At 68.8% G+C, this 199,027-nt stretch carries 199 protein-coding genes, 1 tRNA gene and 1 pseudogene (1 of these 201 only partly in view); 107 read left to right on the top strand and 94 right to left on the bottom strand.

The window, feature by feature from the left end; translation table 11 throughout:
* Positions 1–554, top strand: the 3' portion of a protein-coding gene (locus OUA97_RS03355; RefSeq protein ID WP_267230398.1) for a NosD domain-containing protein. It extends 214 nt beyond the left edge of the window; 554 of the gene's 768 nt are visible here — the last part of the coding sequence; the start codon falls outside the window, past its left edge; the stop codon is at positions 552–554.
* A gap of 159 nt (positions 555–713) precedes the next feature.
* Here the strand turns inward: OUA97_RS03355 and OUA97_RS03360 are convergent.
* Both OUA97_RS03360 and OUA97_RS03365 read right to left on the bottom strand, forming a co-directional pair.
* A pseudogene (locus tag OUA97_RS03360) lies at positions 714–1,114 on the bottom strand (IS481 family transposase); the annotation flags it as partial.
* Positions 1,115–1,174: 60 nt separating this feature from the next.
* The gene (locus OUA97_RS03365) at positions 1,175–2,755 is read right to left on the bottom strand and encodes an O-antigen ligase family protein (RefSeq protein WP_267230399.1); all 1,581 of its coding nucleotides are present in this window, start codon (positions 2,753–2,755) and stop codon (positions 1,175–1,177) included.
* A gap of 511 nt (positions 2,756–3,266) precedes the next feature.
* On the opposite strand from OUA97_RS03365, the gene OUA97_RS03370 reads away from it, so the two are divergent.
* A complete protein-coding gene (locus OUA97_RS03370) occupies positions 3,267–4,694 on the top strand; it encodes a right-handed parallel beta-helix repeat-containing protein (RefSeq protein ID WP_267230400.1) in 1,428 nt (475 codons plus the stop codon).
* A 57-nt stretch (positions 4,695–4,751) separates the two neighbouring features.
* Positions 4,752–5,774 (top strand): right-handed parallel beta-helix repeat-containing protein, encoded by a 1,023-nt coding sequence (locus OUA97_RS03375; protein ID WP_267230401.1) that lies wholly within the window; start codon positions 4,752–4,754, stop codon positions 5,772–5,774.
* Here OUA97_RS03375 and rfbA read toward each other — a convergent pair.
* From rfbA to OUA97_RS03410, 7 genes are all read right to left on the bottom strand, one after another.
* Entirely contained in the window at positions 5,771–6,664 is an 894-nt protein-coding gene (gene rfbA, locus OUA97_RS03380) for a glucose-1-phosphate thymidylyltransferase RfbA (RefSeq protein ID WP_267230402.1), read from the bottom strand. The genes OUA97_RS03375 and rfbA overlap by 4 nt on opposite strands.
* Positions 6,665–7,579 (bottom strand): dTDP-4-dehydrorhamnose reductase, encoded by a 915-nt coding sequence (rfbD, locus tag OUA97_RS03385; RefSeq protein ID WP_267230403.1) that lies wholly within the window; start codon positions 7,577–7,579, stop codon positions 6,665–6,667.
* Positions 7,576–8,640, bottom strand: coding sequence for a dTDP-glucose 4,6-dehydratase (rfbB, locus tag OUA97_RS03390; RefSeq protein ID WP_267230404.1), 1,065 nt, complete (start codon positions 8,638–8,640; stop codon positions 7,576–7,578). Before rfbB ends, rfbD begins: the two co-directional genes overlap by 4 nt.
* Before the next feature lie 94 nt (positions 8,641–8,734).
* Positions 8,735–10,219 (bottom strand): ATP-binding protein, encoded by a 1,485-nt coding sequence (locus OUA97_RS03395; RefSeq protein ID WP_267230405.1) that lies wholly within the window; start codon positions 10,217–10,219, stop codon positions 8,735–8,737.
* Positions 10,220–10,374: 155 nt separating this feature from the next.
* Positions 10,375–12,999, bottom strand: coding sequence for an AMP-binding protein (locus OUA97_RS03400; RefSeq protein ID WP_267230406.1), 2,625 nt, complete (start codon positions 12,997–12,999; stop codon positions 10,375–10,377).
* Between the two features lie 89 nt (positions 13,000–13,088).
* Positions 13,089–13,334, bottom strand: coding sequence for an XrtV sorting system accessory protein (locus OUA97_RS03405; RefSeq protein ID WP_267230407.1), 246 nt, complete (start codon positions 13,332–13,334; stop codon positions 13,089–13,091).
* Between the two features lie 207 nt (positions 13,335–13,541).
* On the bottom strand, positions 13,542–14,042 hold the full coding sequence (locus OUA97_RS03410; RefSeq protein WP_267230408.1) for a GtrA family protein: 501 nt from the start codon (positions 14,040–14,042) through the stop codon (positions 13,542–13,544).
* A gap of 96 nt (positions 14,043–14,138) precedes the next feature.
* Here OUA97_RS03410 and OUA97_RS03415 point away from each other — a divergent pair, with 96 nt between their 5' ends.
* Entirely contained in the window at positions 14,139–15,677 is a 1,539-nt protein-coding gene (locus OUA97_RS03415) for a hypothetical protein (RefSeq protein WP_267230409.1), read from the top strand.
* Positions 15,678–15,776: 99 nt separating this feature from the next.
* Positions 15,777–16,835, top strand: a complete 1,059-nt coding sequence (locus OUA97_RS03420) for a glycosyltransferase family 2 protein (protein ID WP_267230410.1) — start codon at positions 15,777–15,779, stop codon at positions 16,833–16,835.
* Here OUA97_RS03420 and OUA97_RS03425 read toward each other — a convergent pair.
* Together OUA97_RS03425 and OUA97_RS03430 are read right to left on the bottom strand one after the other, a co-directional pair.
* Entirely contained in the window at positions 16,832–17,581 is a 750-nt protein-coding gene (locus OUA97_RS03425; RefSeq protein WP_267230411.1) for a hypothetical protein, read from the bottom strand. The genes OUA97_RS03420 and OUA97_RS03425 overlap by 4 nt on opposite strands.
* A complete protein-coding gene (locus tag OUA97_RS03430) occupies positions 17,581–18,348 on the bottom strand; it encodes a competence/damage-inducible protein A (protein ID WP_267230412.1) in 768 nt (255 codons plus the stop codon). The genes OUA97_RS03425 and OUA97_RS03430 overlap by 1 nt, the downstream gene beginning before the upstream one ends.
* 145 nt (positions 18,349–18,493) lie before the next feature.
* Between OUA97_RS03430 and sfsA the strand changes: the two genes are divergently transcribed.
* From sfsA to OUA97_RS03450, 4 genes are all read left to right on the top strand, one after another.
* Positions 18,494–19,228, top strand: a complete 735-nt coding sequence (sfsA, locus tag OUA97_RS03435) for a DNA/RNA nuclease SfsA (protein ID WP_267230413.1) — start codon at positions 18,494–18,496, stop codon at positions 19,226–19,228.
* Complete coding sequence (gene map, locus OUA97_RS03440; RefSeq protein WP_267230414.1) at positions 19,225–20,043, top strand: type I methionyl aminopeptidase; 819 nt, start codon at positions 19,225–19,227, stop codon at positions 20,041–20,043. Before sfsA ends, map begins: the two co-directional genes overlap by 4 nt.
* A 79-nt stretch (positions 20,044–20,122) precedes the next feature.
* Positions 20,123–20,872, top strand: a complete 750-nt coding sequence (radC, locus tag OUA97_RS03445) for a RadC family protein (RefSeq protein ID WP_267230415.1) — start codon at positions 20,123–20,125, stop codon at positions 20,870–20,872.
* 49 nt (positions 20,873–20,921) lie between these two features.
* Positions 20,922–22,373, top strand: a complete 1,452-nt coding sequence (locus tag OUA97_RS03450) for a tetratricopeptide repeat protein (RefSeq protein WP_267230416.1) — start codon at positions 20,922–20,924, stop codon at positions 22,371–22,373.
* Position 22,374: 1 nt separating this feature from the next.
* Here the strand turns inward: OUA97_RS03450 and OUA97_RS03455 are convergent.
* Positions 22,375–22,458: transfer RNA gene (locus OUA97_RS03455), tRNA-Leu, on the bottom strand.
* Between the two features lie 125 nt (positions 22,459–22,583).
* Between OUA97_RS03455 and OUA97_RS03460 the strand changes: the two genes are divergently transcribed.
* Positions 22,584–22,754 carry a hypothetical protein gene (locus OUA97_RS03460; protein ID WP_267230417.1) on the top strand — a complete coding sequence of 57 codons (171 nt, stop codon included), beginning with the start codon at positions 22,584–22,586 and terminating at the stop codon, positions 22,752–22,754.
* A 7-nt stretch (positions 22,755–22,761) separates the two neighbouring features.
* Here OUA97_RS03460 and OUA97_RS03465 read toward each other — a convergent pair whose 3' ends face one another.
* A complete protein-coding gene (locus OUA97_RS03465; RefSeq protein ID WP_267230418.1) occupies positions 22,762–23,541 on the bottom strand; it encodes a M48 family metallopeptidase in 780 nt (259 codons plus the stop codon).
* On the bottom strand, positions 23,538–24,173 hold the full coding sequence (locus tag OUA97_RS03470; protein ID WP_267230419.1) for a glutathione S-transferase family protein: 636 nt from the start codon (positions 24,171–24,173) through the stop codon (positions 23,538–23,540). The genes OUA97_RS03465 and OUA97_RS03470 overlap by 4 nt, the downstream gene beginning before the upstream one ends.
* A 111-nt stretch (positions 24,174–24,284) precedes the next feature.
* On the opposite strand from OUA97_RS03470, the gene OUA97_RS03475 reads away from it, so the two are divergent.
* Positions 24,285–25,652, top strand: coding sequence for a spinster family MFS transporter (locus OUA97_RS03475; RefSeq protein WP_267230420.1), 1,368 nt, complete (start codon positions 24,285–24,287; stop codon positions 25,650–25,652).
* A 63-nt stretch (positions 25,653–25,715) separates the two neighbouring features.
* Here the strand turns inward: OUA97_RS03475 and OUA97_RS03480 are convergent, their stop codons facing one another.
* Positions 25,716–25,979 carry a hypothetical protein gene (locus OUA97_RS03480; RefSeq protein ID WP_267230421.1) on the bottom strand — a complete coding sequence of 88 codons (264 nt, stop codon included), beginning with the start codon at positions 25,977–25,979 and terminating at the stop codon, positions 25,716–25,718.
* Positions 25,980–26,188: 209 nt separating this feature from the next.
* On the opposite strand from OUA97_RS03480, the gene OUA97_RS03485 reads away from it, so the two are divergent.
* The 4 genes from OUA97_RS03485 (at position 26,189) to OUA97_RS03500 (ending at position 31,940) form a co-directional block, all read left to right on the top strand.
* A complete protein-coding gene (locus tag OUA97_RS03485; protein WP_267230422.1) occupies positions 26,189–29,149 on the top strand; it encodes a TonB-dependent receptor domain-containing protein in 2,961 nt (986 codons plus the stop codon).
* Between the two features lie 90 nt (positions 29,150–29,239).
* On the top strand, positions 29,240–30,172 hold the full coding sequence (locus OUA97_RS03490) for a nucleoside hydrolase (protein WP_267230423.1): 933 nt from the start codon (positions 29,240–29,242) through the stop codon (positions 30,170–30,172).
* Positions 30,169–31,023: a PfkB family carbohydrate kinase gene (locus tag OUA97_RS03495; protein WP_267230424.1), complete on the top strand. Its 855-nt coding sequence runs from the start codon at positions 30,169–30,171 to the stop codon at positions 31,021–31,023. The genes OUA97_RS03490 and OUA97_RS03495 overlap by 4 nt, the downstream gene beginning before the upstream one ends.
* On the top strand, positions 31,020–31,940 hold the full coding sequence (locus OUA97_RS03500) for an isopenicillin N synthase family dioxygenase (protein ID WP_267230425.1): 921 nt from the start codon (positions 31,020–31,022) through the stop codon (positions 31,938–31,940). The genes OUA97_RS03495 and OUA97_RS03500 overlap by 4 nt, the downstream gene beginning before the upstream one ends.
* 2 nt (positions 31,941–31,942) lie before the next feature.
* Here OUA97_RS03500 and OUA97_RS03505 read toward each other — a convergent pair whose 3' ends face one another.
* The 3 genes from OUA97_RS03505 to OUA97_RS03515 all read right to left on the bottom strand — a co-directional run bounded on the left by OUA97_RS03505 (position 31,943) and on the right by OUA97_RS03515 (position 33,741).
* A complete protein-coding gene (locus OUA97_RS03505) occupies positions 31,943–32,458 on the bottom strand; it encodes a DUF1993 domain-containing protein (protein ID WP_267230426.1) in 516 nt (171 codons plus the stop codon).
* Positions 32,459–32,482: 24 nt separating this feature from the next.
* Positions 32,483–33,403, bottom strand: coding sequence for a LysR substrate-binding domain-containing protein (locus OUA97_RS03510; RefSeq protein WP_267230427.1), 921 nt, complete (start codon positions 33,401–33,403; stop codon positions 32,483–32,485).
* 62 nt (positions 33,404–33,465) lie between these two features.
* Positions 33,466–33,741 carry a hypothetical protein gene (locus OUA97_RS03515; RefSeq protein ID WP_267230428.1) on the bottom strand — a complete coding sequence of 92 codons (276 nt, stop codon included), beginning with the start codon at positions 33,739–33,741 and terminating at the stop codon, positions 33,466–33,468.
* Positions 33,742–33,825: 84 nt separating this feature from the next.
* Between OUA97_RS03515 and OUA97_RS03520 the strand changes: the two genes are divergently transcribed.
* The 4 genes from OUA97_RS03520 to OUA97_RS03535 all read left to right on the top strand — a co-directional run bounded on the left by OUA97_RS03520 (position 33,826) and on the right by OUA97_RS03535 (position 35,854).
* On the top strand, positions 33,826–34,191 hold the full coding sequence (locus OUA97_RS03520; protein WP_267230429.1) for a DUF4180 domain-containing protein: 366 nt from the start codon (positions 33,826–33,828) through the stop codon (positions 34,189–34,191).
* Between the two features lie 111 nt (positions 34,192–34,302).
* Entirely contained in the window at positions 34,303–34,623 is a 321-nt protein-coding gene (locus OUA97_RS03525; RefSeq protein WP_267230430.1) for a UrcA family protein, read from the top strand.
* Between the two features lie 64 nt (positions 34,624–34,687).
* Positions 34,688–35,374: a Crp/Fnr family transcriptional regulator gene (locus OUA97_RS03530; RefSeq protein ID WP_267230431.1), complete on the top strand. Its 687-nt coding sequence runs from the start codon at positions 34,688–34,690 to the stop codon at positions 35,372–35,374.
* A 99-nt stretch (positions 35,375–35,473) separates the two neighbouring features.
* Positions 35,474–35,854, top strand: coding sequence for a hypothetical protein (locus OUA97_RS03535; protein ID WP_267230432.1), 381 nt, complete (start codon positions 35,474–35,476; stop codon positions 35,852–35,854).
* A gap of 4 nt (positions 35,855–35,858) precedes the next feature.
* On the opposite strand, the gene OUA97_RS03540 is transcribed toward OUA97_RS03535, so the two are convergent.
* Positions 35,859–37,598 carry an adenylate/guanylate cyclase domain-containing protein gene (locus tag OUA97_RS03540; RefSeq protein ID WP_267230433.1) on the bottom strand — a complete coding sequence of 580 codons (1,740 nt, stop codon included), beginning with the start codon at positions 37,596–37,598 and terminating at the stop codon, positions 35,859–35,861.
* 208 nt (positions 37,599–37,806) lie between these two features.
* On the opposite strand from OUA97_RS03540, the gene OUA97_RS03545 reads away from it, so the two are divergent.
* Positions 37,807–38,919 carry a sensor histidine kinase gene (locus OUA97_RS03545; RefSeq protein WP_267230434.1) on the top strand — a complete coding sequence of 371 codons (1,113 nt, stop codon included), beginning with the start codon at positions 37,807–37,809 and terminating at the stop codon, positions 38,917–38,919.
* Positions 38,919–39,668: a LytR/AlgR family response regulator transcription factor gene (locus tag OUA97_RS03550; protein WP_267230435.1), complete on the top strand. Its 750-nt coding sequence runs from the start codon at positions 38,919–38,921 to the stop codon at positions 39,666–39,668. Before OUA97_RS03545 ends, OUA97_RS03550 begins: the two co-directional genes overlap by 1 nt.
* Before the next feature lie 64 nt (positions 39,669–39,732).
* Here the strand turns inward: OUA97_RS03550 and OUA97_RS03555 are convergent, their stop codons facing one another.
* Positions 39,733–40,386 carry a PEPxxWA-CTERM sorting domain-containing protein gene (locus tag OUA97_RS03555; protein ID WP_267230436.1) on the bottom strand — a complete coding sequence of 218 codons (654 nt, stop codon included), beginning with the start codon at positions 40,384–40,386 and terminating at the stop codon, positions 39,733–39,735.
* 236 nt (positions 40,387–40,622) lie between these two features.
* Between OUA97_RS03555 and OUA97_RS03560 the strand changes: the two genes are divergently transcribed.
* The 6 genes from OUA97_RS03560 to OUA97_RS03585 all read left to right on the top strand — a co-directional run bounded on the left by OUA97_RS03560 (position 40,623) and on the right by OUA97_RS03585 (position 44,162).
* The gene (locus OUA97_RS03560; protein WP_267230437.1) at positions 40,623–40,988 is read left to right on the top strand and encodes a YciI family protein; all 366 of its coding nucleotides are present in this window, start codon (positions 40,623–40,625) and stop codon (positions 40,986–40,988) included.
* Positions 40,985–42,235: an RNA polymerase sigma factor gene (locus OUA97_RS03565; protein ID WP_267230438.1), complete on the top strand. Its 1,251-nt coding sequence runs from the start codon at positions 40,985–40,987 to the stop codon at positions 42,233–42,235. Before OUA97_RS03560 ends, OUA97_RS03565 begins: the two co-directional genes overlap by 4 nt.
* A 98-nt stretch (positions 42,236–42,333) precedes the next feature.
* On the top strand, positions 42,334–42,783 hold the full coding sequence (locus OUA97_RS03570; RefSeq protein WP_267230439.1) for a VOC family protein: 450 nt from the start codon (positions 42,334–42,336) through the stop codon (positions 42,781–42,783).
* Positions 42,784–42,801: 18 nt separating this feature from the next.
* Positions 42,802–43,329, top strand: a complete 528-nt coding sequence (locus OUA97_RS03575; RefSeq protein ID WP_267230440.1) for an SRPBCC family protein — start codon at positions 42,802–42,804, stop codon at positions 43,327–43,329.
* 24 nt (positions 43,330–43,353) lie between these two features.
* Positions 43,354–43,776 (top strand): DoxX family protein, encoded by a 423-nt coding sequence (locus OUA97_RS03580; RefSeq protein ID WP_267230441.1) that lies wholly within the window; start codon positions 43,354–43,356, stop codon positions 43,774–43,776.
* A 14-nt stretch (positions 43,777–43,790) separates the two neighbouring features.
* The gene (locus OUA97_RS03585) at positions 43,791–44,162 is read left to right on the top strand and encodes a DUF1801 domain-containing protein (RefSeq protein ID WP_267230442.1); all 372 of its coding nucleotides are present in this window, start codon (positions 43,791–43,793) and stop codon (positions 44,160–44,162) included.
* Between the two features lie 36 nt (positions 44,163–44,198).
* On the opposite strand, the gene OUA97_RS03590 is transcribed toward OUA97_RS03585, so the two are convergent.
* Positions 44,199–45,686 carry a PAS domain-containing methyl-accepting chemotaxis protein gene (locus tag OUA97_RS03590; RefSeq protein WP_323690518.1) on the bottom strand — a complete coding sequence of 496 codons (1,488 nt, stop codon included), beginning with the start codon at positions 45,684–45,686 and terminating at the stop codon, positions 44,199–44,201.
* A 284-nt stretch (positions 45,687–45,970) separates the two neighbouring features.
* Here OUA97_RS03590 and OUA97_RS03595 point away from each other — a divergent pair, with 284 nt between their 5' ends.
* Positions 45,971–47,458 (top strand): spinster family MFS transporter, encoded by a 1,488-nt coding sequence (locus OUA97_RS03595; protein ID WP_267230443.1) that lies wholly within the window; start codon positions 45,971–45,973, stop codon positions 47,456–47,458.
* 11 nt (positions 47,459–47,469) lie between these two features.
* On the top strand, positions 47,470–48,057 hold the full coding sequence (locus OUA97_RS03600) for a GNAT family N-acetyltransferase (RefSeq protein ID WP_267230444.1): 588 nt from the start codon (positions 47,470–47,472) through the stop codon (positions 48,055–48,057).
* On the opposite strand, the gene OUA97_RS03605 is transcribed toward OUA97_RS03600, so the two are convergent.
* The gene (locus OUA97_RS03605; RefSeq protein WP_267230445.1) at positions 48,024–49,457 is read right to left on the bottom strand and encodes a sulfatase-like hydrolase/transferase; all 1,434 of its coding nucleotides are present in this window, start codon (positions 49,455–49,457) and stop codon (positions 48,024–48,026) included. The genes OUA97_RS03600 and OUA97_RS03605 overlap by 34 nt on opposite strands.
* Before the next feature lie 81 nt (positions 49,458–49,538).
* On the opposite strand from OUA97_RS03605, the gene OUA97_RS03610 reads away from it, so the two are divergent.
* The 3 genes from OUA97_RS03610 (at position 49,539) to OUA97_RS03620 (ending at position 53,038) form a co-directional block, all read left to right on the top strand.
* Positions 49,539–50,231, top strand: coding sequence for a MarC family protein (locus tag OUA97_RS03610; protein ID WP_267230446.1), 693 nt, complete (start codon positions 49,539–49,541; stop codon positions 50,229–50,231).
* A gap of 62 nt (positions 50,232–50,293) precedes the next feature.
* The gene (purB, locus tag OUA97_RS03615) at positions 50,294–51,616 is read left to right on the top strand and encodes an adenylosuccinate lyase (RefSeq protein ID WP_267230447.1); all 1,323 of its coding nucleotides are present in this window, start codon (positions 50,294–50,296) and stop codon (positions 51,614–51,616) included.
* A 195-nt stretch (positions 51,617–51,811) separates the two neighbouring features.
* A complete protein-coding gene (locus OUA97_RS03620; RefSeq protein WP_267230448.1) occupies positions 51,812–53,038 on the top strand; it encodes a PLP-dependent aminotransferase family protein in 1,227 nt (408 codons plus the stop codon).
* A 42-nt stretch (positions 53,039–53,080) separates the two neighbouring features.
* Here the strand turns inward: OUA97_RS03620 and OUA97_RS03625 are convergent, their stop codons facing one another.
* Together OUA97_RS03625 and OUA97_RS03630 are read right to left on the bottom strand one after the other, a co-directional pair.
* Entirely contained in the window at positions 53,081–54,319 is a 1,239-nt protein-coding gene (locus tag OUA97_RS03625) for an acetyl-CoA C-acetyltransferase (RefSeq protein WP_267230449.1), read from the bottom strand.
* Positions 54,320–54,419: 100 nt separating this feature from the next.
* On the bottom strand, positions 54,420–55,430 hold the full coding sequence (locus tag OUA97_RS03630; protein ID WP_267230450.1) for a calcium-binding protein: 1,011 nt from the start codon (positions 55,428–55,430) through the stop codon (positions 54,420–54,422).
* A gap of 159 nt (positions 55,431–55,589) precedes the next feature.
* Here OUA97_RS03630 and OUA97_RS03635 point away from each other — a divergent pair, with 159 nt between their 5' ends.
* Positions 55,590–57,038, top strand: a complete 1,449-nt coding sequence (locus OUA97_RS03635) for a coniferyl aldehyde dehydrogenase (protein WP_267230451.1) — start codon at positions 55,590–55,592, stop codon at positions 57,036–57,038.
* A gap of 375 nt (positions 57,039–57,413) precedes the next feature.
* Here OUA97_RS03635 and OUA97_RS03640 read toward each other — a convergent pair whose 3' ends face one another.
* On the bottom strand, positions 57,414–57,737 hold the full coding sequence (locus OUA97_RS03640) for a DUF1476 domain-containing protein (RefSeq protein WP_267230452.1): 324 nt from the start codon (positions 57,735–57,737) through the stop codon (positions 57,414–57,416).
* A gap of 245 nt (positions 57,738–57,982) precedes the next feature.
* On the opposite strand from OUA97_RS03640, the gene purC reads away from it, so the two are divergent.
* The 4 genes from purC to purQ all read left to right on the top strand — a co-directional run bounded on the left by purC (position 57,983) and on the right by purQ (position 60,114).
* Positions 57,983–58,741, top strand: coding sequence for a phosphoribosylaminoimidazolesuccinocarboxamide synthase (gene purC, locus OUA97_RS03645; protein ID WP_267230453.1), 759 nt, complete (start codon positions 57,983–57,985; stop codon positions 58,739–58,741).
* Positions 58,741–58,983: a phosphoribosylformylglycinamidine synthase subunit PurS gene (gene purS, locus OUA97_RS03650; RefSeq protein WP_183773609.1), complete on the top strand. Its 243-nt coding sequence runs from the start codon at positions 58,741–58,743 to the stop codon at positions 58,981–58,983. The genes purC and purS overlap by 1 nt, the downstream gene beginning before the upstream one ends.
* The gene (locus OUA97_RS03655; protein WP_267230454.1) at positions 58,980–59,360 is read left to right on the top strand and encodes a hypothetical protein; all 381 of its coding nucleotides are present in this window, start codon (positions 58,980–58,982) and stop codon (positions 59,358–59,360) included. Before purS ends, OUA97_RS03655 begins: the two co-directional genes overlap by 4 nt.
* 91 nt (positions 59,361–59,451) lie before the next feature.
* Positions 59,452–60,114, top strand: coding sequence for a phosphoribosylformylglycinamidine synthase subunit PurQ (purQ, locus tag OUA97_RS03660; protein WP_267230455.1), 663 nt, complete (start codon positions 59,452–59,454; stop codon positions 60,112–60,114).
* Here purQ and OUA97_RS03665 read toward each other — a convergent pair.
* Together OUA97_RS03665 and OUA97_RS03670 are read right to left on the bottom strand one after the other, a co-directional pair.
* Positions 60,111–60,524 carry a hypothetical protein gene (locus OUA97_RS03665; protein WP_267230456.1) on the bottom strand — a complete coding sequence of 138 codons (414 nt, stop codon included), beginning with the start codon at positions 60,522–60,524 and terminating at the stop codon, positions 60,111–60,113. The genes purQ and OUA97_RS03665 overlap by 4 nt on opposite strands.
* Before the next feature lie 45 nt (positions 60,525–60,569).
* Complete coding sequence (locus OUA97_RS03670; protein ID WP_267230457.1) at positions 60,570–61,040, bottom strand: hypothetical protein; 471 nt, start codon at positions 61,038–61,040, stop codon at positions 60,570–60,572.
* Between the two features lie 306 nt (positions 61,041–61,346).
* Here OUA97_RS03670 and OUA97_RS03675 point away from each other — a divergent pair, with 306 nt between their 5' ends.
* Positions 61,347–62,372, top strand: a complete 1,026-nt coding sequence (locus OUA97_RS03675; RefSeq protein ID WP_267230458.1) for a DUF2804 domain-containing protein — start codon at positions 61,347–61,349, stop codon at positions 62,370–62,372.
* Positions 62,373–62,428: 56 nt separating this feature from the next.
* Here OUA97_RS03675 and OUA97_RS03680 read toward each other — a convergent pair whose 3' ends face one another.
* Positions 62,429–63,697: an MFS transporter gene (locus OUA97_RS03680; protein ID WP_267230459.1), complete on the bottom strand. Its 1,269-nt coding sequence runs from the start codon at positions 63,695–63,697 to the stop codon at positions 62,429–62,431.
* Positions 63,698–63,841: 144 nt separating this feature from the next.
* On the opposite strand from OUA97_RS03680, the gene OUA97_RS03685 reads away from it, so the two are divergent.
* Positions 63,842–64,348, top strand: coding sequence for a response regulator (locus tag OUA97_RS03685; protein ID WP_267230460.1), 507 nt, complete (start codon positions 63,842–63,844; stop codon positions 64,346–64,348).
* Positions 64,349–64,462: 114 nt separating this feature from the next.
* Here OUA97_RS03685 and OUA97_RS03690 read toward each other — a convergent pair whose 3' ends face one another.
* From OUA97_RS03690 to hdhA, 4 genes are all read right to left on the bottom strand, one after another.
* Positions 64,463–65,977: a hypothetical protein gene (locus tag OUA97_RS03690; protein WP_267230461.1), complete on the bottom strand. Its 1,515-nt coding sequence runs from the start codon at positions 65,975–65,977 to the stop codon at positions 64,463–64,465.
* 120 nt (positions 65,978–66,097) lie between these two features.
* Entirely contained in the window at positions 66,098–66,646 is a 549-nt protein-coding gene (locus tag OUA97_RS03695; RefSeq protein ID WP_267230462.1) for a sugar O-acetyltransferase, read from the bottom strand.
* A 2-nt stretch (positions 66,647–66,648) separates the two neighbouring features.
* The gene (locus tag OUA97_RS03700) at positions 66,649–68,358 is read right to left on the bottom strand and encodes an amidohydrolase (RefSeq protein WP_267230463.1); all 1,710 of its coding nucleotides are present in this window, start codon (positions 68,356–68,358) and stop codon (positions 66,649–66,651) included.
* Between the two features lie 38 nt (positions 68,359–68,396).
* Positions 68,397–69,170 (bottom strand): 7-alpha-hydroxysteroid dehydrogenase, encoded by a 774-nt coding sequence (hdhA, locus tag OUA97_RS03705; RefSeq protein WP_267230464.1) that lies wholly within the window; start codon positions 69,168–69,170, stop codon positions 68,397–68,399.
* A 90-nt stretch (positions 69,171–69,260) separates the two neighbouring features.
* Between hdhA and OUA97_RS03710 the strand changes: the two genes are divergently transcribed.
* The 5 genes from OUA97_RS03710 to OUA97_RS03730 all read left to right on the top strand — a co-directional run bounded on the left by OUA97_RS03710 (position 69,261) and on the right by OUA97_RS03730 (position 72,712).
* Positions 69,261–70,406, top strand: a complete 1,146-nt coding sequence (locus tag OUA97_RS03710; protein WP_267230465.1) for a pyridoxal phosphate-dependent aminotransferase — start codon at positions 69,261–69,263, stop codon at positions 70,404–70,406.
* A 66-nt stretch (positions 70,407–70,472) separates the two neighbouring features.
* A complete protein-coding gene (locus tag OUA97_RS03715) occupies positions 70,473–70,943 on the top strand; it encodes an SRPBCC family protein (protein WP_267230466.1) in 471 nt (156 codons plus the stop codon).
* A gap of 50 nt (positions 70,944–70,993) precedes the next feature.
* On the top strand, positions 70,994–71,437 hold the full coding sequence (locus OUA97_RS03720) for a GNAT family N-acetyltransferase (protein WP_267230467.1): 444 nt from the start codon (positions 70,994–70,996) through the stop codon (positions 71,435–71,437).
* A gap of 193 nt (positions 71,438–71,630) precedes the next feature.
* Complete coding sequence (locus tag OUA97_RS03725) at positions 71,631–71,819, top strand: hypothetical protein (protein WP_267230468.1); 189 nt, start codon at positions 71,631–71,633, stop codon at positions 71,817–71,819.
* Between the two features lie 68 nt (positions 71,820–71,887).
* Entirely contained in the window at positions 71,888–72,712 is an 825-nt protein-coding gene (locus OUA97_RS03730) for an enoyl-CoA hydratase/isomerase family protein (protein WP_267230469.1), read from the top strand.
* Positions 72,713–72,769: 57 nt separating this feature from the next.
* On the opposite strand, the gene OUA97_RS03735 is transcribed toward OUA97_RS03730, so the two are convergent.
* A complete protein-coding gene (locus tag OUA97_RS03735) occupies positions 72,770–73,045 on the bottom strand; it encodes an acylphosphatase (RefSeq protein WP_267230470.1) in 276 nt (91 codons plus the stop codon).
* A 114-nt stretch (positions 73,046–73,159) separates the two neighbouring features.
* Between OUA97_RS03735 and OUA97_RS03740 the strand changes: the two genes are divergently transcribed.
* Positions 73,160–73,993 (top strand): acid phosphatase, encoded by an 834-nt coding sequence (locus tag OUA97_RS03740; RefSeq protein WP_267230471.1) that lies wholly within the window; start codon positions 73,160–73,162, stop codon positions 73,991–73,993.
* A gap of 80 nt (positions 73,994–74,073) precedes the next feature.
* Here the strand turns inward: OUA97_RS03740 and OUA97_RS03745 are convergent, their stop codons facing one another.
* Positions 74,074–74,550, bottom strand: coding sequence for a VOC family protein (locus OUA97_RS03745; RefSeq protein ID WP_267230472.1), 477 nt, complete (start codon positions 74,548–74,550; stop codon positions 74,074–74,076).
* Positions 74,551–74,714: 164 nt separating this feature from the next.
* Here OUA97_RS03745 and OUA97_RS03750 point away from each other — a divergent pair, with 164 nt between their 5' ends.
* On the top strand, positions 74,715–75,896 hold the full coding sequence (locus tag OUA97_RS03750) for a hypothetical protein (RefSeq protein WP_267230473.1): 1,182 nt from the start codon (positions 74,715–74,717) through the stop codon (positions 75,894–75,896).
* A gap of 1 nt (position 75,897) precedes the next feature.
* Here OUA97_RS03750 and OUA97_RS03755 read toward each other — a convergent pair whose 3' ends face one another.
* Entirely contained in the window at positions 75,898–76,710 is an 813-nt protein-coding gene (locus tag OUA97_RS03755) for a hypothetical protein (protein WP_267230474.1), read from the bottom strand.
* 247 nt (positions 76,711–76,957) lie between these two features.
* Between OUA97_RS03755 and OUA97_RS03760 the strand changes: the two genes are divergently transcribed.
* On the top strand, positions 76,958–79,273 hold the full coding sequence (locus OUA97_RS03760; RefSeq protein WP_267230475.1) for a TonB-dependent receptor: 2,316 nt from the start codon (positions 76,958–76,960) through the stop codon (positions 79,271–79,273).
* Between the two features lie 78 nt (positions 79,274–79,351).
* Here OUA97_RS03760 and OUA97_RS03765 read toward each other — a convergent pair whose 3' ends face one another.
* Positions 79,352–81,058, bottom strand: coding sequence for an arylsulfatase (locus OUA97_RS03765; protein ID WP_267230476.1), 1,707 nt, complete (start codon positions 81,056–81,058; stop codon positions 79,352–79,354).
* A 69-nt stretch (positions 81,059–81,127) separates the two neighbouring features.
* Positions 81,128–81,736, bottom strand: a complete 609-nt coding sequence (locus OUA97_RS03770; RefSeq protein ID WP_267230477.1) for a TetR/AcrR family transcriptional regulator — start codon at positions 81,734–81,736, stop codon at positions 81,128–81,130.
* Positions 81,737–81,948: 212 nt separating this feature from the next.
* Between OUA97_RS03770 and OUA97_RS03775 the strand changes: the two genes are divergently transcribed.
* From OUA97_RS03775 to OUA97_RS03790, 4 genes are all read left to right on the top strand, one after another.
* A complete protein-coding gene (locus OUA97_RS03775) occupies positions 81,949–82,263 on the top strand; it encodes a DMT family transporter (RefSeq protein WP_267230478.1) in 315 nt (104 codons plus the stop codon).
* Between the two features lie 78 nt (positions 82,264–82,341).
* Positions 82,342–82,926 carry a TetR/AcrR family transcriptional regulator gene (locus OUA97_RS03780; protein WP_267230479.1) on the top strand — a complete coding sequence of 195 codons (585 nt, stop codon included), beginning with the start codon at positions 82,342–82,344 and terminating at the stop codon, positions 82,924–82,926.
* A 67-nt stretch (positions 82,927–82,993) separates the two neighbouring features.
* Positions 82,994–83,380 (top strand): hypothetical protein, encoded by a 387-nt coding sequence (locus tag OUA97_RS03785; RefSeq protein ID WP_267230480.1) that lies wholly within the window; start codon positions 82,994–82,996, stop codon positions 83,378–83,380.
* Positions 83,377–84,015, top strand: coding sequence for a histidine phosphatase family protein (locus OUA97_RS03790; RefSeq protein ID WP_267230481.1), 639 nt, complete (start codon positions 83,377–83,379; stop codon positions 84,013–84,015). The genes OUA97_RS03785 and OUA97_RS03790 overlap by 4 nt, the downstream gene beginning before the upstream one ends.
* Here OUA97_RS03790 and OUA97_RS03795 read toward each other — a convergent pair.
* Positions 84,012–84,596 carry a TetR/AcrR family transcriptional regulator gene (locus tag OUA97_RS03795; RefSeq protein WP_267230482.1) on the bottom strand — a complete coding sequence of 195 codons (585 nt, stop codon included), beginning with the start codon at positions 84,594–84,596 and terminating at the stop codon, positions 84,012–84,014. The genes OUA97_RS03790 and OUA97_RS03795 overlap by 4 nt on opposite strands.
* A 111-nt stretch (positions 84,597–84,707) precedes the next feature.
* On the opposite strand from OUA97_RS03795, the gene OUA97_RS03800 reads away from it, so the two are divergent.
* Complete coding sequence (locus OUA97_RS03800; protein ID WP_267230483.1) at positions 84,708–85,574, top strand: acyl-CoA thioesterase; 867 nt, start codon at positions 84,708–84,710, stop codon at positions 85,572–85,574.
* A gap of 27 nt (positions 85,575–85,601) precedes the next feature.
* Positions 85,602–87,746, top strand: a complete 2,145-nt coding sequence (locus OUA97_RS03805; RefSeq protein ID WP_267230484.1) for a TonB-dependent receptor plug domain-containing protein — start codon at positions 85,602–85,604, stop codon at positions 87,744–87,746.
* Here OUA97_RS03805 and OUA97_RS03810 read toward each other — a convergent pair.
* The 4 genes from OUA97_RS03810 to OUA97_RS03825 all read right to left on the bottom strand — a co-directional run bounded on the left by OUA97_RS03810 (position 87,743) and on the right by OUA97_RS03825 (position 92,179).
* Positions 87,743–89,185 (bottom strand): metal-dependent hydrolase family protein, encoded by a 1,443-nt coding sequence (locus tag OUA97_RS03810; protein ID WP_267230485.1) that lies wholly within the window; start codon positions 89,183–89,185, stop codon positions 87,743–87,745. The genes OUA97_RS03805 and OUA97_RS03810 overlap by 4 nt on opposite strands.
* A gap of 143 nt (positions 89,186–89,328) precedes the next feature.
* Positions 89,329–89,619: a DUF6958 family protein gene (locus OUA97_RS03815; RefSeq protein WP_267230486.1), complete on the bottom strand. Its 291-nt coding sequence runs from the start codon at positions 89,617–89,619 to the stop codon at positions 89,329–89,331.
* 22 nt (positions 89,620–89,641) lie between these two features.
* Entirely contained in the window at positions 89,642–91,243 is a 1,602-nt protein-coding gene (locus OUA97_RS03820) for an AbgT family transporter (RefSeq protein WP_267230487.1), read from the bottom strand.
* Between the two features lie 105 nt (positions 91,244–91,348).
* Positions 91,349–92,179 (bottom strand): thioesterase family protein, encoded by an 831-nt coding sequence (locus tag OUA97_RS03825; RefSeq protein ID WP_267230488.1) that lies wholly within the window; start codon positions 92,177–92,179, stop codon positions 91,349–91,351.
* 121 nt (positions 92,180–92,300) lie between these two features.
* Between OUA97_RS03825 and purL the strand changes: the two genes are divergently transcribed.
* Genes purL through OUA97_RS03840 form a run of 3 tightly spaced genes read left to right on the top strand, consistent with a single transcriptional unit; the run spans position 92,301 to position 95,740 of the window.
* Positions 92,301–94,502 carry a phosphoribosylformylglycinamidine synthase subunit PurL gene (gene purL / locus OUA97_RS03830; RefSeq protein ID WP_267230489.1) on the top strand — a complete coding sequence of 734 codons (2,202 nt, stop codon included), beginning with the start codon at positions 92,301–92,303 and terminating at the stop codon, positions 94,500–94,502.
* Positions 94,502–94,927 (top strand): hypothetical protein, encoded by a 426-nt coding sequence (locus tag OUA97_RS03835; protein WP_267230490.1) that lies wholly within the window; start codon positions 94,502–94,504, stop codon positions 94,925–94,927. The genes purL and OUA97_RS03835 overlap by 1 nt, the downstream gene beginning before the upstream one ends.
* A gap of 54 nt (positions 94,928–94,981) precedes the next feature.
* Positions 94,982–95,740: a DUF3313 domain-containing protein gene (locus OUA97_RS03840; protein ID WP_267230491.1), complete on the top strand. Its 759-nt coding sequence runs from the start codon at positions 94,982–94,984 to the stop codon at positions 95,738–95,740.
* Here the strand turns inward: OUA97_RS03840 and OUA97_RS03845 are convergent.
* Together OUA97_RS03845 and OUA97_RS03850 are read right to left on the bottom strand one after the other, a co-directional pair.
* Positions 95,737–96,216 carry a CinA family protein gene (locus OUA97_RS03845; RefSeq protein WP_267230492.1) on the bottom strand — a complete coding sequence of 160 codons (480 nt, stop codon included), beginning with the start codon at positions 96,214–96,216 and terminating at the stop codon, positions 95,737–95,739. The two genes, OUA97_RS03840 and OUA97_RS03845, sit on opposite strands and share 4 nt — an antisense overlap.
* Positions 96,217–96,220: 4 nt before the next feature.
* The gene (locus OUA97_RS03850) at positions 96,221–97,198 is read right to left on the bottom strand and encodes an amidohydrolase family protein (protein WP_267230493.1); all 978 of its coding nucleotides are present in this window, start codon (positions 97,196–97,198) and stop codon (positions 96,221–96,223) included.
* A gap of 97 nt (positions 97,199–97,295) precedes the next feature.
* On the opposite strand from OUA97_RS03850, the gene OUA97_RS03855 reads away from it, so the two are divergent.
* From OUA97_RS03855 to OUA97_RS03880, 6 genes are all read left to right on the top strand, one after another.
* Positions 97,296–98,528: a serine hydrolase domain-containing protein gene (locus OUA97_RS03855; protein WP_267230494.1), complete on the top strand. Its 1,233-nt coding sequence runs from the start codon at positions 97,296–97,298 to the stop codon at positions 98,526–98,528.
* Positions 98,529–98,669: 141 nt separating this feature from the next.
* The gene (locus OUA97_RS03860; protein WP_267230495.1) at positions 98,670–98,903 is read left to right on the top strand and encodes a BolA family protein; all 234 of its coding nucleotides are present in this window, start codon (positions 98,670–98,672) and stop codon (positions 98,901–98,903) included.
* 88 nt (positions 98,904–98,991) lie between these two features.
* Positions 98,992–99,822 carry an aldo/keto reductase gene (locus tag OUA97_RS03865; protein ID WP_267230496.1) on the top strand — a complete coding sequence of 277 codons (831 nt, stop codon included), beginning with the start codon at positions 98,992–98,994 and terminating at the stop codon, positions 99,820–99,822.
* A gap of 74 nt (positions 99,823–99,896) precedes the next feature.
* Positions 99,897–100,241, top strand: a complete 345-nt coding sequence (gene grxD, locus OUA97_RS03870; RefSeq protein WP_267230497.1) for a Grx4 family monothiol glutaredoxin — start codon at positions 99,897–99,899, stop codon at positions 100,239–100,241.
* A complete protein-coding gene (locus OUA97_RS03875; protein WP_267230498.1) occupies positions 100,238–100,657 on the top strand; it encodes an acyl-CoA thioesterase in 420 nt (139 codons plus the stop codon). Before grxD ends, OUA97_RS03875 begins: the two co-directional genes overlap by 4 nt.
* Before the next feature lie 23 nt (positions 100,658–100,680).
* Positions 100,681–101,409: an N-acyl homoserine lactonase family protein gene (locus OUA97_RS03880; protein WP_267230499.1), complete on the top strand. Its 729-nt coding sequence runs from the start codon at positions 100,681–100,683 to the stop codon at positions 101,407–101,409.
* Here OUA97_RS03880 and OUA97_RS03885 read toward each other — a convergent pair.
* The 5 genes from OUA97_RS03885 to OUA97_RS03905 form a co-directional block, all read right to left on the bottom strand.
* On the bottom strand, positions 101,406–101,780 hold the full coding sequence (locus OUA97_RS03885; protein ID WP_267230500.1) for a hypothetical protein: 375 nt from the start codon (positions 101,778–101,780) through the stop codon (positions 101,406–101,408). The two genes, OUA97_RS03880 and OUA97_RS03885, sit on opposite strands and share 4 nt — an antisense overlap.
* Before the next feature lie 88 nt (positions 101,781–101,868).
* Complete coding sequence (gene rpsD, locus OUA97_RS03890; protein WP_267230501.1) at positions 101,869–102,486, bottom strand: 30S ribosomal protein S4; 618 nt, start codon at positions 102,484–102,486, stop codon at positions 101,869–101,871.
* A 168-nt stretch (positions 102,487–102,654) separates the two neighbouring features.
* Positions 102,655–102,999, bottom strand: a complete 345-nt coding sequence (locus OUA97_RS03895) for a hypothetical protein (protein ID WP_267230502.1) — start codon at positions 102,997–102,999, stop codon at positions 102,655–102,657.
* 68 nt (positions 103,000–103,067) lie between these two features.
* On the bottom strand, positions 103,068–104,141 hold the full coding sequence (locus tag OUA97_RS03900) for an NAD(P)H-dependent flavin oxidoreductase (RefSeq protein WP_267230503.1): 1,074 nt from the start codon (positions 104,139–104,141) through the stop codon (positions 103,068–103,070).
* Entirely contained in the window at positions 104,141–104,917 is a 777-nt protein-coding gene (locus OUA97_RS03905) for an RNA methyltransferase (RefSeq protein ID WP_267230504.1), read from the bottom strand. Before OUA97_RS03905 ends, OUA97_RS03900 begins: the two co-directional genes overlap by 1 nt.
* A 172-nt stretch (positions 104,918–105,089) precedes the next feature.
* Here OUA97_RS03905 and OUA97_RS03910 point away from each other — a divergent pair, with 172 nt between their 5' ends.
* The 3 genes from OUA97_RS03910 (at position 105,090) to OUA97_RS03920 (ending at position 107,369) form a co-directional block, all read left to right on the top strand.
* Complete coding sequence (locus tag OUA97_RS03910) at positions 105,090–106,313, top strand: NADP-dependent isocitrate dehydrogenase (RefSeq protein ID WP_267230505.1); 1,224 nt, start codon at positions 105,090–105,092, stop codon at positions 106,311–106,313.
* 55 nt (positions 106,314–106,368) lie between these two features.
* Complete coding sequence (locus tag OUA97_RS03915; protein WP_267230506.1) at positions 106,369–106,878, top strand: DUF2939 domain-containing protein; 510 nt, start codon at positions 106,369–106,371, stop codon at positions 106,876–106,878.
* 113 nt (positions 106,879–106,991) lie between these two features.
* The gene (locus tag OUA97_RS03920) at positions 106,992–107,369 is read left to right on the top strand and encodes a VOC family protein (RefSeq protein ID WP_267230507.1); all 378 of its coding nucleotides are present in this window, start codon (positions 106,992–106,994) and stop codon (positions 107,367–107,369) included.
* Positions 107,370–107,448: 79 nt separating this feature from the next.
* Here OUA97_RS03920 and OUA97_RS03925 read toward each other — a convergent pair whose 3' ends face one another.
* From OUA97_RS03925 to OUA97_RS03940, 4 genes are all read right to left on the bottom strand, one after another.
* The gene (locus tag OUA97_RS03925; RefSeq protein ID WP_267230508.1) at positions 107,449–108,090 is read right to left on the bottom strand and encodes a PEPxxWA-CTERM sorting domain-containing protein; all 642 of its coding nucleotides are present in this window, start codon (positions 108,088–108,090) and stop codon (positions 107,449–107,451) included.
* Positions 108,091–108,314: 224 nt separating this feature from the next.
* Entirely contained in the window at positions 108,315–110,954 is a 2,640-nt protein-coding gene (alaS, locus tag OUA97_RS03930) for an alanine--tRNA ligase (protein WP_267230509.1), read from the bottom strand.
* Positions 110,955–111,204: 250 nt separating this feature from the next.
* On the bottom strand, positions 111,205–112,275 hold the full coding sequence (gene recA / locus OUA97_RS03935; protein ID WP_267230510.1) for a recombinase RecA: 1,071 nt from the start codon (positions 112,273–112,275) through the stop codon (positions 111,205–111,207).
* A gap of 164 nt (positions 112,276–112,439) precedes the next feature.
* Positions 112,440–114,932, bottom strand: coding sequence for a TonB-dependent receptor domain-containing protein (locus tag OUA97_RS03940; protein WP_267230511.1), 2,493 nt, complete (start codon positions 114,930–114,932; stop codon positions 112,440–112,442).
* Between the two features lie 248 nt (positions 114,933–115,180).
* Here OUA97_RS03940 and OUA97_RS03945 point away from each other — a divergent pair, with 248 nt between their 5' ends.
* The 4 genes from OUA97_RS03945 to OUA97_RS03960 all read left to right on the top strand — a co-directional run bounded on the left by OUA97_RS03945 (position 115,181) and on the right by OUA97_RS03960 (position 121,250).
* The gene (locus OUA97_RS03945) at positions 115,181–115,744 is read left to right on the top strand and encodes an RNA polymerase sigma factor (protein WP_267230512.1); all 564 of its coding nucleotides are present in this window, start codon (positions 115,181–115,183) and stop codon (positions 115,742–115,744) included.
* Positions 115,707–116,735 (top strand): FecR family protein, encoded by a 1,029-nt coding sequence (locus OUA97_RS03950; RefSeq protein WP_267230513.1) that lies wholly within the window; start codon positions 115,707–115,709, stop codon positions 116,733–116,735. Before OUA97_RS03945 ends, OUA97_RS03950 begins: the two co-directional genes overlap by 38 nt.
* A gap of 70 nt (positions 116,736–116,805) precedes the next feature.
* Positions 116,806–118,296, top strand: coding sequence for an amidohydrolase (locus OUA97_RS03955; RefSeq protein ID WP_267230514.1), 1,491 nt, complete (start codon positions 116,806–116,808; stop codon positions 118,294–118,296).
* 194 nt (positions 118,297–118,490) lie between these two features.
* Entirely contained in the window at positions 118,491–121,250 is a 2,760-nt protein-coding gene (locus tag OUA97_RS03960) for a M14 family metallopeptidase (protein ID WP_267230515.1), read from the top strand.
* 211 nt (positions 121,251–121,461) lie between these two features.
* On the opposite strand, the gene OUA97_RS03965 is transcribed toward OUA97_RS03960, so the two are convergent.
* A complete protein-coding gene (locus OUA97_RS03965; RefSeq protein ID WP_267230516.1) occupies positions 121,462–124,449 on the bottom strand; it encodes a TonB-dependent receptor domain-containing protein in 2,988 nt (995 codons plus the stop codon).
* Between the two features lie 248 nt (positions 124,450–124,697).
* Here OUA97_RS03965 and OUA97_RS03970 point away from each other — a divergent pair, with 248 nt between their 5' ends.
* On the top strand, positions 124,698–126,329 hold the full coding sequence (locus OUA97_RS03970; protein WP_267230517.1) for a putative 2OG-Fe(II) oxygenase: 1,632 nt from the start codon (positions 124,698–124,700) through the stop codon (positions 126,327–126,329).
* Positions 126,330–126,473: 144 nt separating this feature from the next.
* Positions 126,474–127,748: a dicarboxylate/amino acid:cation symporter gene (locus OUA97_RS03975; protein ID WP_267230518.1), complete on the top strand. Its 1,275-nt coding sequence runs from the start codon at positions 126,474–126,476 to the stop codon at positions 127,746–127,748.
* On the opposite strand, the gene OUA97_RS03980 is transcribed toward OUA97_RS03975, so the two are convergent.
* From OUA97_RS03980 to OUA97_RS03990, 3 genes are all read right to left on the bottom strand, one after another.
* Entirely contained in the window at positions 127,745–128,803 is a 1,059-nt protein-coding gene (locus OUA97_RS03980; protein WP_267230519.1) for an alpha/beta fold hydrolase, read from the bottom strand. The two genes, OUA97_RS03975 and OUA97_RS03980, sit on opposite strands and share 4 nt — an antisense overlap.
* A 78-nt stretch (positions 128,804–128,881) precedes the next feature.
* Positions 128,882–129,034: a hypothetical protein gene (locus OUA97_RS03985; RefSeq protein ID WP_267230520.1), complete on the bottom strand. Its 153-nt coding sequence runs from the start codon at positions 129,032–129,034 to the stop codon at positions 128,882–128,884.
* Positions 129,035–129,099: 65 nt separating this feature from the next.
* Entirely contained in the window at positions 129,100–129,240 is a 141-nt protein-coding gene (locus OUA97_RS03990) for a hypothetical protein (protein ID WP_267230521.1), read from the bottom strand.
* 104 nt (positions 129,241–129,344) lie between these two features.
* Between OUA97_RS03990 and OUA97_RS03995 the strand changes: the two genes are divergently transcribed.
* Positions 129,345–129,743 (top strand): GFA family protein, encoded by a 399-nt coding sequence (locus OUA97_RS03995; protein WP_267230522.1) that lies wholly within the window; start codon positions 129,345–129,347, stop codon positions 129,741–129,743.
* Positions 129,744–129,830: 87 nt separating this feature from the next.
* On the opposite strand, the gene OUA97_RS04000 is transcribed toward OUA97_RS03995, so the two are convergent.
* Together OUA97_RS04000 and OUA97_RS04005 are read right to left on the bottom strand one after the other, a co-directional pair.
* Complete coding sequence (locus OUA97_RS04000) at positions 129,831–130,916, bottom strand: phosphatidylinositol-specific phospholipase C1-like protein (RefSeq protein WP_267230523.1); 1,086 nt, start codon at positions 130,914–130,916, stop codon at positions 129,831–129,833.
* Between the two features lie 24 nt (positions 130,917–130,940).
* On the bottom strand, positions 130,941–131,435 hold the full coding sequence (locus OUA97_RS04005; protein WP_267230524.1) for an NUDIX hydrolase: 495 nt from the start codon (positions 131,433–131,435) through the stop codon (positions 130,941–130,943).
* A 130-nt stretch (positions 131,436–131,565) separates the two neighbouring features.
* On the opposite strand from OUA97_RS04005, the gene OUA97_RS04010 reads away from it, so the two are divergent.
* The 4 genes from OUA97_RS04010 (at position 131,566) to OUA97_RS04025 (ending at position 136,591) form a co-directional block, all read left to right on the top strand.
* A complete protein-coding gene (locus OUA97_RS04010) occupies positions 131,566–133,197 on the top strand; it encodes an EAL domain-containing protein (RefSeq protein WP_267230525.1) in 1,632 nt (543 codons plus the stop codon).
* Positions 133,197–133,700, top strand: a complete 504-nt coding sequence (locus tag OUA97_RS04015; RefSeq protein ID WP_267230526.1) for a GNAT family N-acetyltransferase — start codon at positions 133,197–133,199, stop codon at positions 133,698–133,700. Before OUA97_RS04010 ends, OUA97_RS04015 begins: the two co-directional genes overlap by 1 nt.
* Before the next feature lie 158 nt (positions 133,701–133,858).
* A complete protein-coding gene (locus OUA97_RS04020) occupies positions 133,859–134,872 on the top strand; it encodes a fatty acid desaturase (RefSeq protein WP_267230527.1) in 1,014 nt (337 codons plus the stop codon).
* An 87-nt stretch (positions 134,873–134,959) separates the two neighbouring features.
* Positions 134,960–136,591, top strand: a complete 1,632-nt coding sequence (locus OUA97_RS04025) for an AMP-binding protein (RefSeq protein WP_267230528.1) — start codon at positions 134,960–134,962, stop codon at positions 136,589–136,591.
* 9 nt (positions 136,592–136,600) lie between these two features.
* Here OUA97_RS04025 and OUA97_RS04030 read toward each other — a convergent pair whose 3' ends face one another.
* The 3 genes from OUA97_RS04030 to OUA97_RS04040 all read right to left on the bottom strand — a co-directional run bounded on the left by OUA97_RS04030 (position 136,601) and on the right by OUA97_RS04040 (position 140,420).
* Positions 136,601–137,626 carry an NADP-dependent oxidoreductase gene (locus OUA97_RS04030; protein ID WP_267230529.1) on the bottom strand — a complete coding sequence of 342 codons (1,026 nt, stop codon included), beginning with the start codon at positions 137,624–137,626 and terminating at the stop codon, positions 136,601–136,603.
* Between the two features lie 61 nt (positions 137,627–137,687).
* Positions 137,688–138,419 carry a TVP38/TMEM64 family protein gene (locus tag OUA97_RS04035; protein ID WP_267230530.1) on the bottom strand — a complete coding sequence of 244 codons (732 nt, stop codon included), beginning with the start codon at positions 138,417–138,419 and terminating at the stop codon, positions 137,688–137,690.
* Positions 138,420–138,506: 87 nt separating this feature from the next.
* The gene (locus tag OUA97_RS04040; protein WP_267230531.1) at positions 138,507–140,420 is read right to left on the bottom strand and encodes a DEAD/DEAH box helicase; all 1,914 of its coding nucleotides are present in this window, start codon (positions 140,418–140,420) and stop codon (positions 138,507–138,509) included.
* Positions 140,421–140,580: 160 nt separating this feature from the next.
* Here OUA97_RS04040 and OUA97_RS04045 point away from each other — a divergent pair, with 160 nt between their 5' ends.
* Both OUA97_RS04045 and OUA97_RS04050 read left to right on the top strand, forming a co-directional pair.
* Positions 140,581–140,964 (top strand): hypothetical protein, encoded by a 384-nt coding sequence (locus tag OUA97_RS04045; protein WP_267230532.1) that lies wholly within the window; start codon positions 140,581–140,583, stop codon positions 140,962–140,964.
* Positions 140,965–141,003: 39 nt separating this feature from the next.
* Positions 141,004–142,215, top strand: a complete 1,212-nt coding sequence (locus OUA97_RS04050) for an NAD(P)/FAD-dependent oxidoreductase (protein ID WP_267230533.1) — start codon at positions 141,004–141,006, stop codon at positions 142,213–142,215.
* On the opposite strand, the gene OUA97_RS04055 is transcribed toward OUA97_RS04050, so the two are convergent.
* The 10 genes from OUA97_RS04055 to flgB all read right to left on the bottom strand — a co-directional run bounded on the left by OUA97_RS04055 (position 142,205) and on the right by flgB (position 151,075).
* Positions 142,205–143,125 (bottom strand): mechanosensitive ion channel family protein, encoded by a 921-nt coding sequence (locus OUA97_RS04055; RefSeq protein WP_267230534.1) that lies wholly within the window; start codon positions 143,123–143,125, stop codon positions 142,205–142,207. The two genes, OUA97_RS04050 and OUA97_RS04055, sit on opposite strands and share 11 nt — an antisense overlap.
* Positions 143,126–143,177: 52 nt before the next feature.
* A complete protein-coding gene (gene cckA / locus OUA97_RS04060; protein ID WP_267230594.1) occupies positions 143,178–145,247 on the bottom strand; it encodes a cell cycle histidine kinase CckA in 2,070 nt (689 codons plus the stop codon).
* A gap of 75 nt (positions 145,248–145,322) precedes the next feature.
* Positions 145,323–146,411: a flagellar biosynthesis protein FlhB gene (flhB, locus tag OUA97_RS04065; protein ID WP_267230535.1), complete on the bottom strand. Its 1,089-nt coding sequence runs from the start codon at positions 146,409–146,411 to the stop codon at positions 145,323–145,325.
* Between the two features lie 3 nt (positions 146,412–146,414).
* Positions 146,415–147,170: a flagellar biosynthetic protein FliR gene (gene fliR, locus OUA97_RS04070; RefSeq protein WP_267230536.1), complete on the bottom strand. Its 756-nt coding sequence runs from the start codon at positions 147,168–147,170 to the stop codon at positions 146,415–146,417.
* 19 nt (positions 147,171–147,189) lie between these two features.
* Positions 147,190–147,453, bottom strand: coding sequence for a flagellar biosynthesis protein FliQ (fliQ, locus tag OUA97_RS04075; protein WP_183773444.1), 264 nt, complete (start codon positions 147,451–147,453; stop codon positions 147,190–147,192).
* A gap of 76 nt (positions 147,454–147,529) precedes the next feature.
* The gene (locus tag OUA97_RS04080) at positions 147,530–149,074 is read right to left on the bottom strand and encodes a glycine betaine ABC transporter substrate-binding protein (protein ID WP_267230537.1); all 1,545 of its coding nucleotides are present in this window, start codon (positions 149,072–149,074) and stop codon (positions 147,530–147,532) included.
* Positions 149,071–149,838, bottom strand: a complete 768-nt coding sequence (locus OUA97_RS04085) for an ABC transporter ATP-binding protein (protein ID WP_267230538.1) — start codon at positions 149,836–149,838, stop codon at positions 149,071–149,073. The genes OUA97_RS04080 and OUA97_RS04085 overlap by 4 nt, the downstream gene beginning before the upstream one ends.
* A 49-nt stretch (positions 149,839–149,887) precedes the next feature.
* Positions 149,888–150,196, bottom strand: coding sequence for a flagellar hook-basal body complex protein FliE (gene fliE, locus OUA97_RS04090; RefSeq protein ID WP_267230539.1), 309 nt, complete (start codon positions 150,194–150,196; stop codon positions 149,888–149,890).
* 13 nt (positions 150,197–150,209) lie between these two features.
* Complete coding sequence (flgC, locus tag OUA97_RS04095; protein ID WP_267230540.1) at positions 150,210–150,629, bottom strand: flagellar basal body rod protein FlgC; 420 nt, start codon at positions 150,627–150,629, stop codon at positions 150,210–150,212.
* 11 nt (positions 150,630–150,640) lie between these two features.
* A complete protein-coding gene (gene flgB, locus OUA97_RS04100) occupies positions 150,641–151,075 on the bottom strand; it encodes a flagellar basal body rod protein FlgB (protein ID WP_267230541.1) in 435 nt (144 codons plus the stop codon).
* 105 nt (positions 151,076–151,180) lie between these two features.
* Here flgB and OUA97_RS04105 point away from each other — a divergent pair, with 105 nt between their 5' ends.
* Positions 151,181–151,474, top strand: coding sequence for a flagellar biosynthetic protein FliO (locus OUA97_RS04105; protein WP_267230542.1), 294 nt, complete (start codon positions 151,181–151,183; stop codon positions 151,472–151,474).
* On the top strand, positions 151,467–152,264 hold the full coding sequence (fliP, locus tag OUA97_RS04110; protein WP_267230543.1) for a flagellar type III secretion system pore protein FliP: 798 nt from the start codon (positions 151,467–151,469) through the stop codon (positions 152,262–152,264). Before OUA97_RS04105 ends, fliP begins: the two co-directional genes overlap by 8 nt.
* Here fliP and OUA97_RS04115 read toward each other — a convergent pair.
* The 5 genes from OUA97_RS04115 to OUA97_RS04135 all read right to left on the bottom strand — a co-directional run bounded on the left by OUA97_RS04115 (position 152,261) and on the right by OUA97_RS04135 (position 158,171).
* Complete coding sequence (locus OUA97_RS04115) at positions 152,261–155,173, bottom strand: endoglucanase (RefSeq protein WP_267230544.1); 2,913 nt, start codon at positions 155,171–155,173, stop codon at positions 152,261–152,263. The genes fliP and OUA97_RS04115 overlap by 4 nt on opposite strands.
* Before the next feature lie 3 nt (positions 155,174–155,176).
* Positions 155,177–155,956: a MotE family protein gene (locus OUA97_RS04120; RefSeq protein WP_267230545.1), complete on the bottom strand. Its 780-nt coding sequence runs from the start codon at positions 155,954–155,956 to the stop codon at positions 155,177–155,179.
* Positions 155,953–156,471 (bottom strand): DUF6468 domain-containing protein, encoded by a 519-nt coding sequence (locus OUA97_RS04125; RefSeq protein WP_267230546.1) that lies wholly within the window; start codon positions 156,469–156,471, stop codon positions 155,953–155,955. Before OUA97_RS04125 ends, OUA97_RS04120 begins: the two co-directional genes overlap by 4 nt.
* Positions 156,468–157,460 (bottom strand): flagellar motor switch protein FliM, encoded by a 993-nt coding sequence (gene fliM / locus OUA97_RS04130; protein ID WP_323690520.1) that lies wholly within the window; start codon positions 157,458–157,460, stop codon positions 156,468–156,470. Before fliM ends, OUA97_RS04125 begins: the two co-directional genes overlap by 4 nt.
* Before the next feature lie 126 nt (positions 157,461–157,586).
* Positions 157,587–158,171 carry a flagellar basal body-associated FliL family protein gene (locus OUA97_RS04135; RefSeq protein ID WP_267230547.1) on the bottom strand — a complete coding sequence of 195 codons (585 nt, stop codon included), beginning with the start codon at positions 158,169–158,171 and terminating at the stop codon, positions 157,587–157,589.
* Positions 158,172–158,388: 217 nt separating this feature from the next.
* On the opposite strand from OUA97_RS04135, the gene flgF reads away from it, so the two are divergent.
* From flgF to OUA97_RS04160, 5 genes are all read left to right on the top strand, one after another.
* Positions 158,389–159,126, top strand: coding sequence for a flagellar basal-body rod protein FlgF (flgF, locus tag OUA97_RS04140; protein WP_267230548.1), 738 nt, complete (start codon positions 158,389–158,391; stop codon positions 159,124–159,126).
* Between the two features lie 13 nt (positions 159,127–159,139).
* Entirely contained in the window at positions 159,140–159,928 is a 789-nt protein-coding gene (gene flgG, locus OUA97_RS04145; RefSeq protein ID WP_267230549.1) for a flagellar basal-body rod protein FlgG, read from the top strand.
* A 5-nt stretch (positions 159,929–159,933) separates the two neighbouring features.
* Positions 159,934–160,683: a flagellar basal body P-ring formation chaperone FlgA gene (gene flgA, locus OUA97_RS04150; RefSeq protein ID WP_267230595.1), complete on the top strand. Its 750-nt coding sequence runs from the start codon at positions 159,934–159,936 to the stop codon at positions 160,681–160,683.
* 12 nt (positions 160,684–160,695) lie between these two features.
* Entirely contained in the window at positions 160,696–161,427 is a 732-nt protein-coding gene (gene flgH / locus OUA97_RS04155; RefSeq protein ID WP_267230550.1) for a flagellar basal body L-ring protein FlgH, read from the top strand.
* A 140-nt stretch (positions 161,428–161,567) separates the two neighbouring features.
* On the top strand, positions 161,568–162,071 hold the full coding sequence (locus OUA97_RS04160; RefSeq protein WP_267230551.1) for a hypothetical protein: 504 nt from the start codon (positions 161,568–161,570) through the stop codon (positions 162,069–162,071).
* 4 nt (positions 162,072–162,075) lie between these two features.
* On the opposite strand, the gene dxs is transcribed toward OUA97_RS04160, so the two are convergent.
* From dxs to OUA97_RS04185, 5 genes are all read right to left on the bottom strand, one after another.
* A complete protein-coding gene (gene dxs / locus OUA97_RS04165) occupies positions 162,076–163,995 on the bottom strand; it encodes a 1-deoxy-D-xylulose-5-phosphate synthase (protein WP_267230552.1) in 1,920 nt (639 codons plus the stop codon).
* A gap of 18 nt (positions 163,996–164,013) precedes the next feature.
* A complete protein-coding gene (locus OUA97_RS04170; RefSeq protein WP_267230553.1) occupies positions 164,014–164,892 on the bottom strand; it encodes a polyprenyl synthetase family protein in 879 nt (292 codons plus the stop codon).
* Between the two features lies 1 nt (position 164,893).
* A complete protein-coding gene (locus OUA97_RS04175) occupies positions 164,894–165,136 on the bottom strand; it encodes an exodeoxyribonuclease VII small subunit (RefSeq protein ID WP_267230554.1) in 243 nt (80 codons plus the stop codon).
* Positions 165,137–165,202: 66 nt separating this feature from the next.
* Positions 165,203–165,820, bottom strand: a complete 618-nt coding sequence (locus OUA97_RS04180; protein WP_267230555.1) for a phosphoglycerate mutase family protein — start codon at positions 165,818–165,820, stop codon at positions 165,203–165,205.
* Positions 165,821–165,861: 41 nt separating this feature from the next.
* Positions 165,862–166,785 carry a histone deacetylase family protein gene (locus OUA97_RS04185; protein WP_267230556.1) on the bottom strand — a complete coding sequence of 308 codons (924 nt, stop codon included), beginning with the start codon at positions 166,783–166,785 and terminating at the stop codon, positions 165,862–165,864.
* A 37-nt stretch (positions 166,786–166,822) separates the two neighbouring features.
* Here OUA97_RS04185 and OUA97_RS04190 point away from each other — a divergent pair, with 37 nt between their 5' ends.
* The 3 genes from OUA97_RS04190 to OUA97_RS04200 all read left to right on the top strand — a co-directional run bounded on the left by OUA97_RS04190 (position 166,823) and on the right by OUA97_RS04200 (position 168,482).
* On the top strand, positions 166,823–167,356 hold the full coding sequence (locus OUA97_RS04190; RefSeq protein ID WP_267230557.1) for a GNAT family N-acetyltransferase: 534 nt from the start codon (positions 166,823–166,825) through the stop codon (positions 167,354–167,356).
* A 151-nt stretch (positions 167,357–167,507) separates the two neighbouring features.
* Positions 167,508–167,999 (top strand): recombinase family protein, encoded by a 492-nt coding sequence (locus OUA97_RS04195; protein WP_267230558.1) that lies wholly within the window; start codon positions 167,508–167,510, stop codon positions 167,997–167,999.
* A 105-nt stretch (positions 168,000–168,104) separates the two neighbouring features.
* Complete coding sequence (locus tag OUA97_RS04200) at positions 168,105–168,482, top strand: MerC domain-containing protein (RefSeq protein WP_267230559.1); 378 nt, start codon at positions 168,105–168,107, stop codon at positions 168,480–168,482.
* Position 168,483: 1 nt separating this feature from the next.
* Here OUA97_RS04200 and OUA97_RS04205 read toward each other — a convergent pair whose 3' ends face one another.
* On the bottom strand, positions 168,484–169,266 hold the full coding sequence (locus tag OUA97_RS04205) for an ABC transporter ATP-binding protein (protein WP_267230560.1): 783 nt from the start codon (positions 169,264–169,266) through the stop codon (positions 168,484–168,486).
* A 294-nt stretch (positions 169,267–169,560) separates the two neighbouring features.
* On the opposite strand from OUA97_RS04205, the gene OUA97_RS04210 reads away from it, so the two are divergent.
* The 9 genes from OUA97_RS04210 to OUA97_RS04250 all read left to right on the top strand — a co-directional run bounded on the left by OUA97_RS04210 (position 169,561) and on the right by OUA97_RS04250 (position 179,690).
* Positions 169,561–170,736, top strand: coding sequence for a vWA domain-containing protein (locus OUA97_RS04210; RefSeq protein ID WP_267230561.1), 1,176 nt, complete (start codon positions 169,561–169,563; stop codon positions 170,734–170,736).
* A 44-nt stretch (positions 170,737–170,780) separates the two neighbouring features.
* Positions 170,781–171,449: a TetR/AcrR family transcriptional regulator gene (locus OUA97_RS04215; protein WP_267230562.1), complete on the top strand. Its 669-nt coding sequence runs from the start codon at positions 170,781–170,783 to the stop codon at positions 171,447–171,449.
* Between the two features lie 52 nt (positions 171,450–171,501).
* Positions 171,502–172,236, top strand: a complete 735-nt coding sequence (locus OUA97_RS04220) for a hypothetical protein (protein WP_267230563.1) — start codon at positions 171,502–171,504, stop codon at positions 172,234–172,236.
* A gap of 82 nt (positions 172,237–172,318) precedes the next feature.
* Positions 172,319–172,789: a (2Fe-2S)-binding protein gene (locus OUA97_RS04225; RefSeq protein WP_267230564.1), complete on the top strand. Its 471-nt coding sequence runs from the start codon at positions 172,319–172,321 to the stop codon at positions 172,787–172,789.
* Entirely contained in the window at positions 172,786–175,041 is a 2,256-nt protein-coding gene (locus tag OUA97_RS04230; RefSeq protein ID WP_267230565.1) for a xanthine dehydrogenase family protein molybdopterin-binding subunit, read from the top strand. The genes OUA97_RS04225 and OUA97_RS04230 overlap by 4 nt, the downstream gene beginning before the upstream one ends.
* Before the next feature lie 70 nt (positions 175,042–175,111).
* Positions 175,112–177,376, top strand: coding sequence for a TonB-dependent receptor (locus OUA97_RS04235; RefSeq protein WP_267230566.1), 2,265 nt, complete (start codon positions 175,112–175,114; stop codon positions 177,374–177,376).
* 227 nt (positions 177,377–177,603) lie between these two features.
* On the top strand, positions 177,604–178,911 hold the full coding sequence (locus tag OUA97_RS04240; protein ID WP_267230567.1) for an MFS transporter: 1,308 nt from the start codon (positions 177,604–177,606) through the stop codon (positions 178,909–178,911).
* A 20-nt stretch (positions 178,912–178,931) separates the two neighbouring features.
* Positions 178,932–179,147, top strand: coding sequence for a hypothetical protein (locus tag OUA97_RS04245; RefSeq protein ID WP_267230568.1), 216 nt, complete (start codon positions 178,932–178,934; stop codon positions 179,145–179,147).
* Between the two features lie 78 nt (positions 179,148–179,225).
* On the top strand, positions 179,226–179,690 hold the full coding sequence (locus tag OUA97_RS04250; RefSeq protein WP_267230569.1) for a carboxymuconolactone decarboxylase family protein: 465 nt from the start codon (positions 179,226–179,228) through the stop codon (positions 179,688–179,690).
* Here OUA97_RS04250 and OUA97_RS04255 read toward each other — a convergent pair.
* From OUA97_RS04255 to OUA97_RS04280, 6 genes are all read right to left on the bottom strand, one after another.
* Entirely contained in the window at positions 179,687–180,763 is a 1,077-nt protein-coding gene (locus OUA97_RS04255; RefSeq protein ID WP_267230570.1) for a Glu/Leu/Phe/Val family dehydrogenase, read from the bottom strand. The two genes, OUA97_RS04250 and OUA97_RS04255, sit on opposite strands and share 4 nt — an antisense overlap.
* Before the next feature lie 61 nt (positions 180,764–180,824).
* Positions 180,825–181,862: an alpha/beta hydrolase gene (locus OUA97_RS04260; RefSeq protein ID WP_267230571.1), complete on the bottom strand. Its 1,038-nt coding sequence runs from the start codon at positions 181,860–181,862 to the stop codon at positions 180,825–180,827.
* Positions 181,859–182,443: a uracil-DNA glycosylase family protein gene (locus tag OUA97_RS04265; protein WP_267230572.1), complete on the bottom strand. Its 585-nt coding sequence runs from the start codon at positions 182,441–182,443 to the stop codon at positions 181,859–181,861. Before OUA97_RS04265 ends, OUA97_RS04260 begins: the two co-directional genes overlap by 4 nt.
* 24 nt (positions 182,444–182,467) lie before the next feature.
* Positions 182,468–182,758 (bottom strand): DUF3253 domain-containing protein, encoded by a 291-nt coding sequence (locus tag OUA97_RS04270; RefSeq protein WP_267230573.1) that lies wholly within the window; start codon positions 182,756–182,758, stop codon positions 182,468–182,470.
* 2 nt (positions 182,759–182,760) lie between these two features.
* Positions 182,761–183,909 (bottom strand): acyl-CoA dehydrogenase family protein, encoded by a 1,149-nt coding sequence (locus OUA97_RS04275; RefSeq protein ID WP_267230574.1) that lies wholly within the window; start codon positions 183,907–183,909, stop codon positions 182,761–182,763.
* 9 nt (positions 183,910–183,918) lie between these two features.
* Complete coding sequence (locus OUA97_RS04280; RefSeq protein WP_267230575.1) at positions 183,919–184,446, bottom strand: hypothetical protein; 528 nt, start codon at positions 184,444–184,446, stop codon at positions 183,919–183,921.
* Positions 184,447–184,593: 147 nt separating this feature from the next.
* On the opposite strand from OUA97_RS04280, the gene OUA97_RS04285 reads away from it, so the two are divergent.
* Together OUA97_RS04285 and OUA97_RS04290 are read left to right on the top strand one after the other, a co-directional pair.
* Positions 184,594–185,055 (top strand): PaaI family thioesterase, encoded by a 462-nt coding sequence (locus tag OUA97_RS04285; RefSeq protein ID WP_267230576.1) that lies wholly within the window; start codon positions 184,594–184,596, stop codon positions 185,053–185,055.
* A gap of 2 nt (positions 185,056–185,057) precedes the next feature.
* A complete protein-coding gene (locus OUA97_RS04290; RefSeq protein WP_267230577.1) occupies positions 185,058–185,303 on the top strand; it encodes a hypothetical protein in 246 nt (81 codons plus the stop codon).
* Positions 185,304–185,332: 29 nt separating this feature from the next.
* Here OUA97_RS04290 and OUA97_RS04295 read toward each other — a convergent pair whose 3' ends face one another.
* Positions 185,333–185,950 carry a glutathione S-transferase family protein gene (locus OUA97_RS04295; RefSeq protein WP_267230578.1) on the bottom strand — a complete coding sequence of 206 codons (618 nt, stop codon included), beginning with the start codon at positions 185,948–185,950 and terminating at the stop codon, positions 185,333–185,335.
* A 34-nt stretch (positions 185,951–185,984) separates the two neighbouring features.
* Entirely contained in the window at positions 185,985–187,262 is a 1,278-nt protein-coding gene (locus OUA97_RS04300; RefSeq protein ID WP_267230579.1) for a NupC/NupG family nucleoside CNT transporter, read from the bottom strand.
* Between the two features lie 199 nt (positions 187,263–187,461).
* Between OUA97_RS04300 and OUA97_RS04305 the strand changes: the two genes are divergently transcribed.
* Together OUA97_RS04305 and OUA97_RS04310 are read left to right on the top strand one after the other, a co-directional pair.
* Positions 187,462–187,881 (top strand): organic hydroperoxide resistance protein, encoded by a 420-nt coding sequence (locus tag OUA97_RS04305; RefSeq protein WP_267230580.1) that lies wholly within the window; start codon positions 187,462–187,464, stop codon positions 187,879–187,881.
* Positions 187,878–188,354, top strand: a complete 477-nt coding sequence (locus OUA97_RS04310; RefSeq protein ID WP_267230581.1) for a MarR family winged helix-turn-helix transcriptional regulator — start codon at positions 187,878–187,880, stop codon at positions 188,352–188,354. Before OUA97_RS04305 ends, OUA97_RS04310 begins: the two co-directional genes overlap by 4 nt.
* On the opposite strand, the gene OUA97_RS04315 is transcribed toward OUA97_RS04310, so the two are convergent.
* Both OUA97_RS04315 and OUA97_RS04320 read right to left on the bottom strand, forming a co-directional pair.
* On the bottom strand, positions 188,351–188,665 hold the full coding sequence (locus tag OUA97_RS04315) for a DUF6665 family protein (protein ID WP_267230582.1): 315 nt from the start codon (positions 188,663–188,665) through the stop codon (positions 188,351–188,353). The two genes, OUA97_RS04310 and OUA97_RS04315, sit on opposite strands and share 4 nt — an antisense overlap.
* Before the next feature lie 100 nt (positions 188,666–188,765).
* Complete coding sequence (locus OUA97_RS04320; RefSeq protein ID WP_267230583.1) at positions 188,766–190,838, bottom strand: S46 family peptidase; 2,073 nt, start codon at positions 190,836–190,838, stop codon at positions 188,766–188,768.
* Positions 190,839–190,989: 151 nt separating this feature from the next.
* Between OUA97_RS04320 and OUA97_RS04325 the strand changes: the two genes are divergently transcribed.
* The 6 genes from OUA97_RS04325 (at position 190,990) to OUA97_RS04350 (ending at position 198,152) form a co-directional block, all read left to right on the top strand.
* Complete coding sequence (locus OUA97_RS04325) at positions 190,990–192,132, top strand: ABC transporter permease (protein WP_267230584.1); 1,143 nt, start codon at positions 190,990–190,992, stop codon at positions 192,130–192,132.
* Positions 192,129–192,878, top strand: a complete 750-nt coding sequence (locus OUA97_RS04330; RefSeq protein ID WP_267230585.1) for an ABC transporter ATP-binding protein — start codon at positions 192,129–192,131, stop codon at positions 192,876–192,878. Before OUA97_RS04325 ends, OUA97_RS04330 begins: the two co-directional genes overlap by 4 nt.
* 3 nt (positions 192,879–192,881) lie before the next feature.
* Positions 192,882–193,847 carry an HlyD family secretion protein gene (locus OUA97_RS04335; RefSeq protein ID WP_267230586.1) on the top strand — a complete coding sequence of 322 codons (966 nt, stop codon included), beginning with the start codon at positions 192,882–192,884 and terminating at the stop codon, positions 193,845–193,847.
* 249 nt (positions 193,848–194,096) lie between these two features.
* Positions 194,097–195,002 carry an SDR family NAD(P)-dependent oxidoreductase gene (locus tag OUA97_RS04340; RefSeq protein ID WP_267230587.1) on the top strand — a complete coding sequence of 302 codons (906 nt, stop codon included), beginning with the start codon at positions 194,097–194,099 and terminating at the stop codon, positions 195,000–195,002.
* A gap of 181 nt (positions 195,003–195,183) precedes the next feature.
* The gene (locus OUA97_RS04345) at positions 195,184–196,644 is read left to right on the top strand and encodes an MFS transporter (RefSeq protein ID WP_267230588.1); all 1,461 of its coding nucleotides are present in this window, start codon (positions 195,184–195,186) and stop codon (positions 196,642–196,644) included.
* A gap of 92 nt (positions 196,645–196,736) precedes the next feature.
* A complete protein-coding gene (locus OUA97_RS04350) occupies positions 196,737–198,152 on the top strand; it encodes an MFS transporter (RefSeq protein ID WP_267230589.1) in 1,416 nt (471 codons plus the stop codon).
* A 70-nt stretch (positions 198,153–198,222) separates the two neighbouring features.
* Here OUA97_RS04350 and OUA97_RS04355 read toward each other — a convergent pair.
* Positions 198,223–199,027: Mrp/NBP35 family ATP-binding protein (locus OUA97_RS04355; RefSeq protein WP_267230590.1), on the bottom strand; the 805-nt coding region annotated here is incomplete at its 5' end.

The following is a 199,027-nucleotide window of genomic DNA, read 5'->3' on the forward strand; positions in this document are numbered from 1 at the left end:
GGGAGGTGACGCTCAACGACAATCGCTTCCAGCACTACGGCGAGGACGGGGTCATCGCGTCCAACACCAAGGGTCTGACGATCCTGCGCAACACCTTTGCCGATCAGATCGGCAAGCCCACCCAGTGCAATGTGGCCGGCAAGATCACCCTCGGGGTCAAACGGCGCGACTGCGTCGCGCTCGGCGGCGCCTGGGTGGACGGCTACCACAACGACGCCGTGCAGATGCGCAACGGCGTCGCCGACGCCGTGATCGCCTACAATCGGGTCGAGGGCGAGACCCAGGGCCTCACCCAGATGGACAAGGACGGCGATGCGCCGCTTGAGAACATCCGGATCGAGTTCAACACCATACAAACCGACGGCTATCATCAGATCACCCTGGGCGACTGTAGGTCTTGTTCCATCCGCATGAACACCGTTCAGCGCGCCAAGGGCTCAACGAAGAAGGCGGTGATCCGCGCCCAGGCGGGCGTCTCGGTCTGCGGCAACACCGTGCCAGACATGCCATCGACCGCAGGCCCGCGCTGCAAAGACGCGCCAGCGGTCAAGTAAGCCCGGCGCCAATTGGCGGCGAATCCATTCGGAAATCTTCGGCATCGTCACGGGCGCCCACGCGGCCGTGGACGTTGGCTGGCCCGCAGCCTTTTACTGCCGCTCTCGGCGCTAGGTGTTTAGTCCCGAGGTCAAATGGACCGGGTCGAGTCTGAAGCGCTCCGGCGTCTCGACCCAGACTTGGCAGAGCGGGTAGCGCTTGAACGTCTTCTTGGCAGCCTTATCGCCCAGGGTCTCGGGCAGCCGGCTGATGCGGTGCCGCTGGAAGCAGCGGTGCAGGGCTGAGCGGGTGAGGTGCGGGATCGTCGCCCAGCGGCAGCAGCGTGTGCTTGCGGAAGGCGACCGCCACCGCCTCCTCCTCTGCGCTCATCACCGTCGAGCGAGGCGCCTTCGGTCCCATCGGCGCGTCGTGGACGAAGCTCCGCTTCCTCCACTTTGGCTACGGTCTTGCGGTTGAGGCCGTACTTGGCGGCTAGCTCTTTGAGCGGAGCCTTCGATCGCTGTATCGCCGCTCGGATGGCGTACGTGGTCGTGGCGCTGCCGTGGAGTATCTGGCCCATAGCTCCTCCCGGTGTGAGCACTCAGCTAAGCTGAGTCCCCCACACACCGGGACTAAACACCTAGGCTCCGGTCCGAGCCGCTACGTCGGGATTCTCGCGGGTCGCGCGGTAGACCATCGCCGTGACAATACCCATCAGCATGAAGATCAGCGGGTGATTGTCCTGCTGGCTGAACACCGACTTGATGACAATGAAGTTCACCAACGCGATGGCGGCGGGCATAAAGTAGCTAAGTTCGCCCTTGGGGGATCGGACCGCGTATTTCGCGGCATAGTAGGTCGAGGCGACCAACATCCCGTAATAGACGACAAAACCGATCACGCCGTACTCTAGGCCGATAGTCAGATAGTAGGTGTCGATGGTCTGGATGCCGATCGGACTCAAGAAACCCAAAGTGTCCCCGCCCGTCCCCGCGCCATGCCCCCAAGGCGCCTTGAGGATCTTGGGGATGCCCATTTCCCACTGCGTCCCGCGCGCTTCGGTGCTCGCCGCGCTGTCGCCGCCGCCCCAGACCATGTTGCGCAGCCGCCTGACGACCAGCGTCGCGGCGATGAACAGGACGAAGATCGCCGGATACGCCAGCACGATGGCGGGCGCGAGCAGGCTGGCCTTGTCGGCCCGCCAGCGCAGCCAGCTCCACAGCAGCAGATAGAGCATGAACGACAGCAGGAAGCCGACCATCCCCAGCCGTGAATCGGTGACGATCACGATGTAGAGCATCAACGGCAGGGTCGCCCCCGCCGCGATACGCGTGGCGAGGTTCTTCCCGAACATCACGAAGTGGAGGATGAACGGGGCGGTCAACGCCAGGAATTCCGCCAGGCCGAGCGGCGTGGAGAAGGTGCTTTGTACGCGGTACTGACCGGTCGCCGAGCGGGTGCTCCCGGTCAGCGAACGGATCACGCTTTCGTCTTCGATCTTCAGGAAGTTGGGCACATACGCGCCCCAGGACGGGCGGCCGATCTTGAACTCAAGAAGCCCCATCAGACAGACGATGATCGTCACCGCCCAGAGGATCACGGCCCAGCGATGCACGCGCCCCGGCTTGAGGAACACGAAGGCGCTGGCGAAGTAGATCGCCGTCCAGGTCAGTTGGGAGTTCAGGACCCGCTGGATCGAAAGGTCCTTCGAACTGGAGAAGGCGATCGTGACGACCTGGATCAGCACAAAGCCAGCCAGCAGCTTGTAGACCTGCGGTGTCGCGTTCAGCGAGTCCTTCATCTGCGCTCGGAAATCCGGCGACATCGAGTAGCTGATGATGAGCACCAGCGTCATCGGGACGCCGACCAGCCGCATCAACGTGATCCAAGGCAGGCCCGGCAGCGCCACCGCCAGGTAATTCGGCCATAGGAACAGCACGATGAGGAAGGCGAAGCTGAGCCCGTACAGCGCTCCCGTCGGCGCAGTCTTGACGTCGGGCAGAGCCCAGACAGCGATCAGCGCAAGCAGAATGATCGGGATGACCAGTTGCTTGATCAGGAACGGCGTCGTCAGCCCGTAGAAGAAGCCGAAGAACAGGCAAAAGCCCATGAAGGCGAGCAGTAGCGCGGCCTGGACCAGACGCCCCGGGCCCGGACGGGTGTAGGGCCTCAGGATTATCGGCCGCGAACCCCGGCCGTCATTGTCGCTGCGCGCCCACATCGGGCCTCTCCCAGTCGTTTTCAATCGCCGGCTCGCAGGTGCGCCGAAGCTAGGCATTCACAACCTGACGTCCATGAATTAACATTCCTATCAGCGCTCGCTAAGTCGCGGCGGTGCGCGACGGCGGATTTCCGGCGCAGGTATGAGGGCGAGTTGCGCCCCGAATTTAAGCATTTCTTAGGTATGCCAGGGCCCCATCAGGTCCGGACGGAGGCGATACGCCTCCTGCGTCAATTTAGCCTCAGTGACCGTCGAACTTCACACGCTATGGTCGGATGAGTTCAGCGGGGGCTGCGACCAGAATAGAGAAGACGCGAACCTCATGGCCGATATCCTGTGCGCCAGCGCCGCCGAACTTACCGCTGCACTTGGCGTGGCGAAGTCCGGAGACAGAATCCTCCTAGAGGCGGGAAACTACTCTAACGTTCAACTGAGGAACCTCGTATTCGATGGCGAGGTGACGATCGCGTCAAGAGATCCCGGCAATCCAGCGACCCTAACCGGACTTACCGTGACCAGCAGTCAGGGGCTGAACTTCAGCAACCTGCACATGGACTTTAGTTCGCCGTGGACAGTCTGGAATGCGCAGATCGTTGATTCCAAGAACATCACGCTGACAGGGCTCAATTTCCACGGCTCGCTGAACAACAACCCCGCGGACGACCAGAACGCGCTGCTGATCCGCAACAGCACCGGCGTCAAGGTGAGCGGTTCCGAATTCCAGGAGTTCGCCCACGCCGTCAGCATGATGGGCGGCAGCGACGTACGCGTCGAGAGCAACAGCTTCCACGACCTGCGCTCCGACGGGGTGATGAGCGCCGGGACCTCGCGGGTCCAGGTCATCGGCAACGCCTTCACCGACTTCTTCCCGTCGAATGGCGATCATCCGGACGCCATCCAGTTCCTGACCCGAGGCACGACCGCCAAGGCCCAGGACATCCTTGTCAGCGGCAACCTGATCACCCGCGGTGAGGGCGGCATCATCCAAGGGGTGTTCATCACCGACCAGATCGGCATCGGCTACGATCGGGTCACCGTCTCCGACAACGTCATCGTCGGCGGAATGTACAACGGCATCATGGTCGCAGGCGCCAACAGCGTGGTCATTGATGGCAACTTGGTGGCCTCGTACGGCGACCAGAAATCTTGGATCCGCGTCACCGAGTCGACCAACACCCAGCTCAGCAACAATCAGGCGCAGACCTACGTCCTCGAGGCCAACACCAACCTGACGCAGTCGGGGAACGCGATCATTGCGGCGCTGACCGACAACGGCGCCAACGCGCTCGCCCACTGGATCAAGGGCGGCGACGGTGATGACCACCTCAGCGCGCGCAGCGACGGCGGCAGCCGGATCGAGGGCGGGGCCGGCAACGACATCATCACCGGCCGCGAACACGCCGACTACCTGCGCGGCGGCGACGGCGCAGACAGCATCTCGGGCGGCGGCGGCTTCGACGACATCAACGGCAACACCGGCGACGACACGCTCCATGGCGGCGGCGGCGACGACTGGGTGGCGGGCGGCCAGCACAACGACCTGCTGCTCGGCGGCGCGGGCTCCGACCTGGTGCTCGGCAATCTCGGCAACGACACGATTTACGGCGAAATCGGCGCCGACACCCTGCGCGGCGGCCAGAACAATGACGTCGTCATCGGCGGCGACGGCGACGACTGGCTGTCGGGGGACCTCGGCGACGACACCGTCACCGGTGGCGCCGGAGCCGATACCTTCCACACCTTCGGCCAGGCCGGCCTCGACCTGGTCACCGACTTCAACCGCGCCGAAGGCGACCGCGTCTTCGTCGGCGACGGGGCCCGCTACACGGAGAGCCAGGTTGGCGGCGACGTCGTCATCGACCTCGCGGGCGGTGCACGCATGGTCCTCGCCAATGTCCAGATGTCGTCGTTGTCCGACGGGTGGATCGTCTCGGCCTGACGTTCAGGCCGCAACGTCTGATAGGGTGGCGCTCCGTCGCAGCGAACGGAGCGCACCATGCTGGAAATCCTGCTCTGGGCCCTGAGCGCGGACGCCGCCCCTCGACAAGCGCAGCCCGCCGCGCCGCCGCTTGAGCGCGTTGCTCAGCGCGGGCCGATCACGGTCCGCGACGCCCCTGCCCTGACCTTGGCGATGAGGACGGCCGCTCCCGGCGCGACCATCCTACTCGCCCCGGGCGACTACGCTCAGATCGCGCTCAGCGACCTCAGCTTCGACACGCCCGTCACCCTGATCGCCCGGGATGCGCAGACCACCGGCTTCCTGCTGACCAACGCCGCAGGCCTGCGGATCGTCGGCCTGACCGTGGCGCTCGACCAGCCAGGCGCCGGCCGGCTCGCCGTCAACGACAGCCAGGACATCCAGTTTAGCGAGCTGACGGCGCGCGGGCTGCGGACCGGCCAGGGCCTCGTCTTCACCAACTCCCGCAACGTGCGCGTAGAGAAGTCGTCCTTTTCAGGCTTCCGGAACGGGATCGTCCTCTCCGGCGGATCCGACGTGGCGATCGAGGGCAACACCTTCCGAGGGCTCGGGGCCGACGGCGTCACCAGCAATGGCGCCTCGCGGTTGCTGATCAAGGGTAACGACTTCGCCGACTTCGACCCGACGCCGGGCGCGCACCCAGACGCCATCCAGCTGTTCAGCCGCAACGCCACGGCCTCGGCCGAAGACATCACTATCGTCGACAACCGCATTCGCCGCGGGTCGGGCGCCATCATGCAGGGCATCTTCATAACCGACCAGACCGGAGCCCTGCCCTATCGCCGGGTGGTGATCCGCGACAATCTCATCGAGGGTTCGATGTACAACGGCATCGCCGTGGCGCATGCCGAGGACGTCGAGGTCTCGGGCAACACCGTCCAGCCCTACGAGGGCATGAACGCGCGCATCAGCCTCACCTACGTCACCCGCGGCCAGGTGTTCAAGAACCGCTACTGGAAGCTGCTCCAGAGCGACAACAAGGACCTCGCCATCAAGGACCGACCGAGCCTCAACCCGATCCGGCCGCCGACCGCGCCCTAGATCAGCCGCCGGCTCGGCGGGGCTTCCTGCTCGGCGATGTCGAGCAGGTATTTCCCATAGGCGGTCTTCTCGAACAGCTTGCCGCGCACGCGCAGCTGGTCGCGGTCGATGAAGCCGTTGATGTAAGCGATCTCTTCCAGGCAGGCGATGTGCACGCCTTGGCGCTTCTGGACCGCGCGGACGAACTCCGAAGCCTCGACCAGGCTCTCGTGGGTGCCGGTGTCGAGCCAGGCGTAGCCGCGCGACAGCTGCTCGACGAACAGGTCGCCGGCTTCCATGTACATGCGGTTGAGGTCGGTGATCTCCAGCTCGCCCCGGGCCGACGGGCGCACCCGCTTGGCGAATTCGACGACACGGTTGTCGTAGAAATAGAGGCCGGTGACCGCCTGGCGCGACTTCGGCTCGGAGGGCTTTTCCTCCAGGCTGATCGCCCGGCCGGTGTCGTCCAGCTCGACCACGCCGTAGGCCTGGGGTTGGTCGACCTCGTACGAAAAGATCGTCGCCCCGTCCTCGCGGTCCGCCGCGTTCTTCAGCAGCCGGCTCATGCCCGCGCCGAAGAAGATGTTGTCGCCCAGCACCAGGGCGGCGCGGTCATCGCCAACGAAGCTCTCGCCGATCAGGAAGGCCTGGGCCAGCCCCTCGGGCTTCGGCTGGATCGCGTACTCGATATTGAGCCCGAAATTCGAGCCGTCCTCGAACAGCCGCCGGTAGTTGTCGATGTACTCGGGCGACGAGATGATCAGGATGTCCCGGATGCCGGCCAGCATGAGCACCGACAGCGGATAATAGATCATCGGCTTGTCGTAGATCGGCAGCAGTTGCTTGTTCACCGCCAGCGTCGCCGGATGCAGCCGGGTGCCCGAGCCGCCGGCCAGGATGATGCCCTTCATCTAAAGTCCTTGTTCCTGCGTGGCGGGAAGCAGCGCCTCGACAATGTCTTCCACCGCCGCCCGCCAGGGGCGCGGTACGATCCCGTAGTCCGCCTGCAACTTGGCCGTATCCAGGCGTGAATTGGCCGGCCGACGGGCCGGGGTCGGAAACTCAGCCGTGGTGATGGCTTCGAGCCGCGGCGCCGGGGCCCCGCGCGCCTGCGCCATTTCGAACACCGCCCGGGCCAGTTCGCACCAGGTCGCCTCGCCGGCGTTGACGAAGTGATAGGTGCCGGTCGGCGCCGACGGCTCGGCGATCATCCGGCCGGTGATCTTGAGCAGGGTCGCGGCGATGTCGGCGGCGCTGGTCGGACAGCCGCGCTGGTCATCGACCACCCGCACCTCGGGCCGCGTCTGCGCCAGCCGCAGCATCGTCTTGATAAAGTTCGATCCATGCGGACTGACCACCCAGGCCGTACGCAGGATGAGATGGCGGCGATTGCCGGTTCGGACGGCCTGCTCGCCGGCCTCCTTGGAACCACCATAGACGCCCAGCGGCGCCACCGGGTCGGATTCGCGATAGGCGCCGGGCCTGGAGCCGTCGAACACATAGTCGGTCGAGACGTGGATCAGCGGGATCTGCGCGGCGGCGGTCGCCTGCGCCAGGGCCGCTGGGCCAAGGGCGTTGGCCCGCCAGGCCTCGACCACCTCGCTCTCGGCGCGGTCGACCGCGGTATATGCGCCGCAGTTGATCACCGCCGCCCAGGGCCGCGAGGCGACCATCGCCAGGATCGCATCGGGATCGCCCAGGCTCATCGCCGCGCTCGAGGGCGCGACAATGTTCATCGTCGCCGGAGCCTGACGGCGAATCTCGGTTCCGACCTGACCGCTGCCGCCAGTCAGCAGCACGTCCGCCGTGGCGGTCGAAGAAGTCATGCGCCGACGGTCTTCAGGCCCAGCCGTTGGCCCACGTCGCTGCTCGCCAGGATCGGGCCCCACCAGGCGTCGTTCTCGAGATACCAACGAACTGTCTTCTCGATGCCGGTGTCGAAGCTCTCGGCCGCCCGCCAGCCGAGCTCCCGGTCGAGCTTGGTCGGGTCGATGGCGTAGCGGTGATCGTGGCCCGGCCGGTCGGCGACGAAACTGACCTGCTCCTTGTAGGACTTGCCGTCCCCGCGGGGCCGCAGGCGGTCGAGCGTCTCGCAGATCGCGTGCACCACCTGCAGGTTGGTGCGCTCGGCACGCCCGCCGATGATGTAGCTTTCGCCCGGCGTCCCGGCCTCGAACACCCGGGTCAGGGCCCGCGCGTGGTCGTCGACATAGAGCCAGTCGCGGACATTGGCGCCGGCGCCGTAGACCGGCAGCGGCTCGCCCGCCAGGCACTTGACGATCATCAGCGGGATCAGCTTCTCGGGGAAGTGATACGGGCCGTAGTTGTTCGAGCAGTTGGTGATCAGCACCGGCAGGCCGTAGGTGTGGTGCCAGGCTCGCACCAAGTGGTCCGACGAGGCCTTCGACGCCGAATAGGGCGAGCGAGGGTCGTAGGCCGTCGTCTCGGTGAAGAAGCCGGTGTCGCCCAGCGAGCCGAACACCTCATCGGTCGAGATATGGTGGAAGCGGAAGGCGTCCTGGGCCGACTCGTCCAGGCCGCGCCAATAGGCCAGCACCTCGGACAGCATCACGAAGGTGCCGACGATGTTGGTCTGGATGAACTCCGCCGGGCCGTCGATCGAACGGTCGACATGAGACTCAGCGGCCAGATGGGTCACCACATGCGGGCGGAAATCGCGCAGGGCCGCGCGCACGGCGCCGCCGTCGGCGACATCGACCTTACGGAACGAATAGCGGTTGTTCCCCGCCACGCCGTCCAGCGACCGCTCGTCCCCGGCATAGGTCAGCTTGTCGAGGTTCAGCACCTCGTGCTCGGTTTCGGCGATCAGGTGCCGGATCAGGGCCGAGCCGATGAAGCCGGCGCCGCCGGTGACAAGAATGCGCAAAACCTACTCCCCCAGAGATCGCTGGCGTCGAAGGCTACTCCATACCGCCTGACCCGCCCTTGGCGAAAGGGCCAGCGGCCCTTTCGGTTCCCGATCAGGGCCGACCGGCGGCCCTGGGGGTGACGATGGCGGCCGACGTCGCCTTCTCGGCCGGCTTGTCCGCAGCCGGCGCCTTGTCGGTGGTCGGGACCACGGGCCTGTCAGCCGGCGCGCCCGCCTTGCGGTTTTCCAGAAAGCGCTGCTGCGCGGCCAGGATCCACAGATAGGGCAGCACGGCCTCTTCGGCGAAGCGATAGCCACGGCCGAACTCGTCGTCGTGAGCTTCCAGCAGCACGTGCTTGGCGGCCAAGTCTTCGAGCGTCGCCTTGAAGCTCGAGGCGTTGGCCACGCTCGGATAGAGCGCGTCGACGTCACGGTCGTCGAAACGGCCGTTGTTGAAGATCGCCGCGCCGGCCATCACGCCCAGCACATGGCGCACGCCGCTCTTGGCCGCCTGGTCGATCTGCACCAGAGAATGCTTGGAGATCCGGCCGCGGAATTCGGTCAGCGCCTGGTCCACGGCCTGCGACACATCCTCGACCGTGACGTTGGTGCGCCCCTTGTCGATCGCGGCCAGCCCCGAATGGTGGCTCAGCAGGCTGGCGAAGTAGGGCGAGCCATTGGCCACGAAGACAATGAAGTCCGTGGCCGACTTGTCATAGGTCAGGCCGCTCAGTTCCTCGCCGTTCTCGACCAGGTGATTGACTTCGGTGGCGCTCATCTTCGGCACCTGCAGGGCGAAGATGTTGCGGCGGATCGACGGAATGTGTTCGACCAGCTCGGTCAGGTCGGCGGCCACGCCGGCGATCACCAGCTGGGTGCGGATCGAGCGGTCCGACAGGTTCTTGATCAGCTCGGCGATGTTGCGGCGGAACTCGGGCGAGTCGCAGACGTCGAACTCGTCCAGCACCACCAGCACGCGGGTGCCGGTCAGCTTGGCGAACAGGTCGGCGACCAGGCGCGGCGTCAAGGTGGTGGCCGGAAGCAGGTCGGCCAGGGTGCCCCCGCGCTCGGCCTCGTTGGTGGTCGGCGCAAAGCCGCTGTGGAACAGCAGCGGGATGTCGGCCGCAACGGCGCGGAAAATCTCGTCGAAGGTCGAGCCGGCCCCGCAGGAGCAATAGACCACGATGTAGCGAGCCTCTTCGGCCGCCTGGGTCAGGACGTGCACCAGCGAGGTCTTACCGATGCCGCGCTCGCCATACATGATCACGTGGACGCGCTGGTCCTCGATCGAACGGATGAGCGTCGTCAGCACGTCCAGGCGGCCGGCGAACATCCGGCGGTCGGTGATCGGCTGCGATGGCGTGAACGCACTGCGCAGTTTGATCCGCGCACTGGCGAAACGGTCGTTGAGGCGTGGGCTCAGCTGGTCGCCGGCCATGGACTGGAAGCGCGGGAACGCCGAGTCAGTCTGCCTTTTGACCGGCGCGCCCTCGCGCGGCGTCGGCGGCGCGGCGAAGACGAGGTTCGGCTGGGGGTTCGTGGCGGCTTTCGGCTTACGCCCGAAAGAGCGCGCCATCACGCTATTGATCCAACTCACGGCGCCTCCAAGCACGCATGCTGCGGTGCATCTGCGATATCGACGGTCTACGACCGCAGGTTCGAACCCGCCACCCGTAAACACGCCGATTGTGGCGAAATCTTAAACCGATCCGAGTTGAGTCAACGTTAATCGCCGGCTCTGCTCGGCAAGCTCTACGGAACAACTTCTCGCCGCCGCCCCTCCTGGCCGCGGGCGAGCCGCTCCGACACCTTCTCCGAAACCTTGTAGGCCCCAATCCCCAGCGCCACCGACACGGCCACGATCAGCGGCACGTTCTGCACGTGCAGGACGTGCAGGAAGCCGTGCACCGGCACGCCGTGGGTCAGGTAGATGTAGAAGCTCGCCGCCGCGATCAGACCAACGACGCCGTGCAGCAGGTTGGGCAGGAAAACCCGCGGCGCCCACAGGATCAGGCCGGCCGCGGACACCAACCACAGGGCGTGGGTCACGTTGGCCGGATACTGGAAGTGCTCCCAGATCTCCTGCGGGCCCGCGACCTGCAGCGCTGCGATCAACAGGCACACAAGGGTCAGCAGCAGCTTGCGCGGGACGGTCGTGGCCCGGTGCAGGCACCACCCGAACGCCAGCAGATAGAACACGGCGTCGGGCGTGCGTTCCAGCAGGTACTCGTGCGGCATCATCAGGGAGGCGATCACCCGGACGGCCAGCGCCGCGGCCAGCAGCGCAAGGCCAAAATCCCAAGGTCGTCGCACCGCGAACCGACGCACCGGCCCGACGGCGAACAAAGCCGCGAAGATCAGCATGCATTGGAGCAGCGCCTCCAGGAACCAATACGGCTCCAAGAAGCTGCCGAAGCGGCCGAAAAAGTTGCTCACCAACAGCAACGACGGAACGTCGAAGGTCTTTTCGGAGACCAGGTAGAGACAGAGGATCACGTAGTAGGGCGCGATGATCCTCTGGAAGAAGGTAGCCAGCATCGAGCGCCCCCCGCCGTCGTTGAGGCGTGAGCCCTGGTAGCGGGACAAATTGTAGCCTGACAGCAGCAGCAGCACATGCGCGCTGCCGCCGATCGGCCAGGCCGAGGCGTGCGAGATCACCACGCTGATGATCGCAGCCGCCCGAATGGCGACCTCCGACTCCACGCCGCGCAGGCTGAAGACCCCGCGGTTGTGGGTGACAGCTTTGTCGGCCAGCGCCTGCAGGTCGGCGATGCTCGTCTCTTCCCACCGCTCCGGCAGGAAGCCCAGACGCCCCTCGATGTCGAGCGACAGCGCCACATAGCCCAGGGAGTCGCCGCCCAGGCTGACGAAACTGTCCGCCGGGGTGATGGCCGCCCGCGGGAAGGCGCGGCGAAACGCGCTCTCGATGGCCCTGCCCCCGCCGCCCCGTGTCGGCGGTCGGCGCGACGGCGCGGCCCGCGCCGCGGCCAGCAGCGCCTGATAGTCCATCTTGCCCGAACTCAGGGTCGGCAGTTCGTCATAGCCGATCGCTACGATGCCGGAGACGGGTAGCGACAACGCCTGTGACAGACCTTCGGCCACGACCTGCGGCTCGGCGGCGACCACGCCCACCGCCAGCAGTTCGTCGTCACCGGTGACGATCGCGCTCACGCCCTGCCGCCGCAGTTGGTCTTCGACCTCATCGAAGCTGATGCGCAGCCCGAACAGCTTGGAGAACCGGGTCTTGCGTCCCACGATCCGATAGAGGCCCTGCGCGTCGCGCATCGCCAGGTCGCCGGTCGGAAGCTCAGACAGCTCGCGTCCCTTGGCTAGGTCCGCCTCGACCAGCGCATAGCCCGACATCACGTTGGCGCCGCGGTACACCAGCTCGCCCCGGGCATCCGGGCCTTCCACGACCCCGCCAGCCTCGTCGACAAGATGAAAGGCGCCCCCCGGGATCGCCATCCCGATGCAGCCCGGATTGTCCAACAGCAACTCGGGCGGCACATAGGCCATCCGGGCCGTCGCCTCGGTCTGCCCATACATGACGAAGAAGCGCACGCCCGCGCCTCGTGCCCACACGGCGTAGGTCCGCGCTGTCTCGGGCGGCAGGCGCCCGCCCGCCTGGGTCATCGTCCGCAGCGAGGGCAGCCGACGGAGCCGCAAGCCGATACGCTCGAAAAGCTCGTAGGTATAGGGAACCCCAGCCAGGGAGGTCGCCTCCTCGGCCGCGAAGAAATCCCAGAACGCGTCATCGACCACGGAGCGAGCGGTCAGCAGGATCGCGCCGCCCGCCGCCAGGTGCGAATTCACGACCGACAGACCATAGCTATAGTGGATCGGCAGGGTGGTGATCGCCCGGTCGTCCGACGTCAGGCCCAGATACTCGCCGATCGACTTCGCATTGGCGTCGACCGCGCTGCGATCCAGGCGCACCAGTTTGGCCGCAGCGGTCGAGCCCGAGGTCGAGAGCAGCACCGCCAGGTCGGGATGCAAGTTCCGCGCGCCGGGCGGGCCGGGCTCGGCGACCCAGCGCGCGCCATCCTTGCGGAAACGGACGCTTGGCCGATAGGTCTCGATAGTCCGCTGCAACTGTCCGGCCCCGCCGTCGCCGGCCATGATCACCGGATGCCCGTGACGCAGCGCCGCGATGTAGGCGATCAACGGGGCCAGTTCATTGGCCGCCTCGATCAGCAGCAGGTGCCGCCCCGGCGGCAGGCTGGCGGCGAACTCGTCGGCGCGGGCGGCGAGCTCGATGTAACTGAGACGCTCGCCGGCGTCGGTGGCCACCGCCAACGCGTGGCCATGCGCCTCAAGGCGTCCGGCGAACGTGGCCGTGAGCGGGATGGACGGAGCGGCGATATCGGACGCAGTCAACGGTTCGGCCCCCGCCTGTCTGGTCTGGCCGCGTCGTCAGCCCCATGCCTTGCGCGACCGAAGGGGATATGCCGGACCGCGAGGTCCGGTCAGAACTTCAAGTTGAACGGCTTCAGGACATAAGCAACATAGGCCAGAACCGCGACGATAATCGCGAAGGCCGCAGCCCCATATCCTTCGTTGCCGACATAGTTGGCCAGCGCGCAGCCAATGCACGCCGGCAGATACTGATAGATGTTATCCCTCGGCTCTTCCTGAGCTGTCGACCTGTGCAGAAATAGGACGATCAAAGCGCCGAAGATCGCGACCGTGACCCAATCGTAGATAGTCTGCAAGACACCAGCCCCTAAGCAATACTGTTAATTTCGAGCAGCCACGCCCCTGCACAATTCGGGCCAGACCGAAGTTCGCTACGGCAGGATAGCCGAATCCGGAACGTCGCTACGCGAAAATAACTTGCAGATGATGAACCCGGACGACGCCCCGATCCAGCTCTGAGATGATCACCGGCGGCGGGACGTCACAGACACCGGATGGACGGGCTAGCGGAAAATCAGCCGCTTCGAGGCGGCGAAATTCAGGAACAGCCCGGCCGCCGAGCCCGCTGCAACGCCGACATAGGGAAGGTAGGCCAGCAACTCGGCGCGCCCCGCGAGCATCACCGCGCCCTGATGCAGAACGGCGACATAGACGGCGAAATTGACCAGGCCGCCAACCGCATTGACGCTCAGGAACTTCAGCCATTGGCCAAGCAGGCCGCCGCCGCGCGCCTCTCGAAACGTGTAGAGGCGATTGCAACCCCAAGTGAACGTGGCGGCGACCAGAAACGAGAAGATGCGGCCGCCATAGAGGTTGAGCGACAACGCGTTCAGCGCAAACCATAGCGCGCCCATATCGACGAACAGGCCGAAGAAGCCGATCGTCGTGAACCTCACAAACTCGCCGACTACAACGGCGTATCCACCACTGGCCTTAATTGCACACCCCCTCGCCCGCCGTATCGACGCACAAACAGCAGCAACGCTTGACGTTCCTGCTGACAATCGTCATGGCGCTACCAGAAATTGAAGCTAGACTGTTAAGAAGATCGCGCTAAGCGCCTAGTCGTTACATTTTTCAAGCTGCCGCGGACTCCCTGCATGATCGATACCAACGCCACGCGGAACCAGGCCGCCTTGAGCCTCGATGTGACGGACGCCGGATCCTGGGGCCCGGCGAAGGCGATCATCTACCTCGGCTTGGCGGGCCTCCTGCTCTCGGTCGTGGCGCTGATCAACCATTTTCCGGTGATCTTCTTCGACACGAGCAACTACATCGACCGCGCCAGCGCCGTGATGAAGCTGCTGCTGGGAAGCTCCACCGCCGCCCAGGAGATCGGGGTCGCCATGTCGGGCGCCGGAAAGGCGACCACGGGTGAGACCTATAGCAACCCCTTCTTCCTGCGCCCCTTCACCTACAGCGCCTTCCTGATCCCGTTCGCCACCCCGCTGACCTTCTTGTTGACCCCGTTCGCGCACGGCGTGCTGTCGGCCTATGTGATCCGGCGCTTGCTGGTCGCCGTGGGCCTCGCCTCGACCGCCGCCTTCGCCGCCTGCATCCTGCTGCTGACCGGCTTCTCAAGCTTGCCGGTCACCGCGGCCTACGTGATGCCGGACATCTTCACCGGCCTGCTCATCGCGTTCTCGTTCGCCGTGGTCCAGGGCTGGGAGCGCCGTTCGGCCTGGGGACGGCTATTCGACACCGGCCTCATGACCTTCCTGGTCGCAGTGCATCTGAGCCACATCCCCATCACTCTGGCGATCTCGGTGATGTTCTTGCTGTCGCTCGCGGTGTTCCGCGGGGCCTTCCGCGCACCCTACATTCTCGGCGGCGTCGTCGTCCCGCTGATCGTCGCGCCGCTGATCCTGATCGCCTCGAACGTCGCGGTGGCCGGAAAGCCGGTGATCTCGGAGAGTTCCTCCCTCTTCCTGCTCGCGCGGTTCGTCGGCGACGGCGTCACCGAGCAGTACCTGCGCACCGCTTGCCCGCAGAAGGACTACGTCCTCTGCTCCGAACTCGGCCGCCTGAAAGACGCCGACCGCCACGGCTCGGTCTCCGACTACTTCCTCTGGGACAAGGACGGGACGGTCTCGCGCCTGTCGAACCCCCGCCTCGTCGACGAGGCTCCGGAACTGAACCGCGAAACGCTCCGCGCCTATCCTGGCCAGATCACGATGAACGCGATCGGCAACGCCATCGACCAGTTGCTGACCTTCCAGATCGACGACGACATCAACAATCCGCCCGCCCCGTTCGTCACCCAATCCATCGCCGGCGTCTCGCCCGCCCTGGCCGATCAGTACCTGAACTCGCTGCAGTCGCGCGGCGTCTTCCCGTTGGAGATCGCCCGCGGCCTCGCCAACGCCGGCCTCATCGCCTCGCTGGCGGTGATCGGCTACATCGCCGCGTTCCAGCGCCAGCTGATCGACCGTCGGCTGTGGCTTCTGGGACTGTTCGCCCTGGCCGGGATCGCCGAGAACGCCCTGGCGGTCGGCGCGCTGTCCGAGGTGCACAACCGCTATCAGAGCCGCGTCATGTGGCTGGTTCCCCTGGTCGCCATCATCTTTGCGGCCAGCGTGATCTCAAAGCTCCGTCAGGGAAGCGCAGCGCGCGCCGCGCCGGCCCACGCCTTGAGCTGACCCGCCGCCGTTGGCCCGCGCCTTGCAGCCGAACGGATCGGCCGCTCCCAGCGCGTCGCCACCGTCCCGTCACCCACTTGCGTTGCATAGAGCTTTTTCATGTTCCACGGCGACACGCTTGAGAAACAGGCCCGTAACGCTGTCCTTTATGCGGCCTCCAATTTCGACCTCAGTAACGGCAAGGTCTGGATCGTAATCCCCTGCTACAAGGTCAAGGCGCACATCGCGCGCGTGATCGATGCTGTGCCGGAATGGGTCGAGGGCGTGGTGTGCGTCGACGACAAGTGCCCGGACGGCAGCGCCGACTTCATCGAAAGCACGATCGCCGATCCCCGCGTGGTCGTGCTGCGTCTGCCTCAGAACCGCGGCGTCGGCGGCGCGGTGATGGCCGGCTACCTTGAGGCCGAGCGCCGCGGCGCCCGCACGGTGGTGAAGGTCGACGGCGACGACCAGATGGACCTGGCCTATCTGCCGCAACTGGTGGCTCCGATCCTTCTCGGCGAGGCCGACTACACCAAGGGCAACCGCTTCACCTCGATCAGCCACATTTCCGAGATGCCGCGCATCCGCATCTTCGGCAACGCCGCGCTGAGCTTCCTCGCCAAGCTCTCGACCGGCTACTGGAACATCTTCGACCCGACCAACGGCTACACCGCGATCGACGCCAGCCTGATCCCGCGGCTGGCGACCCGGCGCGTGGCCCAGCGGTTCTTCTTCGAAACCGACGTCCTGTACCATCTTGGGACGCTGCGGGCGGTCGCCCGCGACATCCCCATCCCGGCCAAGTACGGCGACGAAGTCAGCAACCTGAAGATCACCTCGATCATCGGGCCGTTCGCGCTCAAGCACCTGAAGAACCTGGTGAAACGGATCATCGGCCAGTATTTCGTGCGCGACTTCAACGTGGCCACGCTGGAGTTCCTGTTCGGCCTGGCCTTCCTCGGCTTCGGCAGCACCTATGCGCTGCGCTGGTTCCTGATCCGCGTGCCGGGCGAAGATGCGTCCGCCGGGGTCGTCATGGCCGCGGCCCTGCCGATCATCGTGGGGGCCCAACTGCTGCTTCAGGCGATGAACTTCGACGTGCTTAACGTCCCCAACCGCGCCATCCACCCCTATCTGCGGGCGATCGCGGCCATCACCAAGCAGGGCAAATCCTAGGAGGGCGCGCCGAGCACCCGATCGCGACAGTCCTGCAGCGCCGCATAGGAAACCCCGAACTGGCGCTCATACAGCAGCGCCCCCTCGTGCGGGCGCTCGCCGACCCGCCCGGCCGCCAGCTGCTGGCTGCCGAACCCGCGCAGCAGGTAGGTCAGGAACATCGTCGGCCAGAGACCCAGCCAGGTCTTCCACTGCGAGGGATAGAACCGCACGCCCAGCGCAAAGCGCGCCCAGTCGGCGAGCGGCATGCGGACGCGCCGGATAGGCCCGTTCTCGGGCAGGGGACTGCCGGCCCGGAACAGGCGCCCGCGCAGGCCGCGGCCGCTGTAGAGGGCGAACTGGTCGACTCGCACCGCGCCGAGTTCCTGCGCCAGCCGCACGGCGATCAACGCGCAAGCGTCGTGATCGGGATGCCCGCCTTCCCAGGCGGTGACCACCAGACGCTCCACCCCTGGGATCGCAGCCAGAGCCGCGCGGGTGGCGGCCAGCGCCGCCGCCGCGCCGGCCCGCACGTCGCCGTCCAGGACGCCCGTCCCTGCGCCGACATGCACGATGTCGGCCTCCGCCACGCCCAGGCTCAGGAGAAAAGCGCGCGTCTCGCCCAGCCGCCGCTGCGCCAGGTCCGCCGACGCGTAGTCGGCGACATAGAGGAACTTCTGGGCCACGCCGGCGCGGCGCTCTTCCAGGATCATCGGCAGCGCGAAATATTCGTCGTCGAAATGCGCCAGGACGTACGCCGTCGTCATCAGGCGTTCTCGACCTCGCGCACATCGGTGACGCCGGCCTCGCGCAACGCCGCCACCAGTTCGTCCAGCGCCCGCGCCAGTTCTTCCGGGTCGCGGCTGCGCAGCACCAGGTTCGACCCATAGCCGCCGCCCCCGAAGAACGGATAGCTGCCCAGCGACATGTCCGGATGGGCCTTGGCCACCGCCTCCAGCGGCGCGGCGATCACCCCCTCGCCCGAGCCCTCGACCCGCACCGTGCGCGCCACGGTGACCGCACCGCCGCGCAGGCGCCAGCCCACGTCCTCCAGCATGCCGCGCATGATCGTCGGCACCCCGGCCAGTACGAAGACGTTGCCGATGGTGAAGCCCGGCGGGCCCTGCACCGGGTTCTTGACCAGCTCGCCGCCGACCGGCACCCGCGCCATCCGGCGGCGCGCGGCGTTCAGCTCCACGCCCCAGCGCGCAGTCATCATGGCGATGATCTCGGGATGTTCGATCAGCTCGACGCCGAAGGCCGCGGCCACCGCGTCGGCGGTGATGTCGTCATGGGTCGGGCCGATGCCGCCGGTCGTCACCACATAGTCGTAGCGCTCGCGCAGGGCGTTCAGCGCCGCAACGATCTCGTCCTGCACGTCGGGCACGGTCCGCGCCTCGGCCAGGTCGACGCCCAGCACGCCCAGATACCGGGCGATGTCGCGCAGGTTGGTGTCCTGCGTGCGCCCCGACAGTATCTCGTCGCCGATGATCAGCACCGCGGCGGTCACCCGGCCGTCCGTCGAACCCGCCATACGCACCTCCGCAACGCCCGCCATTGTGTCGCACCTGACTAGAGGCCCGCGCAGGCGCGCACAACCTGTCATGCGCCCGCCGCTTTGCGCAGCACCCCGCCCCGATGCTAGCCACCGCCTGCCCGCTTCGTTCAAGGAACGCCCATTGGAATTCGCCCAGCCCCTGGTCCGCGGCCAGCTCGTCAGCCGCTACAAGCGCTTCTTCGCCGACGTGCTGCTCGACGATGGAACCCCAGTGACCGCCCATTGCCCCAATCCGGGGGCGATGCTCGGGCTGAACGTCCCGGGTCTGCCGGTCTGGCTCTCGAAGTCGGACGATCCGAAGCGCAAGCTCGCCCACACCCTGGAGTTGGTCGAGGCCGACGGCGGCCTGGTCGGGGTCAACACCATGCATCCCAACCGGCTGGTCGCCGAGGCCCTCGCCGCCGACGCGATCCCGGAGGTCGCCGGCTACGCCGTCCATCGGCGCGAAGTGAAGTACGGCGCGGCCTCGCGCGTCGACTTCCTGCTTGAGCATGACGCCCGTCCGCCCTGCTGGCTGGAGGTCAAGAACGTCCACCTGCGCCGGGCCGGAACCCTGGCCGAGTTTCCCGACTGTGTCGCCGCCCGCTCGCTCAAGCACCTGGCCGAGCTGACGGCCATGGTCGACCAGGGCCATCGGGCGGTGATGCTGTTCGTCGTCCAGCGCACCGACTGCGACGGCTTCGCCGCCTGCGCCGACCTCGACCCCAAGTACGCCGCCGGCCTGATCGACGCGGCGCGGGCCGGGGTGGAAGTCCTGTGCTATGATTGCGATATAAGCCCCAGCGCCATCGCCATCGCCCGCCCGCTTCGCTGGCGAGACGCGGCGCTCACGGAAGCCGAAAGAGTACTGCCATGACCGACGTCCTCGAAGCAGCGCATCGCACAGGCCAGATCCGCATCCATGGGCCTGAAGGCTTCGAGGGCATGCGCGCCGCCGGCAAGCTGGCCGCCGAGTGCCTCGACATGCTGACCCCGCACGTGGTTCCCGGCGCGGTGACTGAAAAGCTCGACGACCTGGCGCGCGAGTTCATCCTCGATCACGGCGCTATCCCGGCCTGCCTGTTCTATCGCGGCTATGGCAAGACCACCTGCATCTCGCCCAACCACATCGTCTGCCACGGCATCCCGGGCGAGCGGGTCCTGCGCGACGGCGACATCGTCAACATCGACGTCACGGTCATCGTCGACGGCTGGCACGGCGACACCAGCCGCATGTACGGTGTCGGCCCAATCGCCCCCCGCTCCAAGCGCCTGATCGACATCACCTACGAGGCGCTGCAGCGCGGCCTCGATCAGGTCAAGCCGGGCGCCCGCACCGGCGACATCGGCTACGCCATCCAGCAGTATGTGGAATCGATGCGCTGCTCGGTGGTCCGCGACTTCTGCGGCCACGGCCTGGGCAAGGTGTTCCACGACGCCCCGAACATCCTGCACTTCGGCCAGAAGGGTACGGGCGAGGTCCTCGAGCCCGGCATGTTCTTCACGATCGAGCCGATGGTGAACCTCGGCAAGTACCAGGTGAAGCTGCTCGCCGACGGCTGGACGGCGGTCACCCGCGACAAGTCGCTCTCGGCCCAGTGCGAACACTCGATCGGGGTCACGCAGGACGGCTACGAGATCTTCACGGCCTCGCCGGCCGGCCTCTTCAAGCCGCCGGTCCAGGCGGACTGACGAGCGCGCGGCAGGGTTGCGAAGACCCGCCGCCGCACGCCTCTTGCCAAGCTCGAACAAATGACGAACAGTGTTCGGCATGGACGGATCGCGCCACCTTGCCGAGGCCCCGCAGCCTGACCTCTGGTCGGCCGCGCCGACGCGCCCGGTCAAAGCGCCGCGGCCGCATTTCCACGGCCACCGCGAGCGGCTGCGCAAGCGCGCCGGCCGCGAGCTCGCCGCCCTGCCCGACTACGAACTGCTCGAGCTGCAGCTGTTCCGCTCGATCCCGCGCGGCGACGTCAAGCCGCTGGCCAAGGCGCTGCTGACCCGGTTCGGCTCGCTCGCCGGGGTGCTGTCCGCCTCGCCGGCCGAGCTGCGCAGCGTGCCCGGCGTCGGCGAGGCCGTCGCCTTCGACCTCAAGCTGCTGGCCGAGGTCGGCCTGCGCGTCGGACGCGCGGCGGTCGGCAAGCGGCCGGTGATCTCCTCGTGGAGCCAACTGCTCGACTACGTGAAGCTCGGCCTCGCCCATGCCCCGCGCGAGCAGTTCCGCGTCCTGTTCCTCGACAAGAAGAACCAGCTCATCGCCGACGAGGTGATGAACCACGGCACCGTCGACCATGCCCCGGTCTATCCGCGCGAAGTCGTGCGCCGGGCGCTGGAGCTGTCGGCCAGCGCCGTGATCCTGGTGCACAACCATCCATCCGGCGACCCGACGCCGTCCCAGGCCGACATCGCCATGACCAAGGAAGTCGTCGAAGCCGCCCGCGCCCTGCGCATCGCCGTCCACGACCACCTGGTGGTCGGCCGCGACGGGACCGCCAGCTTCCGGGCGCTGGGCCTCTTCTGAAATTTCGCTAAAGCAGAGCTCTAAAGAACATCGCCTTGGGGGGCCCGCCATGATCCGTAAGTCTCTTCTCCTTGCCGGCGTCGTGGCCCTGGCCCTGACCGGCGCAGCCGCGGCGCAGACCCCTGCAGCCGAATCCGAGGTGGACCCGACCGCCCTCGCCTGCTTGGGACAGGGCGGCGAGGCGCCTGAGGCGCGTCTGGCCGCCTGCACCGAAGTCGCCGACACGTTCGAGGAGCCGGCCGATAGGGCCTGGGGGCTCCAGATGCGCGCCGCGATCCAGAACGACATGGGACTGCCTGACCGCGCGCTCGCCGACGCCAGCAAGGCCATCCGCTTGGATCCCGGAGCGGCGTTCGGCTACTACACCCGGGCCGACATCCTGGCAGATAGCGGCGACTACAAGCTCGGCCTCGCCGACATCGAGCGCGCCGTGAAGCTCGATCCGAAGGAAGCCCTTTATCTCGCCTTGCGGGCGCAGCTGCGCGGCGAGACCGGCGACCGCGCCGGGGCCCTCGCCGACTACAACCGCGCCATCGAGCTCGAGCCGACCACCTGGCTGTATCTGGCGTCTCGGGCCCACCTGCGTGAGGACGGCCAGGATCGCGCCGGAGCCCTCGCGGACCTCGACCAGGCGGTCAAGGTATCGAAGGACGATCCGGCCGTTCTGGTGATGAGGGCCGACTTCCTGCTCTACGCCGGCCGCCATGACGAGGCCAAGGCCGGTTACGATCAGGCGCTCGCCAAACAACCGGACTACGACAAGGCGCTCACCGGCCTGGCCCGCCTCTTCCAGGAGCAGGGCGACTACGCCGCCGCCAAGGCTGAGCTCGATCGCGCCATCGCCGTGAAGTCCGACGACGTCGACACCTTTAGGGCCCGCGCCTGGGTACGATATCGCCTGGGCGACGCCGTGGGCGCCCGGAGCGACATGGATCGGGCGGTCGAACTCGACGCCGATGACGCCTTGCTCGGCCGCGCCCGGTTGTTCTCGGACCTGAAACAATACGACCTGGCGTTGGCCGATATCGCACGCGCCGAAGCTGCGGCGCCGAACTCGGTCATGCCGGCCATCCTGCGGGCCGACGTTTTCGCCCTGCAGCAGGACTGGCCGCGCGCGATCGCAGAAGCCGACAGGGCCGTGAAGCTGGAGCCTGAGGACGTCTACGCCCTGAACGCCGCCTGTTGGGTCAGAGGTCAAGCCAAGCGCGATCTCGATCGCGCCCTTGGCATCTGCACCAAGGCGATCAAGCTGGCGCCGGATGAATTCGCGCCGCTCGACAGCCGCGCCTTCGTCCATCTGCGGCGGGGCGATCTCCCGAAGGCGCTGGCCGACGCCGAGGCCGCCCTGGCCCTGCACCCGACCTCGGCCGAGACCCTCTACCTGCGCGGCGCGATCAGGCTGCGCCTGGGTCAGAAGCAGGAATCCGAGGCTGATCTGGCCGCAGCGCGGAAGCTGGATCCGAAGATCGAGGAGCAGTACGCCAGCTACGGCCTGCTCTAGTTGGTGCCCCCTCCCGGACTCGAACCGGGACGCCTTACGGCAAAGGATTTTAAGTCCTCTGCGTCTACCATTCCGCCAAGGGGGCGCCGATCGCTCGGTACACGTGATCGCGCGCGGTCGGCAAGCGCGCCGCTCAGGCCGTGGAACCTTTGGCGTCCGACTTGCTTATCTCCGTCCTGTGGTCCCGATCCGGGACGCCAGGAGGAACGCATGGGCGAACTGGCTTACGCGATCGATCCGGCCGACGACGGCTGGCGCTGGCGGGTGTTCGACGTCGAGGGCGAACTGGTCGCCGGCGGCGTGGAACCCAGCCAGGCCGCGGCCGAATCCGCCGCCGTCGCCCTGTTTCACGACGACGTCAGCGCCGCGTCCGCCATCTAGCCCGTCGCTAGCCCTCCGGCAGGGCGGCGACCGCCTCGCGCAGCGCCGCCAGCCGCGGTCCGTCGGCCGGATGGGTAGATAGCACCTCCGGCGGCTGCGGACGCGTCCCGCTCTCGGCCGCCATCCGCTCGAAGAAGCGCACCGCGCCGGCCGGATCCATGCCGGCCCGCTGCGCCAGCTCGACCCCGACGCGGTCGGCCTCCAGCTCGTGATTGCGCGAGTAGGGCAGGATCACCCCGTACATCGCCCCCATCCCCAAGGCGCCCGCGACCTCGCCGGCGTGTTCGGCGTACTCGCCGTTGGCCAGGATCGCCTGGAGCACGTTGACCCCCACCTCGACCGCCATCTGCTGGCTGACCCGCTCGGACGGATGGCGGGCCAGCACATGGCCGACCTCATGACCCAGCACCCCGGCCAGCTCGTCGTCGTCCTGCACGAAGTCCAGCAGCCCCTTGAACGCACCCACCTTGCCGTTGGGCAGGACGAAGGCGTTGATCTCGGGCCGGTCGAAGACCACGAACTCCCAGGCCAGGTCGGTGCGGCCGCTGGCCTCGACGATCTTCCAGCCGATCTTCTCCAGCCGCGCCTGCGCGGCGGGGTCGGCGGCGACCGGGGTCTGGGCCCGCAGATCGCTCCACGCCTGGTCGGCCATCTGAGTCAGGGCCTCGTCGGGCACGACGGCGAACTGGCTGCGGCCGGTCTGCGTGTTCTGCGAACAGCTCGCCAGCAGCACGCCCGCCGCCAGCAACGCCAGCAGATTGCGCGCCCGGCCGCGGGTCACGCTCACGTCTCCGCCCGCGCCGCCGCTTCCCATTCGCGGAATTCAGGCGTCGCCAGCAGCCGCGTCGCATAGGCGCCGCACGTCCCGTCGTCGCCATAGTCGGACAGGTGCACGCCATAGGTTCGGAACCGCGTCGCCACGGGGGTGTAGAACGCGTCGGCGATCGACCATTCGCCCGCCAGGAACGGTCCGCCCGAACGGCCCAGCAGGTCCGACCACAGCGCGACGATACGGCGCACGTTCTTCTGAGTGGCCTCCGACAGGCTCGTCACCTTCGGTTCGGCCTCCAGCGCCATCGGGCATTCACCGCGCAGCGACTGGAAGCCGGAGTGCATTTCCGCCGCCGCCGCTCGGGCCATGGCGCGCATCGCCGGGTCGTCCGGCCACAGCTTCGCCGCAGGAAATTTTTCGGCCAGGTATTCGCAGATCGCCAGGGAATCCCAGACGGTCAGGCCCCCGTCCTTCAGCACCGGCACCAGGCCCGACGGCGAGTGGGGCAGGATCGCCGCCTCGGTCCGTCCCTCGTCCTGGCGCAGGCCGACCAGCGTCTCGGTGAAGGTCGCGCCGGTGTGCTTGAGGGCCAGCCAGGGGCGCAGCGACCACGTCGACCAGCGTTTTGTTCCGACAACCAGTTCCATAGGCCGCTCCATTTCGTTACGTCAGCCTATTGCCCAAGCCCCGGGCTCCTCGTCTAGAGTGGCCCCAACAATAAGATTTCAGTTCCCAATTTTTTGCAGGAAACGCCTTTCATGACCGAGACCGTCGCGCCGTCGGTTGACTCGACCGCTCCGCCGGCCGCGCCCGCGGCCAGCGCCCAGCCATATTCCGCCTCTTATACCCGGTATGCGATGTTCCTCCTTCTGGGGATCTACATCGTCAACTTCCTGGATCGCGCGGTGGTCAACATCCTGGCCGAGCCGATCAAGAACGACCTGGGCCTCCACGATTGGCAACTCGGCCTGATGAGCGGCCTGGCCTTCGCCATCTTCTACACCGTCCTCGGCATTCCGATCGCCCGAATGGCCGAGCGCAAGAACCGCCCGATCATCATCGGCACCGCCGTCGCCGTCTGGTCCGGCTTCACCGCCCTGTCCGGCATGGCTCAGAACTTCGCCCAGCTGGTTCTGTTCCGGATCGGCGTCGGCGTCGGCGAGGCCGGCTGCACCCCGCCCGCCCACTCGCTGATCGCCGACTACGTGCCGAAGGAAAAGCGCGCCTCGGCCCTCGCCTTCTATTCGATGGGCACGCCGCTCGGCGGCCTGCTCGGCCTGGTGATGGGCGGCCTGATCGCCGACGCCTATGGCTGGCGGGTGGCCTTCCTCGTCGCCGGCGCGCCGGGCATCCTCTTCGCCCTGCTCTGCTGGTTCACCCTGAAGGAGCCGCGCAAGCAGATCGCCCAGCACTCGGCCGCGATCCAGGCGACCCAGGCCACCTTCGGCGAGACCCTGAAGTACCTCGGCACCAAGAAGACCTTCTGGCTCATCGCGCTCGGCGCGGCGATCAAGGCGTTCATCGGCTACGGCCACGCCCCGTTCACCGCCTCGTTCTTCCTGCGCGTCCACGGAGAAGAGGTCGCGGGCCTGGCCTCGGCCTTCAATCTCCAGTCCATCGGCTTCCTGGGCCTGGCGCTCGGCCTGATGGGCGGCACCGCCGGCGCCATCTCGGCCTATCTCGGCGGCCAGATCGCCGACCGCTACGCCAAGAAGGACCTGCGCGGCTACGTGTCGGTCCCGGCCATCGCCTCGCTGCTGGCCGTGCCGATCTACATCATCGCCGTCAGCGTCCCGTCGGCCTCGATCGCGCTGTGGATCCTGGTGATCAACGGCCTGCTCGGCTCGCTCTGGTACGGCCCGGTCTACGCCATCGGCCAGTCGATCGTGCCGCCGCACATGCGCGCCACCACCTCGGCCATCCTGCTGTTCACGATCAACCTGATCGGCCTGGGCCTCGGCCCGCTGGCGGTCGGCATCCTGTCCGACATCATGAGCAACGGCGTCGGCCTCGGCTCGGCCCAGGGCGTGCGCTGGGCGCTGATGCTGTCGACCTGCTTCGGCTTCGTCGCGTTCGGCCTGTTCTGGACCGCTCGCAAGACCATCCGCGAAGAAATGGTCAGCTAAGACCCGGCGCGGGGGCGCTCCGGCGCCCCCGCGACCTCGCTCCGCTGGTGGAGCATCGCGGCCTCAAGGCTGCAAAAACACCAGCCAGATCGCGGTCGCCGCAAAGATCACGCCGAACATCAGGTTCAGCCATCGCGCCCGCCGCACCGGCCGCCCGGTCGCCGCCTGGATCAGGAACACCGTTGCGGCCAGGGCGCAGCCGGCCCCGGCCAGCCAGAACTTGGCCGGCGGGGCGACGAAGATCGCTCCGGCCACCATCGCCAGCGCCACGGTCCGCCCGACCAGTTCAGGCGCCAGTCGCCTGCCGTTCCCGCCGTCCGCCGCCATCGTCGCCCTCGCTCGCAAACTACGCCGCCGGTGTGCCACGCGCGCCACCGGCCGCAAAGTGCAAGCCCGGCTCCGAAACCGTCCCATCCGGAAGCCTTCACCGAAACGTCATCTGTGGCTTCGGCGCCATGGCGTGGCCAGAGGCGATCTCATAGAATCCTGACCGAACACCCGCGAGGGTGGAATCGCGCCAAATCCCGAGGGGGGAAATGATCTCCAAGCGTTCCGGCTTGCTCTGCGCAAGCGCCCTGGCCAGCGTCATGGCCATCTATGCTGCGCCCGCCGCCGCCCAGGACACCGAAGTCTCCGAAGTCGTCATCACCGGCTCGCGCATCGCGCGCCAGGACTACGTGTCCGAAAGCCCCATCGTCACCCTGGGCCAGGAACGCATCACCCAGGCCGGCATGGTCACGGTCGAAAACACCCTGAACCAGCTGCCGCAGTTCGTGCCGTCCAACGGGGCGGGCACCAACACCACCAACTTCGTCTCCACGCCGGGCCAGGCCTACGCCAACCTGCGCGGCCTTGGGCCGACACGCACCCTGGTGCTGGTCGACGGCCGCCGCATGGTCTCCGGCAACCCCAACGCCGTGGTCGACCTGAACACCATTCCGACCTTCCTGGTCGACAGCGTCGAGACCATCACCGGCGGCGCCTCGGCCGTGTACGGTTCGGACGCCATCGCCGGGGTCGTGAACTTCAAGCTCAAGAAGGACTTCGAGGGCCTGGTCATCGACGCCCAGCTGGGCGCCACCGACGAGAACGACGCCGGCCAGCAGAGCTTCTCGATCGGCTACGGCCACAACTTCGCCGACGGCCGCGGCAACATCTCCGCCGGCGTCAGCTATGACCGCCGCGAGGGTCTGGTGGCCTCCGACCGCGACTGGTCGGCGATCGGCTATTCGGTGCTGACCACCGGCCTGACGCCTTCCGGCGCAGCGACGATTCCCGACGGCCGCTTCGATCCGTCGTCGAACGCCGGCGGCGCCGCCAACCTGCCGACCCAAGCGGCGATGGACGCGGTCTTCGCCAAGTACGGCCTGGCTCCCGGCAGCGTCGCCCGCGGCGCCAACCTGTCGTTCAACGCCGACGGCACCCTGTTCTCGACCTCGCCGGTGCGCAACTACCGCGGCGAGCAGATGCCGGGCTTCTCGGCCAGCAGCTACACCTTCAACAGCGCCGACTACCGCTACCTCAACCTGCCGCTGGACCGCTGGTCGCTCTACGCGGCCGGCCGCTACGACCTGACCGACGGCATCGAGGCCTACGGCACGGTCAGCTACACGACCTACGACGTCTCGCGCCAGCTCGGCCCGGCCTCGGCGTCGGACGGCGCCTTCCCCGGCCCCGACATCGTGGTGCCGACCACCAACCCGTTCATCCCGGCCGACCTCAAGGCGCTGCTGGACTCGCGCGCCAACCCGACCGCCGCCTTTTATCCGCGCCGCGCCTTCAACGAGGTCGGCGGGCGCCTGTCCAACAACACCTACGAGACCTACCAGCTTGTCGCCGGTCTGCGCGGCGACGTCGGCTTCAAGGACTGGAAGTGGGACGTCTACGCCGCCTATGGCGAGATGAACCACACCGAGAATCAGCACGGAAACGTCAGCCGCGCGGCCATGCGCGAGCTGACCTTCGCCCCTGACGGCGGCGTGGCGATCTGCGGCGGCTTCAACATCTTTGGGGCCGGCAAGGTCAGCCCCGGCTGCGCGGCCTACATCGCCCGCGAAGTCACCAACGAGACCAAGATCCAGCAGACCGTGCTCGAGGGCTTCGTCACCGGTACGGTGTTCGACCTGCCCGCCGGGGCCGTGAAGTTCTCGGCCGGCGCCCAGTACCGCAAGGACGAGGTCGGCTACTCGCCCGACCTGCTGCTGCAGGGCCCGGACATCGTCGGCTTCAACCCCGCGGTGCCGATCGCCGGCGACATCTCCTCGACCGAGGCCTACGCCGAGCTGCTGGCGCCGCTCCTCGCCCAGGCGCCCTTCGCCTACAGCCTCGACCTGTCGCTGGGCGCTCGCATCGCCGACTACAACACCACCGGCACGATCAACGCCTACAAGGCTGACCTCACTTGGCGTCCGGTCGAGAGCCTGATGGTCCGCGGCGGATATCAGCGCGCGGTCCGCGCCCCGAACGTAGCCGAGCTCTACTCCCCGCAGTCGCTGGGCTTCTCGGGCATCGGCACGCCGGGCTTGGCCACCACCGCCGGCGATCCCTGCGACGTGCGCTCGTCGTTCCGCAACGGCGGCAGCGCCGCGGCGGTCCGCGCGCTCTGCATCGCCCAGGGCGTGCCTGCCGGCATCGTCGACGCCTACCAACAGGCCTCGACCCAGGTGGAGATCCTCGGCGGCGGCAATCCCGACCTGTCGGAGGAGAAGTCCGACAGCTTAACCCTCGGCGCAGTCTGGACGCCGAAGTTCGACGCCCCGCTGCTGCGCCGCTTCAGCGTCAGCCTCGACTACTACAAGATCGAGTTGGAGGACGTGATCGGCACCCTGACGGTGCAGACCATCGTCGGCGAGTGTTTCAACACCGGCGGCGCCAACCCGACCCTCGACAACTCCAACTTCTACTGCCAGCAGTTCAGCCGCATCCCGAACGGCAACATCACGGGCGTGCTGACCACCCAGGTCAACCTCGCCGCCTGGAAGACCTCGGGCTACGACGCCCAGATCGACTGGGGCTTCGACCTGGCCGACCTCGGCCTGCCGGACGGGGCCGGCGCGCTGGACTTCAATCTGGTGGTCTCCAAGCTGGAGAACTTCGAGCGGCAGGCGCGGCCCGGCGCCGCCTTCCTGCAGAACGCCGGCACCATCGGCGGCGACCTCTCCGGCGGCGCCTATCCGGAATGGAAGTCGGCGATGTCGGCGACCTATTCCGTCGGCCCGGCCAAGGTCACCCTGCGCTGGCGCCACATCGACGCCATGACCGACTTCCGCAATGTGCCGGTGTTCTCGCCGACTGCGGTCAACACGCCCGACTACGACCTGTTCGACCTGACCGGCACCTGGCGGTTCGACGAGCGGGTGACCATGCGCGCCGGCGTCAACAACCTCGGCGACAAGGACCCGCCGTTCTACACCTCCTACTCCAACTCCAACACCGACCCCTCGACCTACGACGTCCTGGGCCGCCGGTTCTTCGTGGGCGTCACCGCCCGCTTCTAATCCTGGCGACATGACGAGAGCCCCGCCCACCCGGGCGGGGCTTTTTCATGCCCGCTTGCCGAGCTTGCCGTTCCTCCGGAGAATGCGCCGGTGACCAAGCTGATTTTCGACTGCGACCCCGGCGTTGACGACGCCGTCGCCCTCTTCATGGCCTTCGCCGCGCGCCAGGACCTGGAGCTTCTCGCCATCACCACCGTCGCCGGCAATGTCGGCGGCGAGCTGACCGCCCGCAACGCCGCGATCATCCGCCAGATCGCCGGGCGCGAGGACGTGCCGATCTATGCGGGGGCCAGCGCGCCGCTGTACCGGCCGCCCTTCGACGCCGGCGCCTTCCATGGCGAGAGCGGCCTGGGAACCCTGCCGCTGCTTGAGTCGGACAAGGGCCTGGCCGCGGGCCGCGCGGCCGACCTCATCGTCGACCTGGTGATGGCCCACGCCCCCGGCGAGATCACCCTGGCGGTCACCGGCCCATGCACCAACCTGGCGCTGGCCATGCGGCTGGAGCCGGCGATCATAGAGCGCCTTGGCCCGGTGGTGGTCATGGGCGGCGCCCGGCGCGAGGGCGGCAACATCACCGCCTCGGCCGAGTACAACATCTGGGCCGACCCGCACGCCGCCGATATCGTGTTCTCATCCGGCGTGCAGTGCGTGGTCATGGGCCTGGACGTCACCCATCAGGTCCGCTCCGACCCGGCCCGCACCGCCGCGATCGCCGCCATCGACACCCCGTCCGCCCGAGCGACCCACAACCTGCTGGAATTCTCCAACGCCCTGGAACGCGACATCGTCGGCGGGACCGGCGCGCCGATCCACGACCCCTGCGTGATCGCCTACCTTCTGGCGCCCGACCTCTTCACCCTGCGGCCCTGCCAGCTGCGGGTCGAGACCGCCTCTCCCCTCACAGTCGGCCACACGGCGGTCGAGTTCCGCTTGCGCGATCCGGCTGCGGCGCGGATTCTGTGGGCCACCCACGCAGACGCCGACGGCGTCTTCGCCCTGCTGAACGACCTGCTCGCCCGATGAGCGCCATCACCGTCATAGGCTCGGTCAACCTCGACTTCGTGGCCACCGCCGCGAGCCTGCCTGCGCCTGGCGAGACGGTGACCGGCGCGACCCTGGCCCGCCATCCAGGCGGCAAGGGCGCCAACCAGGCCCTGGCCGCCCGCCGGCTCGGCGCCGACGTCAGCCTGGTCGCCCGGGTCGGAGCCGACGGCCTGGCCGACGAGGCCCTGGCCCTGTTGGCCGCCGAGGGCGTCGATCTCGAGCAATGCGACACGGACGCGACCGCCGCCACCGGCGTGGCGCTCATCGCCGTGGCCGCCGGCGGTGAGAACCAGATCATCGTCGCCCCCGGCGCCAACGCCGCCTTCACGCCGGATCATCTGACCGCGCCGGCGGCGGGCGCGCTGATCTGCCAGCTCGAGCTGCCCCTGGAGACGGTCGCCGCCGCCGTCGCCCAGGCCAGCGGCTTCGTCTGCCTGAACCTCGCCCCGGCCGCGCCGCTCGCGCCCGCCGCCCTCGCGCGCGCCGACCTGATCGTCGTCAACGAGACCGAGGCCGCATTCTATGGCCCGGCGCTGCACGACCTGCCGGGCCTGGTCGCCGTGACCTGGGGCGCCCGGGGGGCGGGCCTCTTCCAGGGCGGCCGCCAGCTGGCCGCCGCCGCCCCGCCACCGGTCGACGCCGTGGACGCCACCGGCGCCGGCGACGCCTTCGTCGGCGCCCTCGTCGTCGCCTTTCTGGAGGGCCAGCCGCACGCGGCCGCCCTCGCATTCGCCTGCACGGCCGGCGCCCTGGCCGCCACCCGCCCCGGAGCCCAGCCCTCGCTGCCGACCAGAGCCGAGGTCGAGGCCTGCCTGGAGACCGCCCGATGAGCGTTCCGACCCTCAGCCTGAAAGCCTTCACCCAGGGCTCGCCCGGCGACCGCGCCGTCTTTTCCGACGCCCTCATGCGCGGGCTGCAGCAGTACGGCTTCATCATCCTGGCCGACCACGGCGTCGCCGAGGACCTGCTGGAGCATGCCTACCAGCACGCCCAGGAAGTCTTCGCCCTACCTTATGCGGCCAAGCGCCACTACGCGGCCGGCATGCGCGGCTATACCCCTTTCGGGACCGAACACGCCCGCGACTCCAACCTGCCCGACCTCAAGGAGTTCTGGCAAATCGGCCGTGATCCCGCCCCCGACCTGCCGGCCGAGGACTTCCCGCCTAACGTCTGGCCGGCCGAGTACCCGGCGTTCGAGCGGACCTTCAGCGAGCTGTTCGCGGCCCTCGACCAAACCGGCCGTATCCTGCTCTCGGCCTTGGCCCCCAAGCTCGGCGTGCCCGGCGACTACTTCGACGCCAAGGTGGCGAACGGCACCTCGATCCTGCGCGTGCTGCACTATCCGCCGGTGCCCGACGACGCCCCCGAGGGCGCGGTGCGCTCGGCCGCGCACGAGGACATCAACTTCATCACCCTGCTGGTCGCCGCCAAGGGCGCCGGCCTGCAGCTGCTCGACCGCGACGGGACCTGGCTCCCGGTCGAGACCGAGCCCAAGAACCTGATCGTCGATTCAGGCGACATGCTGCAGCGGCTGACCAACGGCGTGATCCCCTCGACCACCCATCGCGTGGTCAATCCGGTCGGCCCCAATGTCAGCCGCTACTCGATGCCGTTCTTCATGCATCCAGCTTCGGACGTCTCGCTGAAGTGCCTGCCCTCCTGCGAAGGCGACGGCGCGAAATGGCCAGAGATCACCGCCGGCGAGTTCCTGGCCCAGCGCCTGCGCGAGATCGGCCTGGCCAAGTAGCCTCAGCGCGGCGGCGCGCCGATGAAGTCCATCTTGCCGACGGGGACGCCCTGGCTGCGCAGGATCCCGTGGGCGATCGCCACGTGGAAGTAGAAGTTCGGCAGGGCGAAGCCGAACAGGTAGTCGTCGCCGCGGAACACGTGCCTGTTGTCGGGACCGAAGTTCAGCTCGACCGTGCGGTCCTCTGCCCCGTCCAGGGCCTTGGCGTCGATCGTCTCCAGATAGGCGATGGTGTCGTTCACCCTTTGGATGAGCTGCTCAAGCGTGGTCTCGGTGTCCGGCATCGAGGGCGCCTGCACGCCGCTCAGTCGTTGCCCCGACAGTTTCGAGGTGTCGCTGGCCCGCTGCACCTGACCGGCCAGGTTCAGCATGTCGGGAGCCAGTTGCGCCGCGACCAGCGCGTTCGGATCGGTCCCGCTAGCCGCCGCATGGTCCGCGCCCTTCTGCAGCAGGCCGCGGAGCGCGGTCAGCCCCCTAACGAAGACGGGGATCGAGGCTTGATACATGGTCAGGGACATGGCGCGCTCCAGCGACGGGAATAGTCAGCGCCGGATATGGTCGCCCTCAAGCTCTGCCGCAACGGCGGCGGCCGGCGGCGGCGGGGCGGCGGACGCCTCTTCCAGCAGCCAGTCGCGGAAGGCGGTCGTCACCGGTCGCGCCGACGCCCTGGGCGTCACGAAATGGAACCGCGCCGGGGTCGGTACGAAGCCGTAGGGCGCGGCCAACCGCCCCGATGCGATGTCGCCAGCGACGTAGATCCATGGCGAGACCCCGATCCCCAGGCCCGCGACCGCCGCCTCGAGCATGTAGAACAGATGCTCGTACTCGCGGTGCTCGCCGCCGGGACCGACGGGCACGCCCGAGTGGTCGGCCCATTCGCGCCAGGCCTGGCGGTGCGGGCGGGTGTGCAGCCGCGGGGCGCTCGCCAGGTCGTGCTGGGCCAGCTGGGGCGCCATAACCGGGCCGTGGTAGTTGTCGAGGAAGGGCGTCGCCTCCAGCCCCTCGCCGGCGACGGTCTCGGCCAGCCGGATCGCCGCATCGAACGGGTCGCGTGCGAAGTCAACGGGTCCGTAGGCCTCCGTGACCCGGATGCTCAGCCCCGGATGGCGCGCGTGGAAACCCGGCAGACGCGGGATCAGCCAGCGCATGGCCAGCGTCCCGACACAGGAGACATGCAGCTCCCGCTCCGCGGCCGAACGTAGCGCGGTGAACGACCGCTCGATGCCATCGAAGGCGCCGCCCAGGCTCTCGGCCAGGCTCAGGCCCGCCTCGGTCAGCCGCAGACTGTTGCGCGGCCCCTGGGTCAGCCGCACGCCGCACAGCCGCTCCAGGCTGCGCACCTGCCGGCTGATCGCCCCATGGGTGACGCAGAGCTCGTCGGCGGCCAGGTTCATTCGTCCCAGGCGCGCGAACGCCTCGAAGGCGCGCAGGGCGGTCAGCGGCGGCAGGTTTCGCTTCGGCATGTGACCTCAGATCACAGACATATCGTGGTTATACGCTACGCCTGGGCCCGCGAAAGCCGGCCTCACCGATCCATGTCACCAGGTCCCTGCATCACCTTCATCCAGGCGTGCGGGGGCTCTTCCAGGCAGTCGCGCGGAATGCCGTTGCGGGCCGCGACATGCACCCGCAGCATCCACCACCAGCAGGCCCAGAGCTGGTGCAGTTCGTAGACCATCCGATCGAGGAGCCAGCGGGCGACGCCGCGTTCCTCGCCTGCCGCCATCGTCATCTGCTCGACCAGCATCGGTCCGCCCTCGATCTGCAGCCGGAGGATGCGGGCGCTCGCTGGCGGCTGCAAACGACTACTTGGCCGTCAGTCTGTGAGTTCAACTCACTAGGCCGGGTGGTTGACAGCCCCGCCGCAGGCTCCACCCTTCACGGCATGGAAACGACACAGATCGCCGGCCATCGCGTGCTCCTCTGGCCCCAGGACGGCCAACCCCTGGCGAACGGCCGCGACGCCAGCGACATCATCGGGGACGCCTTTTCGGCGCAGGCGCAGATCGTGGCGATACCCGCCGCGCGGCTTTCGCCGGACTTCCTGCGCCTCTCCACCGGGCTGGCGGGCGAGGTGCTGCAGAAGTTCGTCAACTACGGCCTGCGCGTCGCCATCGTCGGCGACGTCTCGGCCGCGGCCGCAGCCAGCGCGCCGCTGCGCGACTTCATCGGCGAATCCAATCGCGGTCGCCACGTCTGGTTCGTGCCGGACCTCGCCGCCCTCGAAGCCAAGATCGCCGAGATCGCATAACGACATTTCGTCACGTGACCCAGGTCACAGCGGCCAGCCCGCGCCGGGCCTACGAATCTGCCTCACAAGACGGCCGCATCCCGTGGCCCCTTCACTCCCCTGGAGGCAGTCATGCATCGCTTGGTTCTCCCGACCCTCGCCGTTCTCGCCCTGTCCATGGCGGCCGGCGCCCACGCCGAAGAAGGCGTCATGCGGGTCAAAGTCGGCGATCTCAACGTCCATTCGGACGCCGGCGCCCGCACCGCGTTCAAGCGCATCAACATTGCGGCCCGCGACTTCTGCGGTCCGCTGCAGGGCTACTCGGCCACCTATCCGGTCGAGGTCCGCGCCTGCCGCAAGGAGATGGTGGAAAAGGCGGTCACGAAGCTCGACGCCCCGCTGGTCACCGCCCTCTACTCGCCCCAGACCGCGACCCAGCTGGCGCGGCGCTGAACTGAACGGCCCACGGTTCGGCCCGCTATGATAGCCTCCGCTCTCCCGAGCGGAGGCTATTGCCTTGTCCGATCTGGCCGCGAACGCCGTCCTGACGAGCCTCGCCAGAAGCCCGGTGCTCGCGCACTTCTCGCAAGGAGGCCTCGAGCGCCTGGCCGCGTCGGGCGCCTGGCTCGCGCTGCAACCCGGCGAGGTGCTGTTCCAGGCCGGCGATCCCGGCGACGCGGTCTATGTCGTCGTCGACGGAGAGGTCGAGGTTCGCAACTCCACGCCCGACGGCCGCGACGTGCGGCTGGTCGCGCTCGGGCCCGGCGCTCTGGTCGGCGAGATGGCTGCGCTCGACGGCGGACCACGTTCGGCCGACGTGGCGGCCACCCGCCGCGCCCGGCTCTGGCGCATCGCCCGCAGCGCCATGCTCGCCGCCCTGGAGGCCGAACCCAAGGCCGCCGTCGCCCTCGTCATCGAACTCAGCGCCCGGCTGCGGGTCGCCGACGGCGCGATCAGCGACAAGACGGTGCTCGACCTGGCCGGCCGGCTCGCCCGGCTGCTGCTGACCGAGGCCGGCGCGAGCGGGCTTGTCGCCCTCACCCAGACCGAAATCGGCCGCCGGCTCGGCTTTTCGCGCGAGAAGGTGAACCGCAAGATCCACGAGTGGGTCCGCGAAGGCTGGGTCGAAGTCTCCCCCGCGGGAATCCGAATGCTCGACCCCACACGGCTCGAAGCCTTGATAGAGCATCAGTTGGGGACCTGATCCCGGCCGCCTCGAACTCACGGTATGGTCAGTCAACTCGGCGCCGCCGGCCTCCCCTGGTGCTCGCTCGGCGCTGATCCCACGACTGAGGGACGACAGATGCCTGCGCTTCAAACCGCCATGTCCAAGCTCAACACCTCGTTCACGCCGGGCGAGATCGACAAGTTCGCCGCCAACGCCGAGGCCTTCGCGCCCGGCAAGAAGATTGATCCAGGCCTGCTCGCCACGCCGGGCACTGTCCTGCATCGCGCCCTGGGAACCTATCTGGACACCCTGCCGGGCTCGTTCCACGAGAGCCTGCGCGGCATCATCTACTATGCGCTCAAAGCCACGCCCCCGATCCCGGTCACCTTCGCCTGGGCGCCGGGCTACGACTTCGAACTGAACGTCTGGCAGGCTCCCGACACGACCGAGACCCGCGGCGGCGTCACGGTGCTGATCAAGAGCCGCTACCCCGCCGACAAGCACCCGCTGGCCTGAGCGCTCAGGGCTCCTCGCCCAGGAACGCCATCCGCACGCCTTCGCGCAGATGGCGTTCATCCTCGGGATTGGCGTAGGTCACCAGCCGCGGCGCCTGGCCCCTGGCGCGCGCCCGCACCTCCAGCGGATAGGCCGCGCGCGCGTCGTCGAACCGGCCCAGCCGCGCCAGGCCGGCCGCCAGGATCGCCGCGGCGCGGGAGTCGTTCAGCCGCACCGCCGACTGCGCATGGCGCACCGCCTCGGCATAGTTGCGCGCCTGATAGTGGGCCAAGGCCAGCAGCTGCAGCATCGGGGCGATCTGCGGGTCGTAGGGACTGAGCCTCAGGCTGCGCTCGATTGGCTCCACGGCCTGCGCGGCACGGCCCGAATAGATCAGCACCTGGCCCAGCCGGAAGTGGCCGAAGGCGAAGTTGGGGTTCAGCGCCAGCGCCCGCTGAGCCTGCTCCAGCGCCTCCTCGTGCTGGCCGAGGTAGAGCGCCGCTCCGGCCGCGGCGAAGTAGCCGTAGGCATCGCGCGGGTCGAGAGCCACCGCCCGCAGCGCCGCCGTTCGCGCGTCCTCCAGGTCGGCCATCGGCTCGCGCGACCAGCCGTAGATCGCCCCGCCATAGAGCATCCGCGCCAGGCCGACATAGCCCAGCGCCAAGGCCGGATCGCGGGCGATGGCCTGGCGGAACAGCTCCAGCGCCTGATGATAGTCGTCCTGGCTCATCCGGTTGAAGTGCCACATGCCGCGCTGGAAGCAGTCGAGCGCGCTGAGGTCGGCCAGGCTCTTGCGGACGCTGCGCGAGGCCTCGGTATCCAGCATGGCCGGCTCGATGGCGGCCACGACGTGCTCGGTCACCTCGTCCTGAAGGGTGAAGAGATCGATGATGTCTCGGTCGAGGCTGTCGGCCCAGATCTGCTGGGCGCTGGCGGATTCGATCAGCCGGACATTGACCCGCACCCGCTCGCCGGCCCGCCGCACGCTGCCTTCCAGCACGTAGCGCACCCCGAGGTCGCGCCCCACCTGGCGGGCGTCCACGGTCCGGCCCTTGTAGGTGAAGCTGGTGTTGCGATCGATGACGAAGAACCAACGCCAGCGAGACAGCGCCGTCACCACGTCCTCCGTGATCGCGTCCGTGAAGTAGTCGTGCTCTGCCTCGCCGCCGAAACTCTGGAACGGCAAAACCACGATCGAGGGCTTGTCCGGCAGGGCCAGGGCCGGACGACGGCCCAGCTCGACGGCGCCGCCGTCCAGCAGCACGCGATACACCCGCACCGGCCGCGCCAGGTTCTTCAGCGTCTGCTCGCCAACATCGTCGAACCCCACGTCGACCCGGCCCTGGGCGTCTTCCTGGACGCGGGCCGAGACCCAGATGCCCCCGGGCTCGGCGAGCCCCTCCAGCCTGGCGGCGACATTGACCCCGTCGCCGAGGATGTCCTCGCCGTCGATGACCACGTCGGCGGCGTTCAGCCCGACTCGGAAGCGGATCTGGTCGCGCTCGGCCACGCCGTCATTGCGCGCGACCATCCCACGCTGAATCTCGATGGCGCAGTTCAGCGCGTCGACCACGCTGGCGAACGCCGCCAGCAGCCCGTCTCCTGCGGTCTTGATGATCCGGCCGCGGGCGGCGGCGATCGACGGTTCGACCAGTTCGTGCAGGTGCTCGGCGAAGCGCGCCAGCGTCGCCTCTTCATTGGCCTCGATCAGCCGCGAATAGCCGACCACGTCGGCGATCATGATCGCGGTGAGCCGCCGCTCCATCCAGGCCAAGCCTCCTTCGGCCGCGCCCCCGCACAAGCGCGGACTATATCAGGACTGGCTCACCGCCAAACGCCTCGATGCCGAATTGCCCGCGCAAAATCATCGACTTACGCTCACGCTGCGACAAATCCCGACTTCTGGGCGACCGGCGGGGACGCCTCGCGCATGGGTTTGGTCTAATCTGCCCCGATTGGACGCGAGAGGCCCGATGTTCAAGTCCGCTGAATCCCGCCAGGCCGCGTGGCTGACGCTCGGCATCTGGCTGCTGTCAGGCTCGCTGGCCTCGACGATCGCGACCATCGTCGGCGTGCGGATGACGCCGGCCTTGATCGGCACTGCTGTGGCCATCAACCTCGTCGGCATTCTCTCCTCGGTCGGGCTCTATCGGGTCGCCGTTCACGTCCGCGACAAAAGCGCGTTCCAGCGCATCGGGCTCATGGCGGCCGCGGTCGTGGTCCTCGCGAGCGTGCTGTCGGCGTCCGACATGCTGATCATGGACCTGTCGAACACGGCCAAGCAGTGGTCGCCCAACCGCACCCTCTGGATGCGCTTCGCCAACAACGCCGGCGGCTTCTTCTGGATCCTCGGCGCCCTCGGCGCGATCTACACGACCCTGCAGGCCAACCACATGGTGCGCGAGCGCGAGCGCCAGCTCGCCGACGCCCGCACCGCCGCCAGCGAGGCCCACGCCGCGGCCAGCGCCGCGCGTCTGGCCGCCCTGCGCTACCAGCTCAATCCGCACTTCCTGTTCAACACGCTCAACGCCGTCTCATCCGCCGTGATTACCGGCCGCAACGACGAGGCCGAGAGCATGCTCTCCAAGCTCGCCGACTTCTTGCGCGTCACCCTCGTCGCCGATCCCGAGGCGATGATCTCGCTCGACGACGAGATGGCCACGCTGCAGGCCTACCTCGAGATCGAGAGCGTCCGCTTCCGCGAGCGCCTGGCCCTGGAGTTTGTCTGCCCCGACGACCTGCGCACCGCGCTGATCCCGTCGTTCCTCCTGCAGCCGCTGATCGAAAACGCCATCAAGCACGCCGTCTCGCCGACCAGCGCCACCGTCACCATCCGCCTCGAAGCGACCCGCGACGGCGAGGACCTCGTGGTCCTAGTCCAGGACGACGGCGACGGCGGTCATGGCGGCGAGGTCCGCCCCGGCGCCGGCGTCGGGCTTGGCAACGTGCGCATGCGGCTTGAGGCGCTCTACGGCCCGCGCGGGGTTCTGCAGGCCGCCCCGCTCGCCCGCGGCTTCCTCGCCATGGTGCGCCTGCCGTTGCAGCGCGCCACCGTCACCCCCATCCGTTCAAAGGCCGCCGCCTGATGCGTCTCCTGCTCGTCGACGACGAACCCGCTGCGCTCGAGCGGCTATCGGCCCTGCTGACCCAGGTCAGCGACGTCGAGGTGGTCGGAACCGCGCGCAACGGCCGCGAAGCCGCCGAGGCGGTCGAGGCCCTCAAGCCAGACCTCGTGCTGCTCGACATCCAGATGCCTGAGCGCAGCGGCCTGGACGTCGCCGCCGGTCTGCCGCTGGACGAGCGGCCGGAGATCGTCTTCGTCACCGCCTTCGAGCTCTACGCCGCCGACGCCTTTGAGGTCGAAGCCGCCGACTATCTGCTCAAGCCGGTCCGCTTCGATCGCCTGCGCCAGGCGATCGAACGCGCCCGCCGACGCCGCGCCCTGCGCGCGGCGGCCGCCCGCGCCGAGGAAGCCGCCGCCAATCCCGTGGACGAGGATCCCGACGGCTTCTGGGTCCAGGTCCGCACCGGCTTCGTGCGCGTGCCGCTGGGCGAGATCGACTGGATCGAGGCAGCCAAGGACTACGTGCTGCTGCACACCGCCACTCGCAGCCACATCCATCGCGCCACCATGACCGCACTGGAGCGCAAGATGCCGCCCGCCGAGATGATCCGCGTGCATCGGTCGGCCTTCGTGCGGCCGGCCAAGGTCAAGGAGGTCAAGCGCCTGGGCAAGGGGCTGATCTCTCTGGTGCTGGAGGACGGCGTGAACGTCGCGGTCGGCCCCTCCTACGTCAACGCCGTCACCGAGCGCCTCGCCCTCTACCAGGACTGAGCCGCCCAAACGAAAACGCCGCCCCCGGGGAGGGACGGCGTTCACAGCGGTGGGACGATCGGGCTTAGCCGAAGGCCAGACGCCGCCGGCGGCTGCGGATCGCGGTCCCGGCCAGGCCGAAGCCCATGATCATCATCGCCCAGGTCGCCGGCTCCGGCACCGCGCTCGGCACGTTCCCGGTGACCAGCAGGTTGTCGAACTTCACGCCACGGCCCAGCGCGGCATGGTCGCTGGCGAACTGGAAGCGGATGTCGACCACCTGGCCGGCCAGCGCGCTCAGGTCGTACACCGCCCGTCCCGACTGGGTGCTCGAATACCCCTTGGGGCCCAGCAACGTCGCCGCGCGGCTTGAGAGATTATAGAACTGCTCGGTCGAGACGGGGGTCAGCATCGCGCCCGGGCCGAACACGCCGGTGGTCGAGGAGGCGAGGTTGAACGCATCGTAGCCGTACTCGCTGACGATGTCGTAATCGAAGGCCAGCAGCGCGTCGGTCGCCTTCGTGAGGTCCAGCCGCACCTGGTAGAACGAGTACTCGTTGTTGGTGTAGACGCCGGCCTGATGGCCGACCGTGCCGCCGCCGACGCTGAACTTGCCGCCTAGGGTCTCGCTCGCCCCCAGCCCGCTGGTGAAATTCTGGGAGAAGATCGTCGCGGCCTCGGCCGCCCCCGTCATCAGGGCGCTCGCGGCCACCGCCGCCAGCACTGTGCTTGTCTTCATGAGAAGCCCTCATTGAGCGCCGCGACGGTCGCGGCCCCTTTTCCGGAGACTGCTCTTGCGGGCCGCCCGCCCAGGCGTCAGCGCCGCTGCGCCCAAACCCGACCGGCCGGCGCTCCGCGCGACGAAATGCGACGCACGGTCGACCAGTCCTGGGCGATGTTCACCTGGAGTTTTATATCTGGCCGATGTCGGGAACGGGCGCCCTGGCCCGTCCTTAGGGAGAACGAGACAGACCCATGCGCTACGCCATCCTTTGCTACAACGACGAAGCCGTGACCTCCGCCTGGAGCAAGGAGGAGGACGACGCGGTGATGGAGAAGCTGGAAGTGGTCCAGGAGCGCCTGCGCCAGGAGGGCAAGCTCGGACCGGCCATCCGGCTCCTGCCGACCACTTCGGCCACCACCCTGCGCAAAGCCCAGAACCTGGTCGTGGACGGTCCGTTCGCCGAGACCAAGGAACAGCTGCTCGGCTTCTATATCGTCGACGTTGAAACCCTTGAGGACGGTCTGCAGATCGCCCGCGACCTCGCCGTGGCCAATCCCGGCGGCGCCTACGAGCTGCGCCCGATCGCCCTCTTCCTGCCCGGAATCGAGATGACGTGACCACCGACCCCGCCTGGATCGACGCCGCCCTGACCTCCGCCCGCCCACAGGCGGTCAGCGCCCTGCTGCGCTATTTCCGCGACCTCGACCTGGCCGAGGAGGCGTTCCAGGACGCCTGCCTGCGGGCGCTGAAATCCTGGCCGGAAAAGGGCCCGCCCCGCGACCCGGCCGCCTGGCTGATCCTGGTCGGACGCAACAGCGGCATCGACGGCGTCCGGCGGCGCGCGCGGCTCCAGGCCCTGCCCTCCGAGGAAGTCCTCTCCGATCTCGACGACGTCGAGGCGCCGCTCGCCGAACGCCTCGACGGCTCGGACTATCGCGACGACATCCTGCGGCTGCTGTTCATTTGCTGCCATCCGGACCTGCCGGCGGTGCAGCAGGTGGCCGTCGCCCTGCGCATCGTCAGCGGCCTGTCGGTCAGGCAGATCGCCCGCGCCTTCCTGGTCAGCGAGGCGGCCATGGAACAGCGCATCACCCGCGCCAAGGCCAAGATCGGCCAGGCCAATGTCGCCTTCGAAGCCCCTGGCCCCGCCGAGCGCGCCGAGCGCCTGGCCGCGGTCGCCGCGGTCGTCTACCTGATCTTCAACGAGGGCTATTCCTCCACCGTCGCCGAGGCCGACGCCCGCGCGCCGTTCGCCGAGGAGGCCATCCGCCTCGGCCGCCTGCTGCTGCGCCTGTTCCCGACCGAGCCGGAGATCATGGGCCTGGACGCCCTGATGATGCTGCAGCACTCGCGCGCCGCCGCCCGCTTCGACGAGAACGGCCAGATCGTGCTGCTTGACGACCAGGACCGCGGACTCTGGAACCGCACTCTGATCGCCGAGGGCCTGGCCCTGATCGACAAGGCGATGCGCCACGCCGCGCCCGGTCCCTACCAGGTCCAGGCCGCCATCGCCGCCCTGCACGCCCGCGCCGCCAACGCCGCCGCCACCGACTGGCCGCAGATCGACCGGCTCTACGCAGCGCTGGAGCAGATGAACCCCTCGCCGGTGGTCACCCTCAATCGCTCGGTCGCGGTCTCGAAGACGCAGGGGCCGGAGGCGGCTCTGGCGATGATCGCCCCGCTGGAGGGGCAGCTTGGCAGCTACTTCTACTTCCACGGCGCGCGCGGCAGCTACCTCAAGCAGCTGGGCCGCAGGGAGGAGGCGCGCGTCGCCTTCGACCGCGCCATCGCGCTGGCCAACAGCGCCCCGGAAGCCGCCCACATCCGCCAGCACCTCGACGGTCTGGCCGGCGAAACCGGCTGAGCGCATTTTTTGCGGGCCCGGCTGTCGGAACGGGCTAACCTCGTTCGTCCTTGGATCAGATGCTCCTCATAAGGAGCCAGCCAGGAAGGAACGACGCCATGTCCGTCACCGCGACCATGGACTCCGCCGCCGCCGACATCGCCGCGCTCGCCGCCCCGCCGATGACCGGGATCACCCCGCACCTCAACCTCGTCGGCGCCAGCGAGGCCTCGGCGTTCTATCAGAAAGCCTTCGGAGCCCGCGAAACGCTCCGCCTGCCCGCCGACGACGGCCAGCGGCTGATGCACTGCGCGCTGGTGATCAACGGCGGCGACCTGATGATCTGCGACTGCTTCCCGGAGATGGGGCACGGCTACGAACATCAGCCGTCGGCCTCGTTCACCATGCACCTGCAGGTCGACGACATCGAGGCCTGGTTCGCGCGCGCCGTCGACGCCGGCGCCCAGGTGCTGCAGCCGATCGAGGACATGTTCTGGGGCGACCGTTACGCGCGCCTGCTCGATCCCTATGGCGTCCACTGGTCGATGGGCCAGACCAAGGCCGCCTGAACCGCAAAGGAATCCGCCATGCTCGCCGCGCTCATCGGCGTCCTGATCATCGCGCTGCTGGGCCTCATCGCCTACGTCGCGAACCATCCCTCCGATTTCCGGCTCGAGCGGTCGACCACGGTCCGCGCTGCGCCGGAAAAGCTGTTCGACCTGATTTCGGATTTTCACCGCTGGACCGCCTGGTCGCCGTTCGAAACCATCGACGCCGATCTCAAGCGCTCCTACGGCGGCGCCGAACGCGGAGTCGGGGCGACCTACGGCTGGGAAGGCAGGAAGAGCGGCGTCGGCAGCATGGCGATCACCGAGGCCGACGCCCCCTCGCGGGTCCTCATCGACCTCATCTTCGTCAAGCCGTTCCAGGCTCACAACAAGGCCGAGTTCACCCTCGAACCGGAGGGCGATGCGACCAAGGTCACCTGGGCGATGTCGGGCCATAGCGGCTTCTTCGCCAAGATGATCGATGTCTTCCTCCCCATGGAGAAGATGGTCGGACCGCAGTTCGAACAGGGGCTCGCCAAGCTCAAGACGGTCGCCGAACAGGGCTGACCGCCACTCAAAAGGATCGCTGCCATGACCTCCCTCGACGCCGCGCGCGCCGCTGCGCCGCGCCCTGCGCCCAAGGCCATGACCTGGGCCGGCTGGGCCCTTACGGGCCTGGCCACCTTGTTCATGACCTTCGATATCGCCATCAAGCTGGTCGATCTCCAGATCGTCCGCGACACCCTGGTCCAGCTCGGCTACCCGCCGCAACTCGGCCGCACCATCGGGGTGATCGAGCTGGTCTGCCTGGCCCTCTACCTCAACCCGCGCACCTCGGTGCTCGGCGCGGTGCTGTTCACCGGCGTCATGGGCGGGGCGATCGCCACCCACATGCGGGTCGGCGACCCGCTGTTCAGCCACGTCCTGTTCGGCGTCTATCTCGGCGCGGCGCTCTGGGGCGGGCTCTGGCTGCGCGAGCCGCGCCTGCGCGCCCTCTTCCCCGTTCGTCTCTGACCAGGAGCCCCGACATGTCCGACAAGGTCGACGCCTACCTCGCCGCCCTGCCCGACTGGCAGGCCGCCGCCCTCCGAACGGTCCGCGCCGAGGCGCAGGCCGCCGGGCTCTCGGAAGACTTCAAGTGGGGTCACCCGATGTGGTCGTCCGCCGACGGCGCAGTCTGCCTGCTCAAGGGCTTCAAAACGCACATGAACCTCGGCTTCTGGCGCGGCGCCCAGATGACCGATCTCGACGCCCGGCTGACGCCCAGCGGCGGCTTCCAGATGGCGACCATCAAACTGACCGATCCGGTTGAACTCACCGCCGGCCAGATTCGCGGCCTGATCGAGGCGGCCGCCGCACTGAACACCCAGCACGGCGACCCGATGAAGGCCAAGGCCTGAACCCGGCGGCGGCCGCGCCGCCGCCGGACCTGCCCCCTAGAACTCCTCCCAGGTGTCGGCCGCAGCCTCCAGTTTGCGCGCCGTGGCTGCGCCGGAGGCCGCGATCCGCTGCGGAGCCTGGGCCGCGCGGCGCGGCTGGGCCAGCGGCGGCGTGGCGCGGGCGCCGCCCAGATCGAACTGCGCCATAGCCTGATCCAGGTCCGCCGCCTGTTGGGCCAGGGCGTGGCTGGCGGCGGTGGACTGCTCGACCATCGCCGCGTTCTGCTGGGTCATCTGGTCCATGTCGTTGATGGCGGTGTTGACTTGGCCCAGGCCGACGGCCTGTTCCTGCGCCGACGCCGCGATCTCGGTCACCAGATCGGTGATCTTGGCGACCTCGCCGACGATCCGCCGCAGCGCCTCACCGGTCTTGCCGACCAGGTCGACGCCCGAACTCACCTGAGCGGTGGAAGCGGTGATCAGCGTCTTGATCTCCTTGGCGGCCTCGGCAGATCGCTGGGCCAGGGCCCGAACTTCCGAGGCGACGACCGCAAAGCCGCGGCCGGCTTCCCCCGCGCGGGCGGCTTCAACCCCCGCGTTCAAGGCCAGCAGGTTGGTCTGGAAGGCGATCTCGTCGATCACCCCGACGATCTGGCTGATCTGGGTGGCCGAAGCCTCGATCTTGCCCATCGCCGAGATGGCGTCCGAGACCACGCCCCCCGACGCCTCGGCGTCACCGCGCGCGGCGTTCACGACCCCTTGCGCCTCCCGCGCCCCCTCGGCGGTCTTCTTGACCGTCGCGGTGATTTCGTCGAGCGCGGCGGCCGTCTCCTCAAGGTTGGCCGCCTGCCGCTCGGTCCGGCGCGACAGGTCGTCTGCGGCCGTGGTGATCTCCCCGGTCCCCGCCTGGATCGCTGCGGCCGCCGCCGACACGCCGTCCATAACCTCGTGCAGGCGCCCGATGGCGACGTTGAAGTCGGCCTGCAGGCGCGCGTACTCCTCGGGAAAATCCCCGTCGATGCGATAGCTCAGGTCGCCCTCGGCCAGCCGTGCCAGCGCCTTGGCCGTGGCCTCCACCGCGAACGCCTGCTGCTCGCGCGCAGCCGCCCGTTCGGCGTCCCGCTTCTGATGCTCCAGCTCGGTAGCGGTGATGTCGGTGGCGAACTTGATGACCTTGTAGAGCCGGCCCGACTTGTCGAACATCGGATTGTAGGTCGCCTGCAGCCAGATCTGGCGACCGCCCTTGGCGAGGCGAAGGAACTTGTCGGACAGGAACTCGCCGCGATTCAGGCCGCGCCAGAACTCGCGATACGCCTCGCTGGCCCCGTATTCGGGCGTGACGAACAGGCTGTGCTTGCGCCCCACCACCTCGCCGGGGGTGTAGCCCATCGCACTATAAAAATTGTCGTTGGCCTTGATGATCGTGCCGTCGAGTTCGAACTCGATGACGGCTTGAGACTTATGCACCGCGCCCATGATCGCCTCGAGCTCGGCGACCGCACTGGCCGCCGCCTCGTCGGCGGGCGTCCTTCTCCTGAACACCATGTCTCTGCTCCCCCGCAGTGCGGCGGCGAGGAGCCGCCTCACCCCATGAGGGTTGCGCCCACAGAGTAAATGAAACCGTAAGGCGATAGGACCAAATTTTACGTATTTTCCGTAACTTAGATCGCCATGCTGCATCGCTTTTGGGCAGGCGGGCGCCCCGCCCGGCCGCAGCGTCGACGCCCGACGCCCGGGTCCGGCCGCGCTGCGACTCATCGGCCCTTCCCCTCGGCCCCGGCTGCGGCCATGCTCGCGGCAACGAACAAGTCGGGGAGGGAACCACACTCATGGCCGCCACAGATGCGGGCGCCGCCGCGCCGCCGCGCCAACCGTTGTTCTCCGAGGGCTACAAGCAGTCCGTCCTCTGGCTGCTGGTCCTGGCCTACACCTTCAATTTCATCGACCGGACGATCATCTCGACGATCGGCCAGGCGATCAAAGTCGACCTGAAGCTGACCGACACCCAGCTCGGGCTGCTCGGCGGCCTGGCCTTCGCCCTGCTCTACACGACCCTCGGCATCCCGATCGCCCGCATCGCCGAGCGCCGCAGCAGGGTCAACATCATCACCATCGCCATCGTGGTCTGGTCCGCCTTCACCGCGCTCTGCGGCATGGCCACCAGCTTCCTGCAGCTGCTGCTGTTCCGGGTCGGCGTCGGCGTCGGCGAGGCCGGCCTCTCGCCCCCCGCCCACTCGCTGATCTCCGACTATTTCGAGCCCAAGAAGCGCGCCTCGGCCCTGTCGATCTACTCGTTCGGCATTCCGCTGGGCACCATGTTCGGCGCCGTCGCCGGCGGCTGGATCGCCCAGAACCTCGACTGGCGCATGGCCTTCATGATGGTCGGCCTGCCCGGCATCCTGGTCGCCATCCTGCTCAAGGTCTTCGTGAAGGAGCCGCCGCGCGGCTACTCCGACCGTCTGGTGGCCCAGCAAGCGGCCGACGCGCCGGTCTTGGAGGGCGACGAGACCGCCCCGCCGGTCCACGCCAAGCCGCCCTCGATCCTGGCCGTCGCCAAGCGGATCTTCGGCAAGTGGGGCTTCTTCCACATGGTGGCCGGCATCACGCTCGCCTCCTTCGCCGGCTACGGCACCGGCCAGTATTCGGCCCCCTACTTCATCCGCATGTTCGGCCTGGACCTCGCCACCGTCGGCCTGATCTTCGGGGTCATCGGCGGCGTCGCCGCCGGCATCGGCACCCTGCTCGGCGGCTTCCTCACCGACTACGCCGCCAGGAAATCGGGCCGCTGGTACGCTCTGGTGCCGGCCATCGGCCTGCTGATCGCCTGCCCGCTCTACATCCTCGTCTATACCCGCGACGACTGGAAACTGGCCGCCGGCCTGCTGCTGATCCCGGGCATCTTCCACTACACCTATCTCGGCCCGACCTTCGGGGTGATCCAGAACGCCGTCAGCCTGCGCATGCGCGCCACCGCCACGGCGCTGCTGTTCTTCGTGCTGAACCTGATCGCGCTCGGCTTCGGCCCGCCCTTCTGCGGCTGGGTGATCGACATGCTCAGCCAGGCCCAGTTCGCGGCCAAGGACCTCGGCCCGTTCTTCGACCTCTGCCCCGGCGGGGTCGGCAAGGAAGGCGCCGGCGCGGCCATCGACGCCGCCTGCAAGGCGGCAGTCGCGCAAGGCACCCGCGAGGGCATCGTCTGGAACCTCCTGATCTACGGCTGGGCCGGCCTGCACTACCTGCTGGCCGCCATCACCCTGCCCCGCGACATGGCCGACGCGCTCGCCAAGACCGAGGCCGAAGCCGCGGCCGGCGCCTGATGGACGGCCAGATGCAGCACGCCGGCCGGCTGCTCGGGCTTCCCGAGCGGCTGAGCGACGACGTGATCCTGCTCGACGGCCACGTCCTCGCCGACGCCGAGGCCCACCTGGCCGGCGAGGACGCCGAGATGCTGCTGCGATTCGAGGCGCCGCACGCCGCCACCCTCGACCAGACCCGCGCGGCCATCGGGCGCTGGATCGCGGCGCGCTCGGCCGGCGGCCCGATGTTCGCCTACGCCGTGCGCAACGCGGCGGGCGAACTGGTCGGGGGCTGCGAGCTGCGCCTGGCCGCCCCCGACAGCGCCGACGTCTCCTACTGGGTGTTCCCGGCCTTTCGCGGCCAAGGCTACGCCCGCCGGGCGCTGACCCTGCTCTGCCAGGCCGCCGCCAAGCTGGACGAGGTCTGCTGGGCCGAGGCCCATATCGACGCCGACAATCTCGCCTCGCGCCGGGCCGCCGAGCGCGCCGGCTTCGTCGAGACGGGCGTCGTCCACCATAGGGGCCCGTCCGGCGCGCTCGTCCCGCGCGTGCTCTACACCCTGGCCCTCAAGCCCGAGCTGGCCCGCTACTCGGGCCAGCGGCCGACGCCGCCGTCCTGAACCAGCAGCCCGGTCAGGGTGCGATCGGCGTGCTGGGCGCGCCAGGCCAGCATCGCCTGGGCCTGCGCCAGCACCCGCCCCGGCTCGGTCGCCTGGGTGCGCCAGCTCGGATCAGCCCCCAGGTCGAAGCACAGCCAGTCACCGTCGGCGAATTGCACATAGGCCTCGGTCTCGGTTCGCCGCACCGCCAGGCTCTGGCGCTCCAGCCGCCTGTCCCAAGGCCAGACGTGCGGCCCGCGCGGAATATTCCCGAACCGCCAGTCGAACTCCCAGTGCGCCGCCTGCCGCCACCAGGGCGGATCGCCGCCTTCGAGGAACGGCGTCAGCGGCAGCCCGTCGCACTGGGCCGGGACCGCGATCCCCATCGCCTCGCACAGGGTCGGCAGCACGTCGACGTTCTCGGTGAAGCGTTCGACGACGGAGCCGTGCGCCTGCGGCAGGCGCGGATCGCGCACGATCCCCAGCACGTGGTAGCTGGCCTCGAAGTAGCCGGCCTTCTGGACCAGCCCCTGGTCGCCCAGCTGCTCGCCATGGTCGGCGGTGACCAGGATGAAGGTGTCGTCCCATTGGCCGGCCGCCTCCAGCGCCGCCCAGACCCGCCCGAGCTGGTGGTCGACCTCGCTGACCATGCCGAAGTACTGGGCCTGCAGCCTGGCCATCTCGACCCGGTCGCTCGGCGCGGACAGTCCTGACTTCAGCAGCCCGTCGTGCAGCCGGTGCCGCGCCTCGGCCGCCGGGACCGGCGGCGGGACCTCGGCCGGATCGTACAGCGAGGCGAACGCCCCTGCCGCGGCGTAGGGCGGATGCGGGCGCAGCTGCGAGAGATGGGCGAACCAGGGCCGGTCCTGACGCCCCAGCCAATTGAGGAAGACGTTGGTATGGAACGCCGACAGGCTGTGCTCTGCCGGCCGGTCCGGCTCGCCAGCCAGCGCCCCGTCGCTATCGTCAGGAACCTGGTGGCCCAGGTCCCTTAACCAGCCGATCCAGGCGCTCGGGTCGTGAGTCGTGAAGTCCAGCCCGACCTCGAAACCGGGCAGCACCCCCTCATAGGTGAAGAGGCGTGGATCCTTGCGGTCATTGACGTCGCGGGGGTCGACCGCCTGATCGGTGTAGCCGAACAGGGTCGGGGCGTATCCGGCGCGAGCGGCGGCTTTCGCCACGTTGTCGAGCCTGCGATCCAATGGCGTCCCGTTGGCGACCACCCGGTGATTGAGCTGGTAGGTCCCGGTGTAGAGGCTCGCCCGCCCTGGCCCGCAGGGCGCGGCCTGGCTGTAGTGCCGCGCCAGCCGCACCCCTTGCTGGGCCAAGCGGTCCAGGTTCGGCGTGCGCACGATCGGATGGCCGGCGCACGACAGGCAGTCGGCGCGGAACTGGTCGAGGGTGATGAAGAGGATGTTCACGCCCGCCACACTGGACGCTGTGCGCCTTCAGGGGAAGCGGCCTAGCCTCCCGCCCACGCTTGCGCTTACCCTCGCGCCCGCATGACTCTCACCGACCTCAGCCCGCTTCCACTGACCACCGTCGTCGGCGCCTTCCTCCTGGCGTTCCCGGCCCTGTTCTCGATCGTCAATCCGGTGGGGGCCGCGATCACCTTTCACCAGGTCACCGAGGGGCGCACCGACCGCCACGAGCTGGCCTGGCGCATCGCCTTCAACGCCTTGCTGATCCTGCTGGGGTCGCTGCTGCTGGGCGGCTACATCCTGAACTTCTTCGGGGTCAGCCTGGGCGCGTTGCGGGTCGCCGGCGGGCTGGTCGTCGCCATCCGCGCCTGGCAGCTCCTGATGCAGCCCGAGGCCCAGGAAAACCGCAAGGCCAACGCCGCGGCCTCGGCCGAACAGCAGGTGCAGGAAGACGTCGCCTTCTTCCCGCTGACCATGCCCTTCACCACCGGCCCTGGCGCGATCTCGGTGGCCATCGCGCTGGCCTCGCAACGGCCGGCCGACGGCCACGGCGTGCTCTCGTTCTTCGCCGGCGTCAGCATCGCCGCAGTGCTGGTCGCCCTGCTGGTCGGGGTCTCCTATCGCTGGTCCAGCAAGGTGCTGTCGCTGCTGGGCGCGTCGGGCGCCCGGGTGATGTCGCGGCTGGTGGCCTTCCTGCTGCTCTGCGTCGGCGTCCAGATCATCTCCAGCGGTCTGGAGAGCCTGGTCACGTCGTACCTCAAGGCCGCGACTTAGGGGCTCCGAACATTGCGATTCCGGCCTCGGGGGGCTAACACGCGCCCCGAAGGAGCCCCGCCATGATCCCCCGTTACGCCCGCCCGGAAGCCGCCGCCATCTGGGACCCGCAGACGCGGTTCAAGATCATGTTCGAGATCGAGGCCCACGCCGCCGACAAGATGGCCGAGCTGGGCGTGATCCCGAAGCAGGCCGCCGAGACCATCTGGGCCAAGGGCCGCGACGCGGTGTTCGACGTCGAGCGCATCGACGCCATCGAGCGCGAAGTGAAGCACGACGTCATCGCCTTCCTGACCCACGTCACCGAGATCGTCGGCCCCGAGGCCCGCTTCCTGCACCAGGGCATGACCTCGTCGGACGTCAACGACACCGCCCTGGCCGTCCAGCTCAGCCGCGCCACCGACCTGCTGATCGATGACGTCGACCTGGTCCTGGCCGCCCTGCAGAAGCGCGCCTTCGAGCACAAGCTGACCCCGACCGTCGGCCGCAGCCACGGCATTCACGCCGAGCCGACCACCTTCGGCCTCAAGCTGGCCGGCCACTACGCCGAGTTCCAGCGCGCCAAGGAACGCCTGGCCATGGCCAAGTTCGAGATCGCCACCTGCGCGATCTCCGGCGCCGTCGGCACCTTCGCCAACGTGTCGCCGGAAGTCGAAGCCCACGTGGCCGAGAAGATGGGCCTGGCCGTCGAGCCGGTCTCCACCCAGGTGATCCCGCGCGATCGCCACGCCGCCTATTTCGCGGCGCTCGGCGTCGTCGCCAGCTCCATCGAGCGCCTGGCGGTCGAGATCCGCCACCTGCAGCGCACCGAAGTGCTTGAAGCCGAAGAGTTTTTCGACGTCGGCCAAAAGGGCTCGTCGGCCATGCCGCACAAGCGCAATCCGATCCTCACCGAGAACCTGACGGGCCTCGCCCGCCTGGTCCGCTCGGCCGTGGTCCCCGCCATGGAGAACGTCGCCCTCTGGCACGAGCGCGACATCAGCCACTCGTCGGTCGAGCGCGGCATCGCCCCGGACACCACCATCCACCTCGACTTCGCCCTGCGCCGCCTGGCCAACGTCGTCGACCGCCTGCTGATCTATCCGCAGAACATGCTGAAGAACCTCGACCGCCTGGGCGGCCTGGTCCACTCCCAGCGCGTGCTGCTGGCCCTGACCCAGAAGGACATCAGCCGCGAGGGCGCCTACGCCGCGGTCCAGCGCAACGCCATGAAGGTGTGGCGGGGCGAAGGGAACTTCCTCGACTTCCTCAAGGCCGACCCGGAAGTGATCCTGTCCGACGAAGAGCTCTCCGAGCTGTTCGACAACGGCTACCACTTCAAGAACGTCGACGTGGTCTTCGCTCGCGTGTTCGGCGAAGACGCCATGAAGGCCGCGGCGGAATAGTTCCGTCGCGCGCCAAGTCAGGCTAGAGATCAGTCATGATCACCACCGCACGTGGTCGGCGGCGCTTCTGGCTCCGCCGCACCCAGGGTCCGACCTGCAGCGTATGACGCTCCTGATCTGATCAGGCGACGCTGCGCGCCCGCGCCGCGTCAATGGACGGCCTTGCGCCGTCGGCGACATTTTCGAGATCCCATCATGACCGACCACTCCACCGCCTGGGCGCAGCGCTTCAGCGAGCGCATGTCCCGCGTCCGCGCCAACGAGATTCGCGAGCTGCTCAAGCTGCTCGACCAGCCCGACATCCTTTCCTTCGCCGGCGGCATTCCCGACCCCGGCCTGTTCCCGTCCGAGCGCATCCAGGCGAGCTACCAGGCGGTCCTGTCCGACCCGGAGCTGTCCCAGCAGGCGCTGCAGTACTCGGTCAGCGAGGGTTATCTACCGCTGCGCGAATGGCTGGCCGAGCGCATGGCCGCGCACGGCGTCGCCTGCGGGCCCGAGAACATCATGCTGACCGCCGGCTCGCAGCAGGCGCTCGACTTGCTCGGCAAGCTGTTCCTGAGCCGCGGCGACACCGTGGTCGTCGCCCGCCCGACCTATCTGGGCGCTCTGCAGGCCTTCACCGCCTATGAGCCGTCCTATCTCGACCTGCCCGACGGGGCCCTGGACGGCGGCTGCGACGCCCAGGCCTTGATGGCCGGACGGGCGCCGAAGCCGCTCGGCTATTTCGTGCCCGACTACGCCAACCCGACCGGCGAGAGCCTGAGCACCGCCCAGCGCCAGGCGCTGCTGGAGCTGGCCGACGCCGCCGACATGACGCTGATCGAGGACGCCGCCTATCGCGAGCTGCGCTTCGCCGGCGAGGCCCTGCCCAGCCTCCTGGCGCTGGACATCGCCCGCTCCGGTTCGATCGAGCAGGCCCGCACGCTTTACTGCGGCACCTTCTCCAAGACCATTTCGCCGGCCCTGCGGCTGGGCTGGGTCTGCGGCCCCAAGGCGGTCATCGAGAAGCTGGTCCTGCTCAAGCAGGGCAGCGACCTGCATGTGTCGACTATCAACCAGATGGTCGGCTGGCGCACCGTCACCGAGGACTACGAGCAGCACCTCTCGCGCCTGCGCAACGCCTACGGCGCCAAGGCTCAGGCGACGCTGGACGCGCTGGCCCGCCACATGCCGCAAGGCGTGTCCTGGTCCAAGCCGCAGGGCGGCATGTTCGTCTGGCTGCGCCTGCCGGAGGGAATCGACGGCAAGGACCTGCTGGCCCGCGCCATCGCCGAGGAGCGCGTCGCCTTCGTGCCGGGCGCGCCGTTCTTCGCCGAAACGGCGGCCGACAACACCATCCGGCTCAGCTACTCGCTGCCGACCGCGGCGGAGATCGACGACGGCGTGGCGCGCCTGGCGCGGTTGATCGCCCGCCAAGGCTGACGGCGTGCGGCTCCCCCGCGCGGGGGAGCCTTCGTTCGCCGTCTAGACCCGCTCGACGATGATCGCCGGGGCCATGCCGCCGGCGGCGCACATGGTCACCAGCCCGCGCTTGAGGTCGCGGCGCTCCAGTTCGTCGAGGACGGTGCCGATCAGGATGGAGCCGGTGGCGCCGATCGGATGGCCGAGCGCCATGGCGCCGCCGTTCACATTGACCTTCTCGCGGTCCAGCTTCAGGTCGCGGATGAACTTCTCGGCCACCACCGCGAAGGCTTCGTTGATCTCGAAGAGGTCGATGTCGTCGATGGTCAGGCCGGCCTTGGCCAGCACCTTCTGCGCGGCCGGCACCGGGGCGTTGAGCATCAGGGTGGGGCTGTCGCCCATATTGGCCATGGCGACCACGCGGCCGCGAGCCTTCAGGCCGTTCTTGGCCGCATAGGCCGGCGAGGCCAGCAGCACCGCCGCCGCCCCGTCGACCACCCCCGACGAGTTGCCGGCATGGTGCATGTGGGTGATCTTCAGGTCCGGATAGACCTGGCGGATCAGGTCGCCATAGGTGGTGCCCTTGTCGTCGATCGGCACATTGGCGATCATTTCGAACGAGGCCTTCAGCCCGGACAGGCCCTCGAGCGTGGTCTGAGGGCGCGGGAACTCCTCGCGGTCGAGCGCCAGCGAGCCGTCCTCGCGATAGACCGGCACCAACGACTTGTCGAAGCGGCCTTCCTTGATCGCCACGTCGGCCCGCTGCTGGCTCAACAGCGCCAGTTCGTCCAGCGCCCGGCGGTCGATGCCTTCCATCGTGGCGATGGCGTCGGCGCAGACGCCCTGCTGGCTCTGCGGGTGGCGCGCGCGCAGGCGCAGGTTGCCGCCATCCATCATCGGCGGCGTCGACGGATCGCCCGTCGAGGAGGTGTAGGACATCATCTCGGTGCCGCCGGCGATCACCAGGTCTTCCATGCCCGACATGATCTGCGCCGCCGCCAGGTTCACCGTGGTGATGCCCGAACCGCAGAACCGGTCGAGCGTCATGCCGCTGGCCTTGACGTCATAGCCGGCGTCGAGCGCGGCCATCCGGCCGAGGTCGCCGCCCTGCTTGCCGCGCTGGCTGGAGGTGCCCCAGATGATGTCGTCGACTTCGCCGGTCTTCAGGTTGTTGCGCTCGGCCAGGGCCTTCAGCACCGTCGCGGCCAGGTGCTGCGGGTGAAAGTCGGCCAGCGCGCCTTTGCCGACCTTGCCGATGCCGCGCGGGGTGCGGCAGGCGTCGATGATCAGGGCCTCGGGCATGATGTGTTCCTTCCTGGTGCCTCCGGCGCGCGCCGGATCGTTTGGCGGACACTCGCCCACCCGCCGCCACGTCAGTCCAGCGCAAATGCGCCGCTCCAGGTCAGGCGGAAAATATCCATCCCGCCGGCAGCGTCGACAACTGCACCCCGACCAGGATCACCACGTCCGGCCCGCCCAGATTGACCAGGACGTCGGCCCCGACCTGACTGACCGTATAGGGCGCGCCGCCCTCGACCCGGACGCGGTCGCCCTCGCCCGCGTTGAAGTCCAGAACCTGATCGATGCCTGCGCCGACGAAGGTGTTGAAGATGTCGGCCCCGCTCCCGCCGGCGACCGTGTCGGTGCCGCGGTCGCCGCTGACGAAGTCATCGCCGTCCTCGCCGCTCAGGACGTCGCTGCCTTGCCCCCCGCGCAGGGTGTCGGCGCCCTCGCCCCCGAAGCCAGTGTCGTCGCCGATGTTGCCGTAGACCTGGTCGGCCCCCTGGTCGCCATAGAGCCGGTCGCCGTCCTGGCCGCCGACCACCCAGTCGTCGCCCTCCCGGCCGCGGATGGTGTCGGCGCCGACATTGCCGTTGATATCGTCGAACCGGATCCCGCCGACGATCGAGTCGTCGCCCGCGTCGCCACGCAAATAGCTGTCGCCCGGCCCGTGGTTGGTCCCGCTGACGACGACATCGTTCCCCGCCCCGCCGTAGATGGTGTCGTAGCCGCCGCCGCCGTCGATGGTGTCGTCGCCGTCGTGACCGCGCAGCACGTCATCGAACGAGGCGCCGAGGAGGCTGTCGTCCCCGTTCAGGATGATCCGGAACGCGGTCGGCATCTCGCCGTCCGCCGCCAGGCCGACGATCCGCGTCGCCGAGGCAGAGAACCCCGAGACGTCGAAGTGCAGGTAGCCGGACAAATTCTCCTGGATGTGGTTGAGCTCGCCGCCCGCCAACCGCCCGGCGCCGTCGAAGCTGAAGTTCCCGAACAACGCGACCCGATCCCCGATCGCGCCGTCGGCATAGATCCGCCCGGTATTGGCCAGGGTGATCACGCCGCCGAAAAGCACATTGAGATTAATGGCGTCCATGTTCACGCCAAACCTGGCGCCGGCCTTCAGTAACGCCATCACCCTACTCCCGTCGGTTTCCCCTGCCATGACGGGCTCGCCCCAAACGTGCGTCAATGGCCAACGCGTGCAACGGGCGCGGTGTTAAGACGAATTAGGAAACCGCGCCCTCCCGGCAGAGCTTCCATTCCGTAACGTCACTATCCGAACATCCGCCGGATGCTCGGGGAGGAAACCAACGCCATGGACGCCGCTGCGATGAACGCCCTGCTGGCCAGGCAGAAGGCCGCACACCTGCGCGACGGGGAGCCGTCCGCCCAGATCCGGATAGGCCGCATCGACCGCGCCATCGCGCTGCTGATCGACAACCGCGCGGCCATCGAGGACGCGATTAACCAGGACTTCGGCTCGCGCTCGCGAGAGGCGACCGCCTTCACCGACATCGCCGCCTCAATCGGCCCGCTCAAGCACGCCAAGGAAAACCTGGCCAAGTGGATGCGGCCCGAGAAGCGCAAGCCGACGCCGGCGATCCTCGGCCTGTTCGGCGCCAAGGCCGAGATCCGCTTCCAACCCAAGGGCGTAGTCGGGATCATCAGCCCCTGGAACTTCCCCGTGAATCTGACCTTCGGCCCGCTGGCCGGGGTGCTGGCGGCCGGCAACCGGGCGATGATCAAGCCGTCCGAGTTCACGCCCGCCACCTCCGAGCTGATGGCCAAGATGTTCGCCGGCGCCTTCTCGGAGGAGGAGATCGCGGTCGTCACGGGCGGCCCCGAAGTCGGCCAGGCGTTCTCCTCTCTGGCCTTCGACCACCTGATCTTCACCGGCGCGACCTCGATCGCGCGCCACGTGATGCGGGCGGCGGCCGAAAATCTCGTGCCCCTGACGCTGGAACTGGGCGGCAAGAGCCCGGTGATCCTCGGCAAGTCGGCGGACCTCGAGGTCGCCTCGGCCCGGATCATGAACGGAAAGACGCTCAACGCCGGCCAGATCTGCCTGGCCCCGGACTACGTCCTGACGCCGCGCGAGAGCCTGGAGCCGTTCATCGCCGGGGCCCAGGCCTCGGTGTCGAAGATGTTCCCGACCCTGAAGGACAATCCCGACTACACCGCCATCGTCGCCCAGCGACACTACGACCGGATCAAGGGCTACATCGACGAAGCCCGCGCCAAGGGCGCACGCGTCATCGAGCTGAAGCCCGACGGCGAGGACCTGTCGCAACAGGAGCATCGCAAGATCGCCCCGACCCTGATCATCGATCCGAGCGACGACCTGAAGGTCATGCAGGAGGAGATCTTCGGCCCGGTGCTGCCGGTGAAGACGTATGGCGGCATCGACGAGGCCATCGCCTATGTGAACAAGGGCGAGCGGCCGCTGGGTCTCTATTATTTCGGCTCGGACGAGGCTGAACGCGAGAAGGTGCTCAGCGGCACGACCTCTGGGGGGGTGACGGTCAACGATGTCATCTTCCACGTCGCCCAGGAGAACCTGCCCTTCGGCGGCGTCGGGCCGTCAGGCATGGGCAGCTATCACGGGGTCGACGGCTTCCGCGAGTTCAGCCACGCCAAGTCGATCTACCGGCAGATCAAAGCCGACAAGCCGCTGCAGCAGATGCGTCCGCCGTACGGCCCGGCCATTCGCAAGTACCTGGACGGCCAATTGAAGCGCTGACGAAGACCGCCAGCTCCGAATCGACGGAGCGGGCGGCGCTCGCGCCGGCGAGCGATCCCTGGAGCGGCGACTCGGATTCGCGGGCCTCGACCGGCGTGAACGTGCACACCAGTCCCCAGACGGCGACGGCGATCGGTCGTGGCATGTCTCGCTCCCATCCGGCGGTCTTGAGGCCGCTCGTGGGGGCGCTCTTGCAGCGGTTCGAACGTTGCGCGCAGTTGCACCAAGGCGCATGTGCGCCGCTGCACCGGGGCGCCACCGGTTGCAAATCGCGGCGCCGCGATGCATTCGCAAACCCGCGTTCCATCAATTTCGGCAAGCCAAAAAAAAACGCCGCCCCGAAGGGCGGCGCTCTTTTTGTGATGCCGAAAGGCCTTATTCGCCCGAGCGTAGCTGCTCGCGGGCCTGGGCCAGCAGTTCGTCCATCTTCATGCGCACTTCGCCTTCGCTGACGGCGACGCCTGAGCCCTTCAGGTCCTCGAAGACCTTGCGCAGCACGTCGTCATCGCCCGGCAGCTCGAAGTCGGACTTGACCACGGCCTTGGCGTACTCGGCGACGCTCTCGGCCGAGAGGCCCATCAGACCGGCGGCCCATTCGCCCAGCATGCGGTTGCGACGAGCGCCAGCCTTGAATTCTTGCTCTTGGTCGAGCTCGAACTTCTTTTCAAATCCACGCTCGCGATCGTCGAAGGTCGTCATGTGTTCCCCAGTAGGCGGTCGGTCGGCGTTGCATATCCCGTGAACCGCGCCGTAGCAACGTAAACGCACGATGAGGCGATGCGGCTCTTGCGCCGTTTGCGCCGCGCGGACCAATCCGTTAGTTTTTTCAGGCCTCATATGAGTGAGAGGGCCATACGGTCGGAGCCGCGCGCGTTTGCATCGAACCGCGCGCGTTTTTCGTTTTTCCGCTGGCGGCCAAGCCCTCGCTCTGGGAGAAGGCGCACATGACTACCCGCCGCAAGAAGATCTACGAAGGCAAGGCCAAGATCCTCTACGAGGGCCCCGAGCCCGGAACCCTGATCCAGTACTTCAAGGACGACGCCACCGCGTTCAACGCGCAGAAGAAGGCGATCCTCGAAGGCAAAGGCGTCATCAACAACCGCATCAGCGAGTACGTGATGACCAAGCTGAACTCCATCGGGGTTCAGAACCACCTCATCCGCCGGCTGAACCTGCGCGAGCAGCTGATCCGCGAGGTCGAGATCATCCCGCTGGAGGTGGTCTGCCGCAACGTCGCGGCCGGCAGCCTGTCGCAGCGCTTCGGCCTGCCGGAAGGCCAGGCCCTGCCCCGCTCGATCATCGAGTTCTACCTGAAGGACGACAAGCTCAGCGACCCGATGGTCGCCGAGGAGCACATCACCGCGTTCAACTGGGCCTCGACCCAGGAGATCGACGACATGATGGCCCTGACCCTGCGGGTGAACGACTTCCTGACCGGCCTGTTCGCCGGCGTCGGCATCACCCTGGTCGACTTCAAGGTCGAATTCGGCCGCATCTACGAGAACGACTTCGCCCGCGTGATCCTGGCCGACGAGATCAGCCCCGATTCGTGCCGCCTCTGGGACAGCCAGACGAACGAGAAGCTGGACAAGGACCGCTTCCGCCGCGACATGGGCGACGTCATCGAGGGCTACACCGAGGTGGCCCGCCGTCTTGGCATCATGAAAGAGATGCCCACCGTCATCCAAGGAGGCCTGCACTAGTGCGCGCGAAAGTTCATGTGTTCCTGAAGCCCGGCGTGCTGGACGTTCAGGGCAAGGCCGTCGAAAGCGCCCTGCACGGCCTTGGCTGGCCGCAGGTCGATGGCGTGCGCGTCGGCAAGACCATCGAGTTCGACCTGAAGGACGCGACCGACAAGGCCGCCGCCGAAGCCCAGGTGAAGGACATGTGCGAGAAGCTGCTCGCCAACACGGTCATCGAAAGCTACCGGATCGAGGTGGCGTGAGAGGGCTCACCGCCCTCTTTCCCTTCCTCCCGCTGATCCTGGCCGCCTGCGCGCCGGAGCCTGAACCGGTCCGGCCGCGGCTGTCGCTCGACTGCTCGCTCTCCTACGAGGCTCTGTCGGCCAAGGTCCTGGCCCAGCCGGGCCTGATCCCCGCGCCGCAGGAGCGCGGCGAGCCCTATCGCTTCTACAACATGCAGGGCGGCGGCGAGGCCTTTGTCCTGACGCAGCCCGGCGCGCCCGGCCATCCGGCGATCTTCAAGCAGGAAGCCGTCCAGGAAGGCGGCCGCAAGGTCATGAAGAACACCGGCTGCGCCTATGGCGACAAGGCTGGATTCGACCAGGTCATGGCCTATCTGGAGAGCCTGGGCGCAAGATGAAGGCCGTGACTGTCGAGCGGTCGCCACCTCGCCCGGGATGCGACCACCTCCCCCCTCCCAATTCCCGACAAATTCGCGTAAAGGGCCGCCCATGAAAGCCGCCGTCATCGTCTTCCCGGGTTCCAACTGCGATCGCGACTGCAAGGTCGCCGTCGAACGCTCCACCGGCGCCAAGGTCGACATGGTCTGGCACGCTGAGACTTCGCTGCCGCAGGGCCTGGACCTGATCGTGCTGCCGGGCGGCTTTTCCTATGGCGACTACCTGCGCTGCGCGGCGATGGCCTCGCTGGCGCCGGTGATGAGCGAGGTCCGCGCCGCGGCCGACCGCGGCGTCGCCGTGGTCGGGATCTGCAACGGCTTCCAGGTGCTGACCGAGTCCAAGATGCTGCCCGGCGCGCTGCTGCGGAACGAGAAGCTCAAATACGTCTGCAAGCCGGTGGCGCTGGAAGTCACCAACGCCCAGACCCGCTTCACCGCCGGCTATGCCGGCCGCCGCGAGGTCGAGATGACGGTCGGCAACGGCGAGGGCAACTACTTCGCCGACGAAGAGACGCTCGACCGGCTGGAGGGCGAAGGCCAGGTGGTCTTCCGCTACCTCGACAATCCGAACGGCTCGTCGCGCGACATCGCCGGCATCGTCAACAAGCGCGGCAACGTCATCGGTCTGATGCCGCACCCCGACCGCGCCTTCGAGGCCGAACTCGGTTCGGCCGACGGCGCGATCCTCTTCCAGAGCGCGCTGGCCAGCGCCTAGTCTTCCTGGTCCTCGCCGGTCTCGTCGCCGATCGCCTCGGTGACCAGCCGGCGCCAGACCGGATCGCTGTCGTCGACCAGATCGACGTCCTCGAGCAGGGCCACCGCGCCGGCGCCGTCCGGCAGCACCAGGCCCAGCACCTCCATCACCTCGCCATCCTCGGTCTCGTGGGCCTCGGCCTGCACGACCACGGCGGCGACCTCGCCGTCGTCCTCCCACCAGATGATCGGCTGGGGCAGCTCCATGTCGATCGGGCGGCCGCCGTGGGTGTCGCCCAGGGCGAAGATCGCCACCTTGGCCTGCACGTCCTCCAGGGTCGCCAGCGCGCCGGTGAACGGCTTCAGCCGGGCCCAGTCGTCGACATCATAGCCGCCGCCGTCGAAGGTCGGTTCGTCGTCAAACTCGCTCATCGGGTCTGCCTAGACCCGATGGCGGCGCGTTTCCAGCGCCGCGCCTCAGTGCACCGTGGCCGGGACGCCAGCCTCGTCGTCCCAGAGCCGCACCGGCAGCGGGAACCCGGCCTTGCCGAGCGCCACGTTCAGGGTCCGGGCCAGCAGCACCGGGGCCTCGGGCGCGCCGACCAGCGGCCGCAGCAGTTGCAACGCCACGTCCGGCGCCGTGCGCGCCACGCCGCAGGCCAGCACCACCCGCTGCTCGTCCTGGGAGTAGCCGCCGCAGGCGATGCAGTGCACCTCCATCGCCCGCCGCGCGTCGCGCTCGATGTGCTCCATCAGCGCCACGAACACGCTGGCCACCGGCCTGGAGCTCACGTGCGTCAGGCCCGGCCGCACCAGCTCGCGCGGGTCGTCGCCGGCCATGCGGGCCCGCGCCCAGGCGCGCAGCGAGGCCAGCACCAGCTGCTCAGAGACCGCCAGGCCGTGCGGTCCGACGCGGAGGGACGAAGCAGCTTGGGGGGCGATGGCCATGGGAGCGCTCCTTTATTGCGAATGACTCGCAATATCGATACGCCCGGCAGGCCCGCCGGTCAATCAGCCGGACCGCCTGCGATACGCCGGGCCGACCTGCCGCAACCGCCTCCAGACCTTGTCTATCGGCAGGTTTCCCGACACCTCTCGCAGGATCGTGACCATGGGAGGTGTCCGCCGACTGATTTTGCAGGGGAAATAGCCCTCTGGGCCGGCGGTTTCTGGCGGCTATCGGACGCTATCGGCAGACTTTGCACTGCCGCTACGTCATGCCGTAAGCACGCGCGAGCAACCTGCGGAGGCGACATGCAAAGGCTGATGGGGTCGGGCGACCTGCTCGACGCGAACGGACACCTGGTCGAGCGCGGCTGGGCCGCCAGCGAGGTCCGCCGCTACGACCGCGCCGCCATCGGCGTGCCCCACGACGACACGTCGATCAAGGAGTGGGACTACTACGCGATCCTGTCGCCGGACTTCGGCCTGGCCCTGACCGTCGCCGACAACGGCCACATGGGCTTCCTCGGCGCCTCGTGGATGGACTTCCGGGCGGGGAGCTTCGTCAATGGCGGCGTCGGCCTGCCGGCGCCGCACGGCGCCATGGCCCTGCCGCCCAGCGCCGACGCCGGCGACATCGCCCACGTCCACCCGAAGATGGAGATCGCATTCCGCTTGGTGCCCGGCGGCCGGGTGCTGACCTTCGACTCCCCGAGCTTCGACAAGGGGGCCGGCATCTCCGGCGAGATCTTCCTGGCCCAGCCGCCGATGGACCGGATGGTCATCGCCACGCCGTTCGCCGAGCAGGCCACCGCCTTCTACTACAATCAGAAGATCAACTGCATGCCGGCCTCGGGCCATGTGGTCTACGCCGGCCAGCGCTACGAATTCGAGCCGTCCAGCGCCTTCGCCGTGCTCGACTGGGGCCGCGGGGTCTGGACCTACGACAACACCTGGTACTGGGGCTCTGCCTCGGGCCTGGTCGACGGCAAGCCGTTCGGCTTCAACATCGGCTACGGCTTCGGCGACACCTCGGCGGCGAGCGAGAACATCCTGTTCTTCGACGGCAAGGCGCACAAGCTGACCGAGCTGGAGTTCCACCTGCCGGACGGCGCGCACGACAGCGGCCCCTGGCGCTTCACCTCCAGCGACGGCCGCTTCGAGATGACCTTCGAGCCGATCGTCGACCGCCACGCCGACTTCGCCATGGGGCCGGTCAGCAGCCGCCAGCACCAGGTGTTCGGCAAGTTCTCCGGCGTCGCCGTGCTCGACGACGGCACGCGCCTGCAGGTCCGCGACCTGATCGGCTTCGCCGAAGAGGTCGAGAACCACTGGTAGCTCCACCCGCGTCAACCCGGTCTTCGGCTACGCCGAAACCGGGATGACGCTCATCGTCAGGCCTGCTGGTGCTTCAGCGGCAGCAGGGCCACCAGGCTGATCAGGGCGGCGACCGCCAGATAGATCCCGACCGGGACCAGGCCGCCCTGGGTCGACAGCGCTTGGGCGATCATCGGGGTCAGGCCGCCGCCGATGATGCCGCCGACGTTGAACGCCATCGAGGCGCCGGTGTAACGCACCCGCGCCGGGAACAGCCCCGGCAGGAACGCGCCCAGCGGCCCGTAGACGAAGCCCATGGTCAGCAGCGCCAGCGACAGGAACGCCCAGGCGCCGAGCAACGAGCCGTGGCCCATCATCGGGGCCATCAGCGCGCCCACCGCGATGGCCATGAAGCAGCCGGCCATCAGCACGCGGCGAGGGTTGCTGGCGTCCGACCAGTAGCCGGCCAGGACGATGCCGAGCGCCATGAAGCCGATCGCACCCAGCTGCACGCCCAGGAAGGTCTCGCGGCTGTAGCCTAGGGTCTGGACGCCGTAGCCGAGCGCAAAGGCGGTCGCCAGGTAGAAGGTCGCAAAACAGGCCACCACCGCGAAGGTCCCGGCCAGAGTCGGTCCAAGGTGGCGCTTGAACAGTTCGGCCAGCGGCACGTCCGAGGGCGCCTCCTCGGCCAGGGCCTTGGCGAAGGCCGGGGTCTCGGTGAGCTTCAGGCGGACCCACAGGCCGACGCCGACCAGCAGGGCGCTGCCCAGGAACGGAATGCGCCAGCCCCAGCTCTGAAACTGTTCGGGCGTCAGCAGCACCCCGAGGATCAGGAACAGGCCGTTGGCGGCGATAAAGCCGACCGGCGCCCCCAGCTGCGGGAACATGCCATAGCGCGCGCGCCAGCCGGGCGGCGCGTTCTCGACCGCCAGCAGCGCGGCCCCGCCCCACTCGCCGCCGAGGCCGAAGCCCTGGCCGAAGCGCAGAATGCAGAGCGCCACCGGCGCCAGCCAGCCGGCCTGCTGGTAGGTCGGCAGGAAGGCGATCAGCACCGTCGAGGCGCCCATCAGCAGCAGCGAGGCGACCAGGGTCGACTTGCGCCCGATGCGGTCGCCGAAGTGGCCGAACACGATCGCCCCCACCGGCCGGGCGAAGAACGCCACCGCCATGCTCGCATAGGAGGACAGGAGCTGCATCGAGGGCGAAGCGGCAGGGAAGAACAGCGGCCCGAACACCAGCGAGGCCGCGGTCGCATAGATGTAGAAATCGTAGAATTCGACCGCCGTGCCGACCAGGCTCGCGCCCAGCACACGCCGCGTCGACGGCGCCTCAGTACTCTTCGACATCCACACCCCCCAATGATTGGTGTTTCGCTTCGCGCCAGACGCCTGTCAGGTCAAGGCGCGGGGCGCGAAATCTGCGGTCGGGGGGTTGCGACAGTTCGCCTGATTGGCGTCTATCTGACGTAGCGATTCGCCGGAGACGGGAAAGTGACCCAAGGACTTGGAGCTCTGCGAATACTGGTCGTCGACGACAACGAGCAGATGCGCACGATCGTCGGCACGGTTCTGGCGGCCGCAGGCGTCGGGCGCCTATTCTATGCGACCGACGGACGACACGGTCTGGACCAGCTGATGCACAATCCCGTCGACGTGGCCTATGTCGACTACGAGATGCCGACGATGAACGGCCTCGACTTCATTTCCCGGGTTCGCATGCTGCCAGGCGACGCGCGCTATTTGCCGATCGTCATGCTGACCGGCCATTCGGACCTGCCGCGCCTGAACGCCGCGCGCGACCGCGGCGTCAACGAGTTCCTCGCCAAGCCGGTCACCGCCCGCGACATCCTCAAGCGGCTGGAGTCGGTGATCCTGCGCCCGCGCCCCTATGTCGCCGCGTCGGACTTCTTCGGACCGGACCGCCGGCGGCGCTCGCCAATCGGCTATGCGGGACCGATGCGCCGCGCCGCCGACCACGCCGGCGTGCTGGAGCTGTAGCGTTCCCACACCGCTCATCCCGGCGCGGCCCAATTGAAACCCGATCTACCAATTGCGATTCAGCTTGGGTCCCGGGTTTCGCCGGGATGAGCGGATGAGGAGAGGTCGCGCCAACTACCAGCTTCGGCAGGTCGCCTCGGGAACCGACGCCACACGGAGCCAGCGATAGCCCTGCACCTGGGCGCCGCCGACCTCGTAGGTCGCCGGCTCGCGGGTGAAGCACGGACCGAACGCGCCGGCGTCGGGAACCAGCATATCGCCGCCCAGCACGACCTTCTCGAACGTAGCGACCGCCTCCGGCCCCAGCTCGCGACCGACCATCGCCTTCCAGGCCTCGTGGTCGAAGGTCACGCCCTGCTCGCGGCTGACGAACATCGGCGCCAGCAGGTCGTCCAGCCGGCGCTTGCCGCCCGACTTGGCGCGGATCTTGGCGTCGAGGTCGGCGAAGTAGAGGGCGCCGCGATTGTACGGCACGTGGCGGATGCTCTCGGAGCCGAAGCCGGCCTTGGCGATCTTCTCGGCCGACCAGTCGCGCGCCTCGCTGCCCCAGTAGCCGCGGGCCATGGCGTCGATCTGCTGGCCATACTGTTCAACCGTCGAGAACCCGGACCGCAGGGGTGCGAGCGCCGTATAGTGGGTGGTCAGGCCCTCGCTGAACCAGCTGCTGATCCCGACGGCGCCCGGCGACTCGATCCCGCCGATCCACTGGTGGATCATTTCGTGCGCGAAGGTGCTGCGCGGCCCCTCAGCGTCCGGATCGCGCGGCGCCGAACCGCGCGAGAGCATGAACGAGTTGGCCAGCGCCGTGCCGCCGCCGACCGGCGGGGTGTCGAGGAAGCGCATGAACACCCGGTAGCGCGGGGCCGGCTTCAGATAGCCGAAGTCCTTGTCGAGCTGCTGGTAGAGCTTGCCCGACCATTCGAGCTCGGCGGCCGGATCGAACGGCGCCTGGCCAAGCCAGGTCCCGCTGAAACCATCGACGTCGCCGCGCTTCGGATAGCGGCCCATAGGCCCGGCCATGTACCAGGCCTGGCGCAGCTTCTCAGGATCGCCGGTCAACTCGACGTCGCCATCGCCGAACGAGGCGACCGCGCTGGAACCCCTGGCCAGGCCGGTGAGGTCCCAGCGCAGCTTCAGCTGCGCCTCGCCGACCTGTTCGGGCAGCACCAGGAACCCGGCGCCGGCGCCGCTGACGCCGCCGCCCGAGGGCCGGATGCCGAACGGCGGGCCCTGCGGCGCGCCGGCGGGCTGCACCGCCGAGCGATAGCTGATGGTCACCGGGTAGGAGACCGGCCGCTGGGCGGTCCAATGGCGGAAATAGGGGAAGCCGCCCGGCGCGGCTGGATCGTCGACGGCGGCCAGCGGCACCGCGCCCCTGGCGTCGGTCACGGTCAGGTTCTGCACCCGGTCGGCGACGCCGCGCACCCCGGCATAGGTGACCGGCGCGGAGAGCGCAAAGGCCGCCTCCCCGCCCTCGGTCAGCACGCTGCGGACCTCGATGGCGACGACCTCGGCCCCGCCGTCGCGGACCGGCTTCAGCACCGTCTCGAGCCGCGGCGCGGCCTGCGCCCCGAACGCCAGCGCGCTCGCCGCGCCCGCCAGCAGCCACCGTTGAGATATCCAGCCCATCGCACGTCCCCTGCTCGCACATATGCTATGCGCCGGAGCGGGCTTTTCTATGCAAAGGCGCGAGGCGGACGCCGGGCGGCCAGCAGGCCTTTGCGCCGTTGGTGCAGCCGTGCGGAAGGGCTATGCACGAACCCTGGCCGGATTGCCGACCACGGTCGCGCCAGGCGGGACGTCGCGGGTCACCACCGCCCCGGCGCCGACCAGGGCGTCGTCGCCGATCCGCACGCCCGGCAGGATGATCGCCTCGCCGCCGATCCACACATTGGCGCCGATGCTGATCGGCCGGCCGAACTCCAGCCCGCCGGCGCGGTCGGCTGGGTCGCGCGGATGGTCGGCGGTCAGGATCTGCACGCCCGGCCCGATCTGGGTCCTGGCGCCGATGGTCACCGCCACGACGTCGAGAATCACGCAGTTGAAGTTCAGGAACGCGCCATCGCCAAGGCTGATGTTGAAGCCGTAGTCGCAGTGGAACGGCGGACGGATCGTGGCCCCCTTGCCGGCGTAGGCCAGACGCTCGGCCAGCAGCGCGTGGCGGCGGTCCATCGGCAGGTCCAGCGCGTTGAACCGGGCCATCCAGGCGACCGCCGCGGCATGGTCGGCCTGGATCTCCGGATCGCCGGCGTCATAGAGCTCGCCGGCCAGCATCAACTGCTTCTGGGTCTGCGCCATGCCTATCCGCGCCAGATGCTGACGCCCTCCTTGATCGTTTCGGTGACCTTCAGCGAGGCCAGCTTCTCCGGATCCGTGGCCGTCGGATCGGCCGACAGCACCGCGAAATCGGCCAGCTTGCCGGGAACCAGCGATCCCTTCGTCGCCTCCTCGAAGTGCTGATAGGCGGGCCAGATGGTCATCGCTTTCAGCGCCGCCTCGACGGGAACCCGCTGATGCGGCCCCAGGATGTCGCCCGAGCGCGTGCGCCGGCTGACCGTCGCCGACAGCACCCGCATGGCGTCCGGCTTGGCCACCGGGGCGTCGTGGTGGGTGGTGAACATCATCCCACGCCGCAGCGCCCATCCGGTCGGCGAGATATTCTCGGCCCGCACCGGCCCGAGCACCGAGTCCCGATGCCAGTCGCCCCAGTAGAAGGTGTGCATCGGGAAGAAGGACGGGATGATCCCCAGCGCCTTGCAGGCGTCGACCTGATCCTCGCGCGCCGTCTGGCCGTGGATCAGAACGGGGCGCCGGTCGCCCGGCCCATGCTTTCTCGTCGCCTCGCGCACCCCGGCGATCAACACGTCGATGGCCGCATCGCCGTTGGCATGGACCAGGATCTGCCAGCCGTTGGCGAAGGCCTTGTCGATCGCCGCCAGGCACTGGTCCACCGGCACGGCCGGATAGCCGGCATAGGCCGCGCTCTGGCCGTCGGGCGGCACGAAGTAGGGCTGCGACAGCCAGGCGGTCTTGCCCTGGGGCGAGCCGTCGATCGACAGCTTCACCCCGCCGATCCGCAGCCGGTTCGCATAGGTTCGGCTGAGCAGCGGCGGAACCACCACGTCCGTCGCCGTCAGCACGTCGGGATAGGCCACCACGTCGGCGCTCAGCATGCCCTTGCTGGCCGCCAGCTGCAGCGCCTTCACCCCGCCGCTGGACGACTTGCCGTCCTGACAGGTCGTGTAGCCGTACGAGGTGTAGAGCTTCACGCCCTCGGCGATCATCTTCAGATTGGCGTCGAGGTCGAGCTTGGCCAGCAGCCTGCCCATCACCGCCATGAAGGCGTGCTCCTCCATCACCCCGTTCGGGGTCTTGCCGTCCGGCTCGCGGCGGAACACCCCGCCCTGCGGGTCGGGGGTCCCGGCATTGACGCCCGCCGCCTCCAGCGCCTTGGAGTTGGCGACGCCCAGATGGCCCGACTGGTGGATGAACAGCACCGGGGCGTCGCTGGAAATCTCGTCCAGATCCTTGCGGGTCGGATGCCGCTGCTCGCGCAGCTGGGAGTCGTCGTAGCCGAACCCTATGATCAGGCCATAGCGCTCGACGGACGGCTGGTTGGCCTCGCGCCAGGCCCGCACGATCCGCTGCAGGTCTGGGATCGAATTCCCCTCGCCGTCGGGCGCCGGCAGCAGGTTGGCCGACACCGCCTGCAAGCCGACGAACGAGACGTGGCCGTGCGGGTCGACGAAGCCCGGCAGCAGGGCGCGCCCGCCCAGGTCCACCAGCCGCGCGCCACGTCCGGCCCTGGCCAGCACCTCGTCCCGGCCGCCGACCGCCAGGATGCGGCCGCCGCGCACCGCCACCGCCTGGGCCCGCGGCTGAGCATCGTCCATGGTCAGGATCGGGCCGCCCGCATAGACGGCGGTCTCCTCGGCCGCGAAGGCGCGCGACCCGGCCGCCAGCGCCGCGGCGCCGCCCAACATCACGCCCCGGCGTGTTCCCTGCATCATCTCCCCCGTCTCCCCTCCAGCCGCGGCGTCATCGCCGTCTAGTCGAGTTCCTGCACTCCGCCGCCGCTGACCGTCAGCACCTGGCCGCTGATCCAGGCGGCGGCGGACGAGCAGAGGAACAGCGCCGCATTGGCGATGTCCTCGGGCGCGCCCAGCCGCCCCAGCGGAGTGTGGCGCAGCATCGCCTGTTCCGTCTCCGGTGTCAGCACGCTCGCCAGGGCGCCGGTCTTGATCGCCCCCGGCGCGATGGCGTTCACCCGGATCCCCATCGGCCCCAGGTCGAAGGCGAGGTTGCGGGTCAGGTGGTTGGCGGCGGCCTTCGACGATCCGTAGGAGGCCATCCGCACGTTGCGGTTCTCGCCCGCCATGGACGAGATGTTGAGGACCGCGCCGCCGCCGGCCGCGGCCATATGCGGCGCGCACAGCTGGCAGAGCCGGAAGCCCGAGAAGACGTTGAGCTGAAACGCGCGCACGAAGTCGGCCATCGGCATGTCGAACGGCTTGGGCCCGCCGCCGCCGGCGTTGTTGACCAGGATCGTCAACCGCCCGAACCGCCGCGCCGCCAGATCGACCAGACGCTCCAGGTCCTCGTCGCGGGTGACGTCGCAGCCCACGGCCAGCGCCTCGCGCCCCGCGCTCGCCAGGTCGTTGGCCAGCGCCTGCGCGGCGGCTTCATCGCGGTCGCTGACCACCACCGCCGAACCGGCCTGCGCAAACCGCTCGGCGATCGCCCGGCCGATCCCCGCCCCGGCGCCGGTGACGATCGTCACCTGTCCGTCCAGCGCCAGCAGCCCTTCGATCCCTTCCGCCATCCTGACCTCCCTACGTCGCCAGGTGAGCTAACGCGCGGGTTGATCGGCGGGCTCCTTGATTTGGCCGCGTGCCTGCGCCAGAGCATCGACATGTCCCTGCGCATCGACCCGTTCCACGCCATTTCCGTCAGCGGTCTGGCCCATCGGCTGAAGTCCGAGGGCCGCTCGGTGATCCACATGGAGTTCGGCCAGCCGTCCACCGGCGCCCCGAAGGCGGCGATCGAGGCCGCCCACAAGGTGCTCGACAGCGATCCCATGGGCTATTGGGAGAGCCCGGCGCTGAAGGCCCGCATCGCCCGCCACTACCTGGAAAAGTACGGCGTCGAGGTCGCGCCGAACCGCATCACCCTGACCTGCGGCGCCTCGCCGGCGCTGGTCCTGGCCCTGGCCTCGTCGTTCAATCCCGGCGACCGCGTGGCCCTGGCGCGGCCCGGCTACGTCGCCTACCGCAACACGCTCAAGGCCCTGCACATCGAGCCGGTCGAACTGGCCTGCGGGGCGAACGAGCGCTACCAGCTCAGCGCCGAGCGCATCGCCGCCCTCGATCCCGCCCCCGCCGGCGTGATCATCGCCAGCCCGGCCAATCCCACCGGCACCATCATCCCGGCCGCCGAGCTGGAGGCCATCGCCAAGGTCTGCCGCGAGCGGAACATCAAGATCGTCTCGGACGAGATCTATCACGGCCTCAGCTACGTCGAGCCGGCGCGCTCGATGCTGGAGTTCGAGCCGAACGCCCTGGTGGTCAACTCGTTCTCCAAATACTTCAGCATGGCCGGCTGGCGGCTGGGCTGGCTGCTCTCGCCGCCCGAGCACGTGAAGGCGGCCATCGCCTATATGGGCGCGCTGTTCCTGACCCCGCCGTCGCTGGCCCAGCACGCCGCGCTGGCGGCGATGGACTGCGAGGACGAGCTCGAGGGCCACATCGAGGTCTACCGCGCCAACCGCGCCCTGCTGCTGGAGGCGCTGCCGCGGCTGGGCCTGTCGGCCATCGCCCCGCCGGACGGCGCCTTCTACATCTATGCCGACGTCGCGCACCTGACCGACGACAGCCTCAGCTTCTGCCAGCGGCTGCTGCAGGACACCGGGGTCGCCACCGCCCCCGGCGTCGACTTCGATCCGGTCGAGGGCCGCCACTTCATTCGCATGTCGTTCGCGGTCTCGACGCCGGAGATCAAGGAGGCGATCTCGCGGCTGGAGCCCTGGTTCGCCGCCCAGGCCGCGGCGAGCGCGGAATAAAATCCAGCGCGGCTGTCGGCCCCCGCGAACCTGCCGCGTCCTAGGGGCAGACCCAAGGAGATCGACATGACCGACACCGCCGCCGACCGCGAACTCGTCCTGACCCGCATCGTCGACGTTCCCGCCGACAAGCTGTACCGCGGGTGGACCGAGCCGGAGCTGATGAAGCAGTGGTTCGCCCCCAAGCCGTTCACCGTCCCGGTCGCCGAGACCGACGTGCGCCCCGGCGGAACCAGCTTCGTGGTCATGAAGGACCCGGACGGCAACGAATATCCCAATCGCGGCGTCTATCTCGACGTCGAGCCGGGCAGGAAGATCGTCTTCACCGACGCCTTCACCGAGGCCTGGACGCCTTCGGACAAGCCGTTCTTCGTCGGGACCATCAGCTTCGAGGACCTCGGCGGCGGCCAGACCCGCTACACCGCAACCGCCCGCCACTGGAGCGTCGAAGACAAGCAAGCCCACGAGCAGATGGGCTTCCACGAGGGCTGGGGGATCTGCCTCGACCAGCTGGTCGAGGTGGCCCGCGCGCTGTAGGCCGACAGCTCTAGGCGCCGGCCGACTCCTCGCCCAAAGTTGGATCACCGATGAGCGTCCAGATCCGTCCCTTCGCAGAGACCGACCGCCCGGCCTGCCAGGCCATCGCCGCGGCGGCCGCCCTCACCTCCTATGGCGCGCACATGCCGCCCGAGGCGTTCGGCCCGCACGAGCCGCTGGAGCCGGCCGACCAGCGCGCGGTCGCCGTGATCGGCGGCGAGGTGGTCGGCTTCATCGAGCTGGTCGGCGCCCACGTCTCCAACGTGTTCGTCGCGCCGGCGGCCCAGGGCCAGGGTGTCGGGGGCCTGATGATGGCCTGGGCCGAGGCGCAGGCCGACGGCCCGCTGACGCTGTCGGTGTTCACGGTCAACCCGAGCGCCCGGCGTTTCTATGAGCGGCTCGGCTTCGTGGTCGAGGGGCTCAAGACCATCGCCTTCGCCGGTGGAGACCACGAGGTCTGGCGCATGCGCAAGGACCGCGCCGCGCCGCTTTGACGGCGATCAAAGTCGACTGCATCCATCGCCCCTATTCAGGCGTTGCAGTGACCAGGAGGTCGCTATGGCGCTTCTGTCCCACCCTCTGAAGGCGTCGCAGCGCTTGCTCGGTCCGCGGCGGTCCTCCCCCGTTCCGCCGCCAGGCGCTCCCCCGCCGCTTCGCCTGTCGCCAGGGCGAGCGGCGGCGGGCGCATTGCTCGCCCTGATCGGCCTGGCCGGTCTCATCGGCCAGATCGTCGTGTTCAACTGCGGTTCGCAGGCCTGCGACCGGGCGATGATGACCGTCGGCCTGGCCATGGGCGCGGCGCTGGCCGCCCTCTGCCAGATTGCGATCATCCTCGGCCTCTGGCTGCTCTGGACAGCACGTCGGCGCGACGTCTAGGCCCTTGCCGCCCCCTGGACCCGGGCATAGGCTGCCTGGATTAATTTACGTCATAAAGGGAAGCGACGATGAGCGCTGCGGTGGAAACGGTCCAGAAGTCGGAAGAAGTCCTCTATGAGGTGGCCGAGGGGATCGCCACCCTCACGCTCAACCGGCCCGAGCGGCTGAACACCATTTCCGGGCCGATGTTGGCCCGCCTGACCCAGCTGCTGATCAAGGCCAACGAGGACCCCGCCGTGCGGGTCATCGTGCTGACCGGAACCGGCCGCGCCTTCTGCGCCGGGCTCGACCTGGTCGACGCCACCCAGGGATCGGGCATCGGCTCGGACAAGCAGGTCTCCACGATCTCGGTGAACCTCGACCTGCGCAACACCCCGCCGACCGTGCTGTTCGCCATGGACAAGCCGACGATCTGCGCGCTGAACGGCTCGGCCGCCGGCTACGGCATGGACACCGCCATGGGCTGCGACATCCGCATCGCCGGCGAGAGCGCCAAGATGGCCGCCGCCTTCGTCAAGCGCGGCGTGGTGCCGGAGAGCGGCGGCACCTGGATCCTGCCGCGGCTGCTGGGCTGGGCCAAGGCCGCCGAGCTGATCTTCACCGGCCGCACCCTGTCGGCCAAGGAGAGCCTGGAGCTCGGCCTGGTCAACCACGTGGTTCCCGACGCCGAGCTGGCCGCCAAGACGCGCGAGATCGCCCTGGAGATGGCGGCCAACGCGCCGCTGGCGGTGCAGTCGGCCAAGCGGCTGATGCGGATGGGCCTGTCGGAGACGTTCAACGACCACGTCCACCACGTCTATCTGCAGTTCCTGCAGCTGATCCGCACCCAGGACTTCAAGGAGGGCATGACCTCCTTCCTTGAAAAGCGCCCGGCCGACTTCCAGGGCCGCTAGCGCTTGAGCGTCGGCCCGGCTCCGGCCGGGTCGACATCCGCCTCGGCGGGACCTGCTCTAGCTGCGCGCGGCGAACCCGACGCTGCCGTCGTCGTCCGCCGCCAGGGCCTGCACGTCGGCGACCGAGGCGGCGGGCGGACCGCCGCGGCACGCTTCGGCCATCCGCTCCAGCGCGACCTCGTCGCCGATCGCCAGCAGCTCGACCGAGCCGTCGGGGCAATTGCGCACCCAGCCGTCGAGGGCGAGCGCCCGCGCCTGACGCTCGGCCCACCAGCGATAGCCGACGCCCTGCACCTGTCCGGTGATGCGCAGTCTGAACGCACGCCGTTCCATGCGCCCAGCATGCGCCGGCGGGCAACGATTGTCATGACATCAGGGTCGCGCCCGATTTGCTGACGCATGGTCACCCGCCTAGGCTGTGCGGAATCGAAGACGAGGGAACGGATGATGGTCAGGCAGGCATGGGTGGTCGCCATTGCGGCGATGGTGGCGAGCTGCGCAGCGCCGGGCGGTCAGGCGCCGCAGATGCAGGCCAAGGCCGAGCCCAAACCGATCCCCGAGATCCGCCCCGGCTACCTGGCCGGCTACCTGCCGATGGGCGGCGCGCCCAACAGTCTGGCCATCCTGCCCGGCCCGCCGGCCGCCGGCTCGCCCGCCCAGGCGCGCGACGACGCCGCGGCCAAGGCGGCGATCGCCCTGAACGGCGGCCCGCGCTGGTCGGTGGCCGTACAGGACGCCGAACTGAAATTCCCGGCCGCGGCCGAGACCTTTTCCTGCGCACTGGGCGTGAAAGTCAGCGCCGAGACCACGCCGCGCCTCTACACCATGCTGCGCCGCACGCTCGTTGACACCGGGCTCTCGACCTATCCGACCAAGACCAAGTTCCAGCGCCAGCGGCCGTTCATGGTCAACAACACGCCGATGTGCACGCCGCAGGACGAGGCCGAACTGCGCAAGGACGGCTCCTACCCCTCCGGGCACAGCGCCATCGGCTGGGGCTGGGCGCTGATCCTGGCCGAGGCCGCGCCCGACCGCGCCACCGAGGTGCTGCATCGCGGGCGCGCCTTCACCCAGAGCCGGGTGGTCTGCAACGTCCACTGGCTGAGCGACACCGAAGAGGGCCGGATGATGGGCGCGGCCACCGTCGCCAAGCTGCATGACAACGCCGACTTCAAGGCGGACCTGGAAGCAGCCAAGGCCGAGATCGCCGCCGCCCGCGCCGCCGGCCAGGCGCCGACCCGCGACTGCGCCGCCGAGACCGCCGCGCTGGCGAACGGCTAAGTCCTCCATGTCATCCCGGATTGCGCAGCAAACCGGGATGACATGGACACCTGACACTGAAGGCCAGGCGCCGCGACGCCCTACCCGGCGTGGGCGGCTTCCAGGTCGGCGACGATGATCTTGCTCATCTTCAGCATGGCCTGGACCACGCGCCCGGCCTTGGCCGGATCGGGATCGCTCATCAGCCGCGGCAGCGCCTTGGGCACGACCTGCCATGACACGCCGAAGCGGTCCTTCAGCCAGGCGCACTGGCTGGGGGATCCGCCGTCGGCGATCAGCCCCTCCCAGTAGCGGTCGACCTCGGCCTGGTCCTCGCAGTCGATCACGAACGACACCGCCTCGGTGAACTTGAAGTGCGGCCCGCCGTTCAGGGCGGTGAACTGCTGGCCGTCCAGTTCGAACTCGACGGTCATCACCTGCCCGTCCATGCCGCCGGGGGAGCCGGGCGGATAGCGCGTCACCTTGCCGATCTTCGAGTTCGGGAACAGCGAGACATAGAGCTCGGCCGCCTCGTGGGCCTGGCCGTCGAACCATAGGAACGGATGAATCTTGCGCATGTCGTCCTCCTCACCGGGGCGGCGCGCCGCACCCGCGATCGAGCCCATCAGCGGGACCTCGGGCCAAGGACGAACCAGCAAGGCCGGATCCGACATCGGTAGAAGACCCGATTGCCGCGGCCGCGCCCGCTTGCCCAAGCTTGCCGGCGAAAGGACGCCGCCCCGTGGTCCACCAGGCTGCCCTCCCGCCGATGTTCGGCGTCGAAGCGATATTCGAAGGCGGCCCGCCCCGGCGGCTGACCGCCCTGGCGCGCCTGCCCTCGCCCATCGCCCCCAACGCCACCGTCCGGGCGGTGCTGACCTTCGGCATCGCCTGGATTCCGCTGGCCGTGCTGGTCGCCCTCGACATCGTGCTGGGGCGGCCGGACGTCCTCGACAGCTTCGTCGAGGACATCGGGGTTCACGCCCGCTACGCGATCGCCGCCCCGCTGCTGGTGCTGGGTCACGTCGTCTGCGCCCGGCGGCTCGGCCGCATCGCCTATCATTTCCAGGTCTCGGGCCTGCTCGGCGAAGACGACCAGCGACGGGCGCGCGAGGCGCTGGAAGCCACGCGCCGCCGCGTCCATTCGCTGTGGGCCGAGGCGGTGGTCGTCATCGCCGTCTACGCCCAGGTCGCCACGCTGGTGGCGCTCGAGCCGCAGCTTCTTCGCCAGGCCGACTGGCAGGTCGCGGCGGACGGCGCCGGGCTGTCGGCGGCCGGCTGGTGGCACGGCGTGGTCAGCGTGCCGCTGCTGATGGCGCTGCTGCTCGGCTGGGTCTGGCGGATCGCCAACTGGGCCTGGTTCCTGCGCACCGTCTCGCGCCTGGACCTGAGGCTGGTGTCGGCCCATCCCGACCAGGCTGGCGGGCTCGGCTTCCTGGCCCAGTCGGTCCGGGCCTTCTGCATCGTCGGCATGGGCCTGGGCGCGATCGTCGCGGGGCGCTTCGGCTACGTCTATCAGCACGATCTGGCTACGCCGTTCACCAACCTGCTGCTGGTCGGCGGCGTGACGGTGCTGACGCTGGCCCTGGCGGTCGGACCGCTGCTGTTCTTCATGCGCGCGCTGATGCAGTCCTGGCGGCACGGGGCGCTGGAATACGGCGTCCTGGCCAGCGACATGGGCGTACAGTTCGAGCGCAGCTGGTTCGGCGGATCCGAACGGCCGATGCTGGCCGAACCGGACTTCTCGGCCGCCACCGACCTCTATCAGGTGGTCGCCAACGTCTACGCCATGCGCTTCATTCCGGTCGACCCGCGCAGCCTGATCATGCTGGTGGCCGCCACCCTCGCCCCCTTTATCCCGGCGATGTTCCTGTCCATGCCCACCGAGGCGGTGATCGGGGAACTGAAGGCGTTGCTGTTCTAACCTAGCGGTCGAGCCAGCGGCGCCAGGCCGGCTTGGGCTTGGGCTTGACCGGCGGCGTCGGGGCCGCGACCGGCGGGGCGACGGGCTCGGCCTTGGGCGGCGCCGGGGGCGGCAGGCTGAACATCGCCCGATCGACCGGCAGAAAGTCGACCTTCGACAGCACCCGTTCGCGCGGCGCGGCCAGGCCGCCGCCGGACACCGCCACCCGGAACGGGATCATCACTGCGCCCACGCGGCGATAGTCGGAGATCTCGTAGGTCGTCGGCGGCCCCTGGCCGTCATGCTCCACCATCCGGCCGAGCAGGCGGCTGCGCGCGTCGAACCAGAGGTCGCGCGGCGCGCCGCCGGCCGGCTGCACCCGCAGCACCTCGTAGCTGCGGCCCTGGTGCTGGCGCACCCCTTCGTGCGAGCTGCGCAGGTCGAAGCGGCTCGGATAGAAGTAACCGTAGGCGGCGAAGAACGCCTCGCCCCGGACCTTGGCCAGATACGGTCCGCGATCGGACCCCGTAGCCGCGCCGCTGGCCAGGACCCGCCACTCGGCCGCGCCGTTGTAGCCCTGGATCAGCTTGGCGCCGCCGTCGGTGTGGGACTCTTCCCGCAGCCCGTAGCGCAGGGGATCGGCCCAGCGTTCGACCGGCTTGCCGCCCTCCGCGCCCACTTCGTGCACGCCGCGCAGCATGTTCCAGGCGGCCGCCCCGCCGGAGGCCGCGCGCGCCTTATCGAGCACCCTCTGGGCGGCGGGAGAATTCTGGGCCTGCGCGGCGCCGGCCGCGAGCACCGCGACGGCGACCACCGCGGCGAACAGCTGACGCATCGGCGAAGTCCACATGAGCCGGCGAAGGAAGCGGCGAAGGATGTCGAGAATACGGCGACTCGCGCCCTTGGCCCGCCTGTTAGCCGCACCGCGCCAGCGCCGCAAACCGTCCGCCCCGATAATTACGATACTTTAGAGTTGACATAATTGAGCCGTGAGGAGAAATCTCCGCCGCGTAACGCCGTTGCGGCGACGCCAGCCGACGCGCGCAGACGCCGCCACGGTCGGCGCACAACTAGGGGGAAGCATGTTCCACACTGCCTTCACGCGGTCGTCCGCGTTCACCAAGCGCGCGCTGCTGGCCGGCGCCGCGGCCGCCGCTGTGCTCGGCTCGGCCGCCGCCGCCGCGGCCCAGGAGCCCGACACCCTGCTCGGCGAGGTTGTCGTCACCGCCCAGAAGCGCACCGAGCGCCTGCAGGACGTGCCGGTTTCGGTGAACGTGGTCTCCGCCCAGGCGCTGGCCGACAGCCATGTCTCGGGCCTGCAGCAACTGCAGCAGCTGTCGCCGTCGCTGACCTTCACGCCCTCGGCGAACACCCGCGGCCAGGGCCTGTCGGTGCGCGGCCTCGGCACCCTCAACTTCTCGGACGGCGTGGAGCCGACCGTCTCGGTGGTGCTGGACGGCGTCGTCATCGGCCGCAGCGCCGGATCGTTCTTCGACTTCAACGACGTCGAACGGATCGAAGTGCTGCGCGGGCCCCAGGGCATGCTGTTCGGCAAGAACGCCGCGGCCGGGGTGATCAACATCGTCACCGCCCGCCCGAACCTCAGCGAGTTCGAGGCCGACGCCTCGATCAGCTACGCCACCTTCGACGAGGTCCGCGCCAAGGGCTCGGTCTCGCTGCCGATCAAGAGCGGCGAGCTGGCCGCCCGGATCTCCGGTTTCTACAATGAATCCGAAGGCATCATCACCAACCGGTTCGACGGCAAGAAGTACAATGGCCTGAATTCCTATGGCGTGCGCGGCAAGCTGGTCTGGAGCCCGGACGACAGCTTCGACCTCTTCGCCACGCTGGACTACACCCGCGCCGACCAGGACTGCTGCGTCAGCACGGTGCGCTCGATCCTGCCGACCACCCGCTATTTCGGCCCGACCGGCCCGACCCGCGCCTCGCTGTTCGCCGGCGTCGAGGTCGGCCCCTATAGCCGCGAGGCCAATTTCGACGGCAAGGCGTTCAACGACCAGAACACCTGGGGCGCCTCGGTCGAGATGAACAAGGAGTTCGAGCCCTTCACCCTGACCTCGATCACCGCCTATCGGGCGTTCGAGGTCGAGGACAACAACGACGCCGACGGCGGCCCGCTGACGATGCTGAACATCAACAGCGCCCACCAGAAGCAGAACCAGTTCAGCCAGGAACTGCGCATCACCTCGCCGGCCGGCCAGCGGCTGGAGTACGTGGCCGGCCTGTTCTATTTCGACCAGGACGTCTCCACGACGACGGAGATCCTCGGCAACTTCGGCCAGGTGCTGCCGGCCGGGCAGTACTTCCAGAACTTCATCGATCGGGCGATCAGCACCCGCAACTACGCGGTGTTCGGCCAGGCGACCTTCAACGTCACCGACCAGCTGCGGCTGATCGGCGGCCTGCGCTACACCAACGAAGAGCTGAAGGCCCGCTTCCTGCGCACTGTCCCGGCCGGCGCCCGGGCGGCGGTCCCGAGCCTCGGCGGTCCGCCCCTGGACGCCCCGCATCTGAACGCCAAGGACGACGACGTCTCCGGCAAGCTCGGCGTCCAGTACGAGGTCAGCGACGACGTCATGGCCTATGCGACCTACTCGCGCGGCTACAAGGGCCAGGCGATCAACCTGCTGAACAACCTCAGCGCCGCCACGGTCAATTCGGGCAAGTACGTCCTCGCCCCGGAAACGGTGAACAACTACGAGATCGGCCTGCGCACGACGCCGTTCGACCGCCGGATGATCTTCAACATCACGCTGTTCCAGACCGAGATCGAGAACTTCCAGGCCCAGACCTTCGACGCGAACACCACCACCTTCGCGCTCGCCAACGCCGGAGAGCTGCGCTCGCGCGGGGTGGAGCTGGAGACCCAGTACCGCCCGAACCAGGCGTTCCAGTTCTCGGCCAACGTCGCCTATGCCGACACCCGCATCGAGGACTTCGCTCCGGCCTGCTATCCCGGCCAGACCGCGGCGCTGGGCTGCGTCGGCGGCCGCCAGGAGGTCACCGGCAGCGCGCTGACCAACGCCCCGATGTGGTCCTACACCCTGGGCGCCAGCTACAACCGGCCGCTGGAATCGATCCCGTTCGACCTGACCGCCGACGTCTCCTACAGCTATCGCTCGTCGGTGTTCTTCACCTTCCGCGACCCGAACACGATCCAGCCCGGCTACGGCCTGCTGAACCTGAACGTCGGGCTGCAGAGCAATGACGGCCGCTACGGCGTCACCGTCTTCGCGCGCAACCTGCTGGACGAGCAGTTCTACTCCGGCATCGGCACCGGCTTCCTGGACACCAACGCCACCGGCGCGGGCTACACCCAGAGCCTGACCCAGGACGCGTTCCGCCGCGTCGGGATCGAGGCCAAGGTCCACTTCTGAGGATCGGCGGCGGCCCGCTCCGGCGGGTCGCATGCTCATAAGGAAAGGGCGCCGCGATCGCGGCGCCCTTTTTCGTATCTAGTGCTCGAAGTAGCGGGCGAAGCGGCAGACGAGGTCCGCCGACGTCCGCGGTCCGGAGCCGTATTTGCCCCACTCCTGGTCCCACAGGCGCTTCAGGCGCGCCAGCTCCTGCGGGTGACGCGCGGCTAGGTCGACCGACTCGGCGAAGTCGACGTCAGTGTTGTAGAGCTCCCAGCGGTCCTGCCCCTCGTCGCACTTGTGCAAGGCCACCGCCCGCCAGCCGCCGTCGGTGATCGCCCGATTGCCGCGCAACTCGAAGTACTGGATCGTGCGCGCCGGCGGGGCCTTCGGGTCGGCGAAGGTGGCGGCGAACGAGCGGCCGGCGACGGGCAGCTGGCGTTGGCCGTCGACGGTGTCGGCGAACTTGGCCCCGGCGACCGCCAGCAAGGTCGGGGCGATGTCGACCACGTCGGCGTACTGGCTGCGCACCGCCCCGCGGTCCTTGATCACCGCCGGCCAGGAGACGATCAGCGGCGTGCGCACGCCGCCCAGATGCGGCCAGAGCTTGTAGCGGCGGAACGGGGTCACCCCGGCCATCGCCCAGGGGCGCGGATACTCGGCCTGGGTCTTGACCGTGCCCAGCTCGTCCAGCCGCGCGCGCTGTTGTGCCGGCGTCAGGGTGTTGGGGCGATAGAGCCCGTCGAACGATCCGGTCTGCCCCGCCTCGGGCGCCGCGCCATTATCGGACAGCAGCACGACGATGGTGTTGCGGCTGAGACCGGAGGTCTCGAGATAGGCCAGCAGCCTGCCGATCTGCTCGTCGGCGTGCTGCATGAAGCCGGCATAGACCTCCATGTAGCGGGCATAGACCGCCCGCTCGTCCTCGCTGAGCTCAGCCCAGGGACGGTCGCCCTCGGCCGCAGGCGGCAGGACGGTGTCGGCCGGGATGATCCCCATGGCCTTCATGCGCTCGAACCGCTCGCGGCGGATTTCGTCCCAGCCCTTGTCGTAGACGCCCTTGTAAGCGTCGGCATAGCGGGCGGGGACCTGCAGCGGCGCGTGGGCGACCCCGAGCCCGAGGTTGAGGAAGAACGGCTGCTCCGGCGCCTTGCCCTGGTGCTCGCCGATCAGGGCGATCGACTTGTCCACCAGGTCGCTGGACAGGTGATAGTCGGCCGGCAGGGTGGGGTGGATGTAGCCGTTGTTCTCGACCAGGTCGGGCTTGTACTGGTCCGTCCAGCCGCGCGCGAAGCCGTAGAAGTAGTCGAAGCCCCGCTGCAGCGGCCAGGACTCGCGGCCCGCCGTCTCGCCCAGCTGGCTCATCGGGATCAGGTGCCACTTGCCCACCAGCCAGTTGGCGTAGCCCGCGGCCTTCAGCGCCTGGGCCATGTTCTGGGCGTTCTTCGGGACGTCGAAGGCGTCCTTCGGGAAGGCGCTCGGCATCACCGCGGCGACGTCCGGCACGTCCGGCATGTTGACCGTATGGCCGTTGCGGCCGGTGATCATCGCCGCCCGCGTGGTCGAGCAGACCGCCTTGGTGTCGAACCGGTTGTAGCGCAGCCCGCGCGCGGCCAGGGCGTCGATGTGCGGGGTGCGGATCTCGGCCCCGAAGCAGCCCAGATCCGAGAAGCCGACGTCGTCGAGCACGATGGTGATGATGTTCGGCCGCGCGCCCGGAGCCGGCTTGCGTGTCGCCGCAGCCGCGCCGCGCGCCAGGGCGGTCGAGGCCAACAGGGAGGTGAGCAGCACGCGGCGGTGGATCATGGCGGACTCCGAGGTTCCGCTCAGGTTTCGGCCCGCCCCGATATTATGTCAACTTCATAGTATCGTAATTCAGCGCGGCGCGGCCGGCGGCGACAGCAGGCTCTGGATCAGGGTGCGCAGTTCCTCGTCGCTGACCGGCCAGTTCAGCGAGTGGATGTTGCGCGCCACGCCGTTCAGTACGTTGAGGATCACCGCCGCCGGCAGGGCGGGCGGCGGGGTCATGCGCGCCAGCGCCTCGGCCAGCGCGCCGGTGTTGCGATTGCGCCGGGACTTGGTGCCCGCGGTCAATGGCACGCCGATCTCGCGGTTCACGCGCGCCTCGGTCTGCAGCGCCACCGAGCAAGCGCCGAGGTGGGAGTGGCTGTAGAGCTCGATAAGCTTGTGGGCGAAGGCCTCCAGGTCCGCCGCGGGCGCGCCGGTGTCCTTGAACTCGGCCTCGCTCCAGACCTCGAGGAACGCCTCCATCACGCAGGCGGTGGGGGTGTCCCAGCGGCGGTAGAAGGTCGCCTTGGTGACCCCGGCCTCAGCGCAGACGCGCTCGAGGGTCATGCCGGAATAGCCGTGCCGAGCCAGCACCAGGAGCGCGGCGGCCTTGATGCGTTCCTGCAGACCGCTGTCGCGCGGGCGGCCCCGTCCGCGGCGCGGCGGTTCGGCTGCCTTGGCCTCGGTCGGGCTCATGACCTTGGATGTCTCCCCGCGTCGAATCCGCGACCGGCGGACCCCGCCGGCGCTCGGACCTAGAGGCCCGGGCCGCCCTCGCCCGTCAACCCCCGCGTGCGACAAGTCCTTGGCCGCGCCGGGGATTTTCTGTACGAGCGGCGTGGCGTAGCGGCCTCTTTCGGGTTTCCGGCCGCCGCCTCTCCCCCGAGCCCGCATGCAGGAGACATCCCATGGCGTGGCTCGTCCTCGGCGTCGCCGTCGTGACCGAAATCATCTGGGCGCTGAGCCTGAAGTGGGCGGGCGTGCAGGCCACCTGGCAGGCGGCCGCCGTGCCGATCGCGCTGAGCTTCGTGAACATGGGCCTGCTGGCCTGGGCCATGCGCGGCCTGCCGGCGGGGACCGCCTATGCGGTGTGGACCGGCCTGGGCGCGGTCGGGGTCGGGATCTGCGGCGCGCTGCTGTTCGGCGAAAAGCTGTCGGGCGTGCAGATCGGCTTCATGGCGCTGATCGTGGTCGGGGTGGTCGGGACCAAGCTGGCCGCCTGAGCGACTTGCGCCCGCCGGCCATGCGCCTTCGCGGCTCGACATTGACTTGCGGCCGCGGCCGGGCCCATCACCTGGGCGATGTCCAAGACGGATAGAGCGCCGCGCCGCTGGTCGGACGCCACCCACGCCAGCCTGATCGAGGCGGGGATCGCCGCGTTCGGCGAGCACGGCTTCGAGGCCCTCAGCGAAGACGCCATCGCGCGGCGCGCTGGCCTGACCCGTGGGGCGATCCAGTACCAGTTCGGCGGTAAGCGCGGCCTGTTCGCCGCGGTGTTCCGGCACATCCTGGCCCAGACCGCCCGCGCCCTGTCCGATCAGACCATGGAGCGGGCCCATTCGGTCGCCGAACTGGGCGAGGGCGTCGGGGTCTTCATGGACCTGGCGCTGGACCCGAGCCGCGGGCGGCTGCTGTTCGTCGAGGCCCCGGTGGTGCTCGGCTGGGAGGACTGGCGCGCAGGCCTGCGCGAGGCCTTCGCGCCGTTGCTGCACCACGCGCTCGGCCACTGGGTGTCCGAAGGCCTGCTGAACGAGGCCGACGTCGCAGGCTATGCCGAAGTGTTGCTGGGCGCGGGCGTCCAGGCGGCGCTGGCCCAGAGCGCCGGCGACCCGGCCCCGCGCGCAGCCCTGGAAGCGATGATCGCGCGCCTGGCCGCCCGGCCCTGAAGTCCCTCGCGGTTGCGCACCGATGTTATTTCATGCACATTGCATGAAATAACAGGAGGAGACCAGGATGTCCCGCTTCGCCGTCATTGCGGCCGCCGTGCTCGGCGTGCTGTTCCCATTGCTTGAGACGCTGCGGCGCGGGTTCTCGGCCTGGCTGACTACGCCGGTGACGCTGCTGGAGGACTATGTGGCCGGCGGCCTGCTGCTGTGGGCCGCGGTGGTCCTCGCCCAGCGCCGGCCCAGCGGCTGGGTGGTGATGCTGGCCGCGGCGGCCTACACCACCGGCATGATGTCCTCGAGCTTCTGGAAGCAGCTGGAAGCGCAGCTGACCGGCGAGACCTGGGAGGCCAACCAGGGCCTGATCATCGGTTTCAAGCTGCTCCTCTGGGGCCTGCCGCTCATTCTGACAGTCCTTTCGGCGAACGTCGTCCTGCGCGAACGGCAGGCGCGATGAGCAAGGACATCTATCTGGTCGCCCACGGCGAGGCCCAGCACCACGTCCAGGGCCTCGTCGGCGGCTGGTACGACAGCGAACTGACCGAACTGGGCCATCGCCAGGCTCAGGCGATCGCCGAGCGACTCGCCGAGCGACTGGCCGGCGCGCCGTCCGTGGGGGTCTATGCCTCGGACCTGCGGCGCACCGCCCAGACCGCCGCGCCCATCGCCCGCGCCCTGGGCGTCGAGGCGGTCCATTGGCGCGACCTGCGCGAGCGCAGCTATGGCGAGGCCGGCGGCAAGCCCGACGCCTGGCTGGAGGCGCGTACGGTCGCAGCGCCGAAGGACGGAAACCGGCTCGACCACCGTGACGGCCTGGCCGAGGCCGAGACCAAGCGGGAGTTCGCGACCCGGATCTACCGCGCCATGGACGCCATCGCCGCCACCCCCTGCCCGGTCCAGGTGGTCGTCACCCATGGCTATGCGGTGACCTTCGCCATCGCCGCCTGGATCAGGATGCCGCTGGAGTCGGTCGGCTGGGTGAACTTCCGGTCGAGCTCTGGCGCGATCAGCCACCTGCGCGAGGACGACCGCTGGTTCAACCGCTACCTGATGAGCCTCAGCGACACCGACCACCTGGCCGGCGTCGGCTAGCCCACGTCGCGCGCCGGCTCCTGGGCGAGCGCGGCCTGGCGGGCGATGGCCAGGATCTCGTCGCCGCGCGCGCCGGGCCCGTAGACCCGCGCCAGCAGCAGGCCGCCGAGCATCGTGCTCCACGCCGCCACCGCCGCGTCGGACTTGCCGTCCGGCTCGCCCATCGACCTGGCGGTCCGCTCGAAGACGCCGTCCAGCCGCTCGGCCATCAGGGCGCGGACCTGCGGATCGTCGCAGCGCGCCACATCGGCGGCCAGCGAGGCGATAGGGCAGCCCTGCCCGATCCCGTCACGGTGCGCCCGGCTCAGATAGCGTGCGACCAGACTGCGAAAGCCGCCGCCGGCCCGCTGCTGGGCCGCCCGCTGGCTGGCGAAGGCGCCGTCCAGTGCGCGCCCGAGCGCGGCGAGCGTCAGCGCCGAACGTGACCGGAAGTGACCGTAGAAGCCGCCGCGGGTCAGGCTGGCCTGCTGCATCAGCGCATCGATGCTGAGATTGTCCAGGCCGCCGGCCCGGATCCGCGCGGCGGCCGCATCCAGGATACGCTCGCGGCTCTCGGCCTTCTCGGCTTGCGAATGTCCCATCGGCTTCGGACCTCACGACTGACCATCGCCAGAACTAGCACAATCTGCGCTGAAGCAATAGGAGGGCATGATTTTCCTTGGGAATCTGAATGATTGACTTCATGCAGATACATGTTGACCATCATGCAGATTACCGACTGGAAGATTTCGATGACCGCCGCCACCATTTTGGCCGAAGCTGCCGCCCACCCGTTCGACGAGGCCCTGGCCCTGCGGCCCGTCGGCGAGGGCGTCTATGAAGGGGTTCCCAGCCCGCGATACTGGAACATGGCCGGTCCATTCGGCGGGATCACCGCCGCCACCTTGCTGAAGGGCGTGCTCGACCACCCTGCCCTGCGCGGCCGGCCGCTGGCCCAGACCGTCAACTTCTGCGCCGCCATCACTCCCGACCCGTTCGTCCTGAAGGTGGTCCTGGAGCGCGATGGCAAGTCGACCCAGCATTGGAGCGCGCGTCTGGAACAGGCCGGCCAGATGGCGGCCAACGCCACCCTGGTCACCGGCCCCGAACGCGAAACCTGGGCGCACCAGCCGGCCCAGCCGCCGGAAGTCGGCGAAGCCTCCAGCGTGCCGGTGTTCGACACCGCCGCGGCGACCGCCTGGTTCGCGCAGTACGAGATGCGCTTCGAGCACGGCGCATTCGGGCAGGAACAGCCTTCGCAGACCGGCCTCACCCGCGCCTGGCTGCGCGACCGCCAGCCGCGGGCGCTGGACTACCTGGCGCTGGCCTCGATGGCCGACGCCTTCGCGCCGCGGGTGTTCCTGATGCGCGGCGTGCGCGCGCCGGCCGCGACGGTGAGCCTGTCGACCTATTTTCTGGCCGGGCAGGCCGAGCTGTCGGCGCAGGCCACGCGTCCGATCCTCGGCTCGGCGCAGCCGCGCGCCGCCAGCCAGGGCTTTCACGATCAGACGGTGGAGCTGTGGTCTGACGCCAAGTCGCTGCTTGCGGTCTCGCACCAGCTGGTGTGGTTCAAAGACTAGAACGACAAAGAACAAGACGGGGGTGTCATGGGGGGAATTCGACGCCGGCGGGCCCATCTGGGCGCCGCCGCGATGGCGCTGGGCTGGCTGCTGGCCGGCCAGGCCGCCGCGCAACCGGCAAAGGCCGAGGACGGAACGGCGACATTCCCGGCCGCCTTCTTCGCCCAGTACAATCCGGTGACCGCCGCCGACATGGTCGCCCGCACGCCCGGCTTCGAGCTGCGCGACGGCGATGACCGCCGGGGCTTCGGCGGCTCGGCCGGCAACCTGCTGATCAACGGCGAGCGCCCCAGCTCCAAAACCGCGGCCTCCGAGATCCTCAAGCGGATCCCGGCCAGCGACGTCGTGCGCGTCGAGGTGATGTCGGCGACCAACGCCTCGGCCGACGTCAGCGGCCAGACCCAGGTGGTCAACCTGGTCATCAACCAATCGGCGGCGCGCAAGCCCTCGACCACCTTCGTCGTCGGCCTGCGCCAGATTCAGTACTCCGAGCGGATCGGCTGGACGCTGCAGGCCTCGCGCTCGATGGCCCTATCGCCCACCGCGGACCTGTCGCTGGACGTCCAGGCGCCCAACACGCTTGGCCGCGGGGAGATCCGCGACCTGCTCTATAACGACGCCGGCGGCCTGACCGGCGCCCGCTACCAGATCGGCCAGTCGACCAATGTCAGCCTGCAGGGCTCAGCGCACCTGCGCTGGCGGCCCAACGGAGAGGACGTCGTCAACCTCAACGCCCAGTACGTGCCGACCTGGAACGGGACCGACACCGTCCAATACGAGGCCCTGGCCACGAGCGCCCTGCGCAGCAGCTTGGTCGGGCGCACCGAGTACGACGACAACTATACCGCCGAGGTCGGCGGGGACTGGGAACACCGCTTCTCGCCGGCGCTGTCGGTCAAGCTGATCGGGCTGATGTCGCAATCGAGCGTCGTCCAGCAGGACGTCTACGACATCTTCACCGCCCCCGCGGCGAACCTGATCCGCACCCAGGACCGCACGACCAGCGGCGGCGAGCGCATCGCTCGCGGGGTGGTGAAATGGAACGCGTTCTCCCGCCACGCCCTGGAGTTCGGCGGCGAAGGCGCCTTCAACTTCCGCGACACGACGCTCGACATCATCAACCAGCCGCACGGCGGGGCCCCGGTGCGCGTGCCCCTGCCTGTGGCCGACGCCCGGGTCGAGGAGGTGCGCGGCGAGCTGTTCGTCACCGACATGTGGTCGGCGTCCCCAAAGCTGACGATCGAGGGCGGCGTCAATGTCGAGTTCTCGCGTATTTCCCAGACCGGCGACCAGGAGCAGGAGCGCGAGTTCAACTTCGTCAAGCCGCGCCTGAACGCCACCTACGTGCTCACCCCCGACCACACCCTGCGCTTCAGCCTGGTGCGCGACGTCGCCCAGCTCGATTTCGCCGAGTTCAGCAGCACCATCGACTTCGTGAATTCCTCGACCATCCAGGGCAATCCGAACCTGGTTCCGGAAACGGCCTGGAAGTCCCGCGTCGAATGGGAGGGCCGCTTCGGCCAGCGCACCGCCGTCACCCTGGCGGCCTTCGCCGACGCGGTGCAGGACGTCCACGACCTGGTCGAGATCGGCGGCTTCGACGCCTACGGCAATATCGGCGACGGCACGCGGATCGGGGCCGAGGTCCGTGGGACCGTCCCGCTCGACAAGGCCGGCCTGCGCAACGCCGAGCTGCGCTTCAACGGCCTCTACCAGCAGACCCGCGTCACCGACCCGATCACCGGCCAGGAGCGTTCGTTCTCCGTGCCGCTGGAGCGCCAGGGCACGGCGTCCGGCGCGCCGGTGCTGAACGCCGGCAACAAGGACTGGGCCTATGTGGTCAATTTCCGCCAGAACCTGCCGACGATCTCCTCGGCCTGGGGCGTCGCCGTCGTGCAGTGGGCCGAGCGCGACGAGTACCGGCTGGCCGAGATCATCACCTATGTCCGCCCAGAGCCGCGCATTGACCTGTTCTTCGAGACCACGCTCATCAAGCCGGTGACTCTGAAGCTCTACGTCAACAACATCCTCTCCTCGTCCGAGGAGCGGACGCGGACCTACTTCCGCGGCTCGCGGGCCGGCGGTCAGATCGACCGGGTCGAGGAGCGGCTGTCCGACGGGGGCCCGGAAGGCTCGCGGGTCGTCGGCGTCCTCGTGTCGGGCCGGTTCTAGGCGGCCGCCCGAGTGTCCTTGAAGACCCTGCCGCCCTTCATGATCAGCTTGAAGTTGGTCTCCGGGTCGGCGACGAGCGCCAGGTTCGCGGTCGGGTCGCCAGCCACCAGGATCATGTCGGCGAACGCCCCCGGCTCGATCACCCCCAGCTTGCCGCGATAGGGGTTCATCGGGCCGGACATGGCGAGCAGTTCGCCGTTGCCGGCGGTCGCCATCCGCAGCGCCTCGGCGCCGCTGTGCCAGCGCGACAGGTGGCTCAGCAGCCGGCCCTGCAGGCGCGTGGTCTGCGGCGAAAACAGCAGGTCGCTGCCGAACGCGGTCTTCACGCCCAGGCGCTTGGCCAGACTGTAGACGGTGTCGGTGCCCTCAAGCACCTGCAGCAGGTTTATGCGGCTCTGGCCGGTGACAGGGGCGTTGTCCTCCTCGCTGACGAAGGGCTGGGTGCTCAGCCACACGCCCTTGTCGGCCATGATCCGTGCGGTCGCCTCGTCCATCAGGTGGCCATGCTCGATGCAGCGGGCGCCAGCGGAGATCCCCCGCTGGATCTGGGCGGGCGGATAGGCGTGGACGGCGACGTAGGTGCCGCGGTCGGCCGCCGCCTCGGTCCCCGCGCGGAACTCGGCCTCGCTGAAGGTGGCCATGTCCAGGGTCGTGCGCGGCGAAGACACGCCCCCGCCGCCGATCATCTTGATGTGCGAGGCGCCCTGGATCAGCTGTTCGCGCACCCGCAGCCGCACCTCGTCGGCGCTGTCGGCGATGTTCGCCGCGCCCGTCGATTCCACATAGCTGGGCACGCCCGGTTGCCGCGGCAGGTCGGACACCGGGCGCAGGTCGCCATGGCCGCCGGTGCTGGTGATCATCGCGCCGCAGGGATAGATCCGCGGGCCGACGGCCAGCCCCTCGTCGATCGCCTGCTTGAGGGCGAAGGCCGGCCCGCCCAGGTCGCGGACCGTGGTGAAGCCGCGCATCAGGGTGCGCTCGGCCTCGGCGCTGGCGGCCAGGAAGATATAGCCGATGTCGGCCGACATCAGCGCCATGACCGGCAGGCCCGCGAACATCGTATGCCAGTGGGCGTCGATCAGCCCGGGCATCAACGTGCCGCCGCCGCAGTCGATGAGTTGGGCGCCCTGCGGGGCGCTGGCGTCGCCGGTGGACACCTGCTTGATGCGGTCGCCCTCGACCAGCACCTGCATGCCGCCGCGGGCGCGCAAGGACTTCCCGTCGAAGAGCTGGAAGTTGCGCAGCACGATCGGCAGCGCCGGCGGCTCCTGCGCCTTCGCCCGCCCCGCCAGTCCCAGCGCGGCGAACGAGCCCGTAGCGCCGGCCATGAAGCCGCGCCGCGAGAAATCCGTGGCGATGCGGCCAGCGGCCGCCCTCAGCTGCGGCTGACAGCAGGCGCATGACAGCGGCGGGGCCGGATCGGCTTGGCAGGTGAACATGGGCGTCTCCCGTTCCCCGCGTCCGGCCAGTCCGCTCGCGGCGTCCGGAAGAGGCAGGCAGAAGCGGCCCGCGCCGCAAACCCGGTCAAATCCCGAGATCGCGAACGCAAGACGCGCATGACCGGCGCCTTACGTGCGAGGCCTCAGACGCGGTGGAGCCGGACCGGCGCTCCGGCCGCGCGGGCGATCACCCCCTTGGCCTCCAGGTCGAGCTGGACGCACTTAAGCCACCAGCCGGCCTTGTCGCCGCCGGGGAACAGGTCCTGTGGCAGCAACGCGAGCAAGGCGGCCTTGGCCGCGGCGACCGTGAGGCCGGGCGCGGCGGCCGGGAGCACCGCCAGCAGGGCGGTCTTCATGGCCCCGTACTTGGCCGCGTCGACGCGCGTGGTTCGGCCGGGACTATTGGGGTTCTCGACCTCGACCTTGTCCGACATGCGCGTCTCCTCCCGTTGTCGATCAGCGCGCGGGCGCAGCGCCCGGATAGTGCACCTGCGCCCCCGGCCCCAGCGGCAGGTCCAGCAGCACCCAGCCGACGGTCATAGCGATGCCGGCGGCCATGAAGCACAGCGCATAGGGCAGCATCAGGGCCAGCAGCGAACCGACGCCCATGCCCCGGTCCCACCGCTGGCCGAAGGCCAGGATCAGCGGGAAGTAGCTCATCAGCGGGGTCATGATGTTGGTGTAGCTGTCGCCCATCCGGTAGGCCGCGGTGGTCATCTCCGGGCTGACGCCCAGCAGCATGAACATCGGCACCACCACCGGCGACAGCGCGCTCCACTTGGCCGAGGCCGAGCCGATGAACAGGTCCAGGAACGAGGACAGCAGCAGCACGCAGACCAGCAGCACCGCCGGCGGCAAGGCCATGGCCTGCAGCGCCTCGGCTCCGTTGATGGCCACGATCGGACCGATCCGCGACCAGTTGAACATCGCCACGAAGTGCGCGGCGAAGAACACGAAGACCAGGTAGGGCGCCATGGTGCGCACGCCGTGCTGCATCATCTGCACGACGTCGTCGGCCGACCGGACCGTGCCGACAGCGCGGCCGAAGGCGATGCCGCTCAACACGAACAGCAGGAAGAAGCCGGCGATCAGCGAGGCGTAGAGCGGCTGCAGCCGCGAGGGCCCGACGGCGTCCTGGTCGATGAACGGGGTGTAGCCCGGCCACAGCGCCAGGGCCGTGAAGGCGGCCACCACCGCCAGCGCCGCCAGTCCGGCCCAGCGCAGGCCCTTGCGCTCCTGCGCGGTCAGACCGGCCTTCTCGAGGTCGGCGCGCAGTTCCTCGTCGACGACGCCGTTCCAGACGCCCAGCCGCGGCTCCACCACCTTGTCGGTCAGGAACCAGATGATCGGGGTGAACAGCAGGACGATGGCGCAGATGTAGTACCAGTTGCCGAGCGGGTTCATCGTCCAGTCCGGCTGCACGATCCGGGCGGCCTCCTGGGTGAAGCTGAGCAGCAGGACGTCGATCTGGCCGGGGATCAGGTTGCCGGCGTAGCCGCCGGACACCGCCGCGAAGGCCGCCGCCAGGCCGGCCAGCGGATGGCGGCCGGCCACCGCGAAGGTGATCGCCGCCAGCGGGATGAACACCACGTAGGCCGCATCCGAAGCATGGTGCGAGACCATGCCGATCACCGCCACGATCGGGGTCAGCAGCGCCTTGTGGGCGTTGCCGAGCGAGGCGCGGATCAGAGCCGAGAACATGCCCGAGCGCTCGGCCACGGCCGCGCCCAGCATGATGGTCAGCACCAGGCCCAGCGGCGCGAAGCCGGCGAAGGTGCGCGGCATCTCGGCGAACAGGCGGGCGATGTTTTCCTGCGAGAACAGGCTGGCGGCGCGATAGGTCAGGACGCCATTGGCCAGCTCGGCGTGCTCGGGCGCCTTGGTCCCCGAATAGGGCAGCGAGGCCTGCCAGCCCATGGCCGCGCCCAGCGCCGACAGCAGCATCAGGGCGAAGATCAGATAGACGAAGATGATCGTCGGATCGGGCAGCAGATTGCCCGCGCGCTCGACGAACCCCAGGAAGCCGCGCTGGCGGTCGGGTCGGGTTTCGTCGGTCATCGAGGCTCCTGTGCAGCGCCGCTTGAAAGGGGCGACCTGTCTAGCCAAGCCTTTGAATGCCGACCATCAACTTCTATTTGACCAGGTGGGGCCGGCCCGCCGCCGCTATTCGGGCACGGGCGGCGGCGCCTGGCGATACCAGGCCAGCTGCTCGCTGGTGGCCAGCAGCCGCCCGTCGCGCGACCAGTAGCTGGAACGCTCGTCCGAGGCGCCGCCGCCGCCGACCCGTCCCTCGCACTCGATCAGGATGAAGTCGTCGCCCAGGGCGGCGATTTCCTCGACCGTGGCGTGCAGATAGGCGGTGAGCGACAGGGTCGTGGTCATCACCCGGTCGAGCGCGTACATCGCGCGCGGCGCGGAATTGTCCGTCACCATGGCCAGCAGGGCCTTGTCCCACACGCCGTTGCGCGGACGCACCCAGGCCAGGGAGCGGGAGTCCCCGCCCGGTGTGGGCGGAAAGCCGTCCAGGGTCCGCCGCTCGAAGGCGGAGGCGCCGAAGTGCAGCGGCCCAGCCGGATGGTCGGGGCTGGGCAGCTCGTCGGGCGACGGCGCAACCGGCAAGGCGGCGAACGCGAACGGCGGCGTCGGCGGGCGGCGCGCCATGGTGATCATGCCATGGACGCCGACCTCCTCGACGCCCCGGGGCCGGAGCTCGACCTCCCAGACCCCGATCGAGCCGCCCTGGCGCAGCCGGCGCGTGCGCACGTCGAGCTCGCCGGACGGCAGCCCCGCGGCGTAGGTCAGGGTCATGGACAGCACCTCGCCGCTCGCCTCGGGCTCTGCCTCCAGCACCCGGACGCAGAGGCCAAGCGCATAGCCGCCCCACAGACCGCCGCCGGGATTGCGCCACTCGGGCGCGGCGAAGGTGGTCCATCGCCCGGGCGCGGCTGGGCGCAGGGCGATGTCGTAGGCGGGGTTCGCGGAGGTCTCGGACATATCTGCGTTCTACCGGGCCGGCGCCGGCGCGCAAGCCGCAGGCGGCGCGGCGAGCGCAACCTGACGCGGCACATTCCCCGCCCCCTCCCCATCGGGACAGAGTCCCGCTATATGCGCGGCCATGAGCGCTCAGCCTGTGAAGACCCTCCGCGAAACCGCCGCCGAGTACGGCCTGAAGTCGGAAGAATACGACGTCATCCTGCAACGCCTGAACCGCGAGCCCAACGAGGTCGAGCTGGGCGTGTTCTCGGTGATGTGGAGCGAGCACTGCTCCTACAAGTCGAGCAAGAAGCACCTGGTGAAGTTCCCGACCACCGGCCCGCGGGTGATCTGCGGTCCGGGCGAGAACGCCGGGGTCATCGACATCGGCGACGGCCAGGCCTGCATCTTCAAGATGGAGAGCCACAACCACCCGTCCTACATCGAGCCCTATCAGGGCGCGGCGACCGGCGTCGGCGGCATCATGCGCGACGTCTTCACCATGGGCGCGCGGCCGATCGCGCTGCTCAACGCCCTGCGCTTCGGCGATCCCAGCCACCCGAAGACCAAGCGCCTGGTGTCGGGCGTGGTCAGCGGCATCGGCGGCTACGGCAACTGCGTGGGTGTGCCCACCGTCGCCGGCGAGACCAATTTCCACCGCGGCTATGACGGCAACATCCTGGTCAACGCCATGTGCGTGGGCCTGGCCGACGCCGACAAGATCTTCTACTCGGCCGCCCCGGCCGCCGGCTTCAGCGTCGTCTATTTCGGCTCGAAGACCGGCCGCGACGGCATCCATGGCGCGACCATGGCCTCGGCCGAATTCGACGACGCCTCGGACGAGAAGCGCCCGACCGTGCAGGTCGGCGACCCCTTCGCCGAAAAGCTGCTGATCGAAGCCACCCTCGAACTGATGGCCTCGGGCGCGGTCGCCGCCATCCAGGACATGGGCGCGGCGGGCCTGACCTCCTCGTCGGTCGAAATGGCCGGCAAGGGCGGCGTCGGCATCGAGCTGATCCTCGACGACGTGCCCCAGCGCGAAGAAGGCATGACCGCCTACGAAATGATGCTTTCGGAAAGCCAGGAGCGCATGCTGGCGGTCCTGAAACCGGGCCGCGAGCGCGACGGCCACGCCATCTTCGAGAAGTGGGGCCTGGACGCGGCGATCATCGGCGTGACCACCGACACCGGCCACCTGGTCCTGAAGCACAAGGGCGAGACCGTCTGCGACGTGCCGCTGGCGCCGCTGTTCGACGACGCCCCGCTCTATGACCGCCCGTGGGTCGCCTCGCCGCAGCTGCCGCGCCTGGCGCCTGCCGACGTCGCCGCCCCGACCGACTACGCGGACGCCGTGCTGAAGCTGATGAGCAGCCCGGACATGGCCTCCAAGCGCTGGCTGTGGGAGCAATACGACCGCCACGTGATGGCCGACACCCTCGAGGACTCGGCCACCGGCGCGGACGCCGGCATCGTGCGCGTGCACGGCACCAAGAAGGCGCTGGCCGTCACCTCCGACTGCACCCCGCGCTACGTCCTGGCCGACCCCTTCGAAGGCGGCAAGCAGGTCGTGGCCGAGGCCTGGCGCAACCTGACCGCCGTCGGCGCCGACCCAATCGCGATCACCGACAACCTGAACTTCGGCAATCCCGAGCGGCCCGAGATCATGGGCCAGATCGTGCGCGCCATCGAAGGCATGGCGGAGGCCTGCCGCGACCTCGACTTCCCGGTCGTGAGCGGCAATGTCAGCCTCTACAACGAGACCAACGGCGCGGCCATTCCGCCGACCCCGACCGTCGGCGCCGTCGGCCTGATCGCCGACTACGCCCACCGCGCCGACTTCGCCGGCATGAAGGACGGCGACGCGCTGGTGCTGCTCGGCGCCACCGCCGGCGAACTGGGCGCCTCGATGTACCTGCGCGAGGTGCTCGGCCAGGAAATCGGCGCCCCGCCGAGCGTTGACCTGGCCCTGGAGCGCAAGGTGGGCGACCTCGTGCGGAGCCTGATCCTCTCGGACCAGGTCACGGTCTGCCATGACCTGTCGGACGGCGGCCTGATCGCCGCCGCAGCCGAGATGGCCCTGGCCTCGAACACCGGCTGCACCCTGAAGGCCGCTACGTCGACCGCTCCGCACGCCTTCCTGTTCGGTGAGGACCAGGCCCGCTACCTGGTCGCCGTCAAGGACGCCGCCCCGATCCTCGCCGCGGCCCAGGCGGCCGGCGTCGAGGCCGCCGTGGTCGGCAAGGCCGGCGGCGCGGACCTGGCGGTCGAGGGCCTGTTCACCCTGCCGCTGGCCAAGCTCCGCGCCGAGCATGAGGGCTGGATGCCGGCCTATATGGGCGGCTGATGTCCAAGCTCCGCCGCCTCATCGACCTGCCCGGCGTCCGCGACCTGGAAGACAAGGCGCTGATGCAGCCGCGCTATGCCGACGCCGACGCGCGCTCGACGTACCCCGAGATCGACGAGGTCTCGCGCGCCCTGTTCGGCCTCACCCAGGATGAGGCCGACGACGTGACCCGACCGGAAGGCTGGGACCGGATCGAGCGCAAGCCCGTCCGCGACCAGGTCATCGCCTTCGAGGCCGAGGGCTGGGACGTCACCGACGATAGGCGCCGGCCGCTGCGGATGTTCGACCACTTCGCGCCGCAGCTCTGGCTGGCCCTGCGCGGCGTGGCCGGAGAGCTGCCGTTCCAGGCCGAGGCCGACCCCGACGAGGCGGTCTATTCGTCCCTCGCCGCCGACGCCGCCAAGTTCCGACGCGACCGGCGCTAGCTGATACGGGCGGCGGGGATGCATCCAGGGGGCGCGCTCGCACGTAGGTAGGGCATGAGCCGCCTCCTCGCCCTCGTTCCGCTCCTCCTGCTGACCGCCTGCGCCAGCGCCCCGACCCGCTCGGGATTCCTCTCGACCTATGACGGCCTGACGCCGCGGTCCGATACGGTCCGCGCCAAGGTCGAACAACGCCGCGACGAAGCGATCCTGGCCGATGTCCGCCGGGTGGCGATCGAACCCACTGTCCTGGTCGGCCCCGGGGGCTGGCTCACCCCGGGCGAGCGCGTGCTGCTGCAACGTGAGCTCGACGCGCAACTCTGCTTCGAGCTCTCCGAACGCTTCGAGATCGATCCCTCGGCGCCCAACAGGGTTCGCGTGGCGATCACCCGCGTCGATCCGACCGGACGCGCCGCCTCGGTCGCCTCGGCCGCGGCAGGGTTCTTCATTCCCGGACCGTTGGGACTGCGCGCGCCGGGAACGCTTGGGTCGCTGTCGGCGGAGGCGGAGATGCTGCAAGGCGAGCGGCAGGTCGTCGCCGTCAGCTGGAGCCGCACCGCCACCGCCATCGGTACGGACGATCCATCGCTGAGCCGCGTGGGCGACGCGCTGCAGTTCGCCGAACCATTCGCCGACGCGGTCGCCGCAGCCATGACGCCGCAGGGCCTCAAGTCCCGCCCGATCCCCAAGCCGGACCCGTGCGCTGAGTTCGGCGGCCGCTTCCGTCCCGAAGGCTGGGCGGCCAAGTTCGCGACGGGGCTCTATGTGCCGCAGATGAGCGGAGCCAAGGCCGAGGCAGCCGACGACGGCCGCTAGGCGCTGGCCTTGGCCAGCAGCTCCAGGGCCGCGGCCGCAAACGCTTCCATGTTCGCGGCGCGATCGCTTGAGCCGGTCTCGATGGTGGCCACGAACTCGACTGGCCCGGACACCGCCACGCAGGTGTGGCCCGCCGCGTCGCCATAAGGGTTGCCGGTCGGCCCGGCCGCGCCGGTCTCCGAAACGCCCCAGGTCGCGCCGAACCGCTCGCGCACGGTCCGGGCCAGCAGCAGGGCGTAGGGCTCGCTGGCCGAGCGCATGCCCTCCAGCGCCTCCTTCGGGATCTCCATCAGCATCACCCGCGCCTTGGGCGTGTAGACCACCCCGCCGCCCAGATAGTAGGCCGACGCGCCCGGGACACTGAGCAGCGCGGCGCTGATCAATCCGCCGGACGAGCTTTCGGCGACGGCGACCTTCTCCTTGCGCGCCTTCAGCTGCTCGCCGATCTGGGCGGCCTGAGCCATCAGAGCCTGCATTCGATTATTCCTCATCCAGTCGATAGGTGGTCCGCGCCACGTCGCGGAACAGCAGCGCCTTCTCGTCGGCGCTGGCGCCCGACGCCAGCCGCTTCAGCGCGTTCCACAAGGTCGCATAGTCGCAACTGACCCGGTCGACCGGAAAGTTGCTCTCGAACATCGCCCGCCGCGGCCCGAACAGCTCGATGCAGGTCTCGATATAGGGGCGCCAGGCGTCGGCCAGCTCGGCCGATGAAGGCAGGTTCGGGCGCTTGTGGAACTCGAAGCCGCAGATCGCCATGCCCAGCCCGCCCAGCTTGACCACGACGTTCCGGTGGGCGGCGACCTGCGCCATGTCGCGCTTCCAGCGGGCGAATTCCTCGTCCCGGCGGCCGGCATAGGGCCCGATGCCCAGCACCCCGCCGACGTGGTCCAGCACGATCGTCGTCTCCGGGAAGGCGCCGGCGAGGTCGGCCACCTCCGGCAGCTGCGGATGGAATTGCCAAGCCTCGAACGACAGGCCGTTGGGGGCCAGTTGGGCGAAGCCGCGCCGAAAATCCTCGTGCCCGTACAGCCCCTGCGGCGGGTTGGTATGGCCGTTGCGCACCTCGTCGCTGGGATCCCAGGCGCCGGTGTGCCTGATCCCGCGGAACCGGCCGCCGCCTGCGCGGATGTGGCCCGCCAGCGCCTCTCCGACATTCTCATGCGTCAGGTCTGCGAAGCCGACGATACCGGCGCAGGCCCGCACCGGGCCGTAGCGCCCGCTGGCCGACATCGCCGCGACGCCGTTGACGAACTCGGTTTCGCCCACCGGCGACATCAGCCGGCTGGTATCGGCGCTGTACATCGCCCCGCACTCGACGAAGACCGTGCTCTCGACGCGGTGACCCGATCCGAGGTCGGCCAGCAACTCGTCTAGGAGGTAGCGGCCGTTGGGGAAGTCCCAGAGGTGGTGGTGCGGATCACAGATCGGCAGGTCCGGTTCGATGATCTCCTCGGTCACGCCCTCTCCCCCGCTCGTTTTTCTTGGCTTCCGTACGCCGGCACGCTCATGATGCCCGCCAATTAGAACGACCGCCATTTTCTTCGGGAGGATTTTTATGGACGCCCAGTCTCAGTGGACCGGCCTCGACGCCGCGCGCCTGGAGCGCATCACCGACCACCTCGAGCGCAACTACATCGGCCCGCAGAAGATCATGGGCGCCCAGATCGCCGTCGCCCGGCGCGGCCAGGTCGCCTACCGCAAGTCCTTCGGGTCGATGGACCTGGAACGCAGCAAGCCGATGGCCGACGACGCCATCTTCCGCATCTATTCGATGACCAAGCCGATCACCTCGGTCGCGCTGATGATGCTCTATGAAAAGGGCTACTTCCAGCTCAACGACCCGGTCAGCCGCTACGTCCCCTCCTGGAAGGACCACCGCGTCTATGTCTCCGGCGAGGACGAGGCGATGGTCACCGAGCCGGCCCGCCGCCCGATCTCCTTCCGCGACGTACTCTCCCACTCCGCCGGCCTGACCTATGGCGGCGGCCTGCCCGGCGTCGGCATCCAGCACCCAGTCGACAAGCTCTATCGCGCGCTCAAGGTCAAAACCTTCGGCGGCGAGGACACCATGCAGGGCTTCCTCGACAAGCTCGGCCAGGTGCCGCTGGTCTATCATCCGGGCGAGCGCTGGATGTACTCGCTGGCCACCGACGTCTGCGGCGCCCTGGTCGAGGTGATCTCCGGCAAGCCGTTCGGCCAGTACCTGCAGGACGAGATCTTCGGCCCCCTCGGCATGAAGGACACCTCGTTCTCGGTCGCGCCCGAGAAGGCCGACCGCTTCTGCGCCAACTATCAGCGCGGCCCCGACAAGAAGCTGAAGCTGATCGACGACCCGGCGACCAGCGCCTTCGCCCGCCCGGCCGGCTTCGAATCCGGCGGCGGCGGCCTGACCGGCACCACCGACGACTATATGCGCTTCTGCGAGATGCTCCGCCGCGGCGGCGAACTGGACGGCGCGCGTATCCTGGGGCCTCGCACGCTGGAGATGATGCACATGAACCACCTGGCCGGCGGCCAGGACCTGTCGACCATCGCCCTGGGCAGCTTCTCGGAGACCGCCAACGACGGCGTCGGCTTCGGTCTGGGCTTCGCCTCCACCAAGGGCCAGGTCGAGACCGGCTCGCTCGGCGCCGGCGACTACTACTGGGGCGGCGCGGCCTCGACCATCTTCTGGGTCGACCCGAAGGAGGAGCTGTCGGTGGTGTTCATGACCCAGCTGATGCCGTCGGGGACCTTCAACTTCCGCGGCCAGCTCAAGAGCCTGATCTATTCGGCGATCGTCGACTGACGCCGAGGGGGCGTCGATGCACCTGCTGGTCGACATCGACGTCCCCGACCTGGCCCCTGCGGGCCGTGCGAACCCATATGCCAATCCAGCGGTTGTTAAGCTTTATATCGCACTAAAGATTCGCCGAGTGGAGTTCCCCCGATGCCCATGTCCATCGCTGACCTGGAAGCCAGCCTGAGAGAGGCGTTTCCGGACGCCGAGATCGCCATCGACGATCTGGCCGGCGACGGCGACCACTATCGCGCGCGCATCGTGTCGCCAGCCTTTGCAGGCCTGTCGCGGGTGAAGCAGCACCAGCTCGTCTACTCGGCCCTGAAAGGCAAGGTCGGCGGCGAACTGCACGCCCTGGCCCTCGAAACATCGGTCCCGGCCTAGGAGGAACCGCCCCTTGCGCTACCGTCCATTCGGCGCATCGGGGAAGGCGGTTTCCGCCGTCAGTCTGCTTTTGCGCGACGCGCCGAACATGGGCTCGCCCGCCGCCTGGCGCGGCCTGGTCATTTCGGCGATGGAAAGCGGGGTGAACAGCTTCGAGGCGACGGCCGGTTCCGACGTCCTGGCGCTGGGCCTCGGCGAGGCGCTCAGCGCCGTCGAGCGCCGGCTGATCTTCCTGGGCTGGCGCCTGCGGGGCAATCCCGCCGGCGCGGTGACCGCCCGGGACATCGCAGACAATGTCCGCGCCGCGCTCCAACGCACCCGCGCGGGCTATCTCGACCTGTTGATGCTGGACGAGACCGCGGCCGAGACCATGACCCCGGACGCGATCACCTACCTGAACGACCTGCGCAACGCGGGCGTCTGCCTGCAGATCGGCGTGGTCGGCGAGGGTCCGGTGATCGACAAGTGCATCGCCAACGACGCTTTCGACGTCCTGGCCACCAGCTTCAGCCTGATCTCAGACTGGCAGACCCGCCGCCGGATCCGCGATGCTTCGGCCGCCAACATGACGCTGATCGGCTGCGATCCCTTCCCCACCGGCCTTCAGTCCGGCCCCTCGGCGCGCGGCGAGATCGAGCGCCCGATGCGCCGCGGGCTGCTCGGCGGACGCCGGCCAGCGCCGAACCCGGTCTCCAGCATCTACGGCTTCCTCAACGACACGCCGGGCTGGTCCTCCGAGGAGCTCTGCCTGGCCTTCGCCCTGACCGAGCCGGCCTTCGCGACCATTCAGTTGGAAGCCGGGCGCGCCGACATGATCGAACGCATGGCCGCGGTCACCGACAAGGACATGCCGACCGGCGTCGCCGCCCAGATCGAAATGGCGCGGTTCGGCCAGATCGCCGCAGAGCGCCGAGCCTGACGACGCGGCCGCTTGACCCCGGCGCTCCGGCTCCCTAGCTCTGGGACGAATTCTTCGCCTCAAAGGCTCAAGTCATGACCGACTCCACGACCGCCAATCCCGTCCACGACTTCATCGCCAAGGCGGTGGCCGACCATCCGGTGGTGCTGTTCATGAAGGGCGTGCCCGAAGAGCCGCGCTGCGGCTTTTCCTCGGTGGTGGTGCAGATCCTCGATCACCTGGGCGCCGACTTCGTGGGCGTCGACGTCCTGCAGAGCGAGCACCTGCGCGAAGGCATCAAGACCTTCACCGACTGGCCGACCATTCCGCAGCTCTATGTGAAGGGCGAGTTCGTGGGCGGCGCCGACATTATCCGCGAGATGTTCCAGTCCGGCGAACTGAAGACCCTGCTGGTCGAACAGGGCGTCCTGGCGGCGTGAGCCGCCTGCTCGAACCGCCGCCCGGCCGCCAGGTCTTCACGCTGCAGTTCACGCCGGCGGCGTCGGACATCGACGCCAACGGCCACGTCAACAACGTGGTCTATGTGCGCTGGATCCAGGACATGGCGACGTCGCACTGGGAGTCGCGCCAGCCGGCCGACGATCAAGCCCGCTGGGCCTGGATCGTGCTGCGCCACGAGATCGACTATCGCCGCGCGCTGATGCCCGGAGAAACGGCGACCGGCCGCACCTGGGTGGCGGCGACCGCCGAGGGGCCGCGCTTCGACCGCTTCGTGCGGATCGACGGGCCCGACGGCGCCATGTGCGCGCAGGCGCGCACCGAATGGTGCATGATCGACGCGGCCTCGGGACGCCCAAAGCGCGTCACCCCCGACATCGTGGAACGCTTCATCTGAAACACGGCCGGGAGGGACCTGCCTTGCGTCGGACGACCGAGATCCTCCCCCTTCGCTGCGGCACCCTCCGCGCCCCGGGCAAGATGCTGGAACGCGGCGCCCAGGGCGACTTCACCCTGCCCGTCTACGCCTTCCTGATTATCCACGCTTCGGGCCGGGCCGCCGTCTTCGACGCGGGCCTGGCGCCCAGCGATCATGGCCAGGTGTCGTTCGAGGCCTTCCACAACGAACTGCCCGCCGGCCACGACGTCGCCGCGCGGGTCGCCGCCGCCGGGATAGAGCCTGGCCGCATCGAGGCGCTGGTGCTCTCGCACACCCACTACGACCACGTCGGCGGCGCACCTCTGCTGCCCAACGCCCGGGTGCTCGTCCACCGCCGCGAGGAGTTGCGCACGCTGGATGCGGCCCACGACATGCTGCTGGTCGACGAAACCCACGACGTCTTTGGCGACGGTTCGGTGCAGGTCTTCGCCACGCCGGGCCACACCTGCGGCCACCAGTCGTTGCGCGTGTTCCGCGAGGGCGGAGCCGACGTGCTGGCCGGCGACGCCTGCTACTTCTGCCGCTCGCTCGACCACGAGGAGGTCGACCAGCCCTTCCCGTTCGACAAGGCCCAGTACGTGGCGACCAAGCGCCGTCTGGCGGCGATGCGCGCGCGGGGCGACTTCGTTGTCCCCGGCCACGACGAGAGGTTCCTTGACCAGATTCCGCCGGGCAGCGCCGTGCGAGCGACCGCGCTCAGTCGCCTCTAGACGCCAGGCCCCGTCCAGGCGGTCACCGGGTTGAGCAGGAACACCGTCGCACGCGGCTCCAGGCCAAGTTCGGCCCAGGTGAAGCGCAGCTCGGTCTTGCCCATGGCGAAGGAGCGGCATTGGTCCAGGCGCTTGCGCGCGAACGACACGGTCGGCGCCATCCCCTTGCGGTCGACATAGAAGACGAAGTCATCCTTGCGGGTGCAACCGTTCGAGGCGACCTGGATCGCCAGGGCGTCGCGCCCGGCGACCGCGGCGTAGAGCGCCTCCAGCTCCGGATGGGTGGCGGCGGAAGGGGCGACCACCGCCGGCGCGGTGGCGCAGCTGCTCAGCAGGCCCAGGCCGGCCAGAAGCACAACGCGACGATTCATCAGCGGACTCGGCCACAGATCGACCAAAAGCAAAAGGCCCCGGATCGCTCCGGGGCCTTCGCAATTTCGATCTGGTCTTCGGCGCCGATTAGGACGCGTAGAATTCGATAACCAGGTTCGGCTCCATCTTCACCGGGTACGGGACCTCGGAGAATTCCGGAACGCGGACGAACTTGGCGGTCATCGCCTTCGGATCGACCTCGATGTAGTCGGGGGTGTCACGCTCGCCCGACTGCAGGGCTTCCAGCACCAGGGCCATGTTGCGCGAACGCTCGCGCACGGTGACCACGTCGCCGACCTTCACGCGGTACGAGGCGATGTTGACGCGCTTGCCGTTCACCTGGACGTGGCCATGGTTCACGAATTGACGGGCCGCGAACACGGTCGGCACGAACTTCGCGCGGTAGACGACGGCGTCCAGACGGGCTTCCAGCAGGCCGATCAGGTTTTCCGAGGTGTTGCCCTTGCGGCGGGCGGCTTCCTCGTAGGTGCGCGAGAACTGCTTCTCGGTCAGGTTGCCGTAGTAGCCCTTCAGCTTTTGCTTGGCGCGCAGCTGCAGGCCGAAATCCGAAACCTTGGACTTGCGGCGCTGGCCGTGCTGGCCGGGGCCGTAGGCGCGCGAGTTGATCGGCGACTTCGGACGACCCCAGATGTTTTCGCCCATCCGGCGGTCGATTTTGTACTTGGCGCTATGGCGCTTCGACATACTCGTCTCTTTCTGTTCGACCCAGGCCGGCGTCCCCGCAAGTGGGAACGCGATCTCAACGGCGGCGTCAGGTCACCCGTCATAGATCGCAGACCGCCAGACATGGTCCGGCGGCGCGAAGGGGCGGTGTATGACGTCCGCAGGCCGAAGAGTCAATCTCGGCAGGGGTTACTTGCAGCGCGCCTTGCCCAGCAGGTCGACGCGGCAACTGGTCTTGTTCCCACGGTCGTCGCTGACCACGGTGTTGCCCAGCACGTCGCGCCGGACGCTGGTGCGGTTGCCGTCGCTGTCCTCGATGATGCGGTTGCCCAGCGCGTCTCGGCGGACCGAGACCTGATTGCCGTACTCATCGACCCAGGTCGCCTTGCCCAGCACGTCCTTGGTGCCGACGACCGAGTTGCCGTAGATGTCGTAGCAGGTGACCCGGCCGACGTCGTCGCGGCACATGACCTGGGCTGCCGCAGGCGTCGCCATCGCGGTCAGGGCGGCGAGGGTCAGGACGAGTTTCTTCACGGCGCACCTCAAGCGTTACCTTGGACCACCCTAGCGCGAAACCGCTGCGCTCGCCAGAATGCTCGCCTTCAGCGCCCGGTACGGACCGCCAGCCGACCTGCGGCCTCCTGCGCCTCGCGCCACCATCGCCGGACCAGTTCGCCTGCGTCGCCGGGCTGGGCCAGACGCACGCCCTGCCCGGCCCACAGCGAGATCATATCCTCGTCGCCGGCCTTGGCGGCGGCGGCCCGCAATGGCTGAGTCAGGCGGTTCTGCACCGGATAGGCCGGCATCTCGTCCTGCACCGCGCGCAGCTCGCGCATGAACCGGTTCTCGACGCCGCGCGCATAGCGGCCGGTGAACGCGCGGGTCAGGCGGGTGGCCTCGTCCCCGGCGGTCTCGATCGCCCGCCTCCAGGGCGCGCTGACGCCGGTCTGGTCGGCGAGCAGGAAGGCGGTCCCCATCTGGACGGCGCTCGCCCCCAGCGCCAGGGCCGCGGCGACGCCGCGCCCGTTCATGATCCCGCCCGCGGCGATCACCGGCAGGTCGACCGCCTCGAGGATCAGCGCGGTCAGCGGCAGCGTGCCGACCAGGCTCGCCTCCGGCTCGGCGAGGAAGTGGCCCCGATGGCCGCCGGCCTCGAAGCCCTGGGCGCAGACGCCGTCGGCGCCGACCGCCGCCCAGGCCCGCGCCTCGGCGACGGTGGTGGCCGTGCCGACGACCAGCGTCCCGGCGCAATGCAGGGCCTCCACCTGACCGGAGGTGAGGATGCCGAAGGTGAACGAGGCGACCGGCGGCGCGGCGCGGGTCAGGGCGGCCAGCTGCGCCTCGAAATCCGGCGCGAAGCTGTTGGGATGCGCGGGAAGCGCCTCGCCGAGTTCGGCGTACCAGGGCGCCAGTCTGGCGAGCGCGGCCTCGACGACGGCGCCCTCCGGCTCGGCCCGCGGCGCCATCAGCAGGTTCACCGCGAACGGCGCGGCGACGGCCGCGCGCAGACGCGCCACTTCCGGCTCGATCTGGTCAGGAGCGAGCGCGCCGCCGGCCAGCGAGCCCATGCCGCCGGCGCGTGAAACCGCCAGCGCCATTTCGGGAGGCGATGCGCCAACCATCGGAGCCTGGAGAATCGGGATCGCCAGACGGTCCAGCAGGTCGCGCAACGCCATCAGCCTTCTCCTTCGGCCTTCCTGCGGGCCAGTTTCTCGAGCGAGCGCCCGCGCCCTTTCGACAACGCCGTGACCACGCCGCGGAAGGTCCGCACCTCCTGGTCGGAGAACCGCGCCCGTCCGAGCGCCGAGCGCAGGTTCTGCATCATCGACGGCTTCTTTTCCGGCGGGTGAAAGAAGCCGGCGGCGTCCAGCTCGCGCTCGAAGTGCTCGTAGAGGCCGAGCATCGCCGCGGCGTCGGCCGGGGGAGGTCCTTCCCGGAAGATCGGCGGCGCCCCCGACTCGACGGTCATGCGCCACTCATAGGCGTTGATCGCGACGGCCTGGGCCAGGTTGAGCGAGCGGAAGCGCGGATCGATCGGCAGGGTGACGACCGCCTGGCAGAGCGCGATGTCGGCGGTCTCCAGCCCGGCGCGCTCGCCGCCGAACAGCAGGCCCGTGGCGCGGCCCTCGGCCACCTCATGCGCCAGATTCGCCGCCGCCTCACGCGGGCCGATGACCGGCAGCTGCAGTTCGCGCGGACGGGCGGTCGTGGCGTAGACCAGATGCAGGTCGGCGATCGCCGCCTCGACGCTGTCATAGACCCGCGCCGCGTTCAGCGGCCATTCGGCGCCCGAGGCCGCGGCCCAGGCGCGCTCCTGCGGCCAGCCATCGCGCGGATTGACCAGGCGCAGGTCGGCCAGGCCGAAATTGGCCATCACGCGGGCGACGGCGCCGATGTTCTGCGCCAGTTGCGGCACGTTGAGGATGATGCAGGGCGGGGCGGCGGATTCCATGCCGCGTTTTGGGATGCGCACGGCGCAGAATGCAAGCGCCGCCTGTCCGATCACGTCCATCCCCGGTCAATACGGGGCGACCCGCTCTTTGCGTCAGGGCCGGGGCCTAGTATACGGCCCTTACCCTATCTACCCTATCCCAGCCGTTACGTCCCCGGAGCGTCCTGCCCTCATGGCCAAGATCAAAGTCGCGAACCCCGTCGTAGACATCGACGGGGACGAGATGACCCGCATCATCTGGAAGTGGATCAAGGACAAGCTGATCTTTCCGCATCTGGACATTGATCTGGACTACTACGACCTGGGGATCGAGCACCGCGACGCCACCGACGACAAGGTCACCGTCGACGCCGCCGAAGCAATCAAGCGCCACGGCGTGGGCGTGAAGTGCGCCACCATCACCCCGGACGAAGCGCGGGTCGAAGAGTTCGGCCTGAAGAAGATGTGGAAGTCGCCGAACGGCACCATCCGCAACATCCTCGGCGGCGTGGTCTTCCGCGAGCCGATCATCTGCAAGAACGTCCCGCGGCTGATCCCGGGCTGGACCCAGCCGATCATCGTCGGCCGCCATGCCTTCGGCGACCAGTACAAGGCCACCGACTTCCGCGTGCCCGGCAAGGGCCGCCTGACCATCAAGTGGGAAGGCGAGAACGGCGACACCATCGAGCATGAAGTGTTCGAGTTCCCGGGCGGCGGCGTCGCCATGGGCATGTACAACCTCGACGACTCGATCCGCGAATTCGCGCACGCCTGCCTGAACTACGGCCTGCAGCGGAAGTACCCGGTCTACCTGTCGACCAAGAACACGATCCTCAAGGCCTATGACGGCCGCTTCAAGGACATCTTCGCCGAGGTCTACGAGGCCGAGTACGCTGCGAAGTTCAAGGAAGCCGGCATCGTCTACGAACACCGCCTGATCGACGACATGGTCGCCTCGGCGCTGAAGTGGTCCGGCGGCTTCGTCTGGGCCTGCAAGAACTACGACGGCGACGTGCAGTCCGACCAGGTCGCCCAGGGCTTCGGCTCGCTGGGCCTGATGACCTCGGTGCTGATCACCCCGGACGGCAAGATCATGGAATCGGAAGCCGCCCACGGCACCGTGACCCGCCACTTCCGCCAGCACCAGCGCGGCGAGTCGACCTCGACCAACTCGATCGCCTCGATCTTCGCCTGGACCCAAGGCCTGAAGCACCGCGCCAAGCTCGACGGCAACGCCGAGCTGACCCACTTCGCCGACACCCTGGAGAAGGTCTGCGTCGACACCGTCGAAGCCGGCTCGATGACCAAGGACCTGGCGCTGCTGGTCGGCGACACGCAAGGCTGGCTGACCACCGAGGGCTTCATCGACAAGGTCGCGGCCAATCTGGAAGCGGCCCTGGCGAAGACTCCCGCCTAGGGCCATGAACGACCGCGCGAGAGAGGACTGGAGCCTCCCCCGCGCGGTCTTCCGCTTGATCGTCGCACTGATCGTGGGAACGGCGCTGGTCTTCGCGACCGCGCCGTTCTTTGCGTTTCGGGCCATGAAGGCCGCCGCCCGCGACGGGGACGGCCACGGGCTGGCCCAGTTGGTCGACTACCCCGCAGTGCGCCAGGGGCTGCGCCCGCAGGTCGCGGCGAAAGTCGTCCCCGCGCCTGCGCCGCCGGACGTGTGGTCCGATCCGATCGGCGCGATGAAGCGGGCCATCGAGCCGATCGTTCCGCCGCCGCAGCTGGAGCCCTATCTCACCGCCCCCGGGCTCTACGCCCTGTCGCGCGGCTACGCGCCGGGTGCGGCGCCGCCCGACGCCCCGGCCCTGAACTTGCCCCAGCTGCGCTACTGGGATCCGAACCGCGCCCGCTTCCTGGTGCTCGCCAAGGGCGTGAAGTCCGCCGACCAGGGGGTGGTCTTCACCTTCGAGCGCCGCGACCTGTTCGCCTGGAAGCTCGTCCAGATCCGGCTGCCGGCCAAAGCGGCCCAGTGAAGCCGAGCATGGGCGGCCTGAGCGCAGCGTAGTCGGTCGCGGCCCGCCAAACGTTCTTGTTATGTTCGCCTCGCGGCGATAGGGTCCCGTCCTGGACAAGGGAGACGGACGAGATGATCGGCTATGTCACGATCGGGGCGCTGAACGTCGAGGACGCGATGCCGTTCTACGACGCTGTGCTGGGCGCCATCGGCTATGAGCGGCAGTTCTTCGACAGCGGATGGGCCGGTTACGGTCTCAAGGGCCAGGAAGCCAACACCTTCATCTGTCCGCCCTTCGACGGCCAGCCGGCCCGCGGCGGCAACGGAATCATGATTGCGTTCCGAGGCCCGAGCAAGGAAGCGGTCGACGCCGCCCACGCCGCCGCCCTGGCCCACGGCGGGACGGACGAAGGCGCGCCAGGCCCGCGCCCGGCGGACTCCACCAACTTCTACGGAGCCTATGTCCGCGACGCGACGGGCAACAAGATCGCTATCTTCGCGCGGCCCTAGATCCAAGGCGCTCGCGGGCCCTGGTAGAAACGAAAAAGGCCGGGGTTTCCCCCGGCCTTTCTGCTGACTGATCGTCGGATCAGGCCGCGACGAGCGTCTCACGACGACGACGGATGGCCACGCCGGCCAGGCCGAAGCCGGTGATCATCATCGCCCAGGTCGCCGGTTCCGGCACCGCCGACGGCAGGTCGATGAGCTTGAAGTTGCCCGACACCACCGCGCCGTATTGCTGGCCCGGGTTGGTCTTCGGGTTCCAGGCGTAGTCGCCCCAGTTGAAGTAGGTGTCGTTCAGCGACACTTCCAGCTTGCCGCCGTTGCCGAAGGTGTAGGTCGCCGGGCCGTCCCACTCGACCTTGCCGCCTTCGCGGAAGAAGCCCCAGACGCCGAAGGTTTCGCCGCCGATCGGGCCGCCGGCCCACGGGCCGGCCGGGGCGGTGAACTGCAGCTGCACGAAGATCGCGCTGCTCGCCAGATCGTCCCAGCCGATGTCCGATTCGTTGGTCCAGATCGAGAACAGGCCGACCGGGGCGCTGGTCACGCCGACTTCCAGCGGCAGGCTGAAGCTGTTGAAGTTACCCGTCTCGACCACCAGGCCCGGATCGGCGTGGTTGGCGTTGACGTTGTTGACGGTGCCGGAGAAGACGGTCGCGGCCTCGGCGGCCGGAACCGCGGCAAAGCTGAGCGCCAGCGCGGCGGCCGCGGCGGGCAGATACTTGAACATGAAACCCATCCTTACGTTAATCCTGCGCCTCGCGAGGCGCCCCTCTGGATGGTGAACTAGAGCTTAATGCAATTTCTGGCAACGCCACTCGCCTCACGCGGGTATGTAAATTTTACAATTCGCCGAGCGGCGTTCGAGATTTTACAGATCGCGGTTAACGGGCGTGCGCCCCAAACGAAAAAGGGGGCGCCCAGCGCCCCCTCCACGTCTCGATCAGCGCCGAATCAGGCGCCGAGCAGGGCCTTGATCGCGGCCAGGCCTTCGCCCGCCTTGGCGCCGTCCGGGGCGCCGCCCTGGGCGAAGTCGGGACGCCCGCCGGCCCCCTGCCCGCCCATCGCCTGCACCGCAGCCTTGGCCAGTTCGACGGCGTTGAACTTGCCGGCCGCCGCCCCGGTGACCGCCACGGTCACCGCCGCCTTGCCATCTGCCGATCCGACCAACGCGATGACGCCGTCCGGCAGCTGCTTCTTGAACTCTTCGGCGATGGGACGCAGGTCCTTGCCGCCGACGCCGTCCATGACGCGGGCGATCACCTGCACGCCGCCGATTTCCTCGGGGCCCGCAGCGGCCCCGCCGCCGCCCCCGCCCATGGCGAGCTGGCGCTTGGCCTCGGCCAGCTCTTTTTCCAGCTTGCGACGCTGGGTTTCGAGCGCCTCGACCCGGGCCGCGACCTCGGCCACCGGGACCTTGAACTGATCGGCCAGCGCCTTGGCGACGCCGGCCTGCTCGGTCAGCCAACGGCGCGCGGCCTCGCCGGTCAGCGCCTCGATCCGGCGCACGCCAGCGGCCACGCCGCTCTCCGACACGATCTTGAACAGGGCGATATCGCCGGTGCGCGCCACATGAGTGCCGCCGCACAGTTCCACAGAGTAGTTCCCATCCCCGGCCAGGGCGCGGCCCAGGGTCAGCACCCGCACCGAGTCGCCGTACTTCTCGCCGAACAGCGCCATGGCGCCGGCCTCGATCGCCTTTTCGGGCGCCATCACCTGCGTCTCGGCCGGCAGGTTCTGGCGGACGATCGCGTTGACCTCGGCCTCGATGCGCTCGATCTCGTCAGCCGTCACCGGGCCGCCGTGGCTGAAGTCGAAGCGGATGCGCTCGCCGTCGACCATCTGGCCCTTCTGCGACACATGCGGGCCGAGCACGTTGCGCAGCGCCGCATGCAGCAGGTGGGTGGCCGAGTGGTTGGCGCGGGTCGCCGTGCGCAGGTCCGGATCGACCGCCAGGCGCGCCTCGGCGCCGGGCTCCAGGTCGCCCTGCAGGATCTCGATCTCGTGGACGAAGAGGTCGCCGGCCTGCTTCTGGGTGTCGAGCACCCGGGCCTTGCCGCCGTCCCACTCGATCTCGCCGACATCGCCGGCCTGACCGCCGCTCTCGGCGTAGAACGGGGTGCGGTCGAACACGGCCAGCACGGTTTCCCCGCTCTTGGCGGATTCGACTTCGGCGCCGCCGGCGACCAGGGCCAGCAGCCTGCCGGTCGCCTCGGTGGTGTCGTAGCCGAGGAACTCGGTCGCGCCGAGCCGCTCGCGGATCGCGAACCATTCGGCGCCCTGGGCCGATTGGCCCGAACCGGTCCAGGCCTCGCGCGCCTGCTCGCGCTGACGCTTCATGGCGTCCTCGAAGCCGGACAGGTCGACGCTGATGCCCTTGTTGCGGACCGCGTCCTGGGTCAGGTCGAGCGGGAAACCGTAGGTGTCGTAGAGCTTGAAGGCGGTCTCGCCTGACAGCATGTCGCCGGCGTTCATGCCGGCCGTGGCCTCGTCCAGCAGCGCCATGCCGCGACCGAGGGTGCGGCGGAACCGCTCCTCCTCCTGGCGCAGGGTCTCGACGATCACCGGCTCGGCGCGGCGCAGCTCAGGGTAGGCCTCGCCCATCTCGGCGACCAGCACCGGCGCCAGGCGGTGCATCAACGGCTCCTCGGCGCCCAGCAGATGCGCGTGGCGCATGGCGCGGCGCATGATGCGGCGCAGGACATAGCCGCGGCCTTCGTTCGACGGCGACACGCCGTCGGCGATCAGGAAGCTGGTCGACCGCAGGTGGTCGGCGATCACGCGGTGCGAGGGCCCGTTGGTCCCGTCGCCGACCAGTTGCTTGGAGGCCGCGATCAGCGTGCGGAACAGGTCGACGTCATAGTTGTCGTGCACGCCCTGCAGCACCGCAGCGATGCGCTCGAGGCCCATGCCGGTGTCGATCTGCGGCTTGGGCAGGTCGATGCGCCGCCCGTCGGCGAACTGCTCGAACTGCATGAAGACGAGGTTCCAGATCTCAACGAACCGGTCGCCGTCTTCGTCCGGGCTGCCGGGAGGACCGCCCGGTATGTGCGCGCCGTGGTCGTAGAAGATCTCCGAGCACGGACCGCAGGGGCCGGTGTCGCCCATCGACCAGAAATTGTCGTTGGTGGCGATGCGGATGATCTTCTCGTCCGGCAGGCCAGCGATCTTCTTCCAGAGCTCAGCCGCCTCGTCGTCGGTATGATAGACGGTGACGCACAGCTTCTCGGCCGGAATCTTGAATTCCTTGGTCAGCAACGTCCAGGCGTGCTCGATCGCGCCGGCCTTGAAGTAGTCGCCGAACGAGAAGTTCCCCAGCATCTCGAAGAAGGTGTGGTGGCGCGCGGTGTAGCCGACATTGTCCAGGTCGTTGTGCTTGCCGCCGGCGCGGACCGACTTCTGAGACGAGGCCGCCCGCGGGCCGGGCGGGGTTTCGGCGCCGGTGAAGTAGTTTTTGAACGGCACCATGCCCGCATTGACGAACAGCAAGGTGGGGTCGTTCTGCGGAACGAGCGGGGCCGACGGAATGATCAGGTGATCATTCTTCTCGAAGTAGCCCAGGAACGCAGCTCTGATTTCGTTGAGGCTCGGCATGGCTCGTCGGACGTTGAAGCGAAAAAATAGATAAGGGCTCGCGCACCGTTGCGCCGCCCCGCGCGCGACCGTTTACGGATTTTGTCGACACCCGCAAAGGAAAAGGACGCTTGAACGGCGTGCGTCCAAGCGTCCTTGCGCATCTTCTGAAGCGGCCGCGCGGGGGCTCAGCCGGCTCGGGCGGGTCGGACGTCGGGTTGGAGGCGTCCGGTTCCGAGCGGCCGTGGCGACCGCTTCGGCGATGCGGATCCTAGTCCTCGGCGTCCTCGTCGCCGGTCGGACCGACCAGCAGCTCTTCCTCGATCACTTCCTTCGCGCCGCGAACCTGACGTTCGATCTGCTGGGCGATGTCCGGATTGTTCTTGAGGAATTCCCGAGCATTGTCGCGGCCTTGGCCGATCCGGGTCGAGTTCCAGGAGAACCACGAACCCGACTTCTCGATGACGCCGGCCTTGACCCCCAGGTCGATGATCTCGCCGAGTTTGGAGATGCCTTCGCCGTACATGATGTCGAACTCGACCTCGCGGAACGGCGGGGCCACCTTGTTCTTCACGACCTTCACGCGGACGTTGTTGCCGAGGATCTCGTCGCGCACCTTCACCGAGCCGGTGCGGCGGATGTCGAGGCGCACCGAGGCGTAGAACTTCAGCGCGTTGCCGCCGGTGGTGGTCTCCGGGCTGCCGTACATCACCCCTATCTTGTGGCGGATCTGGTTGATGAAGATGACCAGGGTCTTGGACTTGGAAATCGACCCGGTCAGCTTGCGCAGCGCCTGGCTCATCAGGCGCGCCTGCAGGCCGGGCAGCTGATCGCCCATCTCGCCTTCGATTTCGGCCCGCGGGGTCAGCGCGGCGACCGAGTCGATGACGATCACGTCGATGGCGCCCGAACGCACCAGGGTGTCGGTGATCTCCAGCGCCTGCTCGCCGGTGTCCGGCTGCGAGACCAGCAGGTCGTCAAGATTGACGCCCAGCTTGTTGGCGTACTGCGGGTCCAGCGCATGCTCGGCGTCCACGAATGCAGCGACGCCGCCGGCCTTCTGCACCTCGGCCACGACGTGCAGGGCCAGGGTGGTCTTGCCCGAGCTTTCCGGACCGTAGATCTCGATGATCCGCCCCTTGGGCAGACCGCCGATGCCGAGCGCCAGATCGAGCCCGAGCGAGCCGGTGGACACCGCCTCGACCTCGATGTGGCTCTTCTCGCCCAGCTTCATCACCGAGCCTTTGCCAAAGGCCCGATCGATTTGCGCAATCGCCGCTTCCAGAGCGCGCTGCTTATCGCCTTCTTCTCGTCCCACGAGCTTCAACGCCGACTGACTCATTCAAGGCGCCCCTTGTTTCATGATTCCAACCCGACAGTCCGTGCCCCAAGAGGCGTCGGCGTCCGTCGGAACAAGGCGTACGCCCTTTGTTCCTGGTTCACAAGATGTTCTTTTCTCGCAAACCTCTACGTTACGTCCGGTTTTGTCACACCCCCCGCGCGGGTTCAGAAATCGTAGCTGGCGGTCAGGCCGAACCGCCGCGGCCGCGGGGCGATGGTCAGCGGCTGGCGGGCGCTGGTGGCGAAACTGGGATCGTCGACGTCGGTCAGATTCTCGACGAAGGCGCCGACCGTCCATCGCGCAGCCCGCAGGAAGGCGCGGCTGTTGAACAACCAGTAGTCGCCTAGCGCGACATCCCCGCCCACCCCGGGTTTGAAGGTGCTGTTCGAACGCCCGACATAGGCGGCGTCCGTCCGCACAAGGAGTTCCAGCCCGCCCCCCAGATCGCGCCGATATTCCAGCCAGCTGTCAGCCGCGATCCGCGGCACGGCCGGGATCCGGTCGCCGGCAGCGCCAAGCCCCACGCCGTCGGCGCTCGCCTGGTCGCTGGTCAGGATCGCATCGGTGAGCGCCAGGTTCGCGCCGCCCCGCCAGGCCGAGGTGAACGCGAAGCTGGCGTCCGCCTCCAGGCCGTTGACCCGCGCCCGGCCCAGATTGGTGATGAACGAGAACGCGCCGTTCGTGCTGTTGGAGGTGTACTGCATGTCCTGCCAGTCGATGCGGTAGAGCGCGGCGTTGACCTGCAGCCGGTTGTTCAGCCAGGCCCCCTTCAGGCCGAGTTCGTAGTTCCAGAGCGAATCGGCGCCGTAGGCCGACAGGTTCGGCGGGAGGCCGGGCACGGTGTTCACGCCCCCGGGCCGGAACCCCTGCGAGGCCTGGGCATAGCCCATCGCCGACGGGCTGAACCGATGACTGGCGAGGAACTTGAGACTCCAGCCGCTTTCCTCGGTCGTGCTGCGGAAATTGGCCTCGGTCGTGTTGGAGATCACGTTGACGATCAACGCCTCGCCTTCGGTGCGCTTGTCGTAGGTGAACCGGCGGGCCCCCAACACGAACGAGGTGTCGCGATCGGCTCCCAGCGTCGCTTCGCCGTAGACCGCGCGCTGGGTCAGCTGGCTGTCGACGATGCGCCGGCCGGTGAAGTCGCCATGCCGCGGCAGGCCGGTGGCTGGATCGCCGACGATCACCTGGCTGTCGATGGTGTCGCTGCGCACCTCGCGGAACACCCCGGCGGTCCAGGCGAAGTACCCCGGCGCATCCGACTGCAGCCGCACCTCCTGGACGTCGGCATAGAGATCAATCGGCTGGTAGAGCAGTCCCGGCGCCCGGCTGTCGACATAGCTGGAATAGGCCGCAAGCTGCGGCGCGGTGCAGACCGCTACGTCCGGAATCTGCAGGTAGCGCTTGCAGCCGTCGAGGCTGAGCCGCTCGCTCTGCAATGTGCCTGTGTAGTCGATCTGGCGCGTGCTCTTCCACGTATAGGACGCCGCATTCGCAGTGAGCCGCATGCCCGAGAAGCGCCAGGAGAGCGCGCCTTCGTACATCGTCATCCGACTGTCGAAGGGCGTCCGCACATGGCCATAGCTGACATGCGGCGGCGCACCCGCCCAGCCGCCGCTGGTGTCGCCCTCGCGGGTCTCCTGATGGGCCGCGGTCAGGTTGATCTGGACGTCGTTTTCGAACTGGAAACCGAGGCCCAGGCGCCCGCCCCAGGTCGCGCTGTCGTTGATTCCCTTCAGTCCCAGGCGGCGGTTCTCGAGATAGGGCGGGTCGCGGCGGTGATAGGCGGCCAGCCGCAGACCGACCTTGTCCTCGACCAGCGGCCGATTGACGACCAGCGTCTCGGCCTCGCCCCAGTAGCCGGCATTGGTCGAGGCTTCGCCTGACAGCGAGGCGCTCGTCTCGTTCAGGTTCGGCCGCCTGAACACCACCTTGAGCGCGCCGCCCATGGCGCTGGAGCCGTAGAGCGTGCCCTGCGGCCCGCGCAGCAATTCCATCCGCTCGACATCGACGAGCAGGAACTCGGGCGAGGAGCCGCCCGGATCGGCCGTGGTGCCGCTGGGGCCCGTCACCGGGATGTCGTCATAGTAGAGGGCGGTGGTCGCCTCGCCTGAGCCGTAGACGCCCCGCAGGCTGAAGCGGTTGCGGCCGGTGCCGGTGCTGGTCTGGGTCAGGCCCGGCATCAGCATGGCGGCCTGGGTGAACGTCGCCGCGCCCGCCCGCGTGAGATCCTCGCCGGAGAAGGCGCGCACCGACATCGGCGTCAGACGATCCAGCGTCGGACGGCGCAGAGCCGTGACCACCAGCCCTTCGACCTCGGCGTCGGGCTCCTCGACCGCCGGCGCAGGCGCCCGTTCGACCAGATAGCGGCCCTGGAACTCGCGCCAGGTGAGGCCCGACCCGCGGAGCAGCGCATTGAGGGCGGCGTCGGGCTCCATACGCCCGAAGACCGCCTTGCTCCGGCGCCCGCCGACCATGGTAGGCGTGAACAAGATGTCGCGGTCGCTCTGCGTGGAGAACATGGTCAGCGCCCGATCGAGCGGCACGCCGGCGGGAATCGCAAATTGCGCCTTGCGGCTAGCGGCCTCGACGGCCGTCGCGGGGAACACGACGCCGGATACGCACGCAACAACGATCCCGAGACGGAGAATACTCAACGGCTACAAGGCTCCGCGCCAACGTCACGGCCTTCCGACAGCCGCGGTTGTAAGGCCAGCCCTCTACGCCAGCCAGTGCGCTCTTTGCCGCTCTCCGCCCCCATGGCGCCGACGACCGCCCCACCGTTGCCCGAAAACCCAGCAGGAGCCCGATCGAACGGGTCCCTTTCCCAAACGTCATTGACCTGGGCGCCCCCATCAACAACCATGACGCCAATAAGACAATTCGGGGTGTTCAGGAAATTTCCATGGCGTGGGCGGAAACGACCGGTGCCAGGGGCGAGCCGGAGGGATTGGCGCACGCGTCAATTCCTTACCAGCAAGCCTTACGCGCTTTCTTTCGGCGTCGCGCCGACGGGCACGAAATCGACGACCTGATTCAGGAAGTTCTCCTGCGGCTGCACAATCGCCGTCAGGGCGGCGAGGTGACTAACCTCTCCAGCTTCATTTTTCAGACTGCGACCAACGTGCTCCTCGATCGCCGCCGCCGCGACACGGTGAGGCGCCGGGGCGCGCACTGCGAGTTGGAAGAAGCCCACCACCCGCTCGACGAGTTGTCCCCCGACCGGATCTTGCAAGCCAAGCAGGAAGCTTCCGTGGCGCTGGACGCCCTCAATCAACTTTCGCCCCGCACCCGCGCGGCTTTCATGCTCGTCCGCTTCGAGGGCTTGAGCTACAAGGCTACCGCAGCGCAACTCGGCATCTCCGTGAGCGCTGTCGAGAAACACGTCACCAAGGCGCTCCGGATCGTCTCGATCCGGCTGCAGGAAATCGATGAACGACAACCAACGACAAATCGGTCCTTCCGGTAGCCCGGACGCCGCGTCGTGGTTTGTGCGTTTGCAGCGCCATCCCGACGACAGGGATGTCCAGAGCGAGTTCGAGACCTGGCTCGCGGCCGATCCGGCCCATCGCGACGACTGGGCCCTGGTCAGCGGCGCGTGGGAACGCATCGGCGACCTCAAGGACGATCCGCAGGTGATGGCCGCGCGCGAAGCGCTTAAGGCCGATCTCGCCGCCGAGCGGCGGCGCCCGCACATGCGGTGGGCGGCCGGCATCGCCGCCACCGTCCTCGCCGCCGGTTCGATGCTCGGCTACGGCTCCTGGCGTCAGACGCAGGACCAGAACGCTGCGCCGGCCGCCGTGGTCGCCGCCGCGCCGCAGGCGCTGGCCGTCTACCGCACCCCGATCGGCGGCCAGCAGGTCGTGACCCTGCAGGACGGCTCGAAGGTCACGCTCAGCACCGACACCGAGGTGCGGCTGACCGACTGGAACAAGCAGCGCAGCCTGACCCTGGTGCGCGGCGAGGCCTATTTCGAAGTCGCCAAGAATCCGGACAAGCCGTTCGTGGTGAGCGCCGAAGGGCGCACGGTGACTGCGCTCGGCACCGCCTTCGACGTCCGTGTCGATCCCGGCGAATGGTCGGTCAGCCTGCTTGAGGGCAAGGTCCGCGTGGCCGGCGCTCATGCCAGCGTCGACATGGAGCCCGGCCAGCACCTGGTTCAGACCGGCTCGGCCCCATGGACGCTCGAGGCGCGCAACCTGGCCGACCTGACGAGCTGGCGCGAAGGCAGCCTGGTGTTCGAAAACCGGCCGCTGGCGTCCATCGTCCAGGAAATGAACCGTTATTCGACCCGCAAGGTGCGCATCGCCGATGCGCGCCTCGCGTCGACGCCGCTGAGCGGACGCTTCAGAACCGGCGACATGGCCGGCTTCGTGGCCACGCTGGAAGCCTACGGCATGGTCAAGGCGGGCCACACCTCTGCGAACCTCATCGACCTCTACCCGCCCGCCGGCGAGTGAGGATTTAGGACGCCGCTGCGTCTTGGAAGGGAGCGGCCGCGCCCTTATGCGCCGCCGTCGTGGAGGACCTATGAAACTGATTTCCAAGGCGCTGGCCACCAGCGCGCTTTGCGCTACGGCCTGGCTCGCCGCCTCGGCCGCCGTCGCCGCCCCGCTGACCGCCGCCGACAAGGGCCAGCTGACCGCGGCTGTCGACGCCTACACCCCGAAGATGAACGACGCGGCTCTGAAGATCTGGAGCTACGCCGAGCTCGGCTACCAGGAAACCAAGAGCAGCGCCCTCCTCCAGGATCAGCTCAAGGCCGCCGGCTTCAAGGTCCAGGCCGGCGTCGCCGGCGAACCGACCGGCTTCGTCGCCAGCTTCAAGAACGGCTCGGGTCCGGTGATCGCGATCCTCGCCGAGTTCGACGCCCTGCCCGGCCTGAGCCAAGCCGCCGTCCCCACCAAGACCCCGATCGCCGGCCAGGACAACGGCCACGGCTGCGGCCACAGCCTGTTCGGCGCGGCCTCGGTCGCCAGCGCCGTGGCGCTGAAGCAGTGGATGGTCGCCAACAAGGTCCAGGGCGAAGTGCGCGTCTACGGCACGCCGGCCGAGGAAGGCGGCTCGGGCAAGGTCTATATGGTCCGCGACGGCCTGTTCAACGACGTCGACATCACCCTGCACTGGCACCCGGGCAACACCAACTCGGCCAACCAGGGCACCTCGATGGCCAACATCAGCGGCAAGTTCCGCTTCTACGGCCAGTCCAGCCACGCCTCGGGCGCCCCGTGGGCCGGCCGCTCGGCCCTCGACGGCGTCGAGATCATGAACGTCGCCAACAACTACCTGCGTGAACACATCCCGGACCGCACGCGGATCCACTACGTGGTCACCAACGGCGGCAAGGCCCCGAACGTCGTCCCCGACTTCGCCGAGGTCTACTACTACGTCCGCAACGCCGACCCGAAGATCGTCGTCGACGTCATGGACCGCGTGAAGACCGCCGCCCAGGGCGCGGCCATGATCACCGGCACCAAGGTCGAGTTCGAGCAGACCGGCGGCGTCTACAACCTGCTGCCCAACGACGTGCTGGGCAAGGTCATGTACCAGTCGCTGTCCGACGTCGGCGGCATCACCTGGACCGCTGAAGAGACCAAGTTCGCCCAGGAGCTCGCCAAGTCCCTGCCGAAGGGCGGCGGCGACCTCAGCTCGGTCGGCAAGATCCAGCCCTACAAGGACGCCGACACCTCGGGCGACGCCGGCGGCGGCTCGACCGACGTGGCGGACGTGTCGTGGGTCACCCCGACCGTGGGCCTCTCGACCGCCACCTTCGTGCCCGGCTCGGCCGGCCACAGCTGGCAGAACGTCGCGGCGGCCGGCATGAGCATCGGCCTCAAGGGCGCGGCCGTCGCGGCCAAGACCCTGTCGCTGACCGGCGCCGAGCTGCTGTCGAACCCGGAGCTGATCGCCCAGGCCAAGGCCGAGCTGAAGCAGCGCCAGGGCTCCGACTTCACCTACAAGTCGATGGTCGGCGACCGCAAGCCGCCGCTCGACTACCGCAAGGCCGGCGGCGCCGAGTAAGCCGCGTGGGGGTCGGCTGCGCCGGCCCCCATCTTTTTCAACGCTCCGGTATCCCCCACCGCGTTGAATTTTGATCCGCAACCGCAGGTGCGGAATCGAACCCCGATTGCGTCTTGTCTACTGAGGCTGGTCCATTTGTGAGGCCGCCAGTTCTGGCAATCGAGACGGGGGATGGAATGACGCGAAAACACGCAATGACGGGCGCTGCGCTGGCGCTGGTCATGATCATGGGCGGAGCCGCCAACGCGGCGAGCATCACCCCGCCGAGCGAAGCCTTCGCCCAGAACCCGGGCAGCGACTACTTCCTCGCCGACTACACGGCCTACGAGGCCTATCTGAAGACCCTGGCGTCCCAATCGGACCGCATGAAGCTGGTCGACTTCGGCAAGTCCGAAGAGGGCCGGACCCAGTGGATGGCTGTGGTCTCGTCGCCCGCCAACCTCGCCAAGCTCGACCACTACAAGGCCATCTCCAAGCGCCTGGCCAAGGCCGAGGGCCTGTCGAAGGAAGACGCCGCCAAGCTGGCGGCCGAGGGCAAGGCGGTGGTCTGGATCGACGCCGGCCTGCACGCCACCGAGACGGTCACCTCGCAGGGCCAGATCCAGGTGCTCTACCGGATGCTGACCATGAACGATCCGGAGACGCTCCGGATGCTCGACGACGTCATCATCCTGTTCGCGCACGACAACCCGGACGGCATGGAGCTGGTCTCGGACTGGTACATGCGCCACGAGGACCCGAACAAGCGCGAGTTCAACTCAATCCCGCGCCTGTACCAGAAGTACGTGGGCCACGATAACAACCGCGACAGCTACATGTCGCAGATGGCTGAGACGACCAACGTCAACAAGCAGCTGTTCCGCGAGTGGTTCCCGCAGATCATCTTCAACCAGCACCAGACCGGCCCGACCGGCATGGTGGTGTTCGTTCCGCCGTTCCGCGATCCGTTCAACTACAACTACGACCCGCTGGTCATGACCTCCCTGCAGGAAGTCGGGATGGCCATGCACAGCCGCCTGGTCGCCGAGGACAAGCCCGGCTCCGGCGCGCGTAGTGCGGCGTCGTACTCCACCTGGCACAACGGGATGGAGCGCTCGATCGCCTACTTCCACAACTCGATCGGCCTGCTGACCGAGATCATCGGCGGCCCGACCCCCGAGTCCGTAAAGCTGGTGCCGAACCTGCAGCTGCCGAACGGCGACCGGCCGATGCCGATCGCCCCGCAGACCTGGCATCTGTCGCAGACCGTCGAGTACCAGTGGACGATGAACCGCGCGGTCATCGACTACGCCTCGCGCAACCGCGAACGCCTGCTGTCCAACATCTACAAGATGGGCGCGAACAGCATCGAGCGCGGCTCCAAGGACAGCTGGACGACCACGCCGACCAAGATCGATGAGCTGAACGAAGCGGCCAAGAACGCCAAGCCCGGCGCCGAGGACGAAATGATGGCCTCGTTCTTCGGCCGCGCCGGCGCGGTCGACCCGAAGCTCTACAGCGTGCTGCAGAAGCCCGAGGAGCGCGATCCGCGCGGCTTCATCATCCCGTCGGACCAGGCCGACATGCCGACCGTCACCGCGTTCGTGAACGCGCTGATCAAGACCGGCGTCGACGTCGACCGCGCCACCAAGGCCTTCAAGGTCGGCGCCAAGACCTATCCCGCCGGCTCCTACGTGGTGAAGGCCGCGCAGGCCTATCGCCCGCACGTGCTCGACATGTTCGAGCCGCAGGACCACCCGCACGACCTCGAGTATCCGGGCGGCCCGCCGAAGGCGCCGTACGACATCACCGGCTACACCCTGGCCTATCAGATGGGGATCAAGTTCGACCGCATCCTCGACGGCTTCGAGGCCCCGACGGAACGCCTGCCCGACCTCGTGCCGGTGCAAGCCGGTTCGGTGAAGGGTTCGGGCAAGGCCGGCTGGCTGATCAGCCATGAGACCAACCAGAGCTTCACCCTGACCAACCGCCTGCTGAAGGCCGGTCAGCCGGTGTTCTGGCTGAAGGACGGCGCCAAGGCCGGCAAGGACAGCTTTGGTCCGGGCGCGATCTGGGTTCCGGCCTCGGCCGAAGCTCGAGCCGTGATCGCCAAGGGCGTGAAGGATCTGGGCATCGACGCCTTCGCCGTCGGCGCCAAGCCGGCCGGCGAGGCCCTGCCGCTGAAGCCGGTCCGCATCGGGCTGGTCGACGTCTATGGCGGCTCGATGCCCTCGGGCTGGAACCGCTGGCTGTTCGAGCAGTTCGAAGCGCCCTTCGAGGTGGTCTATCCGCAGCGTCTCGACGCCGGCGACCTGGCCAAGGACTACGACGTCCTGGTCTTCGCCGACGGCGTGATCCCGGCCCCGCAAGGCGGCCCGTTCCGGGCCAGCCGCAGCTTCCCGCAGCCGAAGGCCGAAAACATCCCGGCCGAGTTCCATCCGTGGCTGGGCGCGATCACCGACGACAAGACGCTGCCGCAGGTCGCCGATTTCGCCAAGAACGGCGGCACGGTGATCACCATCGGCTCCTCCTCGCGTCTGGCAACCGTGATCGGCGCGCCGGTCGAAGTGGCCGTGGCCAAGAAGGACGGCGACAAGCTCGTCGGCCTGTCGAACAAGGAATTCTACATTCCGGGTTCGGTGCTGCGCGCCAAGGTCGATAACCGCCAGCCGCTCGCCTATGGCGTCCCGCAGGACGTGGACGTGTTCTTCGACCGCAGCCCGACCTTCAACCTGAAGGCCTCGGCGAGCGGCGTGGCGCGCGTCTCGTGGTTCGACACCGACGCCCCGCTGCGCAGCGGCTGGGCCGTCGGCCAGGAGAAGCTGAAGGGCTCGACCGGCGTCCTCGACATCGACGTGGGCAAGGGCAAGCTGTTCGTGATGGGTCCGGAAGTCACCCAGCGGGCGCAGTCGTACGGGACCTTCAAGTTCCTGTTCAACGGCCTGCTCTACGGCCCGGCCGTCGCGAAGAAGTAGGCGTCTCCCCAGGACGCCGGCGCCGGGCAGGCTCGCCCGGCGCCAGGAGCGCCGGGCCCTCGGGTCCGGCGCTCTTTTTTTTTGCCCAGCCGTCGCCCCTAGGAGCGCGCAACAATAAGGGCGCCGGTCTTTCGACCGACGCCCTCCACCGCCAAGGACGCAGCGGCTTGTGGCCGCCGGGGCGGTGGGGCCGCCCCGGCTTCCATTTGTCCTAGAAACGCTTGCGCACGCCCACGTAGTAGGTGCGGCCCATGACGTCGTAGTTCTGTTGGTCGTAGTTGTATTCGGTGTCGCCAGCCTGCGGCGGGTTCTGGTTGAACAGGTTGTTGACGCCGAACCGCAGGTCGGTATCCCACGGCAGCTTCACACGGCTGTTCAGGTCGAAGATGTTGTAGGCCTTCACACCGCGCGCGGTGCTGGTGGGGGTGACCACCGTGGCCGAGTTCTTCATCTCGCTGATGTAGCGCCAGCGCAGGCCGACGCTCGCCGGGCCACGGGTGTAGGTGGCCGAGGTGACCGACTTCCACTCCGGGTGAGCCTGACCGGCGCTGGTTTCGACGGCCGTGCCCCAGGTGCCGGCATAGTCGTAGGTCGCCGCGTTCGGCAGGTTCTGGATCTTGAACTGGTCCAGCCAGCCGACCGAGACGTTGATCGCCAGCGTGCCGGCGTCGTCGCTCAGGCCGACATCCATCAGGTCGATGTTCCAGTCGAACTGGAAGTCGATGCCGGTGGTCTCGAACTGACCGAGGTTCTGCAGCGGCTGAACGGGGTTCAGCGGCACGCCGGACGCCGTGTTACGGGCGATCAGCTGGCAGTAGTAGTTGGTCGGGTCGAAGGTCGGGTTAGCCCCGCCGGCGTTGTAGCAGAACTGGAACGAGTTCTTGACCGGCAGGCTGCCGACCGCGTCCTTCACCTTGATCGAGTACCAGTCGATCGAGGCCGACATGCGGCTCAGCAGCGGATGCTCGAACGGCGATTGGATGACCGCGCCGAACGAGAAGGTGTCGGCGGTTTCTTCCTGCAGGTCCGGGTTGCCGCCGGTGAGGGCGAACACCTGGGCCGTGCCGAGCTGGTAGCTGTCGATGATCGCGGTCGGGACGCCTTGGGCCAGGCAGAGCGCCCGGACCTGAGCGGCGTCAGCGCCGCGGCGGAACGACGAGCGGACATCGCAGGGATCCCCGTCGGTGTTGGTCGGGCCGGCGGTGCCGATGGCGACCGAGCCGGTCGAGACCGGGGCGTAGAGTTCGCCGACGCTCGGGGCGCGGATGGCGCGGTTGTAGCCGCCGCGGAAGCGCAGGCTGTCGATCACCGACCAGTCGAAGTCGACCTTGTAGGTGCTGATCGCGCCGACCGACGAGTAGTCCGAGAAGCGGTAGCCGAGGTTGGTGTTCAGCTCCTTGACGAACGGCAGATCCTTCAGGAGCGGAACCAGCAGTTCGCCGAAGGCCTCGTAGGTGTCGACCGAACCCGAAGCGTCACGCAGCACGCTGTAGCCCAGCACGTCCGAGGTGCCGTCGGGCTGGTTCAGCTGGCTGTCCGGGGTGAAGGTGTACTCGTTCGAACGGTAGTCGACGCCGGCCGCGAAGCGGATCTCGCCGGCGGGCAGTTCGAACAGGCCGCCCTGGACGCTGGCTTCGACGATGCGCTGTTCCAGCTCGTTCTGGTTCAGCGTGCGGCGGCTGATGTAGCGGATGCAGTCGCCCGACGGAGTCAGGTTGCCGAAGGGGTTCCAGCCGCCGGCGCAGTATTCCGAACCGCCGGTGGGGCTGCGGAGCAGGCGGTTGACCGCGCTGGCGCTGGCCCCGCCCGACTGCTCGTTGTCGAACTTCGCCTTCGAGAACGAGGCATAGGCGTCCCAGGTCCAGTCCTTGAACCCGACGTCGCCCGACAGGCCGCTGGTCAGCTGGTAGACGGTATACTCGTAGCGCTGGATCCGCGGGCCGAGGATGCCAAGGGCCTTGTAGAAGGTGAAGTCGGCGCCGGGGGTCGGACGCGAGGCCAGGATCGCCCGGAAATCGTCCGGGATGTAGGGGTTCGAAACTGGGACGGTCAGGCCGTAGACGTTCGAAGCGAGCGTCGGGTTGGTGATGCCGACGGACTCATAGTCCGTAAAGGTGAACTGGACGAAGCCGCGCAGATTGTCGGTGAAGTCGTAGTCGAGTTTGCCGAACACCGCGTAGCGGTCGAGGTCCGACTGCATCGAGGCGCCGTCATAGCCGAAGTTGACCTGCTGGCTTGTGCCCGAGGCGTTCGAATTGACGATGTACGCTTCGTTGGTCTCCGGATCGCGGAAGTTCTGAACTTTCACGCCGGCGGTCGAGAAGATCGTCTGGTCGGTGTTGAAGCCGATCTGTCCAGTGTAGCGGCCCGCGGCGTTGCCCGGCAGGGCCGGCGTGCCGTACTTGCCGACGAACACGCTGTTGACCGAGGCCAGGGTCGGCAGGTTGGCGCCGAACAGCACCGTGCCTTGCGGGATCGTCGAGAGGCCCGGCGTGGTCTGACGGAAGACGAACCAGTCGCGGGCGCTTTGCAGGGCGATGTCACGGTTGGTGTAATCGACCGACACCACGGCCCGGCCGCGGCCCTCGTCGAACGCGCGGCCGGCGGTCAGCGAGACCTTGAAGGACTCGCCGTCGCCATGCTCGGAAATGCCGTACTGGCTGTCGACGGTGACGCCTTCGAAACTACGCTTCAGGCGGAAGTTGACGACGCCGGCGGTGGCGTCCGAGCCGTAGGCGGTCGAGGCGCCGCCGGTGATGACTTCGACGTTCTCGATCAGGGCTTCAGGGATGGTGTTGAGGTCGACCGAGCCGTCGGGGTTCGACGGCTGCAGGCGGCGGCCATCCATCAGGATCAGGGTGCGCTTGGCGCCGAGACCGCGCAGCGAGGCGTACGACTGACCGCCGTTCAGGCCGGTCGAGGTGGAACCCGAGTTGCCCTGGCCGAACGAGCCGGTGAACTGGGGCATCTGCGACAGCGACTTTTCGACGGTCACCTGGCCGGTGTTCTCGATGGCGGCTTGGCCGACGGAGACGATCGGGCTGTTGGCCACGTAGTCAGGACGGGCGATACGCGAACCGGTGACGACGACTTCCTCGACCGCGACACCCGCGTCCTGAGCCTGCGCCACCCCGCCGGCGAGCAGCGCGCCATAGGCGACCCCCCCGACCATCAACCACTTCAAAGAACTCGAATTCATCCGTCCGCCCTTGTTATTTGACGACGCACCCCTCGCGCGTCCGGACCCCAAGACGCAGGGGCTCCAAGGACCCACATGTCCGAACTGTAATTTTTCGCAGGCGGCCGTCCGGCCCGCGCGGAGTGCGGCTTTTGCGTCTCGCCTGGACCGCCGGCGCCTACTGGACAGGCTCCCGCCCGGGTTCGCACAATGCGCGCGCATGCTCGCGCGCCGGGCCGGCGAATATTCAGTGAACGGAAGTTGAGACCTTGCTCGCCGCCCCGCCCCCGCCGTCGCCCGCCATCGCCCAGACGCTGGATCAGGCGCGCGCCCTGGGCCGGGCCGGCCGCCTTGCAGAGGCCGAGCGGCTGTATCGCGGCGTGCTCGCCGCGGACCGCGCCTGCGTGCAGGCCGCCGTCGCCCTGGCCCGCCTGCTGACCGGATCGGGTCGCGCGGCCGAGGCCGAGGCGCTGGCCCGTCCCTTCACCGAGGGCGAGCGCCCTTGGCATGAGGCGCTTTCGGCGCGAGCGGCGGCGCTGAAGGCGCTCGAGCGCAAGCCGGAGTCACTGGCGGACTACCAGCGCGCCGCGCAGCTCAACCCGGGCAGCGGCGTCGCCGCTCACAATGTCGCCTCGGGCCTCGGCGACGCCGGCCGCGACCGCGAGGCCGCCGCCGAGGTCGAGCGGGCCTTTTCGCTGGGCCTCGACGCGCCAGAGACATGGCTAGTCTATGGCCGGGCGTTGCAGGGCCTGCGGCGGTTCGACGAGGCCGAGAACGCCTTCCGCAACGCGGTGACCCGGCGGCCGGCCTATGCCGACGCCCTGCGCGACCTGGGGCAGCTGGTCTGGATGCGGTCGGGGGACCCCGCCCTGGCTCTGGCGCCGATCGAAGCGGCGCTGGCCGCCGCCGAGCCGCCGCTGCGGCCGCTGCTGTCCGGGGTCAAGATCCGCCTGCTGAGCCACGTCGCCGGCGAGGCGCAGGCGCTGGCTTTCGCCCAGCGGGCGCTGGCGGCGGCGCCCGGCGACCCGCGCCTGGCGCTTGAAACTGCGGCGCTCTCGCTGAGCACCGCGCCGGAACGCAGCCGCGAACTCTGCGCCGCGGTGCTGGCCCGCACCCCGCGCGATCCGTCCGCGCGCCGCGCCATGGCCCACGCCTGCCTGGCGCTCGGCGACCCGGAGACCGCCGCCCAGATCGCCGAGCAACTGCTGGCGGAAAACGCCACCGACCAGGAAGCCGCCGCCGTTCTGGCCACCGCCTGGCGGGCGGGCGGCGATGACCGCTACCGCAGCCTCTGGGACTACGGCGCGCTGGTCCGCGCCCAGCCCATCGACACCCCGGACGGCTGGACCAGCCTGGACGCCTATCTGGCCGACCTGCGCCTCGCCCTCGCCGACCTGCACGCCCTGCATGCCCATCCCGTGGAGCAATCGGTCCGCGGCGGCACCCAGACCTCGCAGAACCTCCTGGCCTCAGAGCATCCGGTCATACGCGCCTTCTTCCAGGCGATCGAAGGGCCGCTGGCCGCCTACCGCGCCGCCATCGGGGAGGGCCCCGACATGTTCCGCGCCCGCAACGGCGGCGGTCACAGGGTGCTGGGCGCGTGGTCGGTGCGGCTGCGCCCCGGCGGCTTCCACGTCGACCATATCCATCCGCAGGGCTGGATCTCGTCGGCCTGCTACATCGACGTGCCCCAGGCGCTGGGCGACGACACCGACCGCGCCGGCTGGCTGCGCTTCGGAGCGCCGCCGATCCCGACCCGGCCGCCGCTGGAGGCCGAGCACTTCGTCCGCCCGCAGCCCGGACTGCTGGCCCTGTTCCCATCCTACATGTGGCACGGCACCGTCCCGTTCGGCGGGGACGAGGTGCGGACCACGATCGCGTTCGACGTCGTCCCGAACTAGGCGGCCGCCGGCCCCTCCCCCGAAAAGGTTATGGCCGGGCGACGATTTGGCATGAGGCGCCGGCGACCACGTGCGTCTTGATGGAAAGTCGGAATTTCGCGGTTCACGCCGCACCGACCGCCTTTCCCCAGCCGTGAGCCGCCTATGAACCGTCGCTTCGCCCTGCTGATCGTCCTTTCCATGGTGCTCGGCGTGGGGGTCGGATGGGCCTGCAACCAGTTCCTCAGCCCCGACCAGGCCAAGCAGGCGGCCGAGGGCCTGTCGCTGATCACCGACGTCTTCCTGCGGCTGATCAAGATGATCATCGCCCCGCTGGTCTTCACCACGCTGGTGGCCGGCATCGCCCACATGGAGAACGCTGCGGCCATCGGCCGGATCGGCGCCAAGACCATGGGCTGGTTCATCTGCGCCTCGATCGTCTCGCTGCTGGTCGGCCTGCTGATGGTTCACCTGCTGCAGCCGGGGGCGGGCCTGCACCTGGAGACCGCAGCCGTCGCCGCGCCTACGGCGGCCAACACCGACGCCTTCACGCTCAAGGGCTTCATCACCCACCTGGTGCCGACCTCGATCGTCGACGCCATGGCCAAGAACGAAATCCTGCAGATCGTCGTCTTCTCGCTGTTCGTCGGCACCGCGGTGGCCGCGGTCGACGACCGCGCGCCGGCCGTCGCGGTCCTGGTCGAACAGGGCGCGCAGATCATGCTGAAGGTCACCGAGTTCGTGATGAAGCTGGCCCCGCTGGCGATCTTCGCGGCCCTGGCCTCGACCATCGCGACCCAGGGCCTGGCCATGCTGGCGGTCTACGGCAAGTTCGTCGTCGGCTTCTACGCCACCATGGGCGTGCTGTGGGTGCTGCTGTTCATCGCCGGCTTCATCGTCATCGGCAAACGCGTGATCCCGCTGTTCGGCGTGATCCGCACCCCGGCCTTGCTGGCCTTCTCGACCGCCAGCTCGGAGGCGGCCTACCCCCGCATCCTCGACGCCCTGCCCAAGGTCGGCGTGCGTCGCCGCATCGTCTCGTTCGTGCTGCCGCTCGGCTACTCGTTCAACCTCGACGGCTCGATGCTCTACTGCACCTTCGCGACCATCTTCATCACCCAGGCGCATGGCGTGCACCTGACGGTCCAGCAGCAGATCTTCATGCTGCTGCTGCTGATGGTGACCTCGAAGGGCATCGCCGGCGTGCCGCGCGCCTCGCTGGTGGTGATCATGGCCACCCTCACCTATTTCGGCCTGCCCGAGGCCTGGATCGCCATCGTGCTCGGCGTCGACCACCTGCTCGACATGGGCCGCTCGGCGACCAACGTGGTCGGCAACTCGGTCGCCGCCGCGGTCGTCGCCAAGTGGGAAGGCGAGTTGGAGGACATCGAGGACCAGGACCCCGACGCCCCCGGCGAACCCGCCAGAGCGACCGCTTAACCGGCGGCCGGCTTGGCCCAGGCGCAGACGCCCAGCGTTGCGCCGGCCTTCAGCATCTGCTCGGCCTGCGCCTTGGGAACCGCCCGCGAGCGACCCGAGGCGCAGACCGCCGTCAGCTGCGATTGCCCGGCGACGTCGAGCAGCAACTGGTCCCAATGCCGGTACTGCACGTCGTGCCCTTCGCCCGGATAGAGGCGCATCTCCACGACATTGGGCAGCTGCGCCTTCCAGCGCTCGGCGGTGTCGGCGGTGACCTGCTTGTCGGCGCTCCCCTGATAGATGAAGGCCGGAGCTTTCACCGCCGAGAGATCCGGGGCCGGGCCGCAATAGCGCATGACCTCCGCGACTTCCGGCGCCGGATCGCCCATCTGGCCGCGAATGTAGAAGGCCCGCGCGCCCTCGTCGAAGGCGCGGTCGGTGAAGCCGGGGATCTGATGGGTCGGGCTGTCCTTCGGGAAGCCCCACCAGAGCTTGGGGTTCTGAACCTGCGGCTTGATCACGGCGGTGATCTGCTCGGCGGTGTACTTGCAGACCGGATCCCCGGCCGGACGCTGGGTCGCGGCGGCCAGCAGGTGCAGCGAGATGAAGCGCTCGGGCATGGCCGCGGCGACCTGCGCCATGTACGGCCCCCCGCCGGAGATCGCCACGCCGGACATCCGCTGGACGTTCAGGTGGTCGAGCACGGCCCGCACCTCGGCGACGTAGTCGCCATAGCTCCAGCCGGCGATCATCGGGCTGTCGCCGAACCCGTTCCGCTCGACGGTGATGAACCGCAGCTTCAGCTGCTTGCGCATCGACTTCAGGAACTCGGTCATCTCGAAGGCGCGGGCGCTGGTGCCGGTGCCGCCCATGAACAGCACAGGACGGAACCCGACCTCGCCGGTGTCGGTGTAGTGGATCGTGCGCCCGTCGGCGGTCTTCAACGTCTGGACTGCGACCCCGAGATCATCGAACGCCAGCGGCAGTTCGCCCACCTTGGCGACCGTCGGCGGCTCGGCGTGGGCGGCCGTCGTCGCCAGCAGGCAGGCGGCAAGGGTCAGGCTCAGAATTTTCAATGACGTCTCTCCCGATCGTCACGCCAGTAGGCGCAGTTCGAGACGCTTTTCCAGGGGCGCCGTGGCGTCAGCCCTGGCCTATGAACGGGTCATGTCGCTCAGGAACACGATGGTCTCGACCGCGGCGGCGAGCACGGCCCCGATCACCACCAGATCGAAGACGCGACGCGCCCAGACCAGCATCGGATTGCGCCTTACGACCGGCGCCTCGTCGGCGAAAGTAAACCGCATGGTGTCCTCCGTTGGGACGTCTTGCCCCCTCGGAGAACGATCGCCGCAAGGCGCGGGCCAGGTCGCTACTTGGCCAGCATCGACCAACTCCAGAGGCCCAGGCAGGCGATCAGCAGGGTCCACATGAAGACGCGAAGGAGCATCCAGCCGCTCGGAGGCGGCTTCCGCGGCGAAGGCTCCTCGTACTGGATGGAAAAGCGCGTCATGCGCGGACGAATAACAGCGTTCCCTCAACCTCGCGTAAACGGTTTTGGTTAGTTTCTGCGCGCTTAACCCTAATGCTCGCGTCAAGGTTTAAGGGAGTTGACCAATGCACGCCGGATCCTGCCTCTGCCGCGCCGTTCGCTACGAGGTGGACGGCGATCTGCCGCCCATCCAGCTCTGTCATTGCGGCGCCTGCCGCAAGGCGCAGGGCGGGCCGTTCGGCGCCAACATCCCGCTGGAGAGCGCCAACTTCCGCTTGCTGAGCGGCGAGGACCAGCTGACCGCCTACGAATCCTCGCCCGGCAAGGAGCGGGTCTTCTGCCGCCGCTGCGGCGGCCCGCTGTTCAGCCGCCTGGCCAGCAAGCCCGGCGCGATCCGGCTGCGCGCGGGCACCCTGGACGCGCCGACGACCGCCAAGCTGGGCTTTCACTTCTATGTGGACTCCAAGGCGTCGTGGTGGCCGATCACCGACGACCTGCCGCAGTATCCCGACGCCCGTCCCTAGAGCGAAATCCCATCGGATTTGCTCAGGACTCTTCGAAGTTGGCGCATCTTCTTCGCCGAACCGGCGGCCACTTCGGCGGAAAGCGCTCTAGCGAACCGGATTGCGCCGCGCGACGCCCCCGCCCGGCAGTTCGACGCGGTAGTCGCTGAAGCGGACGTCCGGCGACATGTAGTCGGTCGAGACGTACTGCGCGCCCGAGGCGAAGGCCGTCTCTCGGCGGGCGACATCGCCGCTGCGCGCCTCGACCGTGTCGGCGTCGGCGCGGGTGCGCACGATGATCCCCGCCTTCACCGCCGCGGCGATGCGGGCGGACTGCGCCTGCGGTTCGTTGAGGGTGATGTAGCCGGCCGCCGGCGAGGTCTCGTCGATGTTCACGAACATGACGCGTCCTTCCAGCGAGCGGCGCTGGCCGCGATAGACGGCGACCTGCTGCGGCGGCGCGTCGAGCGCAAACATCACCTTGCCGCGGGCGGTCTTCAGCGTCGGCCAGCCGCCGGCCGCCACCGCCTCGCGCAGGCTGGCGCGGCGGCCCTGCACGCCGTCCGGCGCAATCAGATCGCGCTCGGCGAAGACGGAGCGGATTTCTCCGTCGACCGCGTCCATGGCGGCGGCGTCGAAGACCGGCGCCTCGACCGCGCCGGGGACCTTCAGGCCGCCCTCCTTGAGGTTCAGCAGCACCAGGATCGGCAAGTGATCCGGGTGGGCCTTCGACCACTCTGCGATCTGGCGCAGGCAGTCGGTGAACCGCGGGCAGCTCGATCGGTAGTCGACGTCCTGGACGTGCATCACCTTCATGCCCGGCGCGCGTAGCGGCTCCAGGTCGTAGGGCAGGTCAGGGGCCATCTTCATGGCCAGGGGCGAGGCGTAGCGCCCGCCCTGCGGGTCGTTCAGGAGGTCGAGCTCCAGTTGCCGGGCCCCGGCGTCGAGCTGAGAGGCGAGGGGCGGATGCGCATAGTCCAGGCCGTCGGCCTGCTTGGGATCGACGGCCCGCAGCAGCGCCATCTGCTTGGGGGCGATCGCCTGCTTGTAGGAGTTATGGGTGCCGATCGCCTGCAGGTCGTTGAGCTTCAGGGCGTCGACGGCCGCCCGGGTACATCCGGGCTCGCCGCTCGGCGTCTCGAGGTCGCAGCCCGCGTGGATCGCGACGGCCGCGGCGATGGCTGTGATGATCATTTCTCCCCCCTCACGCCCAGAGCCTCAGCCGGCGCGCTCGACGCTGATCTCCAACGGCTGGGCCGGATGCTCGCCGCGCGCCACCCCGCCGATCAACTCGCAGAAGCGCTCAGGCCAGATACGGTCGCTGGTGGCGGCGATCTCGTCCAGGCTCCACCAGCGGATGTCGTCGATGAGATCCCGCTCATAGGGCTCCCAGCCGTCGCGCGTCGGCTCCCCGCCACGGCATCGGGCGATGATGTAGCTTTCCTTGAACAGGACGGTCTCGCCGGTGACCAAGGCGCTGACCGACTGTCGGACCCAGACGATCGGCCCCAGTTCCACGCCCTCGACGAAGCCGGTCTCCTCGGCGATCTCGCGCAGAGCCGCCTCGACCAGGGTTTCGCCCGGCTCGACGCCGCCGCCCACGGTGAACCAGGACGAAGTGTGCGCGGGCCTGTTCGGCAACCGCCCCTTCAGCAGCAAGATGCGGCCAGCCTCGTCGAACAGCAGGACCCTGGCCGTCGGTCGTTCGCGCATGCGCCCTCCTGGATGGCTGGGACGACAAGCCCCGGTGGCCCGCCGCATTTATGGCGAACCTTGGTCTCAACGTGAAATTAATCGCGCTGGATGAGGATGCGCCCCCTCTCGCGGGATGGAGATCCTCGGCTTGTCACTAGCACCTCAGCGCCTGCTCGGCTTCGCCTTCGCGAGTGCAGATCTCCTGCTGGAGCTGGCGCCGGACGGTCGCATCGCCCTGGCCATAGGGGCCAGCGAGGCGTTGTCCGGATCGGCCGAGACCGATCTCGTCGGGCGCGCCTGGCGCGACTTCATCGATCCGCGCGACCGGATGATGGTCGCGGCCTTGCTGGGCAGCCTGAAGGACGGCGGCCGTGGCGGCCCGATCGTGGTCGGCCTGGCCGGCGAGGAAGGAGGCCAGCGCGCCGCCTCGATGACCGCGTTCAAGATGCCTGGAAACGGCGGGGCGGTCTCCTGCGCCCTGAGCCGGGCCGCCCCCAAGACCCGACATGACCTGCACGACAAGTCCGGCTTCGAGGCCGCCACCGGCGTCCTGATCGAGGCCGCGCGCGCCACCGGCGAAGAGCTGGAGATGGCGTTCCTGGAGTTCGGCGGCCTGGAAGCCCTGCGCGACCGGCTCGGCCCCGAGGCGTTCATGGCCCTCGAACAGCGCCTGATCGGCGGCCTGCGGGCGCAGTCGCACGGCGGCTCGGCCGCCGCCAGCCTCGGCGCGGACCGCTTCGCGCTCGTGCGCCAGAAGGGCGAAGGCGTCGACTCGCTGGTCCAGCGCCTGATCGCGGGCGTGTCGTCGGAATCGACCTCGAGCCTGAGCGCCAGCGCCCGGCTGATGAGCCTGCAGTCGACCGCCTCGCCCACCCAGTTGGCCCGTGCGATCCGCTACGCCCTCGACAACTTCATCGCCGAGGGCGTCAGCGACGGATCGCCCCTCGATCTCAACGACATGGTCGATCGCTCGATCAAGAAGACCCTGGCCGATGTCGGCGTGCTCGGCGCGGCGGTGAACGAGAAGCGCTTCCGCCTCGTCTACCAGCCGGTGGTGGATCTGAAGGCCGGATCGGCCCTGCACCACTACGAAGTGCTTGTGCGGTTCGGCGACAGCGCCAGTCCCTATCCGATGATCCGCATGGCCGAAGAGCTCGACATGATCGAGCCGCTCGACATCGCGGTGGTCGAAGAGACGATCGGCCAGCTCACCGCCGAGCCCGATCTGAAACTCGCCGCCAACGTCTCGGGCCGTACGATCATCAGCCCAGCCTTCGTGACCGCCGTCCGCCAGATGCTGGCCAAGTCGCCGGACGTCGCCGGGCGCCTGCTGCTGGAGATCACCGAGAGCGCGGCCATCGATGACCTCGCCCTTGCCGACCGCCACCTTTCGGCCCTGCGCCAGGAAGGCTGCATGATCTGCCTGGACGACTTCGGCGCCGGCGCCGCGTCGCTGGCCTATCTGCAGCAACTGACCCTCGACATCGTGAAGATCGACGGCCGCTACATCCGCGAGCTCCAGCACGGCGGCCGCGAAAGCACCTTCATCCGCCATCTCGTGCGCATGTGCGCCGAGCTGAAGGTCCGGACCATCGCCGAAATGGTCGAGAACGCCGCCGCCGAGGATGCGGTCCGCCGCGCCGGCGTCGACTTCGCCCAGGGCTGGCTCTATGGGGCGCCGAGCGACGTTCCGGCTTCGCGGCAAGAGGCGGTCGTCGCAGTATCTGCCGCCAGGCGGCCGGCCGCCCGCCGGGTCGGCTCGGTCGATAGTTGGGGCTGATGCCCCAACCGCGCTTCACCACCGAACGCCTGATCCTGCGCCCGCGTCAGGCCAGCGACCTCGACGACAGCGTCGCGGTCAACAGCGATCCGGAGGTCATGCGCTATCTGGGCGCGGTCTGGCCGCCCGAACGCCAGCGCGCGCACCTGTCGGCGCAGATCGACACCGATTTCGGCGAGGGCCTAGGCTACTGGAGCCTGTTCGAAAACGCCGCGCCGGAGCAGATGCTGGGCTGGGCCCTGTTGACCCCGCTGCCCGCAACCGACGACGTCCAGATCGGCTACCGCCTGCGGCGCGACGCCTGGGGCCGCGGGATCGCGACCGAAGCGGCCGGCCGGTTGATGGAGCACGCCTTCTCGAGCTTGAAGCTGCCGGCCCTCGCCGCCACCGTGCATCCTGATAACGTCGGCTCCCAACGCGTCATGGCCAAGCTCGGCTTCACCGATGTCGGAACCTACGAGGCCGGCGGCAAGGTCGAGCGCCTTTACCGCCGGCTCGCCTGACCACCAGCGTCGCCACGTAGCGACCGTACTGCGGCGACATCGGCATGGCGCGGCCGCTGATTTGGCCGTAATGCGGTCGGCCTCTTCAAAGTGCTGTCGTAGAACCACCGCATTCTGGGGACAGATACTGAGCGCCCCCGTGACGGAACCTGGACCAAGTGACCGACCCAAAGCCCGCCGACTGGAGCCGCAGGCTCGCCGCCTACAAGCGCCCGCGCCTGTCGCGCAGCCTCTTTGAACTGGCCCTCACGGCCTCGGCCCTGGCCGCGCTTTGGGGCCTCGGCTGGGCCGCGTTCCACTTCGGGCTCTGGTGGCTGGCCCTGCTGTTGGCCGTTCCGGCGGCGGTGTTCCTGGTCCGCCTGTTCATGATCCAGCACGACTGCGGTCACGGCTCGTTCTTCGAGGACAAGGCGGCCAACGACTGGGTCGGCCGCGCCATCGGCCTGCTGACCCTGACCCCCTATGACTACTGGCGGCGCACCCACGCGATGCACCATGCCACCTCTGGAAACCTCGATCGCCGCGGCCTGGGCGTGATCGAGATGCTGACCGTCGAGGAATACCTCGCCCTGTCGCCGATCCGCCGGCTCGGCTACCGCCTATACCGCAACCCAGCGGTGATGTTCGGACTTGGTCCCACCTTCGTGTTCTTCCTGCAGCAGCGCCTGCCGATCGGGCTGATGAAGGATGGCTGGCGGCCGTGGGCCTCGACCCTCGGCAACACGGCCATCGCCGCGGCGGGCATCGGCGTCATGATGTGGCTGCTCGGCGTGGCGCCGGTGATCCTGGTCAACTTCACCACCATGGTCGTCGCCGCGACCATCGGCGTCTGGCTGTTCTTCGTGCAGCACCAGTACGAAGGCGTGTCCTGGTCGCGGAACGGCGTCTGGAAGCGCGATGACGCCGCCCTGCACGGCAGCTCGCACTATGATCTCCCCCAGCCGCTGCGCTGGCTGACCGCCAACATCGGCATCCACCACGTGCACCACCTGTCGGCCCGCATCCCCTTCTACCGCTTGCCGCAGGTGCTGAAGGACCACCCCGAACTGCACAACGTCAGCCGCATCGGCCTTTGGGACAGCTTCAAGAACGCCCGCCTGGCCCTGTGGGACGAACACGCCCAGCGCCTGGTCTCGTTCCGCGACATTCGCGGCCTGCCGCGCGCCGCCTGAAGCCCTGCCCTGGGGTCAACGTTGACACTCGGCCAGCCCTGAGCCCCAACTTCCTCCCAAAACATAATGACATTGGGAGGAGACGTCGTGAGCGCGTGGACATTCGCGGACGTCTGGGAGGCCATCGCCGCCAGACAGCCTGACCAGCCGGCCCTGATCCAGGGCGGCCGCGTCGTCACCTGGGGCCAGTTCGACGCCCGCGCCGACGCCCTGGCCGCCCACCTCGCAGCCCAAGGCGTCTCGTCCGGCGGCAAGGTCGCGGCCTATCTCTACAACGGCCCCGAATACCTCGAGACCTACTACGCCGCCTTCAAGGCGGGCCTGGCCCCGATCAACACCAATTATCGCTACGGCGGCGACGAGCTGACCTACCTGTTCGACAACGCCGACGCCCAGGCGGTGGTCTTCCACGCCGGTTTCGCCGAGACGCTGGAGCCGCTGCGCGCCAAGCTGCCGAAGGTGAAGCTTTGGATCGCGGTGGCCGAGCCGGGCCGGCCGGTCCCCGACTGGGCCGACGACTACGAGCAGGTGGTCGCCTCGCAGCCCGCCCAGCGTCCGTTCAGGGCGCCCTGGGGCAGATCGCCGGACGATCTGCTGTTGCTCTACACGGGCGGCACCACCGGCATGCCCAAGGGCGTGATGTGGCGGCAGGACGACCTGTTCAACGTCATCGGCGCCGGCGGCCACGCGCTGATGGGTCTGCCGCCGCTGGAGGCGGTCGGCGATATCGACGCGCGGATCGGGACCTATCCTTCGCCGACCACCCTGGTCTGCTGCCCGCTGATGCACGGCACCGGCCAGTTCTCGGCGTTCATCACCCTCAACATCGGCGGCGCGGTCGCCAGCCTGCCCTCGCGCAACTTCAACGCCATGGAGCTCTGGGACGAGGCGGTGCGGCTCAAGGCCGACAACATCGTCATCGTCGGCCTGGCCTTCTCGACCCCGATGCTGGAGGCGCTGGAGGCCAACCCCGGCCGCTGGGATCTGTCGAACGTCAAGGCGATGAGCTCGTCCGGCTCGATGTGGAGCCAGGAGAACAAGCGCGGCCTGCTCAGCCACGCCCGCAACGCCATGATCATGGATTCGTTCGGCTCGTCCGAAGCCGTCGGTCTGGGCGCCTCGGCCTCGGCGCCGGGCGCGGAGGCGGCGACCGCGGCCTTCATGCTCGGGCCCAACTGCGCCGTGTTCACCGAGGACGGCCGGCGCGTCGAGCCGGGATCGGGCGAGCGCGGCCTGGTCGCGGTCTCCGGCTTCCTACCGGTCGGCTACTACAAGGACGCCGAAAAGAGCGCCAAGACCTTCAAGGTCATGGAGGGCCAGCGCTGGAGCGTTCCGGGCGACTGGGCCGAGGTCAATCTCGACGGCACCCTGAAGCTGCTCGGACGCGGCAGCCAGTGCATCAACACCGGCGGCGAGAAGGTCTTTCCCGAGGAGGTCGAGGAGGCGCTGAAGACCCATTCGTCGGTCCGCGACGCGGTGGTGGTCGGCGTGCCCGACCCGCGCTTCGGCGAGCGCATCTGCGCGGTGGTCGAGCCCGAGCCCGGCGCCGACCCGCCCAGCCTGGAGGACATGGCCGGCCACGTGAAGTCGAAGCTGGCCGCCTATAAGGCGCCGCGCGAACTGGTGGTCGTCCCCAGCATCGGCCGCGCGCCAAACGGCAAGGTCGACTACAAGGCCAGCCGCGAGCGGGCCCTGACCGCCTTGGGCCTAGGCGCCTAGCCCCAGCGGTCAGGCGTGCTTGGGTTCGGGCGAAACCTGGACCAGCAGCTTGCCGTCGTGGTCGCCGGTGAACAGCCGGCCCAGCGCGCTGACCGCGTTCTCCAGCCCGTCGACGATGTGGACCTTCCACTTGAGCTGGCCGCCGGCCACCAGCGGCTCCAGTTCGGCCATCGCCTCGGCCGCGCGCGGCAGATAGTCGATGACGATGAAGCCCTTGATCAGGATGCGGTGCATCAGCACGCGCCCGAAATCGGCCGGGCCAGGGACGGCGCCCTCGCGGTTGTAGGTCGAGATCATCCCGCATAGCGGCATACGGCTGAAATTGTTCATGTGGCCGATGACGGCGTCCATCACCTCGCCGCCGACATTCTCGAAATTGATGTCGACGCCGTTTGGGGCCAGCCGCGACAGGGCTTCGCCGACGTCCTCGGACCTGTAGTCGATGGCGCCGTCGAACCCGAGGTCCTGGGTCAGCCAGCGGCACTTCTCGGGTCCGCCGGCGATGCCGATCACCCGACAGCCCTGCAGCTTGGCCAGCTGGCCGACGATCGAGCCGACCGCGCCGGCGGCGGCGGAGACCACGACCGTCTCGCCCGGCTGTGGCTTGCCGATGTCGTTGAGCCCGAAATAGGCGGTCAGCCCGGTCGCGCCGAGCACGCTCATGTGCGCGGTCAGCGGCACGTCTGTCAGGTGCGGCACCCGCCGCGCCATGCCCTCATGCACCACGGCATAATCCTGCCAGCCGCCCAGGCCGGCGTTGACGATGGCCCCCTCCGGCAGCGCCGCGTTGCGCGACTGCTCGACCACGCCGATCGCCCCGCCGCGCATCACCTCGCCGATCTGCACCGGCGGCAGGTACTGGTCCTGGTCGCTCATCCAGATGCGGTGGGTTGGGTCGAGGGAGAGATAGATGTTGCGGACCAGAACCTCGCCGTCCTGCAGCTCAGGCGTCGCGGTCTCGATCAGTTCCAGGTCGTCGGGAACGATTTCCCCGGCAGGACGGCGACGCAAAATCCACTGACGGTTGGTCGGCATGGGGATCTCCTTCCCAGAGGTTCCTCGATCATGGGCTGCGAGGCCCGACCGAGTCGAGCCGCTACAGCGGCTGCTCGCGTCGCTTCAGTCGCCCGCTGAGCAGGCTCAGCGCACCTAGCGCCGCCAGCGGCAGCGCCACCTGCGGGCGCAGCAGCAGGCCCGCGTCGGGCGTGCGCCCCCCCAGGAACGCCTGGCCCAGGCCCGCGCCCAGATAGCTGTAGATGAGCGAGTACGGGATCGCCCCCACCGCCGTGGCCGCCACATAGGCGCCGAACGGCGCGCGTGCGCAGCCGGCCACCAGGTTCACCAGGCCGAACGGACTGAGCGGCACCAGCCGCAAGGTCAGCAGGTACCGGAACGGGGCGCGGTCGAAGCCCTCCATCAGCCTGCGGAACCGACCGCCGGTGAGGAACCGCCGAATGCTGTCGCCAGCCGCGAAGCGCGCCGCCAGATAGGTCATGATCGCCCCGAGCGTCGATCCGACGATGGTCGCCAGGGCGCCGATCAGCGGGCCGAACAGGAAGCCGCCCGCCAGCATCAGCACCAGGCCAAGCGGCACGAACGCGCCAGTGGCGGCCGCATAGAGGGCGATGAACACCGCCAGGGCCAAGATCGGCGCGGCCGCGACCTCGTCCCGCAAGCGGATCTCGTTCGCCTGAACGCTGTCGAACGAGAGGGTCGCCAGGCCGCTGGCGTAGAGCGCGACCGCCGCGCAGATCAACAGCACCGCCGGAACCCACCGCGCGACGATGCGCAGGCGGGCCAGGCGTCGGTCTCTGTCGGTTTCGGTCATCCGGCCTGCGCCTTCGTCCGCAACGCGCGTCTCGTGGAGAACGCGCGATCGCAGCCTAGGACTGATTTTGTGACCGCGCCAAGACAGCTATTTGCGCTGCTCGTTGCCCTTCTTCTTCCACGGCGGCTTGCCGCCCTTGGGACCGGGCGAGCCGGGCGGGCCCTTGAAGGCGGGCTTGCCACCCTCGTGCGGCGGCCCTTTGCGGAACGGCGGACGGTCCTCGCCGGCCGCGCCCTTGCGGAAGGGCGGCTTGCCTTCCCCAGGCGGTCCCTTGCGGAACGGCCGGTCACCGCTGGGCGGCCCCTTGCGGTGCGGACCGCCACGCGGCGGCGAGGTCGGACCGCCGGGCGGGCCGGACGCCTCGATCTTGATCTCGTCGTTGACGGTCGGCTTCACAGCGGAAGCGAACTTGGCCTCCGCTTCCTTGGATATCTCGAACTTCGTCTCGCGATCGAAGATCCGGATCGAGCCGATGTCCTTCTTGGTGATGTGGCCCAGGCGGCAGATCATCGGGATCAGCCACTTGGGATCGGCGTTCTTGTCGCGGCCCACGGTGATGCGGAACCAGGAGACGTCCTCGGGCGCCAAGCGCGGCGGGCGGCCGACCGGGCCGTCGTCACGATCGGAGGGCTCCCACCGATCACCGCGCTGGGGACGCTCGCGGTCGCGGACCTGGGCGTCGCGCATCCGCGCGTCGTCGTAGAGTTCTTCCGGCGCCGGCAGGCGCTGGCGGTAGAGCCGCATGAGGGCCGCGGCCACCTGTTCGGCGCTGCGGGTTTCCAGCACCAGACGCGCCAGGGCCAGATCCTCTTCGGCCGGCTCCTCGGTGAGGATCGGGTCCTCGAGCATCCGGGCCTGGTCCTTGGCTTTGATCTCGTCGGCGGTCGGCGGCCCCTGCCAATGGACGTCGACCCCGGCCGAAGCCAGCAGCTGCTCGGCCTTGCGACGGCGGGTGTAGGGCACCAACAGGACGGACGTGCCCTTCTTGCCGGCGCGGCCGGTCCGGCCCGAGCGGTGCAGCAGGGCCGGCTTGTTGATCGGCAGGTCGGCGTGGATCACCAGGCCGAGGTCGGGCAGGTCGAGGCCGCGGGCGGCGACGTCGGTGGCCACGCAAACCCGGGCATGACCGTCGCGCAGCGCCTGCAGCGCTTCGGAGCGCTCACGCTGGCCAAGCTCGCCCGACAGGCCGACGACCTGGAAGCCGCGTTCGCGCAAGGCCGCATGCATGTGGCGGACGCCGTCGCGAGTGTTGCAGAACACCAGGGCACCGGGGGCCTCGAAGAAGCGCAGCACGTTGACGACGGCCAGCTCGACCTCGTTCGGGGCCACGCGGACGGCGCGGTACTCGATGTCGCCGTGCGGTTCGTCGCGGCGCACGGTGTCGATGCGCAGGGCGTTCCTCTGGTACCGCTTGGCCAGGGCGGCGATGTCCTTGGCGATGGTCGCCGAGAACAGCAGCGTGCGGCGGTCGACCGGCGAGGAGTCGAGGATCTCTTCCAGGTCTTCCCGGAAGCCCATGTCGAGCATCTCGTCGGCCTCGTCGAGGACGAGGACGCGCAAAGCGCCGAGATCGAGGTTGCCGCGCTCCAGGTGATCCTTCAGGCGCCCAGGCGTGCCGACCAGGATGTGGCAGCCGGCGGCCAGAGCGCGCTGTTCGCGACGCGGATCCATGCCGCCGACGCAGGTCTCGACCTTCGCGCCGGATTGGCCGTAGAGCCAGCTGAGTTCGCGGGCGACCTGCATGGCCAGCTCACGGGTGGGGGCGATGGCCAAGGCCAGCGGCGGCCCGGCCTGGCCGAACCACTGCTCCTCGCCCAGCAAGGTCGGCCCGGCCGCCAGGCCGAACGCCACCGTCTTGCCCGAGCCGGTCTGGGCCGAGACCAGCAGGTCGCGACCCTCGGCCTCTTCGGTCAGCACCGCCGCCTGGACGGGGGTGGGTTCTTCGTATCCCTGGCTCGCGAGCGCGCGCGCCAAGGCGGGATGGATGTTGGGGAAGGCCATGGTCGTCCTTGAAGGTTCGCGCCACACACAAAAAGAGCGCGGGCGCGCCTTAGAGGCCAAGCAGGCGTCTACGGCAAGCCTTACAACGCGGAATTCGTACCGCCGGGCGCAAGCGCCGCAGAAATAAACGTGCCAAGCTGGTGCGATCAAGGGAGATGTTATGTCGAATTTCGAAGCGCAGATCGCCGCGGCCATGGCCATCACCGACGCCTTCATGGCGGCCTTCAACGCCCGCGACCTGCCGGCGTTCGAGCAGACCTTCAACTTTCCCAGCGTGCGGCTGGCCTCCAACACCATGACGCTGATCGAGCCCGGCTATCATCAGCCGCAGATGTTCGAGAAGGGGCCGCTGTCGGACTGGGATCATTCGGCCTGGGAGCGGCGCGAGGTCATCCACGCCGGGCCCGACAAGGTCCACCTGGACACCCGCTTCACCCGCTACCGCAAGGACGGCAGCGTCATCGGCGGCTTCGACTCCATCTACGTCATCACCTGCGAAAACGGCCATTGGGGGGTCAAGGCCCGGTCCAGCTTCGCGCCCTGAGGCTGGACTTTTGCGGCGGAACGGCCTCTGACCACGCCGATGTCCAGTTCAGTCAAGACCATCGCAGTCATCGGCGGCGGCCCGGCGGGGCTGATCGCCGCCGAGACCCTGAGCGCCGCAGGCGCCAAGGTCACAGTCTACGACCGGATGCCGACTCTCGGTCGCAAGTTCTTGATGGCCGGCCGCGGCGGGCTCAACCTCACTCATTCCGAGGACTTGGCGAGCTTCATCCGACGCTACGGCGCCGCCGCCGATTGGCTGGCGCCGATGATCGACGCCTTCACCCCCGCCGATCTGCGGGCCTGGGCGGAAGGCCTGGGCCAGGAGACCTTCGTCGGCTCCAGCGGGCGGGTGTTTCCGAAGGCGCTGAAGGCCTCCCCCCTGCTCCGCGCTTGGCTCTCGCGCCTGTCGGCGCAGGGGGTCGACCTGCGGCTGCGACGCGAGTGGCGAGGCTGGAACGCAGCCGGCGAGCTGGTCTTCGCCGATCAGAACGGGACCAGCGAAACCGCCGCGCCGGACGCCACGCTCCTGGCGCTCGGCGGCGCCAGCTGGCCCAAGCTCGGCTCCACGGGATCATGGGCCCCTCTGCTGGCCGCCAAGGGCGTCGCCCTGGCGCCGTTCCGCAGCGCCAACAGCGGGTTCGAGGTCGGGTGGAGCGCGATGTTCGCCGAGCGCTTCGCCGGCGAGCCGCTGAAGAACATCGCCCTCAGCTTCGAGGGTCAGGCGGTGCGGGGCGAGGCGATGATCGCCGGCTACGGGATCGAAGGCGGCGCGATCTACGCCCTGTCGGCGAACCTGCGCGAAGCGCTCGCCCGCGACGGCTCGACTATCCTGGAGATCGACCTGGCCCCCGATCTCAGCCGCGCCAAGCTGACCGACCGGCTGCACCGCGCGCCGGCCGGCCAGTCGACCACCAACCTGCTGCGCAAGGCGGCCGGCCTCTCCCCGCTTGAAATCAACCTGCTGCGCGAGGCCCATGGGCTCGACCTGCCGCGCGAACCGGGCGCGCTGGCCCGCGCGATCAAGGCCGCGCCCCTGCGGCTGACCGGCATGCGCCCGCTGGAACGGGCGATCTCGTCGGCGGGCGGCGTCGAACGATCGGCCGTCGACGAGGGACTGATGCTGCGCGCGCTCCCCGGCGTCTACGCGGTCGGCGAGATGCTGGACTGGGAGGCCCCGACCGGCGGCTACCTGCTGCAGGCCTGCTTCGCCACCGGCGTCCACGCCGCACGGGCGATCCTCAGGGCTTAGCGCGCAGCCGGTCGCTCAGGGTCGGGCGCGGCTTCTTCTTGGGAGCCGCCGGCTTGGCGCGCGGCGTCGGCAGCGCCGGAAGTTGCTCCGCCCCTTCCGCCAGCAGCCGCCCCGCCAACATGAGGTCGGCCTTCACGGCCCCGAAATCCCCCGTCTCGACCCAAGCGCGCACGGTCATCTCGACGAAGGCCTCCGACATAGCCGTCAGTTCGACCTGCGGGGCCGGGTCCTTAAGCACCAGGGGATTGGCCTCGGCCCGGGCCTTAAGGCCCTCCATCAGCGCAGGCACATCGCGCTTCAGGTCAGTCTTGATCACCGCGTCGACGCGTCGGCGGGTGTGGTAGCTGGTGTTGACGATCACGTCGCCGAACACCTTGCCGTTGGGCAGCACGACCTTGAGGTTGTCCGGGGTGGTCAGTTCGGTGACGAACAGGTCCAGGGCCTTCACGGTGCCGGTGCGCCCGGCCACCTCGATCACGTCGCCGACCCGATAGGGCCGGAACAGCAGCAGCATGACACCGGCCGCGACGTTGCTCAGCGTGCCCTGCAGCGCCAGGCCGACCGCCAGCGAGGCCGCGCCCAACACCGCCAGGATCGAGGTGGTCTGCACCCCCAGCTGCTGCAGGACGGCAATGATGCCGACGATCATGACCAGGTAGCGGGCCGCCGAGCCGGCGAAGCCCTGCAGGGTCACGTCGGGCGGTCCGCCGCCGTGCACCCGGGCGATGAGCCGCCGGACCAGGCGCGAAGCCCAGCCTGCCGCCCACCAGGTCACGGTCAGGATGACCACCGCCACGACCAGGTTCACCGCCAGGTCGCCCGCCGCATCGATGAACTTGTGAAGGACGTTTTCGTCCGACGTGACCGTCTGGTTCAGACGGGTGGCGATCTCGCGTTCAATTCCCTGCATGCCCACCGCATAGCACTGACGCCCCCGCCAGGGCCAATCCGCGCCCCAAACGCTAGGCCGCCTTCTGAAGTTCCTGCTTCACGCGTTCGGCCAGAGTCTTGATGTCGATCGGCTTGGGTAGGAACGAGATGTTCTCCTCGCCCTCCAGCAAGTTCGAGAACTCGGCCTCGGCATAGCCGGAGATGAACATCACCGGCGCCCCGGCCAGATAGACGCGGGCGTGCTTGAGCAGATCGGGCCCCTGCATGCCCGGCATCACCACGTCCGAGATCATCAGGTCGATCTCGCCCGCGTGCTGTTCGGCGAGCTCCAGCGCTTCCTCGCCGGAGCCGGCCTCGATCACCTCATAGCCGCGGGCCCGCAGCAACTTGGCGGCGACGGTGCGCACGGCGTCCTCGTCCTCGACGAACAGGATGCGCCCGGCCCCCGACAGGTCGCGCGCCTTCGGCGGCGCCTTGCTGGCGGCCGGCTCGGGCGCGGGCGCCGCGGCGGTCGGGATGTGGACCGGCAGGAAGATCCGGAACGCCGCGCCCTCGCCGGGCTTGGAGGCGACGCTGATCCAGCCGTCCGACTGCTTGACGATGCCGTAGACGGTGGCCAAGCCCAGCCCCGTCCCCTCGCCCACCGGCTTGGTGGTGAAGAACGGGTCGAAGATCTTGTCCATGACCTCGGGCGGGATGCCGGGGCCGTCGTCCGAAACCTCGATCAGCGCCTGGTCGCCCTTGGCGGCCGGATAGCCCTGGGCGGCGGCCTCGTCCTGGGTCAGCCGCGCCAGACGGATGCGGACCACGCCGCCGCCGTGGGCGCGCACGGCGTCCCGCGCATTGACCGCCAGGTTCATGACCGCGGTCTCGATCTGGCTGCGGTCGGCGCGCACGTGCGGCAGATTGCGGCCGTACTCGGTCTCCAGCTTCACGTCCTCGTAGAGCACGCGGCGCAGCAGCACCTCGGATTCGCTGATCAGCTCGCCAAGGTCGAGGGTCTCGCGCTGCACGGTCTGCTTTCGCGAGAACGCCAACAGCTTGCGGACCAGGTCGGCGGCCCGCGTCGAGGTCGAGCGGATCTCGTTCAGCCCCTCATACGAGGGGTCGCCGACCGGATGGCGCTGGGCCAGCACGTCGAGCTGGAAGAAGATCGCGGTCAGCAGGTTGTTGAAGTCGTGGGCCACGCCGCCGGCCAGCTGGCCGATGGCCTGCATCTTCTGGCTCTGCGAGAGCTGCAGCTCGATCTGCTTCTGCTCGGAGACGTCGACCAGATAGGCGACCCAGCGGCCGTCGCTCTTGGACAGATAGAGGTGGGCGATCTTGGCCGGATCCTTGGCCAGCCGCACTTCCAGCGCCCCGACATGTCCCTCGGCCAGCTTCTGGACGGCGTCCGCCCGCGAGGCCGCGTCGATCAGATCGCCGAACCGCGAGCCGCTGGCTCCGCCGCCCGACAGGCCGGCCAGGGCCGGATTGGCCTCGATGATCGTCGCCTCGAACGGGTCGTCTCCGTCCAGCAGCGCCGCGCCGAACGGCGAGGCGGCGGCGAACGCGTCGAGCACCTTGGGCGGCGGCGGCTTGGCGCTGCTGAACGCCTGCAGCACTTCGGCCGCGGCCGGCGGCAGGGCCAGCGGCGGCGCCTCGGCCAGCCGCACCAGGAAGCGGCGCTCGCCCAGCGGGGCGACGGTGGCCGAGTGCTCCGAACCGTTGTTCCGGATCGAGGCCTGGGCCGTCTCGCCGCGACGAGCAGCTGTCAGGGCCGAGAACAGGCTGGCCGCCGACGTGCCGCCCTTGGGCAGGCGGGCGGCCGCGCCGAGCAGCGAACGCCAGGCGGCGTTGGCCGCGTGGATGCGCCCGTCGGCGGCGGCGATCGCCGCCGGCTCGGTCAGGGCGTCGACCATCTGGTCTGCGCCGGGTTCGCCCGCCGCAGCCGGCTCGGCCGAGTTGCGCAGCGCAAACAGCCCCAGGCACGCCACGCCAAACAGCCCGATCAGCAGCATCACCCCGGCGCGCGTGGCGGGGCCGGCATTGAAAGCCGGCACAGCCGCAAAGCCCACCGCAGCGAGAAAGCACAGCACGGCCAGCGCCGTCATCGGGTCGAAGCGGCGGGCCGCGCGGTCCTGCGTCTTGGGCTTGGCCATGGGACGGTCCCGGTTGATTTCGAACGGGGAGGCCTGCGCCTCCGGCGAATCAGTCACGCAATGTTCTCATATTTCTCAGTGGTGGCGGGCCTTTGCGGCCACCTTGGCGCTGCTCTGCATGATGAAGCCGATCAGCTTGGCCACGGCTTCGTAGTGAGCCGGCGGAATGAAGTCGTCGAGCTCGACCGCCGCATAGAGCGCGCGGGCCAGCGGCGGGTCCTCGATGACCGGAACGCCATGCTCCTCGGCCAGGGCGCGGATCTTCAGCGCGACGGCGTCCATGCCCTTGGCGACGCACTGCGGCGCAGCGGCCTCGCCGGCCTCGTAGCGCAGCGCCACGGCGTAGTGGGTCGGGTTCATCACCACCATGGTGGCGTTGGGCACGGCGGCCATCATCCGGCGGCGCGAGCGCTGAATAGCGATCTGGCGGCGCTTGGCCTTGAAGTGGGGATCGCCTTCCGAGTTCTTGAACTCTTCCTTCTGCTCTTCCTTGGTCATCCGCATGCGCTTGAGGAAGCGCTGGCGCTGCCAGAACCAGTCGAAGCCGGCGATCACCAGCATTAGGGCGGCGGTGGCGAACACCAGCTTGCGCAGGATCTCGACCATCAGTGGCAGCATCGCCGCCGGGTCCAGGGCGGCCAGCTCCTTCAACGGGTGGATGTACGGTTTCATCACCACCCAGCCGACCCAGCCGACCATCACGATCTTTACCAGCGACTTGAAGAACTGCATCAGGCCGTCGGGTCCGAGCGTGCGCTTGAGCCCCCCGAGCGGCGAGACCTTCTTCCAGTCCGGCTTGATCTTCTCCGGGCTGAACATCAGCCCGGTCTGCACGAGGTTGCCGGCCGCGCCCATCACCGCGGCCACCAGCATCACCGCCAGCAGGATCGGAGCTGCGGCGCGCGCGGCATGGCGGGCCACCTCGATCGCGCCATGACCTTCCAGGTTCATGCTGTCGGGATGGGCGATAAACGGCAGCAGCTCGGCGGCGAGGTTGCGCGACATCCAGCCGCCGGCGATGGCGATCACCGCCGCCGCGCCGGCGAACGAGGCCAGCATCGCCAGGTCCGGGGTCTTGGCGACATCGCCCTTCTCGCGCGCCTTGGCGAGCTTCTGGGGTGTCGCCTCTTCTGTTTTGGAGGCTGCGTCCTGTTCGTCGGCCATGACCTAGCCCGGGAACAGCGAGACGAGCTCGCGATAGCGGTTGAGCCAAACCATGCCGATCACGCCGAGGCTGAGCGCGAAGATCGAAAGGCCCAGCAGCACGATCAGCGGGGTGACGACGAAGAACACCTGGAACTGCGGCATCACCCGCCCGACCAGGCCGGCGGCGACGTTGAAGATCACCGAGAACACCACCACCGGCGCGGCCAGCTGCAGGCCCAGGCGGAACGAGCCGGCCACCGTCTGCACGGCCAGTTGGGCGCTGTCGCCGATCGCCAGCTCGCGGCTGAACGGAAACACCGCATAGGACCGCACGATCGCGGCCAGGAACATGTGGTGCAGGTCGGTGGTCATGATCAGGGTCACCCCGATCAGCATCAGGAAGGTCCCAAGCGTCGTCGACGGCTGCGCCTGTCCGGGCGCGGCGGTCTGGGCGAAGGACAGCGTCGTCTGGATCGAGATGATTTCCCCAGCCGTCGACAGCGACGACAGGAACAGCTTGAGGATCGTGCCGATCATCAGCCCGATCAGCAGCTCCTTGATCACCGCCCCGGCCACGCCCGACACCGTGCCCGGCACCGGCAGGCCCTGAGCCACGATCGGCATCAGCATCAGCGCCATCAGGAACGCGAACGCCAGCCGGATGCGCGGCGGCACGCTGGTGTCGCCGTAGCCCGGCAGCAGCATGATGATCGCGCCCACCCGGGCGAAGATCAGCCCGGCGGCGTAGACCTGATTTGCGGCGGCGAAGCTTTCCATGCGGGCGGCCGGTCGGCCGCTACATCGCCGCGATGCGGGCGGCGATCTGGCGCATGAAGCCGCTCATCAGCGCGCCCATCAGCGGCAGGAACAGCAGCAGCGACAGGAAGATCGCGACGATCTTCGGCGCATAGACCAGGGTCGCTTCCTGGATCTGGGTCAGGGCCTGCATCAGGCCGACGCCGACCCCGACCACCAGCCCGACGATCAGCACCGGGGCGCAGAGCTGGATGGTGAGCCAGATGGCGTCGCGACCGACGTCCAGAACTTCGGCGCCGCTCATCGGTAGGCCTCATGGGTACGCGTTAATCGCTGGAAATCAGCTAGGTCGAAATTGCCTACTTATGGTTAACGAAGGGCTACCTCGAAGGTTCGAGCGCCCGCGCCGCCTGGGCCGGCGACAGCTTGTCGCGATCACGGTCGACGCTGTAGTTCGCCGCCCGCATCGCCTCGACCGAGATCGACCCGACCAGCGGCCGCAGGGCCTCCAGCAGCCGCGCGTCGTCGGCTCGCTTGGGCGAGACCAGGATCACAGCATCATACGGCGGCAGCGCGCCCTTCGGGTCGCTGAGAACCACCAGCTTGTCGGCGGCGATCCGCCCGTCGGATGAAAACGCGGAGATGACATCAGCCTCCCCGCCCGACAGCGCCCGGTACATGAAGGTGGGCTGGAAGGATCGCTCGGTCCTGAAGTTGAAGTCATAGGCCGCATCGACGGCCTTCCACTCCGGTCGCGACAGAAACTCGATGTCCGAACCCAGCGCCAGACGCGGCGCCTGGCGGGCCAGGTCGGTCAGGCTTGTGATGCCGAGGGCGTTCGCACGGTCGGCGCGCATCGCGAAGGCATAGGCGTTCTCGAAACCCAGCGAGCCCAGCACCACGACGCCGTCGCGCCGCTTCAGCTCCTGCGTCAGTTCCGCCAGCACCGCGGCGCGGCCGGGGTTGTCCTGGCGCTTCAGGACGTTGGTCCACAGCGTGCCGGTGTAGTCGACATAGGCGTCGATCTCGCCCGCCGCGAGCGCCCGATAGGCCACCGCCGAGCCGAGATCCTCCTTGCGCGAGACCCGCGCGCCGGTCGCTTCGAGCCGTTCGGCCATCAGCTCGGCCAGGATGTACTGCTCGGAGAAGTTCTTGGCCCCGACTACATAGCTCGCCGGCTTGCCGAACGCCGCCAGCGGACTCATGGCCGCCAGCGCGCCGGCGGCGAGCAGCGCCGCGCCCGCGACGACCAGGCCGCGCCTGCGCCTGGCCGCCCCGGTCTCGATCAGGCCCAGCAACTGGTCGACGGTCATCGCCAGGGCCGCGGAGGCCGCGCAGCCGAACAGCACGAACACCCAGTTCTCGGTCTGCAGTCCGGCGAAGATGTAGTTGCCGAGGCTGGTCTGGCCGACCGGGGTCGACAGCGTCGCCGCCCCGATGGTCCAGACCGCAGCGGTGCGCACCCCCGCCATGATCACCGGCATGGCCAGCGGCAGCTCGACCTGGAACAATCGCTGGCGCGGGGTCATGCCGACCCCGTCGGCCGCCTCGCGCACGGCCGGATCGACGCCGAGGATGCCGGTGGTCGCCGTGCGCAGGATCGGCAGCATCGAATAGAGCGTCAGGGCCAGCAGCGAGGGCAGGAAGCCCAGCGCCGAGAACCCCTTGCCGAAGACCGCCTGGCTGGCCGCCGACACCCCCAGCAGCACCGGGTAGAAGAGCGCCAGCAGCGCCAAACTGGGAATGGTCTGGATCAGGCCAGCGAAGGCCAGCACCGGCCAGCGCAGACGCGGGCTGCGGCTGGCGGCGACCGCCAGCGGCAGGCTGATCAGCACGCCGAGCGCCAGGGCGCTGGCGCTCAGCACCACGTGCCAGGCCAGATAGTCGGGCAACAGCGCAAAGGCCTGGGCGATGCGTTCGTTCACGCCCCGCCCCCCAGCCGCTCACGAAGCCGCTCGGCCTGGCGGCGCGGCGCCTCCAGCAGGCCGCGCACTTCAGGGTCGGTCGTGGTCGCCAGCAGGCTCGCCGGACCGCCGTCGGCCAGGATCCGCCCGCCGGCCAGCACCACGATGCGGTCGGCCAGCAGCACCGCCTCGGCCATGTCATGGGTGACCATCACCGTGGTCAGGCCGAGCTTGTCGTGCAGCGCGCGGTAGTCGCCGCCCAGCGCGTCGCGGGTCAGCGGATCGAGCGCGCCGAACGGCTCGTCCATCAGCATGATCTTCGGCTCGGCCGCGAGCGCGCGGGCCACGCCGACCCGTTGGCGCTGGCCGCCCGAGAGCTCGGAGGGCGCGCGCCCGGCGACCTCCGCCGGCAAGGCCACGAGGTCGAGCAGTTCATCGACGCGCCGCGCGATCCGCGGCTTGTCCCAGCCCAGCAGGCGCGGGGTCACGGCGATGTTCTCGGCCACCGTCAGGTGCGGAAAGAGGCCCACCTCCTGGAACACGTAGCCGATCTTCCGTCGCAGCAGGTGGCCCGGCAGGGCGCGGGCGTCCTCGCCGGCGATGCGCACGCTCCCGGCGTCGGGTTCCGACAATCCGTTGATGGTCTTGAGCAGGGTGGTCTTGCCCGATCCCGAGGGCCCGACCAGGGCGACGAACTCGCCGGCTGCGATCGCCAGATCGACGCCGGCGAGGGCCGCGTGGGCCCCGAAACGCTTGTCGATGTTCGAAAGCTCGATCGCCGGCATGGCCTAGGCGTAACACGGTGAGGTGGAAGGGGAACCCCCGCCTCGCCCGTCAGATCGGCATGCGCATGATTTCCTGGTAGGCGTTGATCACCTGGTCGCGCACGGCCATCACCGTCTCCAGGCTCGCCTCGGCCGCGGAAATCGCGGTCACCACGTCGATCAGCTCGGCCTTGCCCGCCACCTGGGCGGCGATCTGGCCTTCGGCCTTCTTGGTGTTGTGCATGACGTCGTTCATGGCCGACTTGACCATGGAGCCGAAGTCGAGGCCCTGGTCCTCCTGACCGGCCGACGGCGGCTTTATCACCGCGGTGTTCTGGGTGGCGGCGTAGGCCTTGGCGGCGGCGAGCGCGGTCATCATGGCTTAGGCCGCCCTACTTCTTGAGGATGTCGAGGGTGCGCTGCTCCATGGCGCGCGCCGTCTCGATGACGTTGAGGTTGGCTTCGTAGGCCCGCTGGGCCTCCTTCATGTCCAGCGCCTCGACCAGGGTGTCGACATTGGGCAGCTTCACATAGCCCTTGTCGTCGGCCGACGGGTGGCTGGGGTCGTAGACGCTGCGGAAGTCCTTGCGGTCGGGCTCGACGCGCGCGACGCGTACGCCCTGCCCGGCGTCGGTCTGGTAGGGCGTGAACACCGGCACCTGGCGGCGATAGGGATCGCCGCCCGGCTGGCGCGACACCGACTGGGCGTTGGCCATGTTCTCGGCGATCACCCGCATGCGCGCCTGCTGGGCCCGCAGGGCGGTGGCGGCGATCATCTGGGTCGCGCCGGTCATGGGCTTGATGTCGGCCATCTAGCGTTTCCTTAGCCGCGGCCCGGCGCCCGGCTGGCCAGCCGCAGCATGCCCAGGGACTTCTGGTAGAAGCTGATCGCCGCGTCGTAGTTCATCCGCGCCTCGGCCATCTTCAGCATTTCCTCCTCGAGCACGACGGAATTGCCGTCGAGCGTCGTCTCGGAGTCCTTGGCCTTGATCGGCTTGTACGGCGTTCGGTGCTGCGAGGCCGGGGTCATGTGCCCGGCCTGGGTCACCGCCTGGCCGCGCGCCGCCGAACCGACCGCGCCCGACGCCGTCTGCGCCGCCCGCACCTGGGCGTCGAACGAGTAAGCCTTGAGGTCGTTGGGCGTGTAGCCGGGGGTGTCGGAGTTGGCGACGTTCTGCGAGATCAGGCGCTGGCGCTCGCCGAGGTGCGTGAAGCGCCCCTTGAGCATCGCGAACAGCGGAATCTCGTTCAGGTTCATAACTCAAGATGGTGAACAAACAGGGTTAACCGCGTCTTAAGACCCTGCGGCGCACACGAGGGAGGACAGCGCACGAGTCGCGCCCCGCCCCCTTTCGAACACCTGATGGAATTCGCTGATTTCCTCCGCGCCGTCTTCGCCCTGGCGCTGACCCTGGGGCTCGTCGGCCTGGCGGCCGTGGCCCTGCGCCGATTCGGGCCGGACGCCGTCGCGCGGCTGGCCAAGGCCAAGGCCGACCGCCGGCTCAAGATCGTCGAGACCCTGGTGCTCGATCCCTCGCGGCGGCTGGTCGTGGTCTCGTTCGACGGCGAGGAAAAGCTCCTGCTGCTCGGCGAGGGACAGGTCCTGCCCACCGCCGCCAAGCCCGTCCGCAAGCCAAAGATCACCGCCGATGCGTAAGGTTTTCGCCGCCCTCTTCCATCTACGCGCCGAAGACTGGCGCCGCGCGGCGGGCATCTCGGTGCTGGCGACGCTGGCGGCGATGGTGTTCCCGGCGGTCGCGGCCGCCCAGGCGATCAACATCGACCTCGGCACCGGCGCCGGCCTCTCCGAGCGCGTCGTCCAGATGGTCGGGCTGCTGACCGTGCTGTCGCTGGCGCCGTCGATCGTGATCATGACCACGTCGTTCGTGCGCATCGTCGTGGTGCTCGGCCTGCTGCGCACCGCGCTCGGCCTGCAGCAGAGCCCGCCCAACTCGGTGCTGATCAGCCTGGCGCTGTTCCTGACCGCCATCGTCATGGCCCCGACGTTCCAGAAGTCCTACGAGGACGGCATCAAGCCGCTGATGGACCAGCAGATGGAGCTGCCGGCGGCGTTCGACGCCAGCGCCGCGCCGGTGAAGACCTTCATGCTGAGCCAGGTCGACCAGGACGACCTGGCTCTGTTCCTCCGCCTGTCGAAGACGCCGCGTCCGCCGACCGCTCAGGACACGCCGCTCAGCGTCGTCACCCCGGCGTTCATGATCTCGGAGCTGAAGCGCGCATTCGAGATCGGCTTCCTGCTGTTCATTCCCTTCCTGGTCATCGACCTGGTCGTCGCCAGCGTGCTGATGAGCATGGGTATGATGATGCTGCCGCCAGTGGTGGTGTCGCTGCCGTTCAAGCTGATCTTCTTCGTGCTGGTCGACGGCTGGCGGCTGGTGGCCGGCAGCCTGGTCGAGAGCTTCCAGCGCGGCGCGGGCGGCGGCTAGCCCCGCGCCCCCGTGGCCGCGGCGGCCTGCTTGGCCGCCGCGGGCGGCTTGGCCGGGGTCGGCGGCCCCAGCGGGGCGGGCCTTTCGCGGAAGCGGACCTTCATCTTGGCGACCCAGCCGGCGAAGGCCTCGTTGTCAGCGGTCGCGCGGCCGAAGTCGGAGACGCTGAGCGGCCCCGACTGCACCCCGGTCAGGGCGACCCGCAACGCCTCGGGATTGCGGGCCTGGTCGTAGAAGCCCGAATAACGCTGCTGCATGCGCGCCAGCGACGCGTCGTCGCCGGCCAGGCTGTAGGCGACGCCGGCCCGCAGCAGCTTGGCTTCTTCATCGGCGGTCAGCGGCCCCGGCTGCTTCCAGCGATCACCGAGGCTCTTTTCGAAGGTGGCGGCCGCGGCGGTCCAGTTCTTCTGCTTCCAAGAAATCTCGCCGCGCAGGTCCTGGGCGTCGCGGCCGTTGTCGCGCTCCAGCAGTTCCAGCCCATGGTCGTAGCGGCCCAGCCCCATCAGAGCGCGGGCCTCGACCACGCGGCGCTCGGCGTTGAGCGCGCTCGGCAGCACCGTCGTGCGCGAGGCGTTGATCGCCTGCAGCGCCTGCTCGGGCCGGCGGTCCATCAGGTAGATCAGCGCCAGGTCGGTGGACACCTGGGCCCGCGGCACGCCGTCGAGGCGGTTCTCGGCCTGGTACTTCAGGAGCTCAGCCGCCTGGTCCAGCAAATCGACGTCGACCAGCCGGCGCACAAGGCGGCGCACCATCATGTCGCCGTCGGCGCCCAGCGGGGTCAGCTCGCGGAAGTCGTAGAACATCGCCAGCGCCTGCACCGGCTCCAACCCGTCGGCCGCGCCGTCGAGGAACAGGGTGCGGAAGGCGGCTGCGAGGTCGGCCTGCAGCTGCAGCGCCTCGGGCAGATCGGGCAGCCGAGAACCGGCCCCGCGCAGGGCCTCCAGCGCCTCGCGATAGCGGCCCTGGCTCAGATACAGGTGACCGAGCGCCCGGATGGTCTCCAGCTCGGTGGCGTCGCCGCGCCAGCGATAGCGCAGGCCGGCGAAGACGTTGGCGGCCTGCACCGGCGTGATTTTGCCGGTCTCCAACCGGATCTTGGTGGCGCGCAGGGTGGCGGGGGCGGCCAGCCCCTCGCTCGGCGCGCCGGCCACAGCGGCGTAGATCCGCAGCGCCCGATCCTTGTGGCCCAAGGCCTCGACCACCTGGGCCTGGACCAGCCGCGTGGCCAGTTCCTCCAGCGGGTCGGTCTTGTCCATCAGGGCGAGCTTGATGCGCGCGTCGGCGCCGTTGACGTCGCCCAGCGCCAGGGCCGCCTGCGCGTCCGAGCGCGCGAACCGCGCCTTCCAGGTCGGCGAGAAACGGCTGAACGCTTCGGCGCCGGCGCCGAACTGGCTGCGGGCCTCGGGCCATTGGGCCAACTGAGCGGCGATGTAGGACCGCCAGAGCGCGACCGAGGGATCGTCCTGCAGGATCGGCGCGGAGAAGTCTGCCTGGGCTTCCTTGTAGCGACGGGCCATGACCCGGGCGATGCCGCGCAGGCCGCGGAACTCCGGATCCTCCATCACCGAGGGATTGCGGCGGGCAGTGTCGTTCAGCACGCCGATCGCCTCGAACGACAGCTCCGAGCCGACCAGGAAGCGGGCCAGCGCCATGCGCGCGGCGACCGGTGCGTCGCGTCCGGTCGCGGCCTCCTCGTTGGCCGCGGCCAGCAGCGCGTTGTAGCGCGAGAGGAACCCGCCCGATCCGGTCTTCGGCCAGTTCTGATAGTCGATCAGCCCGGGCAGGCTGGCCGGCTGCGGCGCGCCGAGCGTGGCCTCCGCGCGCGACACCGAAGCCGAGGCGGGCGACAGGGTCAGTCCGCTCGGGCGGCCGATCTGCACCAGGTCTCCGTCCTGGCGCATCGCCAGGTCGTCGATATAGGACTCAGCCGCCATGCCCTGGGCCGACGGCAGCAGGGCCATCTGCACGAACTCGCGGCGCGAGGGCAGCCCCTTGGCCGGGCCCAGCGCGGTCACCACCGAAAGGGTGTCGCCGACCACCGGGTCCGCGACACGCACGACCTTGGTCGCGCCGGCGACGGCGGCCTTGAGCCCGGCCGGACCGCCGGCTTCGTCGCGCACCACCCGGATCTGGGCGGCCTGTTCGACCTGGGCGCCCGGCCCGAGGATCACCGTCCAGGTCGCGCCCTGGGAGGCGGCGAAGAACGGCGTGTTCGGCGGGGTGTCGATCCGCACCGCCGTATAGTCGGTTCCGCGGTAGGCGACCGCGCCGCTCATCTGGCGCAGGCCGCGCGGCGCAGCCGAAACGTCGAGCGTCGCCGGCGCGTCGAACACCACCCACACCGCCCCGCCGCGCCGGAAGACCGCGGCCCCGGCCGGGTTGGCCCAAGGGAAGCTGAGCTGAACCTGGCCCGCGCCGATCTTGGCAGCCATCCGCACCACGCCCCCGGCCGGAACCGGGTTAGGCCTCGGCGGCGTCGGCGCGGCGGCCGGCTCGGCCTGGGCGACCTGCGGCGTCGCGGGCGCAGGCGGCTTCTCGAACAGATTGACGTAGGTCGCGCCGTCGGCGGTTCCGACCCGGGCGTCGGCGTTATCGGCCAGGGTCAGCACCAGGACCCCGGGACGCAGTTCGGCGCTCTTCAGCCAACGTGGCGGCGAGACCCGCAGGCGGCTGATGTCCGGATTGGCGCCGCGCGCCAGCTGCAACGTCAGCACCTGGCCGTCGCGGCGCGCCACCGCCCGGCCGGCCAGTTCGATGCGCGAGAAATCCTTCGCCTGGGCGACCCGCACCTGGGCGCCGCCGCCGCGGGGGGCGGCCTCGGAGGTCTGCGCCGACAGACCGGTAGGCGCAGCGACGCTGGCGATGGTGATCGCCGCGACGCTCGACCTCAGGGCCTGGCGCAGTTTCATTGGTTAGCCGGCCTTGGCGGGCGGCGCGGCGGCCTGGCCGGCGGCGCGCGGGGCGGCCGGCAGCGGACCAGCGGCGGCCTGGGCCGCGGCGGCGACCTTCTTGACCTCGGCGAAGCGCGCGGCCAGGGCCTCGGTGAGCTTCTTGGCCTCGGCCGGCGGCATGTTGGCGATAATCGGCGAGAGCGCGCGCTCCTTCATCCGCGAGGCCACCGGCAGGCGCACCGCGTCGTCCAGCAGCACCATCCGCGGCGCAGCGTCCTTGGGCTTCATCAGCTCGAACACCTTCACCAGGCGGTCGATCTCGGCCTGCTCCTTGGCGTCGGCGTCAACCATCAGCTTGGCGATGTCGCCCTTCATCCCGTTCAGCGCCTGAATCTTGGCGTCGAGCTTGGCTTCGGCGGCGGCCATCAGGGCCAACTGCACGTCGAGGTCCTGCTCGCGCTTGTCCAGCTGGCCGCGGCGCGCGCCCAGGCTTTGCAGCACCTGCAGCTCGGCCGGCGACAGGCCTGCCTCCTTGGCCAGTTCGGCGGCGGTGGGGGCGCAGACCGCGGCCGGCTTGGCGGCGGGCGGCAAGTTCGGAACCGTGGCGGCGGCGTCCTTGGCCTCGCCGGTCGCGGCCTTGGCGTCCTTAGCGGGCGCCGCACCCTTGGCGGCTTCCTCGGCGAAGGCGCGCGCGCCCGACACCAGGTCCGGCAAGCTCTCGGCGCCGGCCAGGGCATTCAGGCCCAGCACGCCGACCATGGCGACGCCGACCAGGGGCAGGAGGCGGGGAATGTTCTTCATCGGCGGGTTCCCAGGCGCGGGCCGGGCGTCGGGCGACGTTCGGCGGGCTGGTCAAAGAGGTCGTCGTCAAAGACCGGGCGCGACGGCGCGGGGGCGGCCGGACGGCGGGCGGACGTGGGGGCGGGCTCGCGTTCGGGCCGGCGGTCGCGGGCGGCCGAAAGCAGCGAGCCGAGGCGCTGGGTGACGCGCTCGACGTCTTCCTCGGCGACCGGCTCGGCGCGGCCGGCTGCGGCGGGCGCGCCCTGCAGCTGGCGATCGAGCTTGGCGGTCAGGGCGCGGGCCTTCTCGATACGATCGGCCAAGGCGTCGTGGGCTTCATCGGTCGCCGCGCGCAGATCGGCCAGGCCCTGTTCGGCGCGGGCGGCGGCGGCGTCCAGTTCAGCGACCGCCTTGGCGAAGCCTTCATGGCTCTCGCGCAGCGCCTTCAGGCGCCCGTTCAGGCGGAAACCCATCATCAGGGCCGCGGCCAGCAGGCCGGCCAGCATCAGGTTGAGGCCGATGGCGATGGCGCTCATTTGAACCTCGAGATGGCTTTCTTGGCGTGTGGCGACAGCGGGCCGTCGACACGCACGGCGATGTGGTGATTGCGCCGGCCCATGCGGCCGCGGGTCAGCGGGATCGCGCCCGCGCGCAGCTCGACCTGGCTGTCGGGGGTCGAGTTCAGCATTAGGGTGTCGCCGACCTTGAGCTCCAGCACCTGGCGCAGCGGCAGCTGCTGCTCGTCCAGCACCGCGCGGACGTCGAGCTGGGTGGTCCAGAGCTCGGTCGCCAGGTGGCTCTCCCAGATGTTGTCGCGCCCGAACTTCTCGCCCATGAACTGCTGCAGCAGCATCTTCCGGATCGGCTCGAGGGTGGCGTAGGGCAGCAGCAGCTCGATGCGCCCGCCGCGGTCCTCCATGTCGATGCGCAGCTTGACCAGGATGGCGGCGTTCGCCGGCCGGGCGATGGCGGCGAAGCGCGGATTGGTTTCCAGCCGGTCGAGGGTGAAGGTCACCGGGGTCAGCGGCTCGAAGGCGGCGCGCGCGTCGGCCAGCACCACCTCGACCATCCGCTGGACCAGCACCCGCTCGATGGTGGTGTAGGGGCGGCCCTCGATGCGCATGGCGGCGGTGCCGCGGCGCCCGCCCAGCAGCACGTCGACGATCGAGTAGATCAGGTTGGAATCGACCGTCAGCAGGCCGTAATTCTCCAGCTCCTCAGCCTTGAACACCGAGAGGATGGCCGGCAGCGGGATCGAGTTCAGGTAGTCGCCGAAACGGATCGAAGAGATGTTGTCGAGGCTGACCTCGACGTTATCCGAGGTGAAGTTCCGCAAGGAGGTGGTCATCAACCGCACCAGCCGGTCGAAGACGATCTCCAGCATCGGCAGGCGCTCGTAGGAGACCAGCGCGGAGTTGATGATCGCGCGGATGCCCGAACGCTCGGCCGCCTCCTCGTCGGAGAGGTCGAAGCCGAGCAGGCTGTCGATCTCGTCCTGGTTCAGGATGCGTTCGGCGCCCAGCATCCCCTCGACCTTCTCGTCGGGGTTCTGCCAGGTGGCGGGGTCGTCGGGGTTTATCCCGCCCTGCAGCCCGCCGATGATCTGGGGTTCGTCGTCAGCCATGGGGTCAGGCGCCAACCAGGGAGGACCCTAGTTGATCAGCATCTCCTCGATCAGCACGGCGTTCACCTTCGACGGGGCGATGACTAGGTTGACCCGGCGCTGGATTTCCATGCGCAGCTGGTAGGAGCCCTGCGACCCTTGCAGGTCCTCGGGACGCAGTTCGCGCAGGAAGGTCTGGAACATGTCCTGGAGCCTGGGCATGTTCGGCTCCAGCTGGTCGATCGTCGCCTGGTCCGGCACTTCCAGGGTCAGCTTGAGCTTCAGGAAGGTCGAGCGGCCGTCGGCGGTCTGCATGTTCACCACCACGCTGGGCATGGTGTAGAACAGGATGCCGTCGGGGCCTTCGCGCACCTCGCCGACGGGCTTCTCGCCCTCGCCCTTCTTCTCGCTCTTCTTTTCCTTCTTCTTTTCGGCGGCCTTGCCGGCGGCCGCCTCGGGCTTCGGCTTCAGCAGGAAGAACGCGCCGGCCCCGCCGCCGCCGAGCACGAGCGCGGCCGCGACCCCGGCGATGATCATCATCTTCGGGGTGAGCTTCTTCTTGGCGGGCGCGCCCTCGCCGTCTTCGCCTTCGGCGTCGCCTGACGGGGCTTCCTTCACCTTGTCCTTGGCCACGCGCGCGCGCTCCTTAGAATCTTACCCCGTCTCATGACCCAGGCATGGTTAAGGACAAGTTTTTAACGTGTGTTAACGAGCGCGATTTTCGTGCCGGGCAATTTCCGCCGGGCGGCGGGCGTTAACTTTATTTCCCGCTGTTTTCATTGAATTTTTGAACTGGCCCGATCCTTGCAGCCAACCCGGCGACGAAAACGCCGCAGGTTAAGGCCTCGCCATGGACAACGCCCTCTACGTCGGACTCTCGCGCCAGATGACCCTGCGCCGTGAACTCGACATCGTGGCCAACAACATCGCCAACATGGATACGACCGGATTCAAGGTCGAAAACCTGATGGTCGAGACCGAGCCGATGGCGCCGGCCCACACGTTCGGCGCGCCGCGGCCGGTGAAGTTCGTGATCGACCGCAGCGTCGGGCGCGACTTCGGCCAGGGCGTGCTGCGGGCCACCGGGGCGACCTTCGACCTCGGCATTCAGGGCGACGGCTTCTTCCGGGTGCGCGCCGCCGACGGCGAGCAGTTCACCCGCGACGGCCGCTTCCACATGGACGCCGACGGCCGCCTGGTCACCGAGGACGGCGCGGCGCTGCTCGACGAAGGCGGCGGCGAGATCGCCATCGACCCCAAGCTGGGCCCGGTCACGATCGCCAAGGACGGCACGGTCAGCCAGGGCAATGAGCGCCTCGGCAAGGTGGGCCTGGCCCGCTTCGACGAGCTGTCGGTGCTCGAGAAGGTCGGCGAGAACCGCTACCGCAACACCTCGAACGCCCAGCCCCAGCCGGCCACGGAATCGGTGATCCAGCAGGGGATGCTTGAGGGCTCCAACGTCAAGCCGGTCTCCGAGATCACCCGGATGATCGAGATCACCCGCACCTACGAGTCCGTCGCCAAGATGATGGACGCCAACGCCGAACTCTCCCGCCGCTCGATCGAGCGGATGGGCAAGGTGAACTGAGGAACTTCCGCCGATGCAAGCGCTCCGCACCGCCGCGACCGGCATGGCCGCCCAGCAGCTCAACGTCGAGGTCATCTCGAACAACATCGCCAACATGAACACCGTCGGCTTCAAGAAGCAGCGGGCGGAGTTCCAGGACCTGCTGTACCAGACCATCGAGCGGGCCGGCGCGCAGTCCTCCGACCAGGGCACGGTCGTCCCGACCGGCGTGCAGGTCGGCGGCGGGGTGAAGACCGGCTCGGTCTACCGCATCACCCAGCAGGGCAACATGACCGCCACCGGCGGCAAGTTCGACATGGCCATCTCGGGCCGCGGCTACTTCCAGGTGATGATGCCGACCGGCGAGATCGCCTACACCCGCGCCGGCAATTTCTCGCCGAACGACCAGGGCCAGCTGGTCACCGAGGACGGCTACCTGATCGAGCCAGCCATCACCATTCCGCCCGACGCCACCGACATCTCGATCTCCAAGAGCGGCCAGGTCCAGGCGATCCGCGCCGGCCAGACCGCCCAGGACGTGATCGGCAACCTGGAACTGGCGACCTTCGTCAACGAGGCAGGCCTCGACGCCATCGGCGACAACCTGCTCAAGGAAAGCGCCGCCTCGGGCGCCCCGACCGTCGGCATCCCCGGCGTCGACGGCATCGGCGTCATCAATCAGGGCTACACCGAAGCCTCGAACGTCGACGCGGTCAGCGAAATCACCGCCCTCATCGTCGCACAGCGGGCGTATGAGATGAACTCGAAGGTCATCACCTCGGCCGACGAGATGCTGCGCACCGCCAGCAACATCCGGTCCTGATCATGATGAAGCGCCTCCTCATCCCCGCTGCGGCGGCCCTGCTCGCTTCCCCGGCCCTGGCCGGCCAGCCGGTCGTGCTGAAGGCCGACCCGGTGGACGGCGACGGGATCATCACCCTGTCGGACCTGTTCGACGGCGCCGGCGCGGCCGGAAAGACCCCGGTCGCCGCCAAGCCGGGCGCCTCGATGGTGCTGGACGCCGCCGCCGTGCAGGGCCTGGCCCGCCGCGCCGGGCTCGACTGGGCCAACGCCGAGGGCTTCCGCCGCATCGTGGTGCGCAGCGCCGCCGGGGGCCCGGGCCTGGCCGCCGCCGGTCCCGCCGCGCGCGGCAATGTCGAGGTTCTGACCTACGCCCGCAGCCTGTCGGCCGGCGAGATCGTGCAGCCGCAGGACCTGGTCTGGGGCAAGGCCGCCGCCGCCCCCGCCGACGCGCCGAACGACGCCGAGGCGATCATCGGCCTGGCCGCCAAGCGTCCGCTGCGCGCCGGCGCCACGGTCTCGGCCCGCGACGTCTCGGCCCCGCAGGTCATCAAGTCCGGCGACCTGATCACCGTCACCTACGAGGACGGCGGCATCTCGCTGGTTCTGCAGGGCAAGGCCATGGCCGCCGCCGGCCTCGGCGAGACCCTCGCGGTCCAGAACATCGCCTCCAAGAAGATCATCCAGGCCGTCGCCAGCGGTCCGGGCCAGGCCGTGGTCGGCCCCGCCGCCGACCAGCTGAAGGCCCTTCCCCGCACTCAGTACGCGCTCCGTTAGGGATCACCGCCCATGCGCCTTTCCGTTCTCGCCATCCTCGCCCTGGCCCCGCTGGCCGCCTGCTCAACCGTCACCGAAGCGGTGCGCGGCCCCGAACTGGCCCCCGTCGGCTATCCGGCCCCGCTGGTCGCCCGCGAACAGCCGACCTTCGTCTCGGCCCGCGAGCCGGCCCCGCAGGCGGCGTCGGCCAATTCGCTGTGGCGGACCGGCGCGCGGGCCTTCTTCATCGACCAGCGCGCCAACCGGATCGGCGACATCCTGACGGTGCAGATCGACATCGACGACAGCGCCCAGACCCGCAACGCCTCGACCAGCAGCCGCACGGCCGGCATGCAGGCCGGCGTCGACAACTTCTTCGGGCTGGAGTCGAGCCTCGGCAAGATTTTCCCGGGCGGCTACGACCCGTCCAACATGATCAACACCAACTCGGCCTCGAACAACGCCGGGTCCGGCGCGGTGACCCGCTCGGAGAAGATCTCCCTGACCATCGCCGCGGTGGTCACCAACGTCCTGCCGAACGGCAACATGGTGATCCAGGGCACCCAGGAGGTGCGCACCAACGCCGAGCTGCGCCAGTTGACCGTGGCCGGCATCGTGCGACCCGAAGACATCTCCTCGGCCAACACCATCCGCCACACCCAGATCGCCGAGGCGCGGATCAGCTACGGCGGCCGCGGCGACATCAGCCGCGTGCAGAAGGTGCCGGCGGGCCAGTCGCTGGTCGAGCGCTTCCAGCCGTTCTGACGGTGGAGGCGTGGTCGGGCCGATGCCAGAGCAATTTCAGATCCGATTGGACCGGAAATTGCTCATGACTCTTTGAATTCAGAGCATTTTCTTCACCGAACCGGTAGCCACTTCGGCGGAAAATGCTCTAGGTTGAACCGATGAAGTCCGCTGTCCTCGCGCTCGCCCTCTTCACTGTCTCCGGCGCCGCCCAGGCCCAGGATTCCGACTACGCCTGGAGCGTCGAGACGCCCAAGGACGCCGAGGCGGCGCTGCGCTACGGCCTGCATGACACCGACGATCAGCCGATCGCCTTCACCTGCGTGCGCGGCTCCGGCCAGGTGAGGGTCAGCGCCGACATCGCCAAACGCCTGGGGGTCGAGCGGGTCGGCGAGACCTGGGTCGACAAGTCGGGCGTGCGCGCGCCCTGGCCGATGAGCGTGGCCGTGGCCTCGGAGGGCGCGACCCTGACCTTGCGCGGCGTCGGCCACCCCAACGACATCACCGACGGCACTCTGGTGCTGGCTGAGTTTTCGACCCGCGCCCCGCTGGTCGCGGCCTTCCGCAAGACCGGGGTCATCAGCCTCAGCGCGGCGGGCGACAGCGTGAAACCGCCGCCCGCGCCCAAGGGCGCGGTGCGCAAGTTCCTCGGCGCCTGCAAATAGGGCTTTAGGCCCGGCGTCCCGCCGCCGAGACGTTGTCGACGCCCAGCGCCGCGAGCGCGCCGGCGACGATGCCTTCAGCGTCCAGCCCGGCCTGTGCGTACATCGCCTCGGGCTTGTCCTGGTCCTGGAAGATGTCGGGCAGAGTCAGGGTGCGGACCTTCAGCCCGCGGTCCAGCGCCCCGTGCTGAGCCAGCGCTTGCAGCACGAACGCGCCGAAGCCGCCCATGGCGCCCTCTTCCACCGTGATCAAGGCCTCGTGGTTGCGGGCCAGGTTCAGGATCAGGTCGATGTCCAGCGGCTTGGCGAAGCGGGCGTCGGCCACAGTGGCCGAGAGGCCGCGCGCGGCCAGCAGATCGGCGGCCTTGAGGCTTTCGCCCAGGCGGGTGCCGAACGACAGGATGGCCACGGCCGAGCCTTCGCGGACGATGCGGCCCTTCCCGATCTCCAGCGGCGCGGCCAGGTCGGGAATGGCGACGCCGACGCCCTCGCCGCGCGGATAGCGGAACGCCGAGGGGCGGTCGTCGATCTCCGCGGCGGTGGCGATCATCGCGGCCAGCTCGGCCTCGTCGGCCGCGGCCATCAGCACCATGCCGGGCAGCGCGCCCATGAAACCGATGTCGAACGAGCCGGCATGGGTCGCCCCGTCCGCGCCGACCAGGCCAGCGCGGTCCATGGCGAAGCGCACGGGCAGGCCCTGGATCGCCACGTCATGGACGACCTGGTCGTAGCCGCGCTGCAGGAAGGTCGAGTAAATCGCGCAGAACGGCTTCATGCCGTCGGCGGCCAGGCCCGCGGCGAAGGTCACCGCATGCTGCTCGGCGATGCCGACGTCGAACATCCGCTCGGGGAACCGCTTGGCGAACAGGTCGAGGCCCGTGCCGCTATCCATCGCCGCGGTGATGGCGACGATCTTGGGGTCCTTCTCCGCCTGCTTGATCAGTTCCTGAGCGAAGACCTTGGTGTAATGCGGGGCGACCGGCGTGGCCTTGGCCTGCTGGCCGGTGATCACGTCGAACTTGACCACGGCGTGCAGCTTGTCGGCGGCGCTCTCGGCCGGGGCGTAGCCCTTGCCCTTCTGAGTGACGACGTGGACCAGGACCGGCTTGTCCTTGATCTCGCGGACATTCTTCAGCACCGGGACCAGGGCGTCCAGGTCGTGCCCGTCGATCGGGCCGACATAATAGAAGCCCAGCTCCTCGAACAGGGTGCCGCCGGTGACCATCCCGCGGGCGTATTCCTCGGCCTTGCGCGCGGCCTCCTGCAACGGCTTGGGCAGCACCTTGGCCACCGACTTGCCGAGATTGCGCAGCGACTGGTAGCCGCCGCCGGAGACCACGCGGGCGAGATAGGCGCTCATCCCGCCGACCGGGGGAGCGATCGACATGTCGTTGTCGTTGAGGATGACGGTCAGCTGGCCGGTGGTGGCGTGGCAGGCGTTGTTCATCGCCTCATAGGCCATGCCGGCGCTCATCGAGCCGTCGCCGATCACCGCGACCACGCTGTTGTCCTTGCCGGCCGCGTCGCGCGCGGCGGCGAAACCCAGCGCCGCCGAGATCGAGGTCGCCGCATGCGCCGCGCCGAACGGGTCGTACTCGCTCTCGCTGCGCTTGGTGAAACCCGACAGCCCGCCGCCCTGGCGCAGGGTGCGGATGCGGTCACGCCGGCCGGTCAGGATCTTGTGCGGATAGGTCTGGTGGCCGACGTCCCAGATCAGGATGTCTTCCGGCGTCTCATAGACGTGGTGAAGCGCCACCGTGAGTTCGACCACGCCCAGACCGGCGCCGAAGTGTCCGCCGGTCTGCGACACCACGTCGATCATTTCGGCCCGCAGTTCATCGGCCAGCTGGCGCAGTTCAGGCGCGCTGAAACCGCGCATGTCGCGGGGATACGAAACCTTGTCGAGCAGGGGCGTGACTGGCGGCATATTGTTGTTGTTCTCGATCTAGTTCCGGCGATCTAACACGAAATCGACGCTGGCCCGCAGGAAATCGGCCCGCGGACCGAACGGATCAAGATGCGATTTCGTCTGTTCGGCCAACAGCGCCACGCGTTCGCGCGCCGCGCCGGCCCCGAGCAGGGTGACGTAGTTCGCCTTGCCCTTCTCGGCGTCCTTGCCGGCCTTCTTGCCCAGCACGGCGCTGTCGCCCTCGACGTCCAGCAGATCGTCGACGATCTGGTAGGCCAGCCCGATGTCCTGGGCGAAGGCCATCAGCGCGTGGCGCTCAGCCTCGCCGGCATGGGCCATGACCAGCGGCAGCTCGAACGACACCGCGATGAGCGCCCCGGTCTTCAGCCGCTGCATGCGGGCCACCGCGCCCAGGTCGTCGCGTACGCCCAGCATGTCGATCATCTGGCCGCCGCACATGCCGCGCGCGCCGGCCGCCTGCGCCAGCTTGAGCACCATTTCGGCGCGCACAGCCCCGTCGTGGTGGGTGTCGGGATCGCCGAGGATCTCGAAGGCGAAGGTCTGCAGGGCGTCGCCCGCCAGCACCGCGGTCGCCTCGTCATAGGCCCGGTGCACGGTCGGCCGGCCCCGGCGCACGTCGTCGTCGTCCATGCACGGCAGGTCGTCGTGGATCAGGCTGTAGGCTTGAATGCACTCCAGCGCGCAGGCCGCGCGCAGCACCGCGCGCTCGTCCAGATCGAACATCTTGCCGGTTTCGATGGCGAAGAACGGCCGCAGGCGCTTGCCCGGACCGAGCGCGGCGTAGCGCATGGCCTCGGTCAGCCGCTGCTCGGGTCCCTCGGCCCGCGGCAGAAGTTCGTCGAGCGCCACCGTCACCAGGTCGGCGGCCTCCGCCAGGCGCTTTCCGAGCGCCATGTCAGTTGAACTCGGCGGGCTCGACGCCGGCCTGGCCGTTGGCGCCGACCACGATCTTCTCGACCCGCAGGCGCGCGGCCTCCAGCCGCTTTTCGCAATGGGCCTTGAGCAGCGCGCCGCGCTCGTACAGCTCGATGGACTGCTCCAGCGGCGCCTGGCCCGACTCCAGCTGGCCGACGATACGTTCCAGCTCGGCCAGGGCCTGCTCGAAGGAGAGCGCGTCAATGTCAGCGGCGTCGGCCATTCCGATTTCCTTGAGAAGCTAGCAGGTTAGTGACCGGCGCCCCGGCCCGCAACGTTTCGAGGGTCTTCAGGACCGCTCGTAGCGCCGGGTGGACCAGTACTTCCAGCCCTGATTGGCCGTCAGACGCCAGCCGCGCCGACGCAGGGCGCGCCCGACCATGAAGTTGAAGAAGCCGTGCGCCAGCACGACGACGTCCTCGCCCCGGGCCGCCAGCTCGACGATCAGGTCGGCGGCCTGGTCGGCGCGCTTCTCGGCCTCGCGGCGGGTCTCCTGGCCGTCGTGGTGGTTGAAGAACCACCACCAGAACCGCGCGATGAACCCCCAGATCTTGGGTGACATCCGCACGAAGCCCGGAAAATGCGGCGGCGGCAGCGGGGCCTCGACGAACAGGGGAGTGCGGTCGAACTCGCGGCCGGCGGCCAGCGCCAGCGCGCTCTCGATCGAGCGGTTGCGCACCGACGAGATGATCACGCCCGCGCGGGCGGTCTGCTCGACCAGCGCGCTCGGCGGGGTCTGGCCCGGCCGGATGCCCAACTGCTCGTAGCGGCTCCAGTAGTCGCGATAGCCATGCACGTTCAGCATCACCTTGCGGTGAATGTCCGGCTCACCATGGCGTGCAAGCACGATCGCCCCAGGGCGCACGGCGGTCGTATTCGGAAGGTCGGCGGTCAAAGCGTCGGCCATGTCATCCAATGGCCAGGATTCGCGCAACCCGGCCTTCGCCCTCACCCCTGCGAAAGTGCCTGTACATGCGCAAGCGCAGAACGGCCTAGAGCCTCCAGGTCGTACCCGCCCTCGAGCGAGGAAACAACCCGCCCGCGACTATGGGTCCGGGCAAGACTCATGATCGCACGGGTGGCCCAGGCGAAATCCTCGGCCTCCAGGTTCTGGCTGGAATCGCCGATCGGGTCGCGGGCATGGGCGTCGAAGCCCGCCGAAATCAGGATCAGGTCGGGCGCGAAGGCGTCGACATGGGTCAGCAACCCCTCGAATTCCTTGCGCCACAGTTCACGCGGCGCGTTCGGAGGCACCACCGCATTGCGGATGTTGCCGGGTACGACCTCGGACGGGTGGCCGCTGCCCGGCCACATCGGCCACTGCTGGACCGAGGCGAAGAACAGGTCCTCCTGACCGCCCAGCGCCGCCTGGGTCCCGTTGCCGTGGTGGACGTCGAAGTCGACGACCGCCACCCGCCGCAGTCCCGCCAGCTGTGCGGCGCGCGCAGCCAGGGCGACGTTGGAGAAGATGCAGAACCCCATCGGCAACGCCGGTTCGGCATGGTGTCCCGGCGGGCGCACGGCGCAAAACGCCCGCTCGATGCGCCCGGCGGCCACCTCGCGCACGGCCTCGACCACCCCGCCCGCAGCCCGCAGCGCCGCAGTCAGGCTGCCCGCGGACATGTAGGTGTCGTCGTCGAGCTGCAGCAGCCCCTGGGTCGGCGCGCTGTCGATCACCGCCTGGACGTAGGCGCCGCGATGGGCCAGCTCCAGGTCGGGCCGGGCGATCAGCGGCGCCTCACGCCGGTCCAGCCCAAGGTCGCTGTCCTCCAGCGCGCCCAGCACCGAACTCAGCCGCTCGGGCCGCTCCGGGTGCCATTCGCCCGGCCGGTGGTCCAGCATCTCAAGATGGGTGTAGAGGGCGATGTCCATGCGAATCGCAGCCTAACCCGGCTTACGTGGAACCCGAATGCAACAACCGACGATACGCCGCGCAGATCCTTCCGACGCTCAGGTTTTGTCCGAACTGGGCGCGCGGACGTTCGCTGAGACCTTCGCCCACCTCTATCCGCCGCAGGACCTCGCCGACTTCCTGGAGCAGGCCTATGGCCTTGCGCGCACCCAGGCCGACCTCGCCGACCCGGCCAAGGCCCAATGGCTGGTCGAAGCGGGCGGCGCCGCGGTCGGCTACGCCCTGGCCGGGCCCTGCGACCTGCCACATCCGGAGGTCACGCCCGCCAGCGGCGAGCTCAAGCGCTTCTACCTGCTCAAGGACTGGCAGGGCGGCGGAACCGGCGGGCGGCTGTTCGCCGAGGTGATGGCCTGGCTGGAGCGCGAGGGCCCGCGCGACCTCTGGATCGGGGTATGGTCCGAGAACTTCGGCGCCCAGAGATTCTACAGGCGTCACGGCTTCGAGCAGGTCGGCGCCTACGGGTTCCAGGTCGGCGGCACGGTCGACCACGAGTTCATTCTACGGCGTGCCGCGCAAGGGCTCTCCACCTAGGGGCGAGTTTTTGGGCGGAGCTTGCCAGTTCCGCTGCAATTTATCGTCCGCTTAGAGAAATATTGCTCCGATTTAACGTCGGGGACTTTGACGCTGACGCTCGCATTTGCGAACTTGCCGGCAATCATCGACGCTGCATGCGACGGGTGGGATGCTCAAAATCGGATATGTCAGGCTGCGCGATGCGCGGTCCGCTGACGACACTGCGACGCTGAAGTCGATCGGTTGCCATGTCGTGCGCGCCGAAGAACCGGCTGGTCCGGGCGCGGACGGATCGTCCGTGCTCATGTCGATTCTCGACTTCATTTCCGAGGGCGACCAGTTGGTGGTCACCCGCCTCAACCACCTGGCCACCTGCACCCGCGAAGTGCTGGACGTGATCGAACGCCTGGAGATCCGCGGCGCCAGCCTGTTCGTCGCCGAGTCCGACGTCAGCAGCCTGGGCGAAAGCGGCCGCGCCCTGCGCGCGGCGCTGGAAGCGGTCGCCTCGGTCGAGCCGCCGTGGAATCGCCGCCGCCGCGGCGCCCCCGCCGCCGACATCCGCGCGCTGCAGGCGGCTGGGGTCGGTCCGGTCGAGATCGCCCGACGCCTGGGCGTGTCTCGCATGACCGTCTGGCGCAAGCTCAAGGAAGCGACGGCCTGACGGCGGGGCCCGCGGCCGGTCCACTCGCCCAGCGGGCTTGAAAGCGAAACGTTATAATATTACAAGACCTCTGCCGCGATGGTTGCGGCCGTTGCGGAGGGACGCTTGAAATCTGCCCCCAGCTCTCTCCTGGACGCTTCGGCCATCAGCCTGTCGGGCCTCTGCCTGGCCCACTGCCTGGCCCTCCCCCTCGTCGCCGCCTTCTCCCCAGTCGTGGCGACCTGGGCGGAGGCTGAGTGGGTGCACGCGCTCGCCATCGGCCTAGCCGCGCCGATGTCCGCCCTCGCCCTGTGGCGCAAGGGCCAGTCGGCGGCGGTGATCCTGCTCTCGCTGACGGGCCTGTCGCTGATGGCCCTGGGCGTCGCCCACTGGCCGAGCCACGAAGCCGAGACGCCGATCACCGTGGCCGGCAGCCTGCTGCTGGCCGGCGCCCACATCGCCAACTGGCGGCGCCGGCACAGCTGCGCCGGAAAGGCCGACTGAATCAGGCCGCCATCAGCGCGTCGAAGCCGTCGATCTCGACAATCGGCGAGGCGACGCCTGCATCGATCCGCATGACCTTGTTGCAGTAGGACCGCAGGGTCATGGGATCGTGCGAGGCCAGCACCAGGATGCCGGCGCGCTCGACCAGCTGCTGCAGGCGCTGGTGCGCCTGGTTGCGGAACTCGCCGTCGCCGACCGCGATCCACTCGTCCATCAAGAGCACGTCCGCCTCGACCGAGGTCGCGACCGCAAAGGCCAGCCGCGCCTGCATCCCGGCCGAATAGGTCTTCAGCGGCATCTCCAGGAACTGGCCGAGGCCCGAGAATTCCGCGATCTCCGGCATGCGTTCCTCGACCTCGCGGCGGGTGAGGCCGGCGATCAGGCCCCGCAGGCGGATATTGTCGAAGCCGGTGGCCGTCGGGTCGATTCCGAGGCTGAGATCCAGCAGCGAGGCGATCCGTCCGTCGACCGCGACCAGACCCTCGTCGGGCTCATAGGCGCCGGCGAGCGCGCGCAGCAGCGTCGTCTTGCCCGACCCGTTGTGGCCGACCAGGCCCAGCCGGTCGCCGGGCTGGAGCTCGAAATTGACGCCCTGCAGCGCGGTGATGATCCGCCCGCCATTACTGAGCGCCCCGCCGACCGCGGCCCTGGCCAGGTGCTTCTTGAGGGAGCGGTTGTCGGCCCCGTAGACCGGAAACCGCAGGGTGAGATCGTGGACCCTCACCGCGACCGGCGACAGACGCGGACCGATCGCCGGATCGAACTCACGCGTGAACGGTCGCACAGTTCCCCCTGGGCGCGTCCCCGCCAACCATCTGCGTCGCGTCGCAATCATCGCTTGTCATATGACTTGTTTTAACTTGTTAAGTTAAAACTGTATCCCGCCACTCCCATGCGTTCAAGGCGCAGGTCCGAATGCTGGAGGCGCGACTTCGGTTCCATACCCTGGGTGGAGACCCTAGGCAGCGGCGCCCCCAGGGCGGGCCGCGGCGACGCAAGGGCATGCTGGACAACGGCGATCCGCGGCCCCATCTTTCGCAGTCAAACGTCTGTTCGTCTCCCAGCGGGAAGCCTGCCCATGTTCATGCGCTTTTTCACCGAGCTGCGCGAAGCCAAGGTGCCGGTGACGCTGAAAGAGTACCTGATGCTCATGGAGGCGCTGGACAAGGTGGTCATCGACCGCTCGGTCGAGGACTTCTATTTCCTGTCGCGCTCGGCCCTGGTGAAGGACGAGAAGAACCTCGACAAGTTCGACCAGGTCTTCAGCCACGTGTTCAAGGGCCTGGAAAAGGTCGAAGGCGCCGGCACGGCCGACATCCCGGCCGAGTGGCTGCGCAAGATCTCCGAGAAGTTCCTGACCGAAGAGGAAAAGGCCCAGATCGAGGCCATGGGCGGCTTCGACAAGCTGATGGAAGCCCTGGCCGAGCGGCTGAAGGAACAGAAGGAACGCCACGAGGGCGGCAACAAGATGATCGGCACCGGCGGCACCTCGCCGTTCGGCGCCAACGGCTATCACCCCGAAGGCGTGCGCATCGGCCAGGACAAGGGCCGCCACGGCAAGGCGGTCAAGGTCTGGGACAAGCGCGAGTTCAAGAACCTCGACGACGCGGTCGAACTCGGCACCCGCAACATCAAGGTCGCGCTGCGCCGGCTGCGCAAATGGGTCCGCGACGGCGCCGCCGACGAACTGGACCTGCCCGGCACGATCAAGGGCACCGCCGAAAAGGGCTATCTGGACATTCAGCTGCGCCCGGAGCGTCGCAACAAGATCAGCGTGCTGATCTTCTTCGACATCGGCGGCTCGATGGACAGCCACATCAAGGTCTGCGAGGAGCTTTTCTCGGCCGCGCGCTCAGAATTCAAGAACATGGAATTCTACTACTTCCACAACTGCCTCTACGAGAGCGTGTGGAAGGACAACCGCCGCCGTCACACCGAGAAGCTGAACACCTGGGACATCCTCCACAAGTACTCCAGCGACTACAAGGTCATCTTCGTCGGCGACGCGACGATGAGCCCTTACGAGATCACCTATCCGGGCGGCTCGGTCGAGCACTGGAACGAGGAAGCCGGCGCGATCTGGATGGACCGCGTGGCCCAGATCTACGAGCACGTCGTGTGGCTGAACCCGACGGCCGAACGCCATTGGGACTACACCCCGTCGATCGAGGTGATGAAGCAACTGGTCAATGACCGCATGTTCCCGCTGACCATCGAAGGACTCGACAAGGCGATGCGCGAACTGGCGCGCTAGGCCGCATCGCCCATCGCGTTCGACCTGCTAAGCTGGCGCGACGTATGAGAGATTCGCCCGTGGACCCGGCCCAGGCCAACGAACCTGAAGAAACCAACGAGGCCGCCACCAAGGCCGCGGTGTTCTGCGCCGCCGAGCGCCTGTTCGCCCTGCATGGGTTTCAGAACGTCTCGGTGCGCGACATCACCGCCGACGCCGGGGTGAACCTCGCCTCGGTGAACTACCACTTCGGCTCCAAAGACGCCCTGCTGTTCGAGATCTTCCGTCGCCGGACGGCGGAGCTGAACCGCGAACGCGCCCGCATGCTGCACGAGGCGAACGACCGCCATCAGGGCGCTCCCCCGATCCGCGAGATTCTCGAAGCGCTGTTCGCGCCGCCGCTGCGCTGGGGCTCGCCCGAGAACGACCGCCGCATCTCGATCCAGTTCATCATCCGCTCGCGCAGCGAGGGGAACGAGGAGATGCGCGAGGCGCTGGCCAACGACGTCAGCCACCTGGCCCGGTTCGCCGACGCGCTGATCAAGGCCCGGCCCGACCTGCCGCGCGACACCGTCTACTGGCGGCTGCATTTCTGCCTCGGCATGGTCCACAACAATCGCTTCGCCGAGTTCGACCGTCTGCACGTGCTGTCCGACGGCGCGACGCGCGAGGGCGACACCAACGCCCTGCTGACGCGGATGCTCGACTTCGCCGAGGCCGGGTTCAAGGCTTAGCCGCTCAGCCGACGCCTCGACGCGGGGCCGCAATGCGGCCTAGCCTCGCGGCATGGAGCTCATCGACCCCATCGCCCAGGCCAGCCCGCGCCTGGCCACCCGCCTCAAGAGCGGCGCCCCGCACCAGGTGTTCTCGGGCTTCCTGTTCCACGTCGAGGCCGACCGCTACATCATCCTCACCGCCCTGCACTGCCTGCTGCGGCCCAACACGTTCTATTTCAAGAACCGCGGGACCGAAGCGACCTGGGCCGACACCTATGGCCACGACCTCGACTGCGAGGGGCTGGGGATCAGCGTGCCGCTCTATGACGGCCAGACCCCGCTGTTCCGCTGGCATCAGGATCCGGACAACGCCTCGCTCGACGTCGCCGGCGTGCCCGTGCGGCTGCGCGGCCAGCCCCAGGCGATCAACTGGGTCGGACGCTTCGGCGACTACGACGTGGTCGACCAGGGCCTGCCTCTGACCGCCGGCTCCGCCGGCATGATCTATGGCTTTCCCGGCGGCGCGGCGATCCTGCGCAGCGCGCCGATCGCGCGCGGCTTCAGCCTGGCCTCGGACTACCGGCTCAATCCCTACGCCTTCCATGTCGACGGCGTCGGCGGGGCCGGCTGCTCCGGCGGCCCGGTCGTGCTGCGCGCCGAGCGCGGCGACCGCACCCTGATCCAGTGGATCGGCATCTATGTCGCCACCTACGAGGCCGAACGCCTGGGCCGCTGCATCCCGCTGGAGCGGGTGATGGAGCTGGTCGAGACCATGGTCGCCGAGCCGAACCTGTGGCGCGCCTGACCGCAAAAAAGGGGTTGCGCCGCGGCGGAGCTTGGCGTCCCGTAACGTTGTTGTCGGGGGACGCATGGAGGCTTTGGGCTGCATGGCGACGACGTTCAAACTCAATGGCCGCGAGGTCACGGTCAAAGGCCCGGACGAGTCGCCTCTGCTCTGGGCGATACGCGACGAGCTCGGCCTCACCGGCACGAAGTTCGGCTGCGGGATCGGCGGCTGCGGCGCCTGCACGGTGCATCTCGACGGCGACCCGGTGCGTGCGTGCGTCACCCCGCTCAGCTCGATCGCCGGCCATGCGATCACCACCATCGAGGGCCTGGATCCCAACGGCCGCCATCCGCTGCAGACCGCCTGGATCGAGGCCCAGGCCCCGCAATGCGGCTACTGCCAGTCGGGCCAGATCATGTCGGCCGCGGCGCTGCTGAAGTCGACGCCCAACCCCACCGACGCCCAGATCGACGACGCCATGAACGGCAACCTCTGCCGTTGCATGTCCTATGTGCGGATCCGCAAGGCCATCAAGCTGGCCAGCTCCAAGATGCAGGGAGCCAAGGCATGAACGCGATCGCCCCGCTCTCCCGCCGCGGTTTCCTGGCCGCCATCGCAGCCACCGGCGCAGCCATGACCTTCGCGATCGGACCCGACGAGGCCGCCGCCGCGGCCGGCGATTTCGAGCCGACCATCTGGTATTCGATCGGCCGCGACGGGACCGTCACCGTCAACGTCATCCGCGCCGAGATGGGCCAGCATGTCGGCACAGCCATCGCCCGCATCGTCGCCGACGAGCTGGAGGCCGACTGGTCCAAAGTCCGCATCAACCACGTCGATTCCGCCGCCAAGTGGGGCCTGATGGTCACTGGCGGCAGCTGGTCGGTCTGGCAGAGCTATCCCTTGATGAGCCAGGCCGGGGCCGCCGGCCGCCTGGTGCTGATCGAAGAAGGCGCCAAGCTGCTCGGAGTCGATCCGAAAGCCTGCACGGCGGCCAGCAGCGTCGTCAGCGGCGGCGGCAAGTCGATCGGCTACGGCGACATCGTCGCCCGTGGGAACCTGAAGCGGACCTTCACCGCCGACGAACTCGGCAAGATGCCGATCAAGAAGGCCGCCGACCGCCGGCTGGTCGGCAAGCCCTCGGCCCAGCTCGACATCAGCGAGAAGGTCGACGGCTCGGGCAAGTTCGGCATCGACGCCAGGATCGACGGCATGGTCTACGCCCGGCCGAAGATCCCGCCGACCCGCAATGAATCCAAGGTCGTCTCGGTCGACGACAGCGCCGCCAAGGCGGTGCCGGGCTACATCCGCACCATCATCCTCGACGATCCGTCGAACACTGTCCCCGGCTGGGCGATGGTCATCGCCGAGAGCTTCGTCGCCGCCGACGCCGCCTGCGAGCTGGTCAAGGTGGAATGGAGCTCGGGCGACACCGCCAAGACCTCCGAGGCCGACATCCAGAAACGCGCGAGCGCCCTGATCGCCAATCCCAAGGCCGGCGCCCTGGTGGTCGAGGATCCCGGCGTCGACGCCGCCTTCGCCGCCGCAAAGACCAAGCTGGAGCGCACCTACACCACCGCCAGCGCCCTGCACTTCCAGCTCGAACCGGTGAACGCCCTGGCCCTGGTCAACAGGGATGGCTCGTACGAGATTCACACCGGCAACCAGTGGCAGTCGCTGGTGCTGCCGTGGCTGTCCAAGGCGCTCGGCGTGCCCGAGGACAAGATCGTCCTCAAGACCTACCTGCTGGGCGGCGGCTTCGGTCGCCGGCTCAACGGCGACTATGCGGTGCCCGCCGCGCTCGCCGCCAAGGCGCTGGGCCGGCCGGTGAAGATGGTCTGCACGCGGGCCGACGACAGCCGCTTCGATTCCTTCCGCTCGCCCTCGGTCCAGGTCGTGAAGATGGCGTTCGGCGAGGGCGGCCGCGTGACCGCCATGGACCACGCCGCCTGCGCCGGCTGGCCCACCCAGATCATGGCCCCGTTCTTCATGCCCAAGGGGACGAACGACGTCGCCTATGACCCGTTCGCGATCAGCGGCGCCAACCACTGGTACAGCGTCGGCGCCCAGCGCGTCCGCGCCGTGCCTAACGACCTGGCCAACCGCGCCTTCCGCCCCGGCTGGCTGCGCTCGGTCGGTCCCGGTTGGACCAATTGGGCGGTCGAGTGCTTCATGGACGAGGCGGCCCAGTCGGTGGGCAAGGACCCGCTGGCCTTCCGCCTGGCCATGCTGGACGGCGCGGGCCGCAACGCCGGGTCCGCGCCCAACTCGGTCGGCGGCGCCAAGCGCCAGGCCGCCGTGCTGTCGCGTCTGGCCGCAAAGGCCGGCTGGGGCCAGTCCCTGCCCAAGGGGACGGGCCTCGGCATCGCCACCACCTTCGGCCAGGAACGCGACATGCCGACCTGGGTCGCCTGCGCGGCGCGGGTCAAGGTCGACCCCGCCAGCGGTGCGGTGAAGGTCGAGAAGCTGACCCTGGTCGCCGACGCCGGAACCATCGTCTCACCCGAAGGGGCGCTGGCCCAGATGGAGGGCGCGGCGCTCTGGGGAATGAGCCTGGCGCTTTTCGAAGGCACCGAGTTCGAGAACGGCGCGCCGCGCGACACCAACCTCGACGGCTACACGCCGCTGCGGATGGCCGACACGCCCGATCTCGACATCGAGTTCATCGACAGCGCCGAGGTTCCGGTCGGGTTGGGCGAACCGGCGACCACCGTGGTCGGCCCGGCGATCGGCAACGCCATCTTCAACGCCTGCGGGGCGCGGGTGCGCCACCTGCCGATCAGGCCTGAAGCCGTCCTTAACGCCTTGAAGACCAAGTCTTAACCCGCAGGGCCGTATCTCCGGGCCGCGCCTCTCCCCTCGTGGCGCGTAGCAGATACCGGAAAGCCCTTCGATGCATCGCCTTCTCCTCGTCGGCGGCGCGGCCGCCGCCGCGCTCCTGTCCTCCAGCGCCGCGCTCGCCGCCGACGCGCCGCAGGTGGACGAGCTGATCGTCACCGGCGAGAAGGCCGACCGCAGCCTGCAGGACACCGTCGCCAGCGTCGCGCTGTTCACCGAGCGCGGCCTCGACGCGCGCAACATCCAGGACCTCGGCGACCTGGTGAACCACGCCGCCAACGTCGCCGAGACCTATCAGGGCTTCGGTTTCACCATCCGCGGCGTCGCCAACAACGGCGTCTCGGGCGGCGGCAGCGGCGGCCTGGCTACGGTCTATCTCGATGGCGCGGCCCTGCCCGACCGCGCGCTGGCCGCCGGCCCGCTCAATATGTGGGACATCGCCCAGGCCGAGATCCTGCGTGGCCCGCAATCGACTCTGCAAGGCCGCAACACGCTCGCCGGCGCCATCGTCCTGCGCAGCAACGATCCGACCTGGACCTGGAGCGGCGTGGCCCGCGCCGACCTGGCCGACGACGAATCCCGCATCCTCGCCTTCGCCGCCGGCGGCCCGATCGTCGCCGATCAGTTGGCCTTCCGCCTGTCGTTCGAGGATCGCGACGCCGAGGGCTTCACCTACAATTCGACCCGCAAGACCCAGGAAGACCCGCTGCTGTCGACCACCGTCCGCGGCAAGCTGCTGTTCACCCCCTCGGCCCTGCCCGACCTGACCGTCCGCGCCAGCGCGCTGCACAACCGGCACAAGGGCGGCTACATCTACAGCTACTCGCGCTCCGACGTCCCGAACCCGGCCGAGAACCGCATCGCCACCAGCGACTATCCGGGCCAGACGCGCAGCACGACCGACATCCTGACGCTCAACGCCGACTACGCGATCTCCGACCAGCTCAAGCTGACCTCGGTCACCGCCTGGAGCAAGGTGCGCAGCGACAGCCTGTTCGACATGGACGGCGGCCCGGCCTCGATCGCCTACGGCCGCGAACACGACCTCGACCGTTCGCTCTCGCAGGAACTGCGCCTGCAGTATGAAGGCGAGCGCCTGTCCGGCCTCGCCGGCCTCTACTTCGCCGACCGCGACCGCGACTTCGCAGTCGCCACCCGCAACGCCCTGGCCACGCCGCGCGCCACCCTGCTGGGCGTGCTGATGAGCCCGCCGTTCAGCCTGCCGGCCGCCACCGCCAACGCCGCGGCCAACGCCTATGTCGCGGCCCTGCCCTCGGTCTCGGTCGACTTCGCCGGCCGCGCGCCGGAAGAGATCCAGACGGTCGCCCTGTTCGCCGACGGCCGTTACCAGCTCACCCCGCAACTCTCGCTGCTGGCCGGCTTCCGCTACGACCGCGAAGAAAACACCCTGTCGGTGGCCCAGACCACGCGCTTCGCCGGGACCTATCCGAACCCGGCCGCCTTCGGGGCCCTGGCCCCGGTGATCGCCGGCCTCAACCAGGTCGTCGGCCTCTATGTCGCCCAGGCCACCGCCAACCAGCCGGAGACCTCGCGCAGCTTCGAGGCTTTCCTGCCCAAGCTCGGCCTGAAGTACGACATCACCGAAGACGCCTCGCTGAGCTTCGTGGCCCAGCGCGGCTATCGCTCGGGCGGCGCCAACATCAACGTCATCCGTTCGGCGGTCGTGCCCTACGATCCCGAGTACACTTGGAACTACGAGCTGGCGGCCCGCACCAGCTGGCTGGACGGCGCCCTGACGGTCAACGCCAACGCCTACTATGTCGACTGGAGCGACCAGCAGGTGGTCGTCAACCTCAGCGCGACCCCATACGACTACCAGACCGAAAACGCCGGCGCCTCACACCTCTACGGGGCCGAGCTCGAAGCCGCCTGGCGTCCGACCGCCGCCTTGGACCTCTACGGGTCGGTCGGCTACAGCCGCACCGAGTTCGACGACTTCACCATCCGCGCCGGGACCAGCACCATCGACCTCTCGGGCAGCGAGTTCGCCTTCGCGCCGGAATGGACCTGGAACCTCGGCGGCGCCTATCGCTGGGACAACGGCGTGTTCGTCAACCTGGACGCCGGCTACCGCAGCGAATCCTTCGGTGTCTCCGGCCCGACCCAGGGCGCCAACAAGCTCGACGCCCGCACCCTGCTCGGCGGCAAGATCGGCTACCAGGCCGAGCGCTGGACCCTGGCCGCCTACGCGACCAACCTGCTGGACGAGGAGTACGTCCAGTTCCGCCAGCCGACCCTCAACCGCGCCATGTACGGCGCCCCGCGCGTCTTCGGCGCCGTGCTCGAAACCCGTTGGTGACGGAGAGGCTTCTCCAAATCCAAAAAGCTCAGAGCGCGATCAGATTCTATCGAAGCCGATTGCGCTCTGGGCCGCGTGCGCCCCTTCCCCCGCGGTATCGGACTCTGGTACGACGTCGGCATAAAATTTAGCCGTAAAGATTAGGGAGTCGCCCGCGCGACCCATTTAGCGATCCGCGCGCGGGCGGGACGCGATTGGAAGCACATATTTCAAGGCAGGACGCGGCGTTGGCCGCGTCTGAAGACGCCCCTGTCGAACTCAGCCTGGCGGAAAAAGAAGCCGCCTACGAGAAGTTCGTCTGGGACAATCTGAAGCGCAATTACATCGGCAACTACCTGCACGGCATGCTCGGCATGACCGGCTTCCGGCTCATCAACGCGCCGACCTTCCTCCCCGCCTACCTGCACATGATTTCCGGGTCGAACACCATCGTCGGCCTGGGCCTGGCGCTGCAGCAGGTCGGCAGCGTGATTTCGCCGATCTTCGGCGCCACCCAGATCGAACACCGCAGCAAGGTGATGCCGGCCGCCGTCTGGATGGGCGGCCTGGCCCGCGTCCAGATCGTCGGCATGGCGCTGGCTGGCTGGTTCCTCAAGGATCAGTCGCTGGTCGTCACCATGATGATCCTGATGTTCCTGTTCGGGCTGTTCATGGGCACCCAGCGGGTGGTGTTCGGCCTGCTGATGGCCAAGGTCATCCCGCTCAGCCGCCGCGGCCGCCTGCAGGCCTGGCGCAACGCCACCGGCGGCCTGATCGCCGCCGCCCTCGCCTGGGCGGCCGGCAAATACCTGATCGAGGGCAACGTCTTCGGCAACGGCTACGCCACCACCTTCGCGCTCGCCGCCTTCCTGACCAGCCTGGGCCTCTGGGCCCTGCAGCTGCTGCTCAAGGAGCCCGAGCCCCCGAACCTGCCGGCCCAGGCCCGGTTCCGCGACCGGGTGAAGGACTTCCCCGCGCTGATCATGTCGGACAAGGGCTACGCCTGGTTCCTGGTCGTGCAGATGGTCGCCACCGCCAGCCGGATCGCCACGCCGTTCTACATCATCTTCGTCTCGTCCACGATGAAGCTCGACGGCATGACGCTGGGCCTGCTCAGCCTGGCCTTCCTCGGCGCCGACACCCTGTCGAACCTGGTCTGGGGCTATCTGGGCGACAAGACCGGCTTCAAGCTGGTGCTGACGGTCTCGCTGTTCGCCTGGGCCATGGCGACCACCCTGCTGATGCTCAACCACGCGCCCTGGGCGGTGTTCCTGGCCTTCTTCGGCCTGGGCGCGGCGCAGTCGGGGTACATGATGGCCGCCCAGACCATGATCCTGGAGTTCGGCTCGCGGGCCGAGATGCCGATGCGCATCGCCATCTCCTCCACGGCCGAAGGCATCATGGCCTCACTCGGGCCGCTGGCCGGCGGCTTCATCGCCGACCACTACGGTTTCAACGTCGTGTTCGGCGCCTCGATCGGCTTCCTGGTTCTCGGCTTGCTGATCCTGCTCACCGTCGTGAAGGAACCGCGCACGGCACGGATGGCCTCGCTCTGAAGGCGTGCTAGATCGATGTCATGAAGCCCGAGAAGGATCCTGAGGTCGTCGACCTCGCCCAGCATCGAAAGGCCGTCCAGGCTCGCGAGGCGGCGGCCAAGGCCGCCCGCGAAAAGGCCGCGCGCCAGGCGAAGTCGGGCGGCTCGATGCTTGGCGGGCGCAAGCACGCCGGCCTGATCCTGATTGTGGTCATCGTCGCCCTGCTGGCGATCTTCGTCCTGCCGCGCCTGCTCTAGCGAAAAATCCGCAGGGCCGTGTCACACGGCGCGGCGTCCGCGCGTCCTGTCGCTGAACCCTCAGCACAGGACCTCCCCATGTCTGCTCGCCTGAACCCCTACGCCGCCGCGCCGGAAATGATCGCGGCCATGACCGCGCTCGAGACCGCCGTCGTCTCCTCGGGCCTCGAACACAGCCTGATCGAGCTGGTGAAGACCCGCGCCTCCCAGATCAACGGCTGCGCCTTCTGCATCCACATGCATACTCGCGACGCCCGCGCCCACGGCGAGAGCGAGGAGCGGCTGTACCTGCTGGCCGCCTGGTGGGAGAGCTCGCTGTTCACCCCGCGGGAAAAGGCGGCCCTGACCTGGACCGACTCCCTGACCCTGGTCGCCCAGACCCGCGCCCCCGACGCTGACTATGCGGCCATGCGCGAACACTTCGACGAGGCCGAGGCCGTGAAGCTCACCATGCTGATCGGCGCGATCAACGTCTGGAACCGGCTGGCCGTCGGCTTCCGCAGCCAGCACCCGCGCAAGTGGGTCGCCGAAAAGGCGGCCTAAGCGGCCAGCTTGCCCGCCGCGGCCTGGGCGATGCGCGCCTTGGCCATCTCGTTGGCGACGTCGTAGCTCGGCCGCCCCTCGGATGCGGCGCGGTCGAGCACCTCCTCGAGCGTCAGGGTCAGGCGGTCGAGCTTGGCCTGCACCCAGGCCTGGTCGAAGGCCTCGCCGCGCTTCAGGGCCCGGATCTCGCCGGCGACGTTGATGATGCCGCCCCCGTTGATCACATAGTCGGGCGCATAGAGGATCCCGCGGGCGAACACTTCGCGGCCGATCTCGGGGCTGGCCAGCTGGTTGTTGGCGCCGCCGGCGATGATCTTGGCCTTCAGCCGCGGCAGGGTGGCCTCGTTGACCGCCCCGCCCAGGGCGCAGGGCGCGAAGACGTCGGCCTGCGCGTCGAAGATCGCGGCCGGCGCGACGATGGTCGCCCCGGTCGCCGCCGCCACCTGCGCCAGCGCCTCCTCGTTGACGTCGGTGATGATCAGCTTGGCGCCGGCCGCGTGCAGCTTCTGCGCCAGATAAGCCCCGACATGGCCGACGCCCTGGATGGCGACGGTCACGCCGTCGAGCTCGCGGTTCAGGCCGCGTCGGACCGCCAGGCGCACGCCGCGGAACACGCCTTCGGCGGTCACCGGGCTCGGATCGCCGGAGGCGGCCGGATGGCCCTCCAGGCCGGCGACGTAGCGGGTCTCCTTGCGCGCATAACCGAGATCGACCGGCGAGACGCCGACGTCCTCGGCGGTCCAGTAGGCGCCGTTCAGCGCCTCGACCGCGCGGCCGAACGCCTCGAACAGCGCCGGGGTCTTCATGGTCCGGCTGTCGCCGATGATCACCGACTTGCCGCCGCCCAGGTCCAGGTCGGCCATGGCGTTCTTGTAGGACATGGCCCGCGACAGCCGCAGCGCGTCGTCCAGCGCGGCCTCGGCGCTGGCGTAGGGCCACATCCGGCAGCCGCCCGCCGCCGGCCCGCGCGCAGTCGAATGAACCGCGACGATGGCCTTCAGGCCGGTTTTTTCATCGAAGAACGAATGAACGCCTTCGTGAGCCTCGAACGCCGGGGAATCGAACAAGGTCATGCTGCAATCAACGCCTCAAAGCGGAAGAGATTGCCGCCCGATTACGCCCCTCCCCGGCGCTTCACAAGCCCGCTCTGACGCGCCCCGCGGCTTCGGCGTTGACCGGTGCATTGGCCTGGGTCGGCGATCCGGGGATGGTCGGCGCCCCGGACGGCAGCGGCGCCTCCGGCGTCTTGATGAACGACAGCAGGTCGGCCCACACCACCGGCCCCTGGCGGTCGCGGGTCATCAGGTGCCAGCCCTGCGGATAGTAGGCCGAGCGGTCGGTCGGCTTCAGGCGCCCCGCGGCCTGGAACGACGGCTTCTCCGGGATGATCTCGTCGTTGGCCCCGTAGATGTAGAGCGTCGGCGCCTTGATCTCGCCGGTCGCCGCCCAGGCGCGCTCCATCATCGCCACCAGGCCGTAGAGCGTGTCGGAGCGCGCGCCCCAGACCATCAGCGGGTCGCGGCCCATGGCCACCAGTTCCTCGTGATTGTCGGTCGGCTTCACGCGGCTGGTCAGCCAGCGGGGCGGTTCGTAGACCTTGGCGGCGGTGAAGCGCGAAGCCAGCCACAGCATGGTCTTGTACGGCAACGGCTGGTTCGACCAGCCCCAGACCGCAGGCGCCATCAGGATCAGGCGGTCGGCGGCCGGCGGCCGGTCCGAGGCGAAAGCCTCGATCGCCACCGCTCCGCCCATGCTTTCGCCTGCGACGATCAGCGGCACGCCCGGATGGCGCATGCGCGCCACCGCGACCATGGTCCGCAGGTCCTCGACCATCAGCCCGTCGCCGCCCCAGACCCCGCGCTGGGGCGAGCGCCCGAACCCACGCTGGTCGAAGGCGTAGGTCGTCACCCCGTTCTGCGCCCAGTACGGCGCGGCCATGTGGAATGCGTTGGCGTAGTCGTTCATCCCGTGCAGGGCCACGACCACCGCCTGCGGCTCGCCTTGCGCCTCCCAGCGCGTCAGGCCCAGCCGCGCGCCGTCGAACGAGACGAACACGTCCTGCTCCAGGTGCGGCCCCTGGAACGCCGCCGGCGGCGTGCCTGCCTGCTGCACCTGCAAGGGGGTGCAGGCGCTCAGCATCATGGCGACGAGGACGGCGGCGAGGCGTTTCACGAACCCAAAATCTCCAGAACCCTTTGGCGAAGATAGGGCGCCACCTCGGCTTCGAACCAGGGATTCCGCTTCAACCAACCGGTGTTGCGCCAGGACGGATGCGGCATCGGCAGGTAGCTCGGGGCATAGTCGCGCCAGGCGCGCACGGTCTCGGTCATGGCGCCCTTGGCCCTCGGGCCCAACGCCCAGGCCTGGGCGTAGCTCCCGACCAGCAGCGTCAGCTCCACCTTTGGCAACTCCGCCAGCAGCTGCGGCCGCCAGAGCTGCGCGCAGCGCCGCGGCGGCGGATAGTCGCCGCCCTTCGGATTGGTCCCTGGAAAACAGAACGCCATCGCCGCGACCCCGATCTCGGGCCGGCCGTAAAAGGTCGCCGCGTCGATCCCCATCCACTGGCGCAGGCGATCCCCCGACGCGTCGGTGAACGGCAGGCCGCTCTCATGCACGCGCCGGCCCGGCGCCTGGCCCGCGATCAGCAGCCGGGTCTGTGGCCGCACGAACACCACCGGCCGCGGCGCATGCGGCAGCTCGCCGGCGCAGGCCCGGCAGGCGGCGATGTCGTCAAGAACGGCCGAAAGGCTCATTGGCCCGATATGGGCGCAGGGCCCCTACTCGTCCACGTCGCCTGCGGCCGGCGGAGCTGCGGCCACTTCGCCCTCCAGCGGCAGGCGCAGGCGGTAGACGCCCTTGAACTTCTCGGGGTCGGCCGGCTTGCCGTGGCGGGTGATGACGATCTTGCCCTGGCGGGCCAGGCCCCGCGCAGTATTGCGCACGTGGCCGGTCAGCCGCCGCCAGTTCTCGTTGTCGGCGGCGCGCGCCACCTCCTCCGAGGAGGCGGACTTGCCAGGCGCCAGCTTGCCCAGCACGTCGAAGATCACCGCTTCCATGTCGACGCTCATGATCAGCCGCCCCGCTTGATGGTTTCGCGGGCGATGACCACCTGCTGGATCTGGCTGGTGCCCTCGTAGATGCGGAAGATCCGCACGTCGCGATAGAACCGCTCGATGCCATGGTCGGCGACATAGCCGGCGCCGCCGAAGATCTGCACCGCGCGGTCGGCGACCCGGCCGACCATCTCCGAGGCGAAGTACTTGGCCGCCGCGGCTTCCATGGTCACGCTCTGTCCGGCGTCCCGCTTGCGGGCGGTCTCCATGGTCATCGCCTTGGCGACCAGCGCCTCGGTCTTGGAGTCGGCGATCATCCCCTGGACCAGCTGGAAGTTCGAGATCGCCTGGCCGAACTGCTTGCGCTCGGTCGCATAGGCCACGCAGTCGGCGAGCAGGCGCTCGGCCACGCCGATGCAGATCGCCGAGATGTGCAGGCGGCCGCGGTCCAGCACCTGCATGGCGACCTTGAAGCCCTCGCCCTCGGCGCCCAGGCGGTTCTCGACCGGCACCCGGACGTTGTCGAAGATCACGTCGCAGATGTGCGCGCCCTGCTGGCCCATCTTCTTTTCCGGCTTGCCGACCGACAGGCCCGGCAGGCTGCGCTCGACCAGGAAGGCGCTGACCCCGCCGCCGCCCGGCTTGGCGGGATCGGTGCGGGCCATGACCGTGAACAGGTCGGCCTTATTGGCGTTGGTGATGAACCGCTTAGTGCCGTTCAGGACGTAAAAGTCGCCGTCGCGGATGGCGGTGGTCTGGACGTTGGCGCTGTCGGAGCCGGCCTCCGGCTCGGTCAGGGCGAACGAGGTGATGATCTCGCCCGAGGCGATCCCCGGCAGGTACTTGGCCTTCTGGGCGTCGGAGCCGAACATCACCAGCCCCTGGCTGCCGATGCCGACATTGGTGCCGAACGCCGAGCGGAAGGCGGGGCTGGTGCGGCCCAGCTCGACGCCGACCAGGCACTCGTCCTCCATCGACAGGTCGAGGCCGCCGAACTCCTCGGGGATCGACAGGCCGAACAGGCCCAGCCCCTTCATCTCCTCGACCACCTCGGCCGGAATCGCGTCGTCCTCGGAGACCTTGGCCTCCAGCGGCCGCAGCCGTTCGGTGACGAACCGGCGGACCGTGTCGATCAGCTGTTCACGGGTTTCGAGGTCGAGGGCCATGGGAAGTCTCTATTCGCAGACGTGCTTGTCCGCCGGGGTCTCGGCGAACTTGGTGAGGGTGACGCTGATAACCGGATCGGGCCAGACCTCATAGCCCACGGCGCCGGCCGGCACCGTGCAGATCGTGCTCATCTTCTTCATCAGCTTGCCGCCGCGCAGCGCGGTGATCTCGGCCTCGTAGGCCACCGGGCGGGTCAGGCCGTTCCAGATTTTCAGGATCGACTGGCGCTTTTCCACCGAGGCGTCCAGCGCGAAGGCCAGCTTGCCGGCGCCCGCGCCCTTGTAGGTTTCCTTGCCATCGGACACGGCCTTGCCGATGCGCCCGGCCTCGACGTCGTCGAGCGACGGCCGGCCTGCCTCATCGAGACGGATCACCGCGCGCTGGCCGGTCATCACCTGCACCGCGCCCCCCTCGACCTTGGTGCGCGGGTCCAGGCCCGCCGCCTGCAGCGCCTCGACCGGGATGGTCGGCATCTGGGCCTGGGCCGCCCCGGCCGCCAGCCAGATCCCCGCCGCAGCAATGGCCAGACCCCGCATCTCAGGCGCTCGCCGGCGCCATGGCGCCGCGGAGAAAGTCAGTCCGGCCTTGCATCGCCTGTCCCCGCCGCCTAGTTCGCATCGGGCCGCAAATTAGTGACTGAGACCGCGGCGGGCAAACCCCTTCATAGGGGGTCAGGGGACACGATGGACGGCGGCGAAGAACTCGAGATCGGCGGCTGGAAGCACCAGGTAGTGAAGGACGGCGAGTGGGCCGGCTGGGTGCAGTACGGCTCCGACCCGTTCGAGGACCACGCCGGGCCGTTCTACTACCGCGTCGACGAGACCGGCCAACGGGTCTGCGCCATGCGCGCCGAACAGCACCACATGAACGGCGGCGGCTTCATGCACGGCGGCGCGATCATGACCTTCGCCGACTACTGCCTGTTCGTGATCGCGCGGGACGACCTGCAGGACAGCCGCAGCGTGACCGCTCAGTTCAACGGCGATTTCGTCGGCGCGGTGCCGGTCGGCTCGCTGGTCGAGTGCCGCGGCGAGGTGGTCAAGGCGGCCCGCAGCATGGTGTTCGTCCGCGGCCTGATCACCACCGGCGGCGAGCCGGTGATGAACTTCTCGGCGATCATCAAGAAGACCAAGCCGCGGACCTGACCATGAAGAAGCTCGACGCTGCGACCGCCAAGAAGATCGCGCCCTCGGCCCTGATGGTGCTGGTGGCCGGGCCGGTCTTCCTGTTCATGGCCATGGACCTGATCCTCTTCGCGGCCATGAGCGCCTCGCGCGGCGCAACGTCGCCGAACCAGGTGGTCGACCTCTCCATGGAGATCGTCATCTGCATCATGACCGGCGTGCTCAGCGCCTTCGGGATCCGCTCGATCCTGCGCGCGCTCAAGGACTAGGCGGGTCGCCTAGGCTCCCGGCGAAAACCTCACATCGCCGCCTTGGCCGCTGGGCGGCTGCGCATGGCGTTCGCCCAGCGATGCAGATTGGCCAGCTCCTCCGGGATCGGCAGCTTGATCATTCGGGTGAAGTCGATGCCGATGAAGGCGATGATGTCGGCGATGGTCAGCCGCTCGCCGGCCAACCATTGGCTCTCGCCCAGCCGCCGGTCGAGCACCTTCAAGCCCTTCAGGCCCACCTCCTTGTTGTACTCGCCGACCGGCGGGTTGGGCGCCTCCAGCGCGGCCAGCGCCGGATGGGTGTGGCGCACGCCCAGCATGAACGGGTTGGCGACCAGCATTTCGGCGCGCCGGGTCCACATCTCCACCACCGCCGCCTCTTCCGGCGTGCGGCCGAAGAGGTTCGGCTCAGGGTAGCGGCTTTCAAGGTAGCGGCAGATCGCCAGCGACTCGGTGATCGTCGTCCCGTCGTCCAGTTCCAGCGCCGGCACGTTGGGCAGCCCGGCCTTGGCCAGGTAGTCGGCCTGCTTATGCTGCCCCTGGATCAGGTTGAGCTGGACGATCTCGACATCCTCGATGCCCTTCTCGGCCATGAACCAGCGCACCCGGCGCGGGTTGGGAGCCATCGCCGTGTCGTAGAGCTTCATTCCTGATCCTCCCGCAGCGGCTCTGGCGGCCGCGCTATTGTCCGAACAGTTCCCGCGGCATGGCGCCGACCAGCGCCCCGGTCATGCAGGTGGCCAAGAAACCGGCGATCAGCGCCTTCCACACGATGCCGATGATCTCCGTGCGCCGCTCGGGCATCAAGACGCCCATGCCGGTCACGGTTATCCCGACTGACCCGACGTTAGCGAAGCCGCATAGCGCGTAGGTCAGGATCATCCGCGTGCGCTCGGTCATCTCGCCGGCCGGAACCGCGCCCAGCTGAATGAAGGCGATGAACTCGGTCAGCATCAGCTTCACGCCCAGCAGGTAGCCGGCCTTCAGCGCCTCGTCCCAGTGCACGCCCATCGCCCAGGCCAGCGGCGCGAAGACGAGGCCCAGGATCCGCTCGACGGTGATCGCCTCGCCGCCGACCGCCGGCAGCACCGACAGCAGCGCATTGCCGATGGCCACGAAGGCTACGAACACGATCAGGATCGCCGAGATGTTCAGCACCACGGTCAGGCCGTCCATCGTGCCCTTGCTGATCGCGTCGATCGAGCTGTCGTACTTCAGCAGCGAGGAATAGTCGGCATAGAGCCCGCCTTGACCCGGCTTTTCGGGGATCATGATCTTGGCCAGCAGGATGCCGGCCGGCGCCGAGATGATCGAGGCGACCAGCACGTGCGCGGCGGCGTTGGGCAGCACCGACTTCAGGATCGTGGCGTAGGCCACCATGGTCGAACCGGCCACCGTCGCCAGGCCGACGACCATCATCAGGAACAGCTCCGAGCGGGTCAGCTTGTCCAGATAGGCCCGGATCACGATCGGGCTCTCGATCATCCCCAGGAAGATGTTCACCGCCACCGCCAAGGCCGAGGCGCCGCCCAGCCCCATGGTCTTCTGGAACAGCAGGCCGAAGCCGCGGGTGATCCACTTCAGGATGCCCCAGTGCCACAGCAGCGCCGACAGCGCCGAAATCACCAGGATCAGCGGCAGGACCTGGAAGGCGAAGACAAACAGCGCCCCGGAGTTGGTCACCTGATAGGGCTGCTCGCCGCCGCCCATGTAGCCGAACACGAACTGCGTGCCGGTGGCGGTCGCCGCGGCTAGGCCGTCGACGCCGCGATTAATCGCCTCAATCACCGCCTGCGCGCCCGGCAGGCCGAACAGCAGCAGGATCAGCCCGATCTGCACGGCGATCGACCCCAGCGCCAGCCGCCAGGGAAAGGCCTTCCTGTTTTCCGACAGCGCCCAGCAGACGGCGATCACGAAGCCCAGGCCGGCCAGGCTCTGGGCGTTCTCAGGACGAAACATGCATGGCCCCCGGACTCCGCCTACCTGCGGCGTCCAATCTTTCTCAGGTCCGCGCGGACTCGCGCAGGAATTCTCGCGCTATTGACTACGGCAGGGCAGGGTCATGCAAGCGCACGCAACGCCGCGCGCGAACGCCGCCCCTTGACGGAGCCGGATGGCGTCATATTTAATTGTACACAATTGAATTGGAGATAATCAAATGACCACTCTCTACGCCACCCAAGCCCGCGCCGTCGGCGGCCGCGCCGGCCACGTCGAATCCCAGGACGGCCTGCTCAGCCTCGACCTGGCCCTGCCCCGCGAAATGGGCGGCAAGGGCGGCGGGACCAATCCTGAGCAGCTGTTCGCCGCCGGCTACGCCGCCTGTTTCGAGAACGCCGTCCGCTACATCGCCGGCCAGCAGAAGATCCCGCTGAAGGGCGCCGCCGTCACCGCCACCGTCGAGCTGCATCCTCGCGCGGAAGGCGGCTTCAAGCTGGGCGTGGCGCTCGACGCCGAGACCCAAGGCCTCGATCAGGCCGCCGCCGAAGCCCTGGTCGCCGCCGCGCACCAGGTCTGCCCCTATTCCAACGCCATTCGCGGCAACGTCGATGTTGCGCTATCTGTGCGAGCTGAATGACCGCCCGAGCCAAACCTAAAGCAAAGGAGGCGGCCGCCCCTGCGGCCGTCCCCCAGCTGCGCCTCGACAACCAGCTCTGCTTCGCGCTCTACGCCGCCAGCGGGCTGGTGACGCGCGCCTACCGCCCGCTGCTCGAGCCGCTGGGCCTGACCTATCCGCAGTACCTTGTCATGCTGGTCCTGTGGGAAGCCGCCCCGCGCACGGTCAAGGCGCTGGGCCAGGCGCTGGACCTCGACTCCGGCACCCTCACCCCGCTGCTCAAGCGGCTGGAGGCTGCCGGGTTCGTCACCCGCCGCCGCGACGCCCAGGACGAGCGCAAGGTGCAGATCGAGCTGACCGACGCCGGCCGCGCCCTGCGCGAGAAGGCGGCCGAGGTCCCCGCCGCCCTCGCCTGCCAGCTGCACCTGCCGCTCGATGAAATCGTCGAGCTGCGCGCGACCCTGCAGGACCTGGCCCGGCGGATGAAGGCCTAGCGAGCGCCTAGCCGCATCAGCACTTCGCGCGGGATGCCATAGTGCTCGATGGCCGGCTTCTGGTTGCGGATGCCGCAGGCCTCGCGCTGAATGAAGTAGTACCAGACCGCGGTGGCCGCCTCCTTGAGCAGCGGCGCGCGTTCATCCTCGGGCCCCTCGAACGCCTTCAGCGCCGCCAGCGCCTGCTCGACCCGCTGGCCGGCGCGCCCGAGCGCATAGCCGCGCTCTTCCTGGATCTCGTAGTCGAGGATGCTCGCGCCGGTCTTGAACAGCGGCGACGTCGATCCCTGCGGCATGCGGAGACTGGACATAGACGAAGTATGCCGCGCTCCTGCCGAGGAACAAGCTCCACAAGGCGTCATCCCGGACGCCGCTTGCGGCTGTCCGGGATGACGCGTGAAATCCGCCGGCCTACTTGCCGGTCAGTTCCTTCACCAGCGCGGTCTGGCCATAGACCTTGGTCAGCGCCTCGGTCGCCGCCGAGGTGGCGACCACCACCGTGCGGTTGATCGACCCGTCATAGCCGAAGGCCCCGCCCAGCGAGTGGATGTTGCCGTCGAAGGCCGCGCCCAGAACCTCGCCCTTGGCGTTGACCACCGGCGAGCCGGAATTGCCGCCGATGATGTCGTTGGTGGTGACGAAGTTGTAGACCGTGGTCGGGTTGACCTTGGCCTTGGCCTCGACCCAGCGGGGCGCCAGCTTGTAGGGCTCCGCCCCGGTCGCGCGCTCGTAAAGGCCCGCGAAGTTGGTCATCGCCGGCACGGTCACCCCGCGATAGCTCCAGCCGGCGACCTTGCCGTAGGAGAGCCGCAGGCTGAACGTCGCGTCCGGATAGACGGCGTCGCCATAGGCCGCGAACTTGGCGCGGGCCACGCGCTCGGCCGCGGCGTCGGTCGGGCCCTGGACGTCGGTCTCCCAGGTCTTGCGCACGGCGCGGGCGGCCGGGTCGTTGCGCAGCACCAGCTGGATCATCGGGTCGTCCGAGGCCTTGATCGCCGCCAGGCCGCCCTCCCACAGCGCCTTGCGCGCCGCCGGATCGGCCAGTTTGGAGCCGGCGACCGCGCGCTTGGCCAGGCCCTCTGGGCTCTCCTTGCCCAGCAGGGTCTTCACGGCCGGATCGTCGGTGGTCAGGTACTCGCGGGTCTTGGACAGCCAGAAGGCCAGATAGACCTCCTCCAGCTCCGCATCGACCGGCTTGGCGTCCAGCACCTTCTTCTCGACCAGCGGCAGGCGGGTGTCGGCGTACTCGGCCAGCCGTTCGGCGCTCGGCTTCTCGCGCTCCTGGGCGGCGCGGACCAGGGTCTGCGCGTAATAGTAGAGGTTCGAATAGGCCGCGCCGCCCTCGATCTGGCGGTAACGCAGGTAGTTGTTGGCGTAGGCCGCCTGCGCCTTGGCGATGTCGCCCCACGGGTCGCCGATCTCGGCGGCCAGCTTCGGGTCGGCTGCGATCTTGGCCTTCAGTTCGGCCTCTTGGGCGCGCTTGGCGTCCATGAACGCCGCATCGTTCAGCGCCGACTGCTGGCCGTAGAACACCTTGAAGCTGTTCTCGATGCCGAACAGCGGGTCGGTGGCGATGCGCTTGTGCTCGGCGCTTTCCTGCCCGAACTGCGCCAGGCGGCCGCGGATCTCAGAACGCTGCAGCTGCCCGACCGGGATGGTCAGGTCGCGCAAGGTTTCCAGCTGCGAGACGGTCAGCAGGCGGTTGGTCGAGCCGGGATTGCCGGAGACGAACGTCGCCTCGCCTTCCTGCGGCGCGCGGGAGACCCAGGTCAGGTGGGTCGGCGTCACCGCCGGCTTGCCGTTCTCGTACAGGCGGATGAAACCGACATCGAGGTTGTAGCGGGGGAAGTTGAAGTTGTCCGGGTCACCGCCGAAGAAGGCCGTCGCGAACTCCGGCGCGAACACCAGCCGCACGTCGGCGTACTTGCGGTACTTGTAGAGCTTGAACTGACCGCCGCGGTACAGGCTGATCACCTGGCAGCGGACGTTCGGGTCATCGCCGCAGCCGGCCTGCTCGGCCGCCGCCATCGCCGCCTCGCGGGCCCGGACATAGTCCTGGCCGGTCTTGCCGGCGCCGGCCGCCTGGATGTCCTTGGTGACGTCGGTGATCGAGGAGAGGATCTCGGCCTGCATCCCCGGGCACTTCTTCTCGTCCTCGCGCGCGGCGGTCAGGAAGCCGTCCTTCACATAGTCCTTGTCGCCCGACGACAGGTCCTGCACGCACTCGACCACGCAGTGGTGGTTGGTGAGCACCAGGCCCGAACCGGAGACCAGCGAGGCCGAGCAGCCGGTGGTCAGGCGCACCGAGGCGCCCTGCATCCGGTCCAGCCACTTCTGGTCCAGCTTCAGCCCGTAGGCCTGGTTGACCTTGGCGAGGGGGAAGTTGTCGTAGGTCCACATGCCTTCGTCGGCCAGCGCCGGCGCGGCGGAGATCGAAAACGCGGCGGCCAGTCCTAGGCCCGCGCCGAACTTCACAGAATTCATAGTCACCAACTTGAAAGGCGCTGAGCGCCGCGGAGATGTAACTCTGTAACATCCACATGGCGGCCGGGCCAACCGCCATGGCCGCGCCTTACCTCGATTTAACTAGGCGAGAACGGCGGTCGGCCGCACATGCTGAGGCGAGGAGGCCCCCATGTCACTGGCTCTAGCGACCCTGATCTACGAATGGCGCCGCTACCTGGCCGCGGTGATCGCGCTGGCCTTTTCGGGCCTGTTGATCCTGGCCCAGGTCGGCATGTTCACCGGCATGATCCAGGCCGCGACGGCCACGATCAACCGCTCGCGGGCGGACCTGATGATCATGCCGGCCAAGTCGGAGAGCCTTATCAACTCGGGCCCCTCCAGCCTGCCGCGCCGCATCGGCCCGCAGCTCTACCTCAACCCCAACGTCGCCGAGGTCGCCAGCTTCGACGGCGGCGGCGGCCGCTGGACCAACCAGCCCAAGGACGGCCAGAAGCAGGTCACCACCTTCGTGCAGGTGAACATGGTCGACACCGAGCCGGGCGCCCTGACCCTGCCGGTCGACTATCCCGAGGCCGTCCGCATCGCGCTGATGGAGCCGAACGCCGTCGCCATCGACCGCTCGGCCCTGGGGCGTCTCGGCGTCAAGCTCGGCGACACCGCCACCGTCAACGGCAAGACGGTCCGCGTCCGCGCGCTGCTCGACAACTACCCTGACATCAACCAGCCCTCGATCGTCGTCTCGCGCGACACGCTGCGGCGGCTCGGCATGATGGAGAAGGGCGAGAAGACCGGCCCGCTGATGGTCCGTATCAACAATCCCGCCCAGGCCGCGGCCGTCCGCGACCAGCTCAACGCCGAGGCCAAGGGCGCCTACCGCGCCTGGACCCGCGCCGAGCTCGCCCAGGCCAACGAGAGCGCGCTGATGAAGGAGCAGATCATCGGCATCTTCCTCGGCTTCTCGGTGTTCCTCGGTTTCCTGATCGGGGTCGGCATCACCTCCCAGACGCTGCGCGGCGCCATCCTCGCCAACATCAAGGAGTTCGCCTCCCTGCGCGCGCTCGGCGTCTCGATGGGCTCGCTGCGGCTGATCGTGCTGGAGCTGTCGTTCTGGGTCGGGGTCGTCGGCCTCGGCGCCACCGCCCTCTTCACCTTCCTCGTTTCGATGCTGGCGCGCAGCGGCGGACTGCCGATGGGCTTCCCGCTCGGCTGGGTGGCGGCGGTCGCCGTGCTGCTGATGGCGATCTCGCTCGCCTCCGGCCTGATGGCCCTCGGCATCCTGAAGAAAAGCCAACCTGCGGATCTGCTGCGATGACTTCGGAAAACGCCGTCGCCCTCCGGGGCAAGGGTCTTACCAAGCGCTTCAAGACCGGCCGCACCCACATCGAGGTGCTGAAGTCCGTCGACTTCGAATGCCGCCATGGCGAGATGACCATGGTCATGGGCCCGTCGGGCTCGGGCAAGTCGACCCTGATCGCGAGCCTCTCGGGCCTGCTGCGGCCCGACGAGGGGATCGTCACCGCGCTCGGCGAAGACCTCTGGAGCCAGCGGCCGGGCCGAATCGACAAGTTCCGCCTCGACCACTGCGGCTTCATCTTCCAGGGCTTCAACCTGTTCGGCGCGCTCAGCGCCCTGCAGCAGGTGACGACGATCCTCAAGTACAAGGGCTACTCGCCCTCAGAGGCCAAGGACCGCGCCGCGCTGGCCCTCACCGAGGTCGGGCTCGGCCACCGTCTCGGCCAGCGACCGGCCGAACTGTCGGGCGGCGAGAAGCAGCGCGTCGCCATCGCACGCGCGCTCGCCAAGGATCCGCGCCTGCTGTTCGCCGACGAACCGACCAGCGCTCTGGACGGCGAGAACGGCCAGATCGTCATCAAGCTGCTGCAGCGCGCGGCCAAGGAGCACGGCGCGGCGGTGATCTGCGTGACCCACGACCCGCGGCTCGAGGCCTATGCCGACCGCATCATCCACATCGAGGACGGACGCATTCTGGACGATCGCCGCACCGGCGCGTCCCAGCCTGCCGCCCCCGTCAGCCACACCGAGCTCGTTGGAGCCTAGACCATGCTCGCCTTCGTGAAATCCAACCGCATCAAGATCGCGGTCGTCGCCGCCGTGGTTCTGCTGGGCGGCGGCGCCTTCATGGCGTCGAGCCAGGCCAAGGCCAAGAAGGAGGAGCAGGCCAAGGCCGCCGCGGCCGCCGCCCCCAAGAGCCCCTTCGTCGCCGTCGCCAACGGCAAGGCCGACGTCGAGGGCGGCATGATCCAGGTCGCCGCCCGCCGGGCCGGCATCGTACGCGAGGTCTATGTCCAGGAAGGCGACAAGGTCGTGAAGGGCCAGATCCTCGCCCGCCAGGAAGACGACGAGCCCAAGCTCTCGGCCGCCCGCGCCGCGGCGTCGGTCGAGCAGGCCAAGGCCCAGATGGCCCAGTATCAGGTCCAGCTCTCCACCGCCGAGCGCGAGCACAAGCGCCTGCAGGGCCTGGTCTCGACCAACTTCGTCGCCGCCCAGAAGGTCGACCAGGCCGTCGACAAGATCCGCGAGGCCCAGGCCAACATCCAGGCCCAGCGCGCGGCCATCGCCACCGCCCAGGCCGCCCTGGAGGAGGCCCGCTACAACCTCGAACTGACGATCATCCGCGCCCCGACCGACGGTCGCATCGCTCGCCGCTACGCCAATCCCGGCGCCGGCGCCTCGACCTTGAACGTCTCCAATATGTTCGACCTGGAGCCCGAGGCCCCCCGCATCGTCCGCGCCGAGATCGCCGAGAGCTCGCTGCCGCACGTCGCCATCGGCCAGACCGTGCAGATCGCCCCGGAATCCGAGCCGACCAAGGTCTATAACGGCAAGGTGCTGCGCCGCGCCGCTGTGTTCGGGGCCCGCAAGCTGCAGTCGGACGATCCCAGCGAACGCGCCGACGACCGCGTCGTCGAGGTGGTGGTCAGCGCCGACAGCGCTCCCTTCCTGATCGGCCAGCGGGTGCTGGTGAAGTTCATGCGCGACGGCGCCACGGCCCTGGCCGCGCGATAGGTCGCCCCCACGAGAGCAAGAGCGCGCCTTCTCCCTAGCGGGAGAAGGTGGTCATAGGCCAGGCAGCAAAGCCCCTCCCGTCGGGCTTTGCCTGACGCCTTCTCCCGCAAGGGAAGAAGGAAACTCGGGCCATGCCTGATCGCCGCCGTTCTGGGGGGCGGGAGGGAAAGACCCCGGCTTGACGTCCACTCTCCCGCACCGCACAAACCGCGACGAAATTTCAAACCCCTGTTTGATGGGAGACTTCTCATGGCGGACATCCGCTTCGACGGCAAAGTCGCGATCGTCACCGGCGCGGGCGGCGGCCTGGGCCGTCAGCACGCCCTTGAGCTGGCCCGTCGCGGCGCCAAGGTCGTGGTCAACGACCTGGGCGGTTCGGTCGACGGTTCGGGCGGCTCGTCCGCTGCGGCCGACGCCGTGGTCGCCGAGATCAAGGCCGCCGGCGGCGAAGCCATCTCCAACGGCTCGTCGGTCACCGACGACGCCGGCGTCGCCCTGATGATCAAGCAGGCGATGGACACCTGGGGCCGCATCGACATCCTGATCGCCAACGCCGGCATCCTGCGCGACAAGTCGTTCTCCAAGATGGAAATGGCCGACTTCGAGTTGGTCGTGAACGTCCACCTCATGGGCACCGTGAAGCCCGTGAAGGCCGTCTGGGAGATCATGAAGGAGCAGAACTACGGCCGCATCGTCGTGACGACCTCGTCGTCGGGCATGTACGGCAACTTCGGCCAGTCGAACTACGGCGCGGCCAAGCTCGGCATCATCGGCTTCATGAACACCATCAAGCTCGAAGGCCAGAAGAACAACATCCACATCAACGCCATCAGCCCGGTCGCCGCCACCCGCATGACCGAAAACCTGATGCCGGCCGAGGTGCTCGAGCGCCTGAAGCCCGAATACGTCACCCCGGGCGTCGTCTACCTCGCCTCGGAAGAAGCCCCGAACGGCGCGATTCTCACCGCCGGCGCCGGCGCCTTCGCGCTGTCGCGCATCTATGAAACCGAGGGCGTGTATCTCGGCGAGGGCGGCCTGTCGGTCGAAGAGGTCCGCGACAATTGGGCCAAGATCGCCGACCCGACCGGTCAGCAAGCCTATGTCACCGGCGGCGAGCAAAGCGGCAAGTTCTTCCGCAAGCTGCAGGGCGGCTAAGAAGTCCCAGCCGCAAGGCGGCGGATTTGGCGGGCGGTCGTTCCTTCAGCAGGGGCGGCCGCCCGTTTCGTTTCTCCATACCATTGCGCCGATTTCACTTGCCGCCGCTTGAGTTATCGCGCGTAACCTAACGGAAGGAGCAGGCCCAGGAGAGGCGTGCCCCCTTAGGGAGAAACCACACTTGACCCAGGCCTCGCCGGCTCCGCGCGCCAGCACGCTGCCGCTGTCCACGATCTTCGCCTTCGCCGCGACCAGCCTGCCGATTCAGGCGGTGGTCATCGCGGTGGCGGTCTACCTGCCCCGACATTACGCCAGCCACCTGGGCGTCAGCCTCGCCGCCGTCGGCGGGGCCTTCTTCATCGTCCGCATGATCGATATTCCGGTCGACGGCCTGCTGGGCTGGGTGATGGACAAGACGCGCACCAAATGGGGCCGCTACCGGCTCTGGACCGTAGTCGGCGCGCCGTTCCTGATGGCCTCGATGTACTGGTTGTTCATGCCGGCCGAGGGAGTCGGCATCGGCTACCTGATCTTCTGGCTGCTGGTCATGTACCTGGGCACCTCGATCCTCAGCCTCTCTCACGCCGCCTGGGCCGCGACCCTGGCGCCGGCCTACAACGACCGCTCGCGCGTCTTTGGCATCATGACCGCGGTCGGCGTGCTCGGCGCAGCCGCCGTGCTGGCCATCCCGATCATCGCCGAAGCCCGCGGACTGCCCGACTCCGGCAACGTCGCGACCATGGGCTGGTTCATCCTCGCCCTGACCCCGATCGCCGTCGGCCTCGTGGTCTGGCGCACGCCCGAGCGGATCGCGCCCGACATCCCCGGACACCAGTTCAAGCTGCGCGACTACTGGTCGCTGGTCTCGCGCCCCAGCATGGCGCGCATCCTGGCCGCCGACCTCTGCCTGGCCTTGGGTCCGGGCTGGATGAGCGCGCTCTACCTGTTCTTCTTCACCGACAGCCGCGGCTTCACCACCGGCCAGGCTTCAATCCTGCTGGCGGTGTACATCCTGGCCGGCTTCGCCGGCGCCCCGATGATGGGCCGCCTGGCGATGATGATCAGCAAGCACCGCGCGGTGATGGTCGCCACCACCGGCTACTCGCTGGTGCTGATCTCGCTGATGGCGATCCCCAAGGGGAACATGCTGATCGCGATCTTCCCGATGTTCCTGGCCGGCTTCCTGGCCGCGGGCTTCAACGTGCTGACCCGCGCCATGACCGCCGACATCGCCGACGAGGTGCGCCTGGAGCAGGGCCGCGAGCGGTCGGGCCTGCTCTACGCAATCACCACCATGACCACCAAGATCGCCGGCGCCTTCTCGATCGGCCTGACCTTCCTGGTGCTCGAGGCGGTCGGCTACCAGGCCAAGGAAGGCGTGGTCAACACGCCCCAGGCCATCCACAATCTCGAACTCGCCTACCTGATCGGACCGGTGGTGTTCGTGATGCTCGGCGGGGCCTGCATGATCGGCTACGGCCTCGACGCCAAGCGCCACGCCGACATCCGCCGTAAGCTCGACGAGCGCGACGCCCTCTATACCGAGACCGTCACCGTCGAGACCCTCGCCACCGAAAACCTCACCCTGGAGACGGTGACCGTCGAAAGGACCATTGCCGTCCCGCCGCAAGCGGGCCGATAGTAAAATCAGGACTGCAGGCCCGGCTCGTCCGGGCCTCTTTTTTTTCCAAACCGCCCCGTCCATTTTTCAGGGGCCAGACATTTGAGGCGTTCATGGCGAATTCCGCCGCTGGCAGCTCGCGCCTGCCCCTGCCCGTCGTCATGGCGTTTTCCTCGACGGCGCTCCCTATCGCGGCCATCGGCCTGGTGATGGCGGTCTATCTGCCGAGGTTCTTCGCCGGCCAGCTCGGCCTGTCGCTGGCCGCGGTCGGCGTCGCCTTCACCGTCGTGCGGCTGATCGATCTGGCGATCGACCCGCTGCTGGGCATGGCGATGGACCGCACGCGCACCCGTTTCGGCCGCTACCGGCCCTGGCTGCTGGCCGGCGGCCCGATCGTGATGTTGGCCGCCTACATGCTGTTCATGGCCCCTCACGGGATCACCGAGACCTATCTGATCGGCTGGCTGCTGACCCTCTATCTGGGCGTCTCGATCCTGACCCTGGCCCAGGCGGCCTGGGGCGCGTCCCTGGCCACCGACTATCACGACCGCTCGCGGGTCTACGGCGTCATCCAGGCGGTCGGCGTCATCGGCGCGGTGCTGATCCTGCTGCTGCCGCTGGCGCTCGGGAAGCGCGGCGAAGGCGCCGGCGGCGTCCACGCCATGGGCTGGTTCTGCATCCTGCTGATCCCGGTCGCCCTCGCCCTCTGCACCCTGGTCACTCCCGAGCGCGTCGCGCCCGAGACGGACTCCAAGGAACGCGTCACCCTGCGCGACTACTGGGACCTGGTCCGGCGGCCGGAGATGGCCCGGCTGATCTTCGCCGACCTGTTCATGGCCCTCGGCCCCGGCACGACCGCGGCGCTCTACCTGTTCTTCTTCCACGACGCCCGCGGCTACACGACCCCGCAGACCGGCGTCCTGCTGGTGTTCTTCATCGGCGCGGGCCTGGTCGGAGCGATGTTCTGGGGCTGGCTGGCCCAGAAGATCGGCAAGCACCGCGCCCTGATCGTCTCGGCCGTCGCCTACGCCGTCACCCAGTCGGCGCTGATGATCATCCCGCCCGCCACCATGGCCCTGGCGATCCCGGGCATGTTCTCGGTGGGCTTCGTCTCCTCGGCCTTCGTGCTGATCGTCCGCGCCATGGTCGCCGACGTCGCCGACGAGGTCCGCCTGGAGACCGGCAAGGAGCGCGTCGGCCTGCTCTACGCCCTGGTCACCACCACCCAGAAGGTCGGCACCGCGATCACGGTCGGGATCAGCTTCACGGTCCTCGACCTCGTCGGCTACAACGCCGCCGACGGCGCGACCAACACCCCGCAGGCGATCCGCGGGCTCGAGCTCTGCTACGTCTTCGCCCCGATCATTCTGGTGTTTTTCGGCGGCGCGGCCTTCATCGGCTGGAAGCTTGACGCCAAGCGCCACGCCGAAGTCCGCCGTCAGCTCGACGAACGCGACGCCCTGGCGGCCGAGGCCGGCCTGCTGGACAGCGTCAGCGGCGTCGGCTTGGCGACCGAGGCGCCGCGCTAGCCGATCGCTGCATGTGTCATCCTGGCTTCGGCGCCGTCTTGCTCCGCAACCCGGGATGACACGCCGAGGATCAGGCCAGCATCCGCGCCGCCGCCACGAAGGCCTGGGCCGCGGCGCTGTCCGGCGCGGTCGCCACCAGCGGCCGGCCCTGGTCGCAGGCCTCGCGCAGCGACACCTCCAGCGGGATCTCGGCCAGCACCGGCACGCCCAGCTTCTCCGCCTCGGCCTTGGCCCCGCCCGAGCCGAAGATCGGGATCGGCGCGCCGGTGGTCGGGTCGGTGAAGAAGGCCATGTTCTCGATCACGCCCAGGATCGGCGTCGCCGTCTTCTGGAACATCGAGGCCGCCCGCCGCGCGTCGATCAGCGCGATCTCCTGCGGGGTCGAGACGATCACCACCCCGTCGATCTTCATCTTCTGGATCAGGGTCAGCTGGATGTCGCCGGTGCCGGGCGGCAGGTCGACGACCAGCACGTCCAGCGGCTGCGCCTCCGAACCCCAGGCCACGTCGTTCATCATCTGGCGCACGGCCGAGGAAGCCATCGGCCCGCGCCAGATCATCGGCGCGCCCTCGTCGACCATGAAGCCGATCGACATCACCTTCAGCCCCCAGGCCTCCAGCGGCTGCAGCTTGCCGTCCACGAAGGCCGGCTCCTCGTCGATCCCCAGCATCCGCGGCGCCGAGGGGCCGTAGACGTCGGCGTCCAGCAGCCCGACCTTCAGCCCCTGGGCGGCGAACGCCGCCGCCAGGTTGACCGAGACCGTGGACTTGCCGACCCCGCCCTTGCCGCTGGCCACCGCGATCACGCGGCGCACATGGGCCGGGCGCTGGGCGTCGGCCGGCGGGGCCGGGGCGGCCTGCGGGTCCTGGGCCACG

It is taken from the genome of Phenylobacterium sp. 58.2.17, from assembly GCF_026411515.1.
Classification (GTDB): domain Bacteria; phylum Pseudomonadota; class Alphaproteobacteria; order Caulobacterales; family Caulobacteraceae; genus Phenylobacterium.

Coding starts and splice junctions, on each gene's coding strand:
- OUA97_RS03365 (WP_267230399.1), bottom strand. CDS start 2,755: ATGTGGGCGCGCAGCGACAATGACGGCCGGGGTTCGCGGCCGATAATC.
- OUA97_RS03375 (WP_267230401.1), top strand. CDS start 4,752: ATGCTGGAAATCCTGCTCTGGGCCCTGAGCGCGGACGCCGCCCCTCGA.
- rfbA (WP_267230402.1), bottom strand. CDS start 6,664: ATGAAGGGCATCATCCTGGCCGGCGGCTCGGGCACCCGGCTGCATCCG.
- rfbD (WP_267230403.1), bottom strand. CDS start 7,579: ATGACTTCTTCGACCGCCACGGCGGACGTGCTGCTGACTGGCGGCAGC.
- OUA97_RS03415 (WP_267230409.1), top strand. CDS start 14,139: ATGATCGATACCAACGCCACGCGGAACCAGGCCGCCTTGAGCCTCGAT.
- OUA97_RS03420 (WP_267230410.1), top strand. CDS start 15,777: ATGTTCCACGGCGACACGCTTGAGAAACAGGCCCGTAACGCTGTCCTT.
- OUA97_RS03425 (WP_267230411.1), bottom strand. CDS start 17,581: ATGACGACGGCGTACGTCCTGGCGCATTTCGACGACGAATATTTCGCG.
- OUA97_RS03430 (WP_267230412.1), bottom strand. CDS start 18,348: ATGGCGGGTTCGACGGACGGCCGGGTGACCGCCGCGGTGCTGATCATC.
- map (WP_267230414.1), top strand. CDS start 19,225: ATGACCGACGTCCTCGAAGCAGCGCATCGCACAGGCCAGATCCGCATC.
- radC (WP_267230415.1), top strand. CDS start 20,123: ATGGACGGATCGCGCCACCTTGCCGAGGCCCCGCAGCCTGACCTCTGG.
- OUA97_RS03450 (WP_267230416.1), top strand. CDS start 20,922: ATGATCCGTAAGTCTCTTCTCCTTGCCGGCGTCGTGGCCCTGGCCCTG.
- OUA97_RS03460 (WP_267230417.1), top strand. CDS start 22,584: ATGGGCGAACTGGCTTACGCGATCGATCCGGCCGACGACGGCTGGCGC.
- OUA97_RS03470 (WP_267230419.1), bottom strand. CDS start 24,173: ATGGAACTGGTTGTCGGAACAAAACGCTGGTCGACGTGGTCGCTGCGC.
- OUA97_RS03475 (WP_267230420.1), top strand. CDS start 24,285: ATGACCGAGACCGTCGCGCCGTCGGTTGACTCGACCGCTCCGCCGGCC.
- OUA97_RS03480 (WP_267230421.1), bottom strand. CDS start 25,979: ATGGCGGCGGACGGCGGGAACGGCAGGCGACTGGCGCCTGAACTGGTC.
- OUA97_RS03485 (WP_267230422.1), top strand. CDS start 26,189: ATGATCTCCAAGCGTTCCGGCTTGCTCTGCGCAAGCGCCCTGGCCAGC.
- OUA97_RS03495 (WP_267230424.1), top strand. CDS start 30,169: ATGAGCGCCATCACCGTCATAGGCTCGGTCAACCTCGACTTCGTGGCC.
- OUA97_RS03500 (WP_267230425.1), top strand. CDS start 31,020: ATGAGCGTTCCGACCCTCAGCCTGAAAGCCTTCACCCAGGGCTCGCCC.
- OUA97_RS03505 (WP_267230426.1), bottom strand. CDS start 32,458: ATGTCCCTGACCATGTATCAAGCCTCGATCCCCGTCTTCGTTAGGGGG.
- OUA97_RS03510 (WP_267230427.1), bottom strand. CDS start 33,403: ATGCCGAAGCGAAACCTGCCGCCGCTGACCGCCCTGCGCGCCTTCGAG.
- OUA97_RS03520 (WP_267230429.1), top strand. CDS start 33,826: ATGGAAACGACACAGATCGCCGGCCATCGCGTGCTCCTCTGGCCCCAG.
- OUA97_RS03525 (WP_267230430.1), top strand. CDS start 34,303: ATGCATCGCTTGGTTCTCCCGACCCTCGCCGTTCTCGCCCTGTCCATG.
- OUA97_RS03535 (WP_267230432.1), top strand. CDS start 35,474: ATGCCTGCGCTTCAAACCGCCATGTCCAAGCTCAACACCTCGTTCACG.
- OUA97_RS03540 (WP_267230433.1), bottom strand. CDS start 37,598: ATGGAGCGGCGGCTCACCGCGATCATGATCGCCGACGTGGTCGGCTAT.
- OUA97_RS03545 (WP_267230434.1), top strand. CDS start 37,807: ATGTTCAAGTCCGCTGAATCCCGCCAGGCCGCGTGGCTGACGCTCGGC.
- OUA97_RS03550 (WP_267230435.1), top strand. CDS start 38,919: ATGCGTCTCCTGCTCGTCGACGACGAACCCGCTGCGCTCGAGCGGCTA.
- OUA97_RS03555 (WP_267230436.1), bottom strand. CDS start 40,386: ATGAAGACAAGCACAGTGCTGGCGGCGGTGGCCGCGAGCGCCCTGATG.
- OUA97_RS03560 (WP_267230437.1), top strand. CDS start 40,623: ATGCGCTACGCCATCCTTTGCTACAACGACGAAGCCGTGACCTCCGCC.
- OUA97_RS03570 (WP_267230439.1), top strand. CDS start 42,334: ATGTCCGTCACCGCGACCATGGACTCCGCCGCCGCCGACATCGCCGCG.
- OUA97_RS03575 (WP_267230440.1), top strand. CDS start 42,802: ATGCTCGCCGCGCTCATCGGCGTCCTGATCATCGCGCTGCTGGGCCTC.
- OUA97_RS03580 (WP_267230441.1), top strand. CDS start 43,354: ATGACCTCCCTCGACGCCGCGCGCGCCGCTGCGCCGCGCCCTGCGCCC.
- OUA97_RS03585 (WP_267230442.1), top strand. CDS start 43,791: ATGTCCGACAAGGTCGACGCCTACCTCGCCGCCCTGCCCGACTGGCAG.
- OUA97_RS03590 (WP_323690518.1), bottom strand. CDS start 45,686: ATGGTGTTCAGGAGAAGGACGCCCGCCGACGAGGCGGCGGCCAGTGCG.
- OUA97_RS03595 (WP_267230443.1), top strand. CDS start 45,971: ATGGCCGCCACAGATGCGGGCGCCGCCGCGCCGCCGCGCCAACCGTTG.
- OUA97_RS03600 (WP_267230444.1), top strand. CDS start 47,470: ATGCAGCACGCCGGCCGGCTGCTCGGGCTTCCCGAGCGGCTGAGCGAC.
- OUA97_RS03610 (WP_267230446.1), top strand. CDS start 49,539: ATGACTCTCACCGACCTCAGCCCGCTTCCACTGACCACCGTCGTCGGC.
- purB (WP_267230447.1), top strand. CDS start 50,294: ATGATCCCCCGTTACGCCCGCCCGGAAGCCGCCGCCATCTGGGACCCG.
- OUA97_RS03620 (WP_267230448.1), top strand. CDS start 51,812: ATGACCGACCACTCCACCGCCTGGGCGCAGCGCTTCAGCGAGCGCATG.
- OUA97_RS03625 (WP_267230449.1), bottom strand. CDS start 54,319: ATGCCCGAGGCCCTGATCATCGACGCCTGCCGCACCCCGCGCGGCATC.
- OUA97_RS03630 (WP_267230450.1), bottom strand. CDS start 55,430: ATGGCGTTACTGAAGGCCGGCGCCAGGTTTGGCGTGAACATGGACGCC.
- OUA97_RS03635 (WP_267230451.1), top strand. CDS start 55,590: ATGCTCGGGGAGGAAACCAACGCCATGGACGCCGCTGCGATGAACGCC.
- OUA97_RS03640 (WP_267230452.1), bottom strand. CDS start 57,737: ATGACGACCTTCGACGATCGCGAGCGTGGATTTGAAAAGAAGTTCGAG.
- purC (WP_267230453.1), top strand. CDS start 57,983: ATGACTACCCGCCGCAAGAAGATCTACGAAGGCAAGGCCAAGATCCTC.
- purQ (WP_267230455.1), top strand. CDS start 59,452: ATGAAAGCCGCCGTCATCGTCTTCCCGGGTTCCAACTGCGATCGCGAC.
- OUA97_RS03665 (WP_267230456.1), bottom strand. CDS start 60,524: ATGAGCGAGTTTGACGACGAACCGACCTTCGACGGCGGCGGCTATGAT.
- OUA97_RS03670 (WP_267230457.1), bottom strand. CDS start 61,040: ATGGCCATCGCCCCCCAAGCTGCTTCGTCCCTCCGCGTCGGACCGCAC.
- OUA97_RS03675 (WP_267230458.1), top strand. CDS start 61,347: ATGCAAAGGCTGATGGGGTCGGGCGACCTGCTCGACGCGAACGGACAC.
- OUA97_RS03680 (WP_267230459.1), bottom strand. CDS start 63,697: ATGTCGAAGAGTACTGAGGCGCCGTCGACGCGGCGTGTGCTGGGCGCG.
- OUA97_RS03690 (WP_267230461.1), bottom strand. CDS start 65,977: ATGGGCTGGATATCTCAACGGTGGCTGCTGGCGGGCGCGGCGAGCGCG.
- OUA97_RS03695 (WP_267230462.1), bottom strand. CDS start 66,646: ATGGCGCAGACCCAGAAGCAGTTGATGCTGGCCGGCGAGCTCTATGAC.
- OUA97_RS03700 (WP_267230463.1), bottom strand. CDS start 68,358: ATGATGCAGGGAACACGCCGGGGCGTGATGTTGGGCGGCGCCGCGGCG.
- hdhA (WP_267230464.1), bottom strand. CDS start 69,170: ATGGCGGAAGGGATCGAAGGGCTGCTGGCGCTGGACGGACAGGTGACG.
- OUA97_RS03710 (WP_267230465.1), top strand. CDS start 69,261: ATGTCCCTGCGCATCGACCCGTTCCACGCCATTTCCGTCAGCGGTCTG.
- OUA97_RS03715 (WP_267230466.1), top strand. CDS start 70,473: ATGACCGACACCGCCGCCGACCGCGAACTCGTCCTGACCCGCATCGTC.
- OUA97_RS03720 (WP_267230467.1), top strand. CDS start 70,994: ATGAGCGTCCAGATCCGTCCCTTCGCAGAGACCGACCGCCCGGCCTGC.
- OUA97_RS03730 (WP_267230469.1), top strand. CDS start 71,888: ATGAGCGCTGCGGTGGAAACGGTCCAGAAGTCGGAAGAAGTCCTCTAT.
- OUA97_RS03735 (WP_267230470.1), bottom strand. CDS start 73,045: ATGGAACGGCGTGCGTTCAGACTGCGCATCACCGGACAGGTGCAGGGC.
- OUA97_RS03740 (WP_267230471.1), top strand. CDS start 73,160: ATGGTCAGGCAGGCATGGGTGGTCGCCATTGCGGCGATGGTGGCGAGC.
- OUA97_RS03745 (WP_267230472.1), bottom strand. CDS start 74,550: ATGCGCAAGATTCATCCGTTCCTATGGTTCGACGGCCAGGCCCACGAG.
- OUA97_RS03755 (WP_267230474.1), bottom strand. CDS start 76,710: ATGCGTCAGCTGTTCGCCGCGGTGGTCGCCGTCGCGGTGCTCGCGGCC.
- OUA97_RS03760 (WP_267230475.1), top strand. CDS start 76,958: ATGTTCCACACTGCCTTCACGCGGTCGTCCGCGTTCACCAAGCGCGCG.
- OUA97_RS03765 (WP_267230476.1), bottom strand. CDS start 81,058: ATGATCCACCGCCGCGTGCTGCTCACCTCCCTGTTGGCCTCGACCGCC.
- OUA97_RS03770 (WP_267230477.1), bottom strand. CDS start 81,736: ATGAGCCCGACCGAGGCCAAGGCAGCCGAACCGCCGCGCCGCGGACGG.
- OUA97_RS03775 (WP_267230478.1), top strand. CDS start 81,949: ATGGCGTGGCTCGTCCTCGGCGTCGCCGTCGTGACCGAAATCATCTGG.
- OUA97_RS03780 (WP_267230479.1), top strand. CDS start 82,342: ATGTCCAAGACGGATAGAGCGCCGCGCCGCTGGTCGGACGCCACCCAC.
- OUA97_RS03785 (WP_267230480.1), top strand. CDS start 82,994: ATGTCCCGCTTCGCCGTCATTGCGGCCGCCGTGCTCGGCGTGCTGTTC.
- OUA97_RS03790 (WP_267230481.1), top strand. CDS start 83,377: ATGAGCAAGGACATCTATCTGGTCGCCCACGGCGAGGCCCAGCACCAC.
- OUA97_RS03795 (WP_267230482.1), bottom strand. CDS start 84,596: ATGGGACATTCGCAAGCCGAGAAGGCCGAGAGCCGCGAGCGTATCCTG.
- OUA97_RS03800 (WP_267230483.1), top strand. CDS start 84,708: ATGTTGACCATCATGCAGATTACCGACTGGAAGATTTCGATGACCGCC.
- OUA97_RS03805 (WP_267230484.1), top strand. CDS start 85,602: ATGGGGGGAATTCGACGCCGGCGGGCCCATCTGGGCGCCGCCGCGATG.
- OUA97_RS03810 (WP_267230485.1), bottom strand. CDS start 89,185: ATGTTCACCTGCCAAGCCGATCCGGCCCCGCCGCTGTCATGCGCCTGC.
- OUA97_RS03815 (WP_267230486.1), bottom strand. CDS start 89,619: ATGTCGGACAAGGTCGAGGTCGAGAACCCCAATAGTCCCGGCCGAACC.
- OUA97_RS03820 (WP_267230487.1), bottom strand. CDS start 91,243: ATGACCGACGAAACCCGACCCGACCGCCAGCGCGGCTTCCTGGGGTTC.
- OUA97_RS03825 (WP_267230488.1), bottom strand. CDS start 92,179: ATGTCCGAGACCTCCGCGAACCCCGCCTACGACATCGCCCTGCGCCCA.
- purL (WP_267230489.1), top strand. CDS start 92,301: ATGAGCGCTCAGCCTGTGAAGACCCTCCGCGAAACCGCCGCCGAGTAC.
- OUA97_RS03835 (WP_267230490.1), top strand. CDS start 94,502: ATGTCCAAGCTCCGCCGCCTCATCGACCTGCCCGGCGTCCGCGACCTG.
- OUA97_RS03840 (WP_267230491.1), top strand. CDS start 94,982: ATGAGCCGCCTCCTCGCCCTCGTTCCGCTCCTCCTGCTGACCGCCTGC.
- OUA97_RS03845 (WP_267230492.1), bottom strand. CDS start 96,216: ATGCAGGCTCTGATGGCTCAGGCCGCCCAGATCGGCGAGCAGCTGAAG.
- OUA97_RS03855 (WP_267230494.1), top strand. CDS start 97,296: ATGGACGCCCAGTCTCAGTGGACCGGCCTCGACGCCGCGCGCCTGGAG.
- OUA97_RS03860 (WP_267230495.1), top strand. CDS start 98,670: ATGCCCATGTCCATCGCTGACCTGGAAGCCAGCCTGAGAGAGGCGTTT.
- OUA97_RS03865 (WP_267230496.1), top strand. CDS start 98,992: ATGGGCTCGCCCGCCGCCTGGCGCGGCCTGGTCATTTCGGCGATGGAA.
- grxD (WP_267230497.1), top strand. CDS start 99,897: ATGACCGACTCCACGACCGCCAATCCCGTCCACGACTTCATCGCCAAG.
- OUA97_RS03885 (WP_267230500.1), bottom strand. CDS start 101,780: ATGAATCGTCGCGTTGTGCTTCTGGCCGGCCTGGGCCTGCTGAGCAGC.
- rpsD (WP_267230501.1), bottom strand. CDS start 102,486: ATGTCGAAGCGCCATAGCGCCAAGTACAAAATCGACCGCCGGATGGGC.
- OUA97_RS03900 (WP_267230503.1), bottom strand. CDS start 104,141: ATGGCGTTGCGCGACCTGCTGGACCGTCTGGCGATCCCGATTCTCCAG.
- OUA97_RS03905 (WP_267230504.1), bottom strand. CDS start 104,917: ATGGAATCCGCCGCCCCGCCCTGCATCATCCTCAACGTGCCGCAACTG.
- OUA97_RS03910 (WP_267230505.1), top strand. CDS start 105,090: ATGGCCAAGATCAAAGTCGCGAACCCCGTCGTAGACATCGACGGGGAC.
- OUA97_RS03920 (WP_267230507.1), top strand. CDS start 106,992: ATGATCGGCTATGTCACGATCGGGGCGCTGAACGTCGAGGACGCGATG.
- OUA97_RS03925 (WP_267230508.1), bottom strand. CDS start 108,090: ATGTTCAAGTATCTGCCCGCCGCGGCCGCCGCGCTGGCGCTCAGCTTT.
- alaS (WP_267230509.1), bottom strand. CDS start 110,954: ATGCCGAGCCTCAACGAAATCAGAGCTGCGTTCCTGGGCTACTTCGAG.
- recA (WP_267230510.1), bottom strand. CDS start 112,275: ATGAGTCAGTCGGCGTTGAAGCTCGTGGGACGAGAAGAAGGCGATAAG.
- OUA97_RS03945 (WP_267230512.1), top strand. CDS start 115,181: ATGGCGTGGGCGGAAACGACCGGTGCCAGGGGCGAGCCGGAGGGATTG.
- OUA97_RS03950 (WP_267230513.1), top strand. CDS start 115,707: ATGAACGACAACCAACGACAAATCGGTCCTTCCGGTAGCCCGGACGCC.
- OUA97_RS03955 (WP_267230514.1), top strand. CDS start 116,806: ATGAAACTGATTTCCAAGGCGCTGGCCACCAGCGCGCTTTGCGCTACG.
- OUA97_RS03960 (WP_267230515.1), top strand. CDS start 118,491: ATGACGGGCGCTGCGCTGGCGCTGGTCATGATCATGGGCGGAGCCGCC.
- OUA97_RS03965 (WP_267230516.1), bottom strand. CDS start 124,449: ATGAATTCGAGTTCTTTGAAGTGGTTGATGGTCGGGGGGGTCGCCTAT.
- OUA97_RS03975 (WP_267230518.1), top strand. CDS start 126,474: ATGAACCGTCGCTTCGCCCTGCTGATCGTCCTTTCCATGGTGCTCGGC.
- OUA97_RS03985 (WP_267230520.1), bottom strand. CDS start 129,034: ATGCGGTTTACTTTCGCCGACGAGGCGCCGGTCGTAAGGCGCAATCCG.
- OUA97_RS03990 (WP_267230521.1), bottom strand. CDS start 129,240: ATGACGCGCTTTTCCATCCAGTACGAGGAGCCTTCGCCGCGGAAGCCG.
- OUA97_RS03995 (WP_267230522.1), top strand. CDS start 129,345: ATGCACGCCGGATCCTGCCTCTGCCGCGCCGTTCGCTACGAGGTGGAC.
- OUA97_RS04000 (WP_267230523.1), bottom strand. CDS start 130,916: ATGATCATCACAGCCATCGCCGCGGCCGTCGCGATCCACGCGGGCTGC.
- OUA97_RS04005 (WP_267230524.1), bottom strand. CDS start 131,435: ATGCGCGAACGACCGACGGCCAGGGTCCTGCTGTTCGACGAGGCTGGC.
- OUA97_RS04015 (WP_267230526.1), top strand. CDS start 133,197: ATGCCCCAACCGCGCTTCACCACCGAACGCCTGATCCTGCGCCCGCGT.
- OUA97_RS04030 (WP_267230529.1), bottom strand. CDS start 137,626: ATGCCGACCAACCGTCAGTGGATTTTGCGTCGCCGTCCTGCCGGGGAA.
- OUA97_RS04035 (WP_267230530.1), bottom strand. CDS start 138,419: ATGACCGAAACCGACAGAGACCGACGCCTGGCCCGCCTGCGCATCGTC.
- OUA97_RS04040 (WP_267230531.1), bottom strand. CDS start 140,420: ATGGCCTTCCCCAACATCCATCCCGCCTTGGCGCGCGCGCTCGCGAGC.
- OUA97_RS04045 (WP_267230532.1), top strand. CDS start 140,581: ATGTCGAATTTCGAAGCGCAGATCGCCGCGGCCATGGCCATCACCGAC.
- OUA97_RS04050 (WP_267230533.1), top strand. CDS start 141,004: ATGTCCAGTTCAGTCAAGACCATCGCAGTCATCGGCGGCGGCCCGGCG.
- OUA97_RS04055 (WP_267230534.1), bottom strand. CDS start 143,125: ATGCAGGGAATTGAACGCGAGATCGCCACCCGTCTGAACCAGACGGTC.
- cckA (WP_267230594.1), bottom strand. CDS start 145,247: ATGGCCAAGCCCAAGACGCAGGACCGCGCGGCCCGCCGCTTCGACCCG.
- flhB (WP_267230535.1), bottom strand. CDS start 146,411: ATGGCCGACGAACAGGACGCAGCCTCCAAAACAGAAGAGGCGACACCC.
- fliR (WP_267230536.1), bottom strand. CDS start 147,170: ATGGAAAGCTTCGCCGCCGCAAATCAGGTCTACGCCGCCGGGCTGATC.
- fliQ (WP_183773444.1), bottom strand. CDS start 147,453: ATGAGCGGCGCCGAAGTTCTGGACGTCGGTCGCGACGCCATCTGGCTC.
- OUA97_RS04085 (WP_267230538.1), bottom strand. CDS start 149,838: ATGCCGGCGATCGAGCTTTCGAACATCGACAAGCGTTTCGGGGCCCAC.
- fliE (WP_267230539.1), bottom strand. CDS start 150,196: ATGATGACCGCGCTCGCCGCCGCCAAGGCCTACGCCGCCACCCAGAAC.
- flgC (WP_267230540.1), bottom strand. CDS start 150,629: ATGGCCGACATCAAGCCCATGACCGGCGCGACCCAGATGATCGCCGCC.
- flgB (WP_267230541.1), bottom strand. CDS start 151,075: ATGAACCTGAACGAGATTCCGCTGTTCGCGATGCTCAAGGGGCGCTTC.
- OUA97_RS04105 (WP_267230542.1), top strand. CDS start 151,181: ATGGAATTCGCTGATTTCCTCCGCGCCGTCTTCGCCCTGGCGCTGACC.
- fliP (WP_267230543.1), top strand. CDS start 151,467: ATGCGTAAGGTTTTCGCCGCCCTCTTCCATCTACGCGCCGAAGACTGG.
- OUA97_RS04115 (WP_267230544.1), bottom strand. CDS start 155,173: ATGAAACTGCGCCAGGCCCTGAGGTCGAGCGTCGCGGCGATCACCATC.
- OUA97_RS04120 (WP_267230545.1), bottom strand. CDS start 155,956: ATGAAGAACATTCCCCGCCTCCTGCCCCTGGTCGGCGTCGCCATGGTC.
- OUA97_RS04125 (WP_267230546.1), bottom strand. CDS start 156,471: ATGAGCGCCATCGCCATCGGCCTCAACCTGATGCTGGCCGGCCTGCTG.
- fliM (WP_323690520.1), bottom strand. CDS start 157,460: ATGCTGGGCGCCGAACGCATCCTGAACCAGGACGAGATCGACAGCCTG.
- flgF (WP_267230548.1), top strand. CDS start 158,389: ATGGACAACGCCCTCTACGTCGGACTCTCGCGCCAGATGACCCTGCGC.
- flgG (WP_267230549.1), top strand. CDS start 159,140: ATGCAAGCGCTCCGCACCGCCGCGACCGGCATGGCCGCCCAGCAGCTC.
- flgA (WP_267230595.1), top strand. CDS start 159,934: ATGAAGCGCCTCCTCATCCCCGCTGCGGCGGCCCTGCTCGCTTCCCCG.
- flgH (WP_267230550.1), top strand. CDS start 160,696: ATGCGCCTTTCCGTTCTCGCCATCCTCGCCCTGGCCCCGCTGGCCGCC.
- OUA97_RS04160 (WP_267230551.1), top strand. CDS start 161,568: ATGAAGTCCGCTGTCCTCGCGCTCGCCCTCTTCACTGTCTCCGGCGCC.
- dxs (WP_267230552.1), bottom strand. CDS start 163,995: ATGCCGCCAGTCACGCCCCTGCTCGACAAGGTTTCGTATCCCCGCGAC.
- OUA97_RS04170 (WP_267230553.1), bottom strand. CDS start 164,892: ATGGCGCTCGGAAAGCGCCTGGCGGAGGCCGCCGACCTGGTGACGGTG.
- OUA97_RS04175 (WP_267230554.1), bottom strand. CDS start 165,136: ATGGCCGACGCCGCTGACATTGACGCGCTCTCCTTCGAGCAGGCCCTG.
- OUA97_RS04180 (WP_267230555.1), bottom strand. CDS start 165,820: ATGGCCGACGCTTTGACCGCCGACCTTCCGAATACGACCGCCGTGCGC.
- OUA97_RS04185 (WP_267230556.1), bottom strand. CDS start 166,785: ATGGACATCGCCCTCTACACCCATCTTGAGATGCTGGACCACCGGCCG.
- OUA97_RS04190 (WP_267230557.1), top strand. CDS start 166,823: ATGCAACAACCGACGATACGCCGCGCAGATCCTTCCGACGCTCAGGTT.
- OUA97_RS04195 (WP_267230558.1), top strand. CDS start 167,508: ATGCTCAAAATCGGATATGTCAGGCTGCGCGATGCGCGGTCCGCTGAC.
- OUA97_RS04210 (WP_267230561.1), top strand. CDS start 169,561: ATGTTCATGCGCTTTTTCACCGAGCTGCGCGAAGCCAAGGTGCCGGTG.
- OUA97_RS04215 (WP_267230562.1), top strand. CDS start 170,781: ATGAGAGATTCGCCCGTGGACCCGGCCCAGGCCAACGAACCTGAAGAA.
- OUA97_RS04220 (WP_267230563.1), top strand. CDS start 171,502: ATGGAGCTCATCGACCCCATCGCCCAGGCCAGCCCGCGCCTGGCCACC.
- OUA97_RS04225 (WP_267230564.1), top strand. CDS start 172,319: ATGGCGACGACGTTCAAACTCAATGGCCGCGAGGTCACGGTCAAAGGC.
- OUA97_RS04230 (WP_267230565.1), top strand. CDS start 172,786: ATGAACGCGATCGCCCCGCTCTCCCGCCGCGGTTTCCTGGCCGCCATC.
- OUA97_RS04235 (WP_267230566.1), top strand. CDS start 175,112: ATGCATCGCCTTCTCCTCGTCGGCGGCGCGGCCGCCGCCGCGCTCCTG.
- OUA97_RS04245 (WP_267230568.1), top strand. CDS start 178,932: ATGAAGCCCGAGAAGGATCCTGAGGTCGTCGACCTCGCCCAGCATCGA.
- OUA97_RS04250 (WP_267230569.1), top strand. CDS start 179,226: ATGTCTGCTCGCCTGAACCCCTACGCCGCCGCGCCGGAAATGATCGCG.
- OUA97_RS04255 (WP_267230570.1), bottom strand. CDS start 180,763: ATGACCTTGTTCGATTCCCCGGCGTTCGAGGCTCACGAAGGCGTTCAT.
- OUA97_RS04265 (WP_267230572.1), bottom strand. CDS start 182,443: ATGAGCCTTTCGGCCGTTCTTGACGACATCGCCGCCTGCCGGGCCTGC.
- OUA97_RS04270 (WP_267230573.1), bottom strand. CDS start 182,758: ATGAGCGTCGACATGGAAGCGGTGATCTTCGACGTGCTGGGCAAGCTG.
- OUA97_RS04275 (WP_267230574.1), bottom strand. CDS start 183,909: ATGGCCCTCGACCTCGAAACCCGTGAACAGCTGATCGACACGGTCCGC.
- OUA97_RS04280 (WP_267230575.1), bottom strand. CDS start 184,446: ATGCGGGGTCTGGCCATTGCTGCGGCGGGGATCTGGCTGGCGGCCGGG.
- OUA97_RS04285 (WP_267230576.1), top strand. CDS start 184,594: ATGGACGGCGGCGAAGAACTCGAGATCGGCGGCTGGAAGCACCAGGTA.
- OUA97_RS04290 (WP_267230577.1), top strand. CDS start 185,058: ATGAAGAAGCTCGACGCTGCGACCGCCAAGAAGATCGCGCCCTCGGCC.
- OUA97_RS04295 (WP_267230578.1), bottom strand. CDS start 185,950: ATGAAGCTCTACGACACGGCGATGGCTCCCAACCCGCGCCGGGTGCGC.
- OUA97_RS04300 (WP_267230579.1), bottom strand. CDS start 187,262: ATGTTTCGTCCTGAGAACGCCCAGAGCCTGGCCGGCCTGGGCTTCGTG.
- OUA97_RS04305 (WP_267230580.1), top strand. CDS start 187,462: ATGACCACTCTCTACGCCACCCAAGCCCGCGCCGTCGGCGGCCGCGCC.
- OUA97_RS04310 (WP_267230581.1), top strand. CDS start 187,878: ATGACCGCCCGAGCCAAACCTAAAGCAAAGGAGGCGGCCGCCCCTGCG.
- OUA97_RS04315 (WP_267230582.1), bottom strand. CDS start 188,665: ATGTCCAGTCTCCGCATGCCGCAGGGATCGACGTCGCCGCTGTTCAAG.
- OUA97_RS04320 (WP_267230583.1), bottom strand. CDS start 190,838: ATGAATTCTGTGAAGTTCGGCGCGGGCCTAGGACTGGCCGCCGCGTTT.
- OUA97_RS04325 (WP_267230584.1), top strand. CDS start 190,990: ATGTCACTGGCTCTAGCGACCCTGATCTACGAATGGCGCCGCTACCTG.
- OUA97_RS04330 (WP_267230585.1), top strand. CDS start 192,129: ATGACTTCGGAAAACGCCGTCGCCCTCCGGGGCAAGGGTCTTACCAAG.
- OUA97_RS04335 (WP_267230586.1), top strand. CDS start 192,882: ATGCTCGCCTTCGTGAAATCCAACCGCATCAAGATCGCGGTCGTCGCC.
- OUA97_RS04340 (WP_267230587.1), top strand. CDS start 194,097: ATGGCGGACATCCGCTTCGACGGCAAAGTCGCGATCGTCACCGGCGCG.
- OUA97_RS04350 (WP_267230589.1), top strand. CDS start 196,737: ATGGCGAATTCCGCCGCTGGCAGCTCGCGCCTGCCCCTGCCCGTCGTC.